We start from the raw sequence: 230686 nt of genomic DNA, 5'->3' as shown, positions 1-230686 counted from the left end.
CGCCCAGCACCGCCAGCGCGGTGATCCGCAGCGGCAGATCGGCGGCGAGCGTGGCGGTGGCGGCAAGCGTCGCCGCGCCGCCGACACCGGTCAGCCAGCCCGCCACCCGGGCCGCCGAGGTGCGCCCGAGCGCCCCGGCGGTCACCCCGGCCGCGCCGACGAGCGCCAGCCCGGCGAGGGTGCTCGGCCTGGTCGGCAACAGTCCGGCCAGACCCGCCGCCGCGAACGCCACCCCCACCGGGGCCAGCCAGACCCGACGAGCGCCGTCGAGCCGCAGCGCCACGAGCAGCGCGCCGGCCACCCCCGCCAGCAGGCTCGACGCGGGTACCACCGGCCAGGGCGCCCCGGCGGCCACCAGCCCGACAAGCGCGGTGCCGACCGCGAGTGGTGCCGCCACCAGCACCGTTGCCTGGACACTGCGCCACCTCGCCCAGCCGGCCACCACCGCCGCGGCGGTGAGCAGCAGCAGCGTCAGCGTGCCGGCACCGTCCAGCCGCCAGTCGGCCGGGTCGACGCCGATCCCGCTCGGATGCAGCCCGACCTCGGCCGGCGGACCCGACCAGATCCGGCCCAGCCAGCCGTACGGGGCGACGAGCACGGCCAGCACCGCAGGTACCGCCACCACGGCGGCCCGGACCAGCAGGATCGCCCCGGAGACCAGGGCCGGTACCGAGGCCGGGGCCGGTACGGCTGCCGTCCGCTGCGCAGCGGTCCCGTCCGGTCGTGGCGGTCGACCCCGCCCCGACAGCCAGATGCCGAGGTTGAGCAGCAGCGCCCCGGCGGCGTACGGGCCGGCGGGTTCGCCGACGCCGGGCAGCCCGGGTGCCAGGCCGACCGCCAGCGCGACGGTCGCCAACGCCGCGTTGGCGTACGGCTGGTAGTGCGCAACCGCCCGGCGCACCGGTACCAGCCCGACGGCGAGCAGCACGGCGCTGGCCAGTACGGCCCGCGCCTGCCATCCCGGGGACACCCCGGCGGCGAAGAGTGCCAGCAGGACGGTCGCCGGAGCGGCGAGTACCGCCGTCGCGAGCCCGCCGCCGCCCACCACCCGGCGCAACACAGGTACGGGTGCCGTGCCGGTGTCAGTCGTTTCCGCAGTGGAGACGGCGGCGGCGGGACGGAGTGCGGCCAGCGCGACCGCCACCCCCAGCAGTACGAGGGTGCCGCAGACGACTGCGGCACCGGCCGGCCGGGCCAGCCCGACGAGTACCGCGTGCCCGGCCAGCGGCGCGGCGGCGACCGCCATCGGCAGGGCCGAGCGCGTCGACCGGCCCGGCCAGGCGGCGGCGATGGCGAACGCGCCAGCCAGCAGCAGATCCAGCACGGCGACGAGCCACCAGGGCAGGGCGAGCGCGGCCGGTGCCGCCAGCACCGTGAGCACCGCACCTGCCAGCAGTACCAGTGACCGGTCCCGCCGCCGGCCGAGCAGGACGATCGCCACCGTGGCCAGCACCAGCGCCACCGGAAGCTGCCAGTCGAACGGACCGGACCGGGCGGTCAGGTTCGCCTGCCAGGCCGGCTGGGAGCGCAGCGCGACGGCCACCGCGACCACCAGCGCCATCGAGCCGGTCAGCACCGCGAGAGCGCCGGCCACGACCAGCCCGCCGGCCCGGGGCCCGACCCGGAGCCCGGCCGGCAGCAGCCGGGCGGTGCCGACGATGGCGGCGGCGAGCAGCACGACGATGACCGCGGCCGAGCCGAGCAGCGGCGCCGGTGTTTCGGCGGCGGCCCGGACCAGCGCCACCGCGAGCACCACGACGAGGACGACGGACGCACCGACCCCGGCGGCGGTGCTGCGCAGCCGGAGGGCAGCGGCGACCGGCAGCAGGGCGGCCACCAGCAGCGGCCCACCGGCGAGCACGGCCAGCGGACCGTCCGTGGTGACCACCGCCAGCGTCCCGCAGAGCGCCGAGGCGAGCCCGGCCACCCCGAATCCCACCCAGGCGACGGACCGGCGGGCCACGCCGATCGGGTCCGCCGGTCCGTCGCCGACCCGCCCCCGGGTCAGGGTGAGGTTGACCGCCGCCAGTCCGGCGAGCGCCAGCGTCCAGCCGGCGGCGCCGAAGCCCGCGTCGTAGGCGAGCAGCGGGATCACCGGTTGCAGCAGCAGCAGGCCGGCGAACGCGGGTGCGGCGAGCCGGGTCAGTCGGTGGTAACCCCCCGCCACCACCGCGGCGACCCCGAACACCAGTGCCGCGTACCGGACCGCCGGCCAGCCGGCCACACCGAACAGGTCCACGCTCCACCCGGCGTAGCCGTCGAGCACCACCAGGAGCAGGCCGAGCGCCGCGAAGGTCTCGGCGGTGGCGGTCAACCCGCGCCACTTCGCCAGCACCGGCACGGCCAGGGCCAGCCCGGTCAGCGCGCCGAGGATCAGTGCCCGGCCGCCCACCCCGACCGTGGCCCAGGCCCACACGGTGAAGACGATCGCCGCCGTACCGACCAGCAGCCCGCCGAGGATGAAGAGGACGTTCTGCACGGTCCGGGTGGAGGCTTCCGGGCGTACCGGAGTGGGAGCCGGCGATGGCTGCGGCCGGGACGCGCTGACGGCGGCCGGCGCGCCGGGACCGCCGCCCGTCGGCGCTCCGACCGGCGCGGCCACGGGAACCCGGGCCGGCACGGCCGTTGCCCGGACCTGCTGGGCCAGCGCGTCGCGGCGTCGGCGCAGTTGCCACAACGAGGCGTCGAGACCGAGGTACGCCTGCCGCGCCTGTTCCACCCGCGCACCGAGTGCGACGATCTCGGCACCGAGCCGGATCACCTCGGCGGCGGCCGGGTCCGGTCCCCGGCCACAGCCCCGACAACCGGTCACCAGGTCGGCACCGGCCCCGCAGACCGGGCAGGGGTACGTGTTCGTGGAAGCGGTCACGGTGCCATGATCGTCCACGGCCGGCCCGGTTCACAGAGTGCGCGTACCTATTCCGGTGCGGGTATCCGCGCCCGTGCCGGTGGCGCCCGCCCCGGAGCGGGGGCGGCCCTCCGCTGGTCACGGTCGAGCCAACCGCTTCCTGGCTCGCCGAATGCCTCGATTACCGGGCGAACGCCCGCTTGGCGTGGGTGAGCAGTTCGCGTACCGCGGGGCCGTGCCGGGGCCGCCACACCAACGCGAGCTGTGCCGGCGACTCCGCGTCGTCGATGACCCGGGCGGTGAGACGGTCGCCGAAGGCGTCCGCCATCGAGACACTGAGGATGCCGACCGCGAGCCCTCGGGCGGCGAGGTCGGCGATCGCGGCCCCGGCGCTGGCCTCCAGCGTGATCGCGGGGCGGACGTCCCTGGCGGCGCAGGCCCGGTCGAAGACGGTACGCAGGCCGGTGCCGACCGGCATGCAGACGATCGGGTACGCGCCAAGGTCGCGCAGGGTGAGCGTGTGCCGCTCCGCCAGCGGGTGGTCAGGCGGCAGCACCGCGACCAGCCGCTCGCTGACGATCGTCAGCGACTCCAGCCCGCTCGGCTCGGTTGCCGCGCTTCCGACCAGGGCCAGGTCGAGGGCGCCGCCGCGTACCTCGTCGACAAGCCGGTCGGAGTTCCCCTCCAGCAGCGAGATCCCCACCCCGGGGTACGCCCGGTGGAACGCCGCGAGAGCCTCGAACAGCGGGATGATGGTGCAGCCGATCACCATCCCCACGGTGACCCGGCCACGGATCAGGTCGGTCACCTCGCCCACGGCCTGACTCATCGCCTCGGCGGCGGCGAGGGCGACCCGGGCGTGGTCCAGCGCGGCCTTGCCTGCGGTGGTGAGGGTGGCGGTCCGGGCCGAGCGGTCGAAGAGTTCGGCGCCGACCTCGCGTTCGAGCTGGCGGATCTGGGCGCTCACCCCGGACTGGCTGATGTGCACCCGCTCGGCGGCCCGGGTGAAGCTCCGCTCCTCGGCGACCGCCACGAAGTATTCGAGCTGGCGTAGCTCCATAACTGGAGATTCTAGATCCCAGTAGAACCATCTGTTGGACTTCTGACTCTCCTGCCGGCAGCGTGGAGGTGAGCAGCGAGAGCGCAGGTTGAGGAGGCAGTCGTGCCGGAGTACGAGAAGGCGATGCGGCCCGAGGACATCACCCGGCTGTTCGTCGAGCGGTCCAACGCCGGGGACGCGGCAGGTGTCGCCGCGCTCTACGAGGAGGACGCGGTGCTGGCGTACCCGCCCGGTGCCCAGACCGTCGGCCGGGCGGCGATCGAGGCGCTCTGGGCGGAGGTGCTGGCCAACCGTCCCCGGTTCGAGCCCGAGCAGCCGCTGCCGACGCTCGTCAGCGGCGACATCGCGCTCACCTCGACCCCACCCGGGGACGGGGCGGGTGCCCGGGCCCAGGTCGTCCGCCGGCAGCCGGACGGGAGCTGGTTGCGGGTGCTCGACCAGCCCGAATTCGTCACTCCCGCTGGTTGACCTCCGCTCGTGCGAGGGCGGGGCCGGGTCAGGGACGGGTCTGCTCGTGCAGCCAGGTCGAGTAGTCCGGGTTGCCGCCCTCCACCCAGGTCACCAGCACCTCCGGCACCTCGTACGGGTGCGCGGCCCGTACCTGGTCGATCAGGGCCTCCACCCGGTCCGGGGCGGTCTTGAAGACCACCGTCCACTCCCGGGTGGTCTCCATCCGCGACTCCCACCAGTAGGTGCTCTCCACCGGCCCGGTCACCTGCGCGCAGGCCGCCAGCCGGCCGGCGACCGCGGCGGCGGACAGCACGTCGGCGACCGCCCGCGCGTCCACCACTGTCGTCACGATGCAGATCTGGTCCACGCCGCGCACCCTACGCCGGATCGGTGTCGCCCCGATGTGCATCGACCCATTCGTCGATCCGGGCCCACCAGTCGAAGAGCCAGTCGATCCGCTCCTGGCGTTCCTTCGGCACCTCCTCCGGGGGTACCGACCAGAACCGCATCACGATCCGCTTGTCCATCGGCAGTTCCCGCCACACGTCGGCGACGGTGAGCATCCGGTCCAGCCCGGTGTGCGCGACGAAGATCACCCCGGCGTCGGGGGCGGCGTCGAGGGCGGCGAGCACCCCGCCGGGCTGTGGCGCCAGGACGTGCCGCATCGCCTCGGCCCGCTCCGCCATGTCGTCGAGGCCACGGGCCCGGAGCAGGTCGATGGCGCGGCGCCGCCGCCGGGGCGTGAAGTTGCCACCCTCGGGAAAGATCACGAAGGCGTCGTTCTCGTCGAGGTTGCGGGCGAGGTGGCCGATCTGCTCGACCATGCTCTCCCGGGGCGGGCCGAGCTGCTCGTCGGGGCCGACCCGGGTCTCGCGGCGGTGCCGGGGCGCGATGAACCGGTTGGGCAGCCGGTTGAGCAGTACGTCGACCGCCGGATCCCACTGGAGGGTGTCCTTCAGCACGATCCTCGGTTCCCGCTTGAACCAGTTGACCAGCGCGTGGATCAGGATGAACGAGTCGCCCGGCCCGGCGTGCCGGCAGAGCACCAGCTCGGGGCGGCCCGGCAGCGCCGTGTCCGGATCGGTGCCGACGACGTCGATGCGCAGCCGCAGCGTCCACCGGGCCTGCCAGAACAGCACCGTGAGAAACCAGCCGGCGAGTACGTAGTGGGCGCGCTGGAACCCCGGGGAACGCTTGTGCCAGCCGAAGCCGGAGCCGACCCAGAGCCCGAACATCGCGACCAGCGCGGTGGCGTCCCAGACCAGGTAGACGATTCCCACCCAGAGCACCCGGAGCGGGCGCAGGTAGCCGGGGACCAGCGGCGAGGCCGCGGCAGCGAGGATCAGCCAGATCGGCAGCGTCGTCACCACAAGTACGGCGAGCAGCACCGTACCGGGAGCGAGCACGACTCGCCGGACCCACCTCGGTGGCAGCGGCATCAGCCGTGGCTCACGTGTTCGCTCAGGTAGCGCCGGGACGCCGTGTACGCCCGACTGATCCGCCGGCCCACCGCCGCCATGTCCCGGTACGCCCACGGGGTGTCGTCCCGGGGCCCCAGCCCGCCGGTCGGCAGCACGTGTACGTCCACGTCGTCCGGCAGCGCCGCCATCTCCCTGGCGAACCGGTGCCGACGGGCGATCTCGAAGGCGACCTGGGCGATCTCCCACGGTCGGCGGGGCGGGGTCAACGGCCGCTCGATCCGGCCGACCTGGAGCACGAAGATCTGCTTCGCGCCGGCCTGCACCGCCTCGCCGATCGGGATCGAGTTGACGATCCCACCGTCGACGTAGTGCTCGCCGTCGATCCGGGCCGGCGGCAGCAGCCCGGGTACGGACGCCGAGGCGAGAACCGCCGGCACCAGCGGGCCGGTACGGAACCAGTGTTCGGCGGCTCGCTCGATGCTCGCCGCGCAGCACCGGAACGGCACCTTGAGATCCGCGAATGTGGTGCGCTCGCCGAGTTCGACCTCCAGTAGGCGGCGCAGCGGGCGCGGCGAGTGCAGGTGGGTCCGGGCGGCGAAGCGGCGCAGTTGCCGGGCGATGGAGTCGCCGTAGACCTCGCTCGCCTCGGGTGAGGCCCAGAGCCGGACCAGCCGGTCGGTGACCGCCTCGGAGGGGTCGGCGGCGACCAGTGCGCCGTTCACCGCCCCGATCGAGGTGCCGAGCACCAGGTCCGGATGGATGCCGGCCCGGAACAGCGCCCGCAGCATGCCGACCTCGACGGCGCCGAGCACCCCACCACCGCCGAGCACGAACGCCACCGGACCGCCGACCATGACCTTCATCCTGGCACGGGCAGCCCATCCCGACCCGCTGGGCGGCCTCCGGTACCCACGACATCGACGACCGTTCGGCGCACCGGAGGTACCGTCCATCGATACGTGTGCCCGGTCGTAGGTAAACGTGGCCACCGACGGCGTTCCGCGGGTGCCTTGACAACCTGGCCGCGTCCGGCTGCTGGACCGTCGTTGACATGAGGTAGCCAGTCACGGAGCCTGATACGACCCCCCACACAGCCTGATGCGACCCCCGACTTCCCAGGCAGGTGCGACCAACAATGGCAGCGTTGCAGGCGGGCGGCCTGCTCGCCCGGAGGTATCGGCTCATCGACCGGATCGGTGCCGGCGGCATGTCGGTGATCTGGCGTGCCCGCGACGAGGTGCTCGACCGGGTGGTGGCGGTGAAGGTGCTCGCCGCGTCACTCGCCGCCGACGCCAAGTTCCGGGAGATGGTGCGCGAGGAGGCCCGGGCAGCCGCGCAGCTCGTACACCCACACGTCACCGCCGTGCACGACTACGGCGAGACTCTCGGGCCGGACGGCGGGATCACCGCCTTCGTGGTGATGGAACTGCTTACCGGCGAGGAGTTGAAGGCCGAACTCACCGCCGGCCCGCTTCCCTGGCCGACGGCGGTGGAGATCTGTGCCCAGGTGGCCGAGGCGCTGGCCGCCGCACACCGGCTCGGCATCGTGCACCGGGACATCACCCCGGCCAACATCATGATGACGGCGACCGGAGCGAAGGTACTCGACTTCGGCATCGCCACCCAGGTCGGCGCCCCGGACGAGGACGAGGACGGCGAGACGTTCGGCACTCCGGCGTACGTCGCACCGGAGCGGCTCGACGGGCTTCCGGCCCAACCGGCGACGGACACGTACTCGCTGGGCGTACTGCTGCACGAGACGCTGACCGGCCGGGTGCCGTTCCCGGCCGAGACCTGGGAGGAGTTGACCCGGGCGCTGGAGGCGGGGACCGAGCCGACGCTGGTCGGCGTACCCGATCTCCCGCAGGCGGTGGCGGACGTCTGCCTGCGCTGTCTGGCCCGCGATCCGGTGCAGCGGCCGACGGCGGCACAGGTCGGCGAGTTGCTGCGCCAGCAACTGCTGGCCACCGACCCGCGACGTGCGGTGCTGAGCCACCTCCGGCCCGGTCCGGTGCCGGCGGTGACGTCCCTGTCGCCGGGCATGGCGATGCCGGCTACCTCCGCGGCACTGGCGCAGGCCGCGCCGGTGCGGTCGGCGCAGATCGCGCAGGCACCGCCGATGCAGGCAGCGCAGACCGCGCAGCTGCAGGCCGCGCAGGTCATGCCGGTGCAGGTCGTGCCGGGGCAGGCCCAGCAGGTGCAGGCAGGACAGGCCGCGCCGGGGCAGCCGCCGCAGGTTGCGCCGGGGCAGCCGCAGGTTGCGCCGGTGGAGGCGGCGGTGCGGGCGACTCCGGCAGGCCCGGCACCGGTGGCCCCGGAGCCGGTGGTCGCGCCGCCGCATCCGGCAGCCGCCCAGACAGGCCCAGCGGCCTGGCAGGACGGCGCGGCGGCCTGGCAGGACGGCGGCGCGGCGGGTCGGCAGGAGGTTCCGGCGTTCCGGTCGGACGCTCCGGCGGCGGCGCCGGGGCCGCGTTCGCCGGTCGACCCGGCGGGGCCACGGGTCGCGCCCCGGGATCGACCCGCGACGGAGCCGGAGTTGCCGTTGTCGCCGCCCGACCGGGCGGATCCGGCGGGCGAACCGCCCCGGCCGGGGCGGGTCCTGCTGGTTGCCACCGCCGTGCTTGTCGCACTCACCGTCACCGTTGTGATCATCTCCGCGCTCGGCGACGAGCCGGCGTCGCGGCCGACGACCGGGGCGACGACCGCCGGACCGGACGGGAGCGGACCGTCCACCCCGGCCGCCACCCCGGCGCCCGTGCCGTCCACGCCCGCGACGCCGGCCGCGACCACCCCGGGCAGGCGACCGGACGCGGAAGACAATCCCAACATCCCGCCGCCGCCGGTCAGCGAGGTCATGGCGCAGCTCTACCAGATCGTCGACGACGGGTTGGCGGCGAACGAGATCCACGACCACGCCGGGGTGGACCTGCGCAACCAGCTCCGCAACCTCCGGGCCGACGCGGGAGGCGCGACGGCCGACCTGGCCGGTCAGGTGACACTGCTACGCGACAAGGTGACGGTCCGTCGCCACGAGGGCTCGATCTCACCCGAGTACGCGCAACTGCTCGACGCCGCCCTGCTCCGGCTGGCCCGCGCGGTGTGACCCGCCCTGGCCGGAGCCGCCCCCGGTCAGGGGTTCCCGGCACGAAACCTGTGGTACGCGGACCCGACGGTCTGCCACGCTGCCAACCATGGTCACCCGTACGCCACCGCCCCGCACCGTCGACGAACTCCGTACGCTGCTGGCCGGCGGCGTGCGACCGAAGTACCTCTTCTTCTGGGGACACCAGCCGGGGCGGGCGGCACGATCGGATCCGGCTGCCTGAGTCAGTGGTGGCCCGCCCCGTTCGTCGTCGACGACGTCCGGTACGCCACCGCCGAGCATTTCATGATGGCCGGCAAGGCCCGGCTGTTCGACGACACCGCGACTGCCGACCGGATCCTCCGGGCACCGACGCCGGGCGCGGCCAAGGCGCTCGGTCAGCGGGTACGCGGCTTCGACCAGGCCCGCTGGGACGAGCACCGGTTCGAGCTGGTCGTGGCGGGCAACCTGGCGAAGTTCGGCCAGCATCCCGATCTCCGCGAGTACCTGCTCGGCAGCGGTGACCGGATCCTCGTCGAGGCCAGTCCGATCGACCGGATCTGGGGCATCGGGCTCGCCGCCGACGATCCCCGGTGCACCGACCCGGACCGGTGGCGCGGGCTCAACCTGCTCGGGTTCGCGCTGATGCGGGTCCGGGACCTCCTCTCGGACGCGGCCGGGCCGACACCGCCGGCCTGACCGGCCCGGCGCTGCTCCGGACGGCCGGGCTGGGCCGTCAACCGAGGCGGATCCGCTCGCCGGCACCGTCGAAGAGCAGCAGTTGGTCCAGGTCGACCGCGAGCGTGATCGGTTCACCGACCCGGGGCAGCACCGGCATCGGCACCCGGACCACCACCTCACCGGCGTCGGCCGGATCGTCGCGAAGCTCCGGGTCGTAGACCGGGTAGAAGCCGTACTCGGTGCGGGCCGTCGGGGGCGGCTGCTCCGTTCGGGGGTGCGGGATCATCCGGGCCAGCCGGTCCCGCACCGGGTGCCCGGTCGGCAGGTCGTCGGCGAGCAACTCGGACAGGTGCGCTCCGCTGGTCGGTTGCTCCAGGCTGGCCTGCCCGGACGGGGTCGGCACCGTGTCGGTCCGCACGTGCACCAGCGCCTCGTGGCCGAGGTTCTCCACCAACCGGACCACACCGCGCAGCACCGGCGCCAGACCCGACGGCTCCGGCACCGGGCGCAGCGCGTCGGCCCGCAGCGCGCAGGTGACCCGCTCGGTGTGCCGGGCACGCAGCGGGCGTACCCGGGGATCGTCGGGCGGCAGTTCGATGAGTTGCGAGCCGAGGTCGAGCAGTACGCCGCCGTCGGGTGCGTAGATGGCGGCTTGCAGCAGGTTCGCCCGGGGCGTACCGAGGAAGGCCGCCACGAAGAGGGTCTGCGGATCCCGGTAGACCTCACCCGGCGGCCCGATCTGCTGGAGTCTCCCCCGGCGCAGCACCGCCACCCGGTCGGCCATGGTCATCGCCTCGACCTGGTCGTGCGTCACGTAGAGGGTGGTCATCTCCAGCCGGCGGGCCAGGGCGGCCAGCTCGGTACGCAGCTCCGCGCGGAGCCCCGCGTCCACGTTGGAGAGTGGTTCGTCGAGCAGGAAGGCCCGGGACTCCCCCGCCATCGCCCTGGCCATCGCCACCCGCTGCCGCTGCCCGCCGGAGAGCTGCCCGGGCCTGCGGTCGAGCAGCCCGGTGATGCCGAGCTGGGTGGCGATCTCGGTGACCCGGGCGGACATGTCGGTCGAGGACTCCGGGTTGAGGCTCAACGGGAAGCGAATGTTCTCGCCGACCGTCAGATGTGGATAGAGCGCGTAGTCCTGGAAGACCATCGACAGTTGCCGGTCGGGGCCGGGCCCGGCGGTGACCGGCTCGCCGTCGATGAGTACCCGCCCGCTGGTCGGCTCCTCCAGCCCGGCGACGAGTCGCAGGATCGTCGACTTGCCGCAGCCCGTCGGGCCGAGCAGGGTGACGAACTCTCCCGAGCCGACCTCGATGCTCACGCCGTCCACCGCGACGGTCCCGTCGGAAAACACCTTCGTCAGCCGGTCGGTGGTGATGCTGACCACGGCGACCACCTCCTGTCGCCATCGTCGGGGGCCGGTGGGAAATGCGCCAGTCCCGTTGCGCCGGACGGCGGCGCGGTGCGCCGGACGGCATGATGCCACGACACCGGGAGATGTGTTGTCCCGGCGGAGGGTCAGTACGCGCTGTCGGCGGGGGGCGGCTCGGCCCGTACCGTCCGGTCCATCCAGCCGTCGCCGTCGTCGTCGTACATCCGCTTCTCGAAGAAGCCGTCGCGGTTCCGGTCGTACTCGCTGATCTCGACCAGCCCGTCGGCGTCCAGGTCGTGCCCGACGAAGTCGGTACGGCCGTCCCGGTCGAGGTCGACCAGGATGTCCACCCCACCGTCGGCCCGGCCCCGCAGGGTGTGCCGGTCCCAGTCCCCGTCGCCGTCGACGTCGACCCGGGTCCGGTAGCCCTCCGGTACGGCCGGCTCCGCCGGGGTACCCGGATCCGGGCCGGCGGGTCCGAGCCCCATCTCGGCCGGCGCTGTCGCCGCCGGTGCGGCCCCGAACCCGACCTCCGGCGCGGACCCTGATCCGGCCCCCGGCGCCGGTCCAAACCCGACCTCGGCGTCGGCCAGCGCGGCGGCGAGCCCGCCGTCCGGGTCGGCGAGTGCGCCGGCCAGCCCGCCCGTCGGCTGGGCCAGCGCCCCGTCGGTGGCCGTCCCGATCTCCCGGCCGATCTGGTCGCCGAGCCCGGTCAGCCCACCCACGCCGGCACTGCCCGGGGCGGCGCAGCCCGGCACCTCGGCGAGCGGTGGCACCGCCTGGCCAGGGTCGGCCGCCGCCCCGAAGCCCTGGGCGAGGCTCGAACCGGCCGTACCGGAACTGCCGGCCGGTCCGAGTCCGCTGGTCCCGAGTCCGGTGGTACCGATCTCGCCGATGCCGGGCAACGCCCCGGCGAGCCCGGCGAGCGGGGTGAACATGCCGAACACGCTTGACTGGTTGGCCCGGGTCTCGACGCGGTGCTGCCCGTCGGTGCCGCCGATCTGGAGCTGGAGCAGCGCCAGTTCGTCGGCGTCGAGACGGTAGCCGGCCAGGGCACCGACCGGATCCGCGGCGAGCGAGGCAGCGAACGCGGGATCGGTGACAAGCCGTTCCAGTACGTCGTCGAAGTCACTCACGGTCGCCTCCTCAACACGCCGGGCGCCCTCAGGCTAGCCGCGTCCCGCCACCGCCCGGCATCGCCCGGCCGGCCGGTGCCGACCGCTCAGTCCAGCTCCGGCATGGGTACCGGTTGCGGCCGGGGCCGGCAGGTGCCGCACTGGAGGGCGTCCTCCACCACCACCGCCTCCGTCCGGCCGCGCGCCTCCGAGCGGTGCACCTGCAACAGGTACGGGCCGAACCGGGCATGGTCCTCGCAGACGCCGCGCCCGCAGAACCGGCACCCGCCGCGCGCCGCTTTCGGACAGAACCAACAGAGCACTAGAAACTCCTCACGACGGTGCCGAGCCGCACGCTTCCAGGGTGATCGTCAGACCGGTTCCCGAGTCGTTTCCGGCGGCGTCCACGGCGCCGATGTCGACCCGGACCGTTCCGCCGCCGCTGTTCGCCCGGGTGTAGGGGACGACGACGTCACCCTGGAACGACCCGCCCGACCGTTCGAGCTGCACCGTCCCGCCCTCGTCCTCCCCGAAGGACCAGCTCGCGGAGACCCTGATCTCGGAGGCCGGCGTGACGTTGTCGGCCACCGAGCCACCGATCGTGGCCACACCGCTGCCCGAGCAGGACGGTCGGGAGATGCTCGTCGGTTTGGCGAAGACACCGGTGAAGGTCGGTCCGGCGGTGTCCCTGGGCGGTGTCGTCGGCGGGGCGGTGGTGGGCGGTGGGGTGGTGCGGGGTGGGGTGCGCGGTGGACCGGTGGTGGTCGGGACGGTGCCCGGCGTGCTCGGGGTCCGGGTCGGGGCGCTGCCCGGAGTGCTCGGCGTCGGCCCCGGCGTGCCCGGCGACGCGGACGGGGACGGCGTCGGCGTCGGCGTCGGTACCGGCGGGCCGGGAGTCGTCGACGACGGGTCGTCCGGGGTACCGGTCGGGGAGGGTCCGGTGCCGTCCGGCGTCGTACCAGCACCGCAGGCGAGCGGGCGGCGCTGCTCCGGCTGGCGTATCCCGGTGACCCGTACCTCGCCGGTGGAGACCTCGATGCCCCTGGTCCAGGCCGCGTACCGGGCCGCACCGCGGTTGCCGATCCCGCCACCGGCCCGGTTCACCAGCAGCGACAGCGGCGCGAAGGCACTGCTCGGGCTCCCGGTGTCGGCGATCATCCGACCGGTGTCCAGGGTCAGCCGGCCGTGCGGGGTCACCTCGCGGCCTCCGTCGCTCCACAGTGCTCCGAGCACCGCCCGCGACCCGGCGCAGAAGACGGTCGTGGCGCCGCCCCGGAAGGTGAGCAGCGCACGGGACCGGGCGGGTACCCGGATCTGGTCCCCCTCGGAGACGTAGAGCCGGTCTCCCTCGGCCAGCCGTACGCTCCGGCCGTCCACCGTCGCGTCGACCCGACCGGATTCGGCGTGCAGCAGTGCCCGGTCGCTCGGCATCTCCGCCCAGGCCGGGCCGGGGACCAGGTTGCCCGCCGTGCTGAGCAGTGCCAGCAGCAGCAGGAGCAGGACCAGCCACCGGAGTTTCCGCTCGAACCCGCGGTCCACCTCGGGATCCGCGTCCGGCGGTGGCGGCCCGGGTGGCGCGGCCAGCGGCGGATAGCCCCCGTCGGGATGTACGCCGGCCCGGGGCGCGCTGCCCGGTGCACCAGGCTCGGCCGGCAGGGGTGTCGCGCCGGGGGCACCGAAGAGCGTCGGCAGCCCGGTGACGGCCGGCAGCGCCCAGACCCGGACCGGGGTACGGGCCGTCGCCACCGTACCCGGCTCGCCCTCACCGGCCGGACCGATCATGGTCCCCCGGCGCAGCTGGGTGCCGTCCGGCAACTCGATCACCCCGGACCCGACCACCACCGCGTCGTTCGGCCCGGCCAGCACGATCGGGTCACCGGCGACGACAGTCGACACCCGGGCGCTGGAGACAAGACTCAGCCGGTCCTCGTGACTCAGCCCGCGCAGCGCCGGTGCCTCGGCGAAGAGCGCCTCGGCCTCGGCCCGGTCGGACGGCGGCGGTCCGGGCAGCGGCCCGATCCCGGTCACCACCGCCGAGGCCGGCAACCCCAGCAGGAGCGTCCCGGCGGTGTGCCAGTCGAGGGTCGCCGGAGCCCCGGTGAGCGCGCTCGCCAGCCCGATCACCCCGCCCGGACCGAGCCGCTGCCGGACCAGGCCACCCGGATCGCCGGGCCGCCGGCCCTCCATCACACCGTCGACCACCAGGAAGACGGTCGACTGCGCGGCCCCGGCGAAGACCAGCTGTGCTCCGGTACCCGGCCGTACCCAGCTCGCCGCGCGGGCCAGCTCGGCGAGGGTCGCCTCGGGCAGCCTGCCCAGCGGCGAGTTCCGCAGCGCGTCCAGTCGACGGGGCAGGTCCAGCCGCTGCTGCCGTTGCGCCCAGCGGTCGCGTACCCGCCGGATCCGCCGGGTGAGCCAGCCCGCCGCCAGATAGACCAGCGGGGCGGCCAGGCCGGCGACCACGGCGACCAGCAGCAGCCGGGACGGCCAGCCGGACCGCCACAGTCCGAGTACCAGCCCGGCGACCCGGTCGGTCCAGATCCGCCAGCCGACGTTCACCGCGACGACCAGCCAGAGCAGGGCCAGGGTGCCGTAGAGGGCGACGATCCGGCCCTCCCGGTCGAGCTGCGACCAGCGGGGCGGTCTGCGGCGCAGCCGGCCCAGCACATAGGACAGTCCCCGGGCGCGCAGGTTGGGGATCTCCAACCAGTCCATCAGCAGGTAGTAGCCGTCCAGCGCCAGGAACGGGTTGAGGTTGAACAGCGCGTTCAGATACCAGGCGAAGGCGAGTTTGAACGTCCACGGTGCCGCCTCCGGCACCAGCAGCCCGACGAGCTGGGCGAGCCCGGCCAGGATCAGCCCGGCGGCCGGGCCGGCGGCGGTGGTGAGCATCCGGGCCCGGCGACCGGCCATCCAGACGTCGGTGGTGTCGACGAACACCGACGGGATGCCGAAGTAGACCAGGAAGCCGGCGGCCGGCACCCGCCGTCCGGCGTGCTTGGTGGCGAGCGCGTGGCCGAGTTCGTGGCAGGCCAGCGCGAGTACGTTCAACCCGACCAGTACCGCCGCGCCGGCCGCGTAGGAGCCGTCGGTGAGGAAGAGTGACTGGTCGCCGGCCCACCACGTCCAGCCGAAGAGCAGCAGCCCGGCGATCGCCACCGCGCCGAGCAGCCCGGCGGCGACCCGGGTGAAGAGGAGCCGGCCACCGGCCCGGTAGGCGAGGTCGACCAGTGGGTCCACATCGGCCACCACCGTGCGTTGCCCCCTGGCGACGGCGAGCAGCCCCCGGCCGATCCGCAGCGGCCAGGGCCGACGGTGCACCCGGTCCAGCGGCCGGAACGCGTCCACCGGCAACTCGGCGAGCATCCGGTTGCCGGCCAGGTCGGCGACGACCCGGGTGACCTGGTCCGGGGCCAGCCGGCCGGCGATCCGGGCGAACTCGGCGACCAGCCGGGCGACGGTCCGGGACCCGTCCATCAGCTCGGCCAGCCGCCACTCCTCCGGGGAGAGCCGCAGATAGCAGGCGTCGCCCCGGGAATCCGGCGAGCGGAGCATCACGTAGGAGACACCCCGGACCGAGACGAGTTCGGCACACTCGATGCCGGGACGCAGCACCGGGCGGGCCCGCGCCGGGTTCAGCCGCTCGACGACAGCCGTCCAGAGCCCCGAGTCGGCCGGCCCCAGCGGACTTCCCGGAGCACGGCCGGCCAGGGCCTCCCAGACGCTCACCCGGCTCTCGACGACGGCCACCGACCCCTGCCCTCCGCGTCCCGCTGCGGCATGCAGAGTAAGGCGCCGATGCCACCCTCACGCGCTCGCGTCCACTACCCGACAGGGAGCGTGGCTGACGTCGTACCCGAAATCAAGCGCCTCGGCGGTCTCACCAGGCGCCGGTCGGAGCGGAGGCCGGCCTGACCTGGGGTTCGAGACCCGGCTCGACGAAGGACCGATAGACCCGCTCGTAGTCGTCGGCCATCCGCTCGGCCGAGAACTCCCGGCGGACGTGCGCCACGCAGGCGGCCGGGTCCAACCGGGACACCTCGCGCAGCGCCGGCCCCAGCTCGGACGGGTCGGCGCAGATCAGCCCGGTCTCACCGTGCCGGATCAGTTCCGGTACGGCACCCCGGTCCAACGCCACCACCGGGGTGCCGGTGCCCATCGCCTCCACCATCACCATGCCGAACGGCTCCTCCCAGCGGATCGGCATGATCAGACAGCGGGCGGCGAGCATCAGCCGTACCGTGGCGTCCCGATCCGGGTTGCGCAGCACCGTGACGTCCGGGCCGAGCATCGGCTCGATTACCTGTTCGAGATAGCGCAGCTCCGACCGCTCGTCACACTTGCCGGCCAGCACCAGCGGCAGGCCGGCCGCCCGGCATGCCTCGATGGCCAGGTCCGGCCCCTTGTCGGCACTGAAGCGGGCCAGCCAGAGCACCGGCCCCAGCCCCGGCACCGACTTGGTAAGCAGGTTGCCGGTCGAGATCCCGTTGTGCACGGTGGCAACCCAGGGCAGTTCCGGCGCCAGCCGGCGCTGGGTGTGCGAGATCGCCACCAGCCCGACCTTCGGGTCGACGTCGGCGAGCACCTCCCGCAGCTCACCTGTCGGCTTGCCGTGCACCGTGGAGACGGTCGGCACGGAGCGGTCGGCGGCGTACGGGCCGACGGTGGTGTGGTCGTGCACGATGTCGAACGACTCCGGCGAGATCATCCGGTTGACCCGGGCCAGGTGCGCCAACTCCGGCAGGGCCTGGCCGAGCCGGTGGTGCTGCAACTCGGGTACGGTCCCGACGAAGTGCGCGGCGGTGCCCGTACCGGTCCCCGCGCCGAAGAGGGTCACCTCGTGCCCCTTGGCCGCCAGCCCGTCGACCAGGGCCGAGCAGACCTGTTCCAGTCCGCCGTAGCCGGGTGGCGGCAGCTCGTACCAGGGCGGAACGATCATCGCGATACGCAGCGGGCGCGCCGGTCGCGCCCGCTCGGACGGGTTCGTGGTCACGGAGGGGTCCTCCCCCGGTCAGGTTGCGAAGGAGCGGACACGGGTCAGGTCGCGAGGCGTAGCCGCATCTCGACCTCACCCACCCCGGGCGCGGCCCAGGCCACCCGTTCCGCCTCCTCCCGCTCCAGCCAGGAGCGCACCTCACCGGTGAGCACCACGGTCCCCTCGTCGACATCGATCTCGATCCGGCCGGCGTCGATGTCGATCCGCCTGGCGAGAGCGGTCCGGATCTCCCGCTTGACGTCCTGCTCGCTCAGGTCGCCGGTCGGCCGTACGGCGATCAGGTTCGTCACCCCGCGTACCCCCGTCAGCCGGCGTACGGCCCGTTCGGCGGCCCGCTTCTGGTAGCCCCGCTCGACCTCGCCACGCAGGGTCAGCCAGCCGTTGGCGGCGGTCACCTGGATCCGGTCGACGGGTACGAAGGCGTCCCACTCCAGGGCACGACTCGCCGCCGTCGCGATGTCGGTGTCGGTGCGTTCGGCCGTACCCGGCAGGCGTACCTCGATGTCGTTGGCGACCGCCCGGATGCCCCGGATCCGGTGCGCGATGCGCTCGGCGGCCCACTTCTTGGCGTAGCTGTCCACCCAACCGGTCAGCGTGACGATGCCGCTGGAGACCGACACCCCCACCTCGCTGGCCCGCACCCGGGCGTCCCAGGCCAGTTCGGCCAGCACGTCACGCTGGATGTCGGTGTCGCTGCGCGCCATGGTCGCGGTGCTCATCGCCGTCCCTCCCCCGGGTCGTCCGGGTCGTCGACGTCGAAGACCCGAAGTGCCTGCCAGACCAACCCCGATGTTCGCCCTGCTCGGGGTGACCCCGGCTCACCCCGAGCAGGTGAGGCGGCACGGAAGAACGGAACGGCGGGGCCGGGAAAGGGAGCGGCGGGCGACCTGACCAACCCCCTTGGTCACGTCGCCCGCCGCTCTGGGGGAGAAGGCTTGCCTCCCCCGTGCGAAAGGTCTACTCCGAAGCGTACGTCGCTCTCTCCTTACGACGTCTCGGCGAGCGTCACGGTTGCGGTCTTCTCGACCCCGTTTCGGGTGTACGTCACCTGCACCTGGTCACCCACCTTGCCGGCCTGTACGGCGCCGACCAGATCGTCGGCGTCGCCGACCTTCCGGTCACCGAACTGGGTCACCACGTCGCCCTGCTGGAGGCCGGCCTTAGCCGCCGGGCTGTTCGGCAGAACGCCGCTGATCAGCGCCCCGCCGTTCTCCGCCGGGGTGACCTGGACCCCGAGGGACGGGTGGCTGACCTTCTCGCCGCGCTGGAGTGCCTCGGCGACCGCCGTGGCCTTGTTGCTCGGGATGGCGAAGCCGACGCCGATGTTGCCGCTGCCCTGGCCGGCGGTGAGGATCGCGGTGTTGATGCCGATCACCTCCGCCTTGGTGTTGACGAGCGCGCCGCCGGAGTTGCCCGGGTTGATCGGCGCGTCGGTCTGCAGCAGGCCGGAGATGGAGCTGGCGCCCTGCCTCGGCTGCTCGAACGGGTTCTGCTGCTCGCCCTCGCCACCGGCCCGGATGGTCCGGTCCCGGGCGCTGATGATGCCGGCGGTCACCGAGCCCTGGAGGCCGAGCGGGCTGCCCAGCGCCAGGACCTGGTCGCCGACCTGCATCGCGTCGCTGTCGCCGAACTTCGCGACGGACAGTCCGGAGACGCCCTCGGCCTTCACCACGGCCAGGTCGGTCTTCGGGTCGGTGCCGATCACCTTCGCGTCGGCGTTCTTGCCGTCGGCGAAGAACACCTTGACGGTGCCGCCGTTGGCGCTCGCCACCACGTGGTTGTTGGTGAGCACGAAGCCGTCGGCGCTCATCACCACGCCGGAGCCCTCGGAGCTGCCCGTGCTGATCGACACGACGCTGTCCTGCACCTGGGCGGCGATCTTCGGCAGGTCGGCCGAGTTGATCACCGGCGCCGCCGAGTAGGTGCGATTGGTGATCGTCGGCGAGTCGTCGTCCAGGGCCGTCGCGATGGCACCGCCGGCGATGCCGGAGCCGACCATCAGGGCCAGCGCCGCCACTCCGACCGCCACGGCCCGGCCGACCCGGCCGGGACCGGAGCGCCCCGGTGCCGGAGCGCCCGGGCTGGCCCAGGGCGGGGGTACCGGTCCGCCGTGCTGCGGCGCACCGGCACCCGGGTACCCCAGCGCCCAGGGCGAGTGGTGCTGGCCGCCGGCCGGCCCCTGCCACGGGCTGCCGGGCTGCGCGTCACCGGGCCGCCCGGTGGGCGGGAGGCTGTACGGCTGGCCGGAGGCGGGCGCTGCGGCGTACGGGTGGCCGGCGTACGGGTTGCCGCCGTAGGGCTGCCCGGAGGCGGGCGCGCCGCCGTACGGCTGCCCGGACGCGGGTACTCCGCTGTACGGCTGCTCGGCAATCGGCCCGGTCGCCGGGTACGCCCCGGTGCGGTACTGCTCGCCGCCCGGCGGTACGGCGGTCGACGGCTCGGTGCGCTCGCCGGACGGGGCGCCGTCCGTGGCACCGGTGGCGGCGAAGCTGGCGGTCGGGTCGCCGGAGCCGGCGGAAGTGCTGGGGGTGCTGGGGGTGCTGGCCGGGGCGGCCGGGTCGGCGGTCGAGGCGCCGGCGTCGGACTGCCCGCGGTCGTCGCGCGGCAGCTCGGCGGTGGGATGCGAGTGCTCGCGGTCGGCGGTGACCGGCCGCCGCTGCGGGTCGGTCTCGAAGTCGCTCATGGCCCTACCTTGCCCCCTCGCTCTGCGACGTACCTTGAACCTGCCTGAATGTTGGCTGGGAATTACTGCACGTCGATCGATTCGGAGATCTCCGGCTCCTCCGAGGTCTCCGGCGCACGCGGCAGCCGGACCCGGAAGGTGGCACCGCCACCCGGGGTGTCAACCACCTCGACGCTGCCGTTATGCCCCGCCACCAGGGCCGCGACGATGGCCAGCCCGAGCCCGGTGCTGACCCCACCACCCGCGGAACGGGTCCGTGCCGCGTCCGCCCGGTAGAACCGCTCGAAGACCCGCTCGGCCTGCTCCGCCGAGAGCCCCGGCCCGGTGTCGGCGACCTCGATCACCGCGTCGTCCCGGTCGGCCCGCAGCCGCAGCGTCACCGCCGCCTCCGGCGGGGTGTGGGTGAGCGCGTTGGTCATCAGGTTCCCGAGCACCTGCCGCAGCCGGGCGTCGTCGCCGAGCACCACGAGCGAGCCGGCGCCGGGCTCGATCTCCAGGCTGATCGGGCGGTCCGGTGCGACCACCTTGGCGGCCTGCACGGCGTCGCTGGCCAGCACCGGCAACTCCACAGGTGCCAGGGTGAACGGCCGTTCCCGGTCGAGCCGGGCCAGCAGCAGCAGGTCCTCGACGAGCAGGCCCATCCGGGCCGCCTCGTCCTCGATCCGCCGGATCAGCCGGGCGGTGTCCTCGGGTGAGCCGGTGACACCCTGCCGGTACAGCTCGGCGAAGCCCCGGATGGTGGTCAGCGGGGTACGCAGCTCGTGCGAGGCGTCCGCGATGAACTGCCGCATCCGCTCCTCCGAGCGCAGCGCCCGGGTTTCCGACGCCTGGGCGGCGAGTGCGGCGTTGCGGGCTGCGGTCGCCGCGCTACGGGCGTTCACCTCGGCCGCCCGGGCCGCGGACTCGGAGGCGGCCCGGGCGGTGAAGGCCACCTCGATCTGGCTGAGCATCGTGTTCAGCGCCCGGGAGAGCCGGCCGAGTTCGGTTTTAGCCTCCGCCTCGCCCGGCTCCGGATCGGGTATTCGTCTGGAGAGGTCGCCGCCGGCGATGGCCGCCGTGGTCCGCTCGATCTCGACAAGCGGTTTCAGGCTGGTACGCACTATCGCCGCCCCCGCCGCCGCGAGCGTGATCAACACCGAGCCGCCGACCAGTACGTCGATCCAGATCAGTTCCTTGACCGCCAGGTCGACGTCGGTGAGGTGCTGCCCGACCGCCAGGAACCTGCCGCTGGGCCACTGGACGACCATCATCCGCCAGCGGAACCGGTGATCCGTCGACGAGGCGGTGAAGAACTCGCCGTCGGCGTGCCGCTCGTACCAGTTCGGGTCGGCCAGCGCCCCGGGCAGGTTGCTCGGGTCGAGTGCCTGGTCGTAGAGGGGGCGGAAGACCCCGGCCTGCCGGTCGGCGCTCACGATCAGATAGTCGGTCGGCAACGCGCTGCGGCCGGTCACCACGTCCTCGTAGAGCCGGTCGACCTTCTGCTCGCTCGCGTCGCGGGAGAAGCTCGCCAACTCGTCGTCGATCCGGCCGACCAGATAGCTGCGCAGGAAGAAGGCGGTCATCACGCTGATCACCACAAGTGCGGCGGCGACCAGGACGAGTACGGCGGCGACGAGCTTGACCCGCAGCGGGGTGGCGCGGAGCCGCCCCTTCAGCGGCAGGGCGACATTCACGCCGCCGGCTTGCGCAGCACGTACCCCACACCGCGAAGCGTGTGGATCAGCCGGGGCTGGGTGGTGTCGATCTTGCGCCGCAGGTAGGAGATGTAGGACTCCACGATGTTGTCGTCGCCCCGGAAGTCGTAGTTCCAGACGTGGTCCAGGATCTGCGCCTTGGAGAGCACCCGGTTGGCGTTGAGCATCAGGTAGCGCAGCAGCTTGAACTCGGTCGGCGAGAGCTGCACCCGCTTGCCGGCCCGGTGCACCTCGTGGGTCTCCTCGTCCAACTCCAGGTCGGCGAAGGTGAGCCGGGAGGGCGCGTGCTCGCCGGTGGCCGTACGCCGCAGCACCGCCCGGATCCGGGCGGTCAACTCCTCCAGGCTGAACGGCTTGGTGACGTAGTCGTCGCCGCCCAGGGTCAGCCCACGGATCTTGTCGTCGGTGGCGTCCCGGGCGGTGAGGAAGACCACGGGGGTACGGGTGCCACCCTCGCGGAGCAGCCGGATCACCTCGAACCCGTCGAGATCGGGCAGCATGACGTCGAGCACGACCAGGTCGGGTCGCCGCTCCTTCGCCGCGCTGACCGCCGCGCTCCCACTGGTGGCGGTGGCCACGTCGAAGCCGGCGAATCGCAGGCTGGCGGAGAGCAGCTCGAGAATGTTCGGGTCGTCCTCGACGACCAGTAGCCGTGCCTCGCTCTGCGTTGTCGCTGCCATCTCGCCATCATCCGCGCTTCCGCTGCGGCTCGGCTGAGCATCCCCTGAAAACTTTCTGAGAGCGCTCCGGGCCGCGTTCGAGCCGGTCGGCACGATGATCGCCGGTTCGCGGGGAGGGCCGCGAACGCCCCGATCGGCGGCTGGGAGATCAGCGCGGCCGGGATCAGCGGACCGGTCGGCGGCCGGGAGATCAGCGCGGCCGGGGTCAGCGGAGCAGCCGGCGCAGGCCGTCCAGCGCACCGTGCAGCACCCGGGCCGCCGTACGCAGTTGTGCCTCGGTGAACCGGCCGCTGCGGGCCAGCGCCCGCACCTCGGTGACGAAGAGCAGCAACTGCTGATCGAACTCGGCGGCCGGATCGTCCCCCGGCGCCGCCGACCAGCCCTGCTCCGTCCGGTCACCGGTGCGCGGCCCGGCCGGCCCGTCCGAGCCGGAACCCGCCGCCGCACCCGGGTACGCCGGGCCGGGCGCGGACCTGCGGTCACCCCGACGGGACTGGCGGGCAGCGGCCCGCAGCTCCTGCTTCAGGTCACGGACCGAGCCGTGCACCTCGGAGCGGATCTCACCGGCCAGTTTCGCCAGGTCGGAGACGGAGGTCCGGATCTCCGACTCCAGGCTCGCCACCTCGTCGGCCCGCTGCCGCAGCTCGGCCCGACCCGCCTCGGTGATCCGGTAGACCTTCCGGCCGCCGACGGCGTCGTGCGTGACCAGTCCCTCCGCCTCCAGCCGGGCCAGCCGGGGATAGATGGTGCCGGCGCTCGGCGCGTACAGGCCGAGGAAGCGCTCCTCCAGCAGCCGGATGAGTTCGTAGCCGTGTTTCGGGCCGTCGTCGAGGAGCTTGAGCAGATAGAGCCGGAGCCGGCCGTGACCGAACACCGTCGTCATCTCGTCCTCACTCCGCCGACCGCCGGGCCAGCAGCACTATGCCGCCGGTCATGGTGGTCGCGCGGAGACTACCGCCCCCGGCGCCGAGCCTCCCCCGGCGGTCACTCGACCAGCTCGGCTCGTGCTCGGCGGCGAGCTGGGGAAAGTCCGTGGTGATCCGACCCGAGGTGGTGTGCAGGTGCACGTCGAGGTCGCTCTCCTGCGGTACCCGTACGGTCACGCTGCCCGAGGTCGCGTCGAGCCGGATGTCGCTGCCGCCCGTATCGCCGAGGTCGCAGGTGATCGCCCCGGAGACCGTACTGGCCCGGACCCGCTCGGCGGTCCCGTCGGCCAGGATCAGCTCGCCGGAGACCGTCTCCATGGTCAGGTCGCCGGAGACGCCCAGCGCCTCCACCGGCCCGGAGACCAGCCGTGCCCTCGTCCGGCCGGCCAGCCCCATCAGGGTCACCTGGCCGGCGGTCACCTCCACCCGGGTCGTCTCGGCCAGGCCGGACGCGACCACCGCACCCTCGTGCAGCCGCAGGTCCACCCGCACCCGGGCCGGTACCCCGATCGAGATCTCCGGCCCGTCACCGCGCCCGAACCAGCGCAGCAGCAGCGCCCAGCTCCCGAACGTCCGGTGCCGGACGGACAACCTGCCGTCGCGGTGCTCGATGACCAGTGGGTGCCGGTCGGTCCGGGTGACCTCGATCCGGGCCGGGCCGTCGGTGCCGACCACGTTGACCCGGCCGGAGTTGAGCCGGACGACGAGCTGGTCGACCGGCTCGGTGAGGGTCAGCCGGCGCGGCCCGTCCACGGTCCAGCTCGGCATGTCGACTCCCTGGTGCTGGCCGGTCCGAGCCGGCGGGGCGCGGACGGCGGGCGTGCGTCCTGCCACGATAACGCGATACATCGCGTCTTCGGAACGCCCCTCCGGCGCACCGGTGATGCCGTCAGGCGGCCAGCTCCAGACCCGCCCCGCGGAGCAACGGCTGCATCGCGACCCGGCCGCCCGGGACGTGACGACCGACGGCCGGTGGCGTGTCGAACGGATGAACGGGATGTGGTACGGGTCCCGGCGATTCGCGCGGCGCCCCCCGGCACCTCTGCCGAGCTGGTAAATTTCGCTCCTCCTCCCCAGACGCCGCGCGGCTCGTGCTGTAGGAGGACGGGCTCCTGCCCAGGTATGACAAGCGGTTACGCAATCATCCCGATTGACCGCGCGGCCCACAATGTCGACGCTGGGTGACGGCGCGGCCGGTACGGCGGCGCTCACGGAGGGGAGAGAGATGTCCGACGGGCGGCAGAGCCCAACGGCCGGGGGCGGCCAGATAGTGGTCTCCGGTCTCACGAAGGTCTATCGCAATGTCCGGGCGGTCGACGACCTGTCGTTCACCGTCGAGCCCGGCCGGGTCACCGGCTTCCTGGGGCCGAACGGTGCCGGCAAGACGACGACGCTGCGGATGCTGCTCAACCTTGTCGCGCCGACGGCGGGCACCGCGACCATCGGCGGTACGCGCTACGCCGACCTGCCGCAGCCGATCCGGCACGTCGGCGCGGTACTCGAGGCGTCGAGCGCACACAAGGGCCGTACCGGGATCAACCACCTGCGGGTGACCTGTGCCGCCGCGGGGCTGCCGAAGGAGCGGGCCGACGAGGCGCTGGCACTGGTGGGGCTCAGCCCGGCCGCCAAGCGGAAGTTCAAGGGCTACTCGCTCGGCATGAAGCAGCGGCTCGGCATCGCCGCCGCGATGCTCGGCGACCCCCGGGTGCTGATCCTCGACGAGCCGGCCAACGGGCTCGACCCGGAGGGCATCCGGTGGATGCGCGGCTTCCTCAAGGCGCTCGCCGCCGAGGGGCGTACGGTGCTGGTCTCCAGTCACCTGCTCTCCGAGATGCAGCTGCTCGCCGACGACGTGGTGATCATCGCGGCCGGCAAGCTGATCCGGCAGGGCCGGGTCGACGAGGTGGTCGGCTCGATGGCGCAGACCGGCAGGGTCCGGGTCCGGACCCCGCAGAGTGACGAGCTGACCACGGTACTGACCGGGGACGGTGCCCGGGTGACCCGGGGCGAGGACGGCGTGCTGCTGGTCGAGGGGACGGACGCCCCGGCGGTGGGCCGGGCCGCGCTGGCGGCAAAGGTCGAGCTGCACGAGCTGACCACGGAGCGACCCGACCTCGAAGGGGTCTTCCTGGAGCTGACGGCCGGAAAGGCGGGGATCCGATGAACCTGGTCCGGGCCGAGCTGCTGAAGATCCGTACGACGAACACCTGGTGGGTCTTCGGGCTCATCACACTGCCCCTCTGGGCACTCACCCTCATGATCAACTACTTCCAGTCGCAGGCGGTGCTCGACCCGGTCGGCGTCGGCGTACCGGAGGCCGACGCGCAGAACGCGCAGTTCCAGGCGGCCGGCGAGCACGTGAACGTGGCGGCGAACCTCTACACGAACGGCCAGTTCTTCGGCGTGCTGATCGTGATGCTGCTCGGCGTGCTGGTGGTGACGAACGAGTTCTTCCACCAGACCGCCACGACCACCTTCCTGACCACGCCGCACCGCACCGCCGTGGTGCTGGCGAAGCTGGTCGCCGCCGGCATCCTCGGGCTGATCTTCTGGGTGGTCACCACCGCTCTCAACCTGATCTTCACTCCGCTGATCCTGAGCAGCCTGGACGTGGCCAGCCAGCTCGGCAAGGGGGCGATCTGGCAGGCGATCGGCCTGAACGGGTTGGCGTACCTGCTCTGGGCGATCTTCGGGATCGGGTTCGGGGTGCTGATCCGCAGCCAGATCGGTGCCACCGTCACCGCGCTGCTGGTCTACCTCGCCGGCTACATCGGGGCGATCATCGTGCTGGCGATCCTGGCCGACCGGTTCGGCGACTGGATCAACAACCTCCAGCTGATCGTCCCGTCGCTCGCCTCGCAACTGATGGCGACCGGCACCGACCTGCCGGGAAGTCCACCCAGGTGGGCCGGGGCGGCGGTCATGATCGCCTACGCGGTGGTGACCGGCACGATCGGTACCCTGATCATGCGCAAGCGGGACGTCTCCTGACCTGCGGCAGGTTCGTCGGGTCGCCGGAGCCCGGCCGGGGTCAGTTTCCCGGCCGGGCTCCGGCGTTACTCCGAGGGGCCGACAAGTCGCAAAACCTGTGAAACGCGACACCAGTCCGATGCGACAATGCTGTCGGTTACCGCACGGCGTAGCCTTGGACCCGTCTTTCGACGCAGCCCCCCGGACCGGTGGGCAGGAGACCGCGTGACACACAACCCGCGTGAAAGAGGCGATTACCGGCCGTGTCGACCCAGCAGACTTCGCAGGAAAATCCACTGGCGGGGTTCGGCCCCAATGAGTGGATCGTCGAGGAAATGTACCAGCGCTACCTCGCCGACCCCGCCAGCGTCGATCCAGCCTGGCACGACTTCTTCGCCGACTACCGACCCGCCGCGCAGTCCGGCCCGGACGGCGGTGACACCGGTGACGCCAAGGTGACCGCCGGCAAGGGCGGCACCGGCACCGCCGTCGAGCAGCCTCCCGCGACCGCGCGCCCCTCCGCCAGGACCGAGGCCGAGCCGGCCACCCCGGCCGGCAGCCCGGCGCCGGCCAAGCGCGCCACTCCGGCGCCGGACGGCAAGACCGCCGCCCCGGCACCGGACGGCAAGGTCACCGGCGCACCGAAGCCGGCCGCTGGCACGCCGAAGGCCGCCGCACCCAAGGCCGCCGCTTCGAAGGCCGCCGCGTCGAGCACCGCCGACAAGGGCACCAAGAGCACGCCCACCGGTAGCCAGACCACCCCGCTGCGCGGCGTGGCCGCCCGGATCGTGCAGAACATGGACGCCTCGCTGTCGGTGCCGACCGCGACGAGTGTCCGCGCGATACCGGCCAAGCTGCTGGTGGACAACCGGATCGTGATCAACAACCACCTCGCCCGGGGCCGGGGCGGCAAGGTCAGCTTCACCCACCTGATCGGGTGGGCGCTGATCAAGGCGCTCGCCGAGCACCCGGAGATGAACAACTCGTTCACCGAGGTCGACGGCAAGCCGGCGCTGGTCAAGCCGGAGCACGTCAACCTGGGCATCGCGATCGACCTGGCCAAGCCGGACGGCTCGCGCACCCTGGTGGTGCCGTCGATCAAGGCCGGCGAGCAGATGGACTTCCGGCAGTTCTGGCAGGCGTACGAGGACATCGTCCGCCGGGCCCGGCGCAACGAGCTGACCATGGAGGACCACAGCGGTGCGACGATTTCGCTGACCAACCCGGGCGGGATCGGCACCGTGCACTCGCAGCCGAGGCTGATGGCCGGGCAGGGCACCATCATCGGGGTCGGCGCGATGGAGTACCCGGCGCCGTACCAGGGGATGTCCGAGGAGACCCTGGCCGAGCTGGCGGTCAGCAAGATCATCACGTTGACCAGCACGTACGACCACCGGATCATCCAGGGCGCGCAGTCCGGCGAGTTCCTCAAGACCATCCACGAGCTGGTCCTCGGTGAGCACGGCTTCTACGACGAGATCTTCACCTCGCTGCGCATCCCCTACGAGCCGGTGCGCTGGATGCGGGACGTGGCGGTCAGCTCCGAGGGGCAGATCAACAAGACCGCCCGGGTGATCGAGATCATCCACGCCTACCGGGTCCGTGGACACCTGATGGCGGACACCGATCCGCTGGAGTTCAAGATCCGTAAGCACCCGGATCTCGACGTACTCCAGCACGGTCTGACCCTGTGGGACCTGGACCGCACCTTCCCGGTCGGCGGCTTCGCCGGCAAGCAGAAGATGAAGCTGCGCGAGGTCCTCGGGGTGCTCCGGGACTCCTACTGCCGCCGGGTCGGCGTGGAGTACATGCACATCCAGGACCCGGAGGAGCGGCGCTGGATCCAGGAGCGGATCGAGCGCAAGTACACCAAGCCGGCGCCGGACGAGCAGAAGCACGTACTCAACCGGCTCAACGCGGCCGAGGCGTTCGAGACCTTCCTCCAGACCAAGTACGTCGGCCAGAAGCGCTTCTCGCTGGAGGGCGGCGAGTCGCTGATCCCGCTGCTCGGCGAGGTGCTGGAGTCAGCCGCCGAACACGACCTCGACGAGGTGGTGATCGGGATGGCTCACCGGGGCCGGCTGAACGTGCTGGCCAACATCGTCGGCAAGCCGTACGAGAAGATCTTCTCGGAGTTCGAGGGGCACCTCGACCCGCGCTCGACGCAGGGCTCCGGCGACGTGAAATACCACCTGGGGCAGGCCGGCAAGTTCACCACGCCGGACGGCGAGCACTCGATCAAGGTGTCGGTGACCGCCAACCCGTCGCACCTGGAGGCGGTCGACCCGGTGCTGGAGGGGATCGTCCGGGCCAAGCAGGACCGGATCGACCTCAAGCTGGAGGGCTACACCGTGCTGCCGGTGGCGGTGCACGGCGACGCCGCCTTCGCCGGTCAGGGTGTGGTGGCCGAGACGCTCAACCTGTCGCAACTGCGCGGCTACCGCACCGGCGGCACCGTGCACGTGGTGGTGAACAACCAGGTCGGCTTCACCACCGCACCGGAATACTCGCGGTCGAGCCTCTACAGCACCGACGTGGCCCGGATGATCCAGGCGCCGATCTTCCACGTCAACGGCGACGACCCGGAGGCCGTGGTCCGGGTGGCCCGGCTGGCCTTCGAATACCGGCAGGCGTTCAACAAGGACGTCGTGATCGACATGGTCTGCTACCGGCGTCGCGGGCACAACGAGGGCGACGACCCGGCGATGTCCAACCCGTTGATGTACAAGATCATTGACTCGAAGCGGTCGGTCCGGAAGCTCTACACCGAGGAGCTGATCGGGCGCGGCGACATCACCGTGGAGGACGCCGAGGAGCTGCTGCGCGACTTCCAGGCCCAGTTGGAGCGGGTCTTCAAGGCCACCCGGGACGCCGCCTCGTCGGCCCGGCAGACCGCCCGGCCCCGCCGGCAGCCGGAGCCCGAGCCGCAGGTGGAGACCGCCACCACCGTCGAGGCGCTCCGCGCGGTCGGCACCGCGCACACCGCGCTGCCGGACGGCTTCACCCCACACAAGCGGATCCAGCAGTTGCTGGACCGGCGGGCCAAGATGACCGAGTCCGGCAACATCGACTGGGGCCTCGGTGAGATCATCGCCTTCGGCACGCTGCTCCAGGACGGCGTCACGGTCCGGCTCGCCGGCCAGGACTCCCGGCGCGGCACCTTCGTGCAGCGGCACGCCGTGATCGTCGACTCCCGGACCGGCGCCGAGCACACCCCGCTGTCCACCCTGGCCGACGACCGGGCCCGGTTCTTCGTGCACGACTCGCTGCTCAGCGAGTACGCGGCGATGGGCTTCGAGTACGGCTACTCGGTGGAGAACACCGAGGCGCTGGTGCTCTGGGAGGCGCAGTTCGGCGACTTCGCCAACGGCGCGCAGACGGTGGTCGACGAGTTCATCTCCTCCGGCGAGGTGAAGTGGGCCCAGCAGTCGGCGGTGACCCTGCTGCTGCCGCACGGCCACGAGGGCCAGGGGCCGGACCACACCTCGGGCCGGCCGGAGCGGTTCCTCCAGCTCTGCGCCGAGGACAACATGCGGATCGCCATCCCGAGCACCCCGGCGAACTACTTCCACCTGCTCCGCCGGCAGGCGCTCTCGCCGAAGCGCAAGCCGCTTGTGGTCTTCACCCCGAAGTCCCTGCTCCGGCACAAGCTCTGTGTGTCGAGCGTGCAGGACTTCACCACCGGCACCTTCCAGCCGGTGCTGACCGACAGCTCGGGCGTGGCGCCGGAGGCGGTCAAGCGGGTGCTGCTCTGCTCCGGCAAGGTCTACTACGACCTGCTCCAGGCCCGTACCGAGCGGGGCATCACCGACACCGCGATCGTCCGGGTGGAGCAGCTCTACCCGCTGCCGGTCGAGGAGGTCCGGGCCGCGCTGGCGCAGTACCCGAACGCCGAGGACTTCGCCTGGGTGCAGGAGGAGCCGGCCAACCAGGGTGCCTGGTCGTTCGTCGCGCTCAACCTGCTGGAGCACCTGGAGGGCGTACGCCTGCGCCGGATCTCCCGGCCGGCGGCGGCGGCCCCGGCGGTCGGTTCGGCGAAGATGCACGACGCAGAGCAGACCGCGCTGATCGAGGCGGCGCTCCCCCGCCCCTGAGGTGTTAGGAAGGGCCCCCGCTACAACAGAAAGCGATATGAAGGGGCCCTTCCTTACACGTGAGAGAGGACGTTGTGTACTTCACCGACCGAGGCATCGAGGAACTCGTCGAGCGCCGGGGCACCGAGACGATCACCCTGGAGTGGCTGGGCGCCCGGCTGCGCGACTTCGTCGACCTGAACCCGGAGTTCGAGACGCCGGTCGAGCGGTTCGCCACCTGGCTGGCCCGGCTCGACGACGAGGACGACCTCTGACGCGTCGGCCCGGTCGGACAGCCCGGCGTCAGGCAGGCGTTTCCGGGCGGCACCGCCCCGGTGCGCGAACGCCAGCGGGTGCCGCCAGGCGGTGCACGATGTCGCGGGTCGCCGGGTACAGCTCGCGGTACGCCCGGTAGCCGCGCCGGTACGCGTCGGCGGTCGCCGGGTCCGGTTCGACCCGGCCGGCCCAGCGCGTCCAGTCGTCGGCACGGTCGACCAGCCCGGCCGCGAGTCCGGCGAGGTAGGCGTCACCGTAGCTGGCCCCGATCGTCTGGGCGGGGATCAGCTGTGGCGCTCCGGTGACGTCGGAGACGATCCGGGTCCAGAGTGAGCGGGCGCCGCCGCCGACCGCGATGACCCGGCCCGGCGGCGGCAGGGTGCTGGCCATCTCGTCGAGGTGGTGCCGGACCGCGTACGCGGTTCCTTCCAGCACCGCGCGGTAGAGGTGCCCGCGCCCGTGGTCGAGGGTCAGCCCGGCGACGACCCCCCGCGCCTGCTCGTCGAAGAGCGGGGTCCGCTCGCCAGCGAAGTACGGCAGCAGCACCAGGCCGTCCGCGCCGGCCGGTACGGCAGCCGCCTCCTCGGTCAACCGGTCGTAGCCGGTGCCGCCGGTCAGCTCGCGCAGCCACTCGACGACGGCGCCGGAGGTGGCGGTGCCGCCGGCCACGCAGAAGCTGCCCGGGAAGACGCCAGTGGTCGACCACATCCTCGGGTGCACGACCGGCGCGGGCACCACCTGGGTGAGGAACATGGTGGTGCCGTACATCAGCATCAGGTCACCGGGCCGGGTGGCGCCCACGCTGGTGGCCTCGGCCCAGGCGTCGACGGTACCGGCGGTGACCGGGGTGCCTTCGGGCAGTCCGGTGGCACGGGCGGCGGCAGCGGTCACCCGGCCGGCGACCTCGGCCGGCCAGAGCAACCGGGGCAACTCCAGCCCCGGGGCGATCTCCGCGGCCAGGTCGTCGATCCACGCCTGCGCGTGCAGGTCGTAGAGCGGGTCGCTCTGGCTGGCCGAGTGGTGGTCGAGGACGTACTCGCCGGTGAGCCGGTGGACCAGGAACGAGCTGGCCATGAAGAGGCGCCGGGTCTCCGCCCAGACCTGTGGTTCGTGCCGGCGCAGCCAGCGCAGCTTCGGGCCGACCGCCTGGCTGGTGAGCCGGTTGCCGCCGCGCCTGACGATCTCGTCGGCGCCGATCGCCTCGGTCAGTTCGACGATCTCGGCGCTGGCCCGGGTGTCGACGCCGTACAGGATGGCGGCGCGCAGCGGCTGTCCGTCCACTGTGGTGGGTAGGAGGCACGGCCCGATGCCGCTGACCGCCACGGCGGCGACCGGTCCGGGGGCCGCGGCGAGCAGTTCCCGGACGATCGCGACGCACTCGGCCCACCAGATCGTCTCGGCGTCGTGCTCGACCCAACCCGGCCGGGGCCGCGACACCCGGTGCGGGCGGGTCGCGGTGGCCAGCACCGTCCCGGCCGGGTCGGTGAGCACACCCTTGCTGCTCGACGTGCCGACGTCCACGCCGAGCAGGCAGGCGTCAGCGGCCATCGGCAACCCCGGCATTCCAGGGGTACGGACCGGCGTCAGCGGCCATCGGCCGGTCCGGCGTCGCAGGCGTGCAGGCGGATCTGCGGCAGGCCGGTGACCTCCCGGTCGTACTCGCGGTCGATCCGGATGTCGGTCAGCTCCTGGAGGAAGACCTCACCCTGGCTCCAGATGGTGGCGCGGAAGACGTGCCCGCCGCGCACGTTGCCACCGGCCTCGGAGAAGAGGGCGTGGCAGTGCGCCCACAGCTCGCCGTCGAGGGTGGTGACGTTGCCCTGGACGGAGAGGATCTCCATCGGGCGTTGCAGCACGACTGTGTCGATCTCGTCGGCGAACTCGTGCTCGCGGTGGATCGGCAGGGTGGTGATGTCGCGCGGGTTGCGCAGGTAGACCTCCTTGATGGTGCCGATCACCGAGAGGATCACCGCGGTCTGTACGCCGTGGTCGCGGCAGACCTGCTCGATCGAGTCGGTCAACTGGTCGCCGGGCTTGAGGCTCGCGGCGATCACCCGGCCGTTGCCGGCGGCGCGGCTGACGACTGCGGGTACGGTGCTGGTCATGGTGCCTCCAGAGATGCTTGTCATTTGACGCTGCCCATCGTCATTCCGGTGACGATGTGCCGTTGTGCGGCGAGGGTGAGGATGAGGACGGGCAGCATGATGATCGAGGCGTAGGCCATCATCGGCCCCCAGTCCAGGGACGCCTCGTGGACGAAGTTGAAGACCGCCACCGGCAGGGTGCGGCTGTCGCTGTCCGAGAGGATCAGCGACATCTTGAACTCGTTCCACGAGAAGATGAACGCCAGGATGCCGGCGGTGAGCATGCCGGGCCGGGTCAGCGGCAGGGCGATCCGCCAGAACGTCTCCAGCTTTCCGCAACCGTCGACCTCGGCCGCGTCGTGGATCTCGTCGGGCAGCCCGGCGAAGAAGTTCACCATGATGAAGACGGTGAGCGGGAACGTGATGATGACGTGCGACAGGATCAGCGCCGGGTAGGTGCCGACCATCCGCAGCGTGGTGAACGCGACGAAGAACGGCACCAGGTAGGCGACGCCGGGCAGCAGCCGGGCGGTCAGCAGCGCCAGCGACAGTTTGGACTGCCGGTAGCGGGCGATGCTGTACGCCGCCGGTACGCCGATGGCCAGCCCGAGCAGGCTGGAGAAGGCGGCGATGACCAGGCTGTTCGTCATGTACCTGCCGAACGGGGTACTCGTCAGCGCGTCCCGGTAGTTGTCCAGGGTCGGCGTGAAGTCGAACCACTTCGGCGGAATCGTGTAGATGTCGACCTGCTGCTTGAACGACGAGGTCAGCATCCAGAAGAAGACGAACAGTGCCGGCGCGAGCGCGACGGTGACGGTGAGGGCGAGCGCGATCCGGCCCAGGAGTGATCGCCGCCTGCGTCGGGGTCGGGCCATCGGCCGGGGCGCCGGCTTCGCGGCCGGTCGTTGCGGGGTCAGGGTCTGGGACATCGGTTCACCCCTGGTCGGTACGCGCCCGGAGGCGGGTGAAGATGATCGCGACGAGGAAGACCAGCAGGGTCAGCCAGACCAGCAGCATCGACCCGTACCCGAAGTGCAGGTAGGACAGGCCCTGCCGGAAGGCGTACAGGTTGAGGGTCTCCGACGCGTTGCCGGGACCGCCGTCAGTGATGACCTTGATGATGTCGAACGTCTTGATGGCGTCGATGAGCCGGAAGAGGGCGGCGACGACGATGACCGGGCGCAGCAGTGGCAGCGTGACGCTGACGAGCGTCCGCAGGGACCCGGCTCCGTCGACCCGGGCGGCCTCGAACGGTTCCTGCGGCAGGGCGGCCAGCCCGGCCAGCACGATCAGCATCACCAGCGGCGTCCACATCCAGGTGTCGACGATCGCCAGTGCCGGGATGACGAGGTTGGCGTCGCTGATCCACAGCAGGGTCGGCCCGCCGACGGACTTCACCAGGTAGTCGAGGATGCCGATGGTCGGGTCGAACATCATCTTCCAGACCAGGGCCACGGCGGCCGGCGTCGCGATCATCGGGAACATGAACAGGGTGCGGGCCACCCCCCGGCCGGGGAACCTCTGGTGGAACAGCAGTGCCGCCCCGACGCCGAGGAGCACCTGGAGGCCGACCGAGAGCGTGACGAAGTAGACGGTCCGCCAGATGCTGGCCCAGAACTGGCCGTCGCCGAGCGACCGGGTCAGGTTGTCCAGGCCGACGAACTCCGGTGGACGCAGGCCGCCGGACCACTCGTGGAAGCTGAGATAGAGCGTGTAGCCGATCGGGAAGGCCAACATCGCCACCACGACGATCAGCGCGGGCGCCGGCAGGATGTAGCGGTCGTAGCGGTCCAGGATGTCGAGCAACCGGCGCCGGGGCGCGGGCTGCGGGTCCTGCCGCCTGGGTTGCGGTGGGCTTTCGATGAGCTGGGCCATCGGGACCAGGTCCTCCCTTGCGAGGTCCGCGGCCGGAGGCTCCCGCCTCCGGCCGCGGCCGATCACTAACGCATCGCGTCGAGCAGGCCCTGCAGCTTGGTGTTCTGCTGGTCCGCCGTTCGCTTGAGGGCGTCGCCGGTCTGGCCCTCCAGGGCCTTGTTGGCGACCACGCCGGCGATCTCACGTGCCTCGACCCCGGGCGTCACGGGCGGGTTCATCCGGGCCCGGGCCGTCTCGGTGCTGGTGAGCACCACCTTGGTGAACTCGGGCGTCTTGTCCGCCTGCTTGAAGTCAGCCGACTCCCAGGCCGAGGCGCGCGGGCTGGGCCAGCCGGTGAGCTTCAGGTCGAGGTTCATCTGCTTGCTGGTGGCCCACTGGATGAAGTACCAGGCGGCGTCACCCTTCTCGGAGAACGGGTTGATGCCGTAACCCCAGCCGCCGATGAACGGCGCCGGGTCGCAGTTGGCGCGCGGGACCGTGGTGTACCCGACCTTGCCGGCCACCCGGGACTTGCTCGTGTCCTCGAGGTCCTTGACGAAGAGGTTCACGTCCAGGAACGCGAACACGTTGCCCTGGGCGAACTGCTGCGACGGTACCGGCCAGTCGAAGCCGGTGATGCCGGGCGGGCCGTACTTCTTGCCGAGCTGGCCGTAGACCTCGTACGCCTTCAGCGCCTCGGGAGAGTTGATCGCCGCCTTGCCGTCGGTGACCCACTCGCCACAGTGCGCGTACAGGAAGGAGGAGAACGGTGTGGTGGTCTGGTACGGGATGCCGCGCAGCGCGAAGCCGTACACCCGGTTGCTCGGGTCGTGCACCGCCTCGGCGGCGGCGGCCCACTCCTCGAACGTGGTCGGGACCGGCAGGCCGGCCTTCTCCAGCAGGTCCTTGCGGTAGTAGACCAGGTCGGTCTGCATCTCCCAGAGCACGGTGACCGTCTTCTCCTCGACGGTCATCGCCTTGCGGATGCCGGCGCCGAAGTCCTCGAAGTCGTACTCCGGGTTGGTGGTCCCCGGGTTGTCCAGGTACTTGCCGAGGTCGGTGTACCAGCCGTTCTTGGCGAACTGGAGGCCGTCGACCTCCGGGAAGGTCGCCATGACGTCGAAGTCCGAGGCCCGCGAGGTGAGCCGGACCGGCAGGTTCTGCCGGTAACTGGTGACGTCGGCGGCCTCGATCTCGACGGTGATGCCGGTCAGTTCCTTGAACTCGCCGAGCTTGGCGCGAAGGCTGTCCACCTGGCCGGTGTCGGCGACGTACACCTTGATCGACTGGCCGTCGTAGCGCTTCCAGTCGAAGGTGTCACCTGTGTACTCCGGGCCCTGGTCTCCGGTTCCGCCGCCGCCGCAGGCGGTGATGGCGAGCGTCGCGGTCAGGGCTATCGCCAGGGTTTTCGTTATCGATCTGACTGAGCGTTTCATGTCGGTTCTCCTGGGGAGCGGACCGGGTCTGACGAGCGGACCGGGTCTTGGGAGGCACCGTCGTCGCCGGGAACCTGCGCGATCACGGTGCAGGGCGCCTCGCCGACGCCCTGGGCGTTCAGCGGGGCGAGGGTGAGCCGGACCCGGCGCCCGGTGAGGGCACCGCATCCGACCAGACCGGCGACGGTCCAGACGGAGCCGGTCAGGGCCAGGGTGGCGGCCCAGTCGCGCCGCACCTTGTCCGGTCGGTAGTGCGCGATATACGTCTTGGCCGCGTCCGACGGGTACGCGGGGCGCAGCCACGGTTGCAGCGAAGTCCATTCCGTCCGGGCATGCTCGCCGCCCGGACGGTCGAGGTAGAGGCAGTCGGTGAGCAGCAGTTCCGACGAGTTGGCGCCGAGGATCTCGACCAGGGCCTCGGCCGCCTCGACGCTCAGGTACGGCCCGTCGAGATAGAACGACTCGTCGGCGAAGCGGCTTGGGTCGTCTCCCCAGCCGGTGGCCAGCACGACGGCGTCACCGGTGCGCAGGTCGGCATCGGCAAGCGCGGCACGTACCGCGTCGGCGGAGATCTCTTCGCCCGCTCCGGCCGGACAGGCCACGACGACCGCGGGCCGGTCGAGCAGTTGCCCTGGCGACAACTGGTCGACGGTGGCGCCGGACGGGGAGCCGAGTGCCGGCCCCAGCAGGCGGGTGGCCGAGCCGCTGCCCATGGTGATGTGGAAGAGGTTCGCGCCGTTGTAGGTGAGCGTCGCGATCTCCTCGGTCCGGTACGGCGCCTCCCAGGGGAAGAGGCTGCCGGCCGGCGAGTCGGTGGTGATCGGGCGGGTCAGGTTGACGGTTCGCAGAGTCATCGGGCCTCTCCCGCCTCGTCGCCGTCGACGGCCAGTACCGTGCACGGCGCCCCTTCGGCACCGGCGATGAAGAGCGGCAGCACGGTGACCCGTACCCGCTTGCCGCGCAGCGAGCCGCAGTTGGCCAGCGCGGCGACCGGGGACATCGCGAGGTGCAGGACGACCGAGGATCCCCAGTCCGGTGCGCCGCCGCCGGCACCTCTGGCCGGGGTGTAGTGCCGCATGTAGATCCGGGCCTGCTGGGACGGGAACGGCGGGCGGTCCCACGGCTTGCGGGACGCCCACTCGGGGTACATGAACGCCTCGCCGAGGTTGCCGATGTAGGCGCAGTCGGTGAGCATCAGGTCGCTGCCGCGTTCGGTCATCACCTCGGCGAGCCGCTTGGCGCCGTCGAGGGAGAAGTGCGGGGTGGTGGTGGCGTACTCGTCGCCGAGGGTGCGGTAGCGCTCGTCGTCACCCCACCCGGTGCGTACCAGTACGGCGTCGCCGTCGCGGTAGTCGGGATCGTTGACCACGGCGCGCTCGATGTCCTCGGCCTCGATCTCCTCGCCGGCCTGCTTCGGGATGTCGATGACGACGGTCTCGCGGTTGACCAGGGTGCCGTAGTCGAGTTCGTGGATCCTCGGCGCGTCGTCGTCGTAGCAGGCACCGAGCATGAGCCGGGTGCCGGCCTCGCTGTGGAAACTCATCTGATGGGTCGCCACGCCCTGCCGTTCGTGGGTCGTCACCGGCGTGAGCTGGAACGGGGAGTCCCAGGCCCACACGTTGCCGACCGGCATGAACGGATAGAGCGGCAGCGTCAGGTTGAGGGTTCTCATCGTTCCTCTCGCTATCTTTCGGTACGGTCCGGCGCCCGGCCGCTGCGGCGGCCGGCCGGTCAGTTGCGGTTCGGGAGGGCGGGCGGTCAGGCCTCCGCGTTGCCCTGCGGGAAGTAGAGGCGGGGCTGGGCTGCCGCCCAGCGGCTGCGTTGTTCGGCCATCACCCCGCCGACCAGGTAGACGTGGTTGATCACCTGCTCGGAGATGGCCTCGGGGTCGCCCTCGCGCACCACGTCGAGCAGGACCCGATGCGACTCCGCGATGTCCTGCACCCCCAGCGTCGGGCCGACCATGTTCAGCCAGAGCCGGAACAGCACGTGCTGCTCGTCCCAGGCCCGCATGACCCGGGGCAGTCCGCACGGCGCGCACAGCGCCCGGTGGAACCGGTGGTCGAGGTCGGCGATCCGGCGGATGTCGCCGGCCACCGACGCCTCGTGCATCTGGGAGATCAGATCCTGGAGACCGACCACGTCGGACGGTTGCAGTCGCGGCGACGCCTGCTGGTACGCCAACGTCTCCAGCACGGTACGGATCATGTGCAGTTCGTGTACGTCCTGCTCGGTCAACTGGACGACCCGGGTGGTTCGCGCGGACTCCTCGACGAGCAGACCGTCCCGCTTGAGCAGCCAGATCGCCTCCCGGAGCGGAGCCCGGCTGACGCCGAGCTGCCGGGCCAGCGACTCCTCCACGATCCGGGTGCCCGGCGGCAGTGTGCCGTCGAGGATCGCCGCCCGCAGCACGTCGTACGTCGATTCGCTCAGCACGACCTTCTGCGGTACGCGCAGAGCGGTGACGGACGGTGCGGGTTCAGCGGAGTTGACCATGCGACAAACCTTCCGAAGGGATTCCAGACTCGGTGTGGTCCGGTAGCTATCGTCGACGGTGTACGGTACTCGGAAACCTAGCTGTAACGTGAATGGCCGTCAAGAGCCCGAGTGCAGGTTATTTGCGAACCCAAAGTCCCTGGCAGAAGCCATGTCGACCGAGGAGGCGGCAGAATTCCGGTCTGAGATACCGAGATGGTGACGTAACACGTACGTGACATACGCGGTCGTGTACGACAGGTTCGTGCCGTAGAGATACTTCAGCGTCGAAATCACGCTGCGCTATCTCCGGCTGAAGGTGACCAGAGGTCCGGGCGGGCTGGGCCACAGCAACTACGCCCGGGGGTACGGCAGGCCGGAGCAGAGCCCGAACCCGCCGGCATGGTGAGATGGTGCATGCTCGACGCCGGCGCCGCGGTTCACCTCTTCGACGCCCGGTCCCACAGCATCGTGGTGCTGCCGCCGCCCGATCGAGGGCCCATCGTCCTGGCGTTGAAGCACGCCAGCGCCGATTCGCTCCCGCTGAACCAGCACCGGACGGTCACCATGGCCGACACGCTCCGCCGGCTGCTCGAATGGAAAGGCTACGACGTCGAGACCGTGCCACGGGTCGATGTCAAGTCGGTGATCGAGGTTTGCGGCCCCGATGACCTGCTCTGCAAACTGCTCGTCGCCCCCGTGAAGGTACGCAGGGTGATGTTGATCAGCGAGTTCCGCCGGTGGGGACCGTGCCGTCCCGGTACCCTGCAAGATCTGACCGAGCATGGTTTGACCGATGCCGATGTGCGGCTAGGTTGGCTGATGGCCGGCCACTACCGCCAGGTCCGCCGATTCTGGGCCTGCAGCCCCCTCGGGTACCTCGATGACGCCCGCGTCACCCGCCGACGAATGGTCCGCCGTGCCGGGCGCTTGGACCCGCTGCCGGCCGTGCCGACCGAAGCGGCCGCAGTCCGGCTGCTGCGGCCGTACACGCCCGGCTTTCGCGCCCTGGCGAACGTCGATGCGGCACTCAGCACCGACCTGCACACGCCACGGGCGATCGCTGCTCTGCACCTGGCGCTTCGCACACCCGAACTCACCGCGCACGACCGCAGGGTGCTGCTATCAGCGGCGCATCGGCTCCTTGGCCTGCCCCTGGAAACCGGGTGACCCTCCAGCCGGGGCGTCACCCTTCGGCTGGCCAACTTTCGTGGACCTGGCCAACTCGTGGACTTGGCCAACTTGGTGTGGACCGGACAGTCGGCTTCACAGGTGGGCGACAGAAGAGCACCGCAGTGCGGTCGTGCAGCAGTCCTCACGACTGCCGGAGCAGAGACTTCCTGGCCGATTTCCGGAGTGCGGGCCGGCCTAGTGCCTCGTCTTTGAGGGTTGATGGGGTAACCGTTTAGGTGTGGGGCACCTTGGGCGAGCTGTTTTCCAGCCGTGTGACGTGACGTGGCATCGGCGTCGCTGGGCGGACGGCCGACGACCTACGTGAGCGGTCGGCGGCGGGGCCGGGGGTGGTCGGCGGCGGAGCCGGGGGTGGTCGGCGCGGAGACTGTCGAGCTGGGTGCACAAGCGGGGCACGGAAGCCGGGGGTTGCCGACGGCGTGCCGCGGTCCGGGTCGACCGGCCAGGCGGGCCCGGGGGGTTCGGGCAGCCCGGGAGGGTGGGCGCACAAGCGGGGCAGCTCGACAGTCTCCCCGGCGCGTATCCCCACCCCGCACCCGACCCGACGTGTCGCCGGCCCAGAGATACCCGGCGGCACCGGATCACCCGATCAACCTCCAAAGACGAGGCACTAGCCGAGCGCGAGCCAGCCGACCAGCGCGGCCACCACGACGACCGCGACCGCAATCCCGATGATCAGCGGCAGCCTGGACGGCGGTTCGACGGCCGTCGACTCGGGAGAGTGCGCGAAGGCCCGGAACGCCTCGGTGTTGCCACTGGGGTCAGGGTGCTGATCAGACATGTGGAGCACGATAGCGAACCGGCGCACGGTCAGGCTTGCCCTACCCTCGCCACCCGGTCGCCCCTACCCCGGACCAGGGTGCCCGCCGGATCGAGCCTGACCGGCCCGGCCCATAGCGTCGGGTCATGACCACGTCGACGCTTCTGCCACCGCCGGCGACCAGCCCCGACGCCGGCCCGGCGGCCTACCGCAACCGCAACCTGGCCGCGAGGATCGCCGGCTGGAGCGCCCGGCACCGCGGGATCGCCGTCCTCGGCTGGCTACTGTTCGTGATCGCGGCGACCGCGCTCAGCGCCGTCGTCGGCACGGTCGAGGCGAAGAACAGCGAGTACGGACACGGCGACTCCCGCCGGGCGGACGAGATCATCGCCGCTGCCGGCTTCCCCGACCGGGCCGCCGAGATGGTACTGATCGAGAGCGACGCCCTCCTCGCGGAGGATCCCGCCTTCCGGGCCGCAGTCGCCGACACGACTGCCGCGCTCGAGCGCACCGGCCAGGTGACTGACGTACGGTCGGACGCGGTCTCCGGCGACCGGCACGCCGTACTGGTCACCTTCGACCTGACCGGCCCGGCCGACGACGCCGCCGACCGGGTCGGACCGGTACGCGACGCGGTCGCCGCCGTGGCCCGCGACCATCCCGAGCTGTACGTGGCGCAGACCGGCGGGGCAAGCATCGGCGAGGCGATCGGCAGGACCCTGAACGCCGACATGCACCGGCTGTCGATGCTCTCCATCCCGGTGACCCTGGGCATCCTGATCGTGGCGTTCGGGGCGCTGCTCGCCGCCGTACTGCCGATGGGGTTGGCGCTCACCGCGTTCCTGGGCTCGCTCGGGCTGCTCGCCGCGGCCAGCCGGCTCGCCCCGGCGGTCGACACCACGATGCACCTGATGCTGCTGATGGGGCTGGCGGTCGGGGTCGACTACTGCCTGTTCTACCTGCGCCGGGAGCGGGAGGAACGGGCCCGGGGCGCAGATCCCGGACAGGCGCTGGCGATCGCCGCCGCCACCTCCGGCCGATCGGTGCTGATCTCGGCGCTGACCGTGATCATCGCGATGTCCGGGATGTTCCTGACCCAGGACACCACGTTCATCAGCCTGGCCACCGGCACGATCCTGGTGGTCGCCACCGCCGCCGTCGGTTCGCTCACCGTGCTGCCGGCGGTGCTGAGCAAGCTCGGTGACCGGATCGACCTGGGCCGGGTACCCGGGTTGCACCGCCGGGGGTCGGGCGGCCGGTTCTGGCGTACCACGATGAACCTGGTGTTGCGCCGGCCCGGGATCTCCGCCGCGCTGGCCGCCCTCACCCTGCTCGGCCTGGCCGTGCCGCTGCTCGGGATGCGGACCGCCGAGGAGGACATCACGGCGCTGAAGAACCCGGCCCCGGCACTGAGCGCCTTCCTCCGGGTCAAGGCCGCCTTCCCCGGCGGCGCCGAGCCGGCGGTGGTGGCGATCCGGGCGGACGACGTGACCACCCCGGCCCTGACCGCCGCGATCGACGACCTGAAGACCCGGGCGCTCGCCACCGGCCAACTGCACGAGCCGGTCACCGTCGAGGTCAACCCGGACCGGACCGTCGCGGTGCTCACTGTGGGACTGGCCGGCTCCGGCGTCGACGCCACCTCCGAGCAGGCGGTACGCACCCTGCGCGAACAGCTCGTCCCACGCACCGTGCAGGGCGTCGACGGTGCGGAGGTACTCGTGACCGGGCTGGCCGCCGACTCGGTCGACTTCAACGCGGCGCTGGGGCGCAGCGTGCCGCTGGTCTTCGGCTTCGTGCTGGGGCTGGCGTTCCTGCTGATGCTCGTGTCGTTCCGGTCGATTGTGGTGGCGGCGACCGCGATCGTGCTCAACCTGCTCTCGGTGGCCGCCGCCTACGGGCTGCTGGTGGTGGTCTTCCAGCACGGCTGGGGCGAGGCGCTGCTCGGCTTCGAGTCGGTCGGCGCGATCACCAACTGGGTACCACTGTTCCTCTTCGTCATCCTCTTCGGGTTGTCGATGGACTACCACGTCTTCGTGCTCAGCCGGATCCGGGAGGGGCACGACCGGGGCTGGCCGAGCAAACTGGCGGTCTCCCGGGGCATCCGGGGTACCGCCGGGGTGATCACCAGCGCCGCCGTGGTGATGGTGGCGGTCTTCGCCCTCTTCACCACCGGCACGTTGGTGTCGATGAAGGAACTCGGCTTCGGGCTGGCGGTCGCGGTGCTCATCGACGCGACAATCGTCCGGGCGGTACTGCTGCCCGCGGTGATGGTGCTGCTCGGCGAGCGGAACTGGTATCTGCCCCGGTGGCTGGGGTGGCTGCCCCGGTTCTCACCCGAGGAGGTGCCGTCGGGCGGGCTGCCGCAGGGCGGGGCCACCGGGGTCGAGTTCGGGGCCGGGGCCACCGGGGTCGAGTTCGGGGCCGGGGCCACCGGGGCCGAGGTCGGGGTCGGGGTCGGGGCGCCGGTGCGCTGAGGCGACCGGGCGAGGGGGACGGTTGCCGGGCAACGGCGGATCGGGGGCGGACGGCGGGACAAACCGTCCGGGTGGCCGCCGTACGAGGACCGTAAAGCTGGCCTCGTACGGCGTTCCGCCGTCTAGCGTCGGTGCTGTGCGCGTGAAGCCCAGGGTCTCAGGGCTGTTCGTCCTGCTACTGCCCATCGCGCTCACCGTCAGCGGGTGGGTGGTCGCCGCTCCGGCTCCCGCGGCCTCGCCCGGTTCAGCCCCGGATCGGACGTACGCGGTCGGCGTGCGTACGCTCGATATCGGTCACGGCACCGCCCGCCCGCTCCGGGTCACCATCTGGTATCCGGCCCGGGGCGAACCGCCGGACGGCAGCCCGCCCGCACCTCGCCGGGACGCCCCGGTCGCGGCCGGCAGGTTCCCGATCGTGCTCTTCAGCCACGGCCTGCACAGCCTGCCGGAGCTGCACGCCCCACTGACCAGCCGGTGGGCCTCGACCGGCTTCGTGGTCGCCGCACCTGCCTATCCGCACACGAAACGGGCGGCGCGCCGCTTCGACCGTGGCGACATCCGCCGCCAGCCCGGTGACGCCTGGCGGGTGATCCAGCACCTGGGCCGGCTGGACCAGGACTCCGACGACCAGTTCGCCGGGCATCTGTCGGTGACCCGGATCGGCGCGGTGGGGCACTCCGCCGGTGGCTACACCACCGCCGGGCTCTTCGCGCCCGGGCACTCGCCGTGGCTGCGCGGCGGGATCGTGATCGGTGGCGCCGGAATGCCCGGAGGTACCTTCGGCGGCCCGCCGGCACCGCTGCTCTTCGTGCACGGTGACGCGGACCGGGTCGTACCGTTGACCCGTGGTCGGGACGCCTTCCGCCGGGTGCCCTGGCCGAAGGCGTTCCTCACGGTGCGTGGCCAGGGGCACGGCGAGTACCTCATCCCGGGCCGGCGCGGCTTCGCCCAGGTGCTGGCCGCGACGACCGAGTTCCTGCGCTGGACCCTCTACGGTGACGTCCGGGCCCGACGTGACCTTCCGACCGGTGCCGCCGACCCCGGCATCACCGCCTTCGTCGACGGTCTGGACTGAGGGCCAGCCCTAAACCGCCGCCACTGGACGCTCGTCCTCGGCTCCGCCGGGTTCGACGCCTCGTCCTCGGCTCCGCCCGATTCACGCCTCGTCCTCGGCTCCCTCGGGTCTGACGCCTCGTCCTCGGCTCCGCCGGGTTCGACGGCTCGTCCTCGTCTGCGTTGGGTTTGACGGCTCGTCCGCGTCTGTGCTCGGTGTTGGGCGGCCGTACCGCGTCGGCGGAGCCCGGGTCGACCGGTCCGCGGGCGGGGCAGAATCGGGTTCATGCCCCGACCACCCCTGCGTGCCACGCTCGCCGTCGTCGCGGCCGTGACAACGGCGCTGGCCGTGACCCTGACCGGTTGCTCCGGGTCCGACCGCCCGGTCACCGACCGGCCCACTCCGGCGGGGAGTCCGACTCCGGGCGTTATCGCCTCCGCCGAACCGCCCCCGCCCGGGGTGGCGCCGAGCCGGCCGTTCGCGGTCGGGGTGCGGCAGTTGGCTTACCAGCGGGGCGCCGACCGCCGGCTGCCGGTCACCGTCTGGTATCCGGCGGAGGGGACGCCGGGCGGCACACCGGACCGGAACGCCCGGGTGGCCGACGGGCGGTTTCCGGTGGTGCTGTTCAGCCACGGCCTGACCGGGCGGCCGTCGGACTACCGGACGCTGCTGGTGCGCTGGTCGGCGGCGGGTTTCGTGGTGGTGGCGCCGACCTACCCGTACACGAGTCGGGGCGCCGCCGACGTCCAGGTGCTCGACGTGGTCAACCAGCCGGCCGACGCGTCGTACGTGCTGACCCGGGTACTGGCCCTGGACGGCGAGACCGGCGACCCGCTGCACGGGCACCTCGCCGTCGACCGGGTCGCGGCGGCGGGACACTCGGCCGGCGGGGTCACCACCATCGGGCTGTTCACGGCCGGCCGGGATGACCGACTCGACGCCGGCATCGTGCTCGCCGGTACCGCGCTCGGTGTCGGCACCGCGTTCAGCGGGGCGGCCGCACCACAGCTCTTCGTGCACGGGGAGCGCGACGACGTGGTGTCGTACCGGGCCGGCAGGGCGGCGTACGACCGGGTCCCCTGGCCGCGGGCGATGCTGACGCTGCCGGACGGCGACCACGTCGGCGCGCTGGTCGGCGGTGGCGAGCGGACCGTCGACGTGGTCGCCGGTACGACAATCGAGTTCCTCCGCTGGACCCTGTACGGCGATCCCCGGGCGCTGCGGCGGCTGCCGGCCGAGGCGACCCGGGGCGGCCTGGCCACCCTCGACAACCGGCTCTGAGGCCGCTCCCCCGCCTCGGCGGCGGACGTGGTCGGGCGCGGCCGGTCCTGGCCCGACCGGCCGCGCCCTGGAGGGGGTGGTGTTAACCCACCACCGGCTTCCGGTTGTCGGCGTAGAGGTTGGTCGCCCGGTCCCAGGTGATGCCCCGCTGGTCGGGTCGGGCTATCACGCCATATCTGTGGTTTCGCCCGAAGACATTGCCACTGAGCCGGATGTTGGAGGCGTTGAGATCGGCGCGCACCCCGATCGAATAGTTGCCGCCGTTGCAGTAATTTCCCTCGAAGACCAGATTCGAGACGATCGGCCCGGTGGTCGATCCGATCATGAGACAGGCGTTGAACGGATCTTTGGTCACCGGGTTGTACGCATCCAGCGTGTTGCGGCGGACCACGATATTCGACGCGCCGGTGGTCTGGAGTGTGTCGTTGTGCGAGTTGGGTCCCCGGGTCAGATGGTGGATCCAGGAATCCTCGACGACCACGTCACTGCCGAGTCGGGGCCCGTCGATGACGTTGCTGATGTCGACCCGGCGCAGCGTGTACTCGCCGCAGCAGACCGCCGCCGAGTTCTTTCCCCTGCCGTCGATCTCGACATCCTCCACCAGCAGGTTGACCGCATCGATGGTACGAATCGAATAGATCCCGTCGCAGGTGATCCGGGATTTGCGGATCACGACGTTCTTTGCGGTGACGGTGACACAGCCGGTGATGTTCAACCCGCTGAGCACCTGGCCGTCCTGCGTCACCTTGATCGAGCCGGAGGCCCGCAGCGTCGTACCGGCCGGCACGCCGGTGTTGTCGGGGCCGGGGAAGGAGGAGGGAGCCCGGCTGGCCGGCGCCCTGGTCATGGTCGCCGAGGCGGCCGAGTCCGAGCCGTCCGGAGAGTCCTCCGGCGCCGGGGTCGTGGGATCGGGGGTCGCCTCCGGGGTGGCGGCGGAGGGCAGGTCACCGGCGGCCACCGGCTTGCCGTTCCAGGTCGACATGATGATCGTCGCGGGGGCCTCCGGCGAGTGCATGAAACCGTTCTTGCATCCGGAGACACGCACCTTGCGGGCCGTGTAGTTGCCGAAGACGAGACCATTCGTCTCGGGCTCGGTGCACTGAATCCTGGTGTTCTCGATCAGCGCTCCGGTGAAGCCTTCGAAAATCCGTACCGCGTGCGCCCCGCCGTACTTGATCGTACTGTTCCTGATCGTGACGTCATTCGCCTTGATGTGCACGTACCCATCGATCTTGCGGCCGTCGAGCACCGTACCGTTCTGGGTGATGGTCGTCGACCCGTCACCACTGCTGGCCACGGCCACGCCGATCCCGGCGAGAATGATCCCGAGCGTCGCCGAACCCACCACCAGGGATCGGGGCGTACGCCAGCCGCGCCCGTGGGCACGACGAGATGGGGGTCGTTGCCGATTACGCTGACCCGCCACAGAGAAACTCATCAAGATCCGACTCCTTCGCCGTACAGATTCGTCCGCGATCAGAGGGGCGGAACGGGACGACTGTACCCGCCGGTCCCAAGCCGACGGAGACACGAAGGAAATGGCGAAAACGTAACCTTTATTTTTCCTGAAGTCAGCCTTTAGCCCGACTTTCCCGTGCATTGCGGCTGACTTATCCTGCCCGGCTGTCCGTTTGATTCCAGGCGAAACGTCCGGATTTTCAAATACTGTCACCGCGCGTGTTCGGGGCGTGAACACCCCCTGCACCAGCCCGGAGGACCGCTCTGGAGCTACGCGCTGTGGTCCAGCACCACCTTGCCGAAGGCGTCCCCGGAGAGCAGCCGGGCGAAGGCCGTACGCACCTCCGAGAACGGGTACGTCCCGTCGACCACCGGCCGGATCCCGCGCTGCACCAGCAGGCCGAGCAGCTCGGCCAACTCGGCCGGCGTGCCCATGGTCGTGCCGAGGATCTCCAACTGCATCGCGAAGACCCGGCGGAGGTTCACCGTCGGCTCGTGCCCGGCGGTGGCACCGGAGACCACGATCCGGGCGCCCGGGGCAGCCGACTTCAGCGAGTGGTCGAAGGTGGCCGCTCCGACCGTCTCGATCACCACGTCCACCCGCTCCGGCAACCGGGCTCCCGGCTCCACCGCCGTCGCGCCCAGCGCGGCGACCCGCTCCCGCTTGCCCGGGTCGCGGCTGGTCGCGTACACCCGCTTGCCGAGCGCCACCGCGAGCATCACGGCGGCGGTCGCCACGCCGCCACCGGCCCCCTGCACCAGCACCGACTCACCGGCGTCGACCCGGCCCCGGGTGGTGAGCATCCGGTACGCGGTCAGCCAGGCCGTCGGCAGGCAGGCCGCCTCCGCGAAGGAGAGCCCGGACGGCTTGGGTACCAGGTTGGCGCGGGGCACCGCGACCCGCTCGGCGAGCGTGCCGGGATGCCGTTCGGAGAGCAGCGAGAGCCCACGGGGATCGCCCGGATCGGGGATCACCGGGTACAGCACGACCTCGTTGCCGTCCGGGTCCACACCGGCGGCGTCACAGCCGAGGATCATCGGCAGCCGGTCGGCGGCCAGCCCGACCCCGCGCAGCGACCAGATGTCGTGGTGGTTGAGCGAGCTGGCCCGGACCTGCACCGTCACCCAGTCCGACTCCGGATGGGTCGGCTCGGGCCGATCCCCCACGACCAACGCGGCGAGCGGGTCGTCGGCGTCGAACTTCGAGGCGTAGGCGGCACGCATGATCGACACGTTACACCCGCCCGGAAACGACCGCGCTGCCGTCGACCGCCGGCTGCCCTCACGCCGGGAACCCGCGGACCAGCCAGTCAGGCGCGAGCCACGCCGTCACGCACCCCCGCCCCGGCCACGCCATCAGGCGCGAGCGACGCAGGCCACGCCGTCAGGCACGGGACCCCGCAGGCCACGCCGTCACGCACCCCCGTGAGCCGCGCCGTCAGGCGCGGACCCTTGCAGGCGACGCCATCAGGCGCGGGCGACGCCGTCGCGCCGGGCCGCTTCCGCCACCGCTTCGGCCACCGCCGGTGCGACCCGAGGGTCGAGCGGCGACGGCATGATGGCGTCGACCCGGAGCTGCCCGCACTCCGAACCGCCCTGCCGTGCGCCGTCCGACCAGGCCGCCTCGACCGCCACCGCCGCGATCGCGTCCGCCGCCGCCACCTTCATCCCGTCGGTGATCCGGGTCGCCCGCGCCGCCAGCGCACCCCGGAAGATGCCCGGGAAGGCAAGCACGTTGTTGATCTGGTTGGGGAAATCGCTGCGACCGGTCGCCACCACTGCGGCGTACCGGGCGGCCACCTCGGGATGCACCTCGGGCGTCGGGTTGGCCAGGGCGAAGACGGCCCCGCCGGGCGCCATCCCGGCCACCGCCTCCTCGGGGATCTGTCCACCCGAGACCCCGATCAGCACGTCGGCGTCGCGCAACGCCTCGGTGATCCCGCCGACCCGGCCGGTGGCGTTGGTCAGCTCGGCCAACTCGGTCTTCGACGAGGTCAGGTCCGACCGGTCGCCGTGCAGGATGCCGCGCGAGTCGCAGACCACCACCTCGGCCGGATTCACCCCGCCGGCCACCAGCATCTTGGTCACCGCGACACCGGCCGCACCCGCGCCGCTGACCACCACCCGAAGGTCACCGAGCTTGCGGTTGAGCAGCGTCGCGGCGTTGCGCAGCGCGGCGAGCACCACGATGGCGGTGCCGTGCTGGTCGTCGTGGAAGACCGGGATCGGCAGCGCCTCGTCCAGCCGGCGCTCGATCTCGAAGCACCTGGGTGCGCTGATGTCCTCCAGGTTGATGCCGCCGAACGACGGCGCCAGCGCGGTCACTACCGAGACGATCTCGTCGACGTCCTGGGTGTCCAGACAGACCGGTACGGCGTCCACCCCGCCGAACTGCTTGAAGAGGACCGCCTTGCCCTCCATCACCGGCATGGCCGCGCGCGGGCCGATGTTGCCGAGCCCCAGCACGGCCGTGCCGTCGGTGACCACCGCGACGGTGCGCGAGACCCAGGTGTAGTCGTCCGCGAGGGCCGGGTCGGCCGCGATCGCCTCACAGACCCGGGCCACCCCCGGGGTGTACGCGAGGGAGAGGTCCTCCCGGGTGGCCAGCGGCACGGTCGAGGCGATCGCCATCTTGCCGCCCCGATGCAGCTCGAAGGCGGGATCGGACGGGTCCACGGCGGCGGATGACATGGTGACTCCAAGGATCGCGACGATGCATTCCATTGAACCTTCTTCAACCTCCACTTGCGGTCGGGTGGACCACAAGGTCAGACGCGGTGCATGAGCGCCGCGCGGCCCAGGTTGAAAAAGGTTCACTCGAGAGGCGGCCGGCTGGACGCGAGATCGGCGATCACCGGCAGCGGTGCGGGGGTCACCCGGTATGGACTACAGAGCATAGTGGCGAAAGGGAACGCGGTTGCCCCGCAGGGTCATACCGGTCGGTAGTAGAACCACTTCGGGCGGGGCCAGTAGCGGGCCACCACCCGGCCGAGGACGTCGGCCACGCCGTACATCCGGGAGTCGTCGGTCACCAGCGTGTTGTCGCCGTGCAGTTCCCAGCCGCCGTCGCGCGGGCGTACCGCACGCTTGACCACCAGCAGGTCCGGTCGACTGCGGAAGACCCCGACCACCAGGTCACCGGCACGGACGGCCCGACCACCGCGCCGGACCAGCAGCGCGTCGCCGTGCCGCAGGGTCGGCACCATCGACGGCCCGACCACGAGTACCGCGAAGAGCGGCGCACCGGGTAGGCCACCGGCCGTGGAAGGGCCGGTGGAGGAGTCCCTGGACACCCAGTTTCACCTCCGCCCCTTCGGGGACATACCGCAGGAGTACTGTCATCCTGGATCATCACAGACGTGCCTTGGAGGGTCCCATGCGACTTCCTCGCATCCTTACACCCCGAACCGTCGCGTACGCCCACTGCGACCTGCCCTGCGGTGTCTACGACCCCGCGCAGGCCCGGATCGAGGCAGAGTCGATCAAGGCGATCGACGAGAAGTACGCGGCGAACACCGACCCCGAGTTCCGCACCCGGGCGCTGATCATCAAGGAGCAGCGCTCCGAGCTGGTCAAGCACCACCTCTGGGTGCTGTGGACCGACTACTTCAAGCCCCCGCACTTCGAGAAGTACCCGCAGCTGCACCAGCTGTTCAACGAGGCCACCAAGCTGGCCGGTGGCGGCGGGGGCACCAAGGCCACGACCGACGGGTCCAAGGCCGACGAGCTGCTCCAGAAGATCGACGAGATCGCGAAGATCTTCTGGGAGACCAAGCAGGCGTGAGCTGCGCCACCTCGCCGGCCACCGGCCGGCGGGACGTCGTCGCCGACGTGCCGACCGGGTCCTACAGCCGGTCGGCACCTCGGCGCGACGGGCCGGTAGAGTCCGAGACGGGGGGACAGGCCTGGTGACTTCGCTGAGCACACCGCCGACGACCGGCGACGACGTCGTCCTACTCACCGTGCCCGCCGACGGTGGCTTCCTGGGCGTGCTGCGCACCGCTACAGCCGGCCTCGCGGCACGCCTGCACTTCGCCCTCGACGAGATCGAGGACCTGCGCATCGCCGTCGACGAGGCCTGCGCCATGCTGCTGGCCGTCGCGACCCGGGACGCGGAGTTGGACTGCCGCTTCGCGGTCACCGACGACGCCCTCACCGTCGAGGTGTCGGTGCCGACCGCCCGGGGGGCGCGACTGCCTGCGGAGTCGTCCTTCGCCTGGAAGGTGCTGACGGCGCTGACCACCTCCGCCGCGGCGTCCGCGACCGGCGACCGGGCCACCATCAGGCTGTTGACCCGACGCGCCGCCGAGGTCTGAGCCCGACGACCGGTCCGGCTGTTGAACCAGTCGCGTTCGGCGTCGAAGCCTGGATCAGGCGCGTTCGGTGTCGAAGCCGAGCGCCCGGTTGGTGCCCGTGCTGATCAGCAGGCCCACGACCAGCAGGCCGAGTGCGATCAGCGGCCCGCCCAGCCAGGCCAGCCCGCCCAGGATCATGAAGTAGCCGACCGGCAGCAGCATGAGCTGCAACACGATCGCCGGAGCCCGGGCTCCCGGGCGGCGCCGGTTGAGCGCGGTGCCGACCACCCAGAGCACCACCGCGCCGCCGGCCGCGAAGAGCGTGACCAGGAGTGCGGAGAGCAGGTCGGTCGCGGTGGCGGTGAGCAACTCGTAGACCAGGAAGAGCGTCAGCAGCGCCAGCCCGACCCCCTCGGCGCGCAGCAGCAACACCGCCCAGCGCAGCGGGCCGGGTACCGGTTCGGGGTCGCTCGTCACGGCCGCCACGATACCCCGGCGGCTCGCGGTACAGTGCCGCCCATGCGGGCCATCCTGGTGGTCAATCCCAAGGCCACCACCACGACGGGCCGGGGCCGAGACGTTCTCGTCCGCGCGCTCCGCAGCGAGGTGGACCTCACCGTCGAGTACACCCGGCGGCGTGGCCACGCCGTCACCCTGGCCAGGGAGGCCGCCCGGCAGGGCGTCGACCTGGTGGTGACGCTCGGTGGTGACGGCACCGTCAACGAGGTGGTCAACGGCCTGATGTCCGCCGGCCCCTCGCGTACCGCCGACGACCGGCCGCCGGCCGCGGAACTGCCCGCGCTCGCGGCAGTACCGGGTGGTTCGACGAACGTCTTCGCCCGGGCGCTCGGACTGCCCCGGGAGTGGCCGGAGGCGACCAGCATGATCCTGGAGGCGCTGCGGGTGGGGCGGGTCCGCACCGTCGGGCTCGGTCTCGCCGACGACAGGTACTTCACCTTCTGCGCCGGCCTGGGCATGGACGCGGCGGTGATCCACCGGGTGGAGCGGGCCCGGCGGAAGGGTCGGGTCTCCACCCCGAGCCTGTACCTGCGCTCGATCGTCAGCCAGTATCTGGTCGGCGCGGAGCGGCGGCACCCGACGATCCGGCTGGAGCGGCCCGGCGAGATCACCGAGGGTGATCTGGCGACGGTGGTCATCCAGAACACGGCCCCCTGGACCTACATCGGGGACCGGGAGGTCAATCCGAACCCGGACGCCTCGTTCGACCTGGGCCTGGACATCCTCGCGCTGCGTCGACTGCGGGTACCGAGCACCACACGGATGGTGACTCAGAGCCTGTCACGGCGGCCGGATCCGCGTGGCAGGCAAATTCTGCGGCTGCACGACCTGGAGGAGTTCACCCTGGTCGCGGAGCAGCCGCAGGCGTTCCAACTCGACGGCGACTACCTCGGCGAGCGAAACAAAGTCCGATTCACGTCCGTCCCGGCCGCACTGCGAGTAATCTGCTGACCCTGGGGTACAGCGACCGGTAGTGGACCTCTGAAGCCTCCAACGAGGGCGGTGCCGGAAATGCCAGCAATGTCGGGCGGACTGTACTATATTGATTCTCGGCTGTGGCGCACCGGGTGCCGACGAGGGTGGGAATCCGGACAAATGGGCCGTGACCTGTCTCACCTGCCTAGAGTTTTTCCGGGCGCTACCCTTGACATCGCGAGCGTTCGTGAAAGTATTCACAAGCGAACTTGAGTTACCGGGACATTGCGCGGGCGCGTTCGACGCGCCGACCGCCGCCCCGCAGGTCCCACAACACAAAGCCTGCTCTCGCGCTACCGAACCGACGGGCTTCGCACCGTCGTGATCGGCACCGCGGACGCATATAGAAAAGATCCACGAAGCACTGCCGCCCACCCAGATTGAGGAGTGTTGCCGCCATGGACTGGCGCCACCATGCTGCCTGCCGCGACGAAGACCCGGAGCTGTTCTTTCCGATCGGAACGTCTGGCCCGGCCGTCCTGCAGGTCGAGCAGGCCAAGGCCGTCTGCCGGCGTTGCTCCGTGACCGACGAGTGCCTGAAGTGGGCTCTCGAATCCGGTCAGGACGCCGGAGTCTGGGGCGGAATGAGCGAGGAAGAACGGCGCGCCGTCAAGCGCCGTGGCGGCCTTCGGGTCCTGCGCGCTCACTCTGCCTGACCGACCGCACTACGCACCGAACGCCCTGGGGCTCGTTCCCCAGGGCGTTCTGCTGTTCGCCGCTAACACGTTCTGTTGTTTCGAGAACGCGTTCTGCTGTTGTAGTAACGATGGATAGTGGATCGACGACATTCCGCTGACCAATTCGCAGACGACGAACCCGAAGATGATTCGAAGCTGCCGGCTATGGATTCCTCCGGCGATTAGCGGCGCGGCGGACGCGGACCCGGAGTACCACCGAGAGCCCGACACGCGGCCAGCAGACGCCGGCTCGACCGCAGACCACGCTGCGTGACAACGGTCGACCACCCTGGGTAACCCACTACGCCACGTCACCATCGGTCGACGGTAGCTGTCACGCAGATCACGCTCACCAAGCGTCACCGGTCAGCACCGCATCTACCCGCCCGAGCACGAGCTGGACCAGTTCCGGAGCGTCGCCCAGGGGGGCAGCAGCGGCTACCGCGCCGGCCTCCCGGGCCGATGCCAGGGCCGTCTCGCAGAGCCGCCCCGGCGCCAGGAAGTACGTCGCCACCGCCACCCGCCGGGCACCGGCCGCCCGCAGCGCGTCGACCGCCGTACCCGCCGTCGGCGGAGCCGCCGAGGCGTACCCGACCCGGGTCGGTAGGCCCGTCTCGTGGCCGAGCGCCTCGGCCACCTCCTCGACGGTCTCCCGGGCAGCAGCGTCCCGGGTACCGGCGGCAGCCAGCACCAGGCCGTCGATCCCGTCCAGGGGCACCGGGTCGAGTGCCTCGGCGAGCCGGCGCAGCAGCCCGGTCAGGAGCCGGCGGTCGGGCCCCTGCGACGTCGGGCCGAGCACCTCTGTGGTGCGTACCGGAATCCGCAGCCCCGCCTCCCGGGCCGCCTCGACGGCACGCGGAATGTCGACCCGCCCGTGGTACGCGGCCGTGAGCAGCAGCGGCACGAGTACGGCCCGCCGGTGACCGGCCGCCTCCAGCTCGGCCAGTACCGCACCCGGCCGGGGCGGGCCGTGGTCGAGATAGCTGGCCCGGACCGGCAGTCCCGGCCGGGCCGCCGCCACCGCCCGGCTCAGCGCCTCCGTCGCCCTGGCGGCCCGGGGATCGCCACTGCCGTGCGCCACCAGCACGACCGGGGTCGGCTCCGAGCCGCCACCCGGCCCCGTGGAAGCTCCGACGGCTCCGGGGGTGGTCAGACGTGCAGGCCGCACTCGGTCTTCTCGAACATGGCCCAGCGGCCGGCCCTCGGGTCCTCGCCAGCCTTGGTGCGCCGGGTGCAGGGCCAGCAGCCGATCGAGGTGTAGCCCTGCCGGAACAGCTCGTTGACCGGCACGTTCCACCGGGAGATGTAGGCGTCGACGTCGGCCTGGGTCCAGGCGGCGATCGGGTTCACCTTGACCTTGCCGCGTCGCGGGTCGAAGCCGACCACCGGGGTGTTGGCCCGGGTCGGCGACTCGTCCCGGCGCAGCCCGGCCGCCCAGGCGTCGTAGTCGGCCAGCGCCCGCTCCAGCGGCTCCACCTTGCGCAGCGCGCAGCACTCGTCGGGCGCGCGGGAGAAGAGCCGGGGACCGTACTCACCGTCCTGCTGGCCGACGGTCTGCCGGGGCCGGATGGAGCGTACGTTGACCGGCAGGGTACGGGCCACGGTGTCGCGTACCCGCAGCGTCTCCGGGAAGTGCAGGCCGGTGTCCAGGAAGACCACGTCCACTCCGGGTACCACCCGGGAGACCACGTGCGCGAGTACGGCGTCGGCCATCGAACTGGTGACGCAGAACCGGTCGCCGAACTCGCCGGCCGCCCAGCCGACGATCTCCTGGGCCGGTGCGCCCTCCAGTTCGCGGTTAGCCTCCTCGGCCAGCGCCCGCAACTGCTCCGGGTCCCGCCGGGACGGGCTGGCCGGCACCTGCGGGCCGAGCGTGACCAACCCGAGGTTGGCCGCGACAACCGGGCTCATGAGGGCTCTCCTTCGTTCGCGACGGCGGTGGCGAGCAGACCGGTGAACCTCACCGTGAAAACCCGGGCACAGGCCCGGCACTCCCAGGCACCGTGCGACGCCTCGTTGGGTCGCAGGTCCTCCTCACCGCAGTACGGGCAGTAGAGCGGTGCGGCTCGGGTCTCCCCGCTCATCGCAGCTCCTCCTCGTCGACTCGCACGACCCAGTTGGCGAAGCTCTCGCCCTCGGTACGGCCGTCGAGGTAACGGCGGGTGAGCCGCTCGACGTACTCGGGAAGCTCCGCCGCGGTTGTCTTGAGGCCGCGCAGCTTGCGGCCGAAGCCGGCGGACTGGCCCTGCGCCATGCCGAGGCCCCCGCCGAGGTGCACCTGGAAGCCCTCGACCTGGCGCCCGTCCGGCCCGACCACGAGCTGACCCTTGAGGCCGATGTCGGCGGTCTGGGTCCGGGCGCAGGCGTTCGGGCAGCCGTTGAGGTGGATGCTCAGCCCCTCGCCGAGGTCGGCCCCGGCGAGCCGCTCCTCCAGCCGGGCCACGAGTTCCTGGCCGCGCGCCTTGGTCTCGACGATGGCGAGCTTGCAGTATTCGAGGCCGGTGCAGGCCATGGTGTCGCGCCGCCAGACCGACGGGAACGCCTCCAGGCCGATCCGGCGCAGCGCCGTGACCAGCGAGTCGGTCCGCTCGGCCGGCACGTCCAGCACCAGCAGCTTCTGGTGCGGCGTGAGGCTGACCCGGCCGCTGCCGTGCTCGGCGGCGACGTCGGCCAGTTCGGCGAGCTGGGTGCCGGAGATCCGCCCGACCACCGGGGCCGCCCCGACGTAGTAACGCCCGTCCCGCTGCCGGTGTACTCCGATGTGGTCGACCGGCTTGGACGGCAGCTCCGGCGCCGGGCCGTCGAGCATCCCGCGGCCGAGGTATTCCTTCTCCAGCACCTCGCGGAACTTCGCCACGCCCCAGTCGGCGACCAGGAACTTGAGCCGGGCCCGGTGCCGCAGCCGGCGGTAGCCGTAGTCCCGGAAGATCCCGACCACCCCGGCCCAGACCTCCGGCACCTCGTCCAGCGGCACCCAGACGCCGAGCCGCTGCGCCAGCATCGGGTTGGTGCTCAGGCCGCCGCCGACCCAGAGGTCGAAGCCGGGGCCGTGCTCGGGGTGCTCGACGCCGAGGAAGGCGACATCGTTGACCTCGTACGGGGTGTCGACCAGCCAGGAGATCGAGGTCTTGAACTTGCGCGGCAGGTTGGAGTACGCCGGGTCGCCGACGTACCGGCGGACGATCTCGTCGATCGCCGGGGTCGGGTCGAGCACCTCCGCCTCGGCGATCCCGGCGACCGGGCTGCCGAGCACCACCCGGGGGCAGTCGCCGCACGCCTCGGTGGTCTGCAGGCCGACCGCCTCCAGCCGGCGCCAGATCTCCGGCATGTCCTCGACCCGGATCCAGTGCAGTTGGATGTTCTGCCGGTCGGTGATGTCGGCGGTGTCCCGGGCGTACGTCTGGGAGACGTCGGCGATCGTCCGGAGCTGGTCCAGGTTGAGCTGACCGCCGTCGATCCGGACCCGGAGCATGAAGTACTCGTCTTCGAGCTCGTGCGGCTCCAGCACGGCAGTCCGGCCGCCGTCGATGCCGGCCTTGCGCTGGGTGTAGAGCCCCCACCAGCGGAACCGCCCACGCAGGTCCTGCGGGTCGATCGAGGCGAAGCCACGGTGCGCGTAGATGTTCTCGATCCGGGCCCGTACGTTGAGCGGGTTGTCGTCCTTCTTGGTCCGCTCGTTGGGGTTGAGCGGCTCACGGTGCCCGAGCGCCCACTGCCCCTCGCCTCGCGGACGGCGGGCCGGTCGGGCCGCCCGCGCGCTGCTGCCCGCCGGTGCGCTGGTGGCGTCGGGTCGAGCGGGGGTGTCACTGACCGCCATCGCGGCGTCCTCCGTTGTTCGGTGTGCTCGGTGGACGCGCAGGGCGACGGCCTCGGCCCGGGGCGGGCCGGAGACGACCAGTGTCAGGAACGACGGAGTCGGAGAGCCGGCGCACTGCGCGCCCGGGACGGAACAGGTCCGGGCGGCGTCAGTGAGCCGGACAGATCGCGCTGCGAACGCGGCCGTAGTCCACGTGGCGGCGGGAGGTGAATCCCGGCCTCGCGAAACGGCGCACGGCGGCGGTCATGCCCGTCATGCTGCCACACCCGTAACGGCCGGACCAGCGCCGCGAGCGCCGATCCCGCCTGGCGGACCCGCTGTGGTGAGCTTCACGCTACGATTTCGAATATTGGTACGAATGCGACAGATAGCACCTCATCAACCATAGATCGCCCTTCCGGTCGGCGCCGGCTGGTCCTGCCGGGCCGGTTCCGCCGGGCGGTCTGGCTCTGGCCGGGCCTGGCCACCCTGCTCGTCACCGCCGTCCAACTCGACCGGGCGGCACTGTGGCGCGACGAGCTGGCGACCTGGAGCGCCGCCTCCCGCCCGCTGCCCGACCTGATCCGGCTGGTCGGCACGATCGACGCGGTCAACGGCCCGTACTACCTGCTGATGCACGGCTGGCTGACGGTCGCCGGAGACTCCGTCGTCGCACTGCGGCTGCCCTCCGCGCTCGCCATGGCCGGGGCCGCCGCGCTGACCGCCGTGCTCGGCGCGCGCCTCTTCGGCCGTCGGGCCGGGCTGCTCGGCGGGCTGATCTTCGCGATCCTGCCGAGCACCTCCCGGTACGGCCAGGAGGCCCGCCCGTACGCCCTGGTCACCCTGCTCGCGGTGCTGGCCACCCTGCTGCTGTGCCGGGCGGTGGAGCGGCCGACCCGGGCACGCTGGGCCGGCTACGCGGCGGCGGTGACCGGGCTGGGCCTGGCCAACCTGTTCGCGGTCAGCCTCGTCGCCGGGCACGCGTTCGCCGCGCTGGTCCCGCGCCGCCATCGGGTACGGCTGCCGTGGCTGGTCGCGGTGGCCGTGGCCGGACTGCTGCTGGTGCCGCTGACTGTGCTCGGCCGCAGCCAGCAGGGCCGGCAACTCGACTGGGTTGGCCGGCCCGGCCCGGCGGCGTTACTGGGGTTGCCGGGCAGCCTGGTGCAGGCCGGTGTGGTCGGCGGGGTACTGGTCGGGCTGGCCGCCGTCGGCATCGCCACCCGGGGCCACCGGGGCGTACTGCTCGGGCTGACCGTACTGCTGCCGGCGCTGCTGCTCTTCGTCGGCGGGCAGCTCACCCCACTCTTCGTACCCCGTTATCTGCTCTTCGTGGTGCCGTTCGCCTGCCTGCTGGCCGCCGCGACCCTGGCCCCGCTCCGGCTCACCGCCGCGCTGGCGATCGTGGCCGTCACCGGCCTGCTCGGCGTACCGGAGCAGGCAGCGCTGCGCCGCACCCACGAGTCGCCCCGGAGCGCCCCGATCGACTATCCGGCGGCGCTACGGATCATCGCCACGCACCAGCGGCCGGGCGACGGCATCGTCTACCTGCCTCGGGACGGCTGGGCGTTCCTCGACCTCGCCACGGCGTACCAACTGGGTGCCGACCGCCCCCGGGACGTGCTGTTGGTGGCGGACCAGACCCGCCGGGGCGACTTCTGGGCCACCGAGTGCGCCCGGCCGGCGGAGTGCCTGGGCACCGTCGACCGGCTCTGGCTGCTGGCCAGGGGCGAGGACGCCGATCCGCTGCGCGGTGCACCGGCCGACCGGGCGGACCCGCTGCGGGCCGACTTCCGGACCGACCGCCACTGGACGGTGCCGGGTCTCACCGTGCAACTGCTGGTACGCCAGCCGCCCCGACGCTGAACACCGGCCGCGTCTCTGAGCCGGCGATCCGGCGTCGGGTTCTGGTGCTACCGGCTGGCGGGCGGGTCGGCGCGGCCGCTCTCGTCAGCTACGACCGTGCGGGCCAGATCGCGGACCGCCTCGCGTAGCCGATCGACACCGCCCTGATCAACGATCTTCCGGACAAGTTCCCCGTCGAAGGAGCCGAGCAGCAGGTGGGCGAAGAACTCGGCGTCGGCGTCGGGGCGGATCTGGCGGATCAGGCCCGTGAGGTGGTCGTGCCAGCGTCGGTAGGTGGGGTCCCGGTGTTTGTCTGCCGCGCAGGCTCGTTCGTGCGCGGCGATCAGCGCGATGTTCTCCGCGGCGAGCTTCGCCAGTTCGTCGAGGAAGCCGAGGAGCCGTTCCTGCGGTGGGGCACCGGGGCCCAGCGGTGGCGGACCACTGTCGATCGCCGCCCGGATCCGGGCCGCGCGCTCGGCGAGTAGTTCCTGGAACAGGCCGGTACGGCTGCCGAACCGCCGGAACACCGTGCCCTTGCCCACGCCCGCCCTGGCGGCCACCGAGTCGAGCGAGATGCGCTCCGGAGCGTGCAGTGCGAGCAACTGCTCGACTGCCCGGAGTATCGACTCGCGATTACGGGCGGCGTCCGCGCGCTCGACCGCCATCACACCTCCTCGAAACCGGACCGCTAGTCCGTATAGTATCTCGGGCATCAACCGGACTACCGGTCCGCTTCCTGTCGTTGGAGGTGTCATCGTGCGAGCCCTGATCGCCGCCCCCGAGACCGTCGAGGGTTTCCAACTGGCCGTGGTTCCCGAGCCGGTGCCGGAACCCGACCAGGTGGTGGTCGAGGTACGGCGCGCGTCCGTGAACTTCGGCGAAATTCGTTATCTGGGCTTCCAGCCCGCCGGCACGGTGCTCGGTTACGACGCGGCCGGTCACGTGGTCCAGGCAGCCGCGGATGGCACGGGGCCGGCCGTCGGTCAACGGGTTGTCGCCTTCGGCAGTGGAGCCTGGGCCCAACGGGCCGTGTTCGGCACCGACAGTCTCGCCGTCGTTCCGGACGGGCTCGACCTCGCCGAGGCTGCCGCGCTGCCCATGGTGGGCATCACCGCGCTACGGACGTTGCGGGCTGCCGGCTCCGTACTGGGACGCCGGGTGCTGGTCACCGGCGCCTCCGGTGGCGTCGGCCGACTCGCGGTGCAACTCGCGCGGCTCGGCGGCGCGCACGTCATCGCGTCGGTCGGCTCGGCGCAGCGCGGCGAAGGGCTCGACGTGCTCGGGGCGGACGAGGTGGTGGTCGGGCTCGACCACATCGACCAGCCGGTCGACCTGGTACTGGAAACCGTCGGTGGAGGACACCTGGTCACAGCCTGGCGGCTCCTCAAGCCGGGCGGGATTCTGCAGAGCATCGGCTGGGCATCGGACGCTCCGGCCGTGTTTCCGCCAAATTCGATCTTCACCCACGGGGCGGCGAAGACGCTGCAGTCGTTCGGTGACGTGTCCAATCCCGGCCCCGACCTGGCCATCCTCGTGGACCTTGCCTCCCGCGGAGTCATCTCCGGGCAGGTCGGCTGGCGCGGCTCGTGGAACCGCCTCGGCGACGCGGCCGAGGCACTTCTCGGCAGGCGAGTCTCCGGAAAGATCGTCATTGAGATCGACTGACCAGCTTGCCTGACCGGCCGCGTGCTGTCCCCGGCCCTGCTCGCCACCGACCGGCACGCCACGTACGTCCCTGACCACCGACTACCGGACCAACGGGACCACCAGCAGCGCCTCGGTACCGGCTCCGGCCCGGTTGCGCAGCTCGATGGTGCCGCGCAGCTCACCGGTGGCCAGCGCCCGGACGATCTGGAGGCCGAGCCGGCTGCCCTGGTCGGCGTCGAAGTCCTCCGGCAGGCCCCGGCCGTTGTCGGCGACCGTGACGTGCAGTTGCTTACGGAACCGGTGTGCCGAGACGACCACCTCGGCCATCTCGGCCGGCTCCGCCGGCTCGGCCAGCTCGGCCGGCGCCGGTACCGCCGCGTTCTCGCCCGGTTCCGGAAAGGCGTGCTCGACGGCGTTGAGCAGCAACTCGTTCAGCACGATCACCAGCGAGGTGGCGATCTCCGCCGGCAGTACCCCGAAACTGCCCTGCCGCCGCATCCGCACCGGTACCTCGGTCGCGGCCACCTCGGCGGCGGCTGCCGCCACCCGGTCCACGATGCCGTCGAACTCGACCGCCTCGTCGCTGGACATCGAGAGGGTCTCGTGCACGAGGGCGATCGAGGCGACCCGGCGTACCGACTCCTCCAGCGCGGCCCGCGCGGCCGGGATGCCGACCCGGCGGGCCTGGAGCCGGAGCAGCGCGGCGACGGTCTGCAGGTTGTTCTTCACCCGGTGGTGGATCTCCCGGATGGTGGCGTCCTTGGTGATCAGGGCGCGGTCCCGGCGGCGTACCTCGGTCATGTCCCGGACCAGCACCAGCGCGCCGATCGGCACCCCGGCGGGCATCAGCGGCAGTGCCCGGGTCAGCACGGTCGCGCCCCGGGCCTCGATCTCCCGGCGCGGCGGCGCCTCACCGCGCAGCGCGGCCAGCACCCGGTTCGCCGCCTCGGTCCCCTCCAGCGGATCGGCGGCGAGCCGGCCGTTCAGCGCCGCCAGGTCCTCTCCGACCAGGTGCGAGGCGAACCCGAGCCGCCGGTACGCCGACTGCGCGTTCGGGCTCGCGTAGGTGACCTTGCCGTTGGCGTCCAGCCGGACCAGCCCGTCGCCGACCCGGGGTGCCGTGGTGGTCTCGCCCGGGTGGCGTACCGGTGGGAACGTCCCGTCGGAGAGCATCTGGGCGAGGTCGTCGGCGGTGGTCAGGTAGTTCAGTTCGAGCTGGCTCGGAGTGCGCGCGGTGGAGAGGTTGGTGTCCCGGCCCACCACGGCGATCACCTCGCCCGACTCGCCGTCGCCGGAGCGCAGCCGGACCGGGATCGCCTCGTGCCGGGCCGGCGTGTCGCCGTACCAGACCGGGTCGCCCTCGCGCCAGATCCGGCCCTGGCTGTACGCGATCGCCAGGTGCGCCACCTCGGGACCGCCGACGATCCGGCCGACCTGGTCGTCCTGGTACGCCGTCGGCGCGGTAGTCGGGCGTACCTGGGCGACGCAGACGAAGCCGTCGGAGTCGTTCACCGGTACCCAGAGCAGCAGGTCCGCGAAGGACAGGTCGGAGAGGAGTTGCCAGTCGCCGGCCACCCGGTGCAGGTGGTCGATGTCGACCGGACGCAGACCGGTGTGCTCCTCAGCGAGATCGCGCAGCGTGGACACGGGGCAAGCCTGCCACGCCCACCCCGAAGCTGAGGGGTAAGGAAGGGCCCCTTCTTATCGGATTCTGTTGTAGAAGGGCCCCCGCCTTACAGGTCAGAGGGTGGAGGTGACCTTGTGCAGGCCGCGTGGGGCGTCCGGGTCCTCGCCCCGGGCCAGCGCGAGGGCGAGGGCGAGCCGCTGCACCGGCAGGATGTCCAGCAGCGGGGCGTACCGCTCGTCCACCTCGGGGACGGGCAGCCGGGCGGCGGCCCCGGCGACCTCGGCCGGCCCGACGACGACCAGGTCCGCACCGCGTTCGCCGACCTTGGCCAGTACCTCGCGCATGGCGGTGCCGCCCGGGCCGGCGCCGACCACGGCCAGCACGGGTACGTCCGGATCGGTCATCGCCAGCGGGCCGTGCAGCAGGTCGGCGCCGGAGAAGGCGAGCGCCGGCAGGTACGAGGTCTCCATCAGCTTCAGCGCCGCCTCCCGGGCGGTCGGGTACGCGTACCCCCGGCCGGTGGTGACCATCCGGTCCGCGAAGCGGTAGCGGGCGGCGAGCTGCCCCGGCGTCGGGTCGGCGAGGGTACGGGCGGCCAGCTCGGGCAGTGCCTCCAGCCCGGTCCGCTCCTCGGCGGGGATCGCACCGTCCCCGGCCCGGATCCCCTCGACCAGCAGCAGCAGGGCGAGCAGTTCGGCGGTGTACGTCTTGGTCGCGGCGACCGCCCGCTCGTGCCCGGCCACCACGTCGATGGCGAGTTCGGCCGCACCGGTCAGCGGCGAGTCGGGGGCGTTCGTCACCGCCAGGGTGAGCGCGCCGGCCTGCCTGGCCACCCGCAGCACCTCGGTCAGGTCGGGTGACCCGCCGCTCTGGCTCACCCCGACGACAAGTGCCTCGGAGAGGTCGGGACGGGCCCCGAAGAGGGTGATGGCGCTCGGCGAGGCGAGCCCGGCGGGGAGGCCGAGCCGGATCTCGGTGAGGTAGGCGGCGTAGAGGGCGGCGTGGTCCGACGTGCCGCGTGCGGTGAAGACCACGTGTTTCGGCCGACGTTCGGCGATCACCGCCGCCACCTGCGCGATCGCGGCCGTCGAGTCCGGTTCCAGCAGTCGTGCGAAGCCCTCTGGCTGCTCGGCGATGTCCGCCGCCATGCCGGCTCCCGGTTGCGCCACGATGACCTCCTCATGCGCGATTCCCGCGCGTTCCATGCTCAACTTTGCACGATTTGCAGCGACAGAGCAATCTAACGAGCAGCTTTGCGCAGTAGATCACCACCCACGGTCGCCATGCCCTAGGCTCCCCAACCCAGGGAAAATTCCACGTACGAAGGGTCGACTTCGGTGCCCGAGGGAACAGACGACCCCCGGCTCTCGGCCGAGGGAGAACTCGCGCTGGCCCGGCTGGCGCTGGACGAGGGCGATCTCCGGCACGCCGCCGGTCACCTGGCCGGGGCGATCGCGTACGCGCCGACCATGCCCGAGGTGCACGAGGTGCTCGCCCAGCTCGCCGCCCGGTCCGGTGGCGGGGTCGATCTCTTCCCGCTCGACCAGCACCCGTTCATCGGTACCGTGGTGGCCCGCGCGCACCTGCTCGCCGCCGCCGGACGCCCCGGCGACGGGCTGGAACTGCTCGCCGCCGCCACCGGGCACGTCCCCTCGGCCGACTGGGCCGGCGTGCCCTGGGTGAGCGCCCCCGAACTTCCCGGTAACCTCGATCCGGACCGGATCGCCCGGGTGCTGATGCAGGTCTGCGCCGGCATCTCCGACCCGGTGCCGGAGACCGCCCGGGAACCGCTCTGGCCCTATCTGCGGCTGGCCCGGCACGCCGTGGCGGCGCATCCCCGGCACGGCCTGCTGCTCGGCGCGGCGTCCGCGCTGGCCCGCCGGGTCGGCGCGGTCGGCCAGGCCGTGGAGTGGGCCGGCCGCGGAGTCAGGGAACTGCCGTCGAAGCTCTCCGAGGTGTGGCTCGGCTACGCCTACCGCAGCGCCGGACGGACCGCCGAGGCGCTCGCCGCGCTGCGCCGGGCCGTCGACCACGACCCCGACGACCTCTCGGTGTACGCCGACATCGCCGGCACCCTCGCCGACCACGGGCGGCTCGACGAGGCGCTGGGCTGGATCGACCGGGCGCTGGCCCGGGACCCGTCCTTCGACTGCGCGGTGCACACCGGTCACCGGCTGCGCTACCGCCGCGACGGCGACCTCGCCCACCTGGTGGCGCTGGCCGACTTCCAGCGGGACCATCCGGACGACTCGCACGAGCACAGCGACCTCGCCGAGTGCTGCCAGAACCAGCCGTGGCTGGGTCGGGTACCGCCGGGCACCGAGGCGGTGGCGGTGGCGCTGCGGCAGCGGCTGGCCACCGGCGATCCGGCCGACGGCGCCCGGTTGCCACTGCGCGGACTGGAGCCACCGAGCGCGATGCGTACCCTGCACGGTGCCGCCCCGGCCCTGGTCGTCACGGTCGCCGCCACCCCGGAGCCGGATCTGCGCGAGCCGCGCCGACCGGTCGGGCACCAGCTCTGGCGGTACGCCGGCATCACCGCCGTACCGGCCGTGCCGGTGCCACCCGAGACGGCGGTACGCCGGATCCAGCAGTTGGCCCACCCCGCCTGGCCGCATCCGCCGGCCGCCTACGACGCGGCGGTCGGGCTCGCCACGCTCGAACTCGACGACCTGCTCGGGCTGCTGGCACATCCGCCGGCCCCGCCGGAGACCGAACTCGGCCGCACCCTGAGCCGGCACGACCCGACGCTCTGGGTGCGCTGCGTCCAGGTCTGGGTCTGCCTCGGGCTGCTGCACCACCGCACCGACGAGCCGTGGCCGGAGTCGACCCGGCGCAGGGTGTTGCTCGATCTGGTCTGGGGAGTCGAGGACTGGGTCACCGAGGCGGCCCTCTTCGCCCTGGTCACCGCCGCCTGGGTGGACCCGTCGGTGCGGGGAGAGGTGGCCCGGGTCGCCGCCGAACGGCTCGACGACGCGGTCGAGGTGGCACAGCGGCGGCCGGTCACCGTGCTGCGTTCCCTGGCCCACCTGGTGCTGGCCACCCCTTCCGCCGAGCCGGCCGCGGTCGACACCGCCCGCCTGCTGCTCGCCCGGAACGGTTCGGTCGCGCCGAGGCAGCGCCGCTTCGGCCGGCTGCTGGACCGGATGTGGCGGCGGCTCACCCGCCAGGGCTGACTGGGCGGGGTTCACCAGGCAGGGCTGAGTGGCGGGCGGTTCACCCGGCAGGGCTGACCGGGCGGCGGGTTCGGATTCTCCGTGGCCGACAACGCGGGCGCCGCCACTGTCTAACAGGGCGGCGCCGCGTTGGCAGGTCAGCGTACGGGTGGACTGGCCAGGGCGATCTCCGCCTGCTCCTCGGGAGTCTCGGCCTCGGCGGTGGGTCCGCCGCGCAGCGGGATCTCCTTGACGAACCAGGCCAGCACCGCAACCGCCAGTGCGAACGGTACCGCCCAGACGAAGACCGTACCGATCGCGTCGGCGAGGCCGCCGAGCACGGCGTGCTGCTGCTCGGGTGGCAGCGACCGCAGCGCGGCCGGGTCGACTCCGGCGCCCTCGCCACCGCCCGCGATCATCGGCCCGGCGGCCGAGTCGGCGAGCCGGTTGGCGAATACCGCGCCGAAGAGCGAGATCCCGAAGGAACCGCCGATCGACCGGAAGAAGGTGGCCGCGCCGCTCGCCGCGCCCAGGTCCTTCTGCTCGACGCTGTTCTGTGCGATCAGCATCGAGGTCTGCATCAGGAAGCCCATCCCGACGCCGAGCACGATCATGTAGAGCGAGGACTCCAGCTTGCCTGTGTCGACGTCGAGCAGAGCCAGCAGCGCCATCCCGGCGGTCATCACGATCCCGCCGACGATCGGGAAGGCCCGGTAGCGGCCGGTCCTGGTGATCGCCCGACCGACCACGATCGACACCACGAGCATGCCGAACATCAACGGCAGCAGCAGCAGTCCGCTGTTGGTGGCCGAGGCGCCCTGCACGGTCTGCTGGAACAGCGGCAGGAAGTTCATCGAGCCGAACATCGCGAAGCCGAGCAGGAAGCCGATCACCGAGATCACCGCGAAGTTGCGGTTGGCGAAGAGGCTCAGCGGCAGGATCGGCTCCGGTACCCGCCGCTCGACCAGGGCGAAGGCGCCCAGCGTGACCACGGCGAGGGCGGCCAGGCCGAGGATCTGGCCGGAGATCCAGTCGTACTCGTTGCCACCCCAGGTGGTGACCAGCACGATCGCGGTGATGCCGACCGAGAGCAGCGCGGCACCGAGCCAGTCGATCCGGTGCTCGGTGCGGTACTTCGGCAGGTGCATCCGGGTGGCCAGCAGGATCAGCGCCACACCGCCAAGCGGCAGGTTGACGTAGAACGCCCACCGCCAGGAGAGGTGGTCGGTGATGAAGCCGCCGACCAGCGGACCGGCCACCATGGCGATGGCCATGATGCCGGCGATCATGCCCTGGTAGCGGCCCCGCTCCCGGGGCGGTACCAGGTCGCCGATGATCGCCATCACGCCGACCATCAGGCCGCCCGCGCCGAGGCCCTGTACCGCGCGGAAGGCGATCAGCTCCATCATCCCGTCGCCGGGGCCGCCGAGCAGTTCCGACCCGGCCATGCCACAGAGTGCCGAGCCGAACAGGAAGAGCACGATCGAGCTGAGGAAGACGGTCTTACGGCCGTACAGGTCGCCGAGCTTGCCCCAGATGGGGGTGGAGACGGTGGAGCCGAGCACGTACGCGGTGACCACCCAGGTGAAGTGGTTGAGCCCGCCGAACTCGCCCACGATCCGGGGTAACGCGGTGCTGACGATCATGTTGTCGAGCATCGCGAGCATCATCGCGATCATCAGGCCGCCGAGTACGACTCTGATGTTCACCGGTTTCACCGGCGCATCGGACATGGTGGTCATCGGTAGGCTCTCCCCCTGAGTGTGACCGCTTACTTGCCGACCGGCTAGTGATTCTACTTGCCGTACGGTAAGTTGGTGGCCCGATACCCGTCAAGCGATTACGAAAGGTGGTCCGGGTGACCGGCAGCACAGGCGACACGCGGTCCCGGATCCAGGCTGTCGCCCTCGAACTCTTCACCGAGCAGGGCTACGAGAAGACCTCGCTACGGGAGATCGCCGAGCGGCTCGGCGTCACCAAGGCCGCCCTCTACTACCACTTCAAGAGCAAGGACGACATCGTCCACAGCTTCGCCTCCGACCGCATCGAACGGCTGGACCGGCTGATCGAGTGGGCCGCCGAACAACCGCCCGACGCCGCCGGCCGCCGGGCGACGCTGCGCCGGTACTGCGAGGAGTTCTTCGGCGCCGACGGCCGCAACGTGATGCGGTTCTTCGAGCAGAACCAGACGCTTGTCAAGCAGCTCGCCTCCGGCCAGATGATGCGGGATCGGATGCTGCGACTCGCCGAACTGCTCTCCCGGGCCGACCCCACGCCGGCCGGGCAGCTCCGGGCCACGCTGGCGCTCTTCGCCGTACACGGCAGCCTCTTCGCGCTGCGCGGCGAGATCAGCACCACGGAACGCCGGGAACTGGCGATGGAGATCGCCAACGAGTTGCTCGACCGGATCGGCGAGGAGCCTGCCGGAGGCACCGAGACGGAGCCCGGGACGACCTAGTCGATGACCACCAGGTCAATGACCACTAGGCGTCACGCGCGAACGGGTGGCGTGTCCTGGACCCCGACCCGGGTGGGGGCCAGGTCGAGGCGCAGCGCGAGCAGGTCGACGCCGGGGGCCGGCGACCAGTCCCGCTCCGGGGTACGGACGAAACCGAACCCGGCGTAGAGCCGGTGCGCGGGCGCGGAGAAACTGCGGGTGCAGATCACCAGCCGCGAACAGCCCAGCGACCTCGCCCGGTCGACGCAGGCCCTGACCAGCGCCTTGCCGACACCCCGGCCCTGCGCCTCCGGGTCCACCGCCAGCATCCGGAACTCCGCCTCACCCTGGCCGCAGAGTTCGGCGTACGTCGAACCGGGAAGCACGAAGAGCACCGCGCCGAGCAGCTCACCGGTCTCCTCGTCGGCGGCGACAAGCAACTCGCCGGCACCGGCCCGGGCCGGTACGTCGGCGAGCATCTGCTCGTACCCGTGCTCGCTGTCGAGTTGCCCGTCCGCCCGGTACGCCGCCACGGTGAGCCGGGCTATCGCGTCGAAGTCGGCCGGTTCGGCGACCCGGACCAGCAGCCCTGTCATTCGATGACGGCGATCAGGTCGCCATCCTGCACGACGTCGCCCTCGTTGACGGCGAGTTCCCGGAGCACCCCGTCGGACTCGGCGACCACGGGGATCTCCATCTTCATGGACTCGAGGATCACCAGCGTGTCGCCCTCGGACACCGAGTCGCCGGCCGTCGCCACGACCTTCCAGACGTTCGCCACCATCTCGGCGCGGATCTCCTCGGCCATCGGGTTCCCCTCGTCGTCACTTCTCGGCCCTGTGACGGTATCCAATCATGCGACGAGCACCGAGGCGGGCACGGCGGCGCCCGTGGCAGGCGCCCATGGGAGGATTGCCCGGCGCGAGCAGAACCGGTGCGGTCGACGACGCCTGTCGGCGCCGCCCACGGCAGACACATGGAGGTCAGCATGGCGAAGAAGTCACGCAAGAAGAAGGCGCGGAAGAAGAGCGCCGCCAACCACGGCAAGCGCCCCAACTCCTGAGCTCGGCGCCGAGCCTGGGCGGCCGGGCGGGGCACGGGATCGGTGGGCGATCGCCACAGAGCGCTCGCCACGACCCGGCCCGCCCGGCGATCCGCCGCGACGACCGGGGGCAGACACCCGCCCCTGGTCGAACAGCGGCCGGGCGAGGGCTCAGTCGGCGAGGTACTCCCGGGTCTCGGTCTCGAAGACCAGCTCCGACAGGCGGAGCCGCAGCCGCTCACGCAGCTCGACCGGGGCGGTCTCGTTGCCGCAGCAGCGGGCGACCAGCGCCTTGACCTCCTGCTCGATGCCGTACTCGCGCAGGCAGGGCGAGCACTCGTCGAGATGGTCCCGGATCAGGTTGCGCCGCTCGTCCGCGCACTCCAGGTCGAGGTAGAGGTACACCTCGGTGAGGACCTCACGGCAGTCCGTCTCGTGCGGTTCACCGCAACTCATTCGCTCACACCTCCCGGGGCAGCCGCAGCGGACCTGGTCGACGGGGCGGACGAGAAGCCCCGCTCGGCAGCGTAACGCTCGAGCAGCTTTCGTAGGTTCCGCCGGCCACGGTGCAACCGGGACATCACGGTGCCGATCGGCGTTCCCATGATGTCGGCGACCTCCTTGTAGGAGAACCCCTCGACGTCGGTGAGGTAGACGGCGAGCCGGAACTCCTCCGGGAGCTGCTGCAACGCCTCTTTCACGTCGGTGTCCGGGAGCCGGTCCAGCGCCTCGGTCTCGGCCGAGCGCAGCCCGCTGGAGGTGTGCGACTCCGCCTCGGCGAGCTGCCAGTCGGTGATCTCCTCGGTGGGCGCCTGCACGGGCTGCCGCTGCCGACGACGGTAGGAGTTGATGTAGGTGTTGGTCAGGATCCGGTAGAGCCACGCCTTGAGGTTCGTACCCTCTTCGAACTGGTGGAACGCGGCGAACGCCTTCAGGAAGGTCTCCTGGACCAGGTCCTCCGCGTCGGCGGGGTTGCGGGTCATCCGCAGGCCGGCGGCGTACAACTGGTCGACGAAGGGCAGCGCGTCACGCTCGAACCGGGCCCTGCGCTCGTCAGTCTTCTCCGCTGTCAACCGGCCGTCTCCCTCGCCTCGGTACCGAACCGGCGCGGTGACCTTCTTCCCCATCACCGCAGCGTTATTCGGCTGTCCCGCCGAGGATACGCGGAAAGCGCGGCCCGGCGACTCCGTTCGGGCCGGGCCGGTAGCCGCTCCGGGCCGGTCGCCCGACGACCGGGAGGGCGGAGCGTTCCGCCTCCGGTCGGGCCACCGCGCCTCGCGGTCGTGCTCCAGGCTCCGTGTCTCGGTCGACACCGGGCAAACCCCCTTGTGGCTCCACTGGCTTCCGGGAGTTGTAACCGCCGTGGCGGGCGAGGCATTCCGTTCACCGCCCATCCCTGGCCCCGGCCGTGACCAATCCGATGGGATCCGCCACGACTGGGACCAGGAAGGGCCTGGGAGGATGAAACCGGGCACCACATCCGATTCGCGCGATCGCAGGCGGCGTCCGGCATCAGTTGGAGCAACGATCACCCCGGCAGGACAGAAACGGCCGGCGGGTACCTCAGCCCGCCCAGCCCCGCCCGCGCAGCCAGTCGAGCACCAGCCCGGCCGTACCCGCCGGGTCGAGCCGCAGGTCGTGCCGTTCGCCCGGCCGTACCTCGACCCGGATGTCCGGCTCCTCCGCGACCGGTACCCCGAACGGGTCCCGGTCGCCGTTGAGTACCAGCGTCGGCAGCCCGGTACGCAGTTCCGCCGCCCGGGACCGCTCCGGCCGGCCTGGCGGATGGAGCGGAAAGGCGAGCGCGACGACCCCGGACGCGCCGAGCACACCTGCGGTACGGCAGGCGACCCGGGCACCACTGGACCGACCGCCGACCACCAGGGTCGGGGTCGGGTCGTACCGGCCCAGCAGCTCGGTGACGACCGCCACCCACGCCTCGTCCAGGTGACCGGCGGGGGCCGGTGCCCGCCGGCCGGCCACCCGGTACGGCTGGGTCACCCTGGCCACCGCGACCCCGGCCGCGACCGCCGCGTCCCGGACCGCGACCAGGTCCGGCGCGTCCACGCTGCCGCCCGCACCGTGCCCGAGCACCAGCAGGGTCGCCGGGCGCGGACACGGCAGGTCGACGTCCACCAGGGCAGGACCCCGTGGAGTGTCGATCTCGTCGCCGTGCCGCACGGCGCCACTGTATGGCACCGTCCAGCGGATCCTCCGGCGCTGCCGCAGACCAGCTCAGATGCGTTCCGGTCAGCCCCAGGCGTTCCGGGCGGCTCCCGGTGCGTTCCGGCGGCGGCGTGGTCGGCGGAGCAGGGGTCAGCGGCGGCTCGAGCTGAGCGGGACGAGGGTCAGCAGGCGGTCCCGGACCGGTGGTCCGGCGTCGCCGACCGCGTCCGGATCGTGCTCCACCTGGTCCCGCCAGGCGACAAGCATCGCCCGCCGTTCACGGGGCGTGGTCGCTCCCCATACGCCGTGGCAGTCACCCACCTCAAGCGCCCAGGCAAGGCAGGGTCCCTGCACGTCACAGGTCCGGCACAGCGCGACGGCCGAGTCGGCCGGCTCGCTGGGCGCCGGGAAGAACGTTTCCGGGTCCACGCTCTGGCACACCCCCCTGGTACGCCAGGCATCGTCCAGACGCCGCTCACTGAGTGCCCGAAGCAACCTCGGGTCTCGTCGTGCCGCGGCAACCTCGTGCGGGCGTGGCATCCGCGCCCGTGTCATTCACCCACCTCCCCCGTGGGACCGACAAAGATCGGTGAGTGCCGCTCGCCCTGTGCGAGCTGACACCCACTGCCGGCGCTGTGTTCTATCGCACCACCACGATGCGTGACAAGGGCTCTCGGCAAAGGTGTGGAAAACTGCCGGCGACGATTCACCGCGAAGCATGGCAAATCGGTGCAGGCGAATATGCGGTTCCGCGCTCAGAACAGTGTCGATGCAATCGGCTCTTCTGGTAACGCGCGCAGCGGCGGTGCGGTGACCCTGGCGAGCAGTTCCGGACCGTCGTTACGGACGTCCCCGACCCCCCTGCCGACCGGCCGGATCTCGATCTCGGCCAGCGATTTCTCGTCCGGCGGCGCGAGCAGCACGGCCGGATCGTCGTCGCCGTCGAGCCAGTCGGACCAGCGCTCCCGAGGCAGCAGCAGCGGCATCCGGTCGTGCACCAGGGCCAGTTCGCCGAGCGCCGCCGTGGTGACGACGCTGCACGTGAGCAGCGGGTCCCCGGCACCGAGCCAGACCGACCAGAGTCCGGCGAAGGCGAGCACCCCGCCGTCGCGCGGAGTCATGAAGTACGGCTGCTTGCCGCCATCCCGGCTGACCCACTCGTACCAGCCGTCGGCCGGGACGAGGCAGCGGCGCCGGGCGAACGAGTGCGCGTACGCCCGGGTGGTGGCGACCGTCTCGGCGCGAGCATTGATCATGCGCGCGGCGCCCCGGGTGTCCTTGGCCCAGTGCGGCAACAGCCCCCAACGGGCCACCGAGAGCACCGAACCGCCCGAGTCGGGACAGACCCGCACGACCGGCACCGGATCGGTCGGCGCGACGTTGTAGTCGGCGGCGAGCCGCCCACCTGTCTCGTCGTACGCCTCGAAGAGCACGCTCAGATCGGCCGCGCTACGGGTGGTCGCGTACCTGCCGCACATGCCCGCCACGCTAGCGCCTCCGGCGCCGGCCGGCCGTCCCGTCAGGCGGGAGGGGCCGATGCTCCGATCCGACGCGCGCACCGACGGGGCAGAATGTACCGGTGCCGAACTTGACGGCGGTCCGTCCGCTCGAGCCCTGGACCGCGCCGACCGCGACCGATCCGGTCGCCTCGACGTTGCGGCTGCCCGGCTCCAAGTCGTTGACAGCCCGGGCGCTGGTGCTCAGTGCGGTGGCCGACGGCCCCTCCACGCTGCGTCACCCGCTGCGTGCCCGGGACACCGAGCTGATGGCCTCCGCGCTGCGCGGGCTGGGCGCGCACGTCTCCCTTGTGGACGACGAGCGCTGGCTGGTCCGGCCCCATCCGCTCCAGGGTCCGGCCCACGTCGACGTCGGGCTCTCCGGCACGGTCATGCGGTTCGTGCCGCCGGTGGCCGGGCTCGCCGAGGGACCGGTCACCTTCGACGGCGATCCGCACGCCCGGCTCCGCCCGCTCGGCCCGCTGGTCGGGGCGCTGCGCGCCATCGGGGTACGCATCGACACCACCGAGGGTGCCAGCCTGCCGCTGACCGTGCAGGGCACCGGCCGGGTGGTCGGTGGCGAGGTCGTGATCGACGCCTCCGCCTCCAGCCAGTTCGTCTCCGGGCTGCTGCTCTGCGGTGCCCGGTTCGAGCGCGGGATCGTTGTCCGGCACGTCGGCCCGCCGGTCCCGTCCGCCCCACACCTGCGGATGACCGTGCAGATGCTCCGGGCCGCCGGGGCCGCGGTCGACGACAGCACCCCGGACGTCTGGGTGGTGGAGCCGGGTCGGCTCTCCGGTCGGGGCTGGGAAATCGAGCCGGACCTCTCCGGCGCTGTCCCGTTCTTCGCCGCCGCGCTGGTCACCGGCGGCGCGGTGACCCTGCTCGGCTGGCCGCGCAGCAGCCTGCAACCGGTCGACACGCTCCGGGATCTGCTCTCCCGGATGGGCGGCGAGGTGACCCTGGGCACCGACGGTCTGACCGTGCGGGGCACCGGCGGGATCCGTGGGCTCGACGCCGACCTCTCCGACGTCAGCGAGTTCACCCCGGTGCTGGCCGCCCTCGCCGTACTGGCCGACTCGCCGTCCCGGCTGCGCGGGGTGGGACACATCCGGGGTCACGAGACCGACCGGCTCGCCGCGCTGGCCCAGGAACTGACCGCCCTCGGCGCCGACGTCGCCGGCACCGCCGACGGGCTGGAGATCCGGCCCCGGCAACTGCGCGGCGGGGCGTTCCGGACCTACGCCGACCACCGGATGGCGCACGCGGCGGCGGTGATCGGGCTCTCCGTGCCCGGCATCGAACTCGACGACGTGGCGTGTACCTCCAAGACCATGCCCGAGTTCCCGGCACTATGGTCGACGATGGTGGCCGGCGGCGACAGCCGGGACCGGTAGGTCCCCTCGCCGGTCGCCGTACCGGAGGACGAGACCGGGGAGCTGAGCTGGCGGGCAAGCGGGAGTACGACGAGGACGACGTACGGGTCCGACCCGGGCGTTCGTCGCGTCCGCGTACCCGGACGAGGCCCCAGCACTCAGAGGCCGTGGAGGGCTTCGTGATCGCCGTCGACCGGGGCCGCTACACCTGCGTCGTCGGCGACGACCCGGCCGCCGGACGGGGTGACCGGGCCGACGGCGGGACGGTCACCGCGATGCGTGCCCGGGAACTCGGCCGCAAGTCGGTGGTGGTCGGCGACCGGGTCGCGCTGGTCGGCGACACCTCCGGCGCGGCCGGTGCGCTGGCCCGGATCGTCCGGATCGCCGAGCGCCGCTCCGTGCTGCGGCGTACCGCCGACGACGACGAGAGCACCGCCGAGGGGCGGCTCGAACGGGTGGTGGTGGCCAACGCCGACCAGCTCGTGATCGTCAGCTCGCTGGCCGACCCGCCGCCCCGGACCGGGTTCATCGACAGGTGCCTGGTGGCGGCGTACGACGCCGACATCGAGCCGCTGCTCTGCCTGACCAAGGCGGATCTCGCCCAGCCCGACGGGGTACTCGGCTACTACGCCGAACTGGACCTGCCGCACGTACTCGTCGGTCCCGGCTCCGACCTCGACGAGTTGCGCGGGCTGCTCGCCGAGCGGATCTCGGTGATGGTCGGGCACTCCGGGGTGGGCAAGTCGACACTTGTGAACCGGCTGGTTCCGGAGGCGGACCGGGCGGTCGGCACGGTCAGCGCGATCGGCCGGGGCCGGCACACCTCCACCAGCGCGGTCGCGCTGCGCCTGCCGTCGCTGCCGGGCAACCGGCGTACCCACCCCGGTTGGATCGTCGACACCCCCGGGGTACGCAGCTTCGGGCTGGCGCACGTCTCCGCCGAGAGCCTGCTGCACGGCTTCCCCGACCTGGTCGAGGGGACGGTCGAGTGCCCGCCGAACTGCGAACACACCCCGGACGAGGCGGACTGCGCGCTCGACGCCTGGGTGGCGGCCGGCAACGCCGACCCCCGCCGGCTGGCGTCGTACCGCCGGCTACTCGCCTCCCGGGCCGGCGACGTCGAGTAGCTCCCCGGACCGTCACCCGGGCAGGCCGGCGAGGTCGAGGGCTCCGCCGGGCCGTTACCCGGGCAGGCCGTCGGGGTCGCTGGCGGCCGGGCCGGGGTCGAGGTCGACCGGGCCGCCGCTGCGCCAGTAGACGCCGTCCCGGCGGGTCAGCAGCACCTCGTCGACCAGGTAGCGGCGCAGCGCGGCGTAGTCGTCGTGCCAGGCCCGCAGCAGCGCGTTCACCTCCCGCTCGGAGTAGCGCACCCCCGGCTCGAAGGTGGTGACGACGTGTTCGAGCAGCAGCCGGCGCTTGCCCTGCGCCGCCGGCAGCTGGCTGATCCGGCCGTCCCGGACGAAGGCCCGGAGCACCGCCGCGACGGCCCGGTCCGGGTCCAACTCCGCCTCGGGCTCGGCGGAGCCGGACGGGCGGGCGCGTACCGCCTCCTTGAACGCACCGACCAGGGCGACCGTCCGGCCGTCCACCGTCTCGACCAGGCCGCCGGACTCCAGCCGGCGCAGCGCGGCGAGCACAGTCCGGACGGGCAGCCCGGTCCGCTCCGCCACCTCGGTCACCTCGCCCGCGCCGAGCACCACGGCGGCGAAGGCGGCCAGCCGGTCCGGCTCGGCGAGCAGGCCGACAAGCGTTTCGGGGGACACGTCGGAAATCGGTTCGGTGGCCACGGCGCGGGATGCTAACGCACCGGGACGGTCCGGATCGAGTAGGTTTCCGCCATGGCCCGGTACGCGGACGACCTGTCCCTGGCGCACATGCTCGCCGACACCGCAGACTCGATCTCGATGGCCCGGTTCCGGGCCCTGGACCTGCACGTGGAGGCGAAGCCGGACCTGACGCCGGTCACCGACGCGGACACCGCGGTGGAACGCGCCGTCCGGGCCACCCTGGCCCGTACCCGGCCCCGGGACGGGGTGCTCGGCGAGGAGTACGGCGCCTCCGCCGCACCTGCCGGGAGCGGTTCCCGGCAGTGGGTGGTGGACCCGATCGACGGCACCAAGAACTTCGTCCGGGGGGTGCCGATCTGGGCCACCCTGATCTCGCTGATGGACGGCGACACCCCGGTCGTCGGCCTGGTCTCCGCGCCGGCCCTGGGCCGCCGCTGGTGGGCGGCGACCGGCCTCGGGGCGTACGCGGGAAAGCACCAGGCCGCGGCAAGCCCGATCCGGGTCTCGGGGGTCGGCCGGCTCGCCGACGCCAGCTTCTGCTACTCCTCGCTGCACGGCTGGGAGGAGACCGGCCGGCTCGACCCGGTGCTCGACATCCTCCGCTCGGTGTGGCGGAGCCGGGCGTACGGCGACTTCTACGGCTACATGCTGCTCGCCGAGGGAGCGGTCGACGCGATGGTCGAACCGGAGCTGTCGCTGTGGGACGTGGCCGCGCTGATCCCGATCGTGACCGAGGCCGGCGGCACCTTCACCGACCTGCAGGGACGCACCGGCCCGGGCGGCGGCAGTGCGATCGCCAGCAACGGCACGCTGCACCAGGATCTGCTCGACCGGCTCGGCTAGCCGGCCGCGCGAAGCGGCGCAGCAGCCTCTATCCTCGCCAGGTGTCCACCGGTTGGTGCTTTCTCGCGGCCATGATCGCCACCTATGGAGTGGCCAATCTGCTCCAGTCGGTGGCCGCGAGCCGGACAACCCTGCACCACACCTTCGACCCGGGACTGCTGCTACGGCTGGCCGGGCACCGCAGCTATCTGGTCGGGTTGACCTGCCAGGTGATCGGCTTCGTCTTCGCCTTCCTGGCCCGGCGGGACCTGCCGCTCTTCCTGGTGCAGGCGAGCGTGGCGGCCGCGCTCGGCGTGACCGCGCTGCTCGGCGTACTGGTGCTCAAGTGGCGGCTGCCGGCCGCCGAGGTGCTGCTGCTGGTACTCCTGCTGGTCGGGATCACCGCCCTGGTGCTGGCCGCGAAACCGGCGCCGTCCCGGCAGCTCGGGACCGCCGGGGTGGCCGGCCTGGTCGTCGCGCTCGGTGTGATCGGCGCGCTCGGTTTTCCAGCCGTACGCCTGCACGGCGTGCCGGGTTCGGTGGCGCTCGGCGCGCTGGCCGGGCTGGCGTTCTCGGCCGCCGCCGTGGCCGCCCGCCCCCTCGCCTCGGTGCACTCGTTCGACGCCTTCCTGCAAAACCCCCTGCTCTACCTGCTGATCGTGCACTCGGTCGTCGGGCAGTTGCTGCTCGGCCTGGCGATGCAGCGCGGCTCCACGACGGCGGCGGTGGCCGCGATGGACGCCGCCGGTGCGGTACCGGCGGCGATCGTCGGGCTGCTGCTGCTCGGTGACCGGATCTGGCCGGGCCGGGAGTGGTTGGCCGGGGTCGGCTTCCTGGTCACCCTGATCGCGGTGCTCGGCCTGACCCGGTACGCCGAACCGCAGCACCAGCATCCTCCGCTGCCCGACCAGCGCGACCGGAGACAGCCGGTGCCCACCCCGACACCGGCCCGGACCGCTCCCCGGCTGCCCCAGTCGATGCCGGCGCCCCAGCGCCGCTCCGCCAGGATCGGCGATCCGGTGCCGCCGCCGATCGCACCGGTCCCCCGGCGCTGACCGTCGGTGGCACCCCGTCTTCCCGCCCGTCCTGCCGCCCGGTTCGTCAGCTCGGGGCGGGCTGGCGTCGGCGTACCACCCGCTCGTAGAGGCGTTCCAGCGCGCCGGCCGTACGGTCCCAGGTGTAGCTGCACCGCACCCGGTCCACCGCCGCGTGCCCGTACGCGAACCGCTCGGCGTCGGCGGCGAGCAGTCGACGCAGTGTCACGCCCAGCCCGCGTACGTCACCGGGCGGGACGAGCCGGCCGGTGACCTCGTCGACGACGGTGTCCACGATGCCGCCCATCGAGTAGCCGACCACCGGTACGCCGCAGGCCATCGCCTCCAGCGGCACCCGCCCGGCGGTGGCGTACCGGGGGGTGCAGGCCACCACGTCGGCGGAGCGGTACCAGGCGGACATCTGGTCGTGCGGCACCGAGCCGACCAGCTTGATCTGGTCGGCGACCCCGGTGGACTCGGCGACCTCACGCAGCCGGCGGGCCTCGGCGTGGTTGTTCAGCTGTTCGGGCGGCGGGCCGCCGGCGATGACCAACTCGGCGTCCCCGACCAGCCGCAACGCCCGGATCAGGTCCTCCTGTCCGTGTCCCGGGTCCAGGCCGCCGGCGGCCAGGATCCGCGGTCGCCGGTCCCGGGTCGCCGCCTCGCCCTCGGGGGCGAAGAGTTCGATGTCCACGCCCGCCGGCACCACCACCACGGAGGCGCGCTGCAACCCCATCCGGGTCAGCTCGTCGACCTCGTCGGTGCACTGCGCCACCGCCATGTCCACGGCCCGGGTCAGCGCCCGTTCCAGTGGGATCCGCTGCCCCGGCCCCCGGTACGCCTTGCCGAGGTGGCGCAGCTGCTCGACGCCGAGGGAGTGGAACGTCTGCACGATCGGGATGACGGTCTCCCGCACGGCGCTCGCCGCCGCCAGCCCGCCGATCCAGAAGTGTCCGTGCACCACCTCGGGGGTCCACTCCCCGGCCCAGCGTCCGGTCAGCCAGCGGCCGAGTTCCGGCACGTACGGCACCAGTTCACCGGTGTTGGTGGGGCGGGGCGGACCCACCGGTACCCGCTCCACCCGGTAGCCGCCGAACTCGCTCACCGGCGGCGCGTCGGGGTCGTCGAGCCGCTCGTAGACCCGTACGTCGTGGCCCCGCCCGGTCAGCTCGGCGGCCACCCGGGCCACATGCTGGTGCGTGCCGGCGAACTGGCCGCGACGCTCGTGCGGCGGGCCGGCGTGTGCGCAGACGAGGCCAACGCGCATGGGTCACCTCCAGCGACGGCAAGGGCGGGCTAGGGCCGCTCGATCAGAGGCTCCCATTAACCACGGCGGGCCGAGCGGAAACCTGGCAAACCGGTCCGCCCACCCACCGGTCCGGCCGTTCGTCGCTGACGGCCGGCGTCCCGGGAGCCGGTCACCGACCGCGCCGTCGCCGTCCTTCCCGTTTCGTAGCCGGCTAACCTTCCCGTTTCGTAGCCGGCTGACACAGCCTCCCGCGCCGGGTGGCGGGGTGGCCGGTCGTCTTCGCCCGGTTACGGGTACCCGGCGAGCGGGTAGTGATCTGTCATGCGCGATGACGAGTTTCCGACGCCCGTGTCCGACCCGGAGGCGGAGGGCCTGCCCGACACCGCCGACGACGACTCGACGGCCGGTGACGACGTCGCGACCGGTCGGGAGGCGGACGGCTGGGATCCCGCCGCACTTCCCACCGACCGGCCGCTGGCGGTGGACCGGTACGGCACCACCGCCGAGGAGCAGGCCGACGGCGAGTCGCTGGACTACCGGCTCTCCCAGGAGCGGCCCGACGTGCCGGTCGAGGACCCGTACGCCGGTACGGTCGACCAGGCGCTCTCGGACGAGGCGGACAGTGACGAGGCGGCCGCCGAGGCACAGCTCGACGCGGACGTGATGGATCCGGGTCCCACCTCCGACCCGAACTCCCCGGTCTCGATCTACGACCACGGGAACCTCGGCGACGCGCCGGGGGGTGGCCCGGTCGGCCGGTTGGCGGAGCCGGACGAGGGCGCCCGGTACGACGACGAGACCGACTCCATTGCCGTCGACCGGGGTGCGGCCGGCGGCGGCGCGAGTGCCGAGGAATTGGCGGTCAACGAGACCCAGCCGCCCCCGTGACCCGACCTGTCTGCCCCGCCGGGGCTCTCAGTCGTCGAGGCCCTGCTCGATGGCGTAGCGGGTGAGTTCGACCCGGTTGTGCAGTTGCAGCTTGCCGAGGGTGTTCTGCACGTGGTTCTGCACCGTACGGTGCGACAACCCGAGCCGGCCGGCGATCTGCTTGTAGGACAGCCCCTTGGCGACCAGCCGGAGTACCTCGGTCTCCCGTTCGGTCAGCCGGGGCAGGTCGTCTCCGGGGGGTACCGGCGCGGCGGCGATCCGCCGGTACTCCCCGAGCACCAGACCGGCCAGTCCGGGGGTGAAGACCGCGTCCCCGGCGGCGGTACGCCGGACCGCGTCCAGGAACTCCGCCGGACCGGCGGACTTGAGCAGGTAGCCGGTGGCTCCGGCCTTCACCGCGTCGAGCACGTCCTGCTCCTCGCCGCTGGCCGAGAGCATCAGCACCCGAACCCCGGGCAGTCCGGCCAGCAGTGCCCGGAGCACCTCGACCCCGGAGATGTCCGGCAGTTGCAGGTCGAGTACGACCACGTCGGGGCGGGTGGCCGGGGCGACCCGGACCGCCTGCCGCCCCTCACCCGTGGTGGCGACGACGTGGTAGCCGGCCTCGCTGAGGTCCCGGGCCACCCCTTCTCTCCACATCGGATGGTCGTCGACCACCATCACCCGGACTGCCGGTACGCCCTCGTCGGTCACAGCGGCGAGCCTAGACCAGCGGGTACGGTCCACACGATCATCTGCGCTGCCCGGGGATCGTACGGTCGCGCGGCACCCGCAGCTCGACCTCCGTACCCTCGCCGGGGGCGGAGCTGATCTGGACCGTACCGCCGAGGTCGGCGATCCGTCCCTCGATCGACTGGATCACGCCGAGCCGCCCCTGACCGGCCGCCTCGGCTAGCCGTCCCGGCGGGATCCCCGGCCCGTCGTCGCGGACCGAGACGGTCACCGTCGCCGCGTCGTCCTCGACCAGCACCCAACCCCGTCCACCGCCGTGCCGGGCCACGTTGTCCAGCGCCGCGCCCACCGCCGCCGCCACCTCACCGGCGACTCCGGCCGGCAGCGGCACCGGCGTGGCCGGGGCGGCGATCGAGACCGTGGCCGAGGCGTACCGGCCGAGCAGCGAGCGCAGGTCGACCTCCTCGCGGTCCAGCCCGGTCGGTGCCCGGCTGGCGATGAGTGCCCGCAACGCCGCCTCCTGCTCACCGGCGAGTCGGGCCAGCTCACCTGCCTCGCCGTCGAGGTGCGCACCCCGGCGCTGGACCAGGGCAAGAACCTGGAGGACCGAGTCGTGGATCCCCCGGGCCAGCCGCTCCCGCTCCCGGGTCGCCGCCTCCAACTCGACCGCCTGCTGCAACCGCTCCTCCGCGATCACCGCCAGCCGGACGACGTGCCCGACGGCGATCCCGGCGAGCAGCATCAGCGCGGCGCCGGTAAGTGACGCCTGGGCGAACCGCTCCCGGGCCACCAGGTCGGTGCCGCCGATCACCAGGGCCGCCACCACGCCGCGCCGTCGCCCCCCGGAGACCGCCCAGGCGAGTACCGGCCCGGCCAGCCAGGCGACGCTGGGTGGGGGTACCCCGTCGTTGAGGACGTCCCGACCGACCACCCGGGGGGCGATCACCACCACCGCCAGCACCACGGCCAGGTCGGCCAGGAGCAGCGGCCAGCGCCGCCAGGCCGGATCGGCGTACGCGTAACTGGCGTACACCGTCCAGCCGGTCATCGCCAGCAGCAGCACCGCACCCGCCACCGGATGCGTGTAGTCGCTCAGGTTGCGTACCGCCAACACCGCCACGTAGGCCAGGGCGGCGAACCGGTAGACGGCGATGGCTCGCCACAGCGGCGCCTGGAGGCTGCCCGGCGGGTCGCGGCGGCGACCGCCCGGCGCGTCGCTCGTCGAGTGCGGCACGCAGAGACGATCGCACAGCTTTGACCGGCGGGAGACCCCCCGGACGTACATCCGGATCTACCCGCCGGCCCGGATGCGCGGCTACATACCCTGACGTAGGGTGGGAAAGCCACGAAAGGACTCGACGACCAGCGGCGGGACGACCATGAGCGACATAGATCCCCTCGCACCCACTGCTGTCGCGCCCGACGGGACCCCTGCACTGCTCGCCGAGACCTTCGACGGCAACCGGGTTACCGAGCTGCGGCACGCCGTCGCGACGAGCGCCGAGGCCGCCGGTCTCGACGGTGCGCGCCTGGACGACTTCGTACTGGCCGTCAACGAGCTGATGACCAACGCCGTACGGCACGGCGGCGGGCAGGGCTGGCTGCGCCTGTGGCGTACCGGAAAGATACTTTACTGCCTCGTCACCGACACCGGCGCCGGCATCGGGGCCGAGCGGCTCGACGACCGGCGGCGCCCGCTGCCCGAGATCGCCGGCGGTTGGGGACTCTGGCTGGCCCGGCAACTCAGCGACGAGATGGTCGTCGACAGCGGTCCTGCGGGCACCACCGTGCGGATCAGCGCCCACCTGGACGCGGCCGGAGCCGAACCGCCGACGGGATGACGCCGGGCCGGCGGCCGGGCGGCTGCGCGCTGCCGACGGGATGATCCCGACTCCCGGGCCGGATGACGGCGACCCGGGCGCCGGGTACGGTGCAGCGCATGACCGGTCAGTTCGTCGCCGCGATCGATCAGGGCACCACCTCGTCCCGCTGCATCGTCTTCGACGCCTCCGGCGGCATCGTCTCGATGGCCCAGCGCGAGCACCGGCAGGTCTTTCCCCGACCGGGCTGGGTCGAGCACGACGCCGAGGAGATCTGGACCGCCGTCTGTCAGGTGGTGCCGGAGGCGCTGGCCGAGGCGGGGATCGGCGCCAGCCGGCTCGCCGCGATCGGCATCACCAACCAGCGGGAGACCACGGTGGTCTGGGACCGGGCCACCGGCCGGCCGGTGCACCACGCCATCGTCTGGCAGGACACCCGCACCGGGCCGTTGCTGCGCCAACTCGACCGCGAGTACGGCGAACAGCGCTTCCGTGACCGCACCGGACTGCCGCTGGCCACCTACTTCTCCGGGCCGAAGCTGCGCTGGCTGCTCGACAACGTCGACGGCCTGCGGGACCGGGCCGACCGGGGCGAGGTGCTCTTCGGCACCGTGGACAGTTGGCTGATCTGGAAGCTGACCGGGCAGCACGTCACCGACGTGACGAACGCCAGCCGGACACTGCTGATGAACCTGCGGACCCTCGACTGGGATCCGGAACTCCTCGACGTGCTCGGCGTCCCGGCCGGGATGCTGCCGGAGATCCGCTCGTCGGCGGAGGTCTACGGCAGCGCTGACGGCCTCCCCGGGAACGGGAACGGGAGTGGGAGCGCCGGGCCGCTGGCCGGGGTACCGGTGGCGAGCGCGCTCGGCGACCAGCAGGCGGCACTGTTCGGGCAGACCTGCTTCCAGCCCGGCGAGGCCAAGTGCACCTACGGGACCGGCAGTTTCCTGCTGCTCAACACCGGCCAGAGTCCGGTGACCTCCCGGCACGGACTGCTCAGTACGGTCGGCTACCGGATCGGGGACCAGCCGGCGACGTACGCCCTGGAGGGGGCGATCGCCGTCACCGGGTCGCTGGTGCAGTGGCTGCGGGACAACCTCGGGCTGATCTCCAGTGCGCCGGAGGTGGAGGAGCTGGCCCGGACCGTCGAGGACAACGGCGGTTGCTACGTCGTACCGGCCTTCTCCGGGCTGTTCGCCCCGCACTGGCGCAGCGACGCCCGGGGCGTCATCGCCGGGCTTACCGGTTACGTCACCAAGGGGCACCTGGCCCGGGCCGTGCTGGAGGCGAGCGCCTGGCAGACCCGCGAGGTGGTCGACGCGATGAACGCCGACTCGGACGTGGCGTTGCGCCGGCTCCGGGTGGACGGCGGGATGACCGCCAACGAGCTGCTGATGCAGTTCCTCGCCGACGTGCTCGACGTACCGGTGGTCCGCCCCGAGGTCAGCGAGACCACCTGCCTCGGTGCCGCGTACGCCGCCGGCCTGGCGGTCGGCTTCTGGCCGGACCTTGAGACGCTGCGCGCGCAGTGGCGGCAGAACGCCGCCTGGACACCGGCGATGGAGCCGGCACACCGGGACCGCGAGCTGCGCAACTGGCGCAAGGCGGTGGCCCGTACCCTCGACTGGGTCGAGGACGAGTGACGGCGCGGGCAGATCCCGGGAAGGGCCACGACAGACCGAGAGCCACGACAGATCGAGAGCCACGACAGATCGAGAGCCGCGACAGACCGGGACCGCGAGTGAGCGGGGGCCGCGAGTGAGCGGGGAGGGCCGCGAGTGACGGCCGTGCGGACCGTCGAGGAAGTGGACGTGGTCGCCGAGGCGCTGGGCAGCAGGGTGCTCGACATCCGGCGGCTGGCCGGCGGGTTCTCCCACGAGACCTGCCTGGTCAGGCTCGCCGACGGCGAGGTGGTCGTCCGGCTCGGCGGCTCCGACCCGGCGATCGAGGCCGCGGTGATGGCCGCCGCCAGTCGGTACGTGCCGGTGCCCGAGGTGCTGGCCGTCGTGCCGGCCGCCGACGATGACCCGGACGCCCGCCCGGCGATGGCGATCGAGTACGTCTCGGGTACCACGCTTGAGCAGGTGCTCGCCGCCGCCGACGGGCCGGCGATGTCCGACCTCGGTGCCGAGGTGGGCCGGGTGGTCGCCGGCATCGGTGCGGCGATGTACGACCGGCCGGGATTCTTCACCGACGAGCAGCTCACGGTACGCGCCGAACGCCAGTGGTCGGCGCAGTTGCCCGAGATCGTGGCGGAGTGCATGGCCGCGACCACTGCCGAGCGACTCGACCCGTCGACCCGGGACAGCTGGGCGGCGTTGGCAGCTGCGCACGCCCCGGCACTGGAGCGGGTGGACGACCACGCCCGACTGGTGCACTCCGACATCAACCCGAAGAACATCCTGGTCAGCCGGGACGGGGCGGGTTGGCGGGTGGCCGCCGTACTGGACTGGGAGTTCAGCTATTCCGGCTGCCCGTACGCCGACGCCGCCAACATGCTGCGGTTCGGCGCCGACTATCCGACCGGATTCGTCGACGGTTTCCGGGCCGGGTTCGCCGGTCACCAGCCGGCAGACCTGCCCCTGGTCGACGGCTGGGCCTACCTGGGTCGGGTGTTGGAGATGTTCGCGCTCAGCGAGCTGGTCACCCGGCCCGCCGGAAATCCCGTCGCCGACCAGGCGGCACAGGTGATCCGCCGCTGGGCCGAGTCGGGCGTACCGGATTGAGCCGCCGGCCGGGGAGGCGCGACGTCACCGGCCCGAGCGGTGGCCGTCGAGCCGGGCGACCCGGCGCGGCCCGGCCGTGAGCCGGTAGCTGGCGTCCAGCACCTCGCCGACCTCGTCCCAGTCGGTGTCGTCGGTGAGGTCCACCCCGATCCACCCGTACGCCCCCAGGTACATCGGCAGGTAGCAGTGCTCCTCGCTGAGCAGCGCCGCGCGTTCGTCCGCGTCGACCAGGACCACCACCGACTGCTCGTGCTGCCGGTAGCCGCCGTCGACCTTCACCGATCCGCCGTAGTAGGCGAAGACCTTTGTGGTGTAGAAGGCGGGTCGACCGTGCGAGACCTTCTCGGCCGCGTCGGGTAAGGCCAGCGCCAGCGACCGTACCCGGTGCAGGAACGGGTCTGACTCGTCGAACATGATCGGGTGTCCCATACCGGCAGCCAAGCACACGGTAACGCCCGGGCGGCCTTCGGGCATGGGATCGGCCCTGAGCGGCTACGAAGCCTCCTAACAGATTGGCTGGTTCGGGCTATTTCTGGTCGAGTACGGCCACCATTGCTCCGGCCAGCTGTTCGATCCAGTCGATGGTCTGCGTCGTGACCGCCGCGTCGATCGAGCGCTTCTTTGGGGGGTTCTCGGGATCCTCTCCGCCAACCCACCTGAACTCCACTCAGCCTCCGATTTTGCCTGAGTTACGGACTTTGCTGGGACAGCAAACTTCTCCGTATGGCAAAATTATGCTCGTGGCAGGGAAGGAGCGTGATCTGCTCGATCGGGCGCTGGCGCGGCTCGTCGAGCTCCTACCTGCACGCATCCAGATCACTGAGGAGCGGAGTGACGCCGACCGGGGCACTGACGCGCTCTGGCGGATCACCGAGACGAGCGACGAATCCGCCGAACTCCTCGTCCTGGCCAAGCAATCGTTCTCGCCACGGGATGTTGATCGGATCCCCCTGCCCGGAACGGTTCGGCGGGCTCTCGGCGAGCCGACGCTGCTGGCAGTCGCTCCCTGGTTCAGCCCACGCACGCGAGCACTGCTGGAGGAACGCGGCTACTCCTATCTCGATATGGCCGGGAACGTGCTGCTCACCGTCGACCGTCCGGTGATCTTCATCAGGATTCAAGGTGCGGATCGCAATCCCGAGCCATCACCCCGCCCGCCGGCACGGGTACGGGGCGCGAAGGCGCGCCGGCTTGTGCGGATCCTCGTGGACGTCCGGCCGCCCTACCGGCTCACCGATCTGGCGCGGGCGAGTGAGGTGAACGTCGGCTATCTCTCGCGGATGTTGGAGGCGCTAGATGACCAGGCACTCATCGAACGCGGCCGGCGGGGACTAGTCGAGGATGTCGACTGGCCAGCGTTGCTGAGCGTGGCCAGCGACGACTACCAGCTCATGCGCGCCAACTCAGCCAGCTCGTACGTGGCGGCCGAAGGAGCGAGCGACCTCTACCGGCGCGTCGCGGGGCGCAACACAAGCGACGTGGTGGTCACCGGGTCGTTCGCGGCCACCGCCATAGCGCCGATCGCCGCTCCCGCCCAACTCGTGCTCTACACCAACGATCCGGCCGGCATGCGTCAATTCGGCCGGCTACTTCCGGCGGAACGGGGTGCGGACGTCGTGTTGTTACGCCCCGAGGATCCGACCCAGTTGACCTGGCCGCGGCTGGTGGATGGCGTGCCCCACGTACGGCTGAGCCAGCTCGCACTCGACCTACTCGGCGGGGGTGGCCGGCTTCCCGAGGAGGCCCGGTCGGTGATCGCCTGGATGCGCGCCAACGAAGGTGAGTGGCGGCGACCAACGCTGACCGAGGGTCTACAGTAGAGTCACCGCCCGTGAATAGTCATGGTGGATCACCTGTCTACGTAGCGGCGCGGCGAGTGCTGCTGGACGCCCTCGACGCGTTGGCAGAACACCGCAAGGCGGTGATCCTGGCCGGAGCTCAGGCGATTTACGTCCGCACCGGCAGCGCCGACCTGGATGCCAGCATCGCGCCCTTCACCACCGACGCCGACCTGGCAATCGACCCGCGCACGTTGGGTCCGGACCCCCGCATCGACGAGGCACTGAAAGGGGCCGGATTCCGGCTCAGTGTCGAACCCGGCATCTGGATCACCTCGACCGTTGTCTCCGGCAGAGCCGTCGAGGTTCCGGTCGACCTGCTCGTCCCCGAGGCTGTGGCCGGGACTGGGCGGCGATCGGCGCAGCTTCCGGAGCACGGAAAGAACGCGGCCCGGCGCACGCCTGGCCTGGAGGCGGCGCTCGCCGACCACAGCGATGTCCTGATCTCCAGTCTCGAACCGGAAGCCGACGGTCGGTCGCTCCTGGTACCCGTCGCCGGCACGGCGGCTCTGTTCATCGCGAAGGCGCACGAGGTGCGGGAACGGCTCGCTGACACCGACCGAGGGCGGACCGGTCGGCTCAAGCCGAAGGACGCCAGCGACCTCGTCCGGCTCATGCGTGCCGAGTCGCCCGAACACGTTGGCTGTCGCCTGCGGGAACTCGCTGACGATGAGACAGCCGGACCCAGTGTCCGATCCGGAGTGGAGCATTTGCGGGAGCTGTTCGGGCGGCGCCGATCGGTCGGCGTCGACCTGGCGGTGCGAGCGCTCGACGGAGCCATGCCCGAAGCCTCCGTCCGCGCACTCACCACCGCGTTCATCGCCGCATTGACCGAGGCGTACGACGCCGCATGAGCACCGGACCGGCCGTGGTTCACCAGGGCGGGCGGGCCCGTACCCAGTTGTCGGCCCAGTCGCCGGTGATCCCGGTCGACTCGAAGTGACCGAAGTCGGCACCCAACAGCCCGCCAACGACCAGATCCCACTCGCTGCGCCGAAGCAGCGCCAGCAGCTCGTCCGAACGCGAGAGCTGGTCCATTCGGGCGATCAGCATCGGGTACCGGTCGAAGACGCTCCCGCCCACGTTCGCCTCGGCCAGGTCCCTGGTCAGCAGGTCGAATCGGAGGCCGAACTTGCCCAGCAGCTCGTCCTGCCACTGCTCCACCAACCCACCGGGAGCGACGATCAGGCATCGAAGCACGCTCGCGTAGAGCAGGCGTTGCCCGACCTGCCCGTCCCCGAACTCGTAGGTGAGCTTCAGTGCGGTTGCACCGACAGGCTGTGATGCCAGGATGGTCACGGGTCCGTCCGGCACGATGCCAAGGAATCTGGCGCCCGGGGTCACCCTCGCCAACAGCTCGTGGTCGGTCATCCCCTGCCCCAGCGGACGGTGTTCCCGCGATCACGTCGATGACCATTGAAGCATCGAGAGACCCGGGCGCACAGACGAGGCAGTTCGACAGTCGAGCGACGGCGGGTGCCGCCCCCGGGAGGGACGGCACCCGCGTTCGTCGGGGTCACCGACTCAGGTGTGGCAGAGGATGCCCAGGTCGTCGACCCAGGTCCCCAACTGGACACCGTTGACGCCGATCAGCGAGACCCGGACCAGGATGTCCGTCGGGCCGTGGCTCCACGAGGTGGAGACGAAGGTGTACGGCGCCGCGCCGCTGAGCACCACCGTCTTCAGCGCCACGTACGTGAAGCTGTTCGGCTCGATGATCTCGAAGTTGATCTGCTGGGTGGCGAGTACCGGGTTGACCCAGATGCCCGCCGTGCAGTTCGTGGTCGCCGGCAGGAGGACCCGCCGGCCGACCGAGGAGAAGCCGGCACTGCGCATCGAGAGGAACCCGTCCTTGACCCCGTTGTGGGTCTGCAGCGAACTGATCCCGCCGGTGCCGTCACCGACGTGGGTGAAGCTCCAGTTCGCCGCCTGGGTGCCCTCGAAGCCGTCCTGGACGGTGATGATCGCCGCGCTGGCCGGCGACGCCGTCCCGGCGAGCAGGGCCACGGTCAGTCCGAGCAGCAGCGCCGCCGCCCCGATCCGCCGGCGCTGCCGGAGCGGACTGCGGGAGAAGATGGATCGCATTACTGATCACCTCGTGATCTGGCTGGTGGGGCGCCTGTCGCACCCCTGCTGAGGAGATGTCTAGTCGCCGACTCGTTGTCCGGCTTCGGGCCGCCGGGCCGGACAATCAACTCCGGACAGTCGACCGACGAGCTACCACGAGCTACCGAGCCACCAAGAGAGCTACCGAGCCACCGAGAGAGCCACCAAGAGAGCTACCGGGCTACCACGAGCTACCAGCGAGGAAGACAGTGCCGCGACCAGAGGGCGTACTCGGGCCGGGAACCCCGGAGGTGCGGGAGTTCGCCGCCGGGCTGCGGCTGCTGCGCGAGAAGGCCGGGCTCCCCGGCTACCGGGAACTGGCCCGCCGGGCGCACTTCTCCGCCACCACGCTCTCCGAGGCGGCCGGCGGGCGCCGGCTGCCGACTCTCGCCGTCACCCTGGCGTACGTCACGGCGTGCGGCGGTGACCCGGCCGAGTGGGAGGACCGGTGGCGCCGGATAGCCCGGGACGAACCGCCGAACCCCGCCCCGTCGCATCCCGACGACGCCCCCTACCAGGGCCTGCTGGCGTACGGGCCGGAGCGGGCGGAGTGGTTCTTCGGCCGCGAGGAGGTCGTCGACGACCTGCGACAACGGCTGGCCACCCGCCGGTTCGTGGCGCTCTTCGGCGCCTCCGGCAGCGGCAAGTCCTCGGTGCTCCGGGCCGGGCTGGTGCCCGCCGTCACGAGACGACCGGAGCGACCGCCGGTGCTGGTGCTGACCCCCGGCCCGGATCCGCTCGGCGAGCTGGCGGTACACCTCGCCCGGCTGCTCCGGATCCCGGCCGGCGCGCTCCGTGCCGACCTCGCCGCCGACCCCGCGCGGCTGCACCTGACCGTCCGGCAACTGCTCGCCGACGCCCCCACCGAGGCGGACCTGTGGCTGGTGGTCGACCAGTTCGAGGAACTCTTCACGCTCTGCCGGAACGCCGACGACCGGGCCGGCTTCGTGGCCGCGCTGCTCGCCGCCGTCGCCGCGCCGGACAGCCGGCTGCGGGTGGCGCTCGGGGTACGCGCCGACTTCTACGGCCACTGCGCCGAGCTGCCCGAGCTGGTGGCGGCGCTGGCCGACGCCCAGGTGCTGGTCGGGCCGATGACCGCCGCCCAGGTCCGGGAGGCCGTGGTACGCCCCGCCGAGCGGGCCGGTGCGATGGTCGAGGGCGCCCTCGTCTCCACAATCGTGGCCCAGGTCGCCGGTCGGGCCGGTGCGTTGCCGGTCGCCTCGCACGTGTTGCTGGAGGCGTGGCGGCGCCGCCGGGGCAGCGCGGTGACGCTCGCCGGCTACCAGGCGGCCGGCGGGATCGACGGCGCGGTGGCGCAGACCGCCGAGCGGGTCTGGCAGGAGTTCGACCCGGAGCAGCGGCGGACGGCCCGGCACGTGCTGCTGCGGATGGTGGAGATCGGCACCGGGGACGAGCCCACGGTGGACCGGGCCGGCCCGCCGACCGCCCGCCGGGTGGACCGGGCCGAACTCGCCGAGCCGGACGGAATCACCTCGGGCGTACTGGAACGGCTGGCCGCCGCCCGACTGGTCACCCTGGACGACCGCTCGGTACGGCTGGCCCACGAGGCACTGCTCGACGCCTGGCCCCGACTGCGCCGCTGGCTGGAGGAGGACCTCGACGGGGTACGCGTGCACCGGCAGCTCACCCAGGCGGCGGCGGGGTGGCGGTCACTCGACCACGACCCGGGTGGGCTCTACCGGGGACTGGCGCTGTCCCGGGCCCAGGCGTGGGCGCAGGCGCACCCGGAGAGCCTGACCAGCGCGGAACGGGAGTACCTGGAGGCCAGTGGGCGGGCCGAGGACCACAGGGCGGCCGGTCGGCGGCGGCGACGGCGGTTGCTCGGAGCCGCGTTGGCGGTGGTCGTATCGGTGGTGACCGTGCTCGCCTCGCTGGCGGTGGTGCAGGCCCGGCAGGCGCGGGGGCAGCGGGATCTCGCCGTACACCGGCAACTGGTCGCCGGGGCGCGGGCCCAGATGTCCCGCGATCCGCAACTGGCGTTCCTGCTCGCCCGGCGCGCCTTCGAGGTGCGGCCGGACGCCGAGGCGGAGACGGTGTTGCGGCAGGCAACGCTGAACTGGCGCGGGACCGAGGGGCGGCAGGTCTTCGCCGCACCGGTCAAGCAGGCCGCGCTGACCCGGGACGGCCGGTACGCGGTCGCCGCCGGGGAGCGGAAGTCGGTACAGGTCTGGCAGCCGGCGGCGCCCGACCGGCCGCCGGTGTCGCTGGCCGGGCCGGGCCCGGAGCTGCTGACCGCGCTGGCGATCAGCCCGGACGGGCGGCGGGTCGCCAGCGCGGGCGACTCCGCCTCGGTGCGGCTCTGGGACACCGCCGAACCCGGCCGGTCCGCACTGCTGCTTCCCGGGCATCGTGGACCGGTCCGGGACGTCGCGTTCAGCCCGGACGGCCGGCGGCTGGCCACCGGGGACGCGGCCGGCGTGGTCCGGATCTGGGAGCTGACCGGCACGCCACGGGCCCGCCCGCTGCCGGCCGCCCGCGGCTTCGTCTTCTCGCTTGCCTGGTCGCCGGACGGCCGCCAGCTCGCCGTGGCCAGCACCGGCGACCCGACCCGGATCTGGCGGGTCGCCGAGCCGGACCGGGCTCCGACGCTGCTGCCCGACTCGACCGCCACCGCCGACGGCCTGCTGTTCAGTCCGGACGGCGCCCGGATCGTCGCCGTCGACAACGCCAGCACCGAGGACGGCGGCGTACTGCGCAGCTGGCCGACCGGCGGCGGCCAGCCGACGGTACTCGGGCGGCAGCGCAGCGCCTTCCCCGCCGCGTTCAGCCCGGACGGGCGACGGCTGATCACCAAGAACGCGTACGGCGTGATCACGATCTGGGACCCGACCGGTGCCTTCGATCCGCTGCCGCTGCGCGGGCACGCCGGCACGGTCTGCGCGGTCGCGCTGACCCCGGACGGTCGACTGGTGAGCGTGGGACAGGACGGCACCGTCCGGCGCTGGGACGTCGGTGGACCGTTCGACCCGATCATCACGCAGCCGCACCAGGGCCTGGTGCACGCCGCGCGGTTCAGTCCGGACGGCAGCCACCTGGCCAGCGCGGGCATCTTCGACGGTACGGTCCGGATCTGGCCGGTACCGGCCGGGCCCGACCCGACCCGTACCGTCGGCTCGGCCGCCCCGGTCGTGCTGCCCGGCCACGCCGGGATGACCATGGACGTCGCGTTCGCGCCGGACGGTCGGCGGCTGGCCAGCCTCGACGCGGCCGGCACGGTACGGCTCTGGGACTGGCCGACCGGCCGGCAACTGGTCGCGTTCGAGGCGGACCGGGCGACCCGGGTCGGGTTCGGGCCGGACGGCACACGGCTGCTGACCAGTGGCAGCGGCGGCATCCGGCTCTGGGACCGGCTCGACGGCCAACCGGTCGCCGTCGCCCTGGCTCCGACCGGCTCGGCTGCGGCGTTCAGCCCGGACGGCAGCCGGATCGCGACCGGTGCCGAGGACGGCGGCGTACGGGTCCGGACCGTCGACGGGGACGCGGTCACCACCCTGCCCGGCGGTGCCGATCCGGTCAGCTCGGTGTCGTTCAGTCCCGACGGCGGTTCGATAGCGGGGCTGAGCCGGGACAGCACCATCCGGATCTGGCCGGCCACCGGGGGTGGCGCCCGGGTGGTGCTTCCGTCGGCCGGTCAGGGGGCCGCCACCACCCGGCTCGGCTACACCCCGGACGGGCGGCACCTGGCGATCCTCGGCGGTGGTGAGGAGTTGACCGGGGTCCAGCTCTGGGCGGCCGGCGGGGCGACCGAGCCGGTGACCCTGCGTACGCTCGGCCCCGGGCCGCTCGGTTTCGCGTTCTCCCCGGACGGTGCACGGGTCGCCACCGTCCACTCCGACGGCTCGGTACGGATCTGGAGCTGTGACGTCTGCGGCCCGGTCGAGAAGCTGCTCGGGGTCGCGGCCACCCGGGCCACCCGGCCGTTCACCGCAGACGAGCGGCGGACGTTCCTGCTGGACGGCGAACGGTCGGACCGACCGGACACGTGACCCGACCCCGACGGCTGGCCCTGGGGCCGACCCGGGGGCCGGACCCAGTGGCCCGACCCGGGGGCCGGACCGCGGTATGCCACCGTCGTGCCGGAGTTGCCGCTACCAGCGGCGGCCGGTGAGCCGCTCGTACACCTCGACGTAGCGGGCCCGGGCGGCCTCGACGACCTCCGGCGGCATCTCCGGGGCCGGCCCGGTCTTGTCCCAGCCGGTGCCGACAGCCCAGTCCCGGACGAACTGCTTGCTCAGGGAGAGCTGCTCACGACCCGGCTGGTAGGAGTCGGCCGGCCAGAACCGGGACGAGTCGGAGGTCAGCACCTCGTCGCCGAGCGTCATCGTGCCGTCCGCCGCCCAGCCGAGTTCGAGTTTGGTGTCGGCGACCAGGATGCCCCGGTCGGCCGCCAACTCGGCGCCGCGCCGGTAGACGGCGAGGGTGATCTCGCGGAGCCGCTCGGCGGTCTCCGGCCCGACCTTGGCCACGACGTCGTCGAAGGTGATCGCCTCGTCGTGCTCGCCCTGCGGTGCCTTGGTGGTCGGGGTGAAGATCGGTTCGGGCAGGATCGACGCCTCCACCAGCCCGGGTGGCAGCGGTACGCCGCAGACGGCGCCGGTCCGCTCGTACTCCTTGATGCCGGAACCGGTCAGGTAGCCCCGCGCGATGCACTCGACCGGGATCATCTCCAGCCGGCGGACCCGGATCGCCCGCCCGGCCCACTCCGTCGGCACGTCGGTGGCCGAGATGACGTGGTTCGGCACCAGGTCGGCGAGTTGGTCGAACCACCAGAGCGACAGCGCGGTGAGCAGTTTGCCCTTGTCCGGGATCGGGGTGGGCAGCGCCACGTCGTAGACCGACACCCGGTCGGAGGCGACCAGGATCAGGTCGTCGCCGTCGGCGTAGACGTCCCTGACCTTGCCCGAATGCAGCAGTTCCACGTGCCCAAGTACATCACGGTCGCCGGGCCGGACCCGGTGCGGCCCGCACCGGCCGGATCGCCGCCGGTTCGCCGCCGGGGCATCGCCGGACCGCCGTCGGGTCGCCCGTCGAGCGGCGACATCCGGTCCGTTCCGGGTGGAGGTTGGGCGGATCCTGCCCGTACGGGCGTTGACACCCGCCGAGGCCGGCTGTGTAAATGATCCGGTTGCCGTCACAGCTGACCCGGTGTCGTCGTCAGGAGTTGTCGTGCCTCTTCCCCTCCCCTCCCTGTCAGGCAGACCGTCGCCGTCGAGCAGACCGTCGCCCGGCCGACTCGGCCGGCGCCTCGGTGCCGCGCTGCTCGTCGTCGCCGTCGCGCTCGCCTCCGGGTGCACCGCCGAGGAGGCCGCGCCAAAGGACGACAAGGTCGAACTCTCCGTCTTCTGGTGGGGCGGCGAACGCCGGGCCGAGATGACCAAGCAGGCGTTGGACATCTACACCAAGCGCTATCCGGACGTCACCTTCAGGTTCACCCACCAGGGCAACGCCGGCTACTTCGACCGGCTCTCCATCGAGGCCGCGGCCGGCAACGCGCCGGACATCTTCCAGATCGACGACAACTACCTGACCGAGTACGCCCAGCGGGAGATCCTGCTGGACCTGACCGACTACGTCCGGACCGACGTGCTGGACCTGCGCAAGATGCCCGCCGGCCTGGCACAGTCCAGCCAGGTGACCGGCCGGACGGTAGCCGCCGCGGCGGCCGAGAACACCCCCGGCCTGATCTACAACAAGAGCCTGCTCGACCGGTACGACCTGCCCGAACCACAGATCGGGATGTCCTACCCGGAGTACCTGGAGTGGGCCGAGCGGATCACCGAGCGCACCGACGGCAAGATCTTCGGCACCATGGACCCGTCCGCCGACTACAAGGCGCTCTGGATCTGGCTGCGCTCGCAGGACAAGGAGCTCTATCAGGGCCGGCAGGTGGGCTTCACCGAGAACGACCTGACCCGCTGGTTCGAGTTGTGGGCGGACGCCCGGAAGCGCGGGGCGGCCCCGCCGCCCGAGGTGACCCAGCTCGCCAACGGCGGTGACGTGACGAAGCAACTGGTGGCCACCGGGCAGGCCGCGACCTCGTTCGTCTGGTCCAACCAGCTACCCGAGTTGCAGAAGGCCACCAAGGACAGGCTCGGCGTGGTCAGCTATCCCGGCGACCCGGCCGCGCACTGGGCCAGGGCGTCGCTCTACTGGGCCGCCTTCCGGGGTACCCGCCATCCGGACACCGTCGTGCACGTCATCGACTTCCTGGTCAACGACACGGTGGCCGGCGAGATCCTCGGTACCGAGCGAGGGTTGAGCGCCAACCTGGACGTACGGCGGGCCGTGGAGGCCTCGCTGACCGACGAGAGCATGAAGCAGTCGGTGGCCTTCGAGACCACGATGACGGAAAAGTTCGGACCGGCGCCGGTACCGCCGCCGAAGGGACACGCCACGGTCAAGCAACTGCTGGTCCAAGCGGCGGAGAACGTCCAGTTCGGCAGGGCTTCCCCGCGTACGGCCGCGGCGGCCTTCATCAGCCAGGCAAACGCCGCACTGACAAGCTGACGAGCCGCCAGGCTCGCTGACGAGCCGATGAGCTGAACCGCCGGGCAGGAGTCCCGTCCGCCGTTCTCCCCTCGGCGGACGGGCGACTGCCTGCCGGGCGGGGTCACCCCGGGTTGGTCAGCGCTTGCCCCCCGACCGGCGGTTACGCATCAGCAGGACCAGTACGGCGACGATCCCGCCGACCACGATCAGGCAGCAGACCAGTCCCCAGATCCCGAAGCTGCCCCGGGCGCGGCGTCCCCGGGCCGCCTCCAGCACCAGCTCGCCGGGTCCGCTCGACGCCCAGGCGACGGCCGGTACGAACACTGTCAACGCCGCCGTACCGAGCACTGCGGTCAGGCGGACCCACCAGTTCCGGATAATCTCCATGGCTACATCCTCGGGGCTATCCGCAAGTCCCGCCGGCAACGCGGCCGATCACCCTGTCGGCACCCGCCCAGGGTCAGCCGCCGTACCTGGCGAGCGCGACGAGCAGGCACCCGAACGCGGCACAGTTGAGTACGACGCGGACCAGGTTCGACGCCCGCCACCTCGCCTCACCGAAGTCCCGGCGTACCCCGGCGAGGTCGGCGAGGCGGTCCGGGTCGCCGGCCGCCTTGATCGCGTCGTTGCGCGGCACGTTCACCGCCACGGTGATCACGATCACCACCAGGTTCAGCACGAACGCCGCGACGGTCCACGGCAACCCGTCGTGCCGCTCGGCCGGCAGGTGCAGGACGGCGGCGACACCGCTGAGGATCAGCATCCCGAAGAAGCAGGCCATGAACCACGGGTTGATGATCGCCCGGTCGATCGCCTGGAAGGCGCCCACGAAGGTACGGTCGTCGGTCCGGGCCAGCCCCGGCATGATCGTGTGTGCGTACAGGACGAAGACGCCGGCCACCAGTCCGGTGGTCAACGCGGCAGCGCCCAGAACGGCCCCGGTCACCAATCGTCCGCCTTCCGTCAGGTCCACGCCCGGCAAGATCCGGCAGTGGCAGTATCACCGAACCGCCCGGGCTGCCAAAACCGCCGACAGGACACGGTCCGGCCCTCCAGACGATCTCTGGAGGGCCGGTGAGACGCACCCTCCGAGCCACGGCGACTCAGCGAGTGGCGGTGACTCAGCGGGCAGCGGTGGATCAGCGAGCCGCAGCGAGCCGGAGCGGCTCAGCGGGCGGCGGCCGGGACTGGCTCGGCCACGACGGGCGCGGTGATCCGGCGGCGGCGCGACGGCAGCATCACCGTCGGGTGGGCGATGCTCCAGGCGGCGCTCGCACAGACGAACTCCTTGTACCGAGCGGCCGACCTGCCGGTGAGCGCGGAAGGCTTGGCCTGGTCGTCGGGGGTCACGAACTGGATGATCCCGTCGCGGCGGCCGAGGCTGACACACTGCTGGACGTAGCGGATTGTGTTGTCCGGCATCCTGCGGCCGGTGAGCCGTGCCGCGATCGCGTCGGCGGCCTTCCAGGCCATCGGAATCCCGGATGCGCAGGACATCCGCAGCGGCCTGTCGCCCGCTCCCGCCGCGAGCCCGGCGTCGCCGACGGCGTACACCTCGGGGTGTGAGACCGAGCGCATGGTGTCGTCGACGACGATCTGCCCGGTGTCGGCGACCGTCAGGGTGGTGGCGGCGGCGATCGGGTGGGTGGCGAAGCCCGTCGACCAGACGGTCACCTGGGCCGGGATCCGCTCGGCGGTACCGGTAACCACGGTCGTCTCGTCGACCCGAACGACATCGGTGTGCTCGTGGACGGTCACGCCGAACCGGTCGAAGACTTCGCGCAGGTGCTGCCGGGCCTTGTCGCCCATCCAGTCGCCGAGGCCGCCACGGGCGGCGATGGCGACGTCGAGGTCCGGCCGGGCCTCGGCGATCTCGGCGGCCGCCTCGATCCCGGTGAGGCCGCCGCCGACGACGAGTACTGTCGCACCCGCGGCAAGCTCGTGCAGCCGCTCGCGCAGCCGCAGCGCACCCTGCCGGGTGGCGACGTGCTGGGCGTGCTCGGCGACACCGGGCACCCCGTGCTCGGCGACGGTGCTGCCGAGGGCGTAGACGAGGGTGTCGTACCCGATCTCGTCGGCGCCGTGCTGGTCCACCAGGTCTACGGTCCGGCAGTCGACGTCGACGGCGGTGACCCGGGCCGGTCGAAGCCGGACCCCCGTGCCCGCGAAGATGTCGCGCAGCGGGCGGGGCGGCAGTTCCTGCCCGACCGCGAGCTGGTGCAGCCGGACCCGCTCGACGAAATCAGGGTCGGCGTTGACCAGGGTGATCTCGATGTCGTCGGAGTGGAGACGACGGGCGAGGCGCCCGGCGGCGTGGGCTCCGGCGTAACCGGCCCCGAGAACGACGATGCGGTGCTTCATGGTTCCGCTCCTGTCTGGTGTGGCCTGCTCGCCTCCTGAACCGGACAGCGGCGCGAGACCTGACAGGATTCGCTGTTACCTGGGTCACCGGCCGAGGTCGGACGGCTCCGCGCCGTCGGGCTGCTCCGCGCCGCCGAACGGCTCCGCACCGTCGGGCTGCTCCGCGCCGCCGGACGCGTTCCATTGCCGCGCCACGCGTTCCAGCTTGTCGGGGTTGGCCTGCACGTGGATGGCGGCCACCCCCTCGGGAGTCACGTGCAGCGACATGACGCCGACCACCCGGTCGCCGACCGTGGCCAGCACGGCGGGGCCGTCGTTGACGACGGTGGCATGCAGGGTCCAACTGCCGCCGAGCAGGGCCTCGAAGGTGGCCCGTTGCGCCTCGGCCGGCGCGAAGACGCCACGCAGGAAGCGCGCGATGCTGAGCGCACCGACGATCGGGGTGCTGCGGGCCGGGACCCGGCCGCCGCCGTCGGAGATGTTGACCGCGTCGTCGGTCAGCAGCCTGACCAGCGACTCGGTGTCGCCGCTGACAGCCGCGGCGAGGAACTCCTCGGCGATCTTCTTCGCGGCGGAGGCGTCGATCTCGATCCGGACCCGGTCGGAACCGACGTGCTGCCTGGCCCGCCGGTAGATCTGCTGGCAGTTCGCCTCGGTGAGGTCGAGGATCCGGGCGATCTCGCCGTGCGGGTAGCCGAATGCCTCGCGCAGCACGTAGACGACGCGCTCGTTGGGCGACAGCCGCTCCATGAGGGTGAGCATCGCGATCGAGACCAGTTCGCGCTGTTCGGCGGTCTCGGCCGGGCCGAGCATCCGGTCTCCGGCCAGGAGCGGCTCCGGCAGCCAGTTTCCCACGTACCGCTCGCGCCTGGCCCGCGCCGAGGTGAGCTGGTTGAGGCAGACGTTCGTGAGTACCTTCGTCAGCCACGCCTCGGGCGTCTCGATGTGCTCCCGGTCGGCCGCCTGCCAGCGCAGAAACGTGTCCTGAACCGCGTCCTCGGCGTCGGTCGCCGAGCCCAGCAGGCGGTACGCGATCGCCTCCAGGCGGCCCCTGGAGCCCTCGAAGAGTTCGACCTCGTGCGCGCTGAGCATCGCCACCAGTTAAGCACGCCGGCCCGAGGCCGCAGCGCCTGGCGAGTCTTGCCGCCGGCCGCCATCAGATTGCTCGGACCGGTCCGCGGGTGAACTGGAAACGGCCCCTCGGAGAGAATCCGAGGGGCCGTTTTCGTTGGTAGCGGGGACAGGATTTGAACCTGCGACCTCTGGGTTATGAGCCCAGCGAGCTACCGAGCTGCTCCACCCCGCGTCGCCGGATGAACCCTAGCCCAACTGCGCCCGGAGTCCAACTCCAATTGGAAACACCGGCAGTGCGAGGTACGCCCGTCAGCACCGGAAACGCCGGTGGGGCAAGGAACGCCGACAGCAGGGGCATTGGTGGTACGAGGAATGCCGGAAAAGCAGGAACCCGGTTCCAGGATCGGGAACCGGGTTCAACTGATGGTGCTGTAGTAGCGGGGACAGGATTTGAACCTGCGACCTCTGGGTTATGAGCCCAGCGAGCTACCGAGCTGCTCCACCCCGCGTCGGCTCGTTAACCCTAGCGCACACCGCCCACGCCCCGCAAAACAGGGCCGGAACTGCCCGGCGACGACCGTGTCGCCATCGCCGGGCAGCCACGTACTGCCTGGTCAGCCGCTCGGCGAGGCCGGCGGACTGGGTGTACCGCCACTAGCCGCCGGCGAGCTGGCCGGGGCCGGGGAACCACCCGGATCCGGTGCCCGGTTACCACTCGCCCGCTGGGCGTTCTGGAACTCGGTCATCGCCTCGTCCAGCGCCTTGAGCGCCCGGCCGTACCGCTCGAAGTCACCGGCGGTCTGCGCCGCCTTGACCTCTGCGATCGCGGCCTGCACCTTGCTGGCGGCGGCGGCCAGCTCCGGAGTGAGCTGCGGGTTGGCGTCCGCCGGTGGTGTCGTGGGCGCGGGCGTCGGGTTGGTGCCGCCGTCGGTTGGTGGCGGTGGCGGCGTCGGTGTGGTCGGGGCGGCCTTCTTGCCCTGCTCGACGAGCTGTTTGATGCCCTCTTCGAGGCTGTTGGCCAACACGACGTACTGACCGCCGTCGCCGTACGAGATCAGCACCCGTTGCAGCAGCGGATAGGCGTTCGTCTGGTTGCTCTTCACGTAGACCGGCTCGACATAGAGCATGCCGTCGCCGAAGGGCAGCGAGAGCAGGTTGCCGTACTGCACCTGGGCCTGGTTCGAGGTGAGCAGGTTGAGTTCCTGCCGGATGTTGGCGTTGTTCGTCATCTTCTGGTGCACCTGGACCGGCCCGGAGACCGCCGTCTGGTCGGGCAGTTCCAGCACCTCCAACCGGGGCTGGCCGTTCAGGTACGACCCGCTGATCAGCGCGGCGAGGTTCTGCCGGCCGGCCGGGGTGACCGCCGAGGTGAGCTGGAAGCGTGGCGCGTCCTGCCCCGGCAGCTGGGTGTAGAGGTAGTACGGCGGCTGCCGGTCACCGGAGTCCGGCGCGTCCGGCGCGTTCGGCACCTCCCAGAAGTCCTGCCCGGAGAAGAACTCCGACGGATCGGTGACGTGGAACTTCGCCAGCAGGTTGCGCTGCACCTTGAACAGGTCGGCCGGGTAGCGGAAGTGTGCCGCCAGGCCGGCCGGGATCTCCGACTTCGGCTTCACCAGGTTGCCGCCGAACGCCTTGTTCCAGGCCTTCAGCACCGGGTCGGTCTCGTCGAACTGGTAGAGCTCGACCGTCCCGTCGTACGCGTCGACGGTCGCCTTCACCGAGTTCCGGATGTAGTTGACGTTCTCCCGGGCGAGTTCGAAGGTGCCCAGCCCGGTCAGCTCGTCGGCCGTCTCCTGCTGGAGGTTCACCTGCTCGGCGTACGGGTAGGTGGCCGCCGTGGTGTAGCCGTCGACGATCCACTGGATCCGCCCGTCAACCACCGCCGGGTACGGGTCGCCGTCCAGGGTGAGGAACGGCGCCACCTTCTCCACCCGGTCGCGCGGGTTACGCACGTAGAGCAGCTTGGAGGCGTCGTTGATCGCGCCGGAGAGCACGAAGTTCGGCTCCTGCTCCTTGATCGAGTAGAGCAGCCGGCGGCCGAACGAGCCGATCTCGACCCCGCCCGAGCCGGTGTAGGTGTAGTACTGCTCGCCACCGTCCCGGCCGGTGGGCCGGTCGAACTCGACCGGGTTGTTCCCCTCGGTCTGCCCGACGATCGCGTAGTCACTGCCGTCCATCTGCTCGCCGTAGTAGATCCGCGGCTGGCTGGCCGGGATCGTCTCGGTCGACGACGAGCACGCCTCCTCGGTCCGCTCGCCGAGGAAACCGGAGACGAAGTACGGCTGCCCGCCGCAGACCACCTGGTTGGCGGGCGCGCCGACCAGCCCGTACCCGTGGGTGAAGACGGTGTGCCGGTTGATCCAGTTGCTCTGCTGGTCGGTCAGCTCCAGATAGTTGATCTCCCGCATCCCGACGACGTAGTCCTGGGTCTCGCCGTTGACCTGGTAGCGGTCGATGTCGAGCTTCGGGCCGAAGTCGTAGAAGCCCCGCACCTGCTGGAGCTGGGTGTAGGTCTCGGAGACCAGTTGCGGGTCCAGCAGCCGGATGTTCGGCACCACCGAGGTGTCGGTGGCAAGCGACTCCGGCGGCCTGAGGTTCGCCGCGTTGTACGGCGCCATCACCGTGCCGGCGAGCCCGAACGAGTCCCGGGTGGCGGTGATGCTCCGCTCGATGTAGGCGGCTTCCTTGTCCTTGACGCTCGGCTTGACCTCGAAGGTCTGCACCGCCCACGGGTAGATGCCGCCGATCGCCACCGCCGAGATGCCGAGCAGGGCGAGCGAGATGCCGGGCCAGACCAGGTTCCGCATGACGGCGTTGGAGAAGATGATGATCGCCAACGCGACCACCACCGAGATGTACGCCAGGATCTCCTTGGCCGGCAGCAGCGCGTTGATGTCGGCGTAGCCGGCGCCGTACAGGTCGACGCCCTCGTTGAACTCCAGCAGCATCGCCCGCCGGTCGAGCACGTACGCCAACGCCTTGAGCAGCACGAAGACCGCGACAAGCGTGGTCAGGTGGGCCCGGGCGGCGCTGGTCATCCGGTCACCGACGCCCTGGAGCCGGACGCCGCCGAAGATGTAGTGCATCGCCAGCGAGCCGATCACCGCGAGCACCACGGCGGTGAAGCCGACGCCGAGCAGATAACGCAGGAACGGGAACTGGAATACGTAGAACCCAATATCGATCTTGAATTCCGGGTCCTGGATACCGAAGGTCTGCGAGTTGCGGAACAGCATCCACTGACCCCAGCGGGTCTGCGCGGAGAGGCCGGCGAAGAGCCCGACGACCACCCCGATCGCGACCAGCCAGGAGCCGATCCGGGGCGCCAGCACCGAACGGTAGCGCTCCAGGGTCACCTGCTCCGGCGAGTTGGGCCGGAGCACCGGCCGCAGCCGGTAGGCCAGCCACATGTTGCCGCCGACCACCAGCGCCATCGCCAGGCCGATCACCGCGAAGAGCACGATCCGGGTGACAAGCACCCCGCTGAAGACCCGGGTGTAGTCGACCTCGTCGAACCAGAGCCAGTCCGTCCACGCCTGGACGCCCCAGCCCAGCAGGGTGAGGAGCAGAAACACCCCTAGGAGTACGCCGACCGTGACGCGACCGCGTCGACTCATTCTTGGTAGGGGGCTGCTACGCATGACCACTGTTGGCTCCGCACCTTGGGGAATGACCGGCTCTGATCAGAGCACCTAGACTACGGGGTGTTCCTGAGTCCGACCGGTCCCCCTCGGGCAGCGGGGGTTCAGCACCTCGGCGGTTCGCCTCCGGCCCGGATCGTGTCCAGTGCGCTCAGCGCCTCGTCGAGGGTCCCGACCCGGGCCATCGGCAGCCCCGATTGGGCGTTTCGGACGGCCTCCTCGCAGTTTCCGGCCGGTACCAGGAAATACTTCGCGCCCGCGTTCTTCGCGCCGACCAGTTTCTGTGGGATGCCGCCGATCGGGCCGACCTCGCCCAGGTCGTTGATCGTGCCGGTACCAGCGATGATCTTTCCGCCGGTCAGGTCCTCGCTCCGGATCTTGTCGATGATGCCGAGCGCGAACATCAGTCCGGCACTGGGCCCACCGATGTCGCCGAGGTCGATCTTCAGTTCGAACGGGTGCGGCTGCCGCTGCTCGATCTCCACCCCGATCCGGGGCGGATTGTTGCCGGTGGTCGCGCTGACGATGGTCGCGGTGGCCGCTTTGCCGTCCCGGGTGTAGCCGATCTTCAGCTGGGAGCCGGCCGGCCGCGCCCGGATCAGGTCGGTGAGGCTGCTCGCCACCACCACCGGCTTGTCGTCGACCGAGGTGAAGACGTCGCCGACCTTGAGGATCCCCTCCGACGGGCCACCCGCGGTGACGCTCTTGACCACCACCTGCACCGGGTAGCCGAGTTCGCGCAGCGCCGCGGTCTCGGCACTGGTCTGCGAGGCGGCGAAGTCCTCCGCGTTGCGCTCCTCCACCTGCTGCTGGGTCTGACCCGGCGGGTAGATCAACTCGTACGGCACCACCGCCTCGTCCGAGGAGAACCAGCCGGCGATCGCGGAGAGCAGCTTGACGTCGGGCTGTACGCCGACCGTGGTCAGTCGGAGTTGCCCGGCCGAGGTCGAGGTCTCCCCGCCGGACACCTGGATCACCTCTTTGTCGTTCTGCCGGCCCAGCGTGTCCACCGTCGGCCCGGGGCCGAGCACGACGTACGGGATCGGAGCGGCGAGTACGCCGATGCTGAGCAGGGCGGTGAGCACCGCGCCGAGCAGAACAGTGACACCGCGACGTCTCATGGCCGCCTAGCCTACCCAGCCGGCACCTCCGGACCGGCCCGAGAACCCGAGGTTCGCCCTCGGCGTGACACCTGGGCGGGCGGCACACCCGTCCGCGCGCGTACCGTGGACGCGTGCCTGATATTCCGTTCGGCTTCGCCCTGCCGGGTGGCCAGCCGCCCGACCCCAACGACCCGCAGCAGATGCAGCAGTTCATGGCGCAGCTGCAGCAGCTGCTCGCCGCGCCGGGCAGCGGCCCGGTCAACTGGGACCTGGCCCGCCAGGTCGCGGCCAGCCAGCTCTCCTCGGCCGGCGACCCGGCCGTGACGCCGTACGAGCGCAACGCCGTGGAGGAGGCGCTCCGGCTGGCCGACCTGTGGCTGGACCCGACCTCGGCACACCCCTCCGGGATCCGCACCTCCGTGGCGTGGAACCGGAACGAGTGGATCTACAAGACGCTTGACGTCTGGAAGAAGCTCTGCGACCCGGTGGCCGGTCGGATGGTCGCCGCGATGGGCGACCTGGTGCCGCCGGAGGCCCGGGCGCAGCTCGGCCCGATGCAGTCGATGCTGACCACGCTGGGCGGGGCGCTCTTCGGCGGCCAGCTCGGCCAGGCGCTCGGCTCGCTCGCCGCCGAGGTGCTCTCGGCCGGCGACATCGGCCTGCCACTCGGCCCGGCCGGCACCGCCGCGCTGCTGCCATCGAACATCCGGGCGTACGGCGAGGGCCTCGAACTCCCCGAGGACGAGGTACGTCTCTACGTCGCCCTGCGCGAGGCCGCCCACCAGCGGCTCTTCCAGCACGTACCGTGGCTGCGCGGACACGTCCTGACCACCGTCGAGATGTACGCCACCGGCATCACTGTGAACCGGGAGGCGATCGAGGAGGCGATGGGCCGGCTCGACCCGATGAACCCGGAGTCGATGCAGGCACTCTCGGTCGAGGGGATCTTCACTCCGGAGGACACCCCGGCACAGAAGGCCTCGCTGGCCCGGCTGGAGACCGCACTTGCCCTGGTCGAGGGCTGGGTGTGCCACGTGGTCGACACCGCCGCCGCCGAGCGGCTGCCGAACGTGAACCGGCTCGCCGAGGCGTTCCGCCGGCGCCGGGCCGCCGGTGGACCGGCCGAGCAGACCTTCGCGGCGCTGGTCGGGCTGGAGCTGCGCCCCCGCCGGCTGCGCGAGGCCGCCGCACTCTGGGCGGCGCTCACCGAGCACCGGGGCATCGCCGGCCGGGACGCGCTCTGGGGGCACCCGGACCTGCTCCCGGCCGAGGAGGACTTCGCCGACCCGGACGCGTTCGCCCGGTCCCAACTGGACCTCGGCGACCTGGCGGACTTCGACTTCGGCAAGCCCGAATCCGAGGACGACTCCGGCGAGCCGGGCTCGGAGCGGCGCGACCCGGAGTGACCCGACGCCCCCGGGCGGGCGCGGATGCAGCGGGCGCTGCCGGCGCGAATGCGGGTGCGGGTGCAGCGGGCGTTGCCTGCGCGAATGCGGGCGCTGCCGGCGGGAATGCGGGTGCGGCGGGCGCGGGCGGTGCCGGCGTGGCTGGTGCGGGTGAGAGTCCTGCGGATCGCCGTCCCGCGGGAGTCGGCTGACGTACTGTCAGCCGCCGAGCAGTACCCGGGTGGTGTCCCAGCCCTCGACCGCCGGGTCGAGGGTGGCGAGGTCGGCCGGGCCGCGGAGTCGACGCCAGCCCGGGGTCACCGCCACCTCGGCCGGTCGCGGCGCGGCGCGGCGCACCAGCCCCGCTTCGGCGGTGTCCAGGTCGAGTTCCGGCAGCCAGTCCGGGGCGGGTAGCCGGGTCGCCAGGCCGAGCAGCCCGGCACCGGGGTTCGTCGCGGGGGCGACCGCGACGGATCGGCTGGTCAGCGGGCGGAGCAGCTTGCCGAGGATCAGGCCGGGCAGGTCGGGGGCGTCGGCGACGATCACGGCCGCCTGGTCGTAGCCGTCCCGGGTCGCGGCGTCGAGCGCGGCTCCGACCCGGTGGGTCGGCAGATCGTAGACCGGCATGCCGGGCCAGGCGACCGCGTCGGCCAGCGGGCGGTCGGCGGCGGTGGCGGCGATCGCCGGTTCCACCTGGGCCAGGGTGGCGACCAGGTCGACGACGTCCTCGGCCAGCGCCGCCCGCCAGCGGGCCGGGTCGGTCTCCGGTGGCGTCCAGGCGACGGGTCCGAGCATCACCACGATCACACGGCGGGTCACCCACCGACCTTACCGACGGTCCGGCCCCGGGCAGCCGGCCGGCCGCACCGCCCGTCCGGGGCTTCGAACGTCTCGGGTACGGGCTCAGTCCGGCAGGACGATCCCGGCGGTCGCGGCGACGCCCTCCAGGTAGCCCCGGGCCCGTTCCGTCTTCGGATAGCGGCCGACCAGTTCCCAGAACCGTGCGTTGTGACTGGGCACGACGAGGTGGGCCAGCTCGTGCAGCAGCACGTAGTCGATCACCCACTCGGGCATCTCCTGGATCCGGTGCGAAATCCGGATCGTCCGGTCGGCCGGGGTGCAGGAGCCCCACCGGCCGTTCTGGTTCGTCACCCACCGGACGCTGGCCGGCACCGCCGCCCTGCCGTGCTCGCTCAGGTAGCGGTCGATCAACCGGCGGGACCGGAGCAGCAGTTCCTCGTCGGAACGCCCGAGCCGCTCCTCCCGGGCGGCGAGCCGGGCGAGCATCCGATCCACCCACTCGCTCTCCTCGGCCCGGGAGAACTGGTCGGGGATGAGCACGACGACGCGCTCGCCGTCGCGGTAGGCGGACACCGTCCGGCGCCGGCGCTGACTGCGCCGTACCTCGACGACCGGCTTCCGCAACCCCGCCATTAGCGGTCCGCGCAGCCCCGGGTTTCGTTCACGATGGAAAACTAATGCGTACTGGCCAGGTCACCGCAAGAGTCAACCCATAGATTGCCGCCGGAAAAATACCGGTTAGCGGTGCGGCGTCCGGAAAAAATTCATTGCGGTGATCGTCCGCGCCCCCTTGATCGGGCCCGCTCGGCCCTCGCGGCGCCATACGGGACGAGCGCCGCAGGCAACGGTAAACGATCATCCGCCGACCTCGCCAGGCCCCCCTGATCAGCGATCTGACGTGGTTCATCCGGCGTGTCCCTGCGAAACTGACTTATCCGACCTATTCCGGCATGCACACTCTGGTCGTCGGCTTCCTCACAGTGTCGACAGATTGCTGACATGGAACTGCCCAGACCTGGGTAGGGTCCGCGAACCGGCGGTCACATCGGTGACCGCGGAGAAACCCCAGCGCTGGCGCCTACGTGGCCGCCCGCCGCCGGGCGCACGTCAGGCTCGCGAGAGCCGACGGCTGAGACGAGGAGGACACCGTGGCCGAGAAGGCCCAGACCTACAACGGTTACTGCGTGAAGTGCAAGGAGAAGCGTGACTTCGAGGGCAACGTCGAGGTTTCCAAGACGGGCATGAACATGGCCAAGGGCAAGTGTCCGGTCTGTGGCACCACCGTCAACCGGATCCTCGGCAAGGCCAAGGTCTGATCACCGAGAAGCACGCGGAACTGCGGGAAGGGGTGGCCGAGCGCCACCCCTTCCCGCTTTCGCTGTCGCGCTGCGGACACCTGGCGTGATGTCCGCGCCGCGACAAAAGTTACCGTTCGGTTGTGGATAACACCCCAGTTCCTGTGGATAGAGCAGTGCACAGCCCTCAGTCGCTGTGGACAACCGCTGCCGGCCCGCACCTGGGCGGTGACAGCGTGTCGCTTCATGACCCGAACCGTGCTGCCCCGCCCCACCCTGCTGCCCGGACTCGCCCGACTCTGGCGTGACCGGCACACCCTGCAACTCGGCCTCGACCCCCGGCGCGCCGTCCTGCTCGAGGTCGCCAACCCCTCCGCCGCCCGGCTGCTCGACCTGCTGGACGGCAGTCGCAGCGAGCGGGCCGTCCTCGAACACGCGGAGACGATCAACGTGTCCCGGGACGACGCCCGTACCCTGATCGACACCCTGCGCGCCGCCGGCCTGGTGGTCGCCGCGCACACCCTGCTCCCCACCGACCTGCCCGAGCCGGCCCGGCAGCGACTCTCCGCCGAGGCGGCGGCGCTCGCCCTGCACGGCCGGGACTCGCCCGGCACCCCGGCCCAACTGCTCCGGCGACGCGCCGCCGCCCGGGTCGTGGTGAGCGGCCAGGGCCGGCTCGCCGCCCCGGTGGCGGTGACCCTGGCCCAGGCCGGCGTCGGCCAGGTCCACCCCGACCTGCGCGGGCGGGTCGGGCCGGCGGACATCATCGGCGGCGCGCTGCCGGCCACCGACGTACGCCGGCCCAGCGCCGCCGCCGTGGTGGACGCGATCGCCCGGTCCGCGCCCGGCACCACCACCCGGGCCGTCCGGCGCGGCGCTGCCGACCTGGTGGTCCAGGTCGGCGCCGACCGCCCCGCCGAACTACTCGCGGCCGGTTACGCCCAGCAGCGGCAGGCGCACCTGCTGTTGACCATGCGCGACGGCGTACCCGTGGTCGGCCCCCTCGTCCGGGCGGCCGGATCGCCCTGCCTCAACTGCGTCGACCTGCACCGTCGGGACCGTGACCCGGGCTGGCCCGGCCTCGCCGCCCAGTTGGCCGGCGGTGACGGCCAGGAACCCTGCCTCACCTCGACCCTGATCACGGCGGTCGGGTACGCGGTCGGCGAGGTCCTCACCTTCCTCGACGGCGGTACGCCGGAGACGGTGGGCGGGGCGGTCGAGGTGACCGTGGGACGGCTGCGCCGCCGCACCTGGGCACCGCACCCGGCGTGTGGCTGCACCAGACGACGCCGCAGTACGCCGACCCGGCGGAACCGCCCGAGCGGGCCGGAAGCGGAGCCCGCCACCCGGACCGGACCAGCACGACGGTCCGCCCAGCCGGGCACGACCGGGGACGGCAGGCCGGTTTCCGACGGCCGGAGCAGGTCCCGGCGGGTCGCCAGCGGCCCGGACGTGGCCTGAGCCACCCGATGACGGCGGACCGGATCCCGTCGAGTCGGTAACAATGATCTGGTGACCGACATCCCGCGCCGCGCCGTCTCCCGGACCGCCAAGCTCGCCGCACTGCCGCTCGGCTTCGCTGGCCGGACGGTGCTCGGCATGGGCAAGCGGGTCACCGGCCTCGCCTCCGAGGTGATCTCCAACGAGATTCAGCAACGCACCGCCGAGCAGCTCTTCAGCGTGTTGGGCCAGCTCAAGGGCGGTGCGATGAAGTTCGGGCAGGCTCTGTCGGTCTTCGAGGCGGCCCTGCCCGAGGAGGTCGCGGCGCCGTACCGGCAGGCGCTGACCAAGCTCCAGGAGTCGGCTCCACCGCTGCCGGCGGCGAGCGTGCACAAGGTGCTCGCCGAGCAGCTCGGGCCGGACTGGCGGTCGCTGTTCGTGGAGTTCGACGACAAGCCGGCCGCCGCGGCCAGCATCGGCCAGGTGCACCGGGCGATCTGGAAGGTCGACAACGGCAGCACCCCGGCCGTCCGGCGGCGCGGTGCGAAGGCGGCGGCCAAGACGGGTACCCCGGCCGGGCGCCCGGTCGCGGTCAAGGTGCAGTACCCGGGTGCCGGACCGGCGCTCCTCTCCGACCTGAAGCAACTCTCCCGGCTCGGTGGCATGTTCCGGGCGATCCAGCCGGGTCTGGACATCAAACCGCTCCTCAACGAACTGCGGGAACGGATCAGCGAGGAGCTGGACTACGAACTCGAGGCGGAGTCGCAGCGGGTCTTCGCCGCCGCGTACGCCGATGATCCGGAGATCTTCGTGCCGGGTGTGGTCGCCGCCTCGCCCCGGGTACTGGTCACGGACTGGGTCGAGGGCACCCCGATGGCGGCGATCATCGACTCCGGATCCGAGAGCGAGCGGGACCAGGCCGGCCGGCTGATGGCCACCCTGCACTTCTCCGCCCCGATGCGCGCCGGGCTGCTGCACGCCGACCCGCACCCCGGCAACTTCCGGCTGCTGCCGGACGGGCGACTCGGCGTGATCGACTTCGGCGCGGTGGCCCGGCTCCCCGGTGGGCACCCGGAGCCGATCGGCCGGCTGGTCCGGCTGGCCCTGGCCGGTGACGCCGAGGCGGTGGTGGCCGGGCTGCGCGAGGAGGGGTTCATCCCGGCCGACACCTCGATCGACGCCCAGGCGGTACTCGACTTCCTGATGCCGATCCTGCAACCGCTCTCGGTCGAGGAGTTCCGGTTCACCCGGGCGTGGCTGCGGGTCGAGGCGGCTCGGCTGGCCAACCCGCGCTCCCCGGCGTACCAGCTCTCGCGGCAGCTCAACCTGCCGCCGTCGTACCTGCTGATCCATCGGGTGACCCTCGGCTCGATCGGGGTGCTCTGCCAGTTGGAGGCGAAGGCGCCCTACCGGGGCATCGTGGAGCGCTGGCTGCCCGGATTCGCCCCGGTGGCCTGAGCCACCACCCGTACGACACGGCGCCGGGCCGGCCCCGGCGGGATTCCTCCCGCCGCGACCGGCCCGGCTGTTTCGGTGTCAGGTTGGGTACGTTCCGACGGCCTCGGCCGACGGTTCAGAAGCTGCCCAGCTCGCGGGCGGCCCGGCGACGGGCCTCCAGCGCGATGGCTCGGGCGGATCGGGTTGCCTCAGTGCTCGTGGTGCTGCGACCGGCCTGAGGCAGGCGCATTCGAGCCCGTGACAACGCTTCGTGGATGAGATGCATCTTGGTGGCTCCGTCTCGGATGGGCATGGCGGTGATGGTTTTCGACACCGCGGCCATCGCGGTGTTCGGCGCCGATACCAGACCGGCGTTCGTACGGATCGGGTTCATGTCAGGCCGCCAACCGGACCGCACTGCGCGACTCGGCAAGACCACTGGCCGCCAGTCGCGCCTGGGCCTCGACCCGCAGCGCCGCGTCCCGGGCGACGTCCTCCTTGCGCGGGCGGCCACGGGGCCGCTTGCGCGGAACGACCGCGCCACGCTCGAAGATCTCGCCGCCCCAGACGCCCCACGGCTCTTCCCGCTCCACCGCACCGGCGAGGCACTCGACGCGCAGCGGGCAGTCCCCGCAGAGCGACTTGGCCAGCTCCAGCTCGGCAGGCGAGTCTGCGAACCACAGGTCGGGGTCGAACTTCCGGCAGGGCAGGTTCGCCTCCAGCTCGACGTTCGCGTCGAGGGGGGCCAACGCCAGACTCATCGCCCGGTCACCTCTCTCTCGTTTCGATCTCGTAGATCGCTGTTCCGACTTACTTGGCAGTGCGGAAAATGACTAAGGCCGCGGATCCCGGTGTACGGGGTCCGCGGCCTCGAGGTGAGCCGGCTGGTCTGTGTTAGACCGGTCTCCCTCGAGGTGGAACCCCGCTGACATCCATCCGCTTGACGCCGACGCTGATGCCATTGCCCGTGAATCCATTGGTCCCCTGGCGCTGCGCGGACGCGGGTGCCTGAGCCAGCTCGGCCTGGGTCAGGACCTGGTGCGCCTGCGAGTGCTGGAGGAGATCAGTGATCAGCATGAAGCCGACCTCTGACACCGGAGCTTGGGCAGCAGGCAGCGCCCACGGTCGCTGGGTGACATAGGTCGTCCCCATTGGGGCCACCTCCTGACTCTCACTCGTCGCCAACATCGGACTCATCCCCCTCTTGAACAGCCTGAAAGCCGCCGCTCGCGAGGTGTGCCATGAGGCTATTCCTCCTCCCGGCACGAGGGCAAACGAATTACGGCGAGAGTTCGGAACTTTCTTCCGACAGTCGCCGACGGCCCCTCGGCTCAGCCCGGCGCCGGCTCCGTCGGCTCCTCCGTCAGCAGCACGTCCTGCACGCCGACGCCGCTGATCAGGGCGAGCACCGCGTCGCCGTACAGGGCGACCTTGCGGGGGCCGATCCCCGCGATGGCCAGCAGCTCCGCCGGCCGGCCGGGGCGGCGTTCGGCGAGCGCGACCAGGGTGGCGTCGGTGAAGACGACGTACGCGGGGACCTTCTGCGCCCCGGCGACCCGGGCCCGCCAGTCGCGCAGCCGGTCGAGCAGTTCCTCGTCCAGGTCGGACGGACAACCTGCACAGCGGCCGAGTTTGCGGTCCGCACCGGCCAGCAGGGTCGCCCCGCAGACCCGGCAGGAGACGACCTGGGTACGCCGACGTTCGGGTTTCCGGCTGCCGCCGGTCACCTCGGCGGTACGCCCACCGCCGGAACGGTCGAACTGGGGCAGGAACCGGCACGGCCGACGGGCCCGGCCACCTGGCGAGCGCGCCGAGGCGTACGACAGCCAGAGCCACTGGCGGGCCCGGGTCACCCCGACGTAGAGCAGTCGACGCTCCTCCTCCACCTGCTCTGCCGTCTTCGCGTAGCTGGTCGGCAGCGTGCCGTCGGAGAGCCCGACCAGGAACACCGCGTCCCACTCGAGCCCCTTCGCCGAGTGCAGGGAGGCCAGCGTCACACCCTCGACCGTCGGCACGTGCTGCGCGGCGGCCCGCCGGCCCAGCTCGGCACAGAAGTCCACGAGCGTCACCGGCCGCTCCACCGCTGCGATCCAGTCGCTCGCGACTGCGGGGCTCGCAAGCTCACTCCTCGCGCTCGCAGCGATCCAGTCGCTCGCGACTGCGGGGCTCGCAAGCTCACTCCTCGCGCTCGCCGGCGCCTCGCCGATCGGCAGGAGCGCCGGGCTCGCCGCGTACTCCTCGGCGAGCTGGACCAGGGCGGCCAGCGCCTCCCAGCTCTCCCGGGCGCTGCCGCCGGGCGGGGGCCGGTCGGGTGTCCAGCCGACCGCCGCCAGCGCCTCCACCACGGCCGGGACCAGCGGCGTCTCCCCCGGCGTCGAGCGGGTCGCGGAGCGGAGCGCGACAAGCGCCTGCCGTACCTCGGGCCGCTCGAAGAAGCGCTCCGCGCCCTGGACCTGGTACGGCACCTCCGCCTCGGCGAGCGCTTTTTCGTACGCCTCGGACTGCGCGTTGGTCCGGAACAGTACGGCGATCTCCCGGGCCGGTGTGCCGGCGGCGATCAGGTCGCGGCAGCGCACCGCCACCGCGGCGGCCTCGGCCGGCTCGTCCGCGAAGATCCGCAGCTCCGGTTCGGCACCCGGCGGGCGCTGCCCGACCAGTTCCAGCCGCAGTCGCGCCTCGGCACCCCGGGCCTGCCGGATCACCGCGTTGGCCAGCCCGACCACCTGCGGGGTCGAGCGGTAGTCCCGGACCAGCCGGACCACCACCGCGTCCCGGCGCTGGCGGGGAAAATCGATCAGGTACGCCGAGGTGGCACCGGTGAACGAGTAGATCGTCTGGCTGGCGTCACCGACCACGGTCAGGTCGTCCCGGCCGCCGAGCCAGGCGTCGAGCAGGCGCTGCTGGAGCGGGTTGACGTCCTGGTACTCGTCGACCACGAAGTGCCGGTACTGCGCGCGGATCTGCTCGGCGACGTCCCTGTGCTCCTCGATCCCCCACACCGCCGCCCGGAGCATGTCCTCGAAGTCGATCACGCCGTTGGCTCGCTTGACCTTCTCGTATCCGGCGTAGACCTCGGCCACCTTCGCAGGGTCGTGCGGGGTCTCGCGCAGCGCCTTGGCCGCCGCGACGACGTACTCCCCCGGCTCGACCAGGGACGACTTGGCCCACTCGATCTCGCCGGCCAGGTCCCGCGCGGCGGCCCGGTCGGTGCGCAGCCCGGCCCGGGCGGCGGCCAGGGTGACCAGCCGCACCTTGCTGTCCAGCAGCTCGGGCATCTCCCGGCCGGCGAGCAGCCGGGAGGCGAAGTAGCGGAGCTGGCGCAGCGCGGCACCGTGGAACGTCCGGGCCTGCACCCCCGGCACGCCGAGCGCGCCGAGTCGGGCCCGCAACTCGGCGGCGGCCCGGGCGGTGAAGGTGACCGCGAGCACGTGCCGGGCGGCGACCTCGCCGGCCGTCACCCGGTACGCGATCCGGTGCGTGATCGCCCGGGTCTTGCCGGTGCCGGCGCCGGCCAGGATGCAGACCGGCCCGGCCGGAGCGGTCACCGCGGTGCGCTGTTCCGGGTCGAGTCCGGCCAGGATCCGTTCCACGTGCGAGTCAGCCACCACAGGTAGGAATCATGGCAGCCCTTCCTGACGTTGCACCGTTAGCCTGTGCGATCGGCAACCCGTCCGATCCGTCGCCCGCCCGGTCCGAACCGGTCGGGCCGGGCTGGGAACGACTGAGCACCGCGGAGGTCTCGACGATGTTGACGATGTATTCCACGTCCTGGTGCGGCTACTGCCACCGGCTGAAGTCACAACTCGACCGGGAGGGCATCGGGTACACCGTGGTCGACATCGAGCAGGACCTGGCCGCCGCCGAGTACGTGATGAGCGTCAACGGCGGCAACCAGACCGTGCCGACGGTGCGGTTCGACGACGGGTCGGCGCTTACCAACCCGTCGATCGTCGACGTCAAGAAGCACCTGGCCTCGATCGCCGGCAGCTGACCGGTCCGGCGGTGGGCCCGGCCCGGGTCCACCGCCGCTGCGCCGTCCGGGCTGATCGGTCAGCGGGGTCGGGATTTCGAGGCCGGTGACGCGTCAGCGGAACCGGCGACCGGCGGTACGTCGGGCAGGATCACCTCCGGCGCCGGTACGTTCGGCGGCACGTCTCCTCGGAGCGCCGTACCGGAGGCGGGTGGTGCGGAGAGTCCCCGCCCCGCCCAGAGGTACCCGGCCGCCACCGTCATCACCACCGCGATCACCACGAAGAGCAGCCGGTAGTCGACGAAGCCGACCAGCAGCGCGCCGGTGCCGATCGAGATCGCCTGCGGGCCGCTGATCAGCGCCTCGGAGGCGGCGGCGACCCGCCCGAGCAGCGGTCCCGGGGTGCGGCGCTGGATCAGCGTGTTCAGCCCCACGAAGGCGATCGGCAGGCCGAGGCCGAGCAGTACCAGCGCGACGAAGGCCAGCCAGATCGTCGGGTACGCCAGCAGCAGCGCGCCGGGCGCGAAGAGTGCCACCCCGACGGCGAGCGCCGCCAGCTCGCCGAACCGGCGTACCACGGCCGGGGAGGAGAGCCCGCCGAGCACCCCGCCGATGCCCTGCACCGTGACCAGTACCCCCACGAAGCCCGGCTCCCGGCCCAGCCCCTGGTCCACGTACGCGAAGATCAACGACTCGCTGAACCCCATCACCAGTACCGCCAGCGCGGCGCCGACCACCGCCCGGCGCAGTGCCGGTTCGCCCACCATGTGCCGCAGCCCGGCACCCACCTCGGTCACCCAGCGGAGCTGGGCCGGACCGGGCTCGCTCTCGGCGATCCGCAGCGCGGAGACCGCACAGGCGGCGGCGACGAAGCCGATCATGCCGACGGTCGGCAGGGTCCAGCCGCCGGCCCCGCTGTAGAGGGCCGCCCCGGCCAGCGGGCCGACCAGCCGCAGCCCCTGCTTGACGGTCTGCAACGCGCCGTTCGCCTGGGCCATCAACTCCTCGGGCACCATCTGTTTGATCAGGCCGTTAAGGGTCGCGCCGAGGGCGACGTAGGAGAGCCCGTACAGGGCACCCACGACGTAGATGATCCAGACGTCGGTACGGTCCCGGACCAGGAACAGCGGGGTGAGCAGTACCGCCGTGACCAGGTTCGCGGCGAGAAAGAACGGGCGGCGGCGGAACCGGTCGACCGCCCATCCGACGATCGGGGCCAGGGCCATCGGCGCGACCATGGCGAAGATGGTGGCGCCGGCCATGCCGTTCGAGCCGGTCAGGTCCTTCACCCAGACGGCGAGCGCCAACAGCATGATCGACTCTGCCGTCATGCTGAACACCAGACCGGCGAAGAGCAGCCGGAAGTCGGGGCGACGCAGGATGCTTCGCATGCGAGGGGGTCCCTTTCGAGGTGGCGGCGAGCCGCTCGGGGGACCGCGGACACTCTTGATCACCGCCGACGGGTGGGTCGCCGGCGCCGGGTCGCCCGCGGCGGCTGTTCGCCGTACTGGTTGGGCGGGTTCTCTGCTGGCGTACGGCGCTGGTCGTGGTTGTGAGAATTCGTCGCAGTCGATGGTGGCGGGGCGGCCGGTGGCGCTCGGAACTCGATCGGCTATCCGACGACAGGGGGGTGGAAGCGTCCCGGAAGCCCTCTCCATTTAGACACGCCGTTACCATTCGACGGCAGGCCGTGAAGCGCGAGCGGCATACTGGACCGCCGGGAGCGCGACCGGAACGGTCCGCACCTGCCCGGCGACGGGCTCGACGGAAACGAGAGCGAGGATCCAGTGCCTCCTGCTCAACCCAGCCCGATCCTGCGACGGCGCAGGCTCGGCACGGAACTGCGCAAGCTGCGGGAGTCCGCCAAGCTCACCGGCGACCAGGTCATCGAGGCGGTGGGCTGGGCGTCGGCCTCCAAACTGTCCCGGCTGGAGAACGGCCGCAGCCGACCCGACCTGCGCGACGTCCTCGACCTGCTGGACCTCTACAAGGTCACCGGGGCGCTGCGCGAGGAACTGACCGCGATCACCAACGAGGCCGGAGACATCCGGGGCTGGCTGCGCTCGTACGCGACGATGACGCCGCGACAGCGCGGGTACGCCGAGTTGGAGGCGGGCTGTGCGGAGATCCGCGAGTACAGCCCGGTGATCGTGCCCGGCCTGTTGCAGAGCAAGGGGTACGTCAACCTGCGCATCCTCTCGTCCCGGCAGTTGGTGGACGACACCGACGACACCGAGGACGCCGAGACCGAGGTGGCGGCCCGGATCGCCCGGCAGTCGCTGCTCACCCGCGAGGTCGAGCCGCCCCGCTACCACGCGGTGATCGAGGAGGCGGCGCTCGGCGGCCGGGCCGGTCCACGCGAGGTGCTGCGGGCCCAGCTCATCCAGTTGCGCAAGCTCGCCGGGCTGCCGAACGTGACGCTCCAGGTGTTGCCGACCGAGCGGACCATCGCGGACTGGTACCTGCCGCACACCGGGTTCTCGCTCTACCGTTTCGCCGAACCGCAGGATCCGGAGACCGTCGCGATCGAGGGGCTGGCCACCAACCTGATGGTGACCGACCCCAAGGAGATCGCCACCTACTCGATGGTCTTTGAGTGGCTCCAGGAGGCGGCGCTGAGTCCGGAGGAGACGGTCACCTGGTTGGCCGAGGTGGCGGCGCAGCGCGGGTCGGCTCCCCGGAATCCGTCCAGCCGGGACCCGGGAATGCCACCCACCCAGCGCAGTCGCCGTTCGGGGCGGCTGACCGAGCAGTAGTTCACTTCCTGCGACGGCGCACCGATTCGCCGCCGCCGCACCGATCCGCCGCCGCCGGCTCCTGCTTCGGGAGCCGGCGGCCGCGTCGTACCCCGGGGTGGTGGTGTTGACCGTCACCTGATCGGACGAGCAACTACTCCAATCGGCGCGTTTCACTTGCCCACAGGTGGAGAATGGGTGAACATAGCCCGAGGGGAACGTGGAAGTTCCATGGAACGACTTCGTTAGGTAATCGCAGGATCATCGTCCGTCACCGGCCTTCGGAGACACCCATGCGGTTTCTAATCGTTCGCACGGATATCCGTGCCGCCGCAGACGACGAGTTGGCCGCCGCCTGGGCGCAGGGGGAGCGCCTCCGCGACGAACAGACCTCCCCGGAACAGCGCCGCCAGATCGTCCGCGCCGAGGACCGGGACGCCGCCCTGCTGCTCGCCCGAGCGCTGTCCAGTGTGGGCGCGGTCCGCTCCGGGCGGCAGCGGGTCAAGGTGGTACCGGTTGGCGAGCCCGACCGGCGGCACCGCAACCAGCGCTTGCAGGACCACACCGCCGACCCGGCCCTGCCGCTCACCCCACCCGGACCGGGCCCGGTCGATCTCGGCCCGCCGACCGTCGGCCCGCAACCTGGCAACCTCGGCCCGCAGTCGAGGTTCGGCTAGACGACCGTCGTCGACCGGGGTGGCTCCCCCGCCACGCACCATGCCTGACCCGGCAACGGCGGCCTATGATCTTGGCCCGTGATCGTCGCGGCAACGACGCTCGCGGGCCAAGATTTGTGCCGAGCCGCCCCGGACCAACGGGCGGCCAGGTTCTGAAGCGCCCGGACCGCCGGGGATCGTTCTGCCGGGCCCGGACTACCGAGAATCCTCCAACCAGGTGCGGACCAGGAACAACGCGATCGACGACGGCGGCGGCAGCGCCAAGCGCAGCCCGTCACCGACGTCGACCGCCTCCCCGGCCAACACCGCGGCGATCTCCCGCCGGCTGAACCAGGCCGCGTGCGCGATCTCCGCCGGATCCAGCCGGATCGGCAGCTCCGGGTCGGCGAGGGCGAAGAAGCCGAGCATCAGCGAGCCGGGAAACGGCCAGGACTGGCTGGCGACGTACCCGATGTGGTGCGGGACCAGGCCGACCTCCTCGGTGACCTCCCGGACCACCGCGTCCTCGGCCGACTCGCCCGGCTCGACGTATCCGGCGAGGCAGGAGTACCGGCGGATCCCCGGCTCGGACCGCCAGGCCGCGTTGTTGCCGAGCAGACACCGCCCGCCGGGGCCGGAAACCCCGTCGTGCACCAGCACGATCATCGCCGGATCGGTACGCGGCCAGAGCTGGTTGCCCGCCTCGTCCCGCCGGGACCAACCCGCGTCCCCGACCACTGTGGACAGGCCGGTCAGCGACGAGTAGAGATGCCGGGCGTGCCAGTTGGCCAGCGCCACGGCCGTGGTGAGGAGTCCGGCGTCCCGGTCACTGAGCAGGTGGCCCACCTCGCGCAGGTTCGCCGCCCGGGTGCCGGCCAGCTCCGGCAACGGCGCGTCGACCGCGAAGACGGGTACCCCGTCCGGCTCGACGCCGAGGAAGAGCCGGGCGCCCGGAGGGCTCCCGGTGACCGCGTCCGGACCGAGCAGCACCAACTCCGGCTTGTCACCGGCCGAACCGATCAGGCTCCGGCCGCCGTTCGCCACGTCCACCACCAGCACCCGGGCCCGCTGCCACGCGTCGGCCAACCAGCGCCTGTCGGCACGCCGGTGCGCGGCCCGGTCGAGCGTGGACCGGGCCAGCGGCGGTTGACCGGCCGGCAGCTCCGTCGGCGGTCGGCCGGAGGTCACGATCCCGCGGCCTCTGTCCGGACCGGCCCCAGCACACCCAGCGGACCCTCGACCTGACCGGCGTCCCCCAGCACCACAGTGACCGCCCGAGCCGGAGCCAGGTACCTCGCCGCCGCCGTCGCCACGTCGTCCCGGGTGGCCTTCGCCAGCCGGGCCGCGTGCTCGGCCAGGAACTCCAGGCGCAGTCCGGAACCGGCGTACGCGCTGGCCACCGACGCCAGCCCGGCCTGGGTCGAGATGCCGAGCTGGAGGGTGCCGAGGGCGTACTGGCGGGCCTGCTCCAGCTCGTCCTCCTTCGGCGGCAGCGAGGCCAGCCGGCCCAGCTCGTAGACCGTCTCCAGCAGGGCCGGCCCGGTCACCTCGGTCGCCACCTCGGCGGAGACCATCAGCGTGGAACCGGCGACAGCGTGCTCGATCGACGAGTGCGGCCCGTACGTGTAGCCCTTGTCCTCCCGGATGTTCTCCACCCAGCGGGACGAGAAGTAGCCGCCGAAGACCAGGTTGGCCAGTTGCAGCGCGGCATGGTCCGGATGGGTACGCGGCACCGCCGGCAGTGCCAGCCGGACCGACGACTGCACCGAACCGGGCCGGTCCACCAGCAGCAGCGGCCCCGGCTCCAGCTCCGGGATCGGCGGCAGCTCACCCGGGGCACCGTCCCCGGTCCAGCCGCCGAGCGCCCGCTCCGCCGCGTCCAGCACCTTTGCCGGCTGTACGTCGCCGACCAGCAGCAGCACCGCACCGGTCGGGCGTACCCGGGCGGCGTGCAGACTGCGCAGCGCCGCCGGCCGTACCGCCTCGATCTGCTCCGGTTCGGGAGTCTGCACCGCGTACGGGTGCCTGCCGTAGATCCGCTTCAGCAGCGCCTTGCGGACCAGGTGGGTCGGCTGGCTCTGCGCCATCCGGATCCCGTCGATCAACCGGGCCCGCTCGGTGGCGACCTCGTCGTTCGGGAAGCTCGCCCCGGTGAGCACCTCGGCGAGCAGCTCCAGCAGCCGGTCCAGCCCGGTCGAGAGGCCGTTGCCGGAGATCATCAGCCGGTCGGCGTCGACCCCGGCGGTGAGCCCACCGCCGACCTTCTGCAACTCGGCGGCGAGCTGCACCGAGGTCATCGTCCCGGTGCCGGAGAGCAGCGTCTGGGCCATCATCAGGCCCCGGGCCAGGTTCGCCCGGCCGAAGGGCAGCCAGAGCCGCAGCTCGACCAGCGGCACCGCCGGCCGGCGCAGCACGATCACCGTCAGCCCGTTGGGCAGGGTGCGCTCGGCCTCGCGGGGCAGCTTGAGCTTGCGGGTCGGCCCGAGCGGGGGCAGCGTACGGGCGGTCACCTGACACCTCCACCGGGAACGACCTCGACGGCGGCCCGGCGCTGCGGTCGCAGGGTGGCGGCCGCTGCCCGCACCTGCTCCTCGGTGACCTCGCCGACCAGCCGGGGCAGCTCCCCCAACAACCCCGGATCACCCCGCTGCTGCTCCAGCACCGCCATCTGGAGCGTGCGGCCGAGCACCGCGTCGGTCTCCCGGAGCAGGTGGGTCGCCATCCGGGCCTGGGTCCGGGCCAGCTCGTCGGCGTCCAGCCCGTCGGTGGCGAGCCGGTCGAGTTCCTCGTCGATGGTCTGGAGCACCTTCTCCACCTCGCCCTCCGGCGGCAGGTGTGCCTGGAGCACCAGCGCCGTCGGGTCCCGCACGTCGAACGGGTCACCCATCAGCCCGAGGTACCCGCCGACGCTGGTCACCGAGCGGTCCCGCAGTACCAGCCGCTCGACCAGCCGGGACGCGTCGCCGTCGGTGAGCACCTCGGCCAGCACCACGTATGGCAGGTAGCTGGCGAAGTCGTTGATCGGGTCCGGCACCCGCCAGGCAGCCGCGACCGCCGGCAACGGGGCCAGCCGGTCGGTGTAGGACTCCCGCCGTTCTCCGGTCAGGTCCGGCTCGGCGAAGTCCGGCCGTACCGGTGCGGGCCGGGCCGGCACGTCCCCGAAGTGCCGCTCGATCAGCGCCGTCGCCTCCGCCACGTCCAGATCCCCACCGACGGCCAGTACGGCGTTGCCGCAGGCGTAGTACCTGTCGAAGAAGTCGGTCGCGTCGGCGATGCTCGCGCTCTCCAGGTCGTCGAAGGAGCCGTACCCGTCGTGCGCGTTGGCGAACGTGTCGAACATGACCGGTGGCAGCCGCAGCCAGGGGAAGCCGCCGTACGGCCGGTTCAGCACGTTGACCCGGATCTCCTCCTTCACCACGTCGACCTGGTTGCGGAGATTCTCCTCGGTCAGCCTCGGCCCGCGCATCCGGTCCGCCTCCAGGAAGAGGGCCCGCTCCAGCGCGTTGCTCGGCAACGTCTCCCAGTAGTCGGTGTAGTCCAGGTGGGTGGAGCCGTTGAAGGTTCCGCCGGCACCCTGGATGTGCCGGAAGTGCGCCAGCTTCTCCAGGTTCTCCGAGCCCTGGAACATCAGGTGCTCGAAGAGGTGCGCGAAACCGGTCCGGCCCTCCGGCTCCGACCGGATGCCCACGTCGTAGACGACCGCCACGCCGACCACGGGTGCGCTGCGATCCGGGGCCAGCACCACCCGGAGGCCGTTGTCGAGGGTGAACCGCTCGACCGAATGCTTAGTCGCTGGAATTCTCGATCTTCCCGCCGCCACGAACCGACCCTAGCGCGTCCCGTCACCACCGGTGGCCGGCCTCCACGTCCTGCCCATCTGGCGCGCCTGGCACATCCCCCGGGGGTACCCGGGCGGGAGTCGTTTCAGGCGGGGCGGACCGAGGCGAGGACGTGGTCGACCACCCAGTCGAACTCCCGATGGGTGCCGGGTATCGAGATGTAGAGGACCGCGACTGTCGACCGGCCCACGTCGATGCTGGCCACGGCGGCCAGCTCGTCGGTGGCCCGCAACTGGGGACGGGTGAACTGCAGCCGGAAGACCGAGACCCAGGCCGGCCGCCCGCCCAGCGTGGTCCGCCCGTCCCGGATCGACTCCATCCGGTTCGGCTGCGGGTAGTACTCGGCGCGAACGTCGCTGGCCACCTGCCGGCCGACACACTCCAGGTCGAAGGTGAGGGCGTCGTTCTCCGCCGCCGGTACCGCCGCCGACAGGATCGAGGCGAGGTAGTTGCTGAACCCGTCGTACTCCCGCTCGGTGACGAAGTACTGCCCGACCTTGTACGGCACCTCCAGGGTCCCGGCGCTCCACACCGTCCGCCACGGCTGCCACGGCGCGCCGTAGCTGGCGTACGAGATTCCGGCCTCCGGGTCGACGGTCCGCTCACCACTCAACGGCTGCCCCGGCCCGGCCGGCGGGACGACCGGGTCCGGCTCCGGAACCGTCGGCGCCGACGGTGCCTGTGCCGGCGAGCCGGGCGCCGGGCACTTCCGGGCCAGCGGGGGGCGTACGTCCGTCGGCGCCTCCGGTCGGCTCCACAGCGGGTCGACTCCGCCGGACATGGTCAGCCCCAGCACCACCACCAGGCCGATCACGAGTACTCCGCCGGCCGCACCGGCGAACCACCACAGCCGACGGTCCCGACCAGCCGCGGCGGGGGTTGGTTCGGGCGGCTCCGAGGGCGGTGCGGGCAGGCCGATCCGGGTGACGGCACCGGCTGCCCAGGCGGCGCCGGGCCGGCTCTCGGTGCCGTCGGTCGCCCGCGGAACGTTCTCCGGCATCTTCCTAGTGAACACCACCGCTGCCCGCCGGGCCGACCCGCCGGACGCTCGACGGCCAGCGGGGGCGGCGTAGGCTGGTCAGCCGTTGCCGGCGACCGTGATCTCGATCCCGTCGTCGGAGGTGGCCGGCGAGTGCATCTCGACCACCTCGACCTGGGGCGACCCGGCGCCCAGGTCGTACCACGGGGTGAACGCGACGACCGTGGCGAGGAGCAGGCCGCAGGCCGCGAGCAGGAGCACCACAAGGATCTCCCGCGTCAAGCCCTGACCGACACGCACGGTCATCGCAACCTCCCCCACCGCGACCCATCCCCGTAGCCGCTGGTTCCCCAGGACAGGATGGCCCGTCGATGGTTACCGCGCAGTCGCCCATCGGACGCGATCAGGTGTATTCGCGGGCATAGTTGTGCTGACCGATCGGCGCATCCACCGCCGTACCAATCGGGGCAGGCGATTCGGGGCAGCGGTCAGGCGGCGCGGCGGAGCCGGCGTGGGCGCGACGCCCGGCGACGCCCGCCATCCTCGGACCGCGGCTTCGGCGCCACCGCCGAAGCCTTCGTCGCGGTCGTCGGGCGGGCTACCGTCGCCGACACCGGAACACCTGACGGTACCCGCGCTCCGGTGAGCCGCATCAGCGCCTGGTCACCGGGACGTACGACAAGCGTCTCGGGCCTGATGCCGGCGTCGCTGAGCAGTCGGGCCACCTCCCGGCGCTGCTCGGGCAACGCCAGGGTGACCACCCGGCCGGACTCGCCCGCCCGGGCCGTACGGCCGCCCCGGTGCAGGTAGTCCTTCGAGTCGGTCGGCGGGTCGACGTTCACCACCAGGTCGAGCCCGTCGACGTGGATGCCCCGGGCCGCCACGTCGGTCGCCACCAGGGCGGTCACCTGACCGGACTTGAACTGCTCAAGGGTACGGGTCCGCTGCGGCTGCGACTTGCCGCCGTGCAGGGCCGCCGCCCGTACGCCCCTGGTCATCAACTGCTTGGCCAGCCGGTCGGCGCGGTGCTTGGTACCGACGAAGAGCATCACCCGGCCGTCCCGGGCCGCGATCTGCGCCGTCGCCGTCGTCTTGTCCACCGCCTCCACCTGGAGGACGTGATGGGTCATCGCGGTGACGGTGGCGGTCGTCGGGTCGACGGAGTGCGAGACCGGATTGGTGAGGAACTGGCGGACCAGCCGGTCGACGCCGCGGTCCAGCGTGGCGGAGAAGAGCATCCGCTGCCCGCCCGGCGCCACCTGGCGCAGCAGGTCGGTCACCTGCGGCAGGAAGCCCATGTCGGCCATCTGGTCGGCCTCGTCGAGCACCGTGATCGTGACCTCGTCCAGCCGGCAGTCTCCCCGGTCGATCAGGTCGGCGAGCCGCCCCGGGGTGGCGATCACCACCTCCACGCCGGCCCGCAGCGCCGTGGCCTGCCGGCCCAGCGACAGCCCGCCGACCACCGTGGCGCAGCGCAGCCCGAGCGTGCGGGCGTACGGGGCGAGGGCGGTCGTCACCTGCTGGGCGAGTTCACGGGTCGGGACCAGGACCAACCCGAGCGGGCGGCCCGGCCGGGCCCGGCGACCGGCGGTACGGGAGAGCAGGGGCAGGCCGAACGCGAGCGTCTTGCCGGAGCCGGTACGCCCCCGGCCGAGCACGTCCCGGCCGGCCAGCGAGTCGGGCAGCGTGGCCGCCTGGATCGGGAACGGCGTGAGGATGCCGTTCGTGGTCAACGCGGTGTGCAGTCCGGCGGCCAGCGGCGCGTCGGCGAAGGACTGGATGGTACGGGTCATTACGGGACCTTCCTCGAAGCGGTACGTGTCGAGGAAGGCCACCGGCGCCCGCCACCGAGGCTCGGCCACCGGCGGCGGTGCGCCCGGTGACCGCAGCCACGGACCGGGAAATACGCGGGAGCCAGCCCGTGCCGTCGGGCGCGGGCTGGCCGCGTCACCACGCCGGTCTGGGCGCGGTGGTCGAACTTCTGCGCTGGGCTTGCGCCGCGCAGGAATGCTCGGTCAGATCGGGCGGATGTTCTCCGCCTGCGGGCCCTTCTGGCCCTGGGTGACCTCGAACTCCACCCGCTGGTTCTCGTCCAGGCTGCGGTAGCCGGAGCTCTGGATCGCGGAGAAGTGGGCAAAGACGTCGGCGCCGCCGCCGTCCGGGGTGATGAAGCCGAAGCCCTTGTCAGCGTTGAACCACTTCACGGTGCCAATTGCCATGTGTTTCGTCTCCTGACGGAACGTTCGGCCCGCACCTGTTGCGGGCCGAGTTGTTGCCCACCGAACCGGTGGACGGCTGTCGCTCTGGTCGCCCCGCCCGGAGAACTCCGGACATAACAAAGAGCGCCTACGGTCACAATCCCGCAGGCGCACACAGAGTCTCTGGGAACCAAAACTGCAACGCGCCAACATTAGCACACCACCGGCCGGAGCGGGCGGTTTCCGGTGATCCAATCGGACGAGCGACCTCGGGTAGGGGCTCAACCACCCGCCGTCTCCGGCACCTGCGCCACCAGCGCCGCCAGGCCGTCGCCGTCGAGCAGGTCCGCCGGGCGTACGGTCACGTTGTCCCGTACGTAGTGGAGGGCCGCCCGGACCCGGTCGACAGGTACACCCGCCAGTTCCGCCCAGGCCAGCCGGTACGCCGCCAACTGCACCGCCGCCGCCTCCGCCTCGACCCCGGTCGGCTGCCGCCCCGTCTTCCAGTCGACCACGTCGTAACGGCCGCCGGGGAGGGTGAAGACGGCGTCCATCCGGCCCCGGACCAGCAGCCCGCCAATCGACGTGGCGAACGGCACCTCCACCTCCACCGGAGTGCGCTCGGCCCACTCACTCGCCAGGAAGCGCTCCTGCAACTCGGCCAGCGCCTCGTCCGGGGCGGCGTCCGAGTCGGCCGCCCCGGGCAGCTCGTCGACGTCGAGCAGCCGGCTGATCCCGTACCGCTGCTCCAGCCAGGAGTGGAACGCGGTGCCCCGCCTGGCGTACGGCTCGGGACGCCGGGGCATCGGCCGGCGCAACGCGCGGGCCAGCGCCGCCGGGTCCCGGCGCAGCGTCACCAGCTGTGAAACCGACAGGTGGCCGGGGAGCGCCACCTCGACCGGCCCGGACCGGTCCGCCAGCATGTCCCGCTCGGCGAGCAGCAGGTCAGCCTCGCGCCGCCACGCCGCCGCAGCAGCCGCCACCTCCGACTCCGGCTCCGGCTCCGGCTCCGGCTCCGGCTCGCCTGAGGTGTTAGGAAGGGCCCCCGCATCTACTGAAAGCGATAAGAGGGGGCCCTTCCTTTCACCCTCGGCGATGAATCGGCGGACCAGGGCGGCGGCTTCGGCGAGCATCGGGCGCCGGGCGCCGAGCGGGTCGGCCGGCCACTCGGCCCGGAGCACCACCTCGGTGGTCGGGTTGCTGGCGTCCGCCGCCGGCTCCGGCGCCCAGGCGTCAACCACGAAACCGCTCTCGCCGCCGCTCTCGGGGGTGGTCAGGCACCACTCGTACACCTCGGAGAGGAACGTCGACGGGCCGCGTGGCCGCTTCGTCCCCTCGCCCCACCAGTACCCGGAGCAGAGCAGCAGCCGGCGCGGCCGGGTCACCGCCACGTACGCCAGCCGGCGTTCCTCCCGCTCGTCGTGTGCCCGCCAGTCGTCGGTGAAGGTGGCCAGTGCCCGGGCCACCGCCTTCTGGTCGTCGGCGTCGGCAAGAGCCAGTTCGGGCAGCCCGTCCGCGTCACCGCGCAGCGGGAACGGCAGCACGCCGAGGCCGAGCAGATAGTGGTCGGAGCCCCGGGCCGCCCCCGGCCAGACGCCCCGGCTCAGCCCGGCCACCGAGACGACGTCCCACTCCAGGCCCTTGGCGGCGTGCGCGGTGAGGATCTGCACCGCGCCCTCCACCACCTCCACCTCGCCCGGGGAGAGGCCCCGCTCCTCGTCCTCGGCGGCGGCGAGGAAGGCCAGGAAGGCGTGCAGCGGCGCACCCGCCGAGTCACCGGCGAACCGGGCCGCCACGTCGCCGAGCGCGTCCAGGTGCCCCCGGGCCAGGCCGGCGTCGCCGCCCCGGCCGTCGCTGCCGGCACGTACCGCCACCTCGACGTCGAGGCCGATGGTCCGCTCGACGTCCGCGAGCAGGTCCGGCAGCGGCTGGTCCAGGCGGTGCCGGAGCAGGCCGAGTTCCCTGGCGTACGCCCGCAGCCGGGCATAGCCCTCCGCCGAGTACGCCTGCGCCGGCCCCAGGTCGGCGAGCGCCTCGACCAGGGTCGCCTCGTCCAGCCGGTCGGTGACGATCTCCGGCTCGTCATCGTCGCCGTCGGAGCGGGGCAGTTCCCGGCGGGCCCGGGCGATCGCGGTGGCCCGACGGTGCAGGGCGACCAGGTCACGCGGGCCGATCCGCCAGCGTGCCCCGGTCAGCAGCCGGAGCAGCGCGGCACCGTCGGTCGGGTCGGAGAGCACCCGCAGGGTGCAGACCACGTCCCGCACCTCGGGAGTGTCCAGCAGCCCGCCGAGGCCGACCACCTCGACCGGCAGTCCCCGGTCCCGCAGCGCCGCCTCGATCGCCGGGATCTGGCTGCGCAGCCGGACCAGCACGGCCGTCGTCGGCCGGGCCACCACGGGAATCTGCTCCGGCAGCGCGTCCGGCATCCGGGCCGCCCCCCGCCAGGCGGCGAGGATGCTGTCGGCTATCCAGTCGGCCTCGTCGGCGTACGTGTCGAGCAGCGCGCAGTGCACAGTGCCACCGGCGTACCCCCGGCCGGTGCGGCCCGGGATCTCCTCATCGACCCGGAACGCGGCGGCCAGCTCGGCGACCTGGGCTCCGGCGGCGCGCAGCGGCGCGGCGAGCCCGTTGGCGACGTCCAGGATCTGCGGGCGGTTCCGCCAGCTCGTGGTGAGGGTGCGCACCTGGGCCGGGGTGCCGTCCGGCTGGGCGAACTCGGTTGGGAACCGGTCCAGGGTGCCGGCGCTGGCACCCCGCCAGCCGTAGATCGACTGGCACGGGTCGCCGACGGCGGTGACCGGGTGCCCGCCGCCGTAGAGCGAGCGGAGCAGCACCACCTGGGCGTGGCTGGTGTCCTGGTACTCGTCGAGCAGCACCACCTTGTAACGCCCGCGCTCGATCGCGCCGACCTCCGGGTGGTCCCGGGCCACCCGCGCCGCCCGGGCGAGCTGGTCGCCGAAGTCCATCGCCTCGAAGTCGTCCTTGCGCTGGGCGTACGCCCGGACCAGTGGCAGCAGCCGGAGCCTGAGCTGCTGCACGTGCAGCGCCTTGCGTACGTCGGCGTAGACCCGGCCGGGTCGGGACTGCACCTCGGCGAAGAACCGTCCCGTCCAGGCGGCCAGCTCGTCCGGGGTGACCAGGTGTTCGGCCAGGTCTGCGGCGAGCGCCAGTACGGCGTCGGTGACGGTGCTCGGCTGCCGCTCCACCTCGGACATGTCGCCGTCGTGGTTGCGGACGATCGAGTCGACGATCTGCCAGCGGGACGCCTCGGTGAGCAGCCGGGTCGACGGCTCGTACCCGCCGCGCAGGCCGTGCTCGGTGACAATCCGCGCCGCGTACGAGTGGTACGTCGCCACGGTCGGCTCACCGCCGAACGGGTCGTCGTCGCTGTTGCGACTGTTGCGGCCGAGCCGACGGACGAGTTGACCGAGCCGGGTCCGGATCCGGGTGCCGAGTTCCCCGGCCGCCTTCCTGGTGAAGGTGAGCCCGAGGACGTGCCCGGGTTCGACGTACCCGTTGGCGACCAGCCAGACCACCCGGGCGGCCATCGTCTCGGTCTTGCCGGAGCCGGCACCGGCGACCACCAGCAGCGGCTCGACCGGCGCCGAGATGATCGCGGTCTGCTCCAGGGTGGGCGCCGGCAGCCGGAGCAGCTTCGCCAGCTCGACCGGGGTGTACCGCGGTCCGGCGTCGGCGACCCGCTGGCTCGGCGTCGGACTGAACAGCGAGGGCTGGGTCATCGGGCGCCCTCGCCGCGACGCTGGCCGGGCGGTGTGGGCGGGGTGTCCGGGCGGCGCCGGGTGGGCGGCTCGACGACCTGCCGGCCCTGGCCGGAGATGGGGCAACTGCTGCGTACCGGGCAGACCCGGCACTTCGAGTTGGCGACGGCGGAGAAGGTGGCCGCGGCCATCGTGTCGGCGGTACGCCGGACCATCGCCTGCGCCCAGCCACCCGCCTCCTCGGCCGTACCGGCCGGCGGCTGGACCTGCTCCCTGGCGTCCTGGGTCGAGGTGCCGAGCTGCACCAGTGCCGCCCCGCCGGACTCCGACCCGACGCCGAGGTCGGCGAACGCGCCCGCCTCCACCGCCGCCTGGTAGGCGCCGAGCTGCGGATGTTCGGCCAGCTCCGACGCGGTCACCGCCGTCGACTTGCCGGTCTTGAGGTCGATCACCACGAGCCGGCCCTCGGCGTCCACCTCCAGCCGGTCGACCCGGCCGGTCAGCTCGATCGGCCGCACCGGGTCGTCGAGGCGTACCGCGAACTCGTGCTCGATGGCGAGCAGCCGGCGCGGGTTGCCGGCCAGCCAGCGCAGCAGCTTGTCGACCATCACCTCGGCGCGGGCCCGTTCGGTACCCGCCATCCAGCGGGCGGCGAGTTCGATCACGTCGAACCGCGCCGTCACGTACTCCAGCAGTTTGCCCCGGTCGGCGCTGGCGTCCTCGGCGAGCATCGCGGCGGCGTGCACCAGGTTGCCGACCCCCTGCGCGGAACTGGCCGGCGCCTTGCCGCCGTGCCGCTCCAGCAGCCAGCGCAGGCTGCACCGCAGCGCGCTCTCCATCCCGGACGGGGTGACCCGGACCGGTTCGCCCTCGTCGACGAGGGGCCGGTCGTCGGAGAGCGGGCGCAGCCCCCACCAGTCGTCGGGATGTGCTCCGGGCACCCCGGCGACGGCCAGCCGGGCCAGCTCCGCCGCCGCCGCGCGCCGCCGGGCCGGCGACGCCTCCGGGTCGGTGACGGCGGTACGCAGCTCGGCGACCAGCGCCGACAGCGTCAACGCCCGTGGTGGCCGGCCCACCGGCAACACAGCTGCAAGGAAGGGCCCCCCGTTATCGTTTTCGGTAGTAGAAGGGCCCCCTCCTAACACCTCAGCGTCGGCGTCGGCGTCGCCGTCGTCCGGGCGTTCGACAGTGGGGCCGAGTTCGTAGAGGAACCGGCTCGGCTGCTCCTCGTGGTCGGCGACCCCGACCGCCGCCGAGGCGACCGCGCTGACCAGCAGCCTGCGCCGGGCCCGGGTGGCGGCGACGTAGAAGAGCCGGCGTTCCTCGTCAAGCATCGCCGAACTCTGCCCGACCAGGGTGGCCGCGACACCGGCACCCTCGCCCCGGCCGGCGAGCAGGTCGACAAGCCGTTCCGAGCCGAGCAGGCTGCCGCGCAGCCGCAGGTCCGGCCAGATCCCCTCCTGTACGCCGGCCAGCGCGACCAGGTCCCACTCCAGCCCCTTGGCCGCGTGCGCGGTGAGCAGGCGTACCGCCTCGCCCCGGTCGGCGCTCGGCGCGAGGGTGTCGGCCGGCAACTGCTGCCCGAGCACGTGGTCGAGGAAGACCTCGGTACGCGCCCCCGGCAGCCGGTCGACGAACCGCGCCGCCGCGTCGAAGAGTACGACTACCGCGTCCAGGTCCCGGTCGGCGGCGGCGGCCCGCCAGCGCAGCCCACTGTCCTGCACCCCGGCGGCGGTACGGGCCCGGGCCAGTGCCCCGGACCAGCGCTCGGCCAGCCCGCTGGCCCGCCACACCGCCCAGAGCACGTCCTCGGCGGTCGCCCCGGGCGCGTTGGCAGCCTCCCTGGCGGTGGCCAGCAGGTTGGCGACCGCCTGGGCCGGTGCCGCCCAGCGGCGCTCGATGGTGAGCAGGTCCCGCGGATCGCGCAGCGCCTCCACCAGCAGGTCCCCGGAGGGGCGCCGGTCGCCGCCGGCCAGCGCCAGCGCGCGCAGCCCTTGCCGCAGCCGCCGCTCGGCCAGCGGGTCGGCGCCGCCCAGCGGCGAGTGCAGCAGCGTCACCGCCGCCTCCTCGTCCAGCCGGTCCGGTTCGAGTGCACAGCGCAGCAGCAGCAGGAACGGCGCCACCGCCGGTTGCAGGTGCAGCGGCAGGTCCTCGGCGTGCACCACGGTCGGCACCCCGACGGTGTGCAGGGCGCGCTGCAACGGCGGCAGTTGCAGCGTGGTGGAGCGGAGCAGCACCGCCATCCGCGACCAGGGCACCCCGTCGAGCAGGTGTGCCGAGCGCAGCGCGTGCGCCAGGTAGGCGGCCTCGCTGGTGCCGGATCGGAAGGTGCGGATCTCCACCGTTCCCGGCTCGGCGTCCGGCACCGGACGCAGGTCGCGGTGGGCGACCGGCCCGCGCAGCCGCCGCGCCAGCCGCCGGGTCGCGTCCAGCAGTCCCGGCCCCGCCCGGTACGACGTGTGCAGCACCAGCGTCCGGGCCACCGCCCCGGAGACGGTACGGAAGCGGTGCGCGAAGCCGTGCACGATCTCCGGGTCGGCGCCCCGGAAGGCGTACGTGGACGAGTCCGGGTCACCGAAGGCGACGAGTGGCTTGCCGCCACCGGCCACCAGGTGCAGCAGGTCCACCTGGGCCGGGTCGGTGTCGGCCAGCTCGTCGACGTAGACGTACGCCAGCCGGGCGCGTTCGGCGTCGAGCAGGTCGGGGTCGTCGTTGAGCAGGCCGGAGGCGGCCCGGACGAGTTCGGCGGGATCGTAGGCGACCGAGCCCCGGGTGGTCACGTCGCGCAGGGCGAGCACGGCGACGTACTGCCGGAGGAAGCGGGCGGCGGCCGGCCAGTCGGCCCGGCCGAGCTTCTCGCCGAGCCGGGCGAGCTCCACCGGCCCGATGCCACGCTCGGCCGCCCGCATCAGCAGGTCACGGAGCTGTTCGGCGAAGGCCCGGGTACGCAGCGCCGGCCGCAGCTCCGCCGGCCAGCCGACCGGGTCGTCGGGTTCGTCCCCGTCCTCGGGCTGCTCGTCCTCGGCGCCGACCACGCCGAGCAGTTCCCGGATGATCAGATCCTGTTCGGGACCGGTGAGCAGTCGGGGGGAGGGCTCGCCGCGTTCCGCCGCCGACCGGCGCAGCAGCCCGAACGCGTACGCCGGGAAGGTCCGGACCAGTGGCTCGTGCAGTACCCGGTTGGTGACCTCGGCGATCCGGGCCTCGATCCGGTGCCGCAGCGCGGTGGCGGAGCGGCGGCTGAAGGCGAGCACCAGTACGCGTTCCGGGTCGACGCCCTCCGCCACCCGGGCGACGACCGCCTCGACCAGGGTGCTGGTCTTGCCGGTACCCGGTCCACCGAGGACCAGCAGCGGGCCGTCGGTGTGGTCGACCACCTCCCGCTGCACGGGGTCGTCGTGTCGGGCCGGCCGGGCCTCGGCCGGCCGACGGACCAGCCGGTACGCCTGCACACCGCCCATCACATCACGCCACCCCGACGGACCCCGCTCAGGTACGCCCCGCGCCACGCCCCCATCGCGCTCCGGTTCGTACGCCACCGGCCCAGGGACGGGGCATTCGACGACATGCTCCGGGACAGCGAGAACCAGGAAGGGACTTTAGGATATGCTTAAGTCGTCCATCACCGAGAGGGTACCGACGTGGAGTGGGAGATCTTGATGACCGCGCAGGTCGAGAGCTTCCTCGACGACCTCTACGAATCGGATCGGAACAGCCACCACCTCGTCAACCAGGCCATCCTCGTCTTGGAGCGGAACGGCCCGGCAGAGGGTCGCCCACTCGTGGATACGGTGTCCGCGTCACGGATCGCAAACATGAAGGAGTTGCGTCCGCCATCCACCGGCCGTACCGAGGTCAGGATCCTGTTCGTGCTTGACCCGTGGCGCTCAGTGGTCCTGCTGGTGGCCGGCGACAAGTCAGGGCGGTGGAAGCGGTGGTACCAGGAAGCGATTCCGGAAGCCGAGCAGCTGTACGCGACATACCTCAAAGAGCGCGAAGAGGAGAGCGGACGATGAGTGGGGTCCGACGTTGGCGTGAGTCTGGTCATCTGGAGCGCGCAGTCGAGACGGCAGGCGGCCCGGAAGCCTTTGCGGTCAGCCTTGGCCGGATGCTTGACGAGGCACGGGGTTGGCGTCTGGCCGACATGCGCAAACGACGGGGACTGACCCAGGAGCAGGTGGCAACCCGAATGGGAGTCTCCATTGCACGTGTGTCACAGATCGAAGGCGGGGACTTCTCTACCCAAGACGTGCTCAGCCGCTACGTGACGGCCCTCGGTGGGACGCTCAAACTCGTCGCCGACTTCGGCGACGAGCAGATGAAAGTCGCGTAGAGCCACGCGTCACTCGTCGACACGCCCGCCCGCCTCGCCGGTCAATCCGCGATGTCGCTGCTGGACCTGCGGCTCTCCTCCGGCAACCCGCTCACGAACCGTACGGAAGAGTGTCACCGGGCGACCCGGTTGGTGGCCTCGGCGACCCGGGCGACCACCGCCTCGACCAGGGTGCCGGTCTTGCCGGCACTCGGTCCACCAAGGACCAGCCGGTACGCCTGCACACCCCCCAGCACACCACGCCACCCCGACGAGCCCCGCTCAGGTGGCCCCCGCCGCGCTGCCAAGGGCCGGAACGACACGCCGACGTACAGGGAAGAACTCTGCCGAGCGAAGTGCGAAGCTGGCGGCACTCCGGGTGTCTGGAGCATCGTTCGAGACGGCAAGAACCCGCCTCCTGGCTAGGACATGCGCGCAAAACCGTCCTGGTGCCAGTACAGGGCGATCCGGCTCGTCCGTCGAACGATCCGGTCTGGTAGAGGTCGTGCCGGCCAGAAGGTCAGCTGGTAGAAGTCAACGGGTTCGGCCGCCCCTGCATCAGTGTCGAGGGTCTTGCCGGCGTCCATGCCGCGCGCACAGTACCGCACGCCATAGCAGACGGACTGCATTAGCGGGAGCGGGAACAAGCTGAAGTTCCAGTCCATCAAGCTGACGTCGGGCGAGGTTGCTGTGTAGGACACCTCCACGATTTCCTCCCACCGGTCATCAACCGGAGGCGGGTCGCCAACGATCTCCACCCGGAAGCCGACCTTGCCGGTGTGCAGACCGGTCACCAGAAAGAGGGATCCCGGCACCCGGGCACCGCACAGCCCGTTCGTCTGGCCGGCGAATGCCCGCACCGGGTCGGGCACCTCGTCCCCACTGACCACGAACGCCTGGCTGTAGGCAACGCTGAGGAGACCATCGAAAGCAACCGTCATGGGCGGCCCAGATTCTTCATGTGTGCGGGCATCCACGCGACTTTACTCGTGGACTCGGTTACCTCGTGGACGCGGAGCGAGGAGCTGAGCTGAGGTCGGTGCCGATGCCCCTGCCCGACCTGTCGACTCGGCGAACTCCCCGATTGGGCCGCTGCTCTGGTCACTGATGAACGATCGTAGCGACCTTCCCGTTGACCAGGTGCGCGATGGCCCGTGGGTCAGCGGGAAGTGCGTCCACCGGCGGCCGACTGCTGGGCCGCCTCGGCCTGGGCGATCGCGGTCTCCTGCAGCGCCTCCTGCTCTGCGGCGAGCGCCGCGTCCGCCTCGATGATGTGCCGGACGGCGGCGTTCACGTCGTCGGTCACGATGATCAGTTCGAGGTCGGCGAGGCCGATCTTGCCGTCGGCGGCGAGAGTGTCCCGGAGCCAGTCCAGCAGCGGCCCCCAGTACGCCTCCCCCATCAGGACCACCGGGAACCGGGTCACCTTGCCGGTCTGCACCAGGGTCAGCGCCTCGAAGAGCTCGTCCAGGGTGCCGAAACCACCGGGCAGCACCACGAACGCCTGGGCGTACTTGACGAACATGGTCTTGCGGGCGAAGAAGTACCGGAAGTCGATCGCCAGGTCGACCCAGTCGTTGATGCCCTGCTCGAACGGCAACTCGATGCCGAGCCCGACCGAGAGGCCGCCCGCCTCGGTGGCGCCCCGGTTGGCGGCCTCCATCACGCCCGGACCGCCGCCGGTGATCACTGCGTAGCCGGCGGCGGCGAGCGCCGCGCCGAGCTCCTGGGCGAGCAGGCACTCCGGGCTGTCCGGCTTGCTGCGGGCCGAGCCGAAGACGCTGACCGCCGGAGGCAGGTCGGCCAGGGTGTCGAAGCCCTCCACGAACTCGGACAGGATGCGCAGCGCCCGCCAGGCGTCCTTGGTCTTCCAGTCGGCCCGGCTGCGGGAGTCGAGCAGCTTCTGGTCCGCCGTACTCATCGGAATGGCCTCGCGGCGCAGGGTGACCGCACCCCGATGCCGTTCCGGACCCGGACCTCGGCCGCCGTTTCGCCGCTCGCTGTGGTTCATGGGGTCCACCGTAATCCGGTGGCCGACGGAGGGGGCGGCGTGATCCGGTAGGTCACAGGACGAACATCCGGCGCCGGTGCAACCGAGCGGGGCTGGGAGGCGTCTACCAAGCAAAGGGGGAAAGCGTGGCGCCCACACCACGGCCGCGCACCTTCGGGGGGTAGAAGTGATGACCAGCGGGGAGATCATCCGACTTCGACGACAGATGCAGCGCCGGATCCGGGCGGTGGTCGCGGAGCGCCGGATGGCACGCAACGCCGCGCCGGCCGGTGCCATCGACGACGTTCCGGTGCCGGAGCAGGAATCGCGTACGCGGCAGCACGTCGACGGGTAGTGGTCCGCCGACCCGACATCACGGAAAAACCGGTGCCGGCCGGCGGCAGAGGGGCCACCGCCGGCCGGCACCGGGCCGTTTCCCGTCGCGGGGCGCGCAGGTTGGGCGCGACGCGGAGGTCAGTGCGAGGCGAGCCAGCGGTGCAGGGTGGCCGCGCCGTCCCGGATCTTGCCGATCTCCACGTGCTCGTCCGGGGCGTGCGCCAGGTTCGGGTCACCCGGCCCGAAGTTGAGCGCCGGAATGCCGAGCGCGGCGAAGCGCGACACGTCCGTCCAGCCGAGCTTGCCGATCGGGTCCGCACCGACCGCCGCCAGGAACTCCCGGGCCGGCGCCTCGGTCAGCCCGGGCAGCGCACCGGGCGCCGAGTCCGTCACCCGGACCTGGTAGCCGTCGAAGATCTCGCGTACGTGCAGCTCCGCCTCCTGCGGCGTACGGTCCGGAGCGAACCGGTAGTTCACCTCCATCTCGCAGAGGTCCGGTACCACGTTGCCGGCCACCCCGCCGCTGATCCGGACGGCGTTCATCCCCTCGCGGTACACGCAGCCGTCGATGGTGACCATCCGGGCCTGGTACGCCGCCAGCCGGTTGAGCGCATCGCCGATCCCGTGGATCGCGTTCACCCCGTTCCAGGAGCGGGCCGAGTGTGCCCGCCGGCCGGTCGAGCTGACGATCGCCCGCATGGTCCCCTGGCAGCCCGCCTCGACCACCCCGTGCGTCGGCTCCAGCAGCACCGCGAAGTCGGCGGTCAGCCACTCCGGATGCGCCTGCGCGACCAGGGTCAGCCCGTTGTAGCGGGACTCGATCTCCTCGGCCTCGTAGAAGAAGTACGTCACGTCGTAGCGCGGCTCGGGCACGCTCACCGCGAGGTGCAGCGCGTACGCCACCCCGGACTTCATGTCCGAGGTGCCGCAGCCGTAGATCAGGTCACCCTGCACGCTCGACGGGAAGTTGTTGTTCAACGGCACGGTGTCCAGGTGCCCGGCCAACACCACCCGCTGGGCCCGCCCCAGCTCCGTACGGGCCATGATCGTGTTGCTGTGCCGCGCCACGGTCAGGTGCGGCACCTTCCTGAGCACATCCTCGACGCAGTCCGCGATCTCCTTCTCGTTGCGCGAGACGGACTCGATGTCGACCAGGGCGCGGGTCAACGCCACCGGATCGGCCAACACCTCGGGGGTGAGCGGGTTCTCCATGGTGGGAGACGGTACCGTCAGGGTCGTATCGGCGGGACGCGTCCAAGGCTCGGAAATGACGTTCCACACTCACGGTCGAGCCGAGGCGCCAGACGGATGACGGAGAGGTAAACCGGGTGACGACCGCACAGCCCGCCTGGGGAATCGGAGTGGCGACGCTCGCCGGAGACCAGGTGCTCGACACGTGGTATCCGACCGGCAAGCTCGGCCTCGGCCCGTCGCCGCTGGTCGCGGGCGAGAACGGCGACGTGCTCGACCTGCCGCCGGGAGCGATCGGCGAGCGGGCGCTGCCCGGGCTGCGTACCGCCGTGGTGGTCACCGAGATCGGCTCGCTGGCCGACCCGATCAAGGACGCCTCCGACGCGTACCTCCGGCTGCACCTCCTCTCCCACCGCCTGGTCCGGCCCAACGAGCTCAACCTCGACGGCATCTTCGGGGTGCTGGCCAACGTCGCCTGGACCTCGGCCGGTCCGTGCCCGCCGGAGCGGGTCGACGAGCTGCGGGTGATCGAACGGGGCGCCGGCCGGCACCTGGCCGTCTACGGGGTCGACAAGTTCCCCCGGATGACCGACTACGTGGTCCCGTCCGGGGTCCGGATCGCCGACGCCGACCGGGTACGCCTCGGCGCCCACCTGGCCAGCGGCACCACCGTGATGCACGAGGGCTTCTGCAACTTCAACGCCGGCACGCTCGGCGCCTCGATGGTGGAGGGGCGGATCGTCGCCGGGGTGGTGGTCGGAGACGGCTCCGACGTCGGCGCCGGTGCCTCGATCATGGGTACCCTCTCCGGCGGCGGCACGGAGAAGGTCCGGATCGGCGAGCGGAGCCTGCTCGGCGCCAACGCCGGGATCGGGATCTCCCTCGGCGACGACTGCGTGGTCGAGGCCGGCTGCTACATCACTGCCGGGGCGAAGGTGACCCTGCCGGACGGCCGGGTGGTCAAGGCCCGTGAGCTGTCCGGAGTCGACGGCCTGCTCTTCTGGCGCAACTCGGTGACCGGCGCCCTGGAGGCGAAGCCGCGTACCGGCCGGGGCATCGAGCTGAACGCCGCCCTGCACGCCAACGACTGAGCCGCCCGATGGTCACCGACGAGGACCCGCGCTCGCAGCGGGAGCGGATGCTCGCCGGTGACCTCTACCGGGCCGACGACCCCGAACTGACCGCGCTGGCCCGGCGTGCCGCCCTGCTCGTGCAGCGCTACAACTCGACGCCGGCCGACCGGCCGGAGCAGCACCGGGCACTGCTGCACGAGCTGCTCGGCGCCGTCGGCGCGCAGGTGGTGGTCCGGCCACCGTTCTACTGCGACTACGGCAGCCAGATCCGGATCGGCGACCGGTCGTTCCTGAACTTCAACGCGGTACTGCTCGACGTCGCCACCATCGAGATCGGCGCCGACGTGCAGATCGGGCCGAACGTGCAACTGCTGACCCCGCACCACCCGCTCGACCCGGAGCAGCGCCGGGCCGGCTGGGAGGCGGCCCGGCCGATCACCATCGGCGACAACGTCTGGCTCGGCGGCGGGGTGATCGTGCTCGGCGGGGTCACCATCGGTCCGGGAACCGCGGTCGGCGCCGGCAGCGTGGTCACCCGGGACCTGCCGGCCGGGGTACTCGCCGTCGGCAACCCGGCCCAGGTCCGGCGCCCGCTGGCCCCGGCACCCGGCTGAGCCCCGCCGGCCAGCCCGGGCGGTAGAAGTCACGAAACGGTACGGAAAACTCAGGCCGGCAGCCGGAACAGCACCATGCTGACCCGGCTGAGACTGCCGTACGACAGGCGGCGGGTGCTTTCCCCGTCACCGGGGCGGACTGCCACCTCGACACTTATCTGGCTCCTCGCCGGCAGCTCGATGTCGATGTTCGGTGTGTTGACGACGTAGATGCCATCGGTGCTGTCCGGGTTGATCGAGACCAGTTCCTGCGTCAGCAACGGAGTCGTCGTGTCCGATCCTCCCGGGCGGATGTACTCCGCACGTACCCGGACGAGGTCGTTCTGCTGGAGACCGCGCAGGTCGACGGTGGCCTGGAGGTCGGTGATCCCATCAGCCGGCAGCGTCCAGCGGTAATCCCCACCCTCCCACCGGATGGTGTGGAAAGCATCGTCGGTGTCCAACGTCTGATCGGCGTGGGGCACGCTGAGAAATCTGGCTATCATTTCGTCGTCCTCTTCCGGCGCATGCGCGCCGATCATTTCGGCGAAGTCCTCCAGGGTGCCACGGAACGCATCCGCGTCGCAGGTGTGCTGCCGGCCGATGATGGCGGAGTCGGTGAACTGCCAGATGCGCGGCATCAGTTCGGGCCTGCCGTAGCGGACCCAGCCCGGCCCGGAGTCACCCCCGGCGCGCGCATAGGCCGATTTGAAGTCTTCGGCGATCCGGTGTGGATAGTTGGCATTCCAGCGCGGATAGTAGCCCAGTTGACTCGACCCGTACTGTCCACGCGAGGCGTACATCACCGCCACCTTGCCGGTGCGGGCCTCCAGGTCTCGGGCGACGGTGACGCCGACGACCGGCGGTACGTCGTCGGAGGGCCAGCGCTCCAGGTCGATCTGCCAGAAGAATCGATCGTAATCGCGCCACCAGGGAGTGTGCCTGTCGGCGTAGTCGATGGCGGTAGTCGTCTGGGTTTCCATGGAGACCCGGGAGTGCACCACGACGTACATTCCGAGGAAGGGTATTCCCGCGTCTTTCGCCGCGGTGAGCATGGTGCCGTAGTACTGGCTGTGGAAAGTTCCTGCCGCAGACTGCTCCGTGCCCTTGTAGGTCATGAAGTCGATTCCTGCGGCGCGGGCGTCCCGAATCCGGTCGACCGTCAGTCCACGGTCCACGTCGTAGTCACTTGCATCCCAGCCGTAAAGGGTCACGAATGACACCTCCCCTACTGCTCCGAATTCACCTAAGGGAGTTTGATGAGTGTCGACGACTCGCCGGGCCCGACAGTGGACGGATAGGGCCGAAATGGTTTCACCCGAACGGGATCCCATCGCTGGGATCGCACCAGTGGGGTCGATTCGAGTGCGGATCGAAGAAAGCGCCGCAGGCTGAGCCGCGCCTCGACAATACCAGGATCAGGCGAGAAAGGACACCCTCGATATTGACAGCAGAGCTGCGAAGCGATTTTGTCATTCGTATTCACGTCTCAATGGCCGGAATGGCCCGTGCCTCGGCGGCGGTCGATCTCAACCGGCGGCCGGTCGGGGTTTCGGCATCGCCCCGGGCGCGGTCGCGGTCGTGGGGATGGGGGCAGGGGCGGTCGCGGGCGCGAGGGTGGGTGCGTCGCCGAGCCAGCGCAGCACGTCGTGGTCCTTCAGCGGCCGGGCGAAGAGGTAGCCCTGCCCGGAGGCGCAACCCATGTCCAGCAGGATGGTCCGGACCGCCTCCGTCTCCACCCCCTCGGCGATCACGTCCAGGCCGAGCGTGCCGGCGAGCCGGATGATCCCCTCCACCAGCAGCCGCTGCCGCCGCGACGACGCCACAGTCTCGGTGAACGACCGGTCGATCTTGAGTACGTCGGCCGGCATCTGCTGGAGATAGCTCAACGACGAGAACCCGGTGCCGAAGTCGTCGATGGCGACCCGCAGCCCCAGGGTGCGCAGCTCGGACAGCTCGGCCCAGACCGGCTCCTGGTCCCGCAGCAGCAGGCTCTCGGTGATCTCCAGCATCACCCGGTCCGGCGGTACGTCGGCGGCGGCCAGCGCGGCACGCACGGTACCGACGAAGCCCCGGGTACGAAGCTGCCGGGCCGAGACGTTGATGCTGACGTACGGCACATCCGTCTCGCCCCGCTCCGCGCGCCACCGGGCCACCGCACCGGCCGCCTGGCGCAGCACGTAGTCCCCGATCGGCTCGATCAGCCCGGTCTCCTCGGCCAACCCGATGAACAACTGCGGGGGTACCGGGCCCCGGGCCGGATGGTGCCATCGGGCCAGCGCCTCGAAGCCGACCGCCGACCCGGTCCGCATGTCGACGATCGGCTGGTAGTCGACCGAGAAGCTGAGCTTCTGCACCGCCTCGGTCAGCGCCGCCCGCAGCTCCAGCCGCTCCACGATCGCGGTGTGCAGCTCGGACTGGTAGCGGCACCAGCGCCCCTTGCCGGCCCCCTTGGCGACATAGAGCGCCAGATCGGCCCGTTGCAGCAGCTCGCCCGCGTCACTGGCGTCGGCCGTGGTGGCCACCCCGACGCTCACCGACCCGTTGACCACCGTGTCACCGACCTCCAGCGGCTCGGCGAGCGCCCGGACCAGGCGGTCGGCGACCTGCTCGACCTGCTCCGGATCCTCCGCGTCCGGAATGAGTACGGCGAACTCGTCGCCGCCGAGCCGGGCCACCAGGTCGTTCGGCCCGACGATCTCCCGCAGCCGCTGACCGGCGGCGACCAGCAACGCGTCCCCGATCGCGTGCCCGTGGGTGTCGTTGACCGCCGTGAACTCGTCGAGGTCGATGGAGAGGGTGCCGACGGTACGGCCACCGTCCCGGGCCTTCTCCACCGCCTCGTACACCTGGTCCTGATAGGAGGCCCGGTTGGCCAGCCCGGTCAACGAGTCGTGCACCGACCGGTGGGTCAGCTCCTGCTCCAGCCGGACCCGCTCGGTGATGTCCCGCAACGTCAGCACGAAGCCGCGTACGGCCCGGTCCCGGCGCAGGTCCCGGCAGGTCACCTCCAGCTGCACCCGCTGCCCGTCGGGACGCCGTACACACCAGTCGACCCCACGACGGTCCGCCTCGGCGAGCGCCGAGTCGAGCAGTGCGGTCACCGAGAGCTGCTCCTCGGGGGAGAGCACCGCCAGGTCGGTGCAGTCGGCCGGCTCGATGCCGAGCACGGTCCGGACCGACGGGCTGGCGTACCGGACCCGGTGGTCGTCGTCGACGATCAGGATCACGTCCGCCGCGTTCTGCACCAGGCTGCGGAAGTACGCCTCGCTGTCCCGGCGGTTGATCTCCTGGGCCAGGCTGATCCGTTCCAACGCCATCGCCGCCTGCGCGGCCAGCACCTCCAGCGAGTCCCGCAGGGTCGGCAGCAGCCGACTGTCGGTGGCGACCAGCAGCGCACCGACCCGGGGCGCCCCGCTGGCTCCGCCGTCGACCCGGCCGTCACCGACCAGCGGGCAGAGCGCGACGCTCTCGAATCCGCGAAGCTGCTCGGCCAGCGCCGGTTGCAGGGTCCGGACCCGGAGCAGTCGACTGCGCCGGGCCGCGGCCGTGGTCGGGGCCGGATAGAAGGGCGTCGGGGTCGCCACCCCCGGCCCCCAGATGCTCACCGTGGCCGCCGGCACCCCGTCGGTGTGGTTGATCGTGAAGACCATCCGGTGCGGGGAGTTCCGGGGCACCAGCCGGGCCACCGCGGTCCGCACCGCCCGGCGTACCTCGGCGGGGTCGGTCGCCGCCACCAACTCGGCGCCGGACTGCCGCAGGCTCCGCTCCCGGGCCACCGCCTGCCGGTGCCCGTCCACGGCGTCGCCGAGCCGGCTCAGTACCAGCGCGAAGACCACCCCGCCGACGACGGCGATCACCGCGCCGTCCCGGACGTCCCCGTTCACCACCTCCAGCAGCAGTACCGCCGGGGCGAGCGTCGCGGCGATGCCGAGCAGGACCAGCCGGGTCTTGTCGATCTCGCTGTCCGGGGGCGCGGCCGGTTCGGTGAGCGTCGCCATCGACGGGTGCAGTGCGGCGGCTCCCCACGCGACATAGAAGGTGAGCCAGCCCAGCTCGTCCGGACCACCCGGCTGCCACCGGCCGTGCAGCAGCGCGGCGCCGTAGCTGAGGTCGGAGACGAGCATCCCGGCCGCGCCCACCGCCAGCAGCAGCCCGGCGACGCTGCCCCGCGAGGTCACCGCCACCCGTACGGCGGTGGCCAGCAGCAGCACGTCGAGCAGCGCGTACGCGGCCAGCACCGACTGCTCGAACGTGCTCGGTCCGGGACCGATCAGGAGGGGCCGGATCACCAGTACCCAGAGCAGGAAGGCACCGGCGGTGGTGAAGATCAGGAAGTCGAGGAGTCCGGAGCGGTCCCGGGCCCCGGTGGTGGAGCGGGTCAACCCGAGCAGCCCTGCCCCGATCAGCGGCACCATCACCAGATAGAAGAGATCCGAGACGAGCCCGGACTCGGCCGGGGAGTCGCCGAGCGGCAGGTTCGCGGCGAGCAGGTAGAAGGTGTCACCAGCCGCGAAGACCCCGAGTGCCGCGAAAAAGAGCCACCAGGCGTACGCCCGCTGCGGCCGGTACCTGCGGATCCCGACCGCTACCGCCACCATGCTGGTCAACCCGAACGCGGCGGTCACCACCGGACGCGGTACCGGCAGGACGAAGAAGCCGACCAGCAGCGCGGCGTTCACCCCGGCGTACCCGGCCAACAGTTTCCGAACTGACACGGCTCTCCTGCCGATCGTCGCTCCTGCCGATCCTCGCCGACGGCTGCACCACCGGTCCAAACATCTCCGCCGATCGGTTTACCAGTCCTCGATGCGCTTCGCCATCGCCCCGGCGGGTAGTGGTGACGCCCGATGGACAGTGAGCAACCCGGGACCTCCGGCGACCGGCCGGATAGGACCTGCGTCTGGTGGGGAGTGGACCCCGCGCTCAGGCCGGATTGGACGGTGCCATTCGGACGACGAGGTCGGCTCGGGCGACGGTGCCGGCGATCAGCTCGGCGTTGCGCTGGTCGGTGCCCCGGGCCCGGGCCGCCGCCTCCGTCGGCTGCCGGCCGAACGCGATGTGCCGCTCGGTCAGCCGGTGCAGCCGTTCGCTCTCGTCGAGTTCGAGGAACCACACCTCGTCGAGCAGGTCACGTACCTCGCCCCAGGGCGGGTCGGGCACCAACAGGTAGTTGCCCTCGACCACCACCAGCGGCACCGACGGCGGTACCGGGATCGCCCCGGCAACCGCCTCCTCCAGTTCCCGGCGGAACTCCGGCGCGTACACCGTCTCGGTGCCGGCCCGCAGCCGGCGCAGCAGCGCGACGAAGCCGGCCGCGTCGAAGGTGTCCGGCGCACCCTTGCGGGCGTGCCGGCCGAGCCTGTGCAGTTCGGGCTCGGCCAGGTGGAAGCCGTCCATCGGCACCAGCTCGGCGACGTCGGGCAGCGCCGTCACCAGGAGTCCGGCCAGGGTCGACTTGCCCGCCGCCGGCGCGCCGGTGATGCCGAGCAACCGGCGCGGTCCGGTCGACGCCAGCGCGCGGGCCCGGGCAACCAACTGCTCCAGCCCGTAATGCATGCGCACAGGCATAAGGAAGGGCCCCTTCTTATCGTTTTCTGTTGTAGAAGGGCCCCTTCCTAACACGTTACCCCGATGCGAGGCGGGGGAAGAGCGGCGCCGCCCTGGTGACCCGGCGACCGCCCGGATAGCCACCCCAGGCCAGGGCGTCGGGTACCCGTGGGGCGTACCCGTCGAGCCCGATCTGCCGCCAGATCCGCCCGGCGGTCTCCGGTACCGCCGGTGCGGCAAGTACGGCGACGATGCGCAGCGCCTCCAGCGCGTCGCCGAGTACCGTGGCCGCCTCGACAGAGCCGGCGGGTGACCGCCACGGCTGCGCCGAGACCAGGTACGAGTTGGTCGCCGCCACCAGCCGCCACGCCGCGCCCAGCGCCTCGGACGGCTGCCCGGCCGCCCATCCGGCCGCGCCGGCCTCGGCCCAGCGGGCGGCGGTCGGGGCGAGCGGGGAGCGGCGGTCAGGTGCCGGGCCGGTCCCGGCGCACCGGGACACCACGAGCGCGGTGACCCGGGAGAGCAGGTTGCCGAGGGTGTTGGCCAGGTCGGCGTTGTAGCGCGCCCGCACCGAGTCGCGCGAGAACTCGCCGTCCGGGCCGACCGGGTTGTCCCGGAGCAGGTGGTAGCGGAGCCCCTCCGGCCCGAACCGGTCGAGCAGGTCGTCCAGGGCGACGGTCCGCTCCCCCGACTTCGCGATCTTGCTGCCGCGTTGCAGCAGGAAGCCGTGCACGGTGATCCACTCCGGCAGCGGCAGGTCGGCGGCGAGCAGGATCGCCGGCCAGTAGACGGCGTGGAACCGCAGGATGTCCTTGCCGATGACGTGCCGGGCCGGCCACCATCGGGAGTACCCGGGCTCGGGCCAACCGGCGGCGGTGAGATAGCTGCCGAGGGCGTCGAACCAGACGTACGTCACCTGGGTCGGATCCCAGGGCAGCGGGATTCCCCAGTCCAGGCCGGCCCGGCTGATCGAGAAGTCGGTGAGTCCACGGCGCAGCCAGCCGAGCGCCTCGTTCCGGCGGGCGGCCGGCCGGACGGCATCCGGACACCTGTCGAACCACTCGGCGAGCGGCCGGGCGAACTCGGAGAGCCGGAAGAACCAGTTCTCCTCGCCGACCAGCTCGGTCGGGCGGTCGTGCACCGCGCAGACCGCCTCCGTGGTGTACGCCTCACAGCCGACGCAGTACCGCCCGTCGTACCGGCCGGGGCGGAGGTGACCCGCGTCGTACACCCGGGTCAGCAGTTCGGTCACCGTCTCCCGGTGCCGGGCCGAGGTGGTGCGGACGAACTCGTCGTACCCGATGCCGAGCCGGTCCCAGGTGGCCCGGAACCGGCCGGCGGTGCGTTCGGCGAGCGTGGCCGGTGCGATTCCGGCCTCCGCCGCCGCCCGGCGAACCTTGGCGCCGTGTTCGTCGGTGCCGGTGACCAGCCGCACCGGTCGCCCGGCCAGCCGCTCCCACCGGGCCAGCGCGTCGGCGAGCACCGTCGAGTACGCGTGCCCGACGTGCGGCAGGTCGTTGACGTAGTAGATCGGCGTGGTCAGGTAGGTCATGGCTTCCTCCGAGGTGTCGGGAGGGGCCATACACGTCGAAACGGGCCCCTCGAAGGATCGAGAGGCCCGTTCGACGCGGGCAGTGTGCGCCGCGACCTAGCTCCGGCCCCTCCGGGGCCGGCGCATCAGCCGGGTCTGGGTCGCGGCACTCATCAATGTCATCCTAGGGCGGCACGTCGCCGTCGCGCACCCGCATTCACCGGGTCGCCAGCGACGGCGGGGTGATCGCGAACCGGGCCTCGACAGTGGCGTGCACCGTCTGCACCTGCGGGTCGAGTTCGAGTTCGGGCGGGCCTCCACCGACCGCCCCGTAGCCCACGGCGTGCGCGGCCCGGGTCATCATCATCGGCTGCTCGGCCAGCCCGGCGTCGGAGAGGTGCAGCAGCGCGGTCACCTCGGCGCCGAGCGCGTCAGCGTACTCCCGGGCCCGGGCGATCGCCTCCGCGACGGCGGCCCGGCGGGCCTCCCGGTGTGCCGGGCTGCCCGGCCGCAGCGCCCACCACGGCCCGGCGACGGTCGTCTGGTCCTGGTCGGCGAGCCGGAGCATCAGCTCGCCGAGCACGCTGAAATCGGTGACCGTGACCGTGGTGGTGGCACTGCCGGCGTAACCGGTCACCTTCTCCCCGGAGCGCTTCAGCTCGGGGCGTACCCACAGGTCGCCGGTTTCCCGGCGCTCGATCGCGGCACCGTACCCGTCGATCAGCGCCCGGACCGCCTCGGACCGCTCGGCCAGCCGGGACAGCGCCGCCGGACGGTTCCGGTCCCGCGCGGCGACGGTCACCGAGAATCGGGCGATCTCCGGGGGAACCTCCCGGGTCACCTCACCACGTACCGACACGAAGGGTTGCTCCGTCATCAGGCCACCCTAGTCCGGGCGGGGCGCGACGGCAGATCCTCAGGGCGACGGCCGGGAGCCTTCGGGCTCGCCAGGGCCGTCCGGAGGCTCCCGGCGGCAGGTTGGAGGGCGGCGGTCGCGTCAGGACGGTCACTATGCTGTGCCGGCGCCCTCGACCGGCAGGTCGATCCGGCCGAGGACCGCGACGCAGAGATGGGGAGCTGATGCAGGACGAGCTGTTCACCCCGACGATCCAGGAGCGGCCCGCGCCCGACAGACCGCCGTGGCGCCCCGAGTCGATCGTGTACCCGGCCGTCTTCGGCGGCCCGCTGGCCGCGACCGTGCTCGGCGTGCTCAACGGCGGGCGGCTGGGACTGCCCGGCAACCGCCTGCTCGCCATCGCCGCGGCCGGGCTGGTCGGTTTCGGCGCACGGCTCGCGGTGAGCGCGGCCGTCGACGACAGCTCAGGGGTACGGGTGGCCGGCATGGTCACCGGCGCGCTCGTCTGGCTGGTGGTACTCGCCTTCCAACGTGCACCCTTCCGCGGCTACTCGTACGGCCGTGGTGAGCCCGCCAGCCTGATCGGTCCCGGCTTCGCCGCGGCCATCGGCCTCGGCCTGCTGGAGGCCATCCTCATCCTGGTGCTGGTCCGATGACCGCGCCGTCGCCGGTGCTGGCCCGGGCCGAAGCCCTGCTGCTGGCGGACCGGCCACAGGAAGCCCTGGCGGAACTGTCCAGGTTGCCGGCCGACGAGGCGGTCGACAGGCCCGCGACCCTGCTGCGCTGCGCCGCGCTGGGCCACCTCGGTCGCTGGTCCGAGGTGGTCGAGTCCGCCAGCGCCGGTCTGGCCGCCGCCGGGCCGGACCCGGACCTGCTGTGGCACCTGGGCCGCGCCGAGCACCGGCTCGGCCGCCCGCAGGTCGCCGAGCGGGCCCTGCTCGACGGGCTGGCCCAGGCACCGCACGACGTCGACCTGCTCTGCACCTACGCCGACGTCTGTGCGGCCAACGGGCAGGTGGCGAAGGCGGCGAAGCTCGTCGAGCGGGCCACCGCGCTGGCCCCGGAGGAACCGGTCGTCTACGCCGCCCGCGTCCAGGTCGCCTTCGCCAGCGGCGACGACCGGGCCGCCGAGCGGATCAGCCGGGAGTTCGTCGCCGCCCATCCGGAGCACCCGGCCGCGCACGCCCTGCTCGGCAGCACAAGTGCTGCACGCGGCCGGATCGGCGTGGCGTACGAGGGCTACCGGCAGGCCGCCGCCGCGATGCCCAGCAAGCAGACGTTCGCCGAGTCCGCCCTGGAGCTGAAGATCGCGCAACATCCGCTGATGCTGCCGATCCGGCCGGTACTGCGGATCGGCCCGCTGAAGGTCTGGCTGGGCGCGATCATCCTGGTCTTCGGGCTACGCGCGGCCGGCCTGACCACGCTCTCGGCGGCGCTCGGATTGCTGTGGCTGCTGTTCTGCGTCTACTCCTGGATCGTGCCGCCGCTGGTGCGCCGCTGGTTCCGCCGGAACTGGCGCTGAGCACCCGAGCCGACCAGCGGCCCGACAGGCGTTCCGGCGGCGCCCAGCGACGTCACCGCGGTACGCCGACGTCAGTTCGGTCGAACCGTGCGTTGATTGCCGCGCCACCTGGCCGTGTACGGCAGCACGAACAGGTACAGGCCGCTGAGAAGCAGCACGACGAGCGGGTACAGCGGGAGGTAGTACACCCACTCGGCGGGTTCCCCCAGGGCCAGCGCGACGAAGACGATGATCATGGTCACCGTGAAGGTCATGGAGAGCCAACGGTGACTCTGCCGGATGAATTTGCTCCAGTTCAACGTGACTCCTCAACGAGAACACCGGCCCCGGAGCCCGGCGATCTGCCGGTGGGTCCCTGCGCCGGTTCGGGTGGACGATCGGTAGGTGCGGGTGGCCGGCAGTGGGCGCGCCGTCCCAGCGGGACACCCGTGGTACCGGGTGAGTTGACAGTCACGCTAGTTGCGGCGGCACGAGACGCGCTTCTCGAATCCTGATCGATCCGCTCAGCCGTCCCGGCCGAGAGGCAGCGGCTCGTCCAGCGGACGCATCCGGCGCGCCGTCGCGAAGGTGCGGCGCAGGTCGGCGACCCAGGCGTCGGGGATCTCCCACGGGATGAAGTGCCCGCCGGGCTCGTGCACGGTCAGGTTGACGTGGTTGTACCAGCCGGCGCGGTCGCTGCCGAGAAAGTGCCCGACCCGTTGGTCGGTGGTCACCCCGGGTGGGTTCTCGTAGCCGACGAAGGTGATCCCGGTGGGCGCTTCGACCACCGGCCACCGGTCGTGGGACGGCGTCCAGGGGTAGCGGTTGTTGTTGGCGTAGGTGCGGACCGAGGTGGAGATCGAGCCGGTCACCCAGAAGATCATGGCGTGGGTGAGCAGGTCGTCCTTGCTGAAGACCGACTCGATGTCGCCGCCGTTGTCGCTCCACTTCACCCAGCGCTCCAGGATCCAGGCGAGCATTCCGGCAGGTGAGTCGGTCAGCCCGTAGCCGAGCGTGCTGGGGCCGAGCACGTGGGCGGCCAGGTGGGCGGCGAACCGCCGGTCCAGCGCGACGATCCGGGCGTGTGCCTCGGCCGGCAGCCCGGCCGGGATCGGCTGCCCGCCGCTCAGGTCCCAGGCCCGGTCACCGTTGAACATCGTGAGTTTCTGTCCGGATCCGATGTGGATGCCGTACAGCTCGGCCGCGTACCTGTGCCCGAGTTGGCCGGTGACGAGTGCGCCGACGTCGCATCCGGCCGCCGCGTACCTCCGGTGGCCGAGCGTCCGGGTCATCAGGGTGTGCCAGAGGTCGGCGATCTTCCAGAAGTTCATGTCCGGCCTGGTGCCGGAGAACCCGAACCCGGGCAGCGACGGGACGATCACGTCGAACGCCTCGGCCGGGTCGCCTCCGTGGGCACCGGGGTCGGCCAGCGGGTCGACCACCTTCGACCAGTGCCAGAACGTCCACGGCCAGCCGTGCGAGAGGATCAACGGGGTCGGGTTCGGGCCGACGCCGGGCCGGCGCATGAAGTGCACGGGCACACCGTCGACCTCGACCCGGTAGTGCTGGTACGCGTTGATCGTGGCTTCGGCCCGGCGCCAGTCGTACCCGGCACGCCAGTAGTCGACGAGCTCCCGCAGGTACGCCCCGTTGACGCCGTAGTGCCAGTCCTCGTTCCCCCCGTCGTCCGGCCACCGGGTCAGGTCGAGCCGGCGCCGCAGGTCGGCGAGCACCTCGTCCGACACGTGGATCGGCTGGGGTCGTAGCGGAAAGGGGTCGTTCATGGTCACCTCCGTGGCTCGGCGTCGTGCTGTGCAGACCGGCGCCCGCCGTCGCGCTGCCGGTCGAGTTCGCGTAGCCGGGCCAGGGCCGGCAGGGCCGCCGCGATCGCCGCGCGTTCCTTCGCCGTGAGTTGGCTGGCCAGTTCGGTCAGGTGCGCCACCCGGCTGGCACGCCTGCCGTCCACGATCGCGGCCCCGTCGTCGGTGATGTGCACGAGCACGGCCCGGCCGTCCGTGGGGTCGGGTTCGCGTCGCACCAGGCCGTCGTGCTCCAGCTTCGTCACGGTCTGGGTGATCGCCGGCTGGCTGACCTGTTCGCTGGCGGTCAGTTCGCTGAGCCGCCTGGGTCCGCCGTACCGCAGGGTGTGCAGCACGGAGAGCGTCGTGAAGCTCAGCCGGTGCACGGTCGGCAGGCGGATGAATATCCGGTTGAAGTCCTCCAGCGTGGAGGTCAGCTCGGTGATGCTCAGCTCTGGCACCGCGTGAATGTATCACAAACTTATTTAAGTTGTTGATGTTAATCGTCGACCCCGGCGGCTCTCCGGAGGCGGTCGAGGTCTTCCGGCTGGCCGCCCCCTTTACAGGGGTCGGCCGGTCGTGGCTGGATGGAGCGGTGACCGACGAGTTCGACGAGACCGTCAGCGGCATGATGCGCGCGATCGAGGCCAACTGGGACGCCCGGACACCGGTCCACCTGGCGAGTGAGTTCTACGGCGTCGGCAGCCGGGACGCCGAGTTCTGGTTCGCCGAGTTCGAGTGGTCCGACCTGGGCGACCTCTCCGGTCGCGACCTGCTGCACCTGCAGTGCCATCTCGGCACCGAAACGGCGGCGTTCGCCCGACGCGGTGCCCGCACGGTCGGTCTCGACATCTCCGGCGCGGCCGTCACGGCGGCCCGGCGGATCGCCGCCGAGGCCGGGCTCGACATCGAGTACGTACAGGCCAACGTCTTCGACGCCGTGTCAGCGCTCGGCGGTCGCCGGTTCGATGTCGTCTACACCGGCAAGGGTGCGCTGGTCTACGTCCCCGATCTGGAGCGCTGGGCACGCGTGGTCGCCGAACTGCTGCGACCCGGCGGAACCGTGTACGTGGTGGAGTTCCACCCGCTGCTGGCCGCGCTCGGCCTCGTCCCGGCCCCGGACGAGGGCACCGACCTGGTGCTCCGGCACGACTACCTGGCCGGGGGCGGCCCCCGCCGCCTCGACTCCGTGCACAGCTACACCGACGGGCCACCGCTGGCCGGGGCAACGGTGAGTTACGAGTGGTCGCACGGTCTCGGTGAACTGGTCGACGCGCTGGTCGGCGCCGGCCTGCGGGTGACCGGGCTGCGGGAGAGCGACGAGGTGCCGTGGCCGCGCTGGTCCCGGATGACCAGCACGGAACGAGGTTGGTGGCGGCTGCCGACCGACGAGCCACGAATCCCGCTGCTCTACGGCCTGCGGGCCACCGCTCCCGTGGACTGACCATTGGCAGCACCCGGCGCCACGAGGGCTACCGGCAGGCCGCCGTCCCGATCGATGGGTCGCGGAACTTGGCGAGGTTGATGACCGCTCCAGGGCTAGCAGACTTTTCCGACCGGTAGCCCTCGCTGTGGTAGAGGTCGACGTTCCGGGTGCTTCTCGCGCCGGTGGACAGCAGGATGCGGTCGCAGGCCGGATCGGCGGCGGCTTCGGCGGTACGCAGCAGCCATCGACCCAGTCCTCGGCCCCGGAGGTCGGGTACGACGGCGAGCCGACCCACGTGCCAGTCGGTCTCGACCCGACGGGTCCGCACCATGCCCAGCAACCGGCCGTCCAGCCAGACGCCCGTGGTGTGCCAGGTGGCCAGCCACCCGCGTACCTCGTCCGGCGACTCGTGCAGGGCGGGTATTTCCGTGGTGTCATTGGCGATCGCCTCGTCCGCCCAGCAGCACCGTTGCAGCACGGTGACTTCGGGCCCGTCGTCGGGCGTCAGCCGTCGCACGTAGGACCCCGGCAGCGGGCCGGGAAGTGTCCCGACGCGTGCGCGTTCGCGCATCGGCCGTAGGGCGTGGGCGACCCGGACCAGCTCGTCCAGCAGGCCGATCCCGGCCGCGTCGCGGGCCGGGTCGGGCCGCAGCCGCCCATCCTCGACGGCGTCGCCGATCCGGATCGCCACCGTGGCGCCGAGCGGGACCAGCCGCAGTGTGGTCACCACCTGCTTCGCGTGCTGGACCGACCGGGTGCCCGCCGACGTGTTGCCGTAGCTGACGAAGCCCATCGGTTTCCACGCCCACTCGCGGCCGAGGTAGTCCAGCGCGTTCTTCAGGGTCGCCGGCATCCCGTAGTTGTATTCCGGAGTTACAGCGACGAACCCGTCCGCCCCGTCGACGAGCGCACTCCACCTGCGCGTGTGTTCGTGCCGGTAGACACCGCTCGAAGGATGCTCCTCCTCGTCGAGGAACGGCAGGTTCAGGTCGCCGAGCGCCACTGGCACGAGTTCGACGCCAAGCTCGCTGGCACGCGGGGCGATGGTCTCGGTCAGCCACCGTGCCACGGCAGGACCGAGGGCACCAGGCCGGGTCGCGCACGACACCACCAGGACGCGGAGAGATCTAGTTGACATGGAAACGAAGCCTAGATGCTAAGTTGATTCCATGTCAACAAAACGGCAGGTTCGGACCGTGCGCTGGCTGACTCCTGACGAGGAACGGGCGTGGCGGGCGTTTCTGCGGGTGATGGTCGCCGTCCAGAACGGCACGGCGAGCGACCTGGCCGCGATCGGACTCTCCGAGCCCGACTACGAGGTACTCAGCACCCTGTCCGAACGCCCCGGCCACACAAGCACCCTGGGGAAGCAGGCCGACAAGATGGGCTGGTCACGTAGTCGGCTGTCCCGGCACGCCGTCCGGATGGAAGGGCGCGGTCTGCTCCGGCGCGCACCCGACCCGACCGACGGCCGAGGTTGCCTCCTCGTACTCACGGAGCAGGGGCTGGATGCCCTCGAGAAGGCCGCGCCCGTGCACCTCGAGTCGGTTCGGCGGCACTTCATCGACCGGCTCACGGCCGACGATCTCGCCGCCATCGAACAGATCGCCGAGAGGCTCGAAGGGACCCGGCCCGCGGGCGGTTGACCGCTCTGCCCGGGTACGCCGCCGGTTCCCGGCGCGAGTGCCCGTGGCCGCGCGCGGTTCAGCCGAGCAGCCGGTCCGCGGCGGCGGCCACCCGCTCGTCGGTCGCGGTGAGCGCGACCCGGACGTGCCGGCTGCCGGTCGGGCCGTAGAAGGCGCCGGGTGCGACCAGGATGCCCCGCTCGGCGAACCAGTCGACAGTGGCCCAGCAGTCCTCGTCCCGGCCGGCCCACAGATAGAGCCCGGCGGTGGAGTGGGTGATCTCGAAACCCGCCTTGGCCAGCGCGTCGCGCAGCACCTCGCGGCGGGCGGCGTACCGGAGGCGCTGCTCGGCCACGTGTGCCTCGTCGCCGAGCGCCGCGACCATCGCCGCCTGCACCGGAGCCGGCACGATCATCCCGGCGTGTTTCCGTACCGCCAGCAGGGCGGCGACGATGCTCCGGTCACCGGCGACGAAGCCGGCCCGGTAGCCCGCCAGGTTGGAACGCTTGGAGAGCGAGTGCACGGCCAGCAGGTTGGCGTGGTCGCCGCCGGAGACCGCCGGATCGAGGATCGAGGTCGGCGTCTCCTCCCAGCCCAGCGAGAGGTAGCACTCGTCACTGGCCACCACCACGCCGCGCTCGCGGGCCCAGTCCACCACCTTGCGGAGGTGTTCCGGTGGCAGCACCCGGCCGGTCGGGTTGGACGGCGAGTTGACCCAGAGCAGGCGTACCCGGGGATCGGGGCCGAGTGCGGTGAGCGAGTCGGCCCGGACCACCTCCGCGCCGGCCAGCCGGGCCCCGACCTCGTACGTCGGATAGCAGACCTGCGGGATCACCACCACGTCGCCGGGGCCGAGCCCGAGCAGGGTGGGCAGCCAGCCGACCAGCTCCTTGGAGCCGATCGTCGGCAGCACGCCGACGGTCTCCGGATCAGCCCCGCAGTATCGGGCCACCCACTGGGTGAGCGCCGCGCGCAGCGCCGGGGAACCGGCGGTCAGCGGATAACCGGGAGCGTCCGAGGCCGCCGCCAGCGCCGCCCGGATCGGGGCGGGCACCGGGTCGACCGGGGTACCGACGGAGAGGTCGACGATCCCGTCCGGGTGCCGCCCGGCCAGCGCCTTCGCCGGCTCCAGCAGATCCCACGGGAAGTCGGGCAGGTTGCCGGTACGGCCGGAGGCCACCTGGCCAGGCGTCCGGCCGGCACCCGCTGTCGTGCCGCTCAGTGCTCACCTCGCGGCGGCTGGGCCGCGACGAACGGGGTGTCCTTCTCCACCTTGCCGATCTTGGAGGCGCCACCCGGCGAACCGAGATCCTCGAAGAACTCGTAGTTGGCGGTGGTGTAGTCCTTCCACTGCTCCGGCACGTCGTCCTCGTAGAAGATCGCCTCGACCGGGCAGACCGGCTCGCACGCCCCGCAGTCGACACACTCGTCGGGGTGGATGTAGAGCATCCGGTTGCCCTCGTAAATGCAGTCGACCGGACACTCTTCGATGCACGCTTTGTCGAGCACATCCACGCACGGCTCGGCGATGATGTAGGTCACCGATCTTCTCCTCCGCAAGCCACGCCGCGATCGACCGCGACGGTAAGAGCCTAGTATGTCGCCGGGGAGGGGGTCGATCGTGCTCGGACGTCGCGATGTGGGACATCGGATCGTGGTGCGCCGGATTGTCGGAAATCAGAGCGGACGTGCCCTGTTCAGCGACGCCCTGGGCGAGCTGGTCGACCTGACCGAGACCCATCTCACGCTGGCCACCGCGAACGGGCCGCTCCGGGTCCCGCTGCACGAGGTGCACCGGGCCAAGCGGGTGCCGCCGGCCCGGCGCCCGAGCGCGGCGGCCGTGGTCGAACTCGAACTCGCCTCGGACGAGGCCTGGCCGGCACCGGTACGCGAGCGGCTCGGCGACTGGCTGCTGCGTACCGCCGAGGGCTGGTCCGGACGGGCGAACAGCGCCCTGCCGGTGGGTGACCCCGACCGGCCGCTCGACGAGGCGATCGACGCGGTCCAGCGCTGGTACGCCGAGCGTGGCCGGCCGGCGATGGTGAACGTGCCGCTCCCGCTGGCCGCCCCGCTCGGCGCGGCGCTGGACGAGCGGGGCTGGACGGCCCGGCCGCTGGTACTCGTGCAGACCGCGCCGCTGGCGACGATCCTGGACGCCGTTCCCGCCCGGCCGGACCTGCCCGCGCCGGAGCTGGCCGAGACCGCCTCGCCGGAGTGGTTCGCCCTGGCCGCCCAGCGCAAGGCGAAGCAGACCCGGCGGTACGCCCGGCTCGACGCCGAGGCTGGTGACCCGACCGAGGCCGGCGACCCGACCGGAGCCGTTGACCCGACCGGCGCCGGCCGGCCGGCGGGCCCCGGAGCTGCGGCGGAGCTGCCGGCCGCCGCCCGGCACATCCTCAGCGCCGTGCCGCAGGTCCGCTTCGCACACCTTTACAGCGCGCCGCTGGAGGGCGCCGGGCCGGAACTGGTCGCGGTGGCCCGGGGCACGGTCACCGGTAAGGAGCGGTGGCTGGGGCTGAGCCTGATCGAGGTGGTCCCGGCGGCCCGCCGCCGAGGGCTGGCCCAGCACCTGATCCGGGCGCTCGCGGAGTGGGCGGCGGGGCTCGGCGCGACCCGGGCGTTCCTCCAGGTCGAGGAGCGCAACGAGGCCGCCGTCTCGCTCTACCGGCGGCTCGGCTTCACCACCCACCACACCTACCAGACCCGGGTCGCACCGCAGTGATCCCGGCGCGGCTGGTCCGGCAGGTCAGCGGCGTACGACCCGGCGGGGCTTGGACTGCTTCAGCTCGGCGTACCGCTTGAGCGACTGCGACCGGTAGTCCCGGCCGAACGCGGTGAGCAGCAGGTAGCCGACGAGTACCCCGCCGAAGGTGAAGCCGGCGTAGAGCCAGATCTGCGAGAAGAACGCCCCGGCGCCCGCGGCGAACGGCTGGCTGCCGCTGACGAAGGGCCCGACGAAGACGGTGAGCACCATCGCGACCAGTACGGCGAGCGCCATCTCCCCGGCCCAGTCGGGCAGCGGACGGCGCTGCCCCCGGAGGAACGCGAGGGTCGCCAGGACCACCCCGATCGCGGCGAACATCCCCAGCGAGATCCGGTCCTGCACCTCAGTGTTGTCACCGAAGCCGAACCGGGCCACCAGGCGGGCCGCGACGTTGATCCCGAACAGCACACCGGCGAGTACTCCGACCGGCAGCCAACGCTCCTTCATCGCACGTCCTCTTGGCCTCTGGGCCCCTCCCGTCCGGGGGCTTCCTGCCACAGAGTTCTACCACCCGTGGCTGTGCGGATCCATGGTGCGAGCGGGGCGGATCAGCGGGGCAGTTGCGGGGGCGGTGGCCCGGGTGGATTCATGATCATGCGGAAGCCCATGATCGCGAAGGTGACCGAACCAGCGAAGATCATCACCAGCCCGACCCAGTTGTTGGCGGCGATCAGCACGTCGCCCTCGGAGGTGCCACCGGCGGCGACCACCATCAGAGCGAACCAGACGACGGCGGGCAGCGCGAGCGCCCAGCGCCGACCCACCGCCCGGGGCGCGAACCAGCTCAGCGCCACGTTGGCCAGCACGGTGACCAGCACCGACACCCCGACCAGCACCCCACCGACCCGGAGCGTCGACAGGATCAACTCCAGCACGGCGGTGACCGCCGCCGCCACCACCGCGACCACGCCACCGACCACCCGCAGCAGCACGTCGACCACCCGGTGCACCGCCGACGGCTCGGCGGGCGGCGGGACCGGTTCCAGCTCGGACGGGACGGACACTGACGGGCCCGACAGGCTCACCGCGCGCCCGCCTCCGCCGGCGTACCGGTCGAAGGCGTCGGGACCACGGCGGCCGGATCGGCCAGGACATCGCCGGCCGGTACCGGCCCGCTCGGGTCGGCGTCCGCCACCGGCAGCCCGGCGAAGAGGTCGTCCTCCCAGCCGTACGGGCCGGCGCCCGGCCCCCGGGAGCCGACGGCCAGGGTGTAGTACTCCACGCCCATGAACTCGCCGCCGAAGTTGCTGGCGATCGAGTAGAGCCAGGAGTTCTCCGGGATCTGCGTCGCGTGCGCCCGCATCGCCGCCTCCTTGGCGGCATGCTGGTCGGTGCCGTCGATCCGGGCCGCGATCTGCTCGTCCGGAGTACCGAACGGAAGGTCGTCGGTCTGCTCCGTGCCGGCGAACGGGTTGTCGGCGGTGTCGGCGAAGGCGGCCAGGCCCGCCTCCAGCACACTCCTCGGCATCGCCGTCCAGTAGATCTTGTCGGGGCCGAAACCCTCGGCTGCGGCGAGTTCCGCCGCCCGCATCGCCACCCGGTGCGCCTGGATGTGGTCGGGGTGCCCGTAGAAGCCGTTCGGGTCGTAGGTGACGACAACCTGCGGGCGTACCTCACGCATGATCTCGACCAGGTGACCGGCCGCCTCGTCGAGATCCGCCCGCCAGAAGGCCCTCGGGTGGTCGTTGGTGGGCAGCCCCATCATCCCCGAGTCGCGGTACCGCCCGGCGCCGCCGAGGAACCGGTGGTCGCGTACCCCGAGCGCGGCACAGGCGGCGGCCAGCTCCGCGATCCGGTACCCGCCGAGCTGGTCGGCCTCGGCGGCGGCCAACCCGGCCAGTGCCGGTACGTGGATCTCGCCCTCCTCACCGAGGGTGCAGGTGACCAGGGTGACCCCGGCGCCCGCCGCCGCGTAGTACGCCATCGTGGCGCCGGTGCCGATCGCCTCGTCGTCCGGGTGTGCGTGCACCAGTAGCAGCCGTCGGGCCGGCCGGGCCGGATCGGCGGAACCGAACGGCTCGGCCTCCTCGGCCGGTACGGCCACCTCGCTCGGGTTCGTCACCCGGGCAACTCTACGCGGCCGGGCCGGCTCACCCCACTCAGGAGCGGCCCGCCACCACCGCAGAGTGATCAGTCCACCACCGGTACCCGACCGGGCGGCGATGCCCGGCTCGGCCACATCACCGAGCGCCCGGCTCTACGATCACGGTGTGGAGTACCCGGAGTTGGCCGCCCGTACCCGCCAGTTCAGCCGCGGCGCACCGCGCGCCGTGACGGTGGCGAGCGACGGCTCGCGGGTGCTCTTCCTCCGCTCCGGCGGCCCTACCGACCCGGTCGACGCGCTCTGGGTGCTGGACGTCGCCGACGGCACCGAACGGCTGGTCGCCGACCCCGCCGACCTGCTCGCCGACCCGGCGGCCGACGTCGACCCGACCAGCACCGGTCCGGTCGCCGATCCCACCGACCTGGCGGCGGCGGCCGCCGGCGCCCGGCCGAACCGGTTCGCCGGCCCCGGACCCGAGGCGAGCGTCGGCACCGACCTGGCCGGCACGCCACACTCGACCGAGCGGGCACTGCGGGAACGGCTCCGGCTGAGCGCCGCCGGCATCGCCTCGTACGCCACCGACCCGGCCGCCCGGGTCGCGGTCTTCACCCTCGACGGCCGACTCTTCCGGGCCGACCTGCTGCACGGGGACGTCGTCGAGGTCGCCGTCACCGGCCCGGTGGTCGACCCCCGACCCGATCCGACCGGAGCGCGGCTCGCCTACGTCACCGACGCCACCGGTGGCGGTCGCGGTGCTGGCCGGATCGGGCAGTTGCGGGTGGTGGAGCCCGACGGCACCGACACCCTGCTGGCCGGCGAGGACGCCGGGGTCACCTGGGGACTCGCCGAGTTCGTCGCGGCCGAGGAGTTCGGCCGGTTCCGGGGCTACTGGTGGGCGCCGGACGGGCGCGCCATCCTGGCCGCCCGGGTCGACGAGTCCCGGCTCCCCCGCTGGTACCTGCACGATCCCGGTGACCCGGCCAGTCCGCCGCGCCCGGTGGCGTACCCGCGCTCCGGCGGGCCGAACGCCGAGGTGAGCCTGCACCTGCTCGACCTCGACGGCGGCTGGGTCGACGTGCACTGGGACCGGGAGACCTACCCCTACCTGGTCTCGGTGGAGTGGGCCGAGACCGGGCCGCTGATCACCGTACTGCGGCGGTTGCAGCAGCACGGGCTGGTGCTGGCGGTGGACCCGCGTACCGGCGAGACGCAGGTGCACGCCGAACTCGCCGACCCGCGCTGGGTCGAGCCGGTCGCCGGTACCCCCCGGCACCTGCCCGACGGCCGGGTACTCGTCGGCGGCGAACTCGCGCACGACGGCTACGACGCCCGCTGCCTCTTCGCCGACGGCACCCTGCTCACCCCGCCGTCGCTCTACGTCCGCCGGGTGGTCGGCTGGCTGCCGAACCGCAACGGCAGCCCGGACCTGCTGGTCGAGGGGAGCGACGGCGAGCCGAGCCAGCAGCACCTGTTCCGGGTGCGTACCGCGATCGGTGCCGGCGGGATCGACGCCCGGCGGCTGACCGGCGACCCGGGCTGGCACAGCGCGACGGTCGGCGGCGACGTGATCGTGGTGCAGTCCCGCTCGCTCGACGCCGCCGGCAGCACCTGGACGGTCTGGCAGGGCGACCGGGAGGTGGGCACGCTTCGCTCGCTCGCCGCGACCCCGCCGTACGCGCCGCGGCCCGCCCTGGAACGGGTCACCGACCGCCGGCTGCCGGCCGCGGTGGTCTACCCCGGAAACCACGTGACCGGCCGCCGGCTGCCGGTGCTGCTCGACGTGTACGGCGGTCCCGGCCACCAGGAGGTGGTGGCCGCCCGGTCGGCGTGGCTGGAGCGGCAGTGGTGGGCCGACGCCGGCTACGCCGTGGTCACCATCGACAACCGGGGTACCCCGGGCGTGGCGCCGTCGTTCGAGAAGGTGGTGCACCGGCGGCTGGCCGACGTGATCCTGGCCGACCAGGCGGACGCGCTGACCGCGCTGGCCGGCAAGCACCCCGACCTCGACCTGGGCCGGGTGGCGATCCGGGGCTGGTCGTTCGGCGGCTGGCTGGCCGCGCTCGCCGCGCTGCGCCGGCCCGACCTGTTCCGGTGTGCGATCGCGGGTGCCCCGGTCACCGACTGGACGCTCTACGACACCGCCTACACCGAGCGCTATCTCGGGATGCCGGCCGACAGCCCCGAGGTGTACGCCCACCACTCGCTGCTGGAACTCGCCGCCGAGCCGGTACGCGCCCCCGACGAGGTCCGGCCGATCCTGCTGGTGCACGGGCTGGCCGACGACAACGTGGTGGCAGCGCACACCCTGCGGCTCTCCGCCGCGCTGCTGGCCGCCGGCCGTACCCACTCGGTGATCCCGCTCACCGGTGCCACGCACATGGCCACCGGTGGCACCGCCGAACGGCTGCTCGCCCTCGAACTCGACTTCCTCCGGCAGCACCTGTAGCCGGTTCCTGCTGCCGCTTCCTCCGGCGGCACCCGGTGGCGCCCCGGCGGTCGGTCACGGGGCGCGGCGGTCGAGGTCGGCGCAGTCGTGTTCGTCGGGCAGCAGCGGCCGGACCGCGACGCCGAGCAGTTGCCCACCGCTGCGCCAGCGGGTGGTCAGCGGCGCGGCCCGCGCCAGCGCCACCGTCGCCGCGTCCGGTCCGGCCGGGTCGAGCAGCGTGCATACGCCGACCTGGGTACGGACCCCGGCCAGGAGATCCGGCCCCGCCCAGGGCGGCGACGCGTCGGCCTCCGTCGGCGCACCCCAACCGCCCGTGGCGAGTACGGCGACCCGGGTCGGGTGGTAACCGGCGCCGCCGACCCGGTCTGCGGTCGGTACGAGGACCCGCAGCGTCCGGCGGAACTCCACTATCCGGCGCCGTGCCCCCGTGTCGTCCTCGGTCGGCGACACCAGGGTGGTGGTGTGCAACCGTCCGGCCGAGCGCAACGAGGCGACCAGCAACGAACCGTCGGTGGCCGGCACCGGGTCGTCGAGATGACGGGCCCGAACCAGGCCGGCGGCGTGGGCGAGCCGGTAGATCTGCCGGTACCGGTCCTGGTCGAGCTGGTACTCCCGGGCCTGGTGCACCGAGCCGTCCCAGTTGCCTCCGACGATCACCCGGCCGCCGCCGTAGATGCTGAACTCGGGCAGTTCCGCCCGCTCGTACACCGGGGTCATGCTCCGCCACTCCCGCAACTGGAGCACCAGCGTGCCCGGGTCGGCCGGCGGCTCCGGCACCGTCCCGGGGTCGGACCCGGGTGTCGAGCCGGCGAGCAGGCCGAGTAGGCAGATGTTGATGAGGGCCGGGGCGAGGCCGCCGGTGACCCGGATCAGTGATCGCACCTCGCTGAGACGACGCGCCCGGAGAACGCGTTCCGGTCGGGTGCCGAGCCTTCGCCGTAGAAGGTGGCGAGGCCGGACTCGAGCAGGTCGAACGCGTGGTTGGCGGCGACCACCGCGTCCGGATGGACCTCTGCGGCGGAGCGACCCTCGATCAGGCGACGCCAGTTCTCCCGGGCGAGGATGCGCTGGACCGCGATGATCTGGCCAGCGGCCAGCCGGGAGGTGAGTCCTCCCGATGGCGCCTCGGCCGGGCCGGGGATCTCGTCGAGCGCCTCCGCCAGGGTCGCCTCTTCCGTTGCGGCATAGCTGGCCACCCGGGCGGCAAGGCTTGGCGTCGAGAACACCATCCGGTGGTAGGCGAGCACCTGGTCGTGGTCGTTCAGGCCGGTGACCGGATCGCGCCGGTCGAGCCCGTCGAGGAAGTGCCGGCGCAACGCGCCGAGCGGGCTCTCGCCGGCCGCCCGCCCGCGGACCACCCGCGCCGGCTCGCCCTGATGGTCCGCGATCCGGTGCAGGACGAGGTCCTCCTTGGATGCGAAGTACTTGAACAGGGTCGGCTTGGACACCTCTGCCGCCGCAGCCACGTCGGCCACGGAGACCGCATCGAACCCTCGGTCGAGGAAGAGTGAGATCGCCGCCGCCGAGATCGCGTCGTGGGTGCGCCGCCGCTTGCGCTCGCGGAGCCCTACCTGCTCGGTCACCCGACGAGCCTAGCCCATCTCACATTACCGAGCCAATTTCTTGTACGAGTTATAGTCTTAACTCAGTTAAGCTTGTTCCCTGACCATGCCCCGAAAGGCTTGCCGTGAGCAGACCTCTCGATCTTGATCTCGCCGACGAACGGGCGCACCTGGCCGCCGCCCGGGCCGCGCTGGCCCACCTGCTGGACATCGCCCGGCTCCGCGTCGCGACCGGGGCGAACGTCGCCGGCGACCGCTACACCGCCGAAGTCCTGGGCCGAGTGCTGAAAAGCCACGCCAAGGAACTCGCCGAGGAACCGGACGGGCCGCTCTACTTCGGACGCCTCCAGTTCGAAGCCGGTCCGGAGGCCGGTGAACACGGCGGGCAGCGTTACCGCCTCGGCCGGCGCCACGTCGCCGACGAGTCCGGCGATCCGTTGGTGATCGACTGGCGGGCACCGGTGTCCCGCGCCTTCTACCGCGCCAGCGCCCGGGACCGCCAGGGCGTGGCGGTGCGGCGCCGCTACGGCTGGAGCAGCCACTCGCCGGGCCCGGCCAAGCTGACCGGCTTCGAGGACGAGCACCTGGACCGTGGCGACGCGCCGGGCACGAGCAGTCGCCTCGTCACGCAGGAGATCGAACGCCCCCGGGTGGGCCCGATGCGGGACATCGTCGCCACCATCCAGCCCGAACAGGACGACCTGGTCCGGGCCGACCTGGACGAGTCCGTCTGCGTCCAGGGCGCCCCCGGCACCGGCAAGACCGCCGTCGGGCTGCACCGCGCCGCCTACCTGCTCTATACGCACCGCAGGAGGCTGAAGCGCAACGGCGTACTCGTGATCGGGCCCAACCCCACCTTCCTGCGGTACATCTCGGCCGTACTCCCGGCCCTCGGCGAGGTCGACGTCGAGCAACGTACCCTCGACCAACTCCTCGCCCACCGACCGGTCTCCGCCACCGACACCGATGCGGCGGCAGCCGTGAAGCACGACGCCCGGATGGCCGGCGTGCTCACCCGGGCCCTGTACGGCCGGCTCGGTGAACCGACCGACGCGATCACCGTGCCGGACGGGTCGTTCCGCTGGCGGCTGTCGGCGGAGGTCCTGGGCCGCCTCGTCGGCAAAGTCCGGCAGGAGTCGCCGCTGTACGGCGTCGGCCGGGAACGGCTCCGCGCCCGCATCGTCGGCCTGCTGCAACGGCGGGCCGAGGCTCGGGGCCAGACCCCGGGCGGTGCCTGGAGCCAGCGGATGGGCCGGTGCCGGCCGGTCAAGGACCTCCTCGACCAGGTCTGGCCCGCCATCCGACCCGAGGAACTGGTGGCGACGCTGCTCGGCGACCCGGCGGCGCTCGCCGAGGCGGCCGACGGCCTGCTGACCCCGGCGGAGCAGGCGGCGATCTCGTGGCCCCGGCCGCGTACCGCGAAGACCGCCCGATGGTCGTCGGCCGATCTCGTCCTCATCGACGAGGTCGCCGGTCTGATCGACCATCCGGGCGCCTATGGGCACATCATCCTCGACGAGGCCCAGGATCTTTCACCGATGCAGTGCCGCGCACTGGCCCGCCGCAGCGGGCACGGCTCGCTGACCGTGCTGGGCGACCTCGCCCAGGGCACCACGCCCTGGGCGGCGGTCAACTGGTCCGACCAGCTGACCCACCTCGGGAAGCCGAAGGCGCAGGTGGTGGCGCTGACCACCGGGTTCCGGGTACCCGGTGCGGTGGTAGGGCTGGCGAACCAGCTACTCGGCACCCTCAACGTGGACGTGCCCGCCACCCGGGCCGTCCGCGTCGACGGCGCACTGCGATTCCGGCGAGCGGACGACCTGCCCGCCGAGACGGTCGCGGCGGTACGCGACGCGCTTCGCCACGAAGGCTCGATCGCGGTCATCACGGCGGACGCCCGTACGTCACCGCTGGGCGGCGCGCTGACCGCGGCGGGTATCCGGACCATCGGCGCCGACGCCGTCGGGGCAGCCGGCACGGTGACCGTCCTGCCCGCGACGATGGCGAAGGGCCTGGAGTACGACCACGTCATCGTCGTCGAACCGGCCGACATCGTCGACGCCGAAGCACGCGGGCCGTTCCGGCTGTACGTGGTGCTCACCCGGGCCGTCTCCCGCCTCGACATCGTGTACCACCGCCCGCTGCCCCCGGCCATCAGCCGGTGAGCCGGACCCGTGGCGCCCGTCGCCCGCTCCCGATCACCCCGGTCAGCCGGCGTTGGACCAGGAGCGGCTGGACAGCACCAGTCGGTAGCCGTCCGGATCCTCGAACGTCACGCCCCAGCGGTCCCAGTACGCGCCCTGGCCGACCCGCCGGCCGCCGGCCGCCACCAGCCGGTCGACCAGCGTGTCGTCGACAGGGGCGGCCAGGTAGAGCACGAGCAGGTCCTCGGCGCTCGGCGCGGGGTGGACGTCCAGGTGCGGGCCGCTGACGATCTCCAGGTGCCAGCTCGCCTCCGGCCAGCCGAGCATCAGCAGATCGTGCTCCCCCGGGCCGGCGCCGGCCGACCGGTACAGCACCGCCAGCCCGAGCCCGGCGACGTAGAAGCGTTCGACCGCCGCCGGGTCGCGGCTGGGCCGGGCTATCCGCAGGTGCGCTCCGGCATCGATCGGGCGGGTACTGGCGTCCATCGGCAACGTGACCTCCTCGGCGGGTACACCAGATCCTGCTGGTTGAACCGCGCTTGAGGTCAACGACTGTTCCGGACGGCGTACGGCGGGCGCCGGTGCCGTCAGGGTTTGCGGGCCACTCCGCCGACGATGGTGTGGTAGGTGTCGGTCTGCCGGTAGTCCTCGGTGCCGTCCGGGCGCCACTCGGCCAGCGGCACCAGGCCGGGCGGCAGCAGCTCCAGGTCACCGAAGTAGGTGGAGATCTCCTGGTGGGTACGCCAGCGGCCGGTGCCGAGGGTCTCGTTGAAGACCTTCTCCACCCCCCGGGCCCGGCGGGACACCTCAGGATGGGCGTCACCCGGATCGTGGAAGTGCGAGATCGCCAGATAGCTGCCGGACGGGAGTGTGGCGACGAGCCGGCGGGTGACGTCCCCCGGACCCTCCTCGTCGCTCAGGTGGTGCAGGACCGCCAGGAGCAGCAGCCCGACCGGCCGGTCGAAGTCGATCATCCCCCGGACATCGGGGTGTTCGAGGAGCTGCTCCGGCTGCCGGAGGTCGGCCTCGACCACCGAGGTGGTCCGGGCGTCCGCGAGCAGGGCCCGCCCGTGCGCGAGCGCCATCGGGTCGTTGTCGACGTAGACCACCCGGGCGGCCGGGTCCACCTCGTGGGCGATCTCGTGCACGTTGCCCTGGGTCGGCAGTCCCGAGCCGATGTCGAGAAACTGCCGGATGCCGGCCTCCGCAGCCAGATATCGGACTGCCCGGCGGAGGAAGGCGCGACAGGCGCGGCCCGCCTCCGGACCGTCCGGCGTGATCCGCAACGCCATCTCGGCCGCCTTCCGGTCGACCGCGAAGTTGTCCTTGCCGCCCAGCATGAAGTCGTAGACCCGGGCGATGCTTGGGCGGGTGATGTCGACGCCCGGCGGGGCCTTTTCGCTCGTCAAGACGGCGATACCTCCATGCGGACAGCGTGTGACCACGGATTGGCGGCAGCGGTGTGTGGCGATGCCGGCCGCCGGACCGGCATCGGTGCCGGACACGCGTCGCCTGACGCATGCGCACCGAGCGTAGATGAGACAGTCTCGTCCCGTCGATCCCCCAGCCGATCAATCACCGTTGATATCGGCCAGCCGGGCGACGCCGGCACCCGCGCGCTGGCTGGGGTACGCCCGCCAGCAGTCGGTACGCCCCGCCGGCAGCCGGGCGTCCCGCAGACTGAGCGGTCCCGACCGGTCCACGCCCGATCCGGTATCCTCATTCCTCGGGTCGAGAGGCGCTGCAACGGGCGAAATGCCCGCCACGCTCGGCCCGGTTCCACCCGTTACGTCAAGTAAGGGCGCCTCCGTTCTTCACGACGGAGGTGGCCACGTGAATACGACGCCGACCCGGGCCGACGATCGCAGGTCCCGCACAGCCGCGCTGCGCGAACTGCTGGCGCAGCGGATCGTCGTCATCGACGGCGCCTGGGGCACGATGCTCCAGGGCGCCGGGCTCACCCCGGCCGACTACCGGGGCGACCTGCCGGCCGACCACCCGCACGACGTGACCGGTGACCCGGACCTGCTCAACCTGACCCGGCCGGACGTCGTCCTCGACGTACACCGGCGCTACCTGGCGGCCGGCGCGGACATCACCTCGACGAACACCTTCACCGCGACGAGCATCGCGCAGGCCGACTACGGCCTCCAGGCGCTGGTCCCGGAGATGAACCTGCGCGGCGCCCAGCTCGCCCGGCAGGCCGCCGACGAGGCGGGCGGCAGGTTCGTCGCCGGCTCGGTCGGGCCGCTGAACGTGACCCTGTCGCTCTCGCCCCGGGTGGACGACCCGGCCTTCCGGACGGTCTCCTTCGACACCGTCCGGGACTCCTACGCCGAGCAGATCCGGGCGCTGGTGGAAGGCGGCGTCGACATCCTGCTGATCGAGACGATCTTCGACACGCTCAACGCGAAGGCCGCCATCGCCGCCGCCCGGGAGGTGGCGCCGGATCTGCCGCTGTGGATCTCGGTGACCATCGTCGACCTGAGCGGCCGGACCCTCTCCGGGCAGACCGTCGAGGCATTCTGGAGTTCGATCGCGCACGCCGAGCCGCTGGTCGTCGGGGTCAACTGCGCGCTCGGCGCCACCGAGGCGCGTCCGCACGTCGCCGACCTGGCCCGGCTCGCCGACACCTACGTCGCCTGCCACCCGAACGCCGGGCTGCCGAACGCGTTCGGCGGCTACGACGAGCAGCCCGAGGAGACCAGCCGGCTGCTCCGCGAGTTCGTCGACGCCGGCATGGTCAACATCGTCGGCGGCTGCTGCGGTACCGGCCCGGACCACATCGCCCGGATCGCCGCCGCCGTCGCCGGCCAGCCACCCCGACCGGTACCGGTGGTGCCGAGCGTCACCAGGTTCAGCGGGTTGGAGCCGTTCGCCATCGGCCCCGACACCGGCTTCGTGATGATCGGCGAGCGGACCAACGTGACGGGGTCGGCGCGGTTCCGCCGGCTGATCGAGGCCGACGACTACCAGGCCGCCGTCGACGTGGCGCTGGAGCAGGTACGCGGTGGCGCCAACATCCTCGACGTGAACATGGACGCCGACCTGCTCGACAGCGAGCGGGCGATGACCACCTTCCTGAACCTGATCGCCACCGAACCCGAGGTCGCCCGCATCCCGATCATGATCGACAGCTCGCGGTGGAGCGTGCTGGAGGCCGGGCTCAAGTGCGTGCAGGGCAAGGGGATCGTCAACTCGATCAGCCTCAAGGAGGGTGAGGAGGCGTTCCTGGAGCAGGCCCGGCGGATCCGCGACTACGGCGCCGGTGTGGTGGTGATGGCCTTCGACGAACTCGGTCAGGCCGACACCACCGAGCGGAAGGTCTCGATCTGCGCCCGAGCCTACGACCTGCTCACCCAGCGGGCCGGCTTCGCTCCCACCGACATCGTCTTCGACCCGAACGTACTGGCGGTGGCGACCGGGATCAGCGAGCACAACGGGTACGCGAAGGCGTTCATCGACGCGCTCCCGCTGATCAAGGAGCGCTGCCCTGGAGCGAGGACCAGCGGCGGCATCTCCAACCTGTCGTTCTCGTTCCGCGGCAACGACGTCGTACGCGAGGCGATGCACTCGGCGTTCCTGTTCCACGCCGTACGGGCCGGGCTGGACATGGGCATCGTCAACGCCGGTCAGCTCGCCGTCTATCAGGACATCCCCGCCGACCTGCTGGAACTCGTCGAGGACGTGCTCTTCGACAGGCGCCCGGACGCGACCGACCGGCTGGTCAGCTTCGCCTCCACGGTCAGCGGCTCCGGCACCCGGCGCACCGTCGACCTCGCCTGGCGGGAGACCCCGGTCGCCGAGCGCCTGTCGTACGCGCTGGTGCACGGCATCGTCGACTTCGTCGAGGCCGACACCGAGGAGGCGCGCAAGCAGGCCGACCGCCCGCTCGACGTGATCGAGGGGCCGCTGATGGATGGCATGAAGGTCGTCGGCGACCTCTTCGGCTCCGGCAAGATGTTCCTGCCCCAGGTGGTCAAGAGTGCCCGGGTGATGAAGCGCTCGGTCGCCTACCTGGAGCCGTACATGGAGGCGGAGAAGGAGCAGGCCCGGGCAGAGGGCCGGCTCGACACCAACCGGGGCCAGGGCAAGGTGGTGCTGGCGACGGTCAAGGGCGACGTGCACGACATCGGCAAGAACATCGTCGGCGTGGTGCTCGGCTGCAACAACTACGACGTGGTCGACCTCGGCGTGATGGTGCCGGCGGCGAAGATCCTGGACACCGCGATCGCCGAGGGCGCCGACGCGATCGGGCTCTCCGGGCTGATCACCCCGTCCCTGGACGAGATGGTCGCGGTCGCCGCCGAGATGCGGCGGCGCGGGATGAACCTGCCGTTGCTGATCGGCGGGGCCACCACCTCCCGGCAGCACACCGCGGTCCGGATCGCCCCGGCGTACGACGGCAGCACCGTGCACGTGCTCGACGCGTCCCGGGTGGTCGGGGTGGTCTCCGACCTGCTGAACCCGGAGCGGGCCGCCGAACTGGACGTACGCAACCGCGCCGAGCAGCAGCGGCTGCGCGAGCAGCACGAGGGGCGGGACAGGGTTCCGCTGCTCACCCTCGACCAGGCCCGGGAGAACCGGGAAGAGGTCGACCACACCGAGCCGCCGGTGCCGGCCTTCACCGGCGTACGCGTCGTCCGGCCCGAGCTGACCGAACTGCGCGAGATGATCGACTGGCAGTTCCTCTTCCTCGCCTGGGAGTTGAAGGGGAAGTTCCCGGCGATCCTCGACCAGCCGGTGGCCCGGGAACTCTACGACGACGCCAACACCCTGCTCGACCAGATCATCGCCGACGGCACGCTCACCGCCGTCGGGTCGTACGCCTTCTGGCCGGCGCACGCCGAGGGTGACGACATCGTGTTGACCGGCGAGGCCGCCGGCTCCCGTTTCCCGATGCTCCGCCAGCAGACCGCCAAGCCGGCCGGGCGGCCGAACCGCTGCCTCGCCGACTACGTCGCGCCGGCCGGTGACCACCTCGGCGGCTTCGCGGTGGCGATCCACGGTGCCGAGGAGTTGGCCGCCGGATTCGAGGCGCGGCACGACGACTACCGGGCGATCATGGTGAAGGCGCTGGCCGACCGGCTCGCCGAGGCATTCGCGGAGTACCTGCACCTGCGGGCCCGGCGGGACTGGTACGAGCCGGACGCCGACCCGGCGATCGAGGACCTGCACGCCGAACGGTTCCGGGGCATCCGTCCCGCCCTCGGCTACCCGGCCAGCCCCGACCACAGCCTCAAGTCTCGGCTCTTCGAGTTGCTCGACGCCGAGGCACTCGGGATGGGCCTGACCGAGTCGTACGCGATGACGCCGGCCGCCAGCGTCAGCGGGCTGCTCTTCGCGCACCCGTCGTCGCGATACTTCACAGTCGGCCGGCTCGGTCGGGACCAGGTCGAGGACTACGCGGCGCGGCGCGGGCTGCCGATCGCCGAGATCGAGCGCTGGCTCCGCCCCAACCTGGGGTACGACCCCAAGCAGTGACCGAGGTCGTCCGGTCAGCCAACCAGCCCTCCATCCATTCGTCTCCGCCGATCCTCCGTTCGGCTCACTACCCTGGTCAGTGGCGGCCGAGGGGAGGAGACGGCGGTGGAACTGCGAGATCCGGGCTCCTGGCGGATCGGCATACGTCGGTGGGACTTCCTGATCGACTGTGCACTGTGGATTCGGGCCAGCGAGCGCATCGAGGTGCCGTCGCACCGGCTGGTACCCGGTCCGCTGGACCTCGACGAACCACCGGCGCCGACCCGGCCGCTCGGCTTCGTGCCGGGCGCGGAGTGGCTCGGCTGGTGGCTTTCGCTTGTCGACCCGGCGGCCCGGCGTCCGCCGCCGCACGCCGGGCTGGAGCCGGCCGACGACACCCCGGATCCGCTCGGCCTGGCGCCGTGGCCGACGCTGCGCCGGGTGGTCGCCGAACGCTGGCCGGAGGCCCGCGACTGGCACGTCGCCCGGCAGCGTGACTCCTTCGCTAGAACGGATCCGGGCAACCCGGCCACCGCCGAGGTGGTACGCCAGGTCGAACGCTCGCTGAGCCGCTCGGTACGCCCGTTCAGCGTCGAGATCATCCTGCTTCCGGTACGCGACGAGGTGATCCGCCGGGTGGACCACGAGCGTTACCTCGTACCGGAGCGGGTGCACGACAGTCCACGGTGGTCGGTCTGGCTCCGCGACCTGGTGCTGCGGATCGGCTGACCGGCACCCCGCCGGCCGGTTTCCGGCCCGGTTTGTCGGTGGTGGTGGATAGTCTCCCGGACGGCCGGCCCGGCCCTCGGTCCGGCCCTCGGTCCGGCCCTCGGACACCGACGGCTGGCCCGGTTCCGGCTGGTCCCGCCGACCGGTCCGGTCGGTGCTGCCCTGGCACTCGTCCGGCATGGTCGTCGATTGGCGGACGAGTCGGACATGCTGGCAAATGTCGAAGGAGATGCGGATGCTCGACCTGGATCCTGCCGCACAGGAGGTGATCCGGCTGGTTGCCGGGATGACCGACGACCAGTTGACCGACCCGACACCGAGCACTGATACCTCGGTGGCCGCCCTGCTGGACCATCTGATGGGCCTGTCGCTCGCCTTCACCTGGGCGGCGCGCAAGTCCGACGGGGACGGCCCGGGCGGCTCCGCTCCGCCTTCAAAGGCCGGCCCCGTCAGCCTCGATCCACAGTGGCGCAGCGTCCTGCCGGCCAGGCTTACCGAGCTGGTCGAGGCATGGCGGCAGCCGGACGCCTGGGTCGGGATGACCACCGCCGGCGGGGTGACGATGCCCGCCGAGGTGATGGGCATGGTCGCGCTGGACGAGTTGGTGCTGCACGGCTGGGACCTGGCCAAGGCGACCGGTCAGCCGTTCCACTGCGATCCGGCCAGCACCGAGGCGGTGCTGGCGTTCACCACCGAGTCGGCCCGCCCGGAACAGGCCGCCAGCCGCGAGGGACTGTTCGGGCCGGTGGTGCCGGTGCCGGCGGACGCACCGCCGTTCGACCGGGCACTGGGCTTCAGCGGCCGCGACCCCGGCTGGACACCACCGGCCCGCTGAACCGCCGCCCCCGCACACCCGGCCCGGCTACCCCCACCCCCACACGCCACAGCGCGCTGAACCGGACGTGCCGGTTGGTTACGGCCCGGCTCGGCCTGATCGAGCCGGGCCGGGCCGGTCTGGCGGGGGCGGGTAGGGTTCCGCCGTGGCGAATCTCTGGAAGGGCGTGACCGCGACCGTCAGCCGGGTGACTCGGCGTGCCTCGGCGCGAACCGGGGGTCCCATCCCCGCCCAGCCCGCACGACGACGCCAGGTCTCCGCGTTGCAGCGTCGGGAGCTGACCTACGCCCCCGAGCTGGACGGACAGGCCGATCCGGGCGAGATCGTCTGGACCTGGGTGTCCTACGAGGACGATCCGCGCCAGGGCAAGGACCGTCCGGTACTGGTGGTCGGGCGGGTCAGCCGGACCCTCTTCGGGCTGATGCTCTCCAGCCAGAGCGACCGGGACGGCCAACGGCACTGGCTCGCCCTCGGCCCCGGCGAGTGGGACCGGGACAACCGGCCGAGCTGGGTCCGCCTCGACCGGGTGCTGACGATGCGCGAGGACAGCATCCGCCGGGAGGGCGCGGTGCTGGACCGCGCCCGCTTCGACAAGGTCGGCCGGGCACTGCGTACCGGCTACGGCTGGCGCTAGCCGAGGTGTAAGGAAGGGCCCCTTCTTATACAAAAAGCGATAAGAAGGGGCCCTTCCTTACACCGCTACTGCTTGAGGTGTGCGTTGTAGAAGACCGGGGTGCCGAACTGCTCGGAGATGATCAGGCCACCGACCTTGGCGCCGCTCACCATGAAGGTGTTGTCCTGGTAGATCGGCACGACCGGGACGTACTTCTCCATGATCATCTGGTCGATCTTGGCCCACTCCGGGCCCGCCTCGCCGGCCGGTAGGTTGCTCACCCGGTCGATCTCGGCGTTCACGTCGTCGGCGTTGAAGTACGACACGTTGGAGTTGCCCTTCGGCCCGAGCTTGCGGCCGTCCCAGAGCACCGGGATCGTCGAGACCGCACTCGGCCAGTCCGCCGCCCAGTTCGACAGGTAGATGTCGTACGGGTTGCCCCGGGTCCGGGCGGTCGGGTTGTGGTCCTCGACGTACTGCACTGTCACGTCGAAGCCCGCCTTCTCCAGGCTCTGCTCCACGATCGGCGCGGTCTGCTGGCCGAAGGCGTTGGTCCGGGACATGAAGACCAGCTTCGGCTTCTGCCCGCCGAGCAGCTCCTTGGCCTTCTCCGGGTTACCGGTCGGCCCACCGTCGTACGGGTTGGGGTAGTTGGCCTGGCCGATGGTGGTGTCGGCCAGCAGGGTGTGGGCCAGCTTGCCCGCGGCGTCACCGCCCTGGGTGGCGAGCAGGCCCTGCTTGTCGATCGCGTACGCGATGGCCTGCCGTACCTTGACGTCCTTGATCCGCTCGTTGTTGATGCTCAGGTACCAGACCGACGGGGAGGTCTTGCGCAGCACCCGGTCGCCGAGCGAGGTGTCGCCGAGCACCGTGTTGACCAGCGCCTGCGGGACCTCTTCCCAGGCCACGCCGCCCTGGTCCGCGCCCTGGCCGGCGAGCGCCCGCTCGGTGGCGGCGGTGTCGTCGGGCCCGATCTCGACCTCGATGGTGTCCGGGTAGGCATGCCGCAGCGGGTCGGTCTTCGGGTCCCAGTTCGGGTTGCGCTCCAGCACGAACCGGGTGTCCTTGACGTACTCCTTGATCTTGTACGGCCCGGAGGAGACGACCCGGCGGTCGTACTCGGTCCGGGTGTCCTTGGCCTTCGGCACCGGTACCGAGGTCGGCAGCGAGAGCGCGAACGGCAGGTCGCAGTGCGGCTTGGCGAAGTTGAAGATCAGCGTACGGTCACCGCGCACGACCAGCCCGGGTACGTCGTCGACGCCCGAGGTGTACGGCCCCTTGTAGTTGGCGTTGTACGTCGGGTTGTCGGCCAGCCACTCCTGGACGTACGTCGGGCCGCCGTCGATGCTCTCCTCGAAGGAGCGGGCGATCCCGTACGCCACGTCGGCGGCCTTGATCGGCGTACCGTCCTCGAACTTCACCCCCTCCTTGAGGGTGTACTCCCAGGTCTTGCAGTCGGAGTTGACGTCCTTGCCCGGGTCGGTGGCGAGGTCGCCGACGAGCAGCACGTTCCCCTTGCCGTCCTCCCGGAAGACGGTGAGCGTCCGGGTGAACATCTGCTGGATCGACATGCCGACGAAGGTGTAGGTCCGCTGCGGGTCGAGGTGCTCGAAGTCCTCCTCCTTGTACAGCTTCAGCGTGCCGCCGGGCTTTGCCCCGGGCACCTCGGCCGCCGGCCCCTGGGAGTCCTTCGGGTCGGTCGCGATCGAGCTGGTGAACTGCTTGCCGCCACCGTCGTCGGAGTCACCGTTCTCCCCGGTGTTCTCCGAACAGGCGGCCAGTGCACTGGTCGCGAGTACGAGCGCGGCGCTCGTCGCGGCCACCGCGAGCCTGGGTCGCATAGGAATTCCTCCTGGTCTCGTTCCCGCAGGTCGGAGTCTCGTTCCCACAGGTCCGATCGGTGTCGATCTGTTGAAGGAAATATTCACTCAATCAGACTTGAAGGTAAGTTTCATAGCAGTAACGATGGGACAACGGTTGGGCACCCACCCGCGCCGCGTCGCCACCGGACGCTCATCCGAGTCGCACCCGGGGGTCGACAACGGCGTAGAGCAGGTCGACCAGGACGTTGGCGGCGATCACGAAGACGGCGGCGAGCAGCACCGTCGCCATCACGATCGGCATGTCCAGGTTGAGCGCCGCGTTCAGCGCCGTCTTGCCGAGCCCGGTGAACCCGAAGACCGTCTCGGTGATCACCGTGCCGCCGAGGTAGGCGCCGAGGTCCAGGCCGGCGATGGTGATGATCGGGGTGATCGCCGCGCGCAGCGCGTGCCGGCCGTACACGGTGATCTTTGCCAGGCCCTTGGCCCGCGCGGTCCGGACGAAGTCCTCGGAGAGGGTCTCCAGCATCTGCGCCCGGGCGAGTCGGGCGTAGATCGCGGAGTTGAGGAAGCCGAGCGCGAACCAGGGCAGCAGCATCGCCGACGCCCAGGCCACCGGATTCTCGGTCAGCGGGGTGTAGCGCGGATAGCTCAGAATCCCGGTCTCGTAGACCAGGGTGATCAGCAGCAGCGGTCCGAAGAGCAGGATCGGCATGGAGGCGCCGACCAGCGAGGTGCCGACCGCGAACCGGTCGAAGGCGGTCCCCCGGCGCAGCGCCGAGACCATCCCGATCGAGATGCCGAGCAGCAGCCAGACCACGGCCGCGCCGAAGACGATGCTCAGGGTCACCGGCAGGGTACGCCCGACGATCCCGGTCACCGGCTCGTCGTTGCGGAACGAGAAGCCGAGGCAGGGGGCGGGACAGTCCCGGGCGGTCTCGCCCGAGCCGATGGTACGGCCGACGAAGATGCCCCGCATGAACTGGCCGTACTGCACCGGAATCGGCTGGTCCAGCCCCATCCGGCGTTCGATCATCTCGATCCGCTCCGGGCTGCAGACGTTCTTGCTGTCCCCGCACATCAGCTCGGCCGGGTTGTTCGGCACCGCGAAGAACATCCCGAAGGTGATCACGCTGACCGCGAGCAGGGTACTCAGCGCCAGCAGGATCTTCTTGACCACGAACCGCAGCACGCCTACCCCCTACCTGCTCGACTTCGGGTCGAGCGCGTCGCGCAGCGCGTCGCCGAAGAGGTTGAACGCCAGCACCAGCAGGAACAGCGTGGTCCCGCCCACGATGGTGAAGCTCGGTACGTCCCGGATGTAGCGCACGCTGTCGTTGATCAACCGGCCCAGGTCGGGAGTCGGTTCCAGCACGCCGATGCCGAGAAAGGACAGTGCCGCCTCGGCGGTGATCAGGGCCGGCACGTTAAGCGAGAAGGTCACCAGGATCGGCGCCCAGAGGTTCGGCAGGAGCTGCCGGAACAGGATGTGCCCCAGCCCGGCCCCGGAGGCGCGAGCCGCCTCCACGAACTCCCGCTCGCGCAGCGAGAGCACCTGTCCCCGGACCAGCCGGGCCGAGATCGTCCAGTTGAAGAGTACGAAGATCAGGACCAGCAGCGCCGGTCTGAACCAGGACGCCACCTCGTCGCGCGGCCCGTAGAACTGGTTCACCGCGAGCGGCACGAACGCGAAGCAGAAGATGTAGAACGGGAAGGCCAGCGCAAGGTCGATGACCCAGGTGATCACGGCGTCGACCCAGCCGCCGACGTACCCGGCCAGGATGCCGATCACCACGCCGAGCGCGATGGTCAGCACGGCGGCGGTGAAGGCGATCATCAACGAGGTACGGAGCCCGTAGACGACCTGGATGAAGATGTCCCGGCCGATGCCGGGCTGGATGCCGAACCAGTGCTCGCCGGAGACTCCCGCGTAGCCGAGCGGGAAGCCGTTGCGGTCCAGCCGTTCCGGAAACCGCTCCTGCGGACCCTTGCCATAGAGCCGGGCCACCAGCGGTGCGGCCGCCGCCAGCAGCACGAAGAAGACCAGCACGGCACCGCTGACCAGGGCGACCCTGTCCCGGCGCAACCGCCGCCAGGCGAGCTGCCCCGGCGACCGGCCGACGATCTCGGTCGACACCGCCGGCTTCGCCGCGCCCCCGCCGGCCGGCGTGCCCCCGGGTACCTCGTCCGGCGCCGGCGGCACCGGGCCGACCTCGGCCGCCACCGCCCCGGCCTGCGCCGCGATCTGCTGTTCACTCATCGTGCCCGCCTTCGTTCGCGCCGCGGGACTCGCTAACCCGGCTCTGCCTCGCGCTCACGGGAGATCACCCTCCTCCGGGAAGTGGCAGGCCACCGCGCCGTCCCCGGCCGAGTGTCGGGTGAGGGCCGGCTCCTCGGTCGCGCAGATCTCCTGGGCCTTCCAGCACCGGGTCCGGAACCGGCAGCCGGACGGCGGGTCCAGCGGCGTCGGTACGTCCCCGGTCAGCCGGATCCGCCCCGCCGGCCCCAACCTCGTCACGTCCGGTACGGCGGAGAGCAGCGCCCGGGTGTACGGATGCCGTGGCCGTTGGTAGATCTCCACCCGGTCCCCGGTCTCGACGATTTTCCCGAGGTACATCACCGCGATCCGCTGGCAGAAGTGCCGGACCACGGCAAGATCGTGTGCGATGAAGACGAAGGCGAGATCCAGCTCCCGTTGCAGGTCGCGGAGGAGGTTGACCACCTGCGCCTGGATCGAGACGTCCAGCGCCGAGACCGGCTCGTCGGCGACGACGAGTTTCGGCCGCAGGGCGAGCGCCCGGGCGATCCCGATCCGCTGCCGCTGGCCACCGGAGAACTCGTGCGGATAGCGGTTGTAGTGCTCGGGGTTCAGTCCGACGAGTTCCAGCAGTTCGCGTACCCGCTGCTTCACCCCGCCCGGCGGGTCGATCCCGTTGACCTGCAACGGCATCGCCACGATCCGTCCGACGGTGTGCCGGGGGTTCAACGAGGCGTACGGGTCCTGGAAAATGATCTGGAGGTCCTGGCGGAGCGGCCGCAGCTCGCCCCGGGAGGCGCGCGTGATGTCCCGCCCCTCGAAGACGATCCGGCCGGCGGTCGGCTCCAGCAACCTGACCAGCAGCCGGCCGGTGGTCGTCTTGCCACAGCCCGACTCGCCGACCAGGCCGAGGGTCTCCCCCGCCCGTACCTCGAAGTCCAGCCCGTCGACCGCGCGCACCAGGCCGCTGCGGCGAAAGCCGGAACGCACCGGAAAGTGCTTGGTCAGCCCGGTCACCGACAGCAGCGGCTCACTCCTCGCACTCACGGTGCCACCCCCACCTGGGCGATCTCGTCGGCGTAGTAGCGCTGCCGGTCGGCCTCGGGCAGGTGGCAGGCGACCAGGTGCCCGGCCTCGGTCACCGGCAGCAGTTCGGGGACCTCGGCCGACGCCAGGCCGCCGGTCCGGTCGGCGTAGCGGCAGCGCGGGTGGAAGGCGCAGCCGGCCGGCCGGTGGATCAGGCTCGGCGGGTTGCCCGGGATCGGCACCAGGTCCGCGTCCGCGTCGCCGTGCAACGACGGCACGCTGGAGAGCAACCCCCAGGTGTACGGATGCTGCGGCCGGCGCAGCACCTGCTCGACACTGCCGTGCTCGACGGCCCGGCCGGCGTACATCACGAGTACGTCGTCGGCGACCTGGCTGACCACCCCGAGATCGTGGGTGATCAGCACGATCGCCGAGTTGAACTCCGATTGCAGGTCGGCGAGGAGGTCGAGGATCTGCGCCTGCACGGTGACGTCCAGCGCGGTGGTCGGCTCGTCGGCGACCAGCAGGTCGGGATCGTTGACCAGTGCCATGGCGATCATCACGCGTTGGCGCATCCCGCCGGAGAACTCGTGCGGGTAGTCGTCGACCCGGCGCTCCGGCTGCGGGATGCCGACCCGGCCCAGCATCTCGACCGCACGTCGGCGGGCAGCCCGGCGGCCCGCCTCCGGATGGTGCACCCGGTACGCCTCGGCGATCTGTCGACCGACCGGATAGTACGGGTGCAGTGCCGAAAGCGGATCCTGGAAGACCATCGCCACGTCCCGGCCGCGCAGTTTGCGGCACTCGGCGTCGGGCAGCCCGACGATGTTCCGCCCACCGACCAGGATCTCGCCACTGATCTCCGTACGCCTCGGGTCGTGCAGGCCGAGGATGGCGAGGCTGGTCACGCTCTTGCCCGAGCCGGACTCTCCAACGATGCCCAGGGTGCGCCCGCGCGGTACGGCGAACGAGAGCCCGTCGACGGCCCGCACCACCCCGTCCTCGGTACGGAACCGCACCCGCAGATCCCGCACCCGCAGGTACGCCTCGGTTGCCGGGGTCCCGGACGACGCTGCCGATTCTGGCGTTTCCACCGGCGCCCCTCCCCTTCCTGCTCCGCCCCCGAGGGAGCGTGAAGGTAACCTACAGCAGAGACAAGAGGGTGAAAATAACCTACAGGTGCCGATCTTCGCGGTCCGCCGGACAGCCTCGACCGGAGGATCGGCGCATCGCCCTATTCAAATAGCTCTGGCCCTCCCCTGTCGACCCCGCCGCCGTCGATGCCCCCTGGACCAGGTCCGCGATCCGGCGCCAGCCCGAACCTTGCGCCCGAGGGTTGATGGAGACCATCCGGTGGAGCACTCACCTCCGTCGGTGACCGGCTATGACCATGTCCGCGCTAGGCTCAACCCGGTGACGGATGCGCTGGTCGGCCTCGACCTCATCGACTGGGCTCACCTGCGGTCGAGTCATCTGGACAACTCGCTGGAAGTGCCGATGCAGTTGCGGCGTCTCGCCGAGGGGGTCGACGGACTCCCGGGCAAATGGGCCGACAGGTTACGTCAACTCATCATCCATGGGCATTCCGGCTGCATTGTCCAGAGCGCCGAATATGCGGTGCCGTTCCTGATAGGTCTGTGTTCAGCGGATCGTCCGACGATAGTGCGCGAGTCGTTGCTCTTGCTGGCCGACCTGACCACGGAACCGTTTCACACCGAGGTCGAACACGGTAACGCAGACATGCACGAGCGGACACAGAACGCAATCCTTGCTGGATATGACACCTATGTGCGGTTGACCGAAGCGCCGGACCGAAGGACCCGCGAAGCGGCCACGGAACTGCTGACCCGTCTCGACGAGGTCGAGTGAGAGACTGGTGACGTAACGGAGGCGAACCACCGAGATCACGACGACGGACCGGAGGTGACCATGACCGCAGCGGTGTTCGAGCACGGCGGGCCGTGGACCGAAACGGAATACCTCGCGCTCGGCGAGACCCGGGATCGCGTCGAACTCTTCGACGGGAGCCTCCACGTGACACCTGCCCCCACCCCCCGCCACCAGCACATCTCGCGTCGTCTGGGCAACGCGCTGGAGACCGGCGCGGGAACAGCCGGACTACACGTGCTGGAGGCGGTGAACGTACGGCTGCGGTCGGGCCGGATTCCGATTCCCGACCTGGTGGTCACCGACGAGATCGACTTCGACGAGCCGGTCGTCGACGGTGCGGCGGTCCGGCTGGTATGCGAGATCATCTCCCCGAGCAACGCCGCCACCGACAAGGTGCTCAAGATGCACTACTACGCCGCTGCCCGGATCCCCTGGTACCTCCTGGCCGAACAGGACACCGGCACGCTGCGGCTGCACCGTCTCGACGGCTCCCACTACGTCGAGCACGCGGTTGCCAAGCCCGGCGATGTCCTGCGGCTCACCGAGCCGGTCGTGGCGGAAATCCGACCGGAGGACCTTCTCCCCGGGCGCTGAACCCACCTCCTCGCCTAAGGTCATCCATGATCGGGTTCGGCTCCGGCCGGATCACGGAACGGGTGAACCAGGCGAGGAGATGCCGATGGCCGAGTTCGACGTGGCGACGGCGGCGGTACAGGCCGCCCTCGACGCCGGGGCCCGGTACGCGGACGCGCGGGTGATGCACCGCAGGTACGAGTCGATGTCCGCCCGCAACGGCGAGATCGAGTCCGTCACCCAGGACGAGAACGCCGGGATCGGGGTACGCGCACTCGTCGGCTCGGGATGGGGCTTCTACGCCGTACCCGATCTCGCGGAGTCGGCGGCCCGGGCGGCGGGTGAGCGGGCCGCGCGGATCGCCGCGGCGAGTGGCCGGGTCGCCGGTCCCGGCAGCGGCCTGCTGCCGGCGGTGGCCAGCACCGGGTCGTGGAGTTCGCCGTGCGCCGTCGACCCGCTCTCGGTGCCGCTGTCGGACAAGGGTGACCTGCTGGTCCGGGCCACCGGCACGTCCCGGGAACACGGCGCCGACCTGGCCGAGGGGCTCTACCAGATCTGGGACACCCGCAAGTGGTTCGTCTCCAGCGAGGGGCACCGGATCGACCAGCACATCCGGGAGTCCGGGGCGGGGATCTCGGCGACGGTGATCGGCGACGGCGAGACGCAGCGCCGCTCCTACCCCAGCTACCGGGGCCAGTACGGCACCCAGGGCTGGGAGCTGGTCAACTCGCTCGACCTGACCGCGCACGCCGCCCGGATCGCCGAGGAGGCCCGGGAACTCGTCACCGCACCGCTCTGCCCGGCCGGTGAGACCACCCTGATCCTCGGCAGCGAGCAGATGGCGTTGCAGATACACGAGTCGGTCGGGCACGCAATCGAACTCGACCGGATTCTCGGCTGGGAGGCCGCCTTCGCCGGTACGTCCTGGCTGGACCTCGACCAGTTGGGCGTGCTGCGGTACGGCTCCGAACTGATGAACGTCACGATCGACCCGACCATCCCCGGCGCGCTCGGCAGCTTCGGCTTCGACGACGAGGGGACCCCGGCGGCCAGGCGCGACGCGGTCCGGGAGGGGCGCTGGGTGGGTACCCTCGCCGGCCGGGACTCGGCGGCGGTCGCCGGCCTCGACTACGCCGGCAGCGTCCGCTCCGACGGCTGGGCCCGGCTGCCGATGGTCCGGATGACGAACGTCGGGCTGGAACCCGGCCCGCACACCCTCGACGAGATCATCGCGGCCACCGACGACGGTGTGCTGATGGACCTGAACCGCTCCTGGTCGATCGACGACAAGCGGCTCAACTTCCAGTTCGGCTGCGAGATCGGCTGGGAGATCAAGAACGGCCGGCGGGGCCGGATGCTGCGCAACCCGACCTACACCGGGATCGGCCCGCAGTTCTGGCGGTCCATGGACATGCTCTCCTCGGAGACCGTCGCCTGGGGTACCCCGAACTGCGGCAAGGGGCAGCCCGGGCAGATCGGTCACACCGGCCACCCGGCCGCCCCCGCCCGGTTCCGCGACGTCCGGGTCGGAGTACGCGGGTGAGCAGTCCAGCGGAGCACCCCGGTTCGAGGCCTTGGAGGCAGCGATGACATCCCCACTCGACCTCGCCGGCCGGGTCGTCGAACTCGTCCGGCAGGTCGCCGGGCCGGGCGCCGAGGCCGAGGTCGTCACCGAACAGGCCGAAATGGCGCTGACCCGGTACGCGAACTCCTTCATCCACCAGAACCTGGCCGACGTCGCCACGACGGTGCGGCTGCGGCTGCACCTCGACGGGCGTACCGCCACCGGCTCGTCCACTGTGGTCAGCGCCGAGGGGGTGCGTGCCCTGGTCGAGCGTACGGTCGCGGCGGTCCGGCACTGCCCGCCCGACCCGGGCTGGCCGGGGCTGACCCCACCGGGCGCCGTGGCGGACGGGGGCAACTGGGACGAGGCCACCGCCGGGGCCGGGCCGGAGCAGCGGGCCGAGCGGGTACGCGAGTTCGTCGAGACCGCCGGTGGGCTGGAGGCGGCCGGCTACTGCCGTACCGGGTGGCGGGAGGTGGCGTTCGCCAACACGGCCGGGCACTCGGTGACCGGCCGGAGTACCGAGGCGGCGATGGACGGGATCGCCAGGTGCGGTGGCGCCGACGGGGTGGCCCGACTCGGCTCGTTCCGCCTCGCCGACCTGCACGGCGGGGTGCTCGGGGCACGGGCGTCGGTGAAGGCGCGGGCCGGAGTCGCCCCCGTCGAACTCCCCCCGGGGCGGTACGAGGTGGTGCTGGAGCCGACCGCCGTCGCCGACCTGCTGCAGAACCTCTCGACGTACGGCTTCAACGGCAAGGCGTACAACGAGCAGCGCTCGTTCGCCGTGCCGGGCGAGGAACAGTTCGACCCGTCGGTCACGCTGCTGGACGACCCGCTGTCCGGTCCCGGACTGCCGTTCGACGCCGAGGGCACCCGCCGGAGCGCCATCGCACTTGTCGAGCACGGGGTCACCCGGTCGGTCACGCACGACCGGCGGACCGCCGCCGAGGCCGGTACCGCCTCGACCGGGCACGCGGTGCCGGGCGGCGCGTCGTTCGGGGCGGTACCGCTGCACCTCGGGCTCGCCCCGGCCACGCCGCCGAGCGGCGGTTCGACCGCGCCCGGCGAGGTCTCCGGGGCGGGCGAGGTCTCCGGGCCGGTCGTCGACACGGACACCGCCGCGCTGGTCGGCCAGGTCCGGCGCGGGCTGCTGGTCAGCGACTTCTGGTACACCCGGATCCTCGACCCGAAGAGTCTGGTCGTCACCGGACTCACCCGCAACGGTGTGTGGCTGATCGAGGACGGTGAGGTGGCCGCCGCCGTACAGAACTTCCGGTTCACCCAGTCCTATCCGCAGGCGCTCGCCCCCGGCGCCGTACTCGGGATCGGCCGGCACCCGGCGTTGCAGTCGCAGACCTTCAGCAACGCGTGGTGGTCGGCATCGGCGCTCCGGCTGGCCTCGTGGAACTTCACCGGCGGCGCCTCCGGCTGACGCCCCACGCGAACCGGACCGGACCGACTCCCCGCACGAAGCGGACCGACGGACCGGACTCCCCGCTGCCGACCGGTCGCCGAGATCCCGGGGACGCGTGGGGATGCCCGGATCGCGTCACGGTGCTTCACTGGGTGGCGTGACGGACGACGCGACCACCCCCGCCGCCGACGACCCGGGACCCGGCTCCCGGCACGGTTCCGGCGCCCCGGACCGGGCCGGCGACGTACCCGAGGGAAAGCCGGCCGGCTCCGACGGACCGGCCGGCCAGCGACGTCAGCCCGACCCCGCCGCCCGGCGGCGCCGCCGGCTGACCATCGCCGCGATCGCCGGCGCGGCGGTCGTGGTACTGCTGGTCTGCGGCTGCCTCGGTGCGTTCGCTGCCGGGCTGGGCCGGTTCGCCCGGGAGTCCGACCACGCACGGACGGTGCAGGCCCGGGGCGACAGCGCCTGCCGCGATCTGGAGAAGCGGCTCAACCGGTTGACTCCGCCCGGTGCCACCGCGAGCCCGGGCGCACGGGCGGCGGCGATCCGGGACGAGAACGCGGCGGTGCGGCCCTTCCTCTCCGAGATCGAACGACTACGCGGCTGGTGGGGCGACCGCGACGACGACGCGGACGACGACGACCGGGGCGGTCGCGGCGAGTCCTGGCAGCGGCTGGTCGACGCCCGGGCCAGCTACGCGGACGCGCTCGACCGGCAGGTGACCAACGGCGATCCGGCGTTCTTCATCGCGCCGCGCGACCCGGCGGGCCGACCGGTGCTGGACAGGTTGCAGCGCGGTCCCGAGGAGTGCGCCGCCGCCGCCCGCAGACTCGCCGCGCCTGACCTGTAACCCCTCGCGTTCCACCTCCGGTACGCCGACCCCGGTGACCGCTCACCGGGGTCGACTACCTGTCGCATCGAGTGAAGTTCTGCACAACCGTGCCCGGATCCGGGAGCGGGACTTTCGTAATCGGTAGGAAACCCGCGAGACTCCCTTGCGCATGTGCCTGTCAACGTGCGGCGTAACGTGTGCACCGACGCGGACGCAGGTAGCGCGGCTGCGGGTCCTCCCCTGCCCCCGCGCGCCCCGCCGGAACACCATCCGTGCCCGTCAGAGCGACCGGGCCCCGTCAGGGAGACATAGATGACTACGAGGACGGCCCCACCTCCGGCCGGACTGCCGGGAAGCGTGCGGCAGCGCGCGGCCATCGCGGCAAAAACCCTGCGTACCGACCGCTGGTGGTTCGCGCCACTGATCACGGTGATCGGGCTCGGCGCCTGGGTCACGTACGCGACGGTGCGGGTGTTCATGCACGACTACTACTGGGTCGAGGAGTTCCACTACCTGACCCCGTTCTACTCGCCGTGTGTGACCGAGCGCTGCATCCCCGAGGCGGCGCACTTCGGGCGGGTACTGCCCGGCTGGTGGATCATTCCGGACGCCGCGCTGACCCTGCCGTTCCTGCTGCTGTTCCGGCTCACCTGCTACTACTACCGCAAGGCGTACTACCGGTCGTTCTGGCTCTCGCCGCCGGCCTGCGCCGTGCCGGACGGGCACAAGACCTACACCGGTGAGACCCGCTTCCCGCTGCTCGGGCAGAACCTGCACCGCTACACCTTCTACGCCGCCGTGATCATCTCGTTGATCAACAGCTGGGACGCGATCCTCGCCTTCCGCAGCCCCGAGGGCTTCGGTTTCGGCCTGGGCAACCTGATCCTGCTCGGCAACGTGGTGATGCTCTGGGCGTACACGATCTCCTGCCACTCCTGTCGGCACATCGCGGGCGGCCGGTTGAAGCACTTCTCCAAGCACCCGGTGCGGTACCGCTTCTGGACCTTCGTCTCCAAGCTGAACGTCCGGCACATGCAGCTCGCCTGGATCACCCTGGGCACCCTGGCGCTCACCGACTTCTACGTCATGGCGCTCTCCGCCGACTGGTTCGACGACCTGCGGTTCATCAACTAAAGGGCCTCTGACATGACTACCCGAATCGAACGACACCACTACGACGTCGTCGTCATCGGTGCCGGTGGCGCCGGCCTCCGCGCGGCGATCGAGGCCCGGCTCGCCGGGAAGCGGACCGCGATCATCTCGAAGTCGCTGTTCGGCAAGGCCCACACCGTGATGGCCGAGGGCGGTGCCGCCGCCGCGATGGGGAACGTGAACAGCCGGGACAACTGGCAGGTGCACTTCCGGGACACCATGCGGGGCGGCAAGTTCCTGAACAACTTCCGGATGGCCGAGCTGCACGCGAAGGAGTCGCCGCAGCGGATCTGGGAGCTGGAGACGTACGGTGCGCTCTTCGACCGCACCAAGGACGGGAAGATCTCGCAGCGCAACTTCGGCGGCCACGAGTACCCGCGGCTGGCACACGTCGGCGACCGGACCGGCCTGGAGATGATCCGCACCCTGCAACAGAAGATCGTCTCGTTGCAGCAGGAGGACAAGAGGGAACACGGCGACTACGACGCCCGGATCAAGGTCTTCGCCGAGACCACCATCACCGAGCTGCTGCTCGACGGGGACAGGATCGCCGGTGCGTTCGGCTACTACCGCGAGTCCGGCGAGTTCGTCCTCTTCGAGGCCCCGGCCGTGGTGCTGGCCACCGGCGGCGTCGGCCGGTCCTACAAGGTCACCTCGAACTCCTGGGAGTACACCGGTGACGGGCACGCGCTGGCACTGCGGGCCGGCGCCACGCTGATCAACATGGAGTTCCTCCAGTTCCACCCGACCGGCATGGTCTGGCCGCCCTCGGTGAAGGGCATCCTGGTCACCGAGTCGGTCCGGGGCGACGGCGGGGTGCTGAAGAACTCTGACGGCAAGCGGTTCATGTTCGACTACGTCCCCGACGTCTTCCGCAAGCAGTACGCGGAGACCGAGGAGGAGGCGGACCGCTGGTACACCGACCCGGACAACAACCGGCGCCCGCCGGAGCTGCTGCCCCGGGACGAGGTCGCCCGGGCGATCAACGCCGAGGTCAAGGCCGGTCGGGGTACGCCGGCCGGCGGCGTCTACCTGGACATCGCCAGCCGGCTGCCGGCCGAGGAGGTACGCCGGCGGCTGCCCTCGATGTACCACCAGTTCAAGGAGCTGGCCGACGTCGACATCACCGCCGAGCCGATGGAGGTCGGCCCGACCTGCCACTACGTGATGGGTGGCGTCGAGGTCGACCCGGACAGCGGCGCGGCGGCCGGGCACGTGCAGGGGCTCTTCGCCGCGGGTGAGGTCTCCGGCGGCATGCACGGCTCCAACCGGCTCGGCGGCAACTCGCTGTCGGACCTGCTGGTCTTCGGCAAGCGGGCCGGCGAGCACGCCTCGGCGTACGCCGGACGACTGCCCGCCCGCCCGAAGGTGTCGGCGTCGGACGTCGAGGCCGCGGTGGACCGGGCGCTGGCCCCGCTGGAGCGCGAGGGCGGGGAGAACCCGTACACGTTGCAGCAGGACCTCCAGGCGGTGATGGGCGACCTGGTCGGCATCATCCGGCGCAAGGGTGAGCTGGAGGAGTCGCTGGTCAAGCTGGCCGACCTGCGCGACCGGGTGACCCGGGTGGCGGTGGCCGGCGGTCGCCGCTACAACCCCGGCTGGCACCTGGCGCTCGACCTGCGCAACATGCTCGTGGTCTCGGAGTGCACCGCCCGGGCGGCGCTGGAGCGCGAGGAGTCCCGGGGTGGGCACACCCGGGAGGACTTCCCGACGATGGCGCCGCAGTGGCGCACGGTCAACCTGGTCTGCTCGCTCGACGGCGACAAGGTACGCCTGGAGCACAAGCCGCTGCCGAAGATGCGGGCCGAGCTGATCCAGCTCTTCGACCGCAGCGAGCTGGCCAAGTACCTGACCGAAGAGGAACTGGCGGACTTCGACGGCCTCACCGCAGAGGCGCACGCTGAGGAGGCGGCCAAGTAATGGCGACACAGAACGCGCCGGGCGGCGCCGGCAAGGCCGGTCCCACCCGCCACTTCAAGGTCTGGCGCGGCGACGAGTCGGGCGGCGAGCTGACCGACTACCAGGTGGAGGTGAACGAGGGCGAGGTGGTCCTCGACGTCATCCACCGGTTGCAGGCGACCGAGGCGCCGGACCTGGCCTGCCGGTGGAACTGCAAGGCGGGCAAGTGCGGCTCCTGCTCGATGGAGATCAACGGCATGCCCCGGCTGGGCTGCATGACCCGGATGTCGACCTTCGAGGAGAACGAGACGGTCACCATCACCCCGCTGCGGACCTTCCCGGTCATCCGGGACCTGGTCACCGACGTCTCGTACAACTACGAGAAGGCCCGGGAGACCCCGGCGTTCGCGCCGCCGGCCGACCTGGCGCCGGGTGACTACCGGATGCAGCAGGTCGACGTCGAGCGGTCGCAGGAGTTCCGGAAGTGCATCGAGTGCTTCCTGTGCCAGAACACCTGCCACGTGGTCCGGGACCACGAGGAGAACAAGGTCGCCTTCTCCGGGCCGCGCTACTTCATCCGCGCCGCCGAGCTGGACATGCACCCGCTGGACGCCAAGACGGACCGCAAGGAGTACGCCCAGGCGTCGCAGGGGCTCGGCTACTGCAACATCACCAAGTGCTGCACCGAGGTCTGCCCCGAGCACATCAAGATCACTGACAACGCGATCATCCCAATGAAGGAACGCGTCGTCGACCGACGGTACGATCCAGTTGTGTGGCTCGGTAGCAAGATCTTCCGCCGTGGCAAGCAGGACGAGGCCGCGCAGGCCCAACCCCCGCGCGACCCCGACCAGCTCGGCACGGCGCACAGGCCCGGTGGGGCGCACGACCCGGACACCGACGTGGAACGCGGCGTGCACTGGGGCCGGCAGGTCCCGCACCCGACCGCGCCGCCGCTGGACTCGCGGGGCCGGCTGGCGATCAGCGAGTTCACCTTCGAGAAGGCTGCCGCGCCCTCGCCGTTCGGCGACGACGTGACCTTCCCGCTGCCGGCCGAGGGGCTCAACTACAGCCACCCGGAGCAGCCGCCAGCGAAGGACTGACCGGACCCGTGCCGCGTCCTGGGCCGGGGTCGCCACGCGGCGGTCCCGGCCCACGGCACGGCCGGTCTGGTCAGGCGGCGTCGCCCAGCAGCGGGCGCAGCGCCGCCACGATCGGTACGTCCGCCGGCAGCCATGGCACGCTGCCCAGCTCCTCCGGGCGCAGCCAGCGCAGTTCGGAGTGCTCCAGGGGCTGCGGCTCGTCGCCATCGACGAGTTCGGCCAGATAGACCCGGAGCACCGAACGACCGTGGCCCATCCGGACGTCCCGACCGACCCGGTCGCCGATCTCGACGCGTACGCCCAGTTCCTCGGCACACTCCCGGACCAGTGCGGCGACCTCGGACTCGCCCGGCTCGACCTTCCCGCCCGGAAACTCCCAGCGACCGGCCACCTCGGGCGGGTGAGATCGCGCGCAGGCGAGTACCCGGCCGGCGAGCACGATGGCGGCCCCCACCACGATCTTCGGCTCCCGGCGGTCATGCCCGGTATGTCCCTCGGCGTGCACCTCGGTATGCCCATCACGGTCGTTACCGTTCGTCCAATCGGTCCGCACGGGCGTCCAGCGTGCCAGATCAATCGGGAATTCGGGTAGCTGCGCCGGGCCCACCGGTCAACAGAAGACGGAAGGGTGGACGTGGACACACCAGCCGGCCAGCGACAGACTAGGGAGCACCGACCGAGACACGGGATGGCGACGATTTGGCCACAAGCCGGCAACGACGCCTGGGAGGTTTGGCGATGCGTGCTCTCTGGGGTGGCCGGGTGGACCGCGACTACCTGAGCGACGCACTCACCCTACTGGGCGACTGGACCCGCGAGGGCCAGCAGATCAAAAGAACTCTCATCCTCGACGACACCCAACACGCGGCGCTCACCGAGCGGATAAAGATCGTCGCGGACGCGCTGCACCTCCGTCCGCAGATCCGCCGGCTGGACGGGCACACCCAGATCAAGATCGGACCCCTCGACGACAGCGAGATCACCGAGGGTGAGGTCACACTCGCCGCCCGCATCGAGGACGTCTACCGTGCGGTGACCGCTCCGAACTGACCGTGGTCCGGACGGCAGGTCGGCCGACGGGGCGATGCCACAATGGCACGCCCCTCCTACCCTCGGATCATGACCAACGTCAGCTATGACCGTCGCGAACAGCTCAAGCAGATCGAGAGCGGCCTCCTCGACGGGGAACGGGTCATCGCCGTCTACGACGCCGTCGGCACCGGTACCGGGTTCATCGGGCTCACCGACCGGCGCGTGATCATCCAGGACAAGTCGTTCATCGGCAAGAAGTTCGCGATCACCAGCATCCCGTACTCGAAGATCACGAGCGTCAGCGTGGTCAGCAACAAGTCCTGGGGCGGGTCGTTCTTCTCCACCGGCGCCATCGCGATAAACGTCGGCACCCACACCTACGAGGTGGAGTTCCGGGGCGACCAGAAGAGTCACCACGTACACAACGTGATCCTGCACTACATATCGTGAACCGAGCCAGACCGTAACCTGCCCTCGACCGGGTTGGGTCGCCGATCAACGGCTTGACGCACCATCGCGACCTTCGGAGAACCCACCTACAGCGCTATGGTCCGAACCCGCCGCCCGCACAGCTTGACCATGTCGTCGACATCGGATGTCAGGACCGCCACCGGTGCGGGTAGCCGTAGCGCCACCTCGGCGACCATGGCGTCGATGGCGTACCTGTGCCCATGTAGCCCTGCCGCCTTCAGCAGCCCAGCACTGCGACGGGCACTCTCCTTCGTCACCGCCTCCACCCGGATCCGGGACAGCAACCAGTCCAGTCGCGCGATGTCCACGCCGGAGTGGGAGACCTCGATGATCGTGGCCGCCGACATGGCGAGATCGATCCCGTCACGCTCCGCCTGCTCCAACAGGCGCATCACCTTTCGATCCTGGTCGATCCACCCTGACAAGCCCTGCGAGTCGAGCACCAGCGACTCAAGGCTCACGCCGCACGCCCGGTCTCCTCGGTCCCGTGCAGGAGCGCCCGAGCCTCGGCCATCTCCTCGTCAGTGAACGCCCCGAGCTCGCCCTGGTAGCGATCCAACTCCTCCCGGAGAAGTCTGCGCCGCTCGGCCCGCTCGGCCAGCTCGGTGAGGTAGCCGGAAACGTTGTCGGTGTGCGTCTTCATGCTCTCCAGCAGCTCTGCCGGCAGCGTGATCGTGACCTTCTTCGTCCGCGCCATTCATCGACCATACCATGGTGTTACCGTCCGCTGAGCGAACCGATCCGATGCGGCAGACGTTGGACCGGGATCAGACGTTGAACCTGAACTCGACCACGTCGCCGTCCTGCATGACGTAGTCCTTGCCCTCGATCCGGACCCGACCGGCGGCCTTGGCCGCCGCCATCGAGCCGGCGGCGTCCAGGTCGTCGTAGGAGACGATCTCGGCCTTGATGAAGCCGCGCTGGAAGTCGGAGTGGATCACCCCGGCCGCCTCGGGCGCGGTCGCCCCGATCGGGACGGTCCAGGCCCGGGCCTCCTTCGGCCCGGCGGTCAGGTACGTCTGCAGGCCCAGCGTACGGAAGCCGACCCGGATGAGCTGGTCGAGACCGGGCTCGGACTGCCCGATCGACTCCAGCAGCTCCCGTGCCTCGTCCGGCGGCAGGTCGGTCAGCTCCGACTCGACCTTGGCGTCCATGAAGATCGCCTCGGCCGGGGCGACCAGCAGCCGCAGCTCGTCGAGGAGGTCGGCGTTGTTCAGCTCCGCCTCGTCGACGTTGAAGACGTACAGGAAGGGCTTGGTGGTCAGCAGGTGCAGCTCGCGCAGCTCGGCGACCTCGATCCCGGCGCCCGCCGCGCCCGCGTAGAGGGTGACCCCAGTGTCGAGCAGCTCGGCGGCCTTCTTCGCGGCGGTGACGGCGGCGGCCCGGTCCTTGCGGACCTTCGCCTCCTTCTCCAGCCGGGGCAGCGCCTTCTCGATCGTCTGGAGGTCGGCCAGGATCAGCTCGGTGTTGATCGTCTCGATGTCGTCGCCGGGCGAGACCTTGCCGTCGACGTGCACGACGTTCGGGTCGGAGAAGACCCGGACGACCTGGCAGATCGCGGCGGCGTCGCGGATGTTGGCCAGGAACGCGTTGCCGCGACCCTGCCCCTTCGAGGCGCCCCGGACCAGGCCGGCGATGTCGACGAAGGAGACTGGCGCAGGAATGATCTTCTGCGAGCCGTGGATCTCGGCGAGCCTGGTCAGCCGCTCGTCCGGCAGGCCGACCACCCCGACGTTCGGCTCGATGGTGGCGAACGGGTAGTTCGCGGCGAGTACGTCGTTCTTGGTCAGCGCGTTGAAGAGCGTGCTCTTGCCGACGTTGGGCAGGCCGACGATGCCGATGGTCAGTGAAGTCATGCGAACGCGACTGCCTCTCTCGTAGCCTCCTGCGACCCGGTGCGGTCACCGGCCCGGCCCGGATGAAGTCTACGGACGCCGTCGGAGCGGCACCGCGACGGGCGAGGCCCGCGCCCGCCCCCCCGCGCGGTCAGGTCGTCGGGTACGCACAGCCAGGTCCGATTTCCGCGAGTCAGCGCGCCCGGCACGGTGCACCATCGAAGGCATGGAACTGGACTTCGAACGGTGCTATCGGGCGGTCGACAGCCGGGACCAGCGCTTCGACGGCTGGTTCTACACCGGCGTCACCACCACCGGCATCTACTGCCGGCCGTCCTGCCCGGCGACGACCCCGAAGCGGCACAACGTCCGGTTCTATCCGTCGGCCGCCGCCGCCCAGCGGGCCGGACTGCGTGCCTGTCGCCGGTGCCGGCCGGACGCCGCCCCGGGCTCCCCGGAGTGGAACGTCCGGGCCGATGTCGTGGGCCGGGCGATGCGGCTGATCGGCGACGGCGTGGTCGACCGGGAGGGGGTACCCGGGCTGGCCAGCCGGCTCGGCTACACCGAGCGGCACCTCAACCGGATGCTGGTCGCGGAGGTCGGTGCCGGACCGCTCGCCCTGGCCCGGGCGCAGCGGGCGCAGACCGCCCGGATCCTGGTCGAGACGACCGACCTGGGCCTGGCCGAGATCGCCTTCGCCGCCGGCTTCGGCAGCGTGCGGCAGTTCAACGACACGATCCGCGAGGTGTACGCGGTCGCGCCGTCCGCGCTGCGCGACGCCGCCCACCGCGCCACCGGTACGGCTGCCCGCCGTCCTTCCCGCCCGCCGCGCGGCGGTGCCGCCCGGACGGCGTTCCCGGTCCCGCCCAGCCCGAACGACAACGGCACGTCGGCCGGTCCGAACGGCAACGGCACGCCGGACGGCAGGGACGGCAACGGCACGCCGGGGACGATCACGCTGCGGCTGGCGTACCGGGCACCGCTGCACGCCGACGCGCTGCTGGACTTCCTCGCCCTGCGGGCGGTACCCGGGATCGAGGAGGTAGCTGCCGGGTCGTACCGCCGGGGCCTGCGGCTGCCGAACGGACCGGCCGAGATCGCCCTGACCCCGATGCCCGGGTACGTCGCCGCCACCCTCCGGCTCGCCGACCTCCGCGACCTGGCCCCGGCGGTGGCCCGCTGTCGCCGGCTCTTCGACCTGGACGCCGACCCGGAGGCGGTGGACGCCCTGCTCGGCGCCGATCCCGCGTTCGCCGAGTCGGTGGCGAAGGAGCCCGGCATCCGGGTGCCGCGTACGGTGGACGGCTTCGAGACGGCCGTCCGGGCGATCGTCGGACAGCAGGTCTCGGTCGCCGGTGCCCGTACCGTGCTGGCCCGGCTCGCCACCGCGGCAGCCGGCAGGGCTACCGCCACAGCCGGCAGGGCCACCGCGGCGGCCGGCAGCGCCACCGCCGGCACCGCGGCCACCAACGCCACCGCCGACGGAGCTACCGCCGGCACCGCCGACGAGGCCGGCGCCGGCACGCCGGACGCGCCGCTGCCGCCCGACAGGTCGGGCGGGCTGCGCGGGTTTCCGTCCGCCGAGGAGGTGCTGGCGCTGCCGGACTCGGCGTTCGGCATGCCTGCCGGCCGGCGGGCGACGATCCGGGCCCTGGCCGAGGCGGTCGCCGCCGGCCACCTGGACCTGGACCCCGGCGCAGACCGGGCCGAGCTGGTCGACCGGCTGACCGCGCTGCCCGGCATCGGCCCGTGGACGGCCGGCTACGTCGCGATGCGGGCGATCGGCGACCCCGACGTCTTCCTCCCCACCGACCTCGGGGTACGCCGGGGCGCCGCGGCGCTCGGCCTGCCCGACGACCCGAAGAGCCTCGACGCGTACGCCGGCCGCTGGCGGCCCTGGCGCTCGTACGCGGTGATCAGACTATGGAGAGCGGAATGAACGAGATGTACAGCAGCCGGATCGAGACGCCGGCCGGTGCCCTGACGGTACTGGCCGATCCGGAGGGAACCGTGCACGCCGCCGGCTTCGGCACGGACTCCGGCACCCTGCTCGGACTGGTGCACCCGTCGTTACGCCGGCAGGTGCGGGAGCGGCCGGAACTCGGTCCGGTCAGCGCGGCGGTACGTGCCTATCTGGACGGGGACCTCACCGCGATCGACGCGGTGCCGGTCGCGCAGCACACCGGTGGCGAGTTCCTGGCCCACGCCTGGGAGACGCTGCGCCGGGTCAAGCCGGGTGAACCGGTCACCTACACCGAGTTCGCCGAGCTCTCCGGCCGGCCCCGCGCGGTCCGGGCCGCCGCTATGGCGTGTGCCCGCAACGCCGCCGCGCTCTTCGTACCGTGTCACCGGGTGTTGCGTACCGACGGCGGGCTCGGCGGCTTCCGCTGGGGACTGTCGGTGAAGCGCTGGCTGCTCGCGCACGAGGGCAGCCCCGTCAACGGGTGACCGCCACCGGGCGGAGTCCACGGTCCTGAGTCCACGGTCCTGAATCGCGGATCAGCATCGATCCGACGGTCCCCGCTGGCCGGTGCCGGTGCCGGGCGCCAACAGGTGACAACAACACGACTCAACCGCAGGCTGGATTTACCGTTAACGTCAGGGCATGGCGCCGGATCGTGACGACGAGCCCACGGTCCGGGGCCGGCCGGGCATTCGCCTGTTGCGCCGCAATCCGTTGCCCCGCAACCTCTGGCGGCTGCGGCGCTACGTCCGCCCGTACCGTGGTCAACTGGTCTGGCTGCTGATCGCGGCGTTCGCGGCGACCGGGGCGAGCATCTGCGTACCGCTGGTGGTGCAGCGGGCGGTGGACGGCCCGATCGCGCACCGCGACCCCGACGGGCTGCTCCGGCTCGGCGGGTTGGCGCTGCTGCTCGGGCTCGCCGAAGCGGCACTGATCTTCATCCGGCGGTGGGTCCAAGCCTCCTCGGCGGTCGGGATGGAGGCCACCATCCGCGACGAGATCTACGCGCACCTGCAACGGCTGCACATCGGCTTCCACGACCGCTGGCAGTCGGGGCAACTGCTGTCCCGGGTCACCAGCGACCTGTCGGTGATCCGGCGCTTCCTCTCCTTCGGACTGCTCTTCCTCGTCGTGAACGTCACCACCTACGTCGCCGTGGTGACACTGCTGATCACACTGCATCCGGGCCTGGGGCTGCTGGTCGCGGCCGGTGCGGTACCGCTGTTCCTGGTGAGCCGCCGGTTCACCAGGGCCTATCTGCTGGCGGCCCGACAGCTCCAGGACGAGCAGGGCGACCTGGCCACCCTCATCGAGGAGTCCGCGCAGGGCATCCGCACCGTCAAGGCGTTCGGCCGGCGACCGGAGATGACCGGACGGTTCGCGGCCGGCAGCCGTACGCTGCACGACACCGCGACCGGCAAGGGCCGGCTGCTGGCCCGTACCTCCGCACAGTTCGACCTGATTCCCAACCTGACCCTGGCGGCGGTGCTGGTGGCCGGTGCGGTCGCCGTCGCGGACGGTTCGCTGAGCATCGGCGAACTCGTCGCCTTCGTCAGCCTGCAACTGATGCTGATCTGGCCGATCGAGTCACTCGCCTGGATCATCGCCACAGCCCAGGAGGCGATGACGGCAGCGGACCGGATCTACGAGGTACTCGACACGCCACCGACGGTCGTCGACCGGCCCGGTGCGGTGTCGCTGCCGCCGCCGGTGCCGCTGGCGCTGGCGCTGGCCGGGCCGGAGGCGGCCGGTCGGGGCGGCGCGCTCCGCTTCGACGGGGTGTGGTTCGGCTATCCGCAGGGTCCCCCGGTGCTGCGCGGCGTCGACCTGGCGGTCCAACCCGGCGAGACACTCGCGATCGTCGGGGTCACCGGCTGCGGCAAGACCAGCCTGCTGTCGCTGGTACCGCGTCTCTACGACGTCACGGCCGGCCAGGTCACCCTGGACGGGCGGGACGTGCGGGACATCCGGCTCGACTCGCTGCGCGGCCGGGTCGGCTTCGCGTTCGAGGAGCCGACGCTCTTCTCCATGTCCGTCCGGGAGAATCTCACCCTGGGCCGGGCCGACGCCGGTGACGACGAGATACGCGCCGCGCTCGCCGTGGCCCAGGCCGATTTCGTGTACGAACTGCCGTGGGGTCTGGACACCCGCATCGGCGAACAGGGGCTCTCCCTCTCCGGCGGGCAGCGGCAGCGGCTGGCCCTGGCCCGGGCAGTACTCGGCCGACCCGGCGTACTGGTGCTCGACGACCCGCTGTCGGCGCTTGACGTACACACCGAGGCGCTGGTCGAGCGGGCGCTGGCCCAGGTGCTCCGGGACACCACCGCGCTGGTGGTGGTGCACCGGCCGTCGACCGTGGCCCTCGCCGACCGGGTGGCGCTGCTCGCCGACGGGCGGATCGCCGCCGTCGGTACCCACGCCGAACTGCTGCGCGAGGTGCCCGGGTACCGGGCGGTGCTCTCCGCCGAGACCGCCGGGGAGTCCGCCGACCTGGGACTCGTCCGGTCATGACGGCGGCCCGTCGGATCGACGGCGTGACGGCGGCCCAGTCCGCCAACCCCGCCGAGCCACTGAAACCCGCCGAGTCAGCGAGGTCCGCCGAATCGGTGAAACCGGCCGAGTCGGTGACGGCCGGCGAGTCAGCGAAGTCCGCCGAGTCGGTGACGGCCGGCGACGGTGGGACGGGGCTGGCCCGGTGGCGGGGCATCGCCGCCGACCCGGAGGCGGACCGTACCGCCGCCGAGACCGGCACCGCACAGGGCATCGCCCGGCTCCGCAACCGCAGCCGGGTGCTGCTCGGCTCGCTGATCCGGCCGCACCGCAGGCTGATCGGGGTGGCGGTCGCCCTGCTGCTGCTACAGAACGCGGCCGGAATGGCCGGGCCGTACCTGGTGATGCTCGGCATCGACCGGGCGATCGGACCGCTCCGGGCCGGAGACCCGGGTCCACTTGTCGCGGTGGCGACCGCGTTCGGGCTGGCCGCCGGAGCCGAGTACGCCGGCAAGCGCGGTTTCCTCACCCTCTCCACCCGGATCGGCCAGGCCATCCTGCTCGACCTGCGCCGCCGGGTGTACGACCACTTCCTGCGGCTCTCGGTCAGCTTCCACGAGCGCTACACCTCGGGGCGACTGGTGGCCCGGCTGACGAGTGACATGGACTCGATCGCCGAACTGGTCGACGGTGGCATCGACGACCTGGTGCTCGCCGTGCTCTCCATCGTCTCGGTGGCCGGCGTCCTGCTCTGGCTCGACCCGCCGCTGGCCCTGGTCACCCTGCTCGCCTTCCCGTTCCTGCTCTGGCTCTCCCGCTGGTTCGCCCGCGCCTCCGCGTCCGCCTACCGGCGCACCCGGGAGACCGTCGCGCTGGTGATCGTCCACTTCGTCGAGTCGCTCGGCGGGATCCGGGCGGTGCAGGCGTTCCGCCGGGAACCGCGCAACCAGCAGATCTTCGCCACCCTCAACGACGACCACCGGCGGGCGAACCTGCGGGCGTTCCGGCTGATCGCCACCTACTCGCCGGCGATCAAGGTGATCGGCAACGTGACCATCGCGGTGGTGCTGGCGTACGGCGGGATGCGGGTACTGCACGGGCACGCCGAGATCGGGGTACTCGCCGCGTTCCTGCTCTATCTGCGCCGGTTCTTCGAGCCGATGCAGGAGTTGAGCCAGTTCTACAACGCTCTCCAGTCGGCGACGGCGGCGCTGGAGAAGCTCGCCGGGGTACTCGACGAGCGGCCCGGCGTACCGGAACCCGCCGTGCCCCGGCCGCTGCCGACCGGGCCGGTCCGGGGCGCCGTCGAACTGCGGGCGGTGAGCTTCGGCTACCGCCGCGACACCCCGATCCTGCCGGAGCTGACCCTGTCGATCCCGGCCGGCCAGACGGTGGCGCTGGTCGGCGCGACCGGGGCCGGTAAGTCGACGGTGGCCAAGCTGGTCGCCCGGTTCTACGACCCGACCCGGGGCACTGTCACCCTGGACGGCGTCGACCTGCGCGACGTCGCCGACGCCGAACTGCGCCGGTCGGTCGTGATGGTCACCCAGGAGAACCACCTCTTCGCCGGTTCGGTGGCGGACAACATCCGGTTCGGCCGGCCGGGTGCGGACGACGCGGACGTGGTGGCGGCGGCGGAGGCGATCGGCGCGCACGACTTCGTCGCCGCGCTGCCCGACGGGTACGCGACCGACGTGCACCGGCGCGGCGGCCGGCTCTCCGCCGGGCAGCGGCAGCTCGTCGCGTTCGCCCGGGCGTTCCTCGCCGACCCGGCGGTGCTGATCCTGGACGAGGCCACCTCGTCGCTGGACATCCCGAGCGAGCGGCTGGTGCAGCGGGCCCTGCGGACCATCCTCGCCGACCGGACCGCGATCGTCATCGCCCACCGGCTCTCCACTGTGGAGATCGCCGACCGGGTGCTGGTGCTCGACGGCGGCCGGGTGGTCGAGGACGGCGCACCGGAGGCGCTGATCGCCCAGGGCGGCCGGTACGCCGCCCTGCACCGGCAGTGGCAGGACTCGCTGCTCCAGGGCAGCCCCGAGCCGGCACCCGCCGCCCCCCGCAATACGGCACCACCCGGTGTCGCAAGTCCCGAAGACACCCCGGTCCGGTCCTGACCCGGCCCCGCCCCCGGCCTGACCACCGACGAACCGACCGCCGACGGGTACGGGTGGTTCCGTTTACCTCAGGTTCGCAGGAGCGTTCCTACCTTCGGGCCATGACCAGACACCACAGGCTGTTCGTGGCGGCGTTGCTCGTGACGGCGCTGGCCACCGGCGGTTGCACCGAGGACAGCGATCCGCCGCAGGCGTCGACCGTCACCCCGACCGCTGCGGCGGCGAGTTGCGACGCCGGGCTGGACGCCGCCTTCCGGGCCTGGGCACAGGCCGGGTTCAGCGGCTCGATCGCGATCTCGACCGGCGGCCGCTTCGACTGCCTGGCCAGTTACGGGTCGGCGGACGAGGCCACCGGAACCCCGAACACCGTCGACACGGTCTTCAGCATCGGCTCGGTCACCAAGGCGTTCACCGCAGCCACCGTGTTCCGGCTGGTGGACGAGGGGAAGCTGACCCTCGACACCCGGGTCGGCGACGTACTGCCGGAACTGACCGGCCCGGCCGCCGGGGTGACCGTACGGCAGTTGCTGCTGCACACCAGCGGGTTGAACGGCTCGCACGGCACCGACCACAAGCCACTGGACCGCGCCGGCGCGCTCGCGGCGATCGGCAGGCTGGACCTGGCCTTCGCACCGGGCACCGGATACGTCTACTCGAACGCCGGCTACACGCTGCTGGCACTCCTGATCGAGCAGGTCTCCGGCCAGGGTTACCGGGACTACACGATTCGGCAGATCCTGCCGCTGCCCGACGGGCGGGTGGCCGGCGGATTCTGGGACGGCGAACCGGCCGCCCCGGGTCCCCGGGCCGTCGGCCGGCTCGACGGCGGCCGGACCGGCGAGTCGGGCAGCTTCGGCGGGCCGCACTGGGCGGTCGACGGCAACGGCGGGCTGGCGATGACCGTCCGTGACCTGGCGGCCTGGACCCACGCGCTGTTCACCGGCCGGATCGTCTCGACCGGGTCGGTAAGGACGATCGGGACCCCGGGACACGACCTCGGCAAGGGCCGGTCCGAGACACCCGGCTGGGTGGCGTACGACGCCTCGGTCCACGGCAGGCCCTTCCTGGCCACGGCGGGGGGCGGCGGCGACATCGGGCACAACGCGGTGGTGGCCTGGCTGCCCGAGGGTGAGCGGGTGGTCGCGATCGCCAGCAACGGCCCCCGGGTGAGCGCCGAACAACTGCTGGAGAAGGCCGGTCCGGCACTGCTCGCCGGCAGGCCGTTGCCGGCGCCGAGTCTTCCGGTCGGCGGCGCGCCCGTGCCGGCTACCGTCGGAAAATACCGGCTGGAGACGGGAGGTGGCTTCGAGGTGAGCGTTGCCGGCAACCAGCTCTCCGTCACGGCAAGCGGTGCCGACGCCGTCGCCGCGCTCTTCCCGCCGCGCGGCGTACCCGCCGAGGAGTTGCGCCGGCACGAGCAGCGGGTGATGGCGCTGCTCGACGGGAAGACCCAGGAGGGCCGGAAGGAACGCAGGGCGTTCGAGGAGGCGTTCGGGCGGATCACCGGCATCGTCCCGGGCGGCACAGTGGTGCGGGACGGCGAGGTACGCAGCTACGTCACCGTCGCCACCGACGCTCGCCAGGTGCTGGCCTGGTACGCCGTCAACCCGGAGGGTGGGGTGGAGGCCGCCGAGGTGGGCACCGAAGCGCCGCGCCTCGCGCTCGTCTCCGCCGGACCCGGACCCGGCCCCGATCCCGGCCACGGCCGCTACCGCCCGGACGACCCGACCGGCAACGGCCCGGAGGTCACCGTCGAGTTCGTCTCCGGCCGGCTGACCATCGTCGGACCGGGCGGGCGGTACACCGCCGAGCCGGCCCGCTGACCCGACCCGCGTACCGGAAGGTCGACGACATGCGCATCCTGCTGGTCGAGGACGACCCCGATCTCGCCGAGCTGGTCGCCCTCGGCCTGCGCAACGAGTCGTACGCGGTCGACCTGGCCGCCAGCTACGCCGAGGCCGAGGATCTGCTCCGGCTCACCGGGTACGACGTCGCCTGCCTCGACCTGGGGCTGCCGGACGGGGACGGACTGGGCCTCCTCCGGCGGCTGGGCCGGGATCCGGAGCTGCACCGGCCCCGGCGCTGCCTGGTGCTGACCGCCCGGGACGCCGTCACGGACCGGGTGGCCGGGTTGGACGCCGGTGCCGACGACTACCTCGTCAAGCCGTTCCACTTCGCCGAGCTGGTGGCCCGGCTCCGAGCACTCGGCCGACGGGGCGACGCATGCGACGCGACGCTGCGGGTCGGCGACCTGACCCTGGACCAGGCCGCGCACCGGGCCTGGCGGGGCGGCACCGAACTCGAGCTGACCGCCCGGGAGTTCTCGCTGCTGCGCTACTTCATGCACCATCCGGGCCGGGTGCTCTCCACCGAGGAGCTGCTGGAGCACGTCTGGGACGCCCACGCCAACCCGTTCACCGCGTCGGTACGGGTGATCCTCAGCCGGTTACGTCGGAAACTCGGCGACCCGCCGCCGATCGCCACCATCACCGGGGCCGGCTACCAGTTGACGGAGCGGTCGTGAGCCGCGCCTGGGCCTCGCTGCGGGTACGCCTCGCCGTGCTCGGATTCCTGGCCAGCTACGTACCAGCGCTGCTGTTGTTCGGCGTCATCCTGGTGACCGACACCGAGACGGAGACCCGGTTGGGGCCGGACGGCGAGGTCGTGCGGCAGACCGTCACCGACCGGGCCGGCTGGGCGACCTGGACCGTACTGGCCCTCGCCCCGGTCGCCGCCGGGCTGGCCTGGTGGTGGGCGGACCGGGCGGTCGGCCCGATCGCCCGGATGCGACGGGTCGTCGAGGAGATCGAGGGTACGGACCTGAGCCGGCGTACCGGGCTCGACCGGGGACCCACCGAGGTGGTGGCGCTGGCCGCCAGCTTCGACGCGATGCTCGACCGGCTGGAACGGGCCGCCGACACCCAGCGGCGACTCGTCGAGGAAACCAGCCACGAGCTGCGCCTTCCGCTGGCGGTGCTGGTCACCAACGCCGAGGTGCTGCTCTCGCATCCGGACCCGACCGTCAAGCTGTACGGCCGAGGGCTGGAACGCTCCCGGGACGCGGCGGTACGACTACGGGCGACCATCGACGAACTCCTCGTCGACGCCCGTGGCCGGGCCCGCACCCTCGACCGCCGACCGGCCGAGCTGGTCGGGATCGTCCGCCAGGTCGTCGACGACGCGGGCGTGTTCGCCGCGACGAGACGGATCCGGCTCTCGGTCGACGGGCCGGCGGAGGTGACCTGCGCGGTGGACGAGCCGACGGTACGCCGCGCCGTCGCCAACCTGGTCGACAACGCCATCCGGTACGCCCCGGCCGGCTCGGCGGTACGGGTCGACGTCGAGGCAACCGCCGAGCAGGTGGCCGTACTGGTCGTCGACAGTGGACCGGGGATTCCCGCCGACCAGCAGGAGTACGTCTTCCAGCGGTTCTGGCGCGGCCGGCGGGACGTACCCGGAACGGGTCTCGGGTTGGCGATCGCCCGGCAGATCGCGCTGGCGCACGGCGGCGACCTGACCCTGCGCTCACCGGCCCCGGCCGGCGTCGGTGCCGAGTTCCGCCTCAGCCTGCGACGCTGACCCGACCGTGCACGACCGGTCGAGGAGCCGGTCGAAGAGCCGGTCGAACTCCGTGGCGGTCTCCTGCCGCGACGGCAGCCGTCCGGGCCGGGCGGTCCGGTGGCCGCCGGACGGCGCTCGCTCAGCCCAGCCGGGGCAGCAGCAGGCGCGCGACGTCCAGGCCCCGGCTGTCCGGCGACGGGCCGCCCGGTTTCCAGTCCTCGGCCCACCAGACGTCCGAGAGCACCGCCATCACGAAGCCCCAGCCGACCACCCGGTCCATCGGCATCGCCAGCAGGTCGGCGAGCTGTTCGACCCGGGCCGGCACCAGTGCGGTCAACGCCGGATCCCGGTCGTCCGGCTCGGGGTTGTACAGCAGCGCGCCGACCTCGAACCCGGGATCGCCGACCAGCCCGTGCGGGTCGATGGCGAGCCAGGGTTCGCGCTCCGCCCGCAGGATGTTGTCGTGGTGCAGGTCGCCGTGCAGCACCACCCGCTCGGTCGCCGAGTCGCACAGCTCGCGCATCAGGCCGCCGGCCCGGGTGACCAGGTCGGCCGGGAGCGGTCCGCCGTCGCCGTGGGCGCCGAGATAGTCGTCGAAGCCGGCGGCGTAGGTCGAGAGGTCCGGCAACGGGCAGTCGGCGGGCGGCGGTACGGCGAGCCGGCGCAGCAGCTCCGCCGCCACCGAGGTCGCCTCGGCGTCCCGGCCGGGTACCAGGTCGCGCAGCCGCCCGCCGGGCTCGGCCCGCTCCAGCAGCAGGGCGCCCCGGTCGAGGTCGGCGCGGAGCAGGCGTACGGCGCCCCGGCCGGCGAACGCGGTCAGCGCGGCTGCCTCGGTACGCAGCGACTGCCCGCTCGGCACACCCAGCTTCAACACCGCCGGCTGGCCGTCGGCACAGGTCACCGCTGTGACGTAGTGGAACGACAGGTCGAACGGCTCGCCGACTGTCAACTCCCAGTCGGCGGCCACCTCGGCGAGCGCCCGGGGCAGCTCGGCGAGCCAGCGGACGCCGGCCGCCCCCCACACCTGCCGGGCATTGCTGGCCAGCGCCTCAGGAATCACGGCGTCCACGGTAGCCGGCGTCCACGACAGCCGCGGCAGCCGGCAGCCGGCGTCCACGGCAGTCACGGCAGCCGGGGTGGGATGTCGTACCCGGACGGCAGGATGCGTTGCGATGTGGGCAGGTCGGGCCGCCACGGCCCGGTGCGCGGGCACCGGGCCGGGTTGACCGGCGACCGGCTGCTGGGCTACGCCGAGGCGCGCCGGCTGGTCTACCTGCCGACATACCGGTGGGTGTTGGAGCATCCGGCGGCCGAACTGGTCGCCGAACTGCGCCGGATCTCCGCCGTCCGGGACGTGGTGCTGCTGGACTACACCACCAACTCCGATGTCGCCGACCAGGGCACCCCGCTGTCGCACGCCGCCCTGGTCCGCTCGTTCCTGACCGGGGACTGGCCGGCCGAGTCACCGTCCGACGGTGGTTCGGCGGGGTGAAATCCCGGTCGGTCGCCCGGCCGTCTCCCGTACCATCGGCGGATGACGGACGCGCAGCGACAGCAGCGCACCGGTGTCCCTGAGCGGCCGAGCCTGGACGGGCTGGCCGAGAAGTGGGCCCACCGGTGGCAGGAGGAGGGGACGTACGCCTTCGACCGGACGAAGAGCCGGTCGGACGTGTACGCGATCGACACTCCTCCGCCGACCGTATCCGGCGAACTGCACATGGGGCACGTCTTCTCGTACACCCACACCGACACGGTGGCCCGGTTCCAGCGGATGCGCGGCCGGACGGTCTTCTACCCGATGGGCTGGGACGACAACGGCCTGCCGACCGAGCGCCGGGTGCAGAACGTCTACGGGGTCGCCTGTGACCCGAGCCTGCCGTACGACCCGGACTGGCAGCCGCCGCAGCGACCGGTCGGCGAAGAGGCCCGGCGGAACCCGATCGCGATCTCCCGGCGCAACTTCGTGGAGCTGTGTGCCTCGCTGACCGCCGAGGACGAGCAGGTCTACGAGGAACTGTGGCGACGCCTCGGGTTGTCGGTGGACTGGTCGCTTACGTACACCACGATCGGCCGTACCGCGCAGGCCACCGCGCAGCGGGCGTTCCTGCGTAACCTGGCCCGGGGTGAGGCGTACTCGGCCGAGGCGCCCGCGCTCTGGGACGTCGGCTTCGGTACGGCCGTCGCGCAGGCGGAGCTGGAGGACCGGGAGCGGCCGGGGGCGTACCACCGGATCCGGTTCGAGGTGCTCGCCTCCGGGCCGGGCAGCGCCGGTACCCCGATCGGGCCCGGCCCCGGCCGCGACGAGCCGTACGTGTACGTCGAGACCACCCGCCCCGAGCTGCTGCCGGCCTGCGTGGCGCTGGTCTGCCACCCCGACGACGAGCGGTACGCCGACCTGGTCGGCGGTACCGTCCGGACCCCGCTGTTCGGCACCGAGGTGACCGTCTACGCCCACCCGTTGGCGGATCCGGCCAAGGGCAGCGGGCTGGTGATGACCTGCACCTTCGGTGACCTGGCCGACGTGACCTGGTGGCGGGAGCTGCGGCTGCCCGCCCGGGTGGTGATCGGCCGGGACGGCCGGCTGCTGCCGGAGCCGCCGGCCGGGGTCGCCCCGGCCCCGTACGCCGAACTCGCCGGCCTCAAGGTCAACGCGGCCCGGCGGCGGATCGTGGAGCTGTTGACCGACTCCGGCGACCTGGACGGCGAGCCGAGGCCGGTCACCCACCCGGTGAAGTTCTACGAGAAGGGCGACAGCCCGCTGGAGATCATTTCGACCCGGCAGTGGTATCTGCGCAACGGCGGCCGGGACGCCGAGCTGCGGGCCGCGCTGCTCGCCCGGGGAACCGAGCTGAACTGGGTGCCGGCGCACATGCGGCACCGCTACGAGCACTGGGTCGGCGGGTTGACCGGGGACTGGTTGATCAGCCGGCAGCGCTATTTCGGGGTGCCGTTTCCGGTCTGGTACCGGCTCGACGACGCTGGCGAGCCGGATTACTCCCAGCCTCTCACGGCCGACGAGGCAGCGTTGCCCGTCGACCCGACCTCCGAGGTGCCGGCCGGCTACACCGAGGCGCAGCGCGGCCAGCCGGGCGGTTTCATGGCCGATCCGGACGTGATGGACACCTGGGCCACCTCGTCACTCACCCCGCAGATCGTCGGCGGTTGGCTCGACGACCCCGACCTCTACTCCCGGGTCTTCCCGATGGACCTGCGGCCGCAGGGGCAGGAGATCATCCGTACCTGGTTGTTCGCGACAGTGGTGCGCGCGCACCTGGAGTCCGGGGTGCTGCCCTGGCGGGACGCGGTGCTCTCCGGCTGGATCCTCGACCCGGACCGCAAGAAGATGTCCAAGTCCAAGGGAAACGTGCAGACTCCGCTGGGGTTGTTGGAGGAGCACGGCCCGGACGCGGTCCGCTACTGGGCGGCGAACGGGCGGCCCGGCACCGACCTGGCGTTCGACCCGGGACAGATCCGGATCGGCCGGCGGCTCGCCACCAAACTGCTCAACGCGTCCAAGTTCGCCCTCGGCCTCGGTGCCGGCGACGCCCTGCGGGCGGCGGCGACCGAGCCGCTGGACCGGTCGATGCTCGCCGGACTCTCCACTGTGGTCGCCAGCGCCACCGCCGCCTTCGACAGGTACGACCACACCGAGGCGATGCAGGTGACCGAGGCGTACTTCTGGCGGTTCTGCGACGACTACATCGAGTTGGTGAAGGAGCGGGCCTACGGGGAGGGTCCGGGTGCCGAGTCGGCCCGGGCGGCACTCGCCACCGCCCTCTCCACGCTGCTGCGGTTGTTCGCCCCGTTCCTGCCGTACGTCACCGAGGAGGTCTGGTCCTGGTGGCGGTACGGCTCGGTGCACCGCTCGCCCTGGCCGACGACGTACGAGATCGCGCGGGTGGCCGCCGACGGCGACCCGGCCCTGCTGGAGCTGGCCGGCGCGGCGCTGACCCAGGTACGCCGGGCGAAGTCGGAGCGGAAGGTGTCGATGCGTACCGAGATTCCGCTGGCCGAGGCGCTCGGCCCGGCGGCGATGCTGGAGCAGTTGGCGAGCATCGCCGGTGACCTGAAGGCGGCGGGCCGGATCGGCAAACTCGACTTCCTCCCCGACCGCACCCCGGAACTCGTCATCGCCTGCGCCTTCTGACGCCGGTAAGGAAGGGCCCCCTCATATCGCTTTCTGTTGTAGAAGGGGCCCTTCCTAACCGGTCGGGCGGGGCGGTCGGCGCAGCAGTTCCCGGGTGAGCAAGCCGGTCCACCAGCGCTCGACGCGCTCGGGCGACCAGCCCCGTTCGACCGTCAGCACGGTGTACGCGTCGATGCCGCAGATCGCGCCGTAGATGTCGACGGCGGTACGCGGATCGACGCCGTCGGCGAAGGTGCCGGCGGGCCAGGAGCAGAAGAGTCGCAGCAGGGCCTCCTCGCCGCGCCGGGGTCCTTCCCGGTAGGCAGCCGCCAATTCCGGTTCGGTCCGGCCGCCCTCGCGTAGCAGCAGGATCACGTCTCCGGCCCGCTCGTACAGCCGGCGGTGGAAGGCGACCGAGACCGCGAGTTGGCCGGGCGGGTCGTCGGCCGCCGTCAGGTCCGCCACCAGCTGGTCGGGATCGGCGGCCAGGTCGGCGGCGTCCATCAGCGCGATGGCCAGACCCTTCTTGTTCCCGTACGCCGCGTAGACCGTCGGAGCCGAGACGCCTGCCTCGCGGGCCACGTCCCGGACGGTCGTCTGGCCCCACCCCTGGGCCACGAAGAGCCGGCGGGCCGCCTGGGCGATCTGCCGGCGGGTCTCGTCGGCCTGCGCGGTCCGGACCAGCGAGTCGTACCGCCGCCGTTCCGGGGCTTCCGCCATCTTGCTCTCCCTCTTGTCGCTATCTATATTCAATATAAGCATCGTAAACTCAATTAAGGGGAAGCTCGTGCGCTTCGAACGGCTGGCCGGGATGGCCGGGATCGGCTTCGTACTGCTCCTGCTCGGCGGAAACCTGGTGCTGGTCTCGGCCGGCTTCCCGAGCCCCTCCGACGCGATGAGCCTCGACGAGATAGCCAAGGTCCACGCCAGCGAGTCGGACGCACTCCGCCTCACCTCCGCCCTGCTGCCCGCCGCCTGGTTGCTGGGCACCATCTTCGCCGCCGGCACCTTCACCGCCCTGCGGCGCCACGGCCGCACACGCGGTGCCGGCCAGGTAGGCGGTGCCGGCCAGCTGCGTGGTGACGGCCAGGTAGGCGGTGCCGGCCAGCTGCGTGGTGATGGCCAGGTAGGCGGTGCCGGCCAGCTGCGTGGTGATGGCTGGGTGGGCGGTGACGGCTGGGCGGTGGTCGGTCTCGCCGGCATCCTCATGCAGTGCGTGGCCTTCGCCGGTGTCGGGGCGTCCCGGCTGGCCGTGGCGTCGGCCGCCAGCCAGGGTCTGGGTGCCGCCGCGCAGGATCCGGGTGCCGCCGCGCAGGGTCTGAGTGCCGTGGCCGGGCTCTGGGGCCTGCACAACGCACTCTTCGGCTTCAACCAGATCTTCCTGGCGACGGCACTGCTCGGCCTCTCCGTCAGCGGCCGACGGCTCGGTCTGGTCAGCCGCTGGCATGCCGCCGTCGGTCTGCTCGGCGCGGCGCTGCTCTTCCTCGCCGCCACCAGCAGCCCGTACGGCAACGACGGCGTCAACCCGCTCGCACTGCTCGGGCTGATCGGCTGGCTGCTCTGGCTGCTCTGGATCGTGGCATACGGCGTCATCCTGATCAGGAACCCCGAGCCGAACGCCACGCCGCCCACGTCTGGCACGCCATGACGTCCGGCACATCGTGACGGCCAGACACCCACCCACCCCACCTGTGGACAACCCCGGCAGCCCAAGATTCTTGGCGAGTAATGGCCTGGCCGACCAGAACTCGCCAAGAATCTTGGAGCCCCGAACCACAGCGGGCGGGTCAGTTGCGGGAGGGGGTCCAGCCGGTTGCGACGAAGCGGGTGGCGTCGGTGCCCTCGCCGGAGAAGAGCAGGCCGTTGGTGCCGACCACTAGCAGGTTGTCGACGTAGACGCCCCGGCCCTGGGAGCTGCCGTCGGTGGTGTAGCTCCAGCGCAGGTCGGTGGTGCCGGCCGGCAACTCCGCGAACGCCTGCCACCAGCGCCGGCCGCCGTAGCCGGTGACCGATCCCTCGGCGGTCCACCGGCCGGTCGGCCCGACCAGGCTCACGTCGACCGGCGTCCAGGTCTCGCCACCGTCCGCCGAGGTCTGGAAGTGCAGCTGGTCGTAGCGCGGCTCGGTGTCGTACCAGAGTTGGAAGCTGGCCAACGCGGCGCGGCCGGCGGCGCGGCGCAGCGGCGCGGTGAGGGTGACGCTGCCGCCGTCGAGGTCGTCCGCGCGCCAGGCGGTGCCGCCCAGCGGCGGCCGGACCGGGGTCGCGTACGCCAGGTCGCGGGCGAGCGCCCGTCGGGCCACGTTGTTGCTGCCCCAGTTCCGGTCCGGGTGCACCCGGTTGCTCAGCAGGATCAGGAAGGTGTGCGACAGCGGGTCGATCACGATGGACGTGCCGGTGAAGCCGGTGTGCCCGAACGCGACAGGCGAGGCGAGCCCGGACATGTACCAGTGCTTGTGCAGCTCCACCCCGAGCCCCCGGTCACTCTCCGGATAGCGGCTCTCCAGTCCGGCGTTGTAGTTGACCAGCATGTCCCGCACGGTCGACTCGCGGAGGATCCGGGCGCCCCGGTACTCGCCGCCGTTGAGCAGCATCTGGCAGAAGATGGCCAGGTCGGCGGCGGTGGAGAAGAGTCCGGCGTGCCCGGCCACCCCGCCGAGTGCCCAGGCGTTCTCGTCGTGTACCTCGCCCCAGACCATGCCCCGGTTCGCGTACGGCTGGTATTCGGTGGCGGCGATCCGGTGCCGCAGCGCCGCCGCCGGGTTGTAGCCGGTGTCGACCATCCGCAGCGGCCCGGTCACCTCGTCCGCGACGAGTTGCTCCAGCGGGCGGCCGGCCACCCTCTCCACGAGTACGCCGAGTGCGATCAGCCCGAGGTCGGAGTAGACGTACTGGTTGCCGGGGCTGGCACCGGCGGCGAACGGGATCGCCAGGGCTGCCGCCTCCCGCGCCTCCGGGGTCGGGTAGCTGCTCCACAGTGGCGAGAACGCGGGCAGTCCGCCGGTGTGGGTGAGCAGCATCCGTACGGTCACCGCCTCCTTGCCACCGGCGGCGAACTCCGGCACGTACCGGACCACCGGCGCGTCGAGGTCGACGGTGCCGCGCTCGACCTGGCGCAGCGCAACCACAGTGGTGAAGAGCTTGGAGATCGAGGCGAGGTCGAAGATGGTGTCCTCGCGCATCGGGATCTGCTGCTCGGCCGGCAACTCGACGCCGACACGTCCAGGAGCCGGCCCGACCGCGCTGTACTTCACCGCCGTGCCGACCGCCTCGTGCCGGACGATCACCCCGTCCTTGGCCGCGAGCAGTACGGCTCCGGCGTACGTCGGGAAGGTGGGGTGGTCCGGGGTCGGCGCCAGGTACGCCTCGGCGTCGGTGCGCAGCCGGTCGACGTACTCGGGCAGCAGGCCGACCTCCTGGGGCCGGCCGGTCCGCAGCGTGCGCCGCTCGAATCGGACGTCGTCCGGCCCGACGGTCGGCGGTCCGTCCTGCCATCCGCCGCCCCGACCCGCAACCACCGACTGGCCCACCTTCGGCCCGGTCACCGCCTGACCCACTTTCGGGCCCGTGACCATCTGACCGACTTTCGGGCCGGTCACCGCCTGACCCACTTTCGGGCCGGTGACCATCTGGCCCACCTTCGGGCCGGCGGTCGCTGGTTGGGGTACGGCCAGGGCCGTGACCAGGACGGCCGCGCCGACTCCGGCACCGACAAGTCCTTTGCCGACCCTCCGACGACCGATGCTTCGAGGACGCATCGCCACACCTCCGTGTCGCTCATCGACCGATCTCGTCAGCCCGACTCCCGCCAGCCACGACCAGAATGAAGCTTTCCTTCGACGTTGGCAATATCAGAGAAGCTTCTTGCCCAGCGCGGGAGGGGCGGACTAATTTATAGGGTCGGATGAGTCACCTGGAGGCGCCATGCGGGTCCGGTTACTGGCATCAAGCGTCACGATCGCCCTGCTCGCGGCCGGCGGCGCCAGTCCGCCCACCCAGGCCGCGCCGCCCACCCAAGCCGCACCGCCCAGCCACGCCACACTTTCCAGCCAGGCCAAACCGTCCTCGATAGACCGGCTGATCGCCCGGATGAGCCTGCCCGAGAAGGTCGGCCAGCTCTTCGCCACCTACGTCTACGGCGGCTCCGCCACCGCGCCGAGCGCGGCCGACGCCACCGCCAACCGCCAGGCGTACGGGGTGGACACCGGGGCCGAGGTGGTGGCGAAGTACCACCTCGGCGGGGTCATCTACTTCACCTGGTCACATAACCTCGACTCACCCCGGCAGATCGCCACGCTCTCCAACGGACTCCAGGCCAGCGCCGCCGCCAACGGTCCCCAGATCCCGCTGCTCATCTCCACCGACCAGGAGCACGGCATCGTGCAGCGGCTGCCGGCCCCGGCCACGCTCTTCCCCGGCAACATGGCGCTCGGCGCCGGGCGCAGCCTGGTCGACGCGTACACCGCGGCCCGGATCACCGGCCGGGAACTGCGGGCGGTCGGCATCCAGCAGGCCTGGGCGCCGACGGCCGACGTCAACGTCAACCCGGCCAACCCGGTGATCGGGGTACGCTCCTTCGGCTCCGATCCGCTACTGGTCTCCGCGATGACCGCCGCCCAGGTGGTCGGCTTCCAGACCGGCGCCGGGGTGAGCGTTGCCGCCAAGCACTTCCCCGGGCACGGCGACACCCGGGACGACAGCCACACCGCGCTGCCGGTGATCCACCACACCCGGGACGAGTGGCAGCGGCTGGACGCACCGCCGTTCCGGGCCGCCATCGCCGCCGGGATCGACACCATCATGACGGCGCACATCGTCGTACCGTCGCTCGACGCCTCGGGCGACCCGGCCACGCTCTCCGCGCCGATCCTCACCGGACTGCTCCGGGAGCGGCTCGGCTTCCGGGGCGTGGTGGTCACCGACTCGCTCGCCATGGCCGGGGTACGCCAGAAGTACGGCGACGACCGCGTCCCGGTACTCGCCCTCAAGGCCGGTGCCGACCTGCTGCTGATGCCGCCGAACCTCGACCTGGCGGTCAACTCCGTACTCGCCGCAGTCGCCTCCGGCGAACTCACCGAGGCCCGGATCGACCAGTCGGTACGCCGGATCCTCACCGTCAAGCAGCGCCGGGGCGTACTCGACGGGGTGCCGCCGGTCGACCCGGCCACCGCCGAGCAGGTGGTCGGGCAGCCCGCCCACCTGGCCGAGCTGCGGGAGATCACCGACCGTACCGTGACGGCGGTCCGCAACGACGCGAAGCTGCTGCCGCTGCCGAAGACCGACCGGTCGGTACTTGTCGCCGGCTGGAACTCGAGCGCCTTCGACAACGTCGGCACCCTCGCCGCCGGGCTGGCCGCCCGGGGCAACCGGACCACCACGCTACCGACCGGGCTGCCGAACGACGCGAAGATCGCCGAGGCGGTGGCTGCCGCCCAGGCCAACGACCTGACGATCGTGCTGACCCAGAAGGCCTTCGACACCGAGGTCACCGACCCGAACGCCCGACAGCAGAAGCTGGTGCACGCGCTGGCCGCCACCGGCCGCCCGGTCGTGGTGGTGGCGGTACGGGACGCCTACGACGTCGGACACTTCGACGACGTACCGACCCAGCTCGTCACATTCGGCTACCTGAAGGCGTCGATGGAGGCGCTGACCCGGGTACTCGTCGGAGAGGTGGCACCGCGCGGGAAGCTCCCGGTCAGCGTCCCGGACCCGGCCGACCCGGCGACGGTCCGCTACCCGTACGGCCACGGGCTCACCTGGCGGCTCCCCCGCTGACGGCACACACCCGACCCTCGGGGGGGCAGAACCCGGGGGTCGGGGTCGGGGTCGGGTCACAACTGGAACGGCCAGTCGCGCAGGAAACGCAGGCCGAGCAGGAAGGCGATCACCGCCGGGCCGACGGCCAGGGTGACGGCTTGGGCCCGGTACATGATCCGGTGCCGGAGCAGTTCCAGGCCGTTGGCCAGGATGATCGCTCCGCCGACCATCATGAAGGCGCCCCACCAGCCGGTCGAGCCGAAGTCCACCGCGTCGTTGACCAGCAGCAGGAAGGTCAACCCGAGCGCGGCGGTGTTGAGTGCCAGCATCGCCACCGTGCGGTGGAAGGCCCGGGCCAGCGGGTCCGGCGACCGCCACAGGTAGGTGCCGGCGATCGCCAGCGCCGGAAGAGTGATCATGAACGGCCAGCCGCGCCCCATCACCCCGAGCATCAGCAGCGTGCCGACCGCGAAGACCAACCCGCCGACGCAGGCCAGCAGGTAGCCGACGAAGGCACGGCCGCCGCCACGGGCCAGCAGCGGTCCGCCGGACGCGGCGATCAGGGCTCCGGGTACCAGGATGAAGCCGGCCCACCAGTGGAAACGGTCGATCGACTGTGCGGTCACGGTCACCACCGCCACCCCGAGGCTGGCCACGGCCAGGCTGGTCATCCAGCGTCCGGCAACCGTCGACCGACGCCTTTCCAGGGTCTCCACCTCAACGCTCACAGTTGACGACTCTGCCGGCTGCCCCCGGAAAGAACCATCCGGTAAGCCCTACCATCCGCCGGACGGCTAGCCCGAGGGCCGCTCGGGACACCGGGACAATCAGAGCGTACGGCTAGAAATCTCCCCCGCCGCCGAAGTCGCCCCCACCGAACCCTCCGCCACCGAAATCTCCACCACCGAAGTCCCCGCCGCCGAAGTCGCCGGCCGCTCCGGCGTCGCCCGCGTCGCCGTAGTCCGCGCCGTCGGCGGAGCCGTCCTGGTAGCCGGCGTCGTAGCCCGGATCGGCGAAGGCGGGCGAGAAGAGCGCGTCGGCGATCAGCATCCCGCCGAGCACGCCGGCGCCGGCAGCCAGGCCGGTCTTCCACCACGGGGTCGAATACCACCCGGCCGGCACCGGCCGGCCCTGCATCCGCCCGCCCGGGTAGTAGTAGGGCGTCGCCGAGCCGGGAGTCGGCCCGGCCCGGAACGTCTCGCCCTGGACCTGCACCTCCCTGGGCACGGTGACCGCGCCGACACCCCGGGCGGCGGCCAGCGGCGGCAGCTCCGGGCCAGGGTCGATGCCGAGCGCCGTCCGGGCCGCCCGGACGTACGCCAGCCCTTCCAGGGCGGTCTCCCGGGCCAGCTCGTACTGCCGGACGCTGCGCGCCTGTTCGAGCTGGCTGCCGGCGGCGTTGTAGCGCTCCCCCGCGTCGGCCAGCGCCTGCCGGACCGCCGGTTCGTCACCGTGCAGGTTCATCAACTGCCCGCCCAGCCGTTCGTACCAGCGATCGGCCTCGGCCCGCGCGTCGGCGAGTTCCCGTGCCTGCCGGGCCGCCCGTTCGCGGCGCCACCACAGCACCGCCCCGCCGAGCAGCACCACCAGCAGAAGTAGCCAGATCACCTCGCCCATCACCCCACGGTACCCACCGCCACCGGCGAGTACTCGCGCCGCTGAGCCCGGCGCCTGGCATGCTCTGTGAGTGGACCTCTCGACCGTGGCCGTGGTGATCGTCTGCCTCGTCGCGGGCGGGGTGATCGGCTGGCTCGCCGCGACCGCCCGGTCGACCGCCGAGATCGCCCGGCTGGACGCGACCCTGCGGGCCACCCGGGACGGCGAGGGCCGGCTGGAGCAGTCGATGCGGGCGCTCTCCTACGAGGCGACCGCCCAGTCGCAGGAGGCGGTGGCCCGGGCGGTGGCGCCGCTGCACGAGACGCTCCGCCGCTACGAGCAGCGGGTCGCCGAGCTGGAGCGCGACCGGGTCGACGCGTACGCCGAGCTGCGCGAGCAGGTCCGGTCGATGACGGCGGTCTCCGGCGAGCTGCGTACCGAGACCAAGCAGCTCGTGGCGGCGCTGCGCGCTCCGCAGGTACGCGGCCGGTGGGGCGAGCACCAGCTCCGCCGGGTGGTGGAGGCGGCCGGGATGCTGGAGCACTGTGACTTCGCCGAGCAGGTGACGGCGGCGACCGACCAGCAGACGGTCCGACCCGACCTGGTGGTCCGACTGCACGGTGGCCGCTCGGTGGTGGTGGACGCGAAGGCACCCTTCGAGGCGTACCTGACCGCGATGGAGGCCCGGGACGAGCAGGGCCGGGACCGGCACCTCGACGCGCACGCCCGGCACCTGCGGGCGCACGTCGACGCGTTGGCCGCCAAGTCCTACTGGGCCGCCTTCGACCAGTCCCCCGAGTTCGTGGTGCTCTTCGTACCGGCCGACCCGTTCCTCGACGTGGCGCTGCAACGCGACCCGACGCTGCTGGAGCACGCCTTCGCCCGCAACGTGGTGCTGGCCACCCCGGCGACCCTGGTGGCGCTGCTGCGTACCGTCGCGTACTCGTGGCGGCAGGAGGCACTGGCCCGCAACGCGGTGGCGGTGCACGCGCTGGCCCGGGAGTTGTACGGCCGGCTCGGCACCCTCGGCGAGCACGTCGGCAAACTGGGCGGGGCGCTGGGCGGGGCGGTGACCGCGTACAACCGGGCGGTGGGTTCGCTGGAGGCACGGGTGCTGGTCAGCGCCCGTAAGCTCGCCGAGCTGGGCGTGGCCGGCGACGAGCTGCCGGTACCGCCACAGGTCGAGACGGCTCCGCGCCAACCGCAGGCACCCGAGCTGGTCGACCCGCCGGCCGCCCGGCAACTGGAGATCCCCCGCCCCGCGCAGTCCTGATCGGTCCAAACAGGTCACGGGCTGGTCACAACGCCCAGCGTAATAGTGACAGGCGTGCGTGCGGCGTCCGAGGATTCCGGTCACGTGTGCCCTGCCTCCCAGGGCCTGTTCTCTCCGAAGGACATGAACGTGAGTAGATCCCGTACGTGGCGCCGACGGACTTCGGCCGGGGTACTCGCCTCGGTGGTGGTCCTGAGCGGCCTGAGCGTGGCCACCGGCGCCAACCCGGCGAGCGCCGATCCGACCGCCGCACCGGAAACCCTGAAGAACGATCCCGCCGACATCCTGGGCGCGCGTGACCTGGAACTGCTCGCCGAGGCGAAGTCCCGCAAGGAAGCCCGGGTGACGCTACTCATCGCGGCCGACAGAGGGCGCTCCGGCGCGGTCGTCGCCGGGCTGCGCAAGCTCGGCGGCACCATCGCCAAGCGCGCCGACGAGGTCGGTTACCTCCGGGCGAGCGTACCCACCTCGGCCGTGCCGGCCGCCGCCGCGCTGCCCGGCGTCGCCGCGGTCGACCTCGACGAGAAGGTCGAGCTGCCGAAGCCGGAGCCGACCCCGGCGCGGGCCCAGGCGCAGGCGCGGGCGAAGGCCGCAGTGAGCGGACCGGGTGCCGACACGCCGGCCCGGAACCCGTACATGCCGACCCACGAGATCGGCGCGGTGGACTTCAAGGCCGCGCATCCGACCTGGGACGGCCGGGGCGTCACGATCGGCATCATGGACACCGGGGTCGACCTCGACCACCCGGCGTTGCAGACCACCTCCACCGGCGAGCGCAAGATCGCCGACTGGTTCACCGCCACCGACCCGCTCTACGACGGTGACGCCACCTGGCGGATCATGCGGGACCAGGTGACCGGCCCGAGCTTCAACTACGCGGGTGCCACCTGGACCGCGCCGGCCGGGACGTACCGGATCAACCGGTTCGCCGAGTCGATCACCGCCGGCAGCGCGCCGGGCGGCGACATCAACCGGGACGGCGACACCAGCGACCTCTTCGGCATCCTCTACGACCCGGCGACGAACGACATCCGGGTCGACGCCAACGGCAACCGGGACTTCACCGACGACCCGGTCATGCGCCCGTACGCCGAGCGCTACGACGTGGGCCACTTCGGCACCGACCGACCGGAGACCCCGGTACGCGACCAGACCCCGTTCGTGGTCGAGTTCCGCGAGGACGTGGACACCACCCCGGCCGGCCTGCCCGGCGCGTACGACTTCGTCAACATCGGGGTGGTCGAGGACCCGCACGGCTCGCACGTCGCCGGCATCACCGCCGCGAACGACATGTTCGGAAACGCCGACCTGGACGGTGGGGCGCCCGGGGCCAAGCTGGTCTCCGCCCGCGCCTGCTCCTGGGGCGGCGGCTGCACCTTCGCCGCGCTCACCGACGGCCTGGTCGAGATGGTGGTCAACCGGGACGTCGACGTGGTCAACATCTCGATCGGCGGCCTCGGCCCGCTGAACGACGGCAGTGACCTGCGGGCCGAGCTGTACCACCGGATCGTCGACGAACTCGGCGTGCAGCTCGTCTTCTCGGCCGGCAACTCCGGTCCCGGCGTCAACACCATCGGTGACCCCTCCACGGTCACCAACATCGTCAGCGTCGCCGCCGCGATCAGCCAGGAGACCTACCTCGCCAACTACGGCTCGGAGACCCGCACGCCGTACCAGTTGCTCTACTTCTCCTCGCGCGGGCCACGGGAGGACGGCGGGTTCAAGCCGAACATCACCGCGCCGGGGTCGGCGATCTCCACCACCCCGCTCTGGCTGCCGGGCAACCCGGTGCCGGAGGCGGGTTACCCGCTGCCGCCCGGGTACCAGATGATCAACGGCACCTCGATGTCCGCCCCGCAGGTGACCGGCGGCATCGCGCTGCTGCTCTCGGCCGCCAAGGCGAACCGCAAGCTGGTCACCACCGCCGCGCTGCGCCGGGCGATCTACTCGTCGGCGTCCTGGATCGACGGGGTACCGGCGCACGGCCAGGGCAACGGCCAGCTCAACGTACCGGCCGCCTGGCAACTGCTGGCCGGTGCCGCGCTGGAGACCCGGGGCTACACAGTCGACGCACCGGTCTGCACCCCGCTGGCCGGCATGCTCGCCACGCCGTACCGGGGTACCGGGATCTACAACCGGTGCGCCGTCGGGGCCGGCGGGCAGAAGCCGAACGCGGCGAAGACGTACAAGGTGAAGGTGACCCGCAACAGCGGGCCGAAGGGGACCGTCCGGCACGACCTGCGGCTGGTCGGCAACACCGGCAACGTGTTCGGCAGCCTGCCTGCGCACCTGGACCTGCCGCTGGGCAAGACGGTGACGTTCAGCGTGCAGGCGAAGGGCGGGGTCGGGGTGCACAGCGCGATCGTCGAGGTCGACGACCCGGCGACCCCGGCGGTGGACTTCGAGTTCATGAACACCGTCGCCATCGCGGAGGTGCCGAAGAAGAAGAACTTCTCCTTCTCGGCCGGCGGCAACGTCGACCGCAACCTCTTCAGGACGTACTTCGTCACCGTGCCGGAGGGCGCGGGTTCGTTGCAGGTCAACCTGACCGGCGTCGCCCCCGGCTCGCAGACCCGGTTCGTCGCGATCAACCCGTGGGGCATCCCGATGGACCCGACCGCCAGCACGGCCTGCTTCACCAACTTCTCCGACGCCGCCGTGTGCAAGCCGGAGGAGCGGTCGTACGACAACCCGATCCCGGGCGTCTGGGAGATCGAGGTCGAGTCACGGCGTACGTCGCCGCTGCTCGGCAACCCCTACCAGATCCAGGCCCGGGTGCAGGGCGTCGAGGTCACCCCCGACGTCACCGAGCTGCTCAGCGTGCCGGCCGGCGAGCCGACCCCGGTCACCTGGGAGCTGACCAACGAGTTCGGTCCGGTCGTCGTCACCGGTTCCGGCGGGCCGCTCGGCAGCACCCGGGAGATCCGGCCCACCATCGCCCACCACGAGGTGCTCAGCTACGAGGTGGTCGTACCGGCCGGGGCGAGCCGGCTCGACGTCGCGATCGGCAACACCAGCGACGCCGGTGCCGACCTCGACCTCTACGTCTACAAGGACGGCGTGCGGGTGGCGTACGACGCCGACGGCGACTCGGAGGAGTCGGTCTCGCTGGCCAACCCGGCAGCCGGGACCTACGAGATCGAGATCGAGGGGTACTCGGTACCGGCCGGGACGACCCAACTCGACTACCGGGACGTCTTCTTCTCGCCCGCCCTCGGCAACCTGTCGATTCCGGCGAACTACGACTCGCTGGCGTACCAGGACAGCACGAGCATCACCGGTTCGGTGACCGCGTTGGCGGCTCCGGCCACCGGGCGGCAGCTCGCCGGCGAGATGCGGGTGGTCACCGTGGAGGGTGCCGTGGTCGGCGACGCCCTCGTGCTTGTCGACGCGGTGAACTGACCGGCGACGATCCGCTGAACCGAAGCGGGGCCGGACCCAGGCTGGGACCGGCCCCGCTTTCGACTCTTCGCGGCGCTGTTCCACGCCCGCCGACCGCCCTGGGGCGTCGACACTCCGCCGTGCGCCCGGCCCGAAGGTCGGTGCCCGGCCGGAAGGTGGGTGCCCGGGTCGCGGTCAGCCCCGGGTGGCGCTCTGCACCTTGAACGGGGTGCCCTGCTGACAGGTGGTCATCAGATCGGCCTGCACCTCGCCGACGACCGTCACCCGGGCCCCGGCGGTGATCACGTCCCGGGGGCCGCCGACCAGCAGATAGCCGTCCAGCAGGAAACAGTTCGGCTCGACACCGGCCTGCACCGTCCCGCGCAGCGTGGTCGTACCGCTCGGCGCCGCCCCGCCACGCGGCGGCTTGGTCGGAGTCGCCGGACCGGCCGGTACGCCGGGGGTCGTCGGGCCGGGGCCGGACGGGCCGGAGGCCGGATCTGGTGATGGCGAGACGGTCACCGGAGTTCCTCCCGGATCGTTGGGCGGCGGCGTCGAGCCGGAGCCCGCGCAGCCGCCGAGGGCCAGCCCGGCGGCCAACAGGGCGCCGGTCATCCACCGCGTCGTCATGACGGATCCGACGACGACCCCGGCCCGCCCGTTCCGCGCCATGCTGCCCGGCCGATCAGCCGTTGGCGGCGCTCGCGGCGAGTGCGTCGGTCTGCTGCGCCGCCTTGGCCGCGGCCGCCTTCATGTCGCGCTTCAGCTCCTGCGGCAGCGAGAAGGTGAGCCGCTCGTCGGCGGTGGTCACCTCGGCCACGTCGGTGAAGCCGCGCGCGGCGAGGTGGTCGAGCACCTCCATGACCAGGTCGTCCGGCACGCTCGCCCCGGAGGTCACCCCGACCGTGCCGGCCCCGGCCAGCCACTCGTCGGAGATCTCGGAGGCGTAGTCGACCAGGTAGCCGGCCCGGGCACCCGCGTCCACCGCCACCTCGACCAGCCGTACCGAGTTCGACGAGTTGCGGGATCCGACCACGATCACCACGTCACAGTCGGCGGCGATCTCCTTGACCACGTGCTGGCGGTTCTGGGTGGCGTAGCAGATGTCGTCGCTGGGCGGCGACTGGAGCAGCGGCAGCCGGCGCTTGAGCCGGGCGACGGTCTCCATCGTCTCGTCCACCGACAGGGTCGTCTGGGAGAGCCAGACCACCTTCGACGGGTCCCGTACGGTCACCTTGTCGGCGTCGTCCGGGCCGTCCACGAGCTGGATGTGTGCGGGCGCCTCGCCCGAGGTGCCGATCACCTCTTCGTGCCCCTCGTGACCGATGAGCAGAATGTCGTAATCGTCCGCCGCGAACCGCCGGGCCTCGTGGTGCACCTTCGTGACCAGCGGGCAGGTCGCGTCGATCGCCTTCAGCGAGCGCGCCCTGGCCTGCTCGTAGACCTCCGGCGCCACGCCGTGCGCCGAGAAGATCACGGTCGAGCCCTCCGGCACCTCCTCGTTCTCCTCCACGAAGATGGCGCCCTGCCGCTCCAGCGTGGAGACGACGTGCTTGTTGTGCACGATCTGCTTGCGGACGTAGATCGGCGCCCCGTAGAGCTTCAGGGCCTCCTGCACGGTCTGCACCGCGCGGTCGACGCCGGCGCAGTAGCCGCGGGGCTTGGCCAACAGAACGCGCTTACCGGTCTGGGGTGTCGCCTGAGCCTCGGTCACCCGCCCAGTCTACGGTCCGCCCGTGATCCCGCCCGGTGGCCGCCGTGCGGGGGTACCTCCGAGGCCCCGACCGGCGGCGTCGGGTCGGGCGGTACCGGCCGTAGGCTGACCGGATGACCGAGGCAGGCATCCCGCGGAGTACGCCCGACGAGCCGTGGCCGGTCCGGGTGGTCAGCCAGAAGCTGAGCGCCTGGATCGGGAAGCTGGGCTGGGTCTGGGTGGACGGGCAGGTGGCGCAGCTCAGCCGGCGCCCCGGCGCGGCGACGGTCTTCCTCACCCTGCGCGACCCGTCGGCCGATCTCAGCCTCACCGTCACCACCAACCGGGACGTACTGGACGCCGGTGCCCCGGAGTTGGCCGAGGGCGCCAGGGTGCTGCTGCACGCCAAACCCGAGTTCTACGCCGCGCGCGGCACGCTGAGCCTGCGCGCCGACGAGATCCGGCAGGTCGGTCTCGGCGAGCTGCTGGCCCGGCTGGAGAAGCTGAAGAAGCTGCTCGCCGCCGAGGGGCTCTTCGACCGGTCCCGCAAGCGCCGGCCGCCCTTCCTGCCCGGCCGGATCGGACTGATCACCGGTCGGGCCTCGGCGGCCGAACGGGACGTACTGACGAACGCCCGGCGCCGGTGGCCTGCGGTCCAGTTCCGTACGGTCAACGTGGCGGTGCAGGGCCCGACCGCCGTACCGCAGATCATCGACGCGCTCAAGGTGCTCGACGCCGATCCGGGCATCGACGTCATCGTGCTGGCCCGGGGTGGTGGCGGCGTCGAGGACCTGCTCCCCTTCTCCGACGAGGCGCTCTGCCGGGCGGTCTTCGGCTGCCGTACCCCGGTGGTCAGCGCGATCGGCCACGAGACCGACGCCCCGCTTGTCGACTACGTCGCCGACCTGCGCGCCTCGACGCCGACCGACGCCGCCAAGCGGATCGTGCCGGATCTCGGCGAGGAGACCCGGCTGATCCGGATGGCCCGGGACCGGCTCGACCGGGCCATGATCGGGCTTGTCGACCGGGAGGCACACCGGATCGACGCCTGGCGGTCCCGTCCCGCGCTGGCCCGGCCGGAGGTGCTGCTCGACCAGCGGGCCGCCGACGTGACGGCACTGCGGGACCGGGCGGTCCGCTGCGTGGAGCACCGGCTCGGCACCGCGACCGGTGAACTGCGGCACACCGTGGCGCGGCTACGGGCGCTCTCCCCGGCGGCCACCCTGCACCGGGGGTACGCCATCGTGCAGCGCGCCGACGGGCACGTCGTCCGGGCACCGGGCGAGGTCGCCGCTGGTGACCCGCTGCGGGTACGCCTCGCCGAGGGCGAACTGAGCGCGGTCGTCGAGCCGTAGCCGGAAGTACGGGTGTGTGCGCGGACCCGCGTCCGGTGCCGGTGTGCTGAGATGGAGCCACCATGACTGACACGGACGAACGCGCGAGCGGACCGGGCGAGGGACTCAGTTACGAGCAGGCCCGGGCCGAACTGGCCACGGTGGTCGAGCGGCTGGAGGCCGGCGGCACCTCGCTGGAGGAGTCGCTGGCACTGTGGGAACGAGGCGAGCGGCTGGCCGAGATCTGTCAGGACTGGCTCGACGGCGCACGGCAGCGGATCGACAGCGTCCGGCAGGCCCGGGAGACCGGCCAGGGCTGAGCACCGGGCGGGGTGCTGAGCACCGGGCGGGGCGGCCGGAGCCACCCCACCCGGCACCGGTACTCACTTGTTGAACAGCTCGTACGTCTCCGGAGACGCCTCCACGACCTCGGCGGCCGGTGGCGCCTTGGCCGGGCTCGCCGCGCCGTAGTCGGAGTAGCCGACCTTCAGCTCCTGCGCCTTGCCGCCGCCGACCGCCGGCAGCTGGATGGTCAGCGTGCTGAGCCGGCCCTGCGGGTCGAGGGTGGCCTCGAAGGGCAGCTTGGTCGCCTCGGCACCGAGCAGCTTGACCGAGTCCTCGTTGACCATGCCGGCGCCGGTGGCCTTGGTCAGGTCGATCGTGCCGCTGTAGGCACCCTCGCCGGTCTTCTGCACGTCGACGATCGCCTTGGTCAGCGCCTCGCTGCCGGCCGGGTCGACGTCGGTGAAGTCGAAGCCCAGCCCCTTGGCGCCATTGATCTTGGACTGGTCCAGGTGCTGGTACTTGCCGGAGTTCAGCTTCTCCAGCCCCGGCACGCCCTCGGCACCCTTGATCGTCATCTTCACCCAGCTGTCGGGCTTGATGTAGACGATCTCCATGTCCATCGCGAACTCGTCGTTGCCGGCCTTCACGCTCATCTGGGCGCTCTGGCTCGGCTGGTGCACGACGCCCTGGCCGTCGAGATCGGCGCCGGTCATGCTGAACTTGAAGTTACCCTTAGTGATCTCCTTGGTCGACGCAAGCAGCGCCTCCTTGGCGTCCGCCGGGATCACCGGTGCCGCTGACCCGGACGCCTCCGGCTCGGTGCCCTCACCCGCGCAGGCGGTCAGAGCCGGCGTGAACAGGGCCACCGCCGCGAACGCGGCGACGCCCCACCGTCGGAATGTCACTGTCAATCCTCCCCAGGAAATGCTTGGCGCGCATCTGCCCACCTTGATGCACAGACACGCAGCGTACCGGGAGGGGAGGACTACCGCATGGCGACGACTATCCGGCGCAGCTCCGCCTCGGCCACCCGACCGACCACCAGCACGGTCCGGTCGGGTTCCAGCAGCACCAGCGCCGACTCGCCGGGACGGGCCGTGTACCGCTGCCAACTGCGCCCGGCCAGCTCGACCGCGCCCTGCGGCCGTCCGTCGCGGGTCAGCTCGGCCGGAATCAGCTCGTCGGCCGGCAGGCTGCTCTGCACCAACTGCACTCCACCGCCGTCCGGGCTGAGGTAGCCGAGCCGCAGCGTCGCACCGCCGTCCTCCCGCCGGAACTGGGCCCGGACCGTACGCCACTCGTCGGAGAGGTCGGCCGGCTCGCTGACCGGGAAGGCGTTCGCGGCGCGGGCCTCCTGGAACACCGGGGCCGGATCGACCACCACCGGCTGGTCCGCACCGAGGAAGAGCCGACCGAAACCGATCACCAGGGCGATCGGCACCAGCAGCACCAGCAGCGAGATGACGACGTCCCTGGTCGACCGCTGCGACCTGATCGCCGCCGGCACGACCTGCTCGTCCTCCGGGCCGGCAGCCGCCAACCCCGAACTGTCCGGCCCGGCACCCGCCCGTCCGGCGCCCTCCGCCCGGGTGATGCTCTCCGGCCGGGTGGCGGCGGGAGCGGCAGGCTCGGCCGGGAGCTGGTCGTCCGGGGTACGGTCGGCAGGCTGCGTGGAGTTCACCCCACTATCTTGACAGCCTCGCCGGCAGCACCCCTCCGGGCGGGCCGCCGGGCGCCGCACCCGCCCCTGCCCCCCGCCCGTGCCGGCCCAGCGGATCCGACGATCCGGACCACCGGCCCCCCGGCCGGCGTTAGGTTGACCAGCGTGTCAGGATTCCTGACAAGGCCGGCGGCGCGCGCCACGCTGTGCCGGGCCACCCCGCAGTGTCGCGAGGAGGAGCCGACATGACGAACACCCGTACCCGGGTGCCACAGAACCTCGACCGTAACCTTGCCCTCGACCTCGTCCGGGTCACCGAGGCGGCCGCGATGGCCGCCGGCCGGTGGGTGGGCCGGGGCGACAAGGAGGGTGGCGACGGCGCGGCCGTCGACGCCATGCGCAAGCTGATCAACTCCATCCCGATGCGCGGCGTCGTGGTGATCGGCGAGGGCGAGAAGGACAACGCCCCGATGCTCTTCAACGGTGAGCAGGTCGGCGACGGCACCGGGCCGGAGGTCGACGTGGCGGTCGACCCGATCGACGGCACCACCCTGATGAGCAAGGGCATGCCGAACGCCCTGGCCGTGCTCGCGGTGGCCGAGCGCGGCGCGATGTTCGACCCGAGTGCCGTCTTCTACATGGAGAAGCTCGCGGTCGGCCCGGTCTACGCGGACGTCGTCGACATCAACGCCGGAGTGGCGGAGAACCTGCGCCGGATCGCCAAGGTCAAGGGGACCGAGGTCTCCGACGTCACCGTCTGCGTGCTCGACCGTCCCCGGCACAAGGACCTGGTGCAGCAGATCCGCCGGGCCGGTGCCGGCATCCAGTTCATCTCCGACGGCGACATCGCCGGGGCCATCGCCGCCGCCCGGGGCGAGTCCGGCGTCGACGTGCTGATGGGAATCGGCGGCACTCCGGAGGGGATCACCGCCGCCTGCGCCCTGAAGTGCATGGGCGGGGTGTTGCAGGCCAAGCTCTGGCCGCGCGACGACGAGGAGCGGGAGAAGGCGCTCGCCGCCGGGCACGACCTGGACCGGGTACTGCACACCGACGACCTGGTGACCGGGGACAACGCCTTCTTCGTCGCCACCGGGGTCACCTCCGGAGACCTGCTGCGGGGTGTCCGCTACCGGGCCGGTGGGGCGTACACCCAGTCGATCGTGATGCGCTCCAAGAGCGGCACGATCCGGGTGATCGACTCGTACCACCGGCTGGAGAAGCTGGCGCTCTACTCGGCGATCGACTTCGACGGCCGCCCCCTGGCCGAGCAGGAGTAGCCGGGCAGGAGTAGCCGGGCCGGGTCAACCCGCGTCGGAGGAGTGGCCGGGGAAGAGGTGCGCGGCGGGGTTGATCACCACGGCGGCGTTGTTCACCGCCGTGGCCGCCTCACCGAAGCCGGTGGCGATCAGCCGGACCTTGCCCGGATATTCGGTGATGTCACCGGCGGAGAAGACCCGGGGCAGGTTGGTGACCATGGTGCTGTCGACCAGGATGTGCCGCCTGTCGAGGTTGAGCCCCCACTCGGTCAGCGGGCCGAGGTCGGCGGTGAAGCCCAGTGCGGCGACCACGGTGTCGACCGGGATCGTCTCGGTCGGGCCGCCCTTGACCGCGATCTCCGCCCCGGTCACCGCCCCCTCGCCGCACAGCGTCGTCACCTCGGCGTTGACCACGATGCGTACCGGAAGCTCGCGTACCCGGTCGACTGTCGCGGCGTGCGCCCGGAACTTCTCCCGGCGGTGCACCAGGGTGACCGACCGGGCCAGGGGTTGCAGCGCCAGCGCCCAGTCGAACGCCGAGTCGCCGCCGCCGACGATCAGCACGTCCTGCCCGGCGAGATCGGCCAGGTGGGGCACGAAGAAGACGACGCCGCTGCCGACGAAGTTCTCGGCGGCCGGCAGTGGTCGGGGCGTGAAGCTGCCCAGCCCGGCGGTGACGATGATCGCGCCACAGTGCAGGATGTCGCCGTTGGCGAGGCTGAGCACCGGCCTGCCGTCCAGGTACGAAAGCTTCTCCGCGCGTACCCCGAGCAGGTATTCCGGGTTGAAGGACGCGGCCTGGGTGACCAGGTTGGCGACCAGGTCGCGGCCCTTGATCGACGGGAACCCGGCGACGTCGTAGATGACCTTCTCCGGGTACATCGCGGTGACCTGTCCACCCGGCTCGGGCAGCACATCGACGATCGCGACCAAGAGTCCACGGAAGCCGGCGTAGTAGGCGGCGAAGAGTCCGGTGGGGCCGGCCCCGATTATGGCGACATCGACCTCACGCATGTGCTCACCGTCGCTCTCCGACTACGCACTGATCAGCGGCTGTGCTGATCAGACCGTAGGCGGACAACGGTCGTCGAAGCAATAGCCGTCCCACCCGGGGGTGTACGCAGGTCAGGGCAGTGTCATCGTCGACTCGGCGCGGTACGGGTCGTCGTCGCGGGGCCGGCGCCGCCGGAAGACGATCGCGGCCACCAGCCCGCCGAGCAGCCCGAAGAGGTGCCCCTGCCAGGAGATCGGTTCGTCGGTGGGCAGCACCCCGAGCAGTTGCCAGCCGTAGAGCAGCCCGACCAGCAGCACCACACCGAGGTTCCACCAGCTCCGTTCGACGATCCCCCGCATGAAGAGCAGGCCGAGGTACCCGAAGACGACGCCGCTGGCCCCGACCACGATCGACTGGGGCGATCCGGTGATCCACACACCGAGCCCGCTGACGAACATGATCAGGAGCGTGGAGTAGAGGAACCGCCGCGCCCCGGTGGCGAGTACGAAGGTACCGAGCAGGATCAGCGGCACGCTGTTGCTGTAGAGGTGGTCGAAGCCGTGGTGCAGGAACGGCCCGAAGAAGATGCCGTCGAGCCCGGCGATGTTCCGGGGCATGATCCCGGCGGTGGTGTCGAAGCCGGCGTTCAGCCAGACGTCGAGCGCCTCGATCACGAAGAGCACCGGCACCACGGCACACATCGCGACGAAGGCCCGGCCGAGCGCCGCGTAGAACGCTTCGGTGCCGAACCGGTTCGGATCGTTGCCGCGGGACATCGGGTCGAACGTCACCCCCAAGTAGCTATCAGCTTCCGGGGCCGACCGCCAGCCGAGCATGCCCGCCGACCGCCAGCGAAGGACGCCGGTCAGCCGTCAGCGGAGGACGCCGGCCGGAAAGCTCACTGCCCAGACGCGAACGGCGGGGACGGACCGCTGACCGGTCCGGATCCCCGCCGTTCGCTGGTGCTCAGGGCTGGCCCTGTCCCGCGGGACTCAGTAGAAGCCCTTGTCCTGGAAGAACGACCAGGCACCGCAGGGCGTGTCGTACCGACCCTTGATGTAGCCCAGCCCCCACTTGATCTGGGTCGCCGGGTTGGTCCTCCAGTCGCTGGCGACCGAGCCCATCTTGCTGCCCGGCAGCGCCTGCGGAATGCCGTATGCGCCGGATGACTTGTTTTCGGCCTTGTGGTTCCAGCCGCTCTCCTTGTTCCAGAGCTTGTCCAGGCAGGGCATCTCGGAGAGCGCGAAGCCCGTGTCGAGCAGCAGGGCGCAGCCGATCTTGCGGTTACCGCTGTATTCGTTGCACGAGGCGGGGATCGGCCCGGTGTACGGCTTCGTGGCCGCCTCCGCCTCCTGCTTCTCCCGCTTCTCGCGTTCGCGCTTGCGACTCGCGGCCTGGTCGGCCTTCTTGGCCCGCTCCGCCGCCGCCCTGGCGACCTCGGCCGCCTTGCGAGCGGCCTCCGCCTCGGCGGCCCGCTGCTCGGCGGTGGCCCGGATGTGCGCCGCGTGCCGCTCGCGCAGCATCTCCCACTCGGCCTGTTGCGCGTCGAACGCCGACTCGGCCTCGATGCTGTGTTGCTGTGCTTCCCGGTCTTCGCCGAGGTAGTAACCGCCGCCGACACCCCCCAGGAGCAGGGCGACCGCGACTCCCCGGACAGCGAACCGGCTCGACAGCCGACTCACACCAGTGGTCCTCTCGTCGGGATCAGGGTCGCGGCGCGCCGGGGTCCGAAGGCCCGCTGGTCACGCCGCGAGCGCCCCGGCCCGGTGGGCCGCGACCCCGACCGACAGCTGTCCGTCGGTGCCTCCGCCCGGAGGAGAAGCTGATCTCCAGCTGTCTCCCCTGGGACGTGGACGCTCGAGGGACACCATTGCGCAAGGTGAGGCCATTGGGAAACGGGAGACAGGATTTGTGAACTGGGTCACGGGATTTATCACCCTAAACCAGGGCAAACACCCGTGTCATGTCGCCTGTCCGGGTCGCCGGCTTACAACGGGATGTCCTCCAGCAGGTCGGTGACCACTTCGGCGATCGGAGACCGCTCGGACCGGTTCAGGGTGACGTGGGCGAAGATCGGGTGCCCCTTCAGCGCCTCGATCACCGCCGTCACACCGTCGTGCCGGCCGACCCGCAGGTTGTCCCGCTGGGCGACGTCGTGGGTGAGCACCACCCGGGAGCCCTGACCGACCCGGGACAGCACGGTGAGCAGCACCCCGCGTTCCAGCGACTGGGCCTCGTCGACGATGACGAAGGCGTCGTGCAGGCTCCGCCCCCGGATGTGGGTCAGCGGCAGGACCTCCAGCATCCCCCGGGCCAGCACCTCTTCCATCACGTTCTCGTGCACCACCGCGCCGAGGGTGTCGAAGACCGCCTGGGCCCAGGGCGACATCTTCTCCGCCTCCGAACCCGGCAGATAGCCGAGTTCCTGGCCACCGACGGCGTAGAGCGGGCGGAAGACGATGACCCTCTTGTGCCGGCGCCGCTCCATCACCGCCTCCAGGCCGGCGCAGAGCGCCAGCGCGGACTTGCCGGTGCCGGCCCGGCCGCCGAGCGAGACGATGCCGATCGACTCGTCCAGCAGCAGTTCGAGCGCGACCCGCTGCTCCGCCGAACGGCCACGCAGGCCGAACGCCTCCCGGTCACCCCGGACCAGGCGTACGGTCTTGTCCGGCAGTACCCGGCCCAGTGCGGAGCCACGCGGCGAGTGCAGTACCAGGCCGGTGTGCGTGGGCAGTCCGGCGGCGGCGTCCACGTCCAGCGCCGCGCCCTCGTAGAGCTGGTTGACCTGTTCCTCGGCCAACTCCAGCTCGGCCATCCCGGTCCAGGTCGGGTCGCTGGCCTGGCCGTGCCGGTACTCGTCGGCGGTCAGTCCCACCGACGCGGCCTTGACCCGCAGCGGCATGTCCTTGCTGACCAGCGTGACCGGCTGCCCCTCGGCGGCCAGGTTGAGCGCCACCGACAGGATCCGGGTGTCGTTGGACTCGGTACGGAACCCCGGCGGCAGTACCCCGTCGTCGGCGTGGTTCAGCTCCACCCGCAGCGTGCCACCCGAGTCGTTCGCCGGCACCGGCTGGTCCAGCCGGCCGTGCTTCACCCGCAGATCGTCGAGCATCCGCAGCGACTGCCGGGCGAACCAGCCCAGTTCCGGGTGATGGCGCTTCCCCTCCAGCTCCGAGATGACCACGAGGGGCACCACCACCTCGTGTTCGGCGAACCGGTGGAAGGCCCCGGGGTCGGAGAGCAGTACCGAGGTGTCCAGGACGTACGCCCGGGGTCCTGGTGCGGGCTCCGCAGTGGCGGCCGGCTCGGATGTGCGGGTACGGCGTCCGCTCCTGGCCCGGGCCGGGGTCTTGGTCTTCGTGGCGGCCGGGTTCTGCTCGTCGGCCCGAGGGATGGTACGGCGATTCGTCACAGGCCTGCTCCGGCGGGTGTGCACCCGTCCACCCGCGTTCCGCCTCGTCCGGTGCCCGGAGACACGGGGTCGGATGCGGGCCCCGTGGCACGTGCAGTCGCAGAGTCCGGGCCGGCCGGCTGGCCCGGGACGACCCCGTGCCATGCGTAGACGCTAACCGGGAGATGCCAGCTTGGGCTAGGGCGGCCGCTGTGCGGCATCGCACGACATCCGGTGGCGGACCGGCCGGGATGCATGCCCCCTGCGCGCATCCCGGCCGGTGGGATCACCGTCACCGGTCTGACGTGATCCCGACGGTGCGGATCCTGACGGACCAGCGCACCGCGCTCGCGGGTGACCGCTCACCCCATCGCGCCGCCGGTCAGGCGTTCCTGACGGCGAGGGCGTCGGTGGAGTGCCGTCCGCCGTTGGTCGCGGTCCCCGCGAAAGAGGCGCCCGTATACGTCGTTCCCTGACCTACGACGGTGTGGGCGGTGTGCGGTGTGGTGGGTGATGGCACCGCCAACACCGAGGCGATGGCCGCCTGCGCCTCCCTGCGTCGACGGTTCCAGGCACCCCGGTCGCCGTCGAAGTATCCCTGTCGGTAACCGAACCGGTAACCGAGCCGGTAGCTGAGCTGGCCGTGCAGCCGCCCGGCCGCGTAGCTGGCCGAGACGAGCAGAAGCAGGAGGAAGACCACGAAGAACGGGCTCACCGTGTCTCCTCGCACCGCTCGCTCTCCTCGCGCCGATCGGCGACGCGGGGTCGCCGGCCGACGCCGGAAGTCCGGGGCCTGAGCCGGCCGGTTCGCTGGTAACTCTCGCTCACCCGATCTCCTCGCTCCGCTCGTCGCTGTCCTTCAGTTCCACACCCGACCGACCGGTCGTCGGCGGGTCACTTCTCCTCCGGGTCGGAGGAGGTCGGGTCGAAAGAGGTCGGATCGGTGATGAGCAGCCGGTCGAGATCCTCCGTGCTCACCTCCTCGACCAGCTCGACACTGATCCGGCAGCCGTCCAGCACCACTTCGGCGACCGAGGCGCGGCGGATCTCGCCACCGGCGTCGTACACCCGGACGCTCAGTTCCGGGCAGCCGAGGTGGGTACGCCAGGAGTTCCACTCCGCACGGTCGCCGACGTTCAGCGAGAGGTAACGGCAGCCGCGTGCCAGGTAGAGCCGCCATGGCGCACTGAGACCGGCGGCGACACCGTCGGCGATCAGACCGAATGCCTGGGCCCGGGTTGCTAGTTCGGTCACCGGACTCCTCCAGCCGCGAGGGTGTCACCCTCACGAGCACGAAACGTCTCATGCACGAGACAAACGGTAGGGCGTATCGTACGCGTGACAGTATCAGCTTTTCGTCTGATTACCCCCACACCTACGTACACCTATTGTTGCCATGTGATACCCCTCGACACAAGCAAGAGCACCGCGCGCCGGAAAAGTGAGCCGTTGTCACGCACGCAATACAGGCTTGCTGCGGTCCCCCCGGAGGCGGAGAGCTGGCCGTACCGTCACCGGGTGCCGGACCGCGCCCACGGACGGAAGATCGCGTTCGCTGCCTTCGTACGCAAGGCTCTTGACGACGCTCGCACCACCCGCGCCTGGACCGGCACCGAGGTCTCCCGGCGTACCGGTGTGTCACGCCAGACCATCAACCGGTGGGTACGCGGCGAGTGGGCCAGCGACCCCGAAGCCGCCCGGGTGGTCGCGTTCTGCGAGGGGCTGGGACTGGATCCGACAGTCGCCTTCGGAGTGCTCGGCTGGGACCGGACCACCCCGTCCCGCCCGGCGCCGAGCGCCCCGCCGATGGACCCGGACGTCGAGGCGCTGCTGCGCCGGCTGGTCGACCCCAACGTCTCGGACGCGGAGAAGTTCCACATTAGAGAGACCATCCGCTATCTGGCCTATCGGCCGCCTCTGCCAGTTGAAGTCCGAAAAGGGCGAAAGCAAGCCGGGTAGTTACGCAGATGGCGCAACTTCGCGCATGAGTCCCAACCAATCAGCTCCAGCAACCAATCAGTCGCGCTAACGTCCCTCTTCGTACTGCTTGGGCTCGTCGTCGGCGGGGGGACGGGACAAGGCCGAATCAGCCCTGCGGGACAGAAGGAGGGTCAGCCATGACCCTGAAGTGGATGGCTGTCGTTGTCGCGGCGGTCTCACTGACCTTGTGCGTGACCGCGAACGTCGTGGTCGGGACGCTGAACGGTGGCGACCCGGTGCCGCTCCTCGTCAACGTGCTCGCCATCACCGCCACCGGCACCGCCATCATCCTGGCCGTCGTCGCCGATCTCCACGAACGGCTCAACGCCCGGATCACCGCACTCACCGAATTTCTGATCGCCCGACTTAACGAACTCGACCGCAACGCCGGAGACCACAACACCGGATTCGTCGAGGGGTACCTGCTGAGCCGCAACCAGGACTCGGCTGTGGTGCCGATCGGGCCCCGAATGCACGGTCGCCGGGCAATGCTCGGCGGCGACGACTGAACCTGAACCTGGACCGCGCGGCGCTCACGCACCGCGTCTGACTTTGCGGTCCACCGGACCGCGAGTGGAGGTTGAAAAAGGTTCACCGAGGTCCGGCCGGGCAGCCACCGCAGCCCGACCGCACCGAGAGCCGACCCGGGCCCCGGACGCCCGAGCCGACCGCGGCGACGAGGGACGATCGCCGCAGGCCCGCCGGCAGGTTGCCGTGCCAGCCACCGGCGGATCCGCACCGACAGCGCCGACGGGTTGCCACCGCGACGATCGAGGTTGCCGCCTCGACGAGTGAGACGTTTTCGCTTCGACGTCTGCGGTGGCAACCCGCCGGGGTACGCTGACGCCCGTGCGGCCGATCAACACGGGGGGCGAGCCCCCGACCCGTCCTCTGACTGCCGACCAGGCATGGCGGGCGACCGCCGAGCGGGCCGGGCGTTGTGTCCTGTTCTTCGACTTCGACGGCACGCTCGCCCCGGTTCGGGATGATCCGACCACGGTCGAGCCGGCCCCCAAGGCGCTGGCCGCGATCACCGCGCTCACCGAGGTGGTGCAGCGGGTGGCAATCGTCTCGGCCCGGCCGGTGGAGTTCCTCCGCGAACGGTTCGCCAGCGCTCCCGGCGTCGACCTCTACGGCCTCTACGGGCTGGAGCACCTGCACGCCTCGGGCGAGACCGTCACCGTGGAGGCGGCGCTGCCGTTCGTGCCCACCATGGCCGAACTCGCCGACCGGGCCCGTGCCGAGCTGCCCGAGGGCACGCTGGTGGAATACAAGCGGCTCTCCGTCGCCCTGCACTACCGCACCGCACCGCACCTGGCCGAGCAGGTCGAACGGTGGGGACGGGACCAGGCCGACCGGCTGGGCCTGCGGGTGCAGGTCGGCCGGATGGTGCTGGAGCTCAAGCCGCCGGTCGACCGGGACAAGGGAATGGTGATCGACGAGGCGGTCCGGGACGCCGGCTGCGCCTGGTATTTCGGTGACGACGTCTCGGACATCAAGGCGTTCGCCGCCCTACGGGCCCGGGAGGCGGCCGATCCGGACTTCTTCGGCGTCTGCGTCGCCGTGGCCAACCCGGAGACCGGTGACGAGGTCTCCACCGCCGCCGACCTGAACATCGAGTCCCCGGAGGCCCTCGGCGACTTCCTCACCGAGGCCCTGCACCGACTCGGCTGACCCGCCGCCCGTCCGGGATGCGGCCCGCCCGTCCGTGCGCCGTGGCGGCGCGGCCGGCGTTATGCGGCGCTGCCGACGTTATGCGCCGTGGCGGCGCTGCCGGCGTTATGCGCCGTGGCGGCGCTGTCGGCGTTAGGCGCCGTAGCGGCGTTGTCGGTTCGCGTACGACCGCAGGGCGCGCAGGAAGTCGACGTGCCGGAAGTCCGGCCAGTTCAGCTCGCAGAAGTAGAACTCGGAATGCGCCGACTGCCAGAGCAGGAAGCCGGAGAGGCGCTGCTCGCCACTGGTCCGGATCACCAGGTCGGGATCGGGCTGCCCCCGGGTGTAGAGGTGCTCGGCGATGTGCTCCACGTCGAGCACCTCGGCGAGTTCCTCGATGGTGCCGCCGGCCGCCGCGTGCTCGTGGAGCAGGGACCGGACCGCGTCGGCGATCTCCCGCCGGCCGCCGTAGCCGACCGCGATGTTGACCTGCGCCCCGCCGACCCGGTCCTGGGTGCGCTCCTGCGCCGACTTGAGGGTGATGGCGGTCTGCGCCGGCAGCAGGTCGAGCGCGCCGACCATCCGCAGCCGCCAGGGGTTGCCCTCCTCGGCCAGCTCGACCACCAGGTCCTCGATGATCTGCACCAGCGGATCCAGCTCGCTGGCCGGCCGGCGCAGGTTGTCGGTGGCCAGCAGATAGAGCGTGACGTGCCCGATTCCGGCCTGGTCGCACCAGCCCAGGACATCTTTGATCTTGGCTGCGCCGACCCGGTGCCCGTCGTTGGGGTCGACGTACCCCATCTCCCTGGCCCAGCGCCGGTTGCCGTCGCACATCACCCCGACATGCTTCGGCACGGGTTTACCCGCGAGCTTCGCCGTCAGACGGCGCTCATACAGCGAGTAGATCAGGTCGCGCAGACTCATCCCTTGCAGCGTACCGATCAGAGTCGACCACGGAAGTGCCGCCCGGCCGAACCCGCAACCGCCCCGGCGACCCTGGTCAATGTCCGGGCGTCCAGCCGGCCGTCGCCCAGGCCCAGCTCGACGAGGGTCCGGAAGACCCGGGCGTCCCGTGCGGCGGCCCGGACCACCCCGTCCACCACCGGCGCCCGGCGGGCCAGCCAGGCCACCGCCGAGCTGTCCCGCAGGTGGGCGCCGAGCCGCGACCGCAGCGCGGCGGCGTACCGGTCGGCGGCGGCGTGCGGTGCCGTGGCGGCGGCCGCCCCGGCCAGCGCGCCGGAGAGGACAGCGTAGAAGATCCCCTCACCGGTGAACGGGTTGACCAGCGACAACGCGTCCCCGGCCAGCACGATCCGGCCCCAGCCCGGGGTTGGACGGCGGGTGGAGAGCGGCAGGTGATGCGCCCGCAAACCGGTGACGGTCGCCGGGT

199 protein-coding genes, 2 tRNA genes, 9 pseudogenes and 1 riboswitch (2 of these 211 only partly in view) are annotated in these 230686 nt (G+C 71.8%); of the genes and pseudogenes, 84 read left to right on the top strand and 126 right to left on the bottom strand.

Annotated elements, in window-relative coordinates; genetic code table 11:
* Together CLT71_RS28370 and CLT71_RS28365 are read right to left on the bottom strand one after the other, a co-directional pair.
* A protein-coding gene (locus tag CLT71_RS28370; RefSeq protein ID WP_101371869.1) for an SCO7613 C-terminal domain-containing membrane protein crosses the window boundary here: on the bottom strand, positions 1–2869 show its 5' portion. It extends 737 nt beyond the left edge of the window; only the first 2869 of its 3606 coding nucleotides appear in the window; it begins with the start codon at positions 2867–2869; its stop codon lies beyond the left edge, outside the window.
* 160 nt (positions 2870–3029) lie between these two features.
* The gene (locus tag CLT71_RS28365; protein WP_101369794.1) at positions 3030–3908 is read right to left on the bottom strand and encodes a LysR substrate-binding domain-containing protein; all 879 of its coding nucleotides are present in this window, start codon (positions 3906–3908) and stop codon (positions 3030–3032) included.
* Between the two features lie 123 nt (positions 3909–4031).
* On the opposite strand from CLT71_RS28365, the gene CLT71_RS28360 reads away from it, so the two are divergent.
* Positions 4032–4376 carry a nuclear transport factor 2 family protein gene (locus tag CLT71_RS28360; RefSeq protein WP_199187962.1) on the top strand — a complete coding sequence of 115 codons (345 nt, stop codon included), beginning with the start codon at positions 4032–4034 and terminating at the stop codon, positions 4374–4376.
* A 28-nt stretch (positions 4377–4404) separates the two neighbouring features.
* Here the strand turns inward: CLT71_RS28360 and cutA are convergent, their stop codons facing one another.
* Genes cutA through CLT71_RS28345 form a run of 3 tightly spaced genes read right to left on the bottom strand, consistent with a single transcriptional unit; the run spans position 4405 to position 6633 of the window.
* Positions 4405–4725, bottom strand: coding sequence for a divalent-cation tolerance protein CutA (cutA, locus tag CLT71_RS28355; RefSeq protein WP_101371868.1), 321 nt, complete (start codon positions 4723–4725; stop codon positions 4405–4407).
* Positions 4726–4735: 10 nt separating this feature from the next.
* A complete protein-coding gene (locus tag CLT71_RS28350) occupies positions 4736–5797 on the bottom strand; it encodes a 1-acyl-sn-glycerol-3-phosphate acyltransferase (RefSeq protein ID WP_101369792.1) in 1062 nt (353 codons plus the stop codon).
* Positions 5797–6633, bottom strand: coding sequence for a patatin-like phospholipase family protein (locus CLT71_RS28345; RefSeq protein ID WP_101371867.1), 837 nt, complete (start codon positions 6631–6633; stop codon positions 5797–5799). The genes CLT71_RS28350 and CLT71_RS28345 overlap by 1 nt, the downstream gene beginning before the upstream one ends.
* Before the next feature lie 281 nt (positions 6634–6914).
* Here CLT71_RS28345 and CLT71_RS37570 point away from each other — a divergent pair, with 281 nt between their 5' ends.
* Complete coding sequence (locus CLT71_RS37570) at positions 6915–8882, top strand: protein kinase domain-containing protein (RefSeq protein ID WP_101369791.1); 1968 nt, start codon at positions 6915–6917, stop codon at positions 8880–8882.
* 88 nt (positions 8883–8970) lie between these two features.
* Positions 8971–9560: pseudogene (ybiA, locus tag CLT71_RS28335) on the top strand (riboflavin biosynthesis intermediates N-glycosidase).
* A 37-nt stretch (positions 9561–9597) separates the two neighbouring features.
* Here the strand turns inward: ybiA and CLT71_RS28330 are convergent.
* The 11 genes from CLT71_RS28330 to CLT71_RS28280 form a co-directional block, all read right to left on the bottom strand.
* Positions 9598–10926 carry an ABC transporter ATP-binding protein gene (locus tag CLT71_RS28330; RefSeq protein ID WP_101371866.1) on the bottom strand — a complete coding sequence of 443 codons (1329 nt, stop codon included), beginning with the start codon at positions 10924–10926 and terminating at the stop codon, positions 9598–9600.
* Between the two features lie 131 nt (positions 10927–11057).
* Entirely contained in the window at positions 11058–12047 is a 990-nt protein-coding gene (locus tag CLT71_RS28325; RefSeq protein WP_101369790.1) for a hypothetical protein, read from the bottom strand.
* Positions 12048–12133: 86 nt separating this feature from the next.
* Positions 12134–12349, bottom strand: coding sequence for a hypothetical protein (locus CLT71_RS28320; RefSeq protein ID WP_101369789.1), 216 nt, complete (start codon positions 12347–12349; stop codon positions 12134–12136).
* Positions 12350–12359: 10 nt separating this feature from the next.
* Entirely contained in the window at positions 12360–15776 is a 3417-nt protein-coding gene (locus CLT71_RS28315; RefSeq protein ID WP_199187749.1) for a cyclic nucleotide-binding protein, read from the bottom strand.
* 130 nt (positions 15777–15906) lie between these two features.
* Positions 15907–17019 (bottom strand): glycosyltransferase family 4 protein, encoded by a 1113-nt coding sequence (locus CLT71_RS28310; RefSeq protein ID WP_486483497.1) that lies wholly within the window; start codon positions 17017–17019, stop codon positions 15907–15909.
* A gap of 44 nt (positions 17020–17063) precedes the next feature.
* Positions 17064–17741, bottom strand: a complete 678-nt coding sequence (locus tag CLT71_RS28305) for a BON domain-containing protein (protein WP_101369788.1) — start codon at positions 17739–17741, stop codon at positions 17064–17066.
* Positions 17742–18007: 266 nt separating this feature from the next.
* A complete protein-coding gene (locus tag CLT71_RS28300) occupies positions 18008–19705 on the bottom strand; it encodes a trypsin-like peptidase domain-containing protein (RefSeq protein WP_101369787.1) in 1698 nt (565 codons plus the stop codon).
* A gap of 62 nt (positions 19706–19767) precedes the next feature.
* Positions 19768–21378, bottom strand: coding sequence for a sensor histidine kinase (locus CLT71_RS28295; protein WP_486483496.1), 1611 nt, complete (start codon positions 21376–21378; stop codon positions 19768–19770).
* Positions 21375–22079 carry a response regulator transcription factor gene (locus CLT71_RS28290; protein ID WP_101369786.1) on the bottom strand — a complete coding sequence of 235 codons (705 nt, stop codon included), beginning with the start codon at positions 22077–22079 and terminating at the stop codon, positions 21375–21377. Before CLT71_RS28290 ends, CLT71_RS28295 begins: the two co-directional genes overlap by 4 nt.
* A gap of 205 nt (positions 22080–22284) precedes the next feature.
* Entirely contained in the window at positions 22285–22962 is a 678-nt protein-coding gene (locus CLT71_RS28285; RefSeq protein ID WP_101369785.1) for a PadR family transcriptional regulator, read from the bottom strand.
* A gap of 7 nt (positions 22963–22969) precedes the next feature.
* A complete protein-coding gene (locus tag CLT71_RS28280) occupies positions 22970–23773 on the bottom strand; it encodes a DUF4097 family beta strand repeat-containing protein (protein ID WP_101369784.1) in 804 nt (267 codons plus the stop codon).
* A gap of 457 nt (positions 23774–24230) precedes the next feature.
* Between CLT71_RS28280 and CLT71_RS28275 the strand changes: the two genes are divergently transcribed.
* The 4 genes from CLT71_RS28275 to CLT71_RS28260 all read left to right on the top strand — a co-directional run bounded on the left by CLT71_RS28275 (position 24231) and on the right by CLT71_RS28260 (position 30323).
* Entirely contained in the window at positions 24231–25169 is a 939-nt protein-coding gene (locus CLT71_RS28275) for an ATP-binding cassette domain-containing protein (RefSeq protein ID WP_101371863.1), read from the top strand.
* On the top strand, positions 25166–25996 hold the full coding sequence (locus CLT71_RS28270) for an ABC transporter permease subunit (protein WP_101369783.1): 831 nt from the start codon (positions 25166–25168) through the stop codon (positions 25994–25996). The genes CLT71_RS28275 and CLT71_RS28270 overlap by 4 nt, the downstream gene beginning before the upstream one ends.
* 242 nt (positions 25997–26238) lie before the next feature.
* Positions 26239–30069, top strand: a complete 3831-nt coding sequence (locus tag CLT71_RS28265; protein WP_101369782.1) for a multifunctional oxoglutarate decarboxylase/oxoglutarate dehydrogenase thiamine pyrophosphate-binding subunit/dihydrolipoyllysine-residue succinyltransferase subunit — start codon at positions 26239–26241, stop codon at positions 30067–30069.
* A 74-nt stretch (positions 30070–30143) separates the two neighbouring features.
* Positions 30144–30323 (top strand): DUF6104 family protein, encoded by a 180-nt coding sequence (locus tag CLT71_RS28260; RefSeq protein ID WP_101369781.1) that lies wholly within the window; start codon positions 30144–30146, stop codon positions 30321–30323.
* Between the two features lie 28 nt (positions 30324–30351).
* Here CLT71_RS28260 and CLT71_RS28255 read toward each other — a convergent pair whose 3' ends face one another.
* The 8 genes from CLT71_RS28255 to CLT71_RS28220 all read right to left on the bottom strand — a co-directional run bounded on the left by CLT71_RS28255 (position 30352) and on the right by CLT71_RS28220 (position 38194).
* Positions 30352–31872, bottom strand: a complete 1521-nt coding sequence (locus CLT71_RS28255) for an FGGY-family carbohydrate kinase (protein WP_101371862.1) — start codon at positions 31870–31872, stop codon at positions 30352–30354.
* Positions 31873–31907: 35 nt separating this feature from the next.
* Positions 31908–32429: a PPC domain-containing DNA-binding protein gene (locus CLT71_RS28250; RefSeq protein ID WP_158242323.1), complete on the bottom strand. Its 522-nt coding sequence runs from the start codon at positions 32427–32429 to the stop codon at positions 31908–31910.
* Between the two features lie 20 nt (positions 32430–32449).
* Positions 32450–33337, bottom strand: a complete 888-nt coding sequence (locus CLT71_RS28245) for a carbohydrate ABC transporter permease (protein WP_101369779.1) — start codon at positions 33335–33337, stop codon at positions 32450–32452.
* 4 nt (positions 33338–33341) lie between these two features.
* Positions 33342–34283, bottom strand: coding sequence for a carbohydrate ABC transporter permease (locus CLT71_RS28240; RefSeq protein WP_101371861.1), 942 nt, complete (start codon positions 34281–34283; stop codon positions 33342–33344).
* A gap of 65 nt (positions 34284–34348) precedes the next feature.
* The gene (locus tag CLT71_RS28235; RefSeq protein WP_158242322.1) at positions 34349–35698 is read right to left on the bottom strand and encodes an ABC transporter substrate-binding protein; all 1350 of its coding nucleotides are present in this window, start codon (positions 35696–35698) and stop codon (positions 34349–34351) included.
* Positions 35695–36552: a cyclase family protein gene (locus CLT71_RS28230; protein ID WP_101371860.1), complete on the bottom strand. Its 858-nt coding sequence runs from the start codon at positions 36550–36552 to the stop codon at positions 35695–35697. Before CLT71_RS28230 ends, CLT71_RS28235 begins: the two co-directional genes overlap by 4 nt.
* Positions 36549–37370: a cyclase family protein gene (locus tag CLT71_RS28225; RefSeq protein WP_101369777.1), complete on the bottom strand. Its 822-nt coding sequence runs from the start codon at positions 37368–37370 to the stop codon at positions 36549–36551. Before CLT71_RS28225 ends, CLT71_RS28230 begins: the two co-directional genes overlap by 4 nt.
* An 86-nt stretch (positions 37371–37456) precedes the next feature.
* Positions 37457–38194, bottom strand: a complete 738-nt coding sequence (locus tag CLT71_RS28220; protein ID WP_101369776.1) for a GntR family transcriptional regulator — start codon at positions 38192–38194, stop codon at positions 37457–37459.
* A 396-nt stretch (positions 38195–38590) separates the two neighbouring features.
* Here CLT71_RS28220 and CLT71_RS28215 point away from each other — a divergent pair, with 396 nt between their 5' ends.
* Entirely contained in the window at positions 38591–39343 is a 753-nt protein-coding gene (locus CLT71_RS28215) for a hypothetical protein (protein ID WP_101369775.1), read from the top strand.
* 631 nt (positions 39344–39974) lie between these two features.
* On the opposite strand, the gene CLT71_RS37565 is transcribed toward CLT71_RS28215, so the two are convergent.
* On the bottom strand, positions 39975–40145 hold the full coding sequence (locus CLT71_RS37565) for a hypothetical protein (protein ID WP_199187747.1): 171 nt from the start codon (positions 40143–40145) through the stop codon (positions 39975–39977).
* Between the two features lie 125 nt (positions 40146–40270).
* Here CLT71_RS37565 and CLT71_RS28210 point away from each other — a divergent pair, with 125 nt between their 5' ends.
* From CLT71_RS28210 to CLT71_RS28195, 3 genes are all read left to right on the top strand, one after another.
* Positions 40271–42601: an MMPL family transporter gene (locus CLT71_RS28210; protein ID WP_143743642.1), complete on the top strand. Its 2331-nt coding sequence runs from the start codon at positions 40271–40273 to the stop codon at positions 42599–42601.
* A 274-nt stretch (positions 42602–42875) separates the two neighbouring features.
* A complete protein-coding gene (locus tag CLT71_RS28200) occupies positions 42876–43676 on the top strand; it encodes an alpha/beta hydrolase family protein (RefSeq protein WP_486483495.1) in 801 nt (266 codons plus the stop codon).
* Positions 43677–43940: 264 nt separating this feature from the next.
* Positions 43941–44936: an alpha/beta hydrolase family protein gene (locus CLT71_RS28195; RefSeq protein WP_101369773.1), complete on the top strand. Its 996-nt coding sequence runs from the start codon at positions 43941–43943 to the stop codon at positions 44934–44936.
* An 82-nt stretch (positions 44937–45018) separates the two neighbouring features.
* On the opposite strand, the gene CLT71_RS37165 is transcribed toward CLT71_RS28195, so the two are convergent.
* From CLT71_RS37165 to CLT71_RS28175, 4 genes are all read right to left on the bottom strand, one after another.
* The gene (locus tag CLT71_RS37165; RefSeq protein ID WP_158242321.1) at positions 45019–46374 is read right to left on the bottom strand and encodes a hypothetical protein; all 1356 of its coding nucleotides are present in this window, start codon (positions 46372–46374) and stop codon (positions 45019–45021) included.
* Positions 46375–46664: 290 nt separating this feature from the next.
* A complete protein-coding gene (locus CLT71_RS28185) occupies positions 46665–47627 on the bottom strand; it encodes a zinc-binding dehydrogenase (RefSeq protein ID WP_199187746.1) in 963 nt (320 codons plus the stop codon).
* A 234-nt stretch (positions 47628–47861) separates the two neighbouring features.
* Complete coding sequence (locus CLT71_RS28180) at positions 47862–49085, bottom strand: NAD(P)-dependent malic enzyme (protein ID WP_101369771.1); 1224 nt, start codon at positions 49083–49085, stop codon at positions 47862–47864.
* Positions 49086–49324: 239 nt separating this feature from the next.
* Entirely contained in the window at positions 49325–49687 is a 363-nt protein-coding gene (locus CLT71_RS28175) for a S24/S26 family peptidase (RefSeq protein ID WP_486483494.1), read from the bottom strand.
* An 83-nt stretch (positions 49688–49770) separates the two neighbouring features.
* On the opposite strand from CLT71_RS28175, the gene sodN reads away from it, so the two are divergent.
* Together sodN and CLT71_RS28165 are read left to right on the top strand one after the other, a co-directional pair.
* Positions 49771–50178, top strand: a complete 408-nt coding sequence (gene sodN, locus CLT71_RS28170; RefSeq protein ID WP_101369770.1) for a superoxide dismutase, Ni — start codon at positions 49771–49773, stop codon at positions 50176–50178.
* A gap of 124 nt (positions 50179–50302) precedes the next feature.
* A complete protein-coding gene (locus CLT71_RS28165) occupies positions 50303–50710 on the top strand; it encodes an ATP-binding protein (protein ID WP_101369769.1) in 408 nt (135 codons plus the stop codon).
* A gap of 54 nt (positions 50711–50764) precedes the next feature.
* Here the strand turns inward: CLT71_RS28165 and CLT71_RS28160 are convergent, their stop codons facing one another.
* The gene (locus CLT71_RS28160; RefSeq protein ID WP_101369768.1) at positions 50765–51166 is read right to left on the bottom strand and encodes a hypothetical protein; all 402 of its coding nucleotides are present in this window, start codon (positions 51164–51166) and stop codon (positions 50765–50767) included.
* A 42-nt stretch (positions 51167–51208) separates the two neighbouring features.
* Between CLT71_RS28160 and CLT71_RS28155 the strand changes: the two genes are divergently transcribed.
* Positions 51209–52159: a diacylglycerol/lipid kinase family protein gene (locus tag CLT71_RS28155; RefSeq protein WP_101369767.1), complete on the top strand. Its 951-nt coding sequence runs from the start codon at positions 51209–51211 to the stop codon at positions 52157–52159.
* A 422-nt stretch (positions 52160–52581) separates the two neighbouring features.
* Positions 52582–52839, top strand: coding sequence for a WhiB family transcriptional regulator (locus tag CLT71_RS28150; protein ID WP_101371857.1), 258 nt, complete (start codon positions 52582–52584; stop codon positions 52837–52839).
* Positions 52840–53209: 370 nt separating this feature from the next.
* Here CLT71_RS28150 and CLT71_RS28145 read toward each other — a convergent pair whose 3' ends face one another.
* From CLT71_RS28145 to CLT71_RS28135, 4 genes are read right to left on the bottom strand one after another with little or no spacing between them, the layout of a single operon-like run.
* The gene (locus CLT71_RS28145) at positions 53210–54028 is read right to left on the bottom strand and encodes a CbiX/SirB N-terminal domain-containing protein (protein ID WP_101369766.1); all 819 of its coding nucleotides are present in this window, start codon (positions 54026–54028) and stop codon (positions 53210–53212) included.
* Complete coding sequence (locus tag CLT71_RS28140) at positions 54010–54771, bottom strand: phosphoadenylyl-sulfate reductase (protein ID WP_101369765.1); 762 nt, start codon at positions 54769–54771, stop codon at positions 54010–54012. Before CLT71_RS28140 ends, CLT71_RS28145 begins: the two co-directional genes overlap by 19 nt.
* Positions 54768–54944 (bottom strand): hypothetical protein, encoded by a 177-nt coding sequence (locus tag CLT71_RS37560; RefSeq protein ID WP_199187745.1) that lies wholly within the window; start codon positions 54942–54944, stop codon positions 54768–54770. Before CLT71_RS37560 ends, CLT71_RS28140 begins: the two co-directional genes overlap by 4 nt.
* The gene (locus tag CLT71_RS28135; protein WP_101369764.1) at positions 54941–56677 is read right to left on the bottom strand and encodes a nitrite/sulfite reductase; all 1737 of its coding nucleotides are present in this window, start codon (positions 56675–56677) and stop codon (positions 54941–54943) included. Before CLT71_RS28135 ends, CLT71_RS37560 begins: the two co-directional genes overlap by 4 nt.
* A 612-nt stretch (positions 56678–57289) precedes the next feature.
* Here CLT71_RS28135 and CLT71_RS28130 point away from each other — a divergent pair.
* On the top strand, positions 57290–58519 hold the full coding sequence (locus tag CLT71_RS28130) for a glycosyltransferase family 39 protein (RefSeq protein ID WP_486483493.1): 1230 nt from the start codon (positions 57290–57292) through the stop codon (positions 58517–58519).
* 47 nt (positions 58520–58566) lie between these two features.
* Here CLT71_RS28130 and CLT71_RS28125 read toward each other — a convergent pair whose 3' ends face one another.
* Entirely contained in the window at positions 58567–59163 is a 597-nt protein-coding gene (locus tag CLT71_RS28125) for a TetR/AcrR family transcriptional regulator (protein ID WP_101369762.1), read from the bottom strand.
* 91 nt (positions 59164–59254) lie between these two features.
* Between CLT71_RS28125 and CLT71_RS28120 the strand changes: the two genes are divergently transcribed.
* On the top strand, positions 59255–60163 hold the full coding sequence (locus CLT71_RS28120; RefSeq protein ID WP_199187744.1) for a zinc-binding dehydrogenase: 909 nt from the start codon (positions 59255–59257) through the stop codon (positions 60161–60163).
* An 81-nt stretch (positions 60164–60244) separates the two neighbouring features.
* Here CLT71_RS28120 and CLT71_RS28115 read toward each other — a convergent pair whose 3' ends face one another.
* Together CLT71_RS28115 and CLT71_RS28110 are read right to left on the bottom strand one after the other, a co-directional pair.
* Positions 60245–61792: a PAS domain-containing sensor histidine kinase gene (locus tag CLT71_RS28115; RefSeq protein WP_101369761.1), complete on the bottom strand. Its 1548-nt coding sequence runs from the start codon at positions 61790–61792 to the stop codon at positions 60245–60247.
* A gap of 93 nt (positions 61793–61885) precedes the next feature.
* Positions 61886–62920 carry an SIS domain-containing protein gene (locus CLT71_RS28110; protein WP_101369760.1) on the bottom strand — a complete coding sequence of 345 codons (1035 nt, stop codon included), beginning with the start codon at positions 62918–62920 and terminating at the stop codon, positions 61886–61888.
* Positions 62921–63109: 189 nt separating this feature from the next.
* On the opposite strand from CLT71_RS28110, the gene CLT71_RS28105 reads away from it, so the two are divergent.
* Positions 63110–64948: a tetratricopeptide repeat protein gene (locus CLT71_RS28105; RefSeq protein ID WP_101369759.1), complete on the top strand. Its 1839-nt coding sequence runs from the start codon at positions 63110–63112 to the stop codon at positions 64946–64948.
* A 137-nt stretch (positions 64949–65085) separates the two neighbouring features.
* Here CLT71_RS28105 and CLT71_RS28100 read toward each other — a convergent pair whose 3' ends face one another.
* The gene (locus tag CLT71_RS28100; protein WP_486483492.1) at positions 65086–66669 is read right to left on the bottom strand and encodes an MDR family MFS transporter; all 1584 of its coding nucleotides are present in this window, start codon (positions 66667–66669) and stop codon (positions 65086–65088) included.
* Between the two features lie 116 nt (positions 66670–66785).
* On the opposite strand from CLT71_RS28100, the gene CLT71_RS28095 reads away from it, so the two are divergent.
* Positions 66786–67385 carry a TetR/AcrR family transcriptional regulator gene (locus tag CLT71_RS28095; protein ID WP_101371854.1) on the top strand — a complete coding sequence of 200 codons (600 nt, stop codon included), beginning with the start codon at positions 66786–66788 and terminating at the stop codon, positions 67383–67385.
* A 32-nt stretch (positions 67386–67417) separates the two neighbouring features.
* On the opposite strand, the gene CLT71_RS28090 is transcribed toward CLT71_RS28095, so the two are convergent.
* Together CLT71_RS28090 and CLT71_RS28085 are read right to left on the bottom strand one after the other, a co-directional pair.
* The gene (locus tag CLT71_RS28090) at positions 67418–67960 is read right to left on the bottom strand and encodes a GNAT family N-acetyltransferase (protein ID WP_101369758.1); all 543 of its coding nucleotides are present in this window, start codon (positions 67958–67960) and stop codon (positions 67418–67420) included.
* Positions 67957–68172: a biotin/lipoyl-binding carrier protein gene (locus CLT71_RS28085; RefSeq protein ID WP_101369757.1), complete on the bottom strand. Its 216-nt coding sequence runs from the start codon at positions 68170–68172 to the stop codon at positions 67957–67959. Before CLT71_RS28085 ends, CLT71_RS28090 begins: the two co-directional genes overlap by 4 nt.
* Positions 68173–68352: 180 nt before the next feature.
* Between CLT71_RS28085 and CLT71_RS38260 the strand changes: the two genes are divergently transcribed.
* Positions 68353–68427 carry a 50S ribosomal protein bL37 gene (locus CLT71_RS38260; protein ID WP_369814844.1) on the top strand — a complete coding sequence of 25 codons (75 nt, stop codon included), beginning with the start codon at positions 68353–68355 and terminating at the stop codon, positions 68425–68427.
* A gap of 150 nt (positions 68428–68577) precedes the next feature.
* On the opposite strand, the gene rsrA is transcribed toward CLT71_RS38260, so the two are convergent.
* The 5 genes from rsrA to CLT71_RS28060 form a co-directional block, all read right to left on the bottom strand.
* Complete coding sequence (rsrA, locus tag CLT71_RS28080) at positions 68578–68862, bottom strand: mycothiol system anti-sigma-R factor (protein ID WP_101369756.1); 285 nt, start codon at positions 68860–68862, stop codon at positions 68578–68580.
* A complete protein-coding gene (locus CLT71_RS28075) occupies positions 68859–69719 on the bottom strand; it encodes a sigma-70 family RNA polymerase sigma factor (protein ID WP_486483491.1) in 861 nt (286 codons plus the stop codon). The genes rsrA and CLT71_RS28075 overlap by 4 nt, the downstream gene beginning before the upstream one ends.
* Before the next feature lie 250 nt (positions 69720–69969).
* Entirely contained in the window at positions 69970–70587 is a 618-nt protein-coding gene (locus CLT71_RS28070) for an alpha/beta family hydrolase (protein WP_101369754.1), read from the bottom strand.
* A 135-nt stretch (positions 70588–70722) separates the two neighbouring features.
* The gene (locus CLT71_RS28065; RefSeq protein ID WP_101369753.1) at positions 70723–71127 is read right to left on the bottom strand and encodes a WhiB family transcriptional regulator; all 405 of its coding nucleotides are present in this window, start codon (positions 71125–71127) and stop codon (positions 70723–70725) included.
* 200 nt (positions 71128–71327) lie between these two features.
* Positions 71328–72050 carry an SOS response-associated peptidase gene (locus tag CLT71_RS28060; protein WP_101369752.1) on the bottom strand — a complete coding sequence of 241 codons (723 nt, stop codon included), beginning with the start codon at positions 72048–72050 and terminating at the stop codon, positions 71328–71330.
* A gap of 101 nt (positions 72051–72151) precedes the next feature.
* Here CLT71_RS28060 and aroA point away from each other — a divergent pair, with 101 nt between their 5' ends.
* Together aroA and rsgA are read left to right on the top strand one after the other, a co-directional pair.
* Complete coding sequence (aroA, locus tag CLT71_RS28055) at positions 72152–73465, top strand: 3-phosphoshikimate 1-carboxyvinyltransferase (RefSeq protein WP_101369751.1); 1314 nt, start codon at positions 72152–72154, stop codon at positions 73463–73465.
* Positions 73423–74571, top strand: a complete 1149-nt coding sequence (gene rsgA / locus CLT71_RS28050; protein ID WP_101369750.1) for a ribosome small subunit-dependent GTPase A — start codon at positions 73423–73425, stop codon at positions 74569–74571. Before aroA ends, rsgA begins: the two co-directional genes overlap by 43 nt.
* Before the next feature lie 54 nt (positions 74572–74625).
* On the opposite strand, the gene CLT71_RS28045 is transcribed toward rsgA, so the two are convergent.
* A complete protein-coding gene (locus tag CLT71_RS28045) occupies positions 74626–75231 on the bottom strand; it encodes a DUF2087 domain-containing protein (RefSeq protein WP_486483490.1) in 606 nt (201 codons plus the stop codon).
* Positions 75232–75282: 51 nt separating this feature from the next.
* On the opposite strand from CLT71_RS28045, the gene hisN reads away from it, so the two are divergent.
* Positions 75283–76074, top strand: a complete 792-nt coding sequence (hisN, locus tag CLT71_RS28040; protein WP_101369749.1) for a histidinol-phosphatase — start codon at positions 75283–75285, stop codon at positions 76072–76074.
* A gap of 71 nt (positions 76075–76145) precedes the next feature.
* A complete protein-coding gene (locus tag CLT71_RS28035) occupies positions 76146–77108 on the top strand; it encodes a hypothetical protein (RefSeq protein WP_486483730.1) in 963 nt (320 codons plus the stop codon).
* A 46-nt stretch (positions 77109–77154) separates the two neighbouring features.
* Here CLT71_RS28035 and CLT71_RS28030 read toward each other — a convergent pair whose 3' ends face one another.
* Positions 77155–78354, bottom strand: a complete 1200-nt coding sequence (locus tag CLT71_RS28030) for a glycosyltransferase (protein WP_101369748.1) — start codon at positions 78352–78354, stop codon at positions 77155–77157.
* A gap of 303 nt (positions 78355–78657) precedes the next feature.
* On the opposite strand from CLT71_RS28030, the gene CLT71_RS28025 reads away from it, so the two are divergent.
* On the top strand, positions 78658–79224 hold the full coding sequence (locus CLT71_RS28025) for a DUF5709 domain-containing protein (protein WP_101369747.1): 567 nt from the start codon (positions 78658–78660) through the stop codon (positions 79222–79224).
* Positions 79225–79251: 27 nt separating this feature from the next.
* On the opposite strand, the gene CLT71_RS28020 is transcribed toward CLT71_RS28025, so the two are convergent.
* Together CLT71_RS28020 and macS are read right to left on the bottom strand one after the other, a co-directional pair.
* The gene (locus CLT71_RS28020; protein ID WP_101371852.1) at positions 79252–79884 is read right to left on the bottom strand and encodes a response regulator transcription factor; all 633 of its coding nucleotides are present in this window, start codon (positions 79882–79884) and stop codon (positions 79252–79254) included.
* Positions 79885–79954: 70 nt separating this feature from the next.
* A complete protein-coding gene (macS, locus tag CLT71_RS28015; protein WP_486483489.1) occupies positions 79955–81130 on the bottom strand; it encodes a MacS family sensor histidine kinase in 1176 nt (391 codons plus the stop codon).
* 145 nt (positions 81131–81275) lie between these two features.
* Here macS and CLT71_RS28010 point away from each other — a divergent pair, with 145 nt between their 5' ends.
* The 3 genes from CLT71_RS28010 to CLT71_RS28000 all read left to right on the top strand — a co-directional run bounded on the left by CLT71_RS28010 (position 81276) and on the right by CLT71_RS28000 (position 84445).
* Positions 81276–81737, top strand: coding sequence for an ATP-binding protein (locus CLT71_RS28010; RefSeq protein ID WP_101369745.1), 462 nt, complete (start codon positions 81276–81278; stop codon positions 81735–81737).
* A gap of 98 nt (positions 81738–81835) precedes the next feature.
* Positions 81836–83362 (top strand): glycerol kinase GlpK, encoded by a 1527-nt coding sequence (gene glpK, locus CLT71_RS28005; RefSeq protein WP_101371851.1) that lies wholly within the window; start codon positions 81836–81838, stop codon positions 83360–83362.
* Positions 83363–83497: 135 nt separating this feature from the next.
* A complete protein-coding gene (locus CLT71_RS28000; RefSeq protein WP_101369744.1) occupies positions 83498–84445 on the top strand; it encodes a phosphotransferase in 948 nt (315 codons plus the stop codon).
* Between the two features lie 24 nt (positions 84446–84469).
* Here the strand turns inward: CLT71_RS28000 and CLT71_RS27995 are convergent, their stop codons facing one another.
* Positions 84470–84859, bottom strand: coding sequence for an MmcQ/YjbR family DNA-binding protein (locus tag CLT71_RS27995; protein ID WP_486483488.1), 390 nt, complete (start codon positions 84857–84859; stop codon positions 84470–84472).
* Between the two features lie 179 nt (positions 84860–85038).
* On the opposite strand from CLT71_RS27995, the gene CLT71_RS27990 reads away from it, so the two are divergent.
* A complete protein-coding gene (locus CLT71_RS27990; RefSeq protein ID WP_143743641.1) occupies positions 85039–86265 on the top strand; it encodes a hypothetical protein in 1227 nt (408 codons plus the stop codon).
* Positions 86266–86321: 56 nt separating this feature from the next.
* On the top strand, positions 86322–87137 hold the full coding sequence (locus CLT71_RS27985; protein ID WP_101369741.1) for a hypothetical protein: 816 nt from the start codon (positions 86322–86324) through the stop codon (positions 87135–87137).
* Between the two features lie 19 nt (positions 87138–87156).
* On the opposite strand, the gene CLT71_RS27980 is transcribed toward CLT71_RS27985, so the two are convergent.
* Positions 87157–87654, bottom strand: a complete 498-nt coding sequence (locus CLT71_RS27980; protein WP_101369740.1) for a DEAD/DEAH box helicase family protein — start codon at positions 87652–87654, stop codon at positions 87157–87159.
* Positions 87655–87807: 153 nt separating this feature from the next.
* Positions 87808–88368, bottom strand: a complete 561-nt coding sequence (locus tag CLT71_RS27975; protein ID WP_101369739.1) for a hypothetical protein — start codon at positions 88366–88368, stop codon at positions 87808–87810.
* Positions 88369–88598: 230 nt separating this feature from the next.
* On the opposite strand from CLT71_RS27975, the gene CLT71_RS27970 reads away from it, so the two are divergent.
* The gene (locus tag CLT71_RS27970; RefSeq protein ID WP_143743640.1) at positions 88599–92396 is read left to right on the top strand and encodes an nSTAND1 domain-containing NTPase; all 3798 of its coding nucleotides are present in this window, start codon (positions 88599–88601) and stop codon (positions 92394–92396) included.
* Positions 92397–92498: 102 nt separating this feature from the next.
* Here CLT71_RS27970 and CLT71_RS27965 read toward each other — a convergent pair whose 3' ends face one another.
* A complete protein-coding gene (locus CLT71_RS27965) occupies positions 92499–93329 on the bottom strand; it encodes a phosphoribosylaminoimidazolesuccinocarboxamide synthase (protein WP_101369737.1) in 831 nt (276 codons plus the stop codon).
* 247 nt (positions 93330–93576) lie between these two features.
* Between CLT71_RS27965 and CLT71_RS27960 the strand changes: the two genes are divergently transcribed.
* On the top strand, positions 93577–94917 hold the full coding sequence (locus tag CLT71_RS27960) for an ABC transporter substrate-binding protein (RefSeq protein ID WP_486483487.1): 1341 nt from the start codon (positions 93577–93579) through the stop codon (positions 94915–94917).
* Positions 94918–95034: 117 nt separating this feature from the next.
* On the opposite strand, the gene CLT71_RS27955 is transcribed toward CLT71_RS27960, so the two are convergent.
* From CLT71_RS27955 to CLT71_RS27920, 8 genes are all read right to left on the bottom strand, one after another.
* Positions 95035–95286 (bottom strand): hypothetical protein, encoded by a 252-nt coding sequence (locus CLT71_RS27955; protein ID WP_101369736.1) that lies wholly within the window; start codon positions 95284–95286, stop codon positions 95035–95037.
* Between the two features lie 73 nt (positions 95287–95359).
* On the bottom strand, positions 95360–95845 hold the full coding sequence (locus CLT71_RS27950) for an anthrone oxygenase family protein (RefSeq protein ID WP_486483486.1): 486 nt from the start codon (positions 95843–95845) through the stop codon (positions 95360–95362).
* 221 nt (positions 95846–96066) lie between these two features.
* Positions 96067–97260 carry an FAD-dependent oxidoreductase gene (locus CLT71_RS27945; RefSeq protein ID WP_101369735.1) on the bottom strand — a complete coding sequence of 398 codons (1194 nt, stop codon included), beginning with the start codon at positions 97258–97260 and terminating at the stop codon, positions 96067–96069.
* Positions 97261–97344: 84 nt separating this feature from the next.
* On the bottom strand, positions 97345–98352 hold the full coding sequence (sigJ, locus tag CLT71_RS27940; protein ID WP_101371848.1) for an RNA polymerase sigma factor SigJ: 1008 nt from the start codon (positions 98350–98352) through the stop codon (positions 97345–97347).
* Positions 98353–98489: 137 nt separating this feature from the next.
* Positions 98490–98566: transfer RNA gene (locus tag CLT71_RS27935), tRNA-Met, on the bottom strand.
* Between the two features lie 203 nt (positions 98567–98769).
* Positions 98770–98843 (bottom strand) — tRNA-Met (locus tag CLT71_RS27930).
* Between the two features lie 105 nt (positions 98844–98948).
* Positions 98949–101981 (bottom strand): UPF0182 family protein, encoded by a 3033-nt coding sequence (locus CLT71_RS27925; RefSeq protein WP_199187743.1) that lies wholly within the window; start codon positions 101979–101981, stop codon positions 98949–98951.
* Between the two features lie 98 nt (positions 101982–102079).
* Positions 102080–103096, bottom strand: a complete 1017-nt coding sequence (locus tag CLT71_RS27920) for a PDZ domain-containing protein (protein ID WP_101369733.1) — start codon at positions 103094–103096, stop codon at positions 102080–102082.
* Positions 103097–103278: 182 nt separating this feature from the next.
* Between CLT71_RS27920 and CLT71_RS27915 the strand changes: the two genes are divergently transcribed.
* A complete protein-coding gene (locus CLT71_RS27915; RefSeq protein WP_486483729.1) occupies positions 103279–104484 on the top strand; it encodes a zinc-dependent metalloprotease in 1206 nt (401 codons plus the stop codon).
* 198 nt (positions 104485–104682) lie between these two features.
* Here the strand turns inward: CLT71_RS27915 and CLT71_RS27910 are convergent, their stop codons facing one another.
* Both CLT71_RS27910 and CLT71_RS27905 read right to left on the bottom strand, forming a co-directional pair.
* The gene (locus tag CLT71_RS27910; RefSeq protein ID WP_101369731.1) at positions 104683–105282 is read right to left on the bottom strand and encodes a glycosyltransferase family protein; all 600 of its coding nucleotides are present in this window, start codon (positions 105280–105282) and stop codon (positions 104683–104685) included.
* A gap of 84 nt (positions 105283–105366) precedes the next feature.
* Positions 105367–105897, bottom strand: a complete 531-nt coding sequence (locus CLT71_RS27905; protein ID WP_101369730.1) for a M48 metallopeptidase family protein — start codon at positions 105895–105897, stop codon at positions 105367–105369.
* 515 nt (positions 105898–106412) lie between these two features.
* Here CLT71_RS27905 and CLT71_RS37555 point away from each other — a divergent pair.
* From CLT71_RS37555 to CLT71_RS27895, 3 genes and pseudogenes are all read left to right on the top strand, one after another.
* A complete protein-coding gene (locus CLT71_RS37555) occupies positions 106413–106580 on the top strand; it encodes a DUF5679 domain-containing protein (protein ID WP_165436864.1) in 168 nt (55 codons plus the stop codon).
* A gap of 225 nt (positions 106581–106805) precedes the next feature.
* Positions 106806–107852 (top strand): annotated as a pseudogene (locus CLT71_RS27900) (PqqD family protein); the annotation flags it as partial.
* 219 nt (positions 107853–108071) lie between these two features.
* Positions 108072–109457: an ABC1 kinase family protein gene (locus CLT71_RS27895; protein WP_101369729.1), complete on the top strand. Its 1386-nt coding sequence runs from the start codon at positions 108072–108074 to the stop codon at positions 109455–109457.
* A gap of 115 nt (positions 109458–109572) precedes the next feature.
* On the opposite strand, the gene CLT71_RS27890 is transcribed toward CLT71_RS27895, so the two are convergent.
* From CLT71_RS27890 to CLT71_RS38250, 4 genes and pseudogenes are all read right to left on the bottom strand, one after another.
* Positions 109573–109830, bottom strand: coding sequence for a hypothetical protein (locus CLT71_RS27890; protein WP_486483485.1), 258 nt, complete (start codon positions 109828–109830; stop codon positions 109573–109575).
* A 1-nt stretch (position 109831) separates the two neighbouring features.
* A complete protein-coding gene (locus tag CLT71_RS27885) occupies positions 109832–110197 on the bottom strand; it encodes a WhiB family transcriptional regulator (RefSeq protein ID WP_101369728.1) in 366 nt (121 codons plus the stop codon).
* A 570-nt stretch (positions 110198–110767) separates the two neighbouring features.
* Positions 110768–111523, bottom strand: a pseudogene (locus CLT71_RS38255) (HRDC domain-containing protein); the annotation flags it as partial.
* 108 nt (positions 111524–111631) lie between these two features.
* Positions 111632–113041: pseudogene (locus CLT71_RS38250) on the bottom strand (ATP-dependent helicase); the annotation flags it as partial.
* A gap of 140 nt (positions 113042–113181) precedes the next feature.
* Here CLT71_RS38250 and CLT71_RS27870 point away from each other — a divergent pair.
* Entirely contained in the window at positions 113182–113427 is a 246-nt protein-coding gene (locus CLT71_RS27870; protein WP_101371845.1) for a mycoredoxin, read from the top strand.
* Positions 113428–113486: 59 nt separating this feature from the next.
* Here CLT71_RS27870 and CLT71_RS27865 read toward each other — a convergent pair whose 3' ends face one another.
* Positions 113487–114797 (bottom strand): MFS transporter, encoded by a 1311-nt coding sequence (locus CLT71_RS27865; RefSeq protein ID WP_101369726.1) that lies wholly within the window; start codon positions 114795–114797, stop codon positions 113487–113489.
* Positions 114798–115193: 396 nt separating this feature from the next.
* On the opposite strand from CLT71_RS27865, the gene CLT71_RS27860 reads away from it, so the two are divergent.
* Both CLT71_RS27860 and CLT71_RS27855 read left to right on the top strand, forming a co-directional pair.
* The gene (locus tag CLT71_RS27860) at positions 115194–116162 is read left to right on the top strand and encodes a Scr1 family TA system antitoxin-like transcriptional regulator (RefSeq protein ID WP_101369725.1); all 969 of its coding nucleotides are present in this window, start codon (positions 115194–115196) and stop codon (positions 116160–116162) included.
* A gap of 272 nt (positions 116163–116434) precedes the next feature.
* A pseudogene (locus tag CLT71_RS27855) lies at positions 116435–116668 on the top strand (hypothetical protein); the annotation flags it as partial.
* A gap of 345 nt (positions 116669–117013) precedes the next feature.
* Here CLT71_RS27855 and nudC read toward each other — a convergent pair.
* The 9 genes from nudC to CLT71_RS27810 form a co-directional block, all read right to left on the bottom strand.
* Complete coding sequence (nudC, locus tag CLT71_RS27850; RefSeq protein WP_199187742.1) at positions 117014–117985, bottom strand: NAD(+) diphosphatase; 972 nt, start codon at positions 117983–117985, stop codon at positions 117014–117016.
* Positions 117982–119307 carry a M16 family metallopeptidase gene (locus tag CLT71_RS27845; protein ID WP_101369724.1) on the bottom strand — a complete coding sequence of 442 codons (1326 nt, stop codon included), beginning with the start codon at positions 119305–119307 and terminating at the stop codon, positions 117982–117984. Before CLT71_RS27845 ends, nudC begins: the two co-directional genes overlap by 4 nt.
* Positions 119304–120617 (bottom strand): M16 family metallopeptidase, encoded by a 1314-nt coding sequence (locus CLT71_RS27840; RefSeq protein ID WP_101369723.1) that lies wholly within the window; start codon positions 120615–120617, stop codon positions 119304–119306. Before CLT71_RS27840 ends, CLT71_RS27845 begins: the two co-directional genes overlap by 4 nt.
* Before the next feature lie 104 nt (positions 120618–120721).
* A complete protein-coding gene (locus CLT71_RS27835) occupies positions 120722–121636 on the bottom strand; it encodes a hypothetical protein (RefSeq protein ID WP_101369722.1) in 915 nt (304 codons plus the stop codon).
* Positions 121637–121714: 78 nt separating this feature from the next.
* Positions 121715–121921, bottom strand: coding sequence for a hypothetical protein (locus tag CLT71_RS27830; RefSeq protein ID WP_101369721.1), 207 nt, complete (start codon positions 121919–121921; stop codon positions 121715–121717).
* 182 nt (positions 121922–122103) lie between these two features.
* Complete coding sequence (locus tag CLT71_RS27825) at positions 122104–123408, bottom strand: DEAD/DEAH box helicase (RefSeq protein WP_101371843.1); 1305 nt, start codon at positions 123406–123408, stop codon at positions 122104–122106.
* Between the two features lie 222 nt (positions 123409–123630).
* Complete coding sequence (cspE, locus tag CLT71_RS27820; protein WP_101369720.1) at positions 123631–123834, bottom strand: transcription antiterminator/RNA stability regulator CspE; 204 nt, start codon at positions 123832–123834, stop codon at positions 123631–123633.
* Positions 123835–124094: 260 nt separating this feature from the next.
* Positions 124095–127553 (bottom strand): ATP-dependent DNA helicase, encoded by a 3459-nt coding sequence (locus CLT71_RS27815; RefSeq protein ID WP_101369719.1) that lies wholly within the window; start codon positions 127551–127553, stop codon positions 124095–124097.
* Positions 127550–130993 carry an ATP-dependent DNA helicase gene (locus tag CLT71_RS27810; RefSeq protein ID WP_101369718.1) on the bottom strand — a complete coding sequence of 1148 codons (3444 nt, stop codon included), beginning with the start codon at positions 130991–130993 and terminating at the stop codon, positions 127550–127552. Before CLT71_RS27810 ends, CLT71_RS27815 begins: the two co-directional genes overlap by 4 nt.
* Before the next feature lie 198 nt (positions 130994–131191).
* Between CLT71_RS27810 and CLT71_RS27805 the strand changes: the two genes are divergently transcribed.
* Together CLT71_RS27805 and CLT71_RS27800 are read left to right on the top strand one after the other, a co-directional pair.
* Positions 131192–131548, top strand: a complete 357-nt coding sequence (locus tag CLT71_RS27805) for a type II toxin-antitoxin system RelE/ParE family toxin (protein WP_101371842.1) — start codon at positions 131192–131194, stop codon at positions 131546–131548.
* Positions 131545–131865, top strand: a complete 321-nt coding sequence (locus tag CLT71_RS27800; protein ID WP_101369717.1) for a helix-turn-helix domain-containing protein — start codon at positions 131545–131547, stop codon at positions 131863–131865. The genes CLT71_RS27805 and CLT71_RS27800 overlap by 4 nt, the downstream gene beginning before the upstream one ends.
* A gap of 113 nt (positions 131866–131978) precedes the next feature.
* On the opposite strand, the gene CLT71_RS38245 is transcribed toward CLT71_RS27800, so the two are convergent.
* The 3 genes from CLT71_RS38245 to CLT71_RS27790 all read right to left on the bottom strand — a co-directional run bounded on the left by CLT71_RS38245 (position 131979) and on the right by CLT71_RS27790 (position 133855).
* Positions 131979–132101 carry a hypothetical protein gene (locus tag CLT71_RS38245; RefSeq protein WP_486483484.1) on the bottom strand — a complete coding sequence of 41 codons (123 nt, stop codon included), beginning with the start codon at positions 132099–132101 and terminating at the stop codon, positions 131979–131981.
* Between the two features lie 165 nt (positions 132102–132266).
* Positions 132267–132785, bottom strand: coding sequence for a hypothetical protein (locus tag CLT71_RS27795; RefSeq protein WP_101369716.1), 519 nt, complete (start codon positions 132783–132785; stop codon positions 132267–132269).
* Between the two features lie 218 nt (positions 132786–133003).
* Entirely contained in the window at positions 133004–133855 is an 852-nt protein-coding gene (locus tag CLT71_RS27790) for an LOG family protein (RefSeq protein ID WP_101369715.1), read from the bottom strand.
* A 169-nt stretch (positions 133856–134024) separates the two neighbouring features.
* On the opposite strand from CLT71_RS27790, the gene CLT71_RS37160 reads away from it, so the two are divergent.
* Positions 134025–134189 carry a hypothetical protein gene (locus tag CLT71_RS37160; RefSeq protein ID WP_199188011.1) on the top strand — a complete coding sequence of 55 codons (165 nt, stop codon included), beginning with the start codon at positions 134025–134027 and terminating at the stop codon, positions 134187–134189.
* A 119-nt stretch (positions 134190–134308) separates the two neighbouring features.
* Here the strand turns inward: CLT71_RS37160 and dapE are convergent, their stop codons facing one another.
* Positions 134309–135382: a succinyl-diaminopimelate desuccinylase gene (dapE, locus tag CLT71_RS27785; protein WP_101369714.1), complete on the bottom strand. Its 1074-nt coding sequence runs from the start codon at positions 135380–135382 to the stop codon at positions 134309–134311.
* 116 nt (positions 135383–135498) lie between these two features.
* Between dapE and dapD the strand changes: the two genes are divergently transcribed.
* Positions 135499–136452, top strand: a complete 954-nt coding sequence (gene dapD, locus CLT71_RS27780; RefSeq protein ID WP_101369713.1) for a 2,3,4,5-tetrahydropyridine-2,6-dicarboxylate N-succinyltransferase — start codon at positions 135499–135501, stop codon at positions 136450–136452.
* Positions 136453–136460: 8 nt separating this feature from the next.
* Positions 136461–137048 carry a sugar O-acetyltransferase gene (locus CLT71_RS27775; RefSeq protein WP_486483483.1) on the top strand — a complete coding sequence of 196 codons (588 nt, stop codon included), beginning with the start codon at positions 136461–136463 and terminating at the stop codon, positions 137046–137048.
* Between the two features lie 50 nt (positions 137049–137098).
* Here the strand turns inward: CLT71_RS27775 and CLT71_RS27770 are convergent, their stop codons facing one another.
* The 5 genes from CLT71_RS27770 to CLT71_RS27750 all read right to left on the bottom strand — a co-directional run bounded on the left by CLT71_RS27770 (position 137099) and on the right by CLT71_RS27750 (position 144985).
* The gene (locus CLT71_RS27770) at positions 137099–138241 is read right to left on the bottom strand and encodes a glycoside hydrolase family 25 domain-containing protein (protein WP_101371840.1); all 1143 of its coding nucleotides are present in this window, start codon (positions 138239–138241) and stop codon (positions 137099–137101) included.
* 315 nt (positions 138242–138556) lie between these two features.
* Positions 138557–141745, bottom strand: coding sequence for an EAL domain-containing protein (locus tag CLT71_RS27765; RefSeq protein ID WP_143743639.1), 3189 nt, complete (start codon positions 141743–141745; stop codon positions 138557–138559).
* Between the two features lie 208 nt (positions 141746–141953).
* On the bottom strand, positions 141954–142586 hold the full coding sequence (locus CLT71_RS27760; protein WP_486483482.1) for a nucleoside/nucleotide kinase family protein: 633 nt from the start codon (positions 142584–142586) through the stop codon (positions 141954–141956).
* Between the two features lie 67 nt (positions 142587–142653).
* Entirely contained in the window at positions 142654–144129 is a 1476-nt protein-coding gene (locus CLT71_RS27755; RefSeq protein ID WP_101369710.1) for a class I tRNA ligase family protein, read from the bottom strand.
* A gap of 196 nt (positions 144130–144325) precedes the next feature.
* Positions 144326–144985: an SIMPL domain-containing protein gene (locus CLT71_RS27750; protein WP_101369709.1), complete on the bottom strand. Its 660-nt coding sequence runs from the start codon at positions 144983–144985 to the stop codon at positions 144326–144328.
* A 203-nt stretch (positions 144986–145188) separates the two neighbouring features.
* On the opposite strand from CLT71_RS27750, the gene CLT71_RS27745 reads away from it, so the two are divergent.
* Together CLT71_RS27745 and CLT71_RS27740 are read left to right on the top strand one after the other, a co-directional pair.
* A complete protein-coding gene (locus CLT71_RS27745; RefSeq protein ID WP_101369708.1) occupies positions 145189–145620 on the top strand; it encodes a hypothetical protein in 432 nt (143 codons plus the stop codon).
* Positions 145617–146486, top strand: a complete 870-nt coding sequence (locus CLT71_RS27740) for a tetratricopeptide repeat protein (protein WP_101369707.1) — start codon at positions 145617–145619, stop codon at positions 146484–146486. Before CLT71_RS27745 ends, CLT71_RS27740 begins: the two co-directional genes overlap by 4 nt.
* 71 nt (positions 146487–146557) lie before the next feature.
* Here CLT71_RS27740 and CLT71_RS27735 read toward each other — a convergent pair whose 3' ends face one another.
* From CLT71_RS27735 to CLT71_RS27725, 3 genes are all read right to left on the bottom strand, one after another.
* On the bottom strand, positions 146558–146785 hold the full coding sequence (locus CLT71_RS27735; RefSeq protein WP_101369706.1) for a hypothetical protein: 228 nt from the start codon (positions 146783–146785) through the stop codon (positions 146558–146560).
* A 204-nt stretch (positions 146786–146989) separates the two neighbouring features.
* Positions 146990–148249, bottom strand: a complete 1260-nt coding sequence (locus CLT71_RS27730) for an epoxide hydrolase family protein (protein WP_101369705.1) — start codon at positions 148247–148249, stop codon at positions 146990–146992.
* Between the two features lie 2 nt (positions 148250–148251).
* Positions 148252–148725: a MarR family winged helix-turn-helix transcriptional regulator gene (locus tag CLT71_RS27725; protein WP_486483481.1), complete on the bottom strand. Its 474-nt coding sequence runs from the start codon at positions 148723–148725 to the stop codon at positions 148252–148254.
* A gap of 35 nt (positions 148726–148760) precedes the next feature.
* On the opposite strand from CLT71_RS27725, the gene CLT71_RS27720 reads away from it, so the two are divergent.
* Complete coding sequence (locus CLT71_RS27720) at positions 148761–149708, top strand: class I SAM-dependent methyltransferase (protein ID WP_199187741.1); 948 nt, start codon at positions 148761–148763, stop codon at positions 149706–149708.
* Between the two features lie 36 nt (positions 149709–149744).
* On the opposite strand, the pseudogene CLT71_RS27715 reads toward CLT71_RS27720, so the two are convergent.
* Positions 149745–150759: pseudogene (locus CLT71_RS27715) on the bottom strand (GNAT family N-acetyltransferase); the annotation flags it as partial.
* Positions 150760–150859: 100 nt separating this feature from the next.
* On the opposite strand from CLT71_RS27715, the gene CLT71_RS27710 reads away from it, so the two are divergent.
* Complete coding sequence (locus CLT71_RS27710) at positions 150860–151336, top strand: MarR family transcriptional regulator (protein ID WP_101369702.1); 477 nt, start codon at positions 150860–150862, stop codon at positions 151334–151336.
* Between the two features lie 58 nt (positions 151337–151394).
* Here CLT71_RS27710 and dapC read toward each other — a convergent pair whose 3' ends face one another.
* Both dapC and fdxA read right to left on the bottom strand, forming a co-directional pair.
* Positions 151395–152495: a succinyldiaminopimelate transaminase gene (gene dapC, locus CLT71_RS27705; protein WP_101369701.1), complete on the bottom strand. Its 1101-nt coding sequence runs from the start codon at positions 152493–152495 to the stop codon at positions 151395–151397.
* A gap of 38 nt (positions 152496–152533) precedes the next feature.
* Positions 152534–152857 carry a ferredoxin gene (gene fdxA, locus CLT71_RS27700; protein ID WP_101369700.1) on the bottom strand — a complete coding sequence of 108 codons (324 nt, stop codon included), beginning with the start codon at positions 152855–152857 and terminating at the stop codon, positions 152534–152536.
* 79 nt (positions 152858–152936) lie between these two features.
* On the opposite strand from fdxA, the gene CLT71_RS27695 reads away from it, so the two are divergent.
* The gene (locus CLT71_RS27695) at positions 152937–154037 is read left to right on the top strand and encodes a GNAT family N-acetyltransferase (protein ID WP_101371838.1); all 1101 of its coding nucleotides are present in this window, start codon (positions 152937–152939) and stop codon (positions 154035–154037) included.
* Between the two features lie 24 nt (positions 154038–154061).
* Here CLT71_RS27695 and CLT71_RS27690 read toward each other — a convergent pair whose 3' ends face one another.
* From CLT71_RS27690 to mshB, 3 genes are all read right to left on the bottom strand, one after another.
* Entirely contained in the window at positions 154062–154526 is a 465-nt protein-coding gene (locus tag CLT71_RS27690) for a hypothetical protein (protein WP_101369699.1), read from the bottom strand.
* A gap of 101 nt (positions 154527–154627) precedes the next feature.
* Entirely contained in the window at positions 154628–155083 is a 456-nt protein-coding gene (locus CLT71_RS27685) for a hypothetical protein (RefSeq protein ID WP_101369698.1), read from the bottom strand.
* 17 nt (positions 155084–155100) lie between these two features.
* On the bottom strand, positions 155101–156123 hold the full coding sequence (mshB, locus tag CLT71_RS27680) for an N-acetyl-1-D-myo-inositol-2-amino-2-deoxy-alpha-D-glucopyranoside deacetylase (RefSeq protein ID WP_101371837.1): 1023 nt from the start codon (positions 156121–156123) through the stop codon (positions 155101–155103).
* A gap of 166 nt (positions 156124–156289) precedes the next feature.
* Here mshB and CLT71_RS27675 point away from each other — a divergent pair, with 166 nt between their 5' ends.
* A complete protein-coding gene (locus CLT71_RS27675; RefSeq protein WP_101371836.1) occupies positions 156290–158569 on the top strand; it encodes a prolyl oligopeptidase family serine peptidase in 2280 nt (759 codons plus the stop codon).
* Between the two features lie 54 nt (positions 158570–158623).
* On the opposite strand, the gene CLT71_RS27670 is transcribed toward CLT71_RS27675, so the two are convergent.
* A complete protein-coding gene (locus CLT71_RS27670) occupies positions 158624–159451 on the bottom strand; it encodes a hypothetical protein (RefSeq protein ID WP_101369697.1) in 828 nt (275 codons plus the stop codon).
* The gene (locus CLT71_RS27665) at positions 159439–160152 is read right to left on the bottom strand and encodes a TetR family transcriptional regulator (protein ID WP_101369696.1); all 714 of its coding nucleotides are present in this window, start codon (positions 160150–160152) and stop codon (positions 159439–159441) included. Before CLT71_RS27665 ends, CLT71_RS27670 begins: the two co-directional genes overlap by 13 nt.
* A 104-nt stretch (positions 160153–160256) precedes the next feature.
* Here CLT71_RS27665 and CLT71_RS27660 point away from each other — a divergent pair, with 104 nt between their 5' ends.
* On the top strand, positions 160257–162296 hold the full coding sequence (locus CLT71_RS27660; protein ID WP_101369695.1) for a helicase domain-containing protein: 2040 nt from the start codon (positions 160257–160259) through the stop codon (positions 162294–162296).
* Positions 162297–162338: 42 nt separating this feature from the next.
* Here the strand turns inward: CLT71_RS27660 and CLT71_RS27655 are convergent, their stop codons facing one another.
* The 3 genes from CLT71_RS27655 to CLT71_RS38240 form a co-directional block, all read right to left on the bottom strand.
* Positions 162339–162761, bottom strand: a complete 423-nt coding sequence (locus CLT71_RS27655; RefSeq protein WP_101369694.1) for a VOC family protein — start codon at positions 162759–162761, stop codon at positions 162339–162341.
* 101 nt (positions 162762–162862) lie between these two features.
* Positions 162863–163684 (bottom strand): SAM-dependent methyltransferase, encoded by an 822-nt coding sequence (locus CLT71_RS27650; protein WP_101369693.1) that lies wholly within the window; start codon positions 163682–163684, stop codon positions 162863–162865.
* A gap of 162 nt (positions 163685–163846) precedes the next feature.
* On the bottom strand, positions 163847–163978 hold the full coding sequence (locus CLT71_RS38240; protein WP_486483480.1) for a hypothetical protein: 132 nt from the start codon (positions 163976–163978) through the stop codon (positions 163847–163849).
* 24 nt (positions 163979–164002) lie between these two features.
* Positions 164003–164089, top strand: a riboswitch (S-adenosyl-L-homocysteine riboswitch).
* 19 nt (positions 164090–164108) lie between these two features.
* Here CLT71_RS38240 and metH point away from each other — a divergent pair.
* The 4 genes from metH (at position 164109) to CLT71_RS27630 (ending at position 169936) form a co-directional block, all read left to right on the top strand.
* Entirely contained in the window at positions 164109–167759 is a 3651-nt protein-coding gene (metH, locus tag CLT71_RS27645) for a methionine synthase (RefSeq protein WP_101369692.1), read from the top strand.
* Between the two features lie 105 nt (positions 167760–167864).
* Positions 167865–168467 carry a hypothetical protein gene (locus CLT71_RS27640; protein WP_101369691.1) on the top strand — a complete coding sequence of 201 codons (603 nt, stop codon included), beginning with the start codon at positions 167865–167867 and terminating at the stop codon, positions 168465–168467.
* A 235-nt stretch (positions 168468–168702) separates the two neighbouring features.
* Complete coding sequence (locus tag CLT71_RS27635) at positions 168703–169302, top strand: DinB family protein (RefSeq protein ID WP_486483479.1); 600 nt, start codon at positions 168703–168705, stop codon at positions 169300–169302.
* A gap of 145 nt (positions 169303–169447) precedes the next feature.
* Entirely contained in the window at positions 169448–169936 is a 489-nt protein-coding gene (locus tag CLT71_RS27630) for a type II toxin-antitoxin system PemK/MazF family toxin (RefSeq protein WP_101369689.1), read from the top strand.
* Positions 169937–170001: 65 nt separating this feature from the next.
* On the opposite strand, the gene CLT71_RS27625 is transcribed toward CLT71_RS27630, so the two are convergent.
* From CLT71_RS27625 to CLT71_RS27605, 5 genes are all read right to left on the bottom strand, one after another.
* A complete protein-coding gene (locus CLT71_RS27625) occupies positions 170002–171756 on the bottom strand; it encodes an ABC transporter substrate-binding protein (protein ID WP_101369688.1) in 1755 nt (584 codons plus the stop codon).
* Positions 171757–171928: 172 nt separating this feature from the next.
* Positions 171929–172927, bottom strand: coding sequence for an ABC transporter permease (locus CLT71_RS27620; RefSeq protein WP_101369687.1), 999 nt, complete (start codon positions 172925–172927; stop codon positions 171929–171931).
* Between the two features lie 9 nt (positions 172928–172936).
* Positions 172937–173995: an ABC transporter permease gene (locus CLT71_RS27615; RefSeq protein ID WP_101369686.1), complete on the bottom strand. Its 1059-nt coding sequence runs from the start codon at positions 173993–173995 to the stop codon at positions 172937–172939.
* A gap of 54 nt (positions 173996–174049) precedes the next feature.
* A complete protein-coding gene (locus CLT71_RS27610; protein ID WP_101369685.1) occupies positions 174050–175039 on the bottom strand; it encodes a dipeptide ABC transporter ATP-binding protein in 990 nt (329 codons plus the stop codon).
* Positions 175036–176112 (bottom strand): ABC transporter ATP-binding protein, encoded by a 1077-nt coding sequence (locus tag CLT71_RS27605; RefSeq protein WP_101369684.1) that lies wholly within the window; start codon positions 176110–176112, stop codon positions 175036–175038. Before CLT71_RS27605 ends, CLT71_RS27610 begins: the two co-directional genes overlap by 4 nt.
* A gap of 280 nt (positions 176113–176392) precedes the next feature.
* Between CLT71_RS27605 and CLT71_RS27600 the strand changes: the two genes are divergently transcribed.
* From CLT71_RS27600 to CLT71_RS27565, 8 genes and pseudogenes are all read left to right on the top strand, one after another.
* Complete coding sequence (locus CLT71_RS27600; RefSeq protein WP_101369683.1) at positions 176393–176887, top strand: hypothetical protein; 495 nt, start codon at positions 176393–176395, stop codon at positions 176885–176887.
* Between the two features lie 60 nt (positions 176888–176947).
* Complete coding sequence (locus tag CLT71_RS27595) at positions 176948–177502, top strand: Uma2 family endonuclease (RefSeq protein WP_101369682.1); 555 nt, start codon at positions 176948–176950, stop codon at positions 177500–177502.
* An 85-nt stretch (positions 177503–177587) separates the two neighbouring features.
* The gene (locus CLT71_RS27590; protein WP_101371835.1) at positions 177588–179024 is read left to right on the top strand and encodes a TldD/PmbA family protein; all 1437 of its coding nucleotides are present in this window, start codon (positions 177588–177590) and stop codon (positions 179022–179024) included.
* A 43-nt stretch (positions 179025–179067) separates the two neighbouring features.
* A complete protein-coding gene (locus tag CLT71_RS27585; protein WP_101369681.1) occupies positions 179068–180477 on the top strand; it encodes a metallopeptidase TldD-related protein in 1410 nt (469 codons plus the stop codon).
* Between the two features lie 139 nt (positions 180478–180616).
* Positions 180617–181312, top strand: coding sequence for a hypothetical protein (locus CLT71_RS27580; RefSeq protein WP_101369680.1), 696 nt, complete (start codon positions 180617–180619; stop codon positions 181310–181312).
* A gap of 294 nt (positions 181313–181606) precedes the next feature.
* Positions 181607–182428 (top strand): hypothetical protein, encoded by an 822-nt coding sequence (locus CLT71_RS27575; protein WP_101369679.1) that lies wholly within the window; start codon positions 181607–181609, stop codon positions 182426–182428.
* Between the two features lie 12 nt (positions 182429–182440).
* The gene (locus CLT71_RS27570) at positions 182441–184366 is read left to right on the top strand and encodes a fumarate reductase/succinate dehydrogenase flavoprotein subunit (protein WP_101369678.1); all 1926 of its coding nucleotides are present in this window, start codon (positions 182441–182443) and stop codon (positions 184364–184366) included.
* A pseudogene (locus tag CLT71_RS27565) lies at positions 184366–185151 on the top strand (succinate dehydrogenase/fumarate reductase iron-sulfur subunit); the annotation flags it as partial. The gene CLT71_RS27570 and the pseudogene CLT71_RS27565, both read left to right, overlap by 1 nt.
* Before the next feature lie 367 nt (positions 185152–185518).
* On the opposite strand, the gene CLT71_RS27560 reads toward CLT71_RS27565, so the two are convergent.
* Entirely contained in the window at positions 185519–185908 is a 390-nt protein-coding gene (locus CLT71_RS27560) for a (deoxy)nucleoside triphosphate pyrophosphohydrolase (protein ID WP_101371834.1), read from the bottom strand.
* 278 nt (positions 185909–186186) lie between these two features.
* Between CLT71_RS27560 and CLT71_RS27555 the strand changes: the two genes are divergently transcribed.
* Together CLT71_RS27555 and CLT71_RS27550 are read left to right on the top strand one after the other, a co-directional pair.
* The gene (locus CLT71_RS27555) at positions 186187–186498 is read left to right on the top strand and encodes a 4a-hydroxytetrahydrobiopterin dehydratase (protein ID WP_101369676.1); all 312 of its coding nucleotides are present in this window, start codon (positions 186187–186189) and stop codon (positions 186496–186498) included.
* Between the two features lie 69 nt (positions 186499–186567).
* Entirely contained in the window at positions 186568–186930 is a 363-nt protein-coding gene (locus CLT71_RS27550; RefSeq protein WP_101369675.1) for a PH domain-containing protein, read from the top strand.
* Positions 186931–187016: 86 nt separating this feature from the next.
* Here the strand turns inward: CLT71_RS27550 and CLT71_RS27545 are convergent, their stop codons facing one another.
* The 3 genes from CLT71_RS27545 to ychF all read right to left on the bottom strand — a co-directional run bounded on the left by CLT71_RS27545 (position 187017) and on the right by ychF (position 188807).
* Positions 187017–187412, bottom strand: coding sequence for a PIN domain-containing protein (locus CLT71_RS27545; protein WP_101369674.1), 396 nt, complete (start codon positions 187410–187412; stop codon positions 187017–187019).
* The gene (locus tag CLT71_RS27540) at positions 187409–187648 is read right to left on the bottom strand and encodes a hypothetical protein (RefSeq protein ID WP_101369673.1); all 240 of its coding nucleotides are present in this window, start codon (positions 187646–187648) and stop codon (positions 187409–187411) included. Before CLT71_RS27540 ends, CLT71_RS27545 begins: the two co-directional genes overlap by 4 nt.
* A 70-nt stretch (positions 187649–187718) precedes the next feature.
* On the bottom strand, positions 187719–188807 hold the full coding sequence (gene ychF / locus CLT71_RS27535; RefSeq protein ID WP_101369672.1) for a redox-regulated ATPase YchF: 1089 nt from the start codon (positions 188805–188807) through the stop codon (positions 187719–187721).
* 205 nt (positions 188808–189012) lie between these two features.
* Here ychF and CLT71_RS27530 point away from each other — a divergent pair.
* From CLT71_RS27530 to CLT71_RS27500, 7 genes and pseudogenes are all read left to right on the top strand, one after another.
* Positions 189013–190162, top strand: a pseudogene (locus CLT71_RS27530) (bifunctional transcriptional activator/DNA repair enzyme AdaA); the annotation flags it as partial.
* A 559-nt stretch (positions 190163–190721) separates the two neighbouring features.
* The gene (locus tag CLT71_RS27525) at positions 190722–191234 is read left to right on the top strand and encodes a methylated-DNA--[protein]-cysteine S-methyltransferase (protein ID WP_101369670.1); all 513 of its coding nucleotides are present in this window, start codon (positions 190722–190724) and stop codon (positions 191232–191234) included.
* 157 nt (positions 191235–191391) lie between these two features.
* Positions 191392–193260, top strand: coding sequence for an ABC transporter ATP-binding protein (locus CLT71_RS27520; protein ID WP_101369669.1), 1869 nt, complete (start codon positions 191392–191394; stop codon positions 193258–193260).
* Positions 193257–195263, top strand: a pseudogene (locus CLT71_RS27515) (ABC transporter ATP-binding protein); the annotation flags it as partial. The gene CLT71_RS27520 and the pseudogene CLT71_RS27515, both read left to right, overlap by 4 nt.
* Before the next feature lie 194 nt (positions 195264–195457).
* On the top strand, positions 195458–197179 hold the full coding sequence (locus CLT71_RS27510) for a serine hydrolase domain-containing protein (RefSeq protein WP_101369668.1): 1722 nt from the start codon (positions 195458–195460) through the stop codon (positions 197177–197179).
* A 29-nt stretch (positions 197180–197208) separates the two neighbouring features.
* A complete protein-coding gene (locus CLT71_RS27505) occupies positions 197209–197880 on the top strand; it encodes a response regulator transcription factor (RefSeq protein ID WP_101369667.1) in 672 nt (223 codons plus the stop codon).
* Entirely contained in the window at positions 197877–198935 is a 1059-nt protein-coding gene (locus tag CLT71_RS27500; protein ID WP_101369666.1) for a sensor histidine kinase, read from the top strand. Before CLT71_RS27505 ends, CLT71_RS27500 begins: the two co-directional genes overlap by 4 nt.
* A 121-nt stretch (positions 198936–199056) precedes the next feature.
* Here CLT71_RS27500 and CLT71_RS27495 read toward each other — a convergent pair whose 3' ends face one another.
* Positions 199057–199977: an aminoglycoside phosphotransferase family protein gene (locus CLT71_RS27495; RefSeq protein ID WP_158242319.1), complete on the bottom strand. Its 921-nt coding sequence runs from the start codon at positions 199975–199977 to the stop codon at positions 199057–199059.
* Positions 199978–200091: 114 nt separating this feature from the next.
* Between CLT71_RS27495 and CLT71_RS27490 the strand changes: the two genes are divergently transcribed.
* Positions 200092–200409 carry a DUF6939 family protein gene (locus CLT71_RS27490; RefSeq protein WP_158242318.1) on the top strand — a complete coding sequence of 106 codons (318 nt, stop codon included), beginning with the start codon at positions 200092–200094 and terminating at the stop codon, positions 200407–200409.
* Between the two features lie 42 nt (positions 200410–200451).
* Positions 200452–203064 carry a valine--tRNA ligase gene (gene valS, locus CLT71_RS27485; protein WP_101369663.1) on the top strand — a complete coding sequence of 871 codons (2613 nt, stop codon included), beginning with the start codon at positions 200452–200454 and terminating at the stop codon, positions 203062–203064.
* 54 nt (positions 203065–203118) lie between these two features.
* On the opposite strand, the gene CLT71_RS27480 is transcribed toward valS, so the two are convergent.
* On the bottom strand, positions 203119–203763 hold the full coding sequence (locus tag CLT71_RS27480) for a TetR/AcrR family transcriptional regulator (RefSeq protein ID WP_101369662.1): 645 nt from the start codon (positions 203761–203763) through the stop codon (positions 203119–203121).
* Positions 203764–203830: 67 nt separating this feature from the next.
* On the opposite strand from CLT71_RS27480, the gene CLT71_RS37550 reads away from it, so the two are divergent.
* Complete coding sequence (locus tag CLT71_RS37550; protein ID WP_199187739.1) at positions 203831–204691, top strand: hypothetical protein; 861 nt, start codon at positions 203831–203833, stop codon at positions 204689–204691.
* A 139-nt stretch (positions 204692–204830) separates the two neighbouring features.
* Here CLT71_RS37550 and CLT71_RS27470 read toward each other — a convergent pair whose 3' ends face one another.
* A complete protein-coding gene (locus CLT71_RS27470) occupies positions 204831–206615 on the bottom strand; it encodes a serine hydrolase (protein ID WP_143743637.1) in 1785 nt (594 codons plus the stop codon).
* Positions 206616–206964: 349 nt separating this feature from the next.
* Here CLT71_RS27470 and CLT71_RS27465 point away from each other — a divergent pair, with 349 nt between their 5' ends.
* Positions 206965–208818 carry a glycoside hydrolase family 3 protein gene (locus tag CLT71_RS27465; RefSeq protein WP_101369660.1) on the top strand — a complete coding sequence of 618 codons (1854 nt, stop codon included), beginning with the start codon at positions 206965–206967 and terminating at the stop codon, positions 208816–208818.
* A gap of 56 nt (positions 208819–208874) precedes the next feature.
* Here CLT71_RS27465 and CLT71_RS27460 read toward each other — a convergent pair whose 3' ends face one another.
* Positions 208875–209528 carry a hypothetical protein gene (locus tag CLT71_RS27460; RefSeq protein ID WP_101369659.1) on the bottom strand — a complete coding sequence of 218 codons (654 nt, stop codon included), beginning with the start codon at positions 209526–209528 and terminating at the stop codon, positions 208875–208877.
* Between the two features lie 112 nt (positions 209529–209640).
* Complete coding sequence (locus CLT71_RS27455) at positions 209641–210417, bottom strand: hypothetical protein (RefSeq protein WP_101369658.1); 777 nt, start codon at positions 210415–210417, stop codon at positions 209641–209643.
* Between the two features lie 70 nt (positions 210418–210487).
* Between CLT71_RS27455 and CLT71_RS27450 the strand changes: the two genes are divergently transcribed.
* Positions 210488–211669 carry a DNA recombination protein RmuC gene (locus tag CLT71_RS27450; RefSeq protein WP_101369657.1) on the top strand — a complete coding sequence of 394 codons (1182 nt, stop codon included), beginning with the start codon at positions 210488–210490 and terminating at the stop codon, positions 211667–211669.
* A 129-nt stretch (positions 211670–211798) separates the two neighbouring features.
* On the top strand, positions 211799–215071 hold the full coding sequence (locus CLT71_RS27445; protein ID WP_101371831.1) for a S8 family serine peptidase: 3273 nt from the start codon (positions 211799–211801) through the stop codon (positions 215069–215071).
* Between the two features lie 174 nt (positions 215072–215245).
* Here the strand turns inward: CLT71_RS27445 and CLT71_RS27440 are convergent, their stop codons facing one another.
* Positions 215246–215680 (bottom strand): hypothetical protein, encoded by a 435-nt coding sequence (locus CLT71_RS27440; protein WP_486483478.1) that lies wholly within the window; start codon positions 215678–215680, stop codon positions 215246–215248.
* Positions 215681–215735: 55 nt separating this feature from the next.
* Positions 215736–216764, bottom strand: a complete 1029-nt coding sequence (locus tag CLT71_RS27435; protein ID WP_101369656.1) for a 4-hydroxy-3-methylbut-2-enyl diphosphate reductase — start codon at positions 216762–216764, stop codon at positions 215736–215738.
* A gap of 113 nt (positions 216765–216877) precedes the next feature.
* Between CLT71_RS27435 and xseA the strand changes: the two genes are divergently transcribed.
* Both xseA and CLT71_RS27425 read left to right on the top strand, forming a co-directional pair.
* Positions 216878–218098 carry an exodeoxyribonuclease VII large subunit gene (gene xseA / locus CLT71_RS27430; protein ID WP_101369655.1) on the top strand — a complete coding sequence of 407 codons (1221 nt, stop codon included), beginning with the start codon at positions 216878–216880 and terminating at the stop codon, positions 218096–218098.
* A 62-nt stretch (positions 218099–218160) separates the two neighbouring features.
* Positions 218161–218397, top strand: a complete 237-nt coding sequence (locus CLT71_RS27425; protein WP_101369654.1) for an exodeoxyribonuclease VII small subunit — start codon at positions 218161–218163, stop codon at positions 218395–218397.
* A 63-nt stretch (positions 218398–218460) separates the two neighbouring features.
* Here CLT71_RS27425 and CLT71_RS27420 read toward each other — a convergent pair whose 3' ends face one another.
* The gene (locus CLT71_RS27420; RefSeq protein WP_101369653.1) at positions 218461–219267 is read right to left on the bottom strand and encodes a hypothetical protein; all 807 of its coding nucleotides are present in this window, start codon (positions 219265–219267) and stop codon (positions 218461–218463) included.
* Positions 219268–219347: 80 nt separating this feature from the next.
* The gene (locus tag CLT71_RS27415; RefSeq protein ID WP_486483477.1) at positions 219348–220043 is read right to left on the bottom strand and encodes a DUF4245 domain-containing protein; all 696 of its coding nucleotides are present in this window, start codon (positions 220041–220043) and stop codon (positions 219348–219350) included.
* Between the two features lie 224 nt (positions 220044–220267).
* Here CLT71_RS27415 and glpX point away from each other — a divergent pair, with 224 nt between their 5' ends.
* Complete coding sequence (gene glpX, locus CLT71_RS27410; protein WP_101369651.1) at positions 220268–221299, top strand: class II fructose-bisphosphatase; 1032 nt, start codon at positions 220268–220270, stop codon at positions 221297–221299.
* 24 nt (positions 221300–221323) lie between these two features.
* Here glpX and CLT71_RS27405 read toward each other — a convergent pair whose 3' ends face one another.
* The 6 genes from CLT71_RS27405 to CLT71_RS27380 form a co-directional block, all read right to left on the bottom strand.
* Positions 221324–222292, bottom strand: a complete 969-nt coding sequence (locus tag CLT71_RS27405) for an NAD(P)/FAD-dependent oxidoreductase (protein ID WP_101369650.1) — start codon at positions 222290–222292, stop codon at positions 221324–221326.
* A gap of 111 nt (positions 222293–222403) precedes the next feature.
* On the bottom strand, positions 222404–223048 hold the full coding sequence (locus CLT71_RS27400; protein WP_101371829.1) for a rhomboid family intramembrane serine protease: 645 nt from the start codon (positions 223046–223048) through the stop codon (positions 222404–222406).
* Between the two features lie 216 nt (positions 223049–223264).
* On the bottom strand, positions 223265–223954 hold the full coding sequence (locus tag CLT71_RS27395) for an aggregation-promoting factor C-terminal-like domain-containing protein (RefSeq protein ID WP_101369649.1): 690 nt from the start codon (positions 223952–223954) through the stop codon (positions 223265–223267).
* Positions 223955–224259: 305 nt separating this feature from the next.
* The gene (gene phoH2 / locus CLT71_RS27390) at positions 224260–225684 is read right to left on the bottom strand and encodes an RNA 5'-3' helicase PhoH2 (protein WP_101369648.1); all 1425 of its coding nucleotides are present in this window, start codon (positions 225682–225684) and stop codon (positions 224260–224262) included.
* Between the two features lie 361 nt (positions 225685–226045).
* On the bottom strand, positions 226046–226378 hold the full coding sequence (locus tag CLT71_RS27385) for a hypothetical protein (protein WP_101369647.1): 333 nt from the start codon (positions 226376–226378) through the stop codon (positions 226046–226048).
* Between the two features lie 179 nt (positions 226379–226557).
* Positions 226558–226917: a hypothetical protein gene (locus CLT71_RS27380; RefSeq protein WP_101369646.1), complete on the bottom strand. Its 360-nt coding sequence runs from the start codon at positions 226915–226917 to the stop codon at positions 226558–226560.
* Positions 226918–227181: 264 nt separating this feature from the next.
* On the opposite strand from CLT71_RS27380, the gene CLT71_RS27375 reads away from it, so the two are divergent.
* The 3 genes from CLT71_RS27375 to otsB all read left to right on the top strand — a co-directional run bounded on the left by CLT71_RS27375 (position 227182) and on the right by otsB (position 229317).
* Positions 227182–227622, top strand: a complete 441-nt coding sequence (locus CLT71_RS27375; protein ID WP_101369645.1) for a helix-turn-helix domain-containing protein — start codon at positions 227182–227184, stop codon at positions 227620–227622.
* 158 nt (positions 227623–227780) lie between these two features.
* A complete protein-coding gene (locus CLT71_RS27370) occupies positions 227781–228152 on the top strand; it encodes a hypothetical protein (RefSeq protein WP_101369644.1) in 372 nt (123 codons plus the stop codon).
* Between the two features lie 340 nt (positions 228153–228492).
* A complete protein-coding gene (gene otsB, locus CLT71_RS27365) occupies positions 228493–229317 on the top strand; it encodes a trehalose-phosphatase (protein ID WP_101369643.1) in 825 nt (274 codons plus the stop codon).
* Positions 229318–229449: 132 nt separating this feature from the next.
* Here the strand turns inward: otsB and CLT71_RS27360 are convergent, their stop codons facing one another.
* The gene (locus CLT71_RS27360; RefSeq protein WP_101369642.1) at positions 229450–230220 is read right to left on the bottom strand and encodes an isoprenyl transferase; all 771 of its coding nucleotides are present in this window, start codon (positions 230218–230220) and stop codon (positions 229450–229452) included.
* Positions 230221–230237: 17 nt separating this feature from the next.
* Positions 230238–230686, bottom strand: partial view of an NAD(P)/FAD-dependent oxidoreductase gene (locus tag CLT71_RS27355; protein ID WP_486483476.1) — the final stretch only. Its footprint extends 700 nt past the window's final position; 449 of the gene's 1149 nt are visible here — the last part of the coding sequence; its start codon lies beyond the right edge, outside the window; it ends in the stop codon at positions 230238–230240.

The organism is Plantactinospora sp. CNZ320 (genome assembly GCF_002846275.1).
This window is presented reverse-complemented; position numbering and strand designations above follow the sequence as displayed.

What these genes read in the sequence shown, in the direction of transcription:
- CLT71_RS28365 (WP_101369794.1), bottom strand. Translation starts at nt 3,908, where the DNA reads ATGGAGCTACGCCAGCTCGAATACTTCGTGGCGGTCGCCGAGGAGCGG.
- CLT71_RS28360 (WP_199187962.1), top strand. Translation starts at nt 4,032, where the DNA reads ATGCGGCCCGAGGACATCACCCGGCTGTTCGTCGAGCGGTCCAACGCC.
- CLT71_RS28350 (WP_101369792.1), bottom strand. Translation starts at nt 5,797, where the DNA reads ATGCCGCTGCCACCGAGGTGGGTCCGGCGAGTCGTGCTCGCTCCCGGT.
- CLT71_RS28345 (WP_101371867.1), bottom strand. Translation starts at nt 6,633, where the DNA reads ATGGTCGGCGGTCCGGTGGCGTTCGTGCTCGGCGGTGGTGGGGTGCTC.
- CLT71_RS37570 (WP_101369791.1), top strand. Translation starts at nt 6,915, where the DNA reads ATGGCAGCGTTGCAGGCGGGCGGCCTGCTCGCCCGGAGGTATCGGCTC.
- CLT71_RS28305 (WP_101369788.1), bottom strand. Translation starts at nt 17,741, where the DNA reads ATGAGCACCGCGACCATGGCGCGCAGCGACACCGACATCCAGCGTGAC.
- CLT71_RS28300 (WP_101369787.1), bottom strand. Translation starts at nt 19,705, where the DNA reads ATGAGCGACTTCGAGACCGACCCGCAGCGGCGGCCGGTCACCGCCGAC.
- CLT71_RS28290 (WP_101369786.1), bottom strand. Translation starts at nt 22,079, where the DNA reads ATGGCAGCGACAACGCAGAGCGAGGCACGGCTACTGGTCGTCGAGGAC.
- CLT71_RS28285 (WP_101369785.1), bottom strand. Translation starts at nt 22,962, where the DNA reads ATGACGACGGTGTTCGGTCACGGCCGGCTCCGGCTCTATCTGCTCAAG.
- CLT71_RS28280 (WP_101369784.1), bottom strand. Translation starts at nt 23,773, where the DNA reads ATGCCGAGCTGGACCGTGGACGGGCCGCGCCGGCTGACCCTCACCGAG.
- CLT71_RS28275 (WP_101371863.1), top strand. Translation starts at nt 24,231, where the DNA reads ATGTCCGACGGGCGGCAGAGCCCAACGGCCGGGGGCGGCCAGATAGTG.
- CLT71_RS28270 (WP_101369783.1), top strand. Translation starts at nt 25,166, where the DNA reads ATGAACCTGGTCCGGGCCGAGCTGCTGAAGATCCGTACGACGAACACC.
- CLT71_RS28255 (WP_101371862.1), bottom strand. Translation starts at nt 31,872, where the DNA reads ATGGCCGCTGACGCCTGCCTGCTCGGCGTGGACGTCGGCACGTCGAGC.
- CLT71_RS28250 (WP_158242323.1), bottom strand. Translation starts at nt 32,429, where the DNA reads ATGACCAGCACCGTACCCGCAGTCGTCAGCCGCGCCGCCGGCAACGGC.
- CLT71_RS28245 (WP_101369779.1), bottom strand. Translation starts at nt 33,337, where the DNA reads ATGTCCCAGACCCTGACCCCGCAACGACCGGCCGCGAAGCCGGCGCCC.
- CLT71_RS28240 (WP_101371861.1), bottom strand. Translation starts at nt 34,283, where the DNA reads ATGGCCCAGCTCATCGAAAGCCCACCGCAACCCAGGCGGCAGGACCCG.
- CLT71_RS28235 (WP_158242322.1), bottom strand. Translation starts at nt 35,698, where the DNA reads ATGAAACGCTCAGTCAGATCGATAACGAAAACCCTGGCGATAGCCCTG.
- CLT71_RS28230 (WP_101371860.1), bottom strand. Translation starts at nt 36,552, where the DNA reads ATGACTCTGCGAACCGTCAACCTGACCCGCCCGATCACCACCGACTCG.
- CLT71_RS28225 (WP_101369777.1), bottom strand. Translation starts at nt 37,370, where the DNA reads ATGAGAACCCTCAACCTGACGCTGCCGCTCTATCCGTTCATGCCGGTC.
- CLT71_RS28220 (WP_101369776.1), bottom strand. Translation starts at nt 38,194, where the DNA reads ATGGTCAACTCCGCTGAACCCGCACCGTCCGTCACCGCTCTGCGCGTA.
- CLT71_RS28215 (WP_101369775.1), top strand. Translation starts at nt 38,591, where the DNA reads ATGCTCGACGCCGGCGCCGCGGTTCACCTCTTCGACGCCCGGTCCCAC.
- CLT71_RS37565 (WP_199187747.1), bottom strand. Translation starts at nt 40,145, where the DNA reads ATGTCTGATCAGCACCCTGACCCCAGTGGCAACACCGAGGCGTTCCGG.
- CLT71_RS28210 (WP_143743642.1), top strand. Translation starts at nt 40,271, where the DNA reads ATGACCACGTCGACGCTTCTGCCACCGCCGGCGACCAGCCCCGACGCC.
- CLT71_RS28195 (WP_101369773.1), top strand. Translation starts at nt 43,941, where the DNA reads ATGCCCCGACCACCCCTGCGTGCCACGCTCGCCGTCGTCGCGGCCGTG.
- CLT71_RS37165 (WP_158242321.1), bottom strand. Translation starts at nt 46,374, where the DNA reads ATGAGTTTCTCTGTGGCGGGTCAGCGTAATCGGCAACGACCCCCATCT.
- CLT71_RS28180 (WP_101369771.1), bottom strand. Translation starts at nt 49,085, where the DNA reads ATGTCATCCGCCGCCGTGGACCCGTCCGATCCCGCCTTCGAGCTGCAT.
- sodN (WP_101369770.1), top strand. Translation starts at nt 49,771, where the DNA reads ATGCGACTTCCTCGCATCCTTACACCCCGAACCGTCGCGTACGCCCAC.
- CLT71_RS28155 (WP_101369767.1), top strand. Translation starts at nt 51,209, where the DNA reads ATGCGGGCCATCCTGGTGGTCAATCCCAAGGCCACCACCACGACGGGC.
- CLT71_RS28150 (WP_101371857.1), top strand. Translation starts at nt 52,582, where the DNA reads ATGGACTGGCGCCACCATGCTGCCTGCCGCGACGAAGACCCGGAGCTG.
- CLT71_RS28140 (WP_101369765.1), bottom strand. Translation starts at nt 54,771, where the DNA reads ATGAGCCCGGTTGTCGCGGCCAACCTCGGGTTGGTCACGCTCGGCCCG.
- CLT71_RS37560 (WP_199187745.1), bottom strand. Translation starts at nt 54,944, where the DNA reads ATGAGCGGGGAGACCCGAGCCGCACCGCTCTACTGCCCGTACTGCGGT.
- CLT71_RS28135 (WP_101369764.1), bottom strand. Translation starts at nt 56,677, where the DNA reads ATGGCGGTCAGTGACACCCCCGCTCGACCCGACGCCACCAGCGCACCG.
- CLT71_RS28130 (WP_486483493.1), top strand. Translation starts at nt 57,290, where the DNA reads ATGCACGGCTGGCTGACGGTCGCCGGAGACTCCGTCGTCGCACTGCGG.
- CLT71_RS28125 (WP_101369762.1), bottom strand. Translation starts at nt 59,163, where the DNA reads ATGGCGGTCGAGCGCGCGGACGCCGCCCGTAATCGCGAGTCGATACTC.
- CLT71_RS28110 (WP_101369760.1), bottom strand. Translation starts at nt 62,920, where the DNA reads ATGGCGGCGGACATCGCCGAGCAGCCAGAGGGCTTCGCACGACTGCTG.
- CLT71_RS28100 (WP_486483492.1), bottom strand. Translation starts at nt 66,669, where the DNA reads ATGACCACCATGTCCGATGCGCCGGTGAAACCGGTGAACATCAGAGTC.
- CLT71_RS28090 (WP_101369758.1), bottom strand. Translation starts at nt 67,960, where the DNA reads ATGACAGGGCTGCTGGTCCGGGTCGCCGAACCGGCCGACTTCGACGCG.
- CLT71_RS28085 (WP_101369757.1), bottom strand. Translation starts at nt 68,172, where the DNA reads ATGGCCGAGGAGATCCGCGCCGAGATGGTGGCGAACGTCTGGAAGGTC.
- rsrA (WP_101369756.1), bottom strand. Translation starts at nt 68,862, where the DNA reads ATGAGTTGCGGTGAACCGCACGAGACGGACTGCCGTGAGGTCCTCACC.
- CLT71_RS28065 (WP_101369753.1), bottom strand. Translation starts at nt 71,127, where the DNA reads ATGACACGGGCGCGGATGCCACGCCCGCACGAGGTTGCCGCGGCACGA.
- CLT71_RS28060 (WP_101369752.1), bottom strand. Translation starts at nt 72,050, where the DNA reads ATGTGCGGCAGGTACGCGACCACCCGTAGCGCGGCCGATCTGAGCGTG.
- rsgA (WP_101369750.1), top strand. Translation starts at nt 73,423, where the DNA reads ATGGTCGACGATGGTGGCCGGCGGCGACAGCCGGGACCGGTAGGTCCC.
- hisN (WP_101369749.1), top strand. Translation starts at nt 75,283, where the DNA reads ATGGCCCGGTACGCGGACGACCTGTCCCTGGCGCACATGCTCGCCGAC.
- CLT71_RS28035 (WP_486483730.1), top strand. Translation starts at nt 76,146, where the DNA reads ATGATCGCCACCTATGGAGTGGCCAATCTGCTCCAGTCGGTGGCCGCG.
- CLT71_RS28030 (WP_101369748.1), bottom strand. Translation starts at nt 78,354, where the DNA reads ATGCGCGTTGGCCTCGTCTGCGCACACGCCGGCCCGCCGCACGAGCGT.
- CLT71_RS28025 (WP_101369747.1), top strand. Translation starts at nt 78,658, where the DNA reads ATGCGCGATGACGAGTTTCCGACGCCCGTGTCCGACCCGGAGGCGGAG.
- CLT71_RS28020 (WP_101371852.1), bottom strand. Translation starts at nt 79,884, where the DNA reads ATGGTGGTCGACGACCATCCGATGTGGAGAGAAGGGGTGGCCCGGGAC.
- CLT71_RS28010 (WP_101369745.1), top strand. Translation starts at nt 81,276, where the DNA reads ATGAGCGACATAGATCCCCTCGCACCCACTGCTGTCGCGCCCGACGGG.
- glpK (WP_101371851.1), top strand. Translation starts at nt 81,836, where the DNA reads ATGACCGGTCAGTTCGTCGCCGCGATCGATCAGGGCACCACCTCGTCC.
- CLT71_RS27995 (WP_486483488.1), bottom strand. Translation starts at nt 84,859, where the DNA reads ATGTTCGACGAGTCAGACCCGTTCCTGCACCGGGTACGGTCGCTGGCG.
- CLT71_RS27980 (WP_101369740.1), bottom strand. Translation starts at nt 87,654, where the DNA reads ATGACCGACCACGAGCTGTTGGCGAGGGTGACCCCGGGCGCCAGATTC.
- CLT71_RS27975 (WP_101369739.1), bottom strand. Translation starts at nt 88,368, where the DNA reads ATGCGATCCATCTTCTCCCGCAGTCCGCTCCGGCAGCGCCGGCGGATC.
- CLT71_RS27955 (WP_101369736.1), bottom strand. Translation starts at nt 95,286, where the DNA reads ATGGAGATTATCCGGAACTGGTGGGTCCGCCTGACCGCAGTGCTCGGT.
- CLT71_RS27945 (WP_101369735.1), bottom strand. Translation starts at nt 97,260, where the DNA reads ATGAAGCACCGCATCGTCGTTCTCGGGGCCGGTTACGCCGGAGCCCAC.
- sigJ (WP_101371848.1), bottom strand. Translation starts at nt 98,352, where the DNA reads ATGCTCAGCGCGCACGAGGTCGAACTCTTCGAGGGCTCCAGGGGCCGC.
- CLT71_RS27920 (WP_101369733.1), bottom strand. Translation starts at nt 103,096, where the DNA reads ATGAGACGTCGCGGTGTCACTGTTCTGCTCGGCGCGGTGCTCACCGCC.
- CLT71_RS27915 (WP_486483729.1), top strand. Translation starts at nt 103,279, where the DNA reads ATGCAGCAGTTCATGGCGCAGCTGCAGCAGCTGCTCGCCGCGCCGGGC.
- CLT71_RS27905 (WP_101369730.1), bottom strand. Translation starts at nt 105,897, where the DNA reads ATGGCGGGGTTGCGGAAGCCGGTCGTCGAGGTACGGCGCAGTCAGCGC.
- CLT71_RS27890 (WP_486483485.1), bottom strand. Translation starts at nt 109,830, where the DNA reads ATGAACCCGATCCGTACGAACGCCGGTCTGGTATCGGCGCCGAACACC.
- CLT71_RS27885 (WP_101369728.1), bottom strand. Translation starts at nt 110,197, where the DNA reads ATGAGTCTGGCGTTGGCCCCCCTCGACGCGAACGTCGAGCTGGAGGCG.
- CLT71_RS27870 (WP_101371845.1), top strand. Translation starts at nt 113,182, where the DNA reads ATGTTGACGATGTATTCCACGTCCTGGTGCGGCTACTGCCACCGGCTG.
- CLT71_RS27865 (WP_101369726.1), bottom strand. Translation starts at nt 114,797, where the DNA reads ATGCGAAGCATCCTGCGTCGCCCCGACTTCCGGCTGCTCTTCGCCGGT.
- CLT71_RS27835 (WP_101369722.1), bottom strand. Translation starts at nt 121,636, where the DNA reads ATGCCGGAGAACGTTCCGCGGGCGACCGACGGCACCGAGAGCCGGCCC.
- CLT71_RS27830 (WP_101369721.1), bottom strand. Translation starts at nt 121,921, where the DNA reads ATGACCGTGCGTGTCGGTCAGGGCTTGACGCGGGAGATCCTTGTGGTG.
- CLT71_RS27825 (WP_101371843.1), bottom strand. Translation starts at nt 123,408, where the DNA reads ATGACCCGTACCATCCAGTCCTTCGCCGACGCGCCGCTGGCCGCCGGA.
- cspE (WP_101369720.1), bottom strand. Translation starts at nt 123,834, where the DNA reads ATGGCAATTGGCACCGTGAAGTGGTTCAACGCTGACAAGGGCTTCGGC.
- CLT71_RS27815 (WP_101369719.1), bottom strand. Translation starts at nt 127,553, where the DNA reads ATGACCCAGCCCTCGCTGTTCAGTCCGACGCCGAGCCAGCGGGTCGCC.
- CLT71_RS27810 (WP_101369718.1), bottom strand. Translation starts at nt 130,993, where the DNA reads ATGGGCGGTGTGCAGGCGTACCGGCTGGTCCGTCGGCCGGCCGAGGCC.
- CLT71_RS27805 (WP_101371842.1), top strand. Translation starts at nt 131,192, where the DNA reads ATGACCGCGCAGGTCGAGAGCTTCCTCGACGACCTCTACGAATCGGAT.
- CLT71_RS27800 (WP_101369717.1), top strand. Translation starts at nt 131,545, where the DNA reads ATGAGTGGGGTCCGACGTTGGCGTGAGTCTGGTCATCTGGAGCGCGCA.
- CLT71_RS27795 (WP_101369716.1), bottom strand. Translation starts at nt 132,785, where the DNA reads ATGACGGTTGCTTTCGATGGTCTCCTCAGCGTTGCCTACAGCCAGGCG.
- CLT71_RS27790 (WP_101369715.1), bottom strand. Translation starts at nt 133,855, where the DNA reads ATGAACCACAGCGAGCGGCGAAACGGCGGCCGAGGTCCGGGTCCGGAA.
- CLT71_RS37160 (WP_199188011.1), top strand. Translation starts at nt 134,025, where the DNA reads ATGACCAGCGGGGAGATCATCCGACTTCGACGACAGATGCAGCGCCGG.
- dapE (WP_101369714.1), bottom strand. Translation starts at nt 135,382, where the DNA reads ATGGAGAACCCGCTCACCCCCGAGGTGTTGGCCGATCCGGTGGCGTTG.
- CLT71_RS27775 (WP_486483483.1), top strand. Translation starts at nt 136,461, where the DNA reads ATGGTCACCGACGAGGACCCGCGCTCGCAGCGGGAGCGGATGCTCGCC.
- CLT71_RS27760 (WP_486483482.1), bottom strand. Translation starts at nt 142,586, where the DNA reads ATGCATTACGGGCTGGAGCAGTTGGTTGCCCGGGCCCGCGCGCTGGCG.
- CLT71_RS27755 (WP_101369710.1), bottom strand. Translation starts at nt 144,129, where the DNA reads ATGACCTACCTGACCACGCCGATCTACTACGTCAACGACCTGCCGCAC.
- CLT71_RS27750 (WP_101369709.1), bottom strand. Translation starts at nt 144,985, where the DNA reads ATGACGGAGCAACCCTTCGTGTCGGTACGTGGTGAGGTGACCCGGGAG.
- CLT71_RS27745 (WP_101369708.1), top strand. Translation starts at nt 145,189, where the DNA reads ATGCAGGACGAGCTGTTCACCCCGACGATCCAGGAGCGGCCCGCGCCC.
- CLT71_RS27740 (WP_101369707.1), top strand. Translation starts at nt 145,617, where the DNA reads ATGACCGCGCCGTCGCCGGTGCTGGCCCGGGCCGAAGCCCTGCTGCTG.
- CLT71_RS27730 (WP_101369705.1), bottom strand. Translation starts at nt 148,249, where the DNA reads ATGAACGACCCCTTTCCGCTACGACCCCAGCCGATCCACGTGTCGGAC.
- CLT71_RS27720 (WP_199187741.1), top strand. Translation starts at nt 148,761, where the DNA reads ATGTTAATCGTCGACCCCGGCGGCTCTCCGGAGGCGGTCGAGGTCTTC.
- CLT71_RS27710 (WP_101369702.1), top strand. Translation starts at nt 150,860, where the DNA reads ATGTCAACAAAACGGCAGGTTCGGACCGTGCGCTGGCTGACTCCTGAC.
- CLT71_RS27690 (WP_101369699.1), bottom strand. Translation starts at nt 154,526, where the DNA reads ATGAAGGAGCGTTGGCTGCCGGTCGGAGTACTCGCCGGTGTGCTGTTC.
- CLT71_RS27655 (WP_101369694.1), bottom strand. Translation starts at nt 162,761, where the DNA reads ATGGACGCCAGTACCCGCCCGATCGATGCCGGAGCGCACCTGCGGATA.
- CLT71_RS27635 (WP_486483479.1), top strand. Translation starts at nt 168,703, where the DNA reads ATGCTCGACCTGGATCCTGCCGCACAGGAGGTGATCCGGCTGGTTGCC.
- CLT71_RS27625 (WP_101369688.1), bottom strand. Translation starts at nt 171,756, where the DNA reads ATGCGACCCAGGCTCGCGGTGGCCGCGACGAGCGCCGCGCTCGTACTC.
- CLT71_RS27615 (WP_101369686.1), bottom strand. Translation starts at nt 173,995, where the DNA reads ATGAGTGAACAGCAGATCGCGGCGCAGGCCGGGGCGGTGGCGGCCGAG.
- CLT71_RS27595 (WP_101369682.1), top strand. Translation starts at nt 176,948, where the DNA reads ATGACCGCAGCGGTGTTCGAGCACGGCGGGCCGTGGACCGAAACGGAA.
- CLT71_RS27590 (WP_101371835.1), top strand. Translation starts at nt 177,588, where the DNA reads ATGGCCGAGTTCGACGTGGCGACGGCGGCGGTACAGGCCGCCCTCGAC.
- CLT71_RS27585 (WP_101369681.1), top strand. Translation starts at nt 179,068, where the DNA reads ATGACATCCCCACTCGACCTCGCCGGCCGGGTCGTCGAACTCGTCCGG.
- CLT71_RS27575 (WP_101369679.1), top strand. Translation starts at nt 181,607, where the DNA reads ATGACTACGAGGACGGCCCCACCTCCGGCCGGACTGCCGGGAAGCGTG.
- CLT71_RS27570 (WP_101369678.1), top strand. Translation starts at nt 182,441, where the DNA reads ATGACTACCCGAATCGAACGACACCACTACGACGTCGTCGTCATCGGT.
- CLT71_RS27555 (WP_101369676.1), top strand. Translation starts at nt 186,187, where the DNA reads ATGCGTGCTCTCTGGGGTGGCCGGGTGGACCGCGACTACCTGAGCGAC.
- CLT71_RS27550 (WP_101369675.1), top strand. Translation starts at nt 186,568, where the DNA reads ATGACCAACGTCAGCTATGACCGTCGCGAACAGCTCAAGCAGATCGAG.
- CLT71_RS27540 (WP_101369673.1), bottom strand. Translation starts at nt 187,648, where the DNA reads ATGGCGCGGACGAAGAAGGTCACGATCACGCTGCCGGCAGAGCTGCTG.
- ychF (WP_101369672.1), bottom strand. Translation starts at nt 188,807, where the DNA reads ATGACTTCACTGACCATCGGCATCGTCGGCCTGCCCAACGTCGGCAAG.
- CLT71_RS27525 (WP_101369670.1), top strand. Translation starts at nt 190,722, where the DNA reads ATGAACGAGATGTACAGCAGCCGGATCGAGACGCCGGCCGGTGCCCTG.
- CLT71_RS27520 (WP_101369669.1), top strand. Translation starts at nt 191,392, where the DNA reads ATGGCGCCGGATCGTGACGACGAGCCCACGGTCCGGGGCCGGCCGGGC.
- CLT71_RS27510 (WP_101369668.1), top strand. Translation starts at nt 195,458, where the DNA reads ATGACCAGACACCACAGGCTGTTCGTGGCGGCGTTGCTCGTGACGGCG.
- CLT71_RS27505 (WP_101369667.1), top strand. Translation starts at nt 197,209, where the DNA reads ATGCGCATCCTGCTGGTCGAGGACGACCCCGATCTCGCCGAGCTGGTC.
- valS (WP_101369663.1), top strand. Translation starts at nt 200,452, where the DNA reads ATGACGGACGCGCAGCGACAGCAGCGCACCGGTGTCCCTGAGCGGCCG.
- CLT71_RS27480 (WP_101369662.1), bottom strand. Translation starts at nt 203,763, where the DNA reads ATGGCGGAAGCCCCGGAACGGCGGCGGTACGACTCGCTGGTCCGGACC.
- CLT71_RS27470 (WP_143743637.1), bottom strand. Translation starts at nt 206,615, where the DNA reads ATGGTCACGGGCCCGAAAGTGGGTCAGGCGGTGACCGGGCCGAAGGTG.
- CLT71_RS27465 (WP_101369660.1), top strand. Translation starts at nt 206,965, where the DNA reads ATGCGGGTCCGGTTACTGGCATCAAGCGTCACGATCGCCCTGCTCGCG.
- CLT71_RS27455 (WP_101369658.1), bottom strand. Translation starts at nt 210,417, where the DNA reads ATGGGCGAGGTGATCTGGCTACTTCTGCTGGTGGTGCTGCTCGGCGGG.
- CLT71_RS27440 (WP_486483478.1), bottom strand. Translation starts at nt 215,680, where the DNA reads ATGACGACGCGGTGGATGACCGGCGCCCTGTTGGCCGCCGGGCTGGCC.
- xseA (WP_101369655.1), top strand. Translation starts at nt 216,878, where the DNA reads ATGACCGAGGCAGGCATCCCGCGGAGTACGCCCGACGAGCCGTGGCCG.
- CLT71_RS27425 (WP_101369654.1), top strand. Translation starts at nt 218,161, where the DNA reads ATGACTGACACGGACGAACGCGCGAGCGGACCGGGCGAGGGACTCAGT.
- glpX (WP_101369651.1), top strand. Translation starts at nt 220,268, where the DNA reads ATGACGAACACCCGTACCCGGGTGCCACAGAACCTCGACCGTAACCTT.
- CLT71_RS27405 (WP_101369650.1), bottom strand. Translation starts at nt 222,292, where the DNA reads ATGCGTGAGGTCGATGTCGCCATAATCGGGGCCGGCCCCACCGGACTC.
- CLT71_RS27400 (WP_101371829.1), bottom strand. Translation starts at nt 223,048, where the DNA reads ATGTCCCGCGGCAACGATCCGAACCGGTTCGGCACCGAAGCGTTCTAC.
- CLT71_RS27370 (WP_101369644.1), top strand. Translation starts at nt 227,781, where the DNA reads ATGACCCTGAAGTGGATGGCTGTCGTTGTCGCGGCGGTCTCACTGACC.
- CLT71_RS27360 (WP_101369642.1), bottom strand. Translation starts at nt 230,220, where the DNA reads ATGAGTCTGCGCGACCTGATCTACTCGCTGTATGAGCGCCGTCTGACG.